This window comes from Streptomyces sp. NPDC085944 (assembly GCF_040686295.1).
GTDB classification, from domain to species: Bacteria; Actinomycetota; Actinomycetes; order Streptomycetales; family Streptomycetaceae; genus Streptomyces; species Streptomyces salinarius.
The window spans coordinates 246,283-472,123 of the sequence record NZ_JBFBJX010000003.1; the positions used below are offsets into that span (position 1 = coordinate 246,283).

Annotated in this window: 230 protein-coding genes, 7 tRNA genes, 3 pseudogenes and 1 riboswitch (2 of these 241 running past the window's edge); of the genes and pseudogenes, 192 read left to right on the plus strand and 48 right to left on the minus strand. The window is 72.0% G+C overall.

Annotation, left to right across the window (positions count from 1 at the left end; translation table 11 throughout):
* Positions 1–84: the 3' portion of an MFS transporter gene (locus tag AB0P07_RS07450; protein WP_365546412.1), read on the plus strand. It extends 1,449 nt beyond the left edge of the window; the window shows 84 of its 1,533 coding nt (coding positions 1,450–1,533); the start codon falls outside the window, past its left edge; it ends in the stop codon at positions 82–84.
* Positions 85–163: 79 nt separating this feature from the next.
* Here AB0P07_RS07450 and AB0P07_RS07455 read toward each other — a convergent pair.
* Positions 164–908: pseudogene (locus AB0P07_RS07455) on the minus strand (lysophospholipid acyltransferase family protein).
* Positions 909–1,286: 378 nt separating this feature from the next.
* On the opposite strand from AB0P07_RS07455, the gene AB0P07_RS07460 reads away from it, so the two are divergent.
* The 3 genes from AB0P07_RS07460 (at position 1,287) to AB0P07_RS07470 (ending at position 3,596) form a co-directional block, all read left to right on the plus strand.
* A complete protein-coding gene (locus AB0P07_RS07460) occupies positions 1,287–2,465 on the plus strand; it encodes a glycerophosphodiester phosphodiesterase (RefSeq protein ID WP_365546415.1) in 1,179 nt (392 codons plus the stop codon).
* A 75-nt stretch (positions 2,466–2,540) separates the two neighbouring features.
* Entirely contained in the window at positions 2,541–3,041 is a 501-nt protein-coding gene (locus AB0P07_RS07465) for a sigma-70 family RNA polymerase sigma factor (RefSeq protein WP_365546418.1), read from the plus strand.
* 57 nt (positions 3,042–3,098) lie between these two features.
* Positions 3,099–3,596, plus strand: a complete 498-nt coding sequence (locus AB0P07_RS07470) for a GNAT family N-acetyltransferase (RefSeq protein ID WP_365546421.1) — start codon at positions 3,099–3,101, stop codon at positions 3,594–3,596.
* Positions 3,597–3,658: 62 nt separating this feature from the next.
* On the opposite strand, the gene AB0P07_RS07475 is transcribed toward AB0P07_RS07470, so the two are convergent.
* On the minus strand, positions 3,659–4,075 hold the full coding sequence (locus AB0P07_RS07475; RefSeq protein WP_365546422.1) for a hypothetical protein: 417 nt from the start codon (positions 4,073–4,075) through the stop codon (positions 3,659–3,661).
* Between the two features lies 1 nt (position 4,076).
* Positions 4,077–4,436 carry a hypothetical protein gene (locus AB0P07_RS07480; protein WP_365546425.1) on the minus strand — a complete coding sequence of 120 codons (360 nt, stop codon included), beginning with the start codon at positions 4,434–4,436 and terminating at the stop codon, positions 4,077–4,079.
* 60 nt (positions 4,437–4,496) lie between these two features.
* Between AB0P07_RS07480 and AB0P07_RS07485 the strand changes: the two genes are divergently transcribed.
* The 9 genes from AB0P07_RS07485 to AB0P07_RS07525 all read left to right on the plus strand — a co-directional run bounded on the left by AB0P07_RS07485 (position 4,497) and on the right by AB0P07_RS07525 (position 16,700).
* Entirely contained in the window at positions 4,497–5,147 is a 651-nt protein-coding gene (locus tag AB0P07_RS07485; RefSeq protein WP_365546427.1) for an HAD family hydrolase, read from the plus strand.
* 426 nt (positions 5,148–5,573) lie between these two features.
* Entirely contained in the window at positions 5,574–6,647 is a 1,074-nt protein-coding gene (locus AB0P07_RS07490; protein WP_365546430.1) for an ATP-binding cassette domain-containing protein, read from the plus strand.
* Positions 6,644–7,381: a methionine ABC transporter permease gene (locus AB0P07_RS07495; protein WP_365546432.1), complete on the plus strand. Its 738-nt coding sequence runs from the start codon at positions 6,644–6,646 to the stop codon at positions 7,379–7,381. Before AB0P07_RS07490 ends, AB0P07_RS07495 begins: the two co-directional genes overlap by 4 nt.
* A gap of 70 nt (positions 7,382–7,451) precedes the next feature.
* Positions 7,452–8,279, plus strand: coding sequence for a MetQ/NlpA family ABC transporter substrate-binding protein (locus AB0P07_RS07500; RefSeq protein WP_365546435.1), 828 nt, complete (start codon positions 7,452–7,454; stop codon positions 8,277–8,279).
* A gap of 159 nt (positions 8,280–8,438) precedes the next feature.
* Positions 8,439–9,077 carry a GNAT family N-acetyltransferase gene (locus AB0P07_RS07505; RefSeq protein WP_365546437.1) on the plus strand — a complete coding sequence of 213 codons (639 nt, stop codon included), beginning with the start codon at positions 8,439–8,441 and terminating at the stop codon, positions 9,075–9,077.
* A 114-nt stretch (positions 9,078–9,191) separates the two neighbouring features.
* Entirely contained in the window at positions 9,192–10,418 is a 1,227-nt protein-coding gene (gene cbiE / locus AB0P07_RS07510; protein WP_365546439.1) for a precorrin-6y C5,15-methyltransferase (decarboxylating) subunit CbiE, read from the plus strand.
* Positions 10,419–10,791: 373 nt separating this feature from the next.
* Positions 10,792–14,457 (plus strand): nicotinate-nucleotide--dimethylbenzimidazole phosphoribosyltransferase, encoded by a 3,666-nt coding sequence (gene cobT, locus AB0P07_RS07515; protein WP_365546442.1) that lies wholly within the window; start codon positions 10,792–10,794, stop codon positions 14,455–14,457.
* A 190-nt stretch (positions 14,458–14,647) separates the two neighbouring features.
* Entirely contained in the window at positions 14,648–15,880 is a 1,233-nt protein-coding gene (cobA, locus tag AB0P07_RS07520; RefSeq protein ID WP_365546446.1) for a uroporphyrinogen-III C-methyltransferase, read from the plus strand.
* Position 15,881: 1 nt separating this feature from the next.
* Positions 15,882–16,700: an RNA methyltransferase gene (locus tag AB0P07_RS07525; protein WP_365546449.1), complete on the plus strand. Its 819-nt coding sequence runs from the start codon at positions 15,882–15,884 to the stop codon at positions 16,698–16,700.
* A 28-nt stretch (positions 16,701–16,728) separates the two neighbouring features.
* Here the strand turns inward: AB0P07_RS07525 and AB0P07_RS07530 are convergent, their stop codons facing one another.
* The gene (locus AB0P07_RS07530; protein ID WP_365546451.1) at positions 16,729–18,159 is read right to left on the minus strand and encodes a protein kinase; all 1,431 of its coding nucleotides are present in this window, start codon (positions 18,157–18,159) and stop codon (positions 16,729–16,731) included.
* A gap of 629 nt (positions 18,160–18,788) precedes the next feature.
* Here AB0P07_RS07530 and AB0P07_RS07535 point away from each other — a divergent pair.
* The 3 genes from AB0P07_RS07535 (at position 18,789) to AB0P07_RS07545 (ending at position 20,490) form a co-directional block, all read left to right on the plus strand.
* The gene (locus AB0P07_RS07535; protein WP_102932230.1) at positions 18,789–18,971 is read left to right on the plus strand and encodes a hypothetical protein; all 183 of its coding nucleotides are present in this window, start codon (positions 18,789–18,791) and stop codon (positions 18,969–18,971) included.
* A gap of 194 nt (positions 18,972–19,165) precedes the next feature.
* Positions 19,166–20,101 (plus strand): phosphotransferase, encoded by a 936-nt coding sequence (locus AB0P07_RS07540; RefSeq protein WP_365546454.1) that lies wholly within the window; start codon positions 19,166–19,168, stop codon positions 20,099–20,101.
* Positions 20,102–20,202: 101 nt separating this feature from the next.
* Entirely contained in the window at positions 20,203–20,490 is a 288-nt protein-coding gene (locus AB0P07_RS07545) for a zf-TFIIB domain-containing protein (RefSeq protein WP_365546457.1), read from the plus strand.
* A gap of 128 nt (positions 20,491–20,618) precedes the next feature.
* On the opposite strand, the gene AB0P07_RS07550 is transcribed toward AB0P07_RS07545, so the two are convergent.
* The 5 genes from AB0P07_RS07550 to AB0P07_RS07570 form a co-directional block, all read right to left on the minus strand.
* Positions 20,619–20,690 (minus strand) — tRNA-Val (locus AB0P07_RS07550).
* A gap of 25 nt (positions 20,691–20,715) precedes the next feature.
* Positions 20,716–20,787: transfer RNA gene (locus AB0P07_RS07555), tRNA-Val, on the minus strand.
* 36 nt (positions 20,788–20,823) lie between these two features.
* A tRNA-Val gene (locus tag AB0P07_RS07560) sits at positions 20,824–20,895 on the minus strand.
* A 1-nt stretch (position 20,896) separates the two neighbouring features.
* Positions 20,897–20,970 (minus strand) — tRNA-Cys (locus AB0P07_RS07565).
* 37 nt (positions 20,971–21,007) lie between these two features.
* A tRNA-Gly gene (locus AB0P07_RS07570) sits at positions 21,008–21,080 on the minus strand.
* A 177-nt stretch (positions 21,081–21,257) separates the two neighbouring features.
* Between AB0P07_RS07570 and AB0P07_RS07575 the strand changes: the two genes are divergently transcribed.
* From AB0P07_RS07575 to AB0P07_RS07585, 3 genes are read left to right on the plus strand one after another with little or no spacing between them, the layout of a single operon-like run.
* Positions 21,258–22,322, plus strand: a complete 1,065-nt coding sequence (locus AB0P07_RS07575) for a chorismate-binding protein (protein WP_365546459.1) — start codon at positions 21,258–21,260, stop codon at positions 22,320–22,322.
* The gene (locus AB0P07_RS07580) at positions 22,319–23,140 is read left to right on the plus strand and encodes an aminodeoxychorismate lyase (RefSeq protein WP_365546462.1); all 822 of its coding nucleotides are present in this window, start codon (positions 22,319–22,321) and stop codon (positions 23,138–23,140) included. Before AB0P07_RS07575 ends, AB0P07_RS07580 begins: the two co-directional genes overlap by 4 nt.
* A 52-nt stretch (positions 23,141–23,192) precedes the next feature.
* Positions 23,193–24,017, plus strand: coding sequence for a GNAT family N-acetyltransferase (locus AB0P07_RS07585; protein WP_365546465.1), 825 nt, complete (start codon positions 23,193–23,195; stop codon positions 24,015–24,017).
* Positions 24,018–24,099: 82 nt separating this feature from the next.
* Here the strand turns inward: AB0P07_RS07585 and AB0P07_RS07590 are convergent, their stop codons facing one another.
* Positions 24,100–24,624, minus strand: a complete 525-nt coding sequence (locus AB0P07_RS07590; protein ID WP_365546467.1) for a DsbA family protein — start codon at positions 24,622–24,624, stop codon at positions 24,100–24,102.
* A gap of 267 nt (positions 24,625–24,891) precedes the next feature.
* Here AB0P07_RS07590 and AB0P07_RS07595 point away from each other — a divergent pair, with 267 nt between their 5' ends.
* Positions 24,892–25,347, plus strand: a complete 456-nt coding sequence (locus AB0P07_RS07595; protein ID WP_365546470.1) for a hypothetical protein — start codon at positions 24,892–24,894, stop codon at positions 25,345–25,347.
* A 215-nt stretch (positions 25,348–25,562) separates the two neighbouring features.
* Positions 25,563–25,742 carry a hypothetical protein gene (locus tag AB0P07_RS07600; RefSeq protein ID WP_102927956.1) on the plus strand — a complete coding sequence of 60 codons (180 nt, stop codon included), beginning with the start codon at positions 25,563–25,565 and terminating at the stop codon, positions 25,740–25,742.
* An 86-nt stretch (positions 25,743–25,828) separates the two neighbouring features.
* Here the strand turns inward: AB0P07_RS07600 and AB0P07_RS07605 are convergent, their stop codons facing one another.
* Positions 25,829–26,389, minus strand: coding sequence for a CGNR zinc finger domain-containing protein (locus AB0P07_RS07605; RefSeq protein ID WP_365546473.1), 561 nt, complete (start codon positions 26,387–26,389; stop codon positions 25,829–25,831).
* Between the two features lie 287 nt (positions 26,390–26,676).
* The gene (locus AB0P07_RS07610; protein ID WP_004002642.1) at positions 26,677–27,090 is read right to left on the minus strand and encodes an SsgA family sporulation/cell division regulator; all 414 of its coding nucleotides are present in this window, start codon (positions 27,088–27,090) and stop codon (positions 26,677–26,679) included.
* 191 nt (positions 27,091–27,281) lie between these two features.
* Here AB0P07_RS07610 and AB0P07_RS07615 point away from each other — a divergent pair, with 191 nt between their 5' ends.
* From AB0P07_RS07615 to AB0P07_RS07655, 9 genes are all read left to right on the plus strand, one after another.
* Positions 27,282–27,734: a TIGR02611 family protein gene (locus AB0P07_RS07615; protein WP_365546476.1), complete on the plus strand. Its 453-nt coding sequence runs from the start codon at positions 27,282–27,284 to the stop codon at positions 27,732–27,734.
* A 78-nt stretch (positions 27,735–27,812) separates the two neighbouring features.
* Positions 27,813–27,884: transfer RNA gene (locus tag AB0P07_RS07620), tRNA-Val, on the plus strand.
* Between the two features lie 447 nt (positions 27,885–28,331).
* Positions 28,332–29,633, plus strand: coding sequence for an extracellular solute-binding protein (locus AB0P07_RS07625; protein WP_365546479.1), 1,302 nt, complete (start codon positions 28,332–28,334; stop codon positions 29,631–29,633).
* Positions 29,633–30,631 (plus strand): sugar ABC transporter permease, encoded by a 999-nt coding sequence (locus tag AB0P07_RS07630; RefSeq protein ID WP_365546481.1) that lies wholly within the window; start codon positions 29,633–29,635, stop codon positions 30,629–30,631. The genes AB0P07_RS07625 and AB0P07_RS07630 overlap by 1 nt, the downstream gene beginning before the upstream one ends.
* Positions 30,628–31,539 carry a carbohydrate ABC transporter permease gene (locus tag AB0P07_RS07635; RefSeq protein WP_365546484.1) on the plus strand — a complete coding sequence of 304 codons (912 nt, stop codon included), beginning with the start codon at positions 30,628–30,630 and terminating at the stop codon, positions 31,537–31,539. The genes AB0P07_RS07630 and AB0P07_RS07635 overlap by 4 nt, the downstream gene beginning before the upstream one ends.
* A 12-nt stretch (positions 31,540–31,551) precedes the next feature.
* A complete protein-coding gene (locus AB0P07_RS07640; RefSeq protein ID WP_365546487.1) occupies positions 31,552–32,151 on the plus strand; it encodes a hypothetical protein in 600 nt (199 codons plus the stop codon).
* A gap of 120 nt (positions 32,152–32,271) precedes the next feature.
* The gene (locus AB0P07_RS07645; RefSeq protein WP_365546490.1) at positions 32,272–35,010 is read left to right on the plus strand and encodes a Tat pathway signal sequence domain protein; all 2,739 of its coding nucleotides are present in this window, start codon (positions 32,272–32,274) and stop codon (positions 35,008–35,010) included.
* A 39-nt stretch (positions 35,011–35,049) separates the two neighbouring features.
* On the plus strand, positions 35,050–35,508 hold the full coding sequence (locus AB0P07_RS07650; protein WP_365546492.1) for an SRPBCC family protein: 459 nt from the start codon (positions 35,050–35,052) through the stop codon (positions 35,506–35,508).
* A 39-nt stretch (positions 35,509–35,547) separates the two neighbouring features.
* Positions 35,548–35,619 (plus strand) — tRNA-Val (locus AB0P07_RS07655).
* 139 nt (positions 35,620–35,758) lie between these two features.
* Here the strand turns inward: AB0P07_RS07655 and AB0P07_RS07660 are convergent.
* Positions 35,759–36,484 carry a 3'-5' exonuclease gene (locus AB0P07_RS07660; protein ID WP_365546495.1) on the minus strand — a complete coding sequence of 242 codons (726 nt, stop codon included), beginning with the start codon at positions 36,482–36,484 and terminating at the stop codon, positions 35,759–35,761.
* 171 nt (positions 36,485–36,655) lie between these two features.
* Here AB0P07_RS07660 and AB0P07_RS07665 point away from each other — a divergent pair, with 171 nt between their 5' ends.
* The 4 genes from AB0P07_RS07665 to AB0P07_RS07680 all read left to right on the plus strand — a co-directional run bounded on the left by AB0P07_RS07665 (position 36,656) and on the right by AB0P07_RS07680 (position 41,265).
* On the plus strand, positions 36,656–37,222 hold the full coding sequence (locus tag AB0P07_RS07665; RefSeq protein ID WP_365546498.1) for a DUF4365 domain-containing protein: 567 nt from the start codon (positions 36,656–36,658) through the stop codon (positions 37,220–37,222).
* Positions 37,219–38,493 carry a hypothetical protein gene (locus tag AB0P07_RS07670; protein ID WP_365546501.1) on the plus strand — a complete coding sequence of 425 codons (1,275 nt, stop codon included), beginning with the start codon at positions 37,219–37,221 and terminating at the stop codon, positions 38,491–38,493. The genes AB0P07_RS07665 and AB0P07_RS07670 overlap by 4 nt, the downstream gene beginning before the upstream one ends.
* Positions 38,494–38,585: 92 nt before the next feature.
* Positions 38,586–40,562, plus strand: a complete 1,977-nt coding sequence (gene thrS, locus AB0P07_RS07675; protein ID WP_365546504.1) for a threonine--tRNA ligase — start codon at positions 38,586–38,588, stop codon at positions 40,560–40,562.
* 154 nt (positions 40,563–40,716) lie between these two features.
* Positions 40,717–41,265: an HIT domain-containing protein gene (locus tag AB0P07_RS07680; RefSeq protein WP_125633170.1), complete on the plus strand. Its 549-nt coding sequence runs from the start codon at positions 40,717–40,719 to the stop codon at positions 41,263–41,265.
* A 131-nt stretch (positions 41,266–41,396) separates the two neighbouring features.
* On the opposite strand, the gene AB0P07_RS07685 is transcribed toward AB0P07_RS07680, so the two are convergent.
* Together AB0P07_RS07685 and AB0P07_RS07690 are read right to left on the minus strand one after the other, a co-directional pair.
* Positions 41,397–43,052, minus strand: coding sequence for a hypothetical protein (locus AB0P07_RS07685; protein ID WP_365546507.1), 1,656 nt, complete (start codon positions 43,050–43,052; stop codon positions 41,397–41,399).
* Positions 43,053–43,293: 241 nt separating this feature from the next.
* On the minus strand, positions 43,294–45,492 hold the full coding sequence (locus AB0P07_RS07690; RefSeq protein WP_365546510.1) for an elongation factor G-like protein EF-G2: 2,199 nt from the start codon (positions 45,490–45,492) through the stop codon (positions 43,294–43,296).
* A 272-nt stretch (positions 45,493–45,764) separates the two neighbouring features.
* On the opposite strand from AB0P07_RS07690, the gene pgsA reads away from it, so the two are divergent.
* The 15 genes from pgsA (at position 45,765) to relA (ending at position 61,074) form a co-directional block, all read left to right on the plus strand.
* Entirely contained in the window at positions 45,765–46,433 is a 669-nt protein-coding gene (gene pgsA / locus AB0P07_RS07695; protein ID WP_102927941.1) for a phosphatidylinositol phosphate synthase, read from the plus strand.
* Positions 46,430–47,359 carry a phosphatidylinositol mannoside acyltransferase gene (locus AB0P07_RS07700; protein WP_365546513.1) on the plus strand — a complete coding sequence of 310 codons (930 nt, stop codon included), beginning with the start codon at positions 46,430–46,432 and terminating at the stop codon, positions 47,357–47,359. Before pgsA ends, AB0P07_RS07700 begins: the two co-directional genes overlap by 4 nt.
* On the plus strand, positions 47,356–48,519 hold the full coding sequence (locus tag AB0P07_RS07705) for a glycosyltransferase family 4 protein (protein WP_365546516.1): 1,164 nt from the start codon (positions 47,356–47,358) through the stop codon (positions 48,517–48,519). The genes AB0P07_RS07700 and AB0P07_RS07705 overlap by 4 nt, the downstream gene beginning before the upstream one ends.
* 39 nt (positions 48,520–48,558) lie before the next feature.
* Positions 48,559–49,101, plus strand: a complete 543-nt coding sequence (locus AB0P07_RS07710) for a hypothetical protein (RefSeq protein WP_164412786.1) — start codon at positions 48,559–48,561, stop codon at positions 49,099–49,101.
* 119 nt (positions 49,102–49,220) lie between these two features.
* Positions 49,221–50,132, plus strand: a complete 912-nt coding sequence (gene pdxS, locus AB0P07_RS07715) for a pyridoxal 5'-phosphate synthase lyase subunit PdxS (protein WP_365546520.1) — start codon at positions 49,221–49,223, stop codon at positions 50,130–50,132.
* A 12-nt stretch (positions 50,133–50,144) separates the two neighbouring features.
* The gene (gene pdxT / locus AB0P07_RS07720) at positions 50,145–50,753 is read left to right on the plus strand and encodes a pyridoxal 5'-phosphate synthase glutaminase subunit PdxT (protein WP_365546522.1); all 609 of its coding nucleotides are present in this window, start codon (positions 50,145–50,147) and stop codon (positions 50,751–50,753) included.
* Between the two features lie 47 nt (positions 50,754–50,800).
* Complete coding sequence (locus AB0P07_RS07725) at positions 50,801–51,553, plus strand: YebC/PmpR family DNA-binding transcriptional regulator (protein WP_102927935.1); 753 nt, start codon at positions 50,801–50,803, stop codon at positions 51,551–51,553.
* Positions 51,554–51,746: 193 nt separating this feature from the next.
* A complete protein-coding gene (gene ruvC, locus AB0P07_RS07730; protein WP_365546525.1) occupies positions 51,747–52,313 on the plus strand; it encodes a crossover junction endodeoxyribonuclease RuvC in 567 nt (188 codons plus the stop codon).
* Positions 52,310–52,915, plus strand: coding sequence for a Holliday junction branch migration protein RuvA (ruvA, locus tag AB0P07_RS07735; protein ID WP_102927933.1), 606 nt, complete (start codon positions 52,310–52,312; stop codon positions 52,913–52,915). Before ruvC ends, ruvA begins: the two co-directional genes overlap by 4 nt.
* Before the next feature lie 47 nt (positions 52,916–52,962).
* Positions 52,963–54,036, plus strand: coding sequence for a Holliday junction branch migration DNA helicase RuvB (ruvB, locus tag AB0P07_RS07740; protein ID WP_365546528.1), 1,074 nt, complete (start codon positions 52,963–52,965; stop codon positions 54,034–54,036).
* Between the two features lie 175 nt (positions 54,037–54,211).
* On the plus strand, positions 54,212–54,727 hold the full coding sequence (gene yajC, locus AB0P07_RS07745; protein ID WP_365546531.1) for a preprotein translocase subunit YajC: 516 nt from the start codon (positions 54,212–54,214) through the stop codon (positions 54,725–54,727).
* A 135-nt stretch (positions 54,728–54,862) separates the two neighbouring features.
* The gene (gene secD, locus AB0P07_RS07750; protein ID WP_365546534.1) at positions 54,863–56,677 is read left to right on the plus strand and encodes a protein translocase subunit SecD; all 1,815 of its coding nucleotides are present in this window, start codon (positions 54,863–54,865) and stop codon (positions 56,675–56,677) included.
* Between the two features lie 3 nt (positions 56,678–56,680).
* Positions 56,681–57,802: a protein translocase subunit SecF gene (secF, locus tag AB0P07_RS07755; RefSeq protein ID WP_365546537.1), complete on the plus strand. Its 1,122-nt coding sequence runs from the start codon at positions 56,681–56,683 to the stop codon at positions 57,800–57,802.
* A complete protein-coding gene (locus AB0P07_RS07760; protein ID WP_365546540.1) occupies positions 57,799–58,347 on the plus strand; it encodes an adenine phosphoribosyltransferase in 549 nt (182 codons plus the stop codon). Before secF ends, AB0P07_RS07760 begins: the two co-directional genes overlap by 4 nt.
* Positions 58,348–58,530: 183 nt before the next feature.
* A complete protein-coding gene (gene relA / locus AB0P07_RS07765) occupies positions 58,531–61,074 on the plus strand; it encodes a GTP pyrophosphokinase (RefSeq protein WP_365546543.1) in 2,544 nt (847 codons plus the stop codon).
* Between the two features lie 79 nt (positions 61,075–61,153).
* Here relA and AB0P07_RS07770 read toward each other — a convergent pair whose 3' ends face one another.
* A complete protein-coding gene (locus AB0P07_RS07770) occupies positions 61,154–62,383 on the minus strand; it encodes a DUF349 domain-containing protein (RefSeq protein ID WP_365546546.1) in 1,230 nt (409 codons plus the stop codon).
* Positions 62,384–62,518: 135 nt separating this feature from the next.
* Entirely contained in the window at positions 62,519–63,352 is an 834-nt protein-coding gene (locus AB0P07_RS07775; RefSeq protein WP_365546549.1) for a peptidylprolyl isomerase, read from the minus strand.
* Positions 63,353–63,535: 183 nt separating this feature from the next.
* On the opposite strand from AB0P07_RS07775, the gene AB0P07_RS07780 reads away from it, so the two are divergent.
* The 5 genes from AB0P07_RS07780 to rpsD all read left to right on the plus strand — a co-directional run bounded on the left by AB0P07_RS07780 (position 63,536) and on the right by rpsD (position 68,692).
* On the plus strand, positions 63,536–64,243 hold the full coding sequence (locus tag AB0P07_RS07780) for an MBL fold metallo-hydrolase (protein ID WP_365546552.1): 708 nt from the start codon (positions 63,536–63,538) through the stop codon (positions 64,241–64,243).
* An 11-nt stretch (positions 64,244–64,254) separates the two neighbouring features.
* Complete coding sequence (gene hisS, locus AB0P07_RS07785; protein WP_365546555.1) at positions 64,255–65,517, plus strand: histidine--tRNA ligase; 1,263 nt, start codon at positions 64,255–64,257, stop codon at positions 65,515–65,517.
* 202 nt (positions 65,518–65,719) lie between these two features.
* Positions 65,720–66,382: a vitamin K epoxide reductase family protein gene (locus tag AB0P07_RS07790; RefSeq protein WP_365546558.1), complete on the plus strand. Its 663-nt coding sequence runs from the start codon at positions 65,720–65,722 to the stop codon at positions 66,380–66,382.
* A 44-nt stretch (positions 66,383–66,426) separates the two neighbouring features.
* On the plus strand, positions 66,427–67,782 hold the full coding sequence (locus AB0P07_RS07795; RefSeq protein ID WP_365546561.1) for a replication-associated recombination protein A: 1,356 nt from the start codon (positions 66,427–66,429) through the stop codon (positions 67,780–67,782).
* Positions 67,783–68,077: 295 nt separating this feature from the next.
* Positions 68,078–68,692 carry a 30S ribosomal protein S4 gene (gene rpsD, locus AB0P07_RS07800; RefSeq protein ID WP_030185023.1) on the plus strand — a complete coding sequence of 205 codons (615 nt, stop codon included), beginning with the start codon at positions 68,078–68,080 and terminating at the stop codon, positions 68,690–68,692.
* Positions 68,693–68,723: 31 nt separating this feature from the next.
* Here rpsD and AB0P07_RS07805 read toward each other — a convergent pair whose 3' ends face one another.
* Complete coding sequence (locus AB0P07_RS07805; RefSeq protein ID WP_365546564.1) at positions 68,724–70,913, minus strand: AAA family ATPase; 2,190 nt, start codon at positions 70,911–70,913, stop codon at positions 68,724–68,726.
* A gap of 166 nt (positions 70,914–71,079) precedes the next feature.
* Between AB0P07_RS07805 and AB0P07_RS07810 the strand changes: the two genes are divergently transcribed.
* From AB0P07_RS07810 to nusB, 14 genes are all read left to right on the plus strand, one after another.
* Positions 71,080–71,529: a DUF948 domain-containing protein gene (locus AB0P07_RS07810; protein WP_102930884.1), complete on the plus strand. Its 450-nt coding sequence runs from the start codon at positions 71,080–71,082 to the stop codon at positions 71,527–71,529.
* A gap of 7 nt (positions 71,530–71,536) precedes the next feature.
* Entirely contained in the window at positions 71,537–71,899 is a 363-nt protein-coding gene (locus AB0P07_RS07815; RefSeq protein WP_365546567.1) for a hypothetical protein, read from the plus strand.
* Positions 71,899–74,571, plus strand: a complete 2,673-nt coding sequence (gene alaS / locus AB0P07_RS07820) for an alanine--tRNA ligase (RefSeq protein ID WP_365546570.1) — start codon at positions 71,899–71,901, stop codon at positions 74,569–74,571. The genes AB0P07_RS07815 and alaS overlap by 1 nt, the downstream gene beginning before the upstream one ends.
* A complete protein-coding gene (ruvX, locus tag AB0P07_RS07825) occupies positions 74,568–75,071 on the plus strand; it encodes a Holliday junction resolvase RuvX (RefSeq protein ID WP_365546573.1) in 504 nt (167 codons plus the stop codon). Before alaS ends, ruvX begins: the two co-directional genes overlap by 4 nt.
* 128 nt (positions 75,072–75,199) lie before the next feature.
* A complete protein-coding gene (gene mltG, locus AB0P07_RS07830; protein WP_365546576.1) occupies positions 75,200–76,954 on the plus strand; it encodes an endolytic transglycosylase MltG in 1,755 nt (584 codons plus the stop codon).
* On the plus strand, positions 76,951–77,781 hold the full coding sequence (locus AB0P07_RS07835; RefSeq protein ID WP_365546579.1) for a shikimate dehydrogenase: 831 nt from the start codon (positions 76,951–76,953) through the stop codon (positions 77,779–77,781). The genes mltG and AB0P07_RS07835 overlap by 4 nt, the downstream gene beginning before the upstream one ends.
* A 47-nt stretch (positions 77,782–77,828) precedes the next feature.
* Positions 77,829–78,200 carry a hypothetical protein gene (locus AB0P07_RS07840; RefSeq protein ID WP_365546581.1) on the plus strand — a complete coding sequence of 124 codons (372 nt, stop codon included), beginning with the start codon at positions 77,829–77,831 and terminating at the stop codon, positions 78,198–78,200.
* A gap of 173 nt (positions 78,201–78,373) precedes the next feature.
* Positions 78,374–79,558: a chorismate synthase gene (aroC, locus tag AB0P07_RS07845; RefSeq protein WP_365546584.1), complete on the plus strand. Its 1,185-nt coding sequence runs from the start codon at positions 78,374–78,376 to the stop codon at positions 79,556–79,558.
* Positions 79,555–80,070 (plus strand): shikimate kinase, encoded by a 516-nt coding sequence (locus AB0P07_RS07850; RefSeq protein WP_365546587.1) that lies wholly within the window; start codon positions 79,555–79,557, stop codon positions 80,068–80,070. Before aroC ends, AB0P07_RS07850 begins: the two co-directional genes overlap by 4 nt.
* Positions 80,067–81,158: a 3-dehydroquinate synthase gene (gene aroB, locus AB0P07_RS07855; protein WP_365546590.1), complete on the plus strand. Its 1,092-nt coding sequence runs from the start codon at positions 80,067–80,069 to the stop codon at positions 81,156–81,158. The genes AB0P07_RS07850 and aroB overlap by 4 nt, the downstream gene beginning before the upstream one ends.
* A 171-nt stretch (positions 81,159–81,329) precedes the next feature.
* Positions 81,330–82,250, plus strand: coding sequence for a Pro-rich N-terminal domain-containing protein (locus tag AB0P07_RS07860; protein WP_365546593.1), 921 nt, complete (start codon positions 81,330–81,332; stop codon positions 82,248–82,250).
* 237 nt (positions 82,251–82,487) lie between these two features.
* Positions 82,488–83,594, plus strand: coding sequence for an aminopeptidase P family protein (locus AB0P07_RS07865; RefSeq protein WP_365546595.1), 1,107 nt, complete (start codon positions 82,488–82,490; stop codon positions 83,592–83,594).
* Between the two features lie 64 nt (positions 83,595–83,658).
* Positions 83,659–84,225 carry an elongation factor P gene (gene efp / locus AB0P07_RS07870; RefSeq protein WP_189230640.1) on the plus strand — a complete coding sequence of 189 codons (567 nt, stop codon included), beginning with the start codon at positions 83,659–83,661 and terminating at the stop codon, positions 84,223–84,225.
* Positions 84,226–84,227: 2 nt separating this feature from the next.
* Positions 84,228–84,656, plus strand: a complete 429-nt coding sequence (nusB, locus tag AB0P07_RS07875) for a transcription antitermination factor NusB (protein WP_061445772.1) — start codon at positions 84,228–84,230, stop codon at positions 84,654–84,656.
* A 103-nt stretch (positions 84,657–84,759) separates the two neighbouring features.
* Here the strand turns inward: nusB and bldD are convergent, their stop codons facing one another.
* Entirely contained in the window at positions 84,760–85,263 is a 504-nt protein-coding gene (gene bldD / locus AB0P07_RS07880; protein ID WP_007447547.1) for a transcriptional regulator BldD, read from the minus strand.
* A gap of 297 nt (positions 85,264–85,560) precedes the next feature.
* On the opposite strand from bldD, the gene pyrR reads away from it, so the two are divergent.
* The 14 genes from pyrR to AB0P07_RS07950 all read left to right on the plus strand — a co-directional run bounded on the left by pyrR (position 85,561) and on the right by AB0P07_RS07950 (position 102,227).
* Positions 85,561–86,142, plus strand: a complete 582-nt coding sequence (gene pyrR / locus AB0P07_RS07885) for a bifunctional pyr operon transcriptional regulator/uracil phosphoribosyltransferase PyrR (protein WP_365546599.1) — start codon at positions 85,561–85,563, stop codon at positions 86,140–86,142.
* Positions 86,143–86,260: 118 nt separating this feature from the next.
* The gene (locus AB0P07_RS07890) at positions 86,261–87,241 is read left to right on the plus strand and encodes an aspartate carbamoyltransferase catalytic subunit (RefSeq protein WP_365546602.1); all 981 of its coding nucleotides are present in this window, start codon (positions 86,261–86,263) and stop codon (positions 87,239–87,241) included.
* Positions 87,242–87,245: 4 nt separating this feature from the next.
* Positions 87,246–88,532 carry a dihydroorotase gene (locus tag AB0P07_RS07895; protein WP_365546605.1) on the plus strand — a complete coding sequence of 429 codons (1,287 nt, stop codon included), beginning with the start codon at positions 87,246–87,248 and terminating at the stop codon, positions 88,530–88,532.
* Entirely contained in the window at positions 88,529–89,158 is a 630-nt protein-coding gene (locus AB0P07_RS07900) for a hypothetical protein (RefSeq protein WP_365546608.1), read from the plus strand. The genes AB0P07_RS07895 and AB0P07_RS07900 overlap by 4 nt, the downstream gene beginning before the upstream one ends.
* Positions 89,155–90,297 (plus strand): glutamine-hydrolyzing carbamoyl-phosphate synthase small subunit, encoded by a 1,143-nt coding sequence (carA, locus tag AB0P07_RS07905; protein WP_365546610.1) that lies wholly within the window; start codon positions 89,155–89,157, stop codon positions 90,295–90,297. The genes AB0P07_RS07900 and carA overlap by 4 nt, the downstream gene beginning before the upstream one ends.
* Positions 90,290–93,598 (plus strand): carbamoyl-phosphate synthase large subunit, encoded by a 3,309-nt coding sequence (gene carB / locus AB0P07_RS07910; RefSeq protein WP_365546613.1) that lies wholly within the window; start codon positions 90,290–90,292, stop codon positions 93,596–93,598. Before carA ends, carB begins: the two co-directional genes overlap by 8 nt.
* 51 nt (positions 93,599–93,649) lie before the next feature.
* Positions 93,650–94,756 carry a quinone-dependent dihydroorotate dehydrogenase gene (locus AB0P07_RS07915; protein WP_365546616.1) on the plus strand — a complete coding sequence of 369 codons (1,107 nt, stop codon included), beginning with the start codon at positions 93,650–93,652 and terminating at the stop codon, positions 94,754–94,756.
* The gene (gene pyrF / locus AB0P07_RS07920) at positions 94,753–95,598 is read left to right on the plus strand and encodes an orotidine-5'-phosphate decarboxylase (protein WP_365546619.1); all 846 of its coding nucleotides are present in this window, start codon (positions 94,753–94,755) and stop codon (positions 95,596–95,598) included. Before AB0P07_RS07915 ends, pyrF begins: the two co-directional genes overlap by 4 nt.
* Positions 95,599–95,821: 223 nt before the next feature.
* Entirely contained in the window at positions 95,822–96,145 is a 324-nt protein-coding gene (locus AB0P07_RS07925) for an integration host factor (protein ID WP_003977346.1), read from the plus strand.
* 37 nt (positions 96,146–96,182) lie between these two features.
* On the plus strand, positions 96,183–96,776 hold the full coding sequence (gene gmk, locus AB0P07_RS07930) for a guanylate kinase (protein ID WP_102930902.1): 594 nt from the start codon (positions 96,183–96,185) through the stop codon (positions 96,774–96,776).
* Positions 96,777–96,838: 62 nt separating this feature from the next.
* Positions 96,839–97,111 (plus strand): DNA-directed RNA polymerase subunit omega, encoded by a 273-nt coding sequence (rpoZ, locus tag AB0P07_RS07935; RefSeq protein ID WP_003977348.1) that lies wholly within the window; start codon positions 96,839–96,841, stop codon positions 97,109–97,111.
* Positions 97,112–97,295: 184 nt separating this feature from the next.
* Positions 97,296–98,498: a bifunctional phosphopantothenoylcysteine decarboxylase/phosphopantothenate--cysteine ligase CoaBC gene (gene coaBC, locus AB0P07_RS07940; RefSeq protein WP_365546622.1), complete on the plus strand. Its 1,203-nt coding sequence runs from the start codon at positions 97,296–97,298 to the stop codon at positions 98,496–98,498.
* A gap of 239 nt (positions 98,499–98,737) precedes the next feature.
* On the plus strand, positions 98,738–99,946 hold the full coding sequence (gene metK / locus AB0P07_RS07945; protein ID WP_365546624.1) for a methionine adenosyltransferase: 1,209 nt from the start codon (positions 98,738–98,740) through the stop codon (positions 99,944–99,946).
* Between the two features lie 130 nt (positions 99,947–100,076).
* Positions 100,077–102,227 (plus strand): primosomal protein N', encoded by a 2,151-nt coding sequence (locus tag AB0P07_RS07950; RefSeq protein WP_365546627.1) that lies wholly within the window; start codon positions 100,077–100,079, stop codon positions 102,225–102,227.
* Positions 102,228–102,365: 138 nt separating this feature from the next.
* On the opposite strand, the gene AB0P07_RS07955 is transcribed toward AB0P07_RS07950, so the two are convergent.
* Positions 102,366–102,872 (minus strand): hypothetical protein, encoded by a 507-nt coding sequence (locus AB0P07_RS07955; RefSeq protein ID WP_365546630.1) that lies wholly within the window; start codon positions 102,870–102,872, stop codon positions 102,366–102,368.
* 306 nt (positions 102,873–103,178) lie between these two features.
* Here AB0P07_RS07955 and fmt point away from each other — a divergent pair, with 306 nt between their 5' ends.
* Both fmt and AB0P07_RS07965 read left to right on the plus strand, forming a co-directional pair.
* Entirely contained in the window at positions 103,179–104,111 is a 933-nt protein-coding gene (gene fmt, locus AB0P07_RS07960; RefSeq protein WP_365546633.1) for a methionyl-tRNA formyltransferase, read from the plus strand.
* A gap of 80 nt (positions 104,112–104,191) precedes the next feature.
* Positions 104,192–105,619, plus strand: a complete 1,428-nt coding sequence (locus AB0P07_RS07965; protein ID WP_365546636.1) for a transcription antitermination factor NusB — start codon at positions 104,192–104,194, stop codon at positions 105,617–105,619.
* A 28-nt stretch (positions 105,620–105,647) separates the two neighbouring features.
* On the opposite strand, the gene AB0P07_RS07970 is transcribed toward AB0P07_RS07965, so the two are convergent.
* A complete protein-coding gene (locus tag AB0P07_RS07970; protein ID WP_186778863.1) occupies positions 105,648–105,944 on the minus strand; it encodes a trypco2 family protein in 297 nt (98 codons plus the stop codon).
* A 75-nt stretch (positions 105,945–106,019) separates the two neighbouring features.
* Here AB0P07_RS07970 and AB0P07_RS07975 point away from each other — a divergent pair, with 75 nt between their 5' ends.
* The 13 genes from AB0P07_RS07975 to AB0P07_RS08035 all read left to right on the plus strand — a co-directional run bounded on the left by AB0P07_RS07975 (position 106,020) and on the right by AB0P07_RS08035 (position 122,447).
* Positions 106,020–108,137 (plus strand): serine protease, encoded by a 2,118-nt coding sequence (locus AB0P07_RS07975; RefSeq protein WP_365546639.1) that lies wholly within the window; start codon positions 106,020–106,022, stop codon positions 108,135–108,137.
* A gap of 49 nt (positions 108,138–108,186) precedes the next feature.
* Positions 108,187–110,745: a tetratricopeptide repeat protein gene (locus AB0P07_RS07980; RefSeq protein WP_365546642.1), complete on the plus strand. Its 2,559-nt coding sequence runs from the start codon at positions 108,187–108,189 to the stop codon at positions 110,743–110,745.
* Positions 110,746–110,849: 104 nt separating this feature from the next.
* Positions 110,850–112,280 (plus strand): VWA domain-containing protein, encoded by a 1,431-nt coding sequence (locus AB0P07_RS07985; RefSeq protein WP_365546645.1) that lies wholly within the window; start codon positions 110,850–110,852, stop codon positions 112,278–112,280.
* Positions 112,277–113,215: a hypothetical protein gene (locus AB0P07_RS07990; RefSeq protein ID WP_365546648.1), complete on the plus strand. Its 939-nt coding sequence runs from the start codon at positions 112,277–112,279 to the stop codon at positions 113,213–113,215. Before AB0P07_RS07985 ends, AB0P07_RS07990 begins: the two co-directional genes overlap by 4 nt.
* Positions 113,212–114,420, plus strand: a complete 1,209-nt coding sequence (locus AB0P07_RS07995; RefSeq protein ID WP_365546651.1) for an extracellular solute-binding protein — start codon at positions 113,212–113,214, stop codon at positions 114,418–114,420. Before AB0P07_RS07990 ends, AB0P07_RS07995 begins: the two co-directional genes overlap by 4 nt.
* A 163-nt stretch (positions 114,421–114,583) precedes the next feature.
* Positions 114,584–115,270: a ribulose-phosphate 3-epimerase gene (gene rpe, locus AB0P07_RS08000; RefSeq protein WP_365546654.1), complete on the plus strand. Its 687-nt coding sequence runs from the start codon at positions 114,584–114,586 to the stop codon at positions 115,268–115,270.
* Positions 115,271–115,347: 77 nt separating this feature from the next.
* Positions 115,348–116,391 carry a sugar-binding domain-containing protein gene (locus AB0P07_RS08005; RefSeq protein WP_365546657.1) on the plus strand — a complete coding sequence of 348 codons (1,044 nt, stop codon included), beginning with the start codon at positions 115,348–115,350 and terminating at the stop codon, positions 116,389–116,391.
* A gap of 36 nt (positions 116,392–116,427) precedes the next feature.
* Entirely contained in the window at positions 116,428–116,781 is a 354-nt protein-coding gene (locus AB0P07_RS08010; RefSeq protein WP_365546659.1) for a barstar family protein, read from the plus strand.
* Positions 116,782–116,889: 108 nt separating this feature from the next.
* A complete protein-coding gene (locus tag AB0P07_RS08015) occupies positions 116,890–118,332 on the plus strand; it encodes a GuaB1 family IMP dehydrogenase-related protein (RefSeq protein ID WP_365546661.1) in 1,443 nt (480 codons plus the stop codon).
* A gap of 70 nt (positions 118,333–118,402) precedes the next feature.
* Entirely contained in the window at positions 118,403–118,798 is a 396-nt protein-coding gene (locus AB0P07_RS08020; protein WP_365546664.1) for a hypothetical protein, read from the plus strand.
* Between the two features lie 297 nt (positions 118,799–119,095).
* Positions 119,096–120,583: an amino acid permease gene (locus tag AB0P07_RS08025; protein WP_365546667.1), complete on the plus strand. Its 1,488-nt coding sequence runs from the start codon at positions 119,096–119,098 to the stop codon at positions 120,581–120,583.
* Positions 120,584–120,598: 15 nt separating this feature from the next.
* Positions 120,599–121,051 carry an Lrp/AsnC family transcriptional regulator gene (locus tag AB0P07_RS08030; RefSeq protein ID WP_365546670.1) on the plus strand — a complete coding sequence of 151 codons (453 nt, stop codon included), beginning with the start codon at positions 120,599–120,601 and terminating at the stop codon, positions 121,049–121,051.
* 142 nt (positions 121,052–121,193) lie between these two features.
* Positions 121,194–122,447, plus strand: coding sequence for an MFS transporter (locus AB0P07_RS08035; RefSeq protein WP_365546673.1), 1,254 nt, complete (start codon positions 121,194–121,196; stop codon positions 122,445–122,447).
* On the opposite strand, the gene AB0P07_RS08040 is transcribed toward AB0P07_RS08035, so the two are convergent.
* Positions 122,395–122,952, minus strand: a complete 558-nt coding sequence (locus AB0P07_RS08040) for a Repetin (RefSeq protein ID WP_365546676.1) — start codon at positions 122,950–122,952, stop codon at positions 122,395–122,397. The genes AB0P07_RS08035 and AB0P07_RS08040 overlap by 53 nt on opposite strands.
* A gap of 308 nt (positions 122,953–123,260) precedes the next feature.
* On the opposite strand from AB0P07_RS08040, the gene AB0P07_RS08045 reads away from it, so the two are divergent.
* Positions 123,261–124,049 carry a carbon-nitrogen hydrolase family protein gene (locus tag AB0P07_RS08045; RefSeq protein ID WP_365546679.1) on the plus strand — a complete coding sequence of 263 codons (789 nt, stop codon included), beginning with the start codon at positions 123,261–123,263 and terminating at the stop codon, positions 124,047–124,049.
* A 55-nt stretch (positions 124,050–124,104) separates the two neighbouring features.
* A complete protein-coding gene (locus AB0P07_RS08050; protein WP_365546682.1) occupies positions 124,105–125,802 on the plus strand; it encodes an NAD(P)/FAD-dependent oxidoreductase in 1,698 nt (565 codons plus the stop codon).
* 24 nt (positions 125,803–125,826) lie between these two features.
* Here AB0P07_RS08050 and AB0P07_RS08055 read toward each other — a convergent pair whose 3' ends face one another.
* Entirely contained in the window at positions 125,827–126,759 is a 933-nt protein-coding gene (locus AB0P07_RS08055) for an LLM class F420-dependent oxidoreductase (protein WP_365546685.1), read from the minus strand.
* A 128-nt stretch (positions 126,760–126,887) separates the two neighbouring features.
* A pseudogene (locus tag AB0P07_RS08060) lies at positions 126,888–127,262 on the minus strand (DUF5995 family protein); the annotation flags it as partial.
* Positions 127,263–127,286: 24 nt separating this feature from the next.
* Between AB0P07_RS08060 and AB0P07_RS08065 the strand changes: the two are divergent.
* Both AB0P07_RS08065 and AB0P07_RS08070 read left to right on the plus strand, forming a co-directional pair.
* The gene (locus tag AB0P07_RS08065) at positions 127,287–128,867 is read left to right on the plus strand and encodes a recombinase family protein (protein ID WP_365547070.1); all 1,581 of its coding nucleotides are present in this window, start codon (positions 127,287–127,289) and stop codon (positions 128,865–128,867) included.
* Positions 128,868–129,230: 363 nt separating this feature from the next.
* Positions 129,231–129,533 (plus strand): annotated as a pseudogene (locus AB0P07_RS08070) (glycoside hydrolase family 6 protein); the annotation flags it as partial.
* Here the strand turns inward: AB0P07_RS08070 and AB0P07_RS08075 are convergent.
* From AB0P07_RS08075 to AB0P07_RS08090, 4 genes are read right to left on the minus strand one after another with little or no spacing between them, the layout of a single operon-like run.
* A complete protein-coding gene (locus AB0P07_RS08075) occupies positions 129,515–130,948 on the minus strand; it encodes a solute carrier family 23 protein (protein WP_365547073.1) in 1,434 nt (477 codons plus the stop codon). The pseudogene AB0P07_RS08070 and the gene AB0P07_RS08075 sit on opposite strands and share 19 nt — an antisense overlap.
* On the minus strand, positions 130,945–132,561 hold the full coding sequence (locus tag AB0P07_RS08080; RefSeq protein WP_365546688.1) for a recombinase family protein: 1,617 nt from the start codon (positions 132,559–132,561) through the stop codon (positions 130,945–130,947). Before AB0P07_RS08080 ends, AB0P07_RS08075 begins: the two co-directional genes overlap by 4 nt.
* 15 nt (positions 132,562–132,576) lie before the next feature.
* Positions 132,577–132,945, minus strand: coding sequence for a hypothetical protein (locus tag AB0P07_RS08085; protein ID WP_365546691.1), 369 nt, complete (start codon positions 132,943–132,945; stop codon positions 132,577–132,579).
* Positions 132,946–132,948: 3 nt separating this feature from the next.
* Positions 132,949–133,422 carry a helix-turn-helix transcriptional regulator gene (locus AB0P07_RS08090; protein WP_365546693.1) on the minus strand — a complete coding sequence of 158 codons (474 nt, stop codon included), beginning with the start codon at positions 133,420–133,422 and terminating at the stop codon, positions 132,949–132,951.
* A gap of 245 nt (positions 133,423–133,667) precedes the next feature.
* Here AB0P07_RS08090 and AB0P07_RS08095 point away from each other — a divergent pair, with 245 nt between their 5' ends.
* The 27 genes from AB0P07_RS08095 (at position 133,668) to AB0P07_RS08225 (ending at position 148,087) form a co-directional block, all read left to right on the plus strand.
* On the plus strand, positions 133,668–133,952 hold the full coding sequence (locus AB0P07_RS08095; protein ID WP_365546696.1) for a helix-turn-helix transcriptional regulator: 285 nt from the start codon (positions 133,668–133,670) through the stop codon (positions 133,950–133,952).
* Positions 133,949–134,170, plus strand: a complete 222-nt coding sequence (locus AB0P07_RS08100) for a hypothetical protein (RefSeq protein WP_365546699.1) — start codon at positions 133,949–133,951, stop codon at positions 134,168–134,170. The genes AB0P07_RS08095 and AB0P07_RS08100 overlap by 4 nt, the downstream gene beginning before the upstream one ends.
* A 102-nt stretch (positions 134,171–134,272) precedes the next feature.
* Entirely contained in the window at positions 134,273–134,641 is a 369-nt protein-coding gene (locus AB0P07_RS08105; protein ID WP_365546701.1) for a hypothetical protein, read from the plus strand.
* Positions 134,638–135,147 carry a hypothetical protein gene (locus AB0P07_RS08110; RefSeq protein ID WP_365546704.1) on the plus strand — a complete coding sequence of 170 codons (510 nt, stop codon included), beginning with the start codon at positions 134,638–134,640 and terminating at the stop codon, positions 135,145–135,147. The genes AB0P07_RS08105 and AB0P07_RS08110 overlap by 4 nt, the downstream gene beginning before the upstream one ends.
* A gap of 88 nt (positions 135,148–135,235) precedes the next feature.
* Positions 135,236–135,643, plus strand: coding sequence for a hypothetical protein (locus AB0P07_RS08115; protein WP_365546707.1), 408 nt, complete (start codon positions 135,236–135,238; stop codon positions 135,641–135,643).
* Positions 135,640–136,005, plus strand: a complete 366-nt coding sequence (locus AB0P07_RS08120) for a hypothetical protein (protein WP_365546710.1) — start codon at positions 135,640–135,642, stop codon at positions 136,003–136,005. The genes AB0P07_RS08115 and AB0P07_RS08120 overlap by 4 nt, the downstream gene beginning before the upstream one ends.
* Positions 136,002–136,787, plus strand: a complete 786-nt coding sequence (locus AB0P07_RS08125; protein ID WP_365546713.1) for a hypothetical protein — start codon at positions 136,002–136,004, stop codon at positions 136,785–136,787. Before AB0P07_RS08120 ends, AB0P07_RS08125 begins: the two co-directional genes overlap by 4 nt.
* An 8-nt stretch (positions 136,788–136,795) precedes the next feature.
* Complete coding sequence (locus AB0P07_RS08130) at positions 136,796–137,203, plus strand: hypothetical protein (RefSeq protein ID WP_365546716.1); 408 nt, start codon at positions 136,796–136,798, stop codon at positions 137,201–137,203.
* Entirely contained in the window at positions 137,200–138,045 is an 846-nt protein-coding gene (locus AB0P07_RS08135) for a hypothetical protein (RefSeq protein ID WP_365546719.1), read from the plus strand. The genes AB0P07_RS08130 and AB0P07_RS08135 overlap by 4 nt, the downstream gene beginning before the upstream one ends.
* 1 nt (position 138,046) lies before the next feature.
* Complete coding sequence (locus AB0P07_RS08140) at positions 138,047–139,123, plus strand: hypothetical protein (RefSeq protein WP_365546722.1); 1,077 nt, start codon at positions 138,047–138,049, stop codon at positions 139,121–139,123.
* Positions 139,120–139,290 carry a hypothetical protein gene (locus tag AB0P07_RS08145; RefSeq protein ID WP_365546725.1) on the plus strand — a complete coding sequence of 57 codons (171 nt, stop codon included), beginning with the start codon at positions 139,120–139,122 and terminating at the stop codon, positions 139,288–139,290. The genes AB0P07_RS08140 and AB0P07_RS08145 overlap by 4 nt, the downstream gene beginning before the upstream one ends.
* The gene (locus tag AB0P07_RS08150) at positions 139,287–140,099 is read left to right on the plus strand and encodes an exonuclease domain-containing protein (protein ID WP_365546728.1); all 813 of its coding nucleotides are present in this window, start codon (positions 139,287–139,289) and stop codon (positions 140,097–140,099) included. Before AB0P07_RS08145 ends, AB0P07_RS08150 begins: the two co-directional genes overlap by 4 nt.
* Positions 140,096–140,560 (plus strand): phiSA1p31-related protein, encoded by a 465-nt coding sequence (locus AB0P07_RS08155; RefSeq protein WP_365546731.1) that lies wholly within the window; start codon positions 140,096–140,098, stop codon positions 140,558–140,560. The genes AB0P07_RS08150 and AB0P07_RS08155 overlap by 4 nt, the downstream gene beginning before the upstream one ends.
* A complete protein-coding gene (locus AB0P07_RS08160) occupies positions 140,557–141,162 on the plus strand; it encodes a hypothetical protein (RefSeq protein ID WP_365546733.1) in 606 nt (201 codons plus the stop codon). Before AB0P07_RS08155 ends, AB0P07_RS08160 begins: the two co-directional genes overlap by 4 nt.
* The gene (locus tag AB0P07_RS08165; RefSeq protein WP_365546736.1) at positions 141,159–142,412 is read left to right on the plus strand and encodes a DNA cytosine methyltransferase; all 1,254 of its coding nucleotides are present in this window, start codon (positions 141,159–141,161) and stop codon (positions 142,410–142,412) included. The genes AB0P07_RS08160 and AB0P07_RS08165 overlap by 4 nt, the downstream gene beginning before the upstream one ends.
* The gene (locus tag AB0P07_RS08170; RefSeq protein WP_365546739.1) at positions 142,409–142,687 is read left to right on the plus strand and encodes a hypothetical protein; all 279 of its coding nucleotides are present in this window, start codon (positions 142,409–142,411) and stop codon (positions 142,685–142,687) included. Before AB0P07_RS08165 ends, AB0P07_RS08170 begins: the two co-directional genes overlap by 4 nt.
* The gene (locus AB0P07_RS08175; RefSeq protein ID WP_365546741.1) at positions 142,687–143,130 is read left to right on the plus strand and encodes a hypothetical protein; all 444 of its coding nucleotides are present in this window, start codon (positions 142,687–142,689) and stop codon (positions 143,128–143,130) included. Before AB0P07_RS08170 ends, AB0P07_RS08175 begins: the two co-directional genes overlap by 1 nt.
* Positions 143,127–143,480 (plus strand): hypothetical protein, encoded by a 354-nt coding sequence (locus AB0P07_RS08180; RefSeq protein ID WP_365546744.1) that lies wholly within the window; start codon positions 143,127–143,129, stop codon positions 143,478–143,480. Before AB0P07_RS08175 ends, AB0P07_RS08180 begins: the two co-directional genes overlap by 4 nt.
* A gap of 15 nt (positions 143,481–143,495) precedes the next feature.
* Positions 143,496–144,239: a hypothetical protein gene (locus tag AB0P07_RS08185; protein ID WP_365546746.1), complete on the plus strand. Its 744-nt coding sequence runs from the start codon at positions 143,496–143,498 to the stop codon at positions 144,237–144,239.
* Positions 144,236–144,892: a hypothetical protein gene (locus AB0P07_RS08190; protein ID WP_365546749.1), complete on the plus strand. Its 657-nt coding sequence runs from the start codon at positions 144,236–144,238 to the stop codon at positions 144,890–144,892. The genes AB0P07_RS08185 and AB0P07_RS08190 overlap by 4 nt, the downstream gene beginning before the upstream one ends.
* On the plus strand, positions 144,889–145,116 hold the full coding sequence (locus AB0P07_RS08195) for a hypothetical protein (RefSeq protein ID WP_365546752.1): 228 nt from the start codon (positions 144,889–144,891) through the stop codon (positions 145,114–145,116). The genes AB0P07_RS08190 and AB0P07_RS08195 overlap by 4 nt, the downstream gene beginning before the upstream one ends.
* Positions 145,113–145,427, plus strand: coding sequence for a hypothetical protein (locus tag AB0P07_RS08200; RefSeq protein ID WP_365546755.1), 315 nt, complete (start codon positions 145,113–145,115; stop codon positions 145,425–145,427). The genes AB0P07_RS08195 and AB0P07_RS08200 overlap by 4 nt, the downstream gene beginning before the upstream one ends.
* Positions 145,424–145,999 carry a hypothetical protein gene (locus tag AB0P07_RS08205; RefSeq protein WP_365546758.1) on the plus strand — a complete coding sequence of 192 codons (576 nt, stop codon included), beginning with the start codon at positions 145,424–145,426 and terminating at the stop codon, positions 145,997–145,999. Before AB0P07_RS08200 ends, AB0P07_RS08205 begins: the two co-directional genes overlap by 4 nt.
* Positions 145,999–146,193, plus strand: coding sequence for a hypothetical protein (locus AB0P07_RS08210; RefSeq protein WP_365546761.1), 195 nt, complete (start codon positions 145,999–146,001; stop codon positions 146,191–146,193). The genes AB0P07_RS08205 and AB0P07_RS08210 overlap by 1 nt, the downstream gene beginning before the upstream one ends.
* Before the next feature lie 227 nt (positions 146,194–146,420).
* Entirely contained in the window at positions 146,421–146,663 is a 243-nt protein-coding gene (locus AB0P07_RS08215; protein WP_365546764.1) for a hypothetical protein, read from the plus strand.
* Positions 146,660–147,076, plus strand: a complete 417-nt coding sequence (locus tag AB0P07_RS08220) for a hypothetical protein (protein ID WP_365546767.1) — start codon at positions 146,660–146,662, stop codon at positions 147,074–147,076. Before AB0P07_RS08215 ends, AB0P07_RS08220 begins: the two co-directional genes overlap by 4 nt.
* A 96-nt stretch (positions 147,077–147,172) precedes the next feature.
* Positions 147,173–148,087, plus strand: a complete 915-nt coding sequence (locus AB0P07_RS08225) for a hypothetical protein (RefSeq protein WP_365546769.1) — start codon at positions 147,173–147,175, stop codon at positions 148,085–148,087.
* Between the two features lie 54 nt (positions 148,088–148,141).
* Here the strand turns inward: AB0P07_RS08225 and AB0P07_RS08230 are convergent, their stop codons facing one another.
* A complete protein-coding gene (locus AB0P07_RS08230) occupies positions 148,142–148,438 on the minus strand; it encodes a hypothetical protein (RefSeq protein ID WP_365546772.1) in 297 nt (98 codons plus the stop codon).
* Between the two features lie 266 nt (positions 148,439–148,704).
* On the opposite strand from AB0P07_RS08230, the gene AB0P07_RS08235 reads away from it, so the two are divergent.
* The 37 genes from AB0P07_RS08235 (at position 148,705) to AB0P07_RS08415 (ending at position 179,796) form a co-directional block, all read left to right on the plus strand.
* Complete coding sequence (locus AB0P07_RS08235; protein WP_365547076.1) at positions 148,705–149,796, plus strand: DUF2637 domain-containing protein; 1,092 nt, start codon at positions 148,705–148,707, stop codon at positions 149,794–149,796.
* Between the two features lie 117 nt (positions 149,797–149,913).
* On the plus strand, positions 149,914–151,419 hold the full coding sequence (locus AB0P07_RS08240; protein ID WP_365546775.1) for a hypothetical protein: 1,506 nt from the start codon (positions 149,914–149,916) through the stop codon (positions 151,417–151,419).
* An 11-nt stretch (positions 151,420–151,430) separates the two neighbouring features.
* Positions 151,431–153,539 (plus strand): hypothetical protein, encoded by a 2,109-nt coding sequence (locus tag AB0P07_RS08245; protein ID WP_365546777.1) that lies wholly within the window; start codon positions 151,431–151,433, stop codon positions 153,537–153,539.
* Positions 153,536–153,997, plus strand: coding sequence for a hypothetical protein (locus tag AB0P07_RS08250; RefSeq protein ID WP_365546780.1), 462 nt, complete (start codon positions 153,536–153,538; stop codon positions 153,995–153,997). Before AB0P07_RS08245 ends, AB0P07_RS08250 begins: the two co-directional genes overlap by 4 nt.
* A gap of 10 nt (positions 153,998–154,007) precedes the next feature.
* Positions 154,008–154,223, plus strand: coding sequence for a hypothetical protein (locus AB0P07_RS08255; RefSeq protein WP_365546783.1), 216 nt, complete (start codon positions 154,008–154,010; stop codon positions 154,221–154,223).
* A gap of 8 nt (positions 154,224–154,231) precedes the next feature.
* Positions 154,232–154,405: a hypothetical protein gene (locus tag AB0P07_RS08260; RefSeq protein WP_365546786.1), complete on the plus strand. Its 174-nt coding sequence runs from the start codon at positions 154,232–154,234 to the stop codon at positions 154,403–154,405.
* Positions 154,406–154,478: 73 nt separating this feature from the next.
* Positions 154,479–154,895, plus strand: coding sequence for a DUF6221 family protein (locus tag AB0P07_RS08265; RefSeq protein ID WP_365546789.1), 417 nt, complete (start codon positions 154,479–154,481; stop codon positions 154,893–154,895).
* A gap of 674 nt (positions 154,896–155,569) precedes the next feature.
* The gene (locus tag AB0P07_RS08270) at positions 155,570–155,947 is read left to right on the plus strand and encodes a hypothetical protein (protein ID WP_365546792.1); all 378 of its coding nucleotides are present in this window, start codon (positions 155,570–155,572) and stop codon (positions 155,945–155,947) included.
* Between the two features lie 20 nt (positions 155,948–155,967).
* Positions 155,968–156,234 carry a hypothetical protein gene (locus AB0P07_RS08275; protein ID WP_365546794.1) on the plus strand — a complete coding sequence of 89 codons (267 nt, stop codon included), beginning with the start codon at positions 155,968–155,970 and terminating at the stop codon, positions 156,232–156,234.
* On the plus strand, positions 156,231–156,533 hold the full coding sequence (locus tag AB0P07_RS08280; RefSeq protein WP_365546797.1) for an HNH endonuclease: 303 nt from the start codon (positions 156,231–156,233) through the stop codon (positions 156,531–156,533). Before AB0P07_RS08275 ends, AB0P07_RS08280 begins: the two co-directional genes overlap by 4 nt.
* Positions 156,534–156,821: 288 nt before the next feature.
* Entirely contained in the window at positions 156,822–157,418 is a 597-nt protein-coding gene (locus AB0P07_RS08285; protein WP_365546800.1) for a bifunctional DNA primase/polymerase, read from the plus strand.
* Positions 157,419–157,470: 52 nt separating this feature from the next.
* Positions 157,471–158,481 carry a hypothetical protein gene (locus AB0P07_RS08290; RefSeq protein WP_365546803.1) on the plus strand — a complete coding sequence of 337 codons (1,011 nt, stop codon included), beginning with the start codon at positions 157,471–157,473 and terminating at the stop codon, positions 158,479–158,481.
* The gene (locus AB0P07_RS08295) at positions 158,481–158,969 is read left to right on the plus strand and encodes a hypothetical protein (protein ID WP_365546806.1); all 489 of its coding nucleotides are present in this window, start codon (positions 158,481–158,483) and stop codon (positions 158,967–158,969) included. The genes AB0P07_RS08290 and AB0P07_RS08295 overlap by 1 nt, the downstream gene beginning before the upstream one ends.
* Before the next feature lie 175 nt (positions 158,970–159,144).
* Complete coding sequence (locus tag AB0P07_RS08300; RefSeq protein ID WP_365546809.1) at positions 159,145–160,662, plus strand: terminase; 1,518 nt, start codon at positions 159,145–159,147, stop codon at positions 160,660–160,662.
* A gap of 12 nt (positions 160,663–160,674) precedes the next feature.
* Positions 160,675–162,108 carry a phage portal protein gene (locus AB0P07_RS08305; RefSeq protein WP_365546811.1) on the plus strand — a complete coding sequence of 478 codons (1,434 nt, stop codon included), beginning with the start codon at positions 160,675–160,677 and terminating at the stop codon, positions 162,106–162,108.
* A complete protein-coding gene (locus tag AB0P07_RS08310; RefSeq protein ID WP_365546814.1) occupies positions 162,098–162,904 on the plus strand; it encodes a hypothetical protein in 807 nt (268 codons plus the stop codon). Before AB0P07_RS08305 ends, AB0P07_RS08310 begins: the two co-directional genes overlap by 11 nt.
* Before the next feature lie 55 nt (positions 162,905–162,959).
* A complete protein-coding gene (locus AB0P07_RS08315) occupies positions 162,960–163,727 on the plus strand; it encodes a hypothetical protein (RefSeq protein ID WP_365546817.1) in 768 nt (255 codons plus the stop codon).
* A 15-nt stretch (positions 163,728–163,742) separates the two neighbouring features.
* On the plus strand, positions 163,743–164,129 hold the full coding sequence (locus AB0P07_RS08320; RefSeq protein ID WP_365546819.1) for a head decoration protein: 387 nt from the start codon (positions 163,743–163,745) through the stop codon (positions 164,127–164,129).
* 15 nt (positions 164,130–164,144) lie between these two features.
* A complete protein-coding gene (locus AB0P07_RS08325) occupies positions 164,145–165,200 on the plus strand; it encodes a major capsid protein (protein ID WP_365546822.1) in 1,056 nt (351 codons plus the stop codon).
* Positions 165,200–165,520, plus strand: coding sequence for a hypothetical protein (locus AB0P07_RS08330; protein WP_365546825.1), 321 nt, complete (start codon positions 165,200–165,202; stop codon positions 165,518–165,520). The genes AB0P07_RS08325 and AB0P07_RS08330 overlap by 1 nt, the downstream gene beginning before the upstream one ends.
* Before the next feature lie 4 nt (positions 165,521–165,524).
* Positions 165,525–165,941, plus strand: coding sequence for a hypothetical protein (locus AB0P07_RS08335; protein ID WP_365546828.1), 417 nt, complete (start codon positions 165,525–165,527; stop codon positions 165,939–165,941).
* The gene (locus AB0P07_RS08340) at positions 165,938–166,291 is read left to right on the plus strand and encodes a hypothetical protein (RefSeq protein WP_365546830.1); all 354 of its coding nucleotides are present in this window, start codon (positions 165,938–165,940) and stop codon (positions 166,289–166,291) included. The genes AB0P07_RS08335 and AB0P07_RS08340 overlap by 4 nt, the downstream gene beginning before the upstream one ends.
* Before the next feature lie 2 nt (positions 166,292–166,293).
* Entirely contained in the window at positions 166,294–166,563 is a 270-nt protein-coding gene (locus tag AB0P07_RS08345; RefSeq protein WP_365546833.1) for a hypothetical protein, read from the plus strand.
* On the plus strand, positions 166,560–166,970 hold the full coding sequence (locus AB0P07_RS08350; protein WP_365546836.1) for a hypothetical protein: 411 nt from the start codon (positions 166,560–166,562) through the stop codon (positions 166,968–166,970). Before AB0P07_RS08345 ends, AB0P07_RS08350 begins: the two co-directional genes overlap by 4 nt.
* 66 nt (positions 166,971–167,036) lie before the next feature.
* Positions 167,037–167,693 (plus strand): phage tail protein, encoded by a 657-nt coding sequence (locus tag AB0P07_RS08355; protein ID WP_365546840.1) that lies wholly within the window; start codon positions 167,037–167,039, stop codon positions 167,691–167,693.
* 99 nt (positions 167,694–167,792) lie between these two features.
* Positions 167,793–168,125 (plus strand): hypothetical protein, encoded by a 333-nt coding sequence (locus tag AB0P07_RS08360; protein WP_365546842.1) that lies wholly within the window; start codon positions 167,793–167,795, stop codon positions 168,123–168,125.
* Between the two features lie 38 nt (positions 168,126–168,163).
* Positions 168,164–168,592: a hypothetical protein gene (locus AB0P07_RS08365; RefSeq protein WP_365546845.1), complete on the plus strand. Its 429-nt coding sequence runs from the start codon at positions 168,164–168,166 to the stop codon at positions 168,590–168,592.
* A 3-nt stretch (positions 168,593–168,595) separates the two neighbouring features.
* Positions 168,596–172,201, plus strand: a complete 3,606-nt coding sequence (locus AB0P07_RS08370) for a phage tail tape measure protein (RefSeq protein WP_365546848.1) — start codon at positions 168,596–168,598, stop codon at positions 172,199–172,201.
* A complete protein-coding gene (locus tag AB0P07_RS08375; RefSeq protein ID WP_365546851.1) occupies positions 172,202–173,185 on the plus strand; it encodes a phage tail protein in 984 nt (327 codons plus the stop codon).
* Positions 173,186–173,194: 9 nt separating this feature from the next.
* On the plus strand, positions 173,195–174,349 hold the full coding sequence (locus AB0P07_RS08380) for a siphovirus ReqiPepy6 Gp37-like family protein (protein ID WP_365546854.1): 1,155 nt from the start codon (positions 173,195–173,197) through the stop codon (positions 174,347–174,349).
* Between the two features lie 45 nt (positions 174,350–174,394).
* Complete coding sequence (locus AB0P07_RS08385) at positions 174,395–175,297, plus strand: hypothetical protein (RefSeq protein WP_365546857.1); 903 nt, start codon at positions 174,395–174,397, stop codon at positions 175,295–175,297.
* A 3-nt stretch (positions 175,298–175,300) separates the two neighbouring features.
* The gene (locus tag AB0P07_RS08390; RefSeq protein ID WP_365546860.1) at positions 175,301–177,103 is read left to right on the plus strand and encodes a glycosyl hydrolase family 28-related protein; all 1,803 of its coding nucleotides are present in this window, start codon (positions 175,301–175,303) and stop codon (positions 177,101–177,103) included.
* Between the two features lie 80 nt (positions 177,104–177,183).
* Positions 177,184–177,459: a hypothetical protein gene (locus AB0P07_RS08395; RefSeq protein WP_365546863.1), complete on the plus strand. Its 276-nt coding sequence runs from the start codon at positions 177,184–177,186 to the stop codon at positions 177,457–177,459.
* Entirely contained in the window at positions 177,456–178,415 is a 960-nt protein-coding gene (locus AB0P07_RS08400; RefSeq protein ID WP_365546866.1) for a LysM peptidoglycan-binding domain-containing protein, read from the plus strand. Before AB0P07_RS08395 ends, AB0P07_RS08400 begins: the two co-directional genes overlap by 4 nt.
* 38 nt (positions 178,416–178,453) lie before the next feature.
* Positions 178,454–178,726 (plus strand): holin, encoded by a 273-nt coding sequence (locus tag AB0P07_RS08405; protein WP_365546869.1) that lies wholly within the window; start codon positions 178,454–178,456, stop codon positions 178,724–178,726.
* Positions 178,727–178,777: 51 nt separating this feature from the next.
* Positions 178,778–179,110, plus strand: coding sequence for a hypothetical protein (locus AB0P07_RS08410; RefSeq protein ID WP_365546872.1), 333 nt, complete (start codon positions 178,778–178,780; stop codon positions 179,108–179,110).
* Positions 179,107–179,796, plus strand: a complete 690-nt coding sequence (locus AB0P07_RS08415; RefSeq protein WP_365546875.1) for a collagen-like protein — start codon at positions 179,107–179,109, stop codon at positions 179,794–179,796. Before AB0P07_RS08410 ends, AB0P07_RS08415 begins: the two co-directional genes overlap by 4 nt.
* Positions 179,797–180,077: 281 nt before the next feature.
* Here the strand turns inward: AB0P07_RS08415 and AB0P07_RS08420 are convergent, their stop codons facing one another.
* On the minus strand, positions 180,078–181,418 hold the full coding sequence (locus tag AB0P07_RS08420; RefSeq protein WP_365546877.1) for a hypothetical protein: 1,341 nt from the start codon (positions 181,416–181,418) through the stop codon (positions 180,078–180,080).
* Positions 181,419–181,443: 25 nt separating this feature from the next.
* Positions 181,444–181,902 carry a hypothetical protein gene (locus AB0P07_RS08425; RefSeq protein WP_365546880.1) on the minus strand — a complete coding sequence of 153 codons (459 nt, stop codon included), beginning with the start codon at positions 181,900–181,902 and terminating at the stop codon, positions 181,444–181,446.
* 63 nt (positions 181,903–181,965) lie between these two features.
* On the opposite strand from AB0P07_RS08425, the gene AB0P07_RS08430 reads away from it, so the two are divergent.
* From AB0P07_RS08430 to AB0P07_RS08445, 4 genes are all read left to right on the plus strand, one after another.
* Complete coding sequence (locus AB0P07_RS08430; protein WP_365546883.1) at positions 181,966–182,226, plus strand: hypothetical protein; 261 nt, start codon at positions 181,966–181,968, stop codon at positions 182,224–182,226.
* A gap of 68 nt (positions 182,227–182,294) precedes the next feature.
* Entirely contained in the window at positions 182,295–182,606 is a 312-nt protein-coding gene (locus AB0P07_RS08435; RefSeq protein WP_365546886.1) for a DUF6415 family natural product biosynthesis protein, read from the plus strand.
* Positions 182,603–183,502 carry a radical SAM protein gene (locus tag AB0P07_RS08440; RefSeq protein ID WP_365546889.1) on the plus strand — a complete coding sequence of 300 codons (900 nt, stop codon included), beginning with the start codon at positions 182,603–182,605 and terminating at the stop codon, positions 183,500–183,502. Before AB0P07_RS08435 ends, AB0P07_RS08440 begins: the two co-directional genes overlap by 4 nt.
* Positions 183,499–184,632, plus strand: a complete 1,134-nt coding sequence (locus AB0P07_RS08445; RefSeq protein WP_365546892.1) for a methyltransferase domain-containing protein — start codon at positions 183,499–183,501, stop codon at positions 184,630–184,632. The genes AB0P07_RS08440 and AB0P07_RS08445 overlap by 4 nt, the downstream gene beginning before the upstream one ends.
* A gap of 54 nt (positions 184,633–184,686) precedes the next feature.
* Here the strand turns inward: AB0P07_RS08445 and AB0P07_RS08450 are convergent, their stop codons facing one another.
* On the minus strand, positions 184,687–184,920 hold the full coding sequence (locus AB0P07_RS08450) for a helix-turn-helix transcriptional regulator (protein ID WP_365546895.1): 234 nt from the start codon (positions 184,918–184,920) through the stop codon (positions 184,687–184,689).
* 552 nt (positions 184,921–185,472) lie between these two features.
* Here AB0P07_RS08450 and AB0P07_RS08455 point away from each other — a divergent pair.
* Positions 185,473–185,940: a thioesterase family protein gene (locus tag AB0P07_RS08455; protein ID WP_365546897.1), complete on the plus strand. Its 468-nt coding sequence runs from the start codon at positions 185,473–185,475 to the stop codon at positions 185,938–185,940.
* On the opposite strand, the gene AB0P07_RS08460 is transcribed toward AB0P07_RS08455, so the two are convergent.
* Complete coding sequence (locus tag AB0P07_RS08460; protein WP_365546900.1) at positions 185,900–187,111, minus strand: MFS transporter; 1,212 nt, start codon at positions 187,109–187,111, stop codon at positions 185,900–185,902. The two genes, AB0P07_RS08455 and AB0P07_RS08460, sit on opposite strands and share 41 nt — an antisense overlap.
* 131 nt (positions 187,112–187,242) lie before the next feature.
* Here AB0P07_RS08460 and AB0P07_RS08465 point away from each other — a divergent pair, with 131 nt between their 5' ends.
* Positions 187,243–188,442 carry an ROK family transcriptional regulator gene (locus tag AB0P07_RS08465; protein ID WP_365546903.1) on the plus strand — a complete coding sequence of 400 codons (1,200 nt, stop codon included), beginning with the start codon at positions 187,243–187,245 and terminating at the stop codon, positions 188,440–188,442.
* Positions 188,443–188,582: 140 nt separating this feature from the next.
* Here the strand turns inward: AB0P07_RS08465 and AB0P07_RS08470 are convergent, their stop codons facing one another.
* Positions 188,583–188,903, minus strand: a complete 321-nt coding sequence (locus tag AB0P07_RS08470; RefSeq protein ID WP_365546906.1) for a hypothetical protein — start codon at positions 188,901–188,903, stop codon at positions 188,583–188,585.
* A gap of 206 nt (positions 188,904–189,109) precedes the next feature.
* Positions 189,110–191,479: a chitinase C-terminal domain-containing protein gene (locus AB0P07_RS08475; protein ID WP_365546909.1), complete on the minus strand. Its 2,370-nt coding sequence runs from the start codon at positions 191,477–191,479 to the stop codon at positions 189,110–189,112.
* 204 nt (positions 191,480–191,683) lie between these two features.
* Positions 191,684–191,814: riboswitch (FMN riboswitch) on the plus strand.
* A 154-nt stretch (positions 191,815–191,968) separates the two neighbouring features.
* Between AB0P07_RS08475 and AB0P07_RS08480 the strand changes: the two genes are divergently transcribed.
* The 9 genes from AB0P07_RS08480 to AB0P07_RS08520 all read left to right on the plus strand — a co-directional run bounded on the left by AB0P07_RS08480 (position 191,969) and on the right by AB0P07_RS08520 (position 199,295).
* Entirely contained in the window at positions 191,969–192,571 is a 603-nt protein-coding gene (locus AB0P07_RS08480; RefSeq protein WP_061445808.1) for a riboflavin synthase, read from the plus strand.
* On the plus strand, positions 192,568–193,212 hold the full coding sequence (locus AB0P07_RS08485) for a nicotinamide mononucleotide transporter family protein (protein WP_365546912.1): 645 nt from the start codon (positions 192,568–192,570) through the stop codon (positions 193,210–193,212). Before AB0P07_RS08480 ends, AB0P07_RS08485 begins: the two co-directional genes overlap by 4 nt.
* Positions 193,209–194,498: a bifunctional 3,4-dihydroxy-2-butanone-4-phosphate synthase/GTP cyclohydrolase II gene (locus AB0P07_RS08490; RefSeq protein WP_365546915.1), complete on the plus strand. Its 1,290-nt coding sequence runs from the start codon at positions 193,209–193,211 to the stop codon at positions 194,496–194,498. Before AB0P07_RS08485 ends, AB0P07_RS08490 begins: the two co-directional genes overlap by 4 nt.
* Before the next feature lie 21 nt (positions 194,499–194,519).
* Complete coding sequence (ribH, locus tag AB0P07_RS08495) at positions 194,520–195,005, plus strand: 6,7-dimethyl-8-ribityllumazine synthase (RefSeq protein WP_052837924.1); 486 nt, start codon at positions 194,520–194,522, stop codon at positions 195,003–195,005.
* Between the two features lie 33 nt (positions 195,006–195,038).
* Positions 195,039–195,311 carry a phosphoribosyl-ATP diphosphatase gene (locus tag AB0P07_RS08500; RefSeq protein ID WP_030380826.1) on the plus strand — a complete coding sequence of 91 codons (273 nt, stop codon included), beginning with the start codon at positions 195,039–195,041 and terminating at the stop codon, positions 195,309–195,311.
* A 49-nt stretch (positions 195,312–195,360) separates the two neighbouring features.
* The gene (gene hisG / locus AB0P07_RS08505) at positions 195,361–196,218 is read left to right on the plus strand and encodes an ATP phosphoribosyltransferase (RefSeq protein ID WP_365546920.1); all 858 of its coding nucleotides are present in this window, start codon (positions 195,361–195,363) and stop codon (positions 196,216–196,218) included.
* Between the two features lie 37 nt (positions 196,219–196,255).
* The gene (locus tag AB0P07_RS08510; RefSeq protein WP_365546923.1) at positions 196,256–196,726 is read left to right on the plus strand and encodes a PH domain-containing protein; all 471 of its coding nucleotides are present in this window, start codon (positions 196,256–196,258) and stop codon (positions 196,724–196,726) included.
* A 203-nt stretch (positions 196,727–196,929) separates the two neighbouring features.
* A complete protein-coding gene (locus tag AB0P07_RS08515) occupies positions 196,930–198,261 on the plus strand; it encodes a hemolysin family protein (protein WP_125633288.1) in 1,332 nt (443 codons plus the stop codon).
* The gene (locus tag AB0P07_RS08520) at positions 198,258–199,295 is read left to right on the plus strand and encodes a hemolysin family protein (protein ID WP_365546927.1); all 1,038 of its coding nucleotides are present in this window, start codon (positions 198,258–198,260) and stop codon (positions 199,293–199,295) included. Before AB0P07_RS08515 ends, AB0P07_RS08520 begins: the two co-directional genes overlap by 4 nt.
* A gap of 136 nt (positions 199,296–199,431) precedes the next feature.
* On the opposite strand, the gene AB0P07_RS08525 is transcribed toward AB0P07_RS08520, so the two are convergent.
* Positions 199,432–201,288 carry an AAA family ATPase gene (locus AB0P07_RS08525; RefSeq protein WP_365546930.1) on the minus strand — a complete coding sequence of 619 codons (1,857 nt, stop codon included), beginning with the start codon at positions 201,286–201,288 and terminating at the stop codon, positions 199,432–199,434.
* 429 nt (positions 201,289–201,717) lie between these two features.
* The gene (locus AB0P07_RS08530) at positions 201,718–202,287 is read right to left on the minus strand and encodes a hypothetical protein (RefSeq protein WP_365546933.1); all 570 of its coding nucleotides are present in this window, start codon (positions 202,285–202,287) and stop codon (positions 201,718–201,720) included.
* Positions 202,288–202,574: 287 nt separating this feature from the next.
* Between AB0P07_RS08530 and AB0P07_RS08535 the strand changes: the two genes are divergently transcribed.
* The 3 genes from AB0P07_RS08535 to AB0P07_RS08545 all read left to right on the plus strand — a co-directional run bounded on the left by AB0P07_RS08535 (position 202,575) and on the right by AB0P07_RS08545 (position 204,986).
* On the plus strand, positions 202,575–203,966 hold the full coding sequence (locus tag AB0P07_RS08535; protein ID WP_365546936.1) for a peptidase C39 family protein: 1,392 nt from the start codon (positions 202,575–202,577) through the stop codon (positions 203,964–203,966).
* Positions 203,967–204,077: 111 nt separating this feature from the next.
* Positions 204,078–204,218, plus strand: coding sequence for an SCO1431 family membrane protein (locus AB0P07_RS08540; RefSeq protein ID WP_365546939.1), 141 nt, complete (start codon positions 204,078–204,080; stop codon positions 204,216–204,218).
* A 105-nt stretch (positions 204,219–204,323) separates the two neighbouring features.
* The gene (locus AB0P07_RS08545; protein WP_061445818.1) at positions 204,324–204,986 is read left to right on the plus strand and encodes a TetR/AcrR family transcriptional regulator; all 663 of its coding nucleotides are present in this window, start codon (positions 204,324–204,326) and stop codon (positions 204,984–204,986) included.
* An 82-nt stretch (positions 204,987–205,068) separates the two neighbouring features.
* Here the strand turns inward: AB0P07_RS08545 and AB0P07_RS08550 are convergent, their stop codons facing one another.
* Complete coding sequence (locus AB0P07_RS08550) at positions 205,069–206,313, minus strand: glycoside hydrolase family 18 protein (protein ID WP_365546942.1); 1,245 nt, start codon at positions 206,311–206,313, stop codon at positions 205,069–205,071.
* A gap of 368 nt (positions 206,314–206,681) precedes the next feature.
* Here AB0P07_RS08550 and AB0P07_RS08555 point away from each other — a divergent pair, with 368 nt between their 5' ends.
* Complete coding sequence (locus AB0P07_RS08555; protein ID WP_365546945.1) at positions 206,682–207,854, plus strand: acyl-CoA dehydrogenase; 1,173 nt, start codon at positions 206,682–206,684, stop codon at positions 207,852–207,854.
* Here the strand turns inward: AB0P07_RS08555 and AB0P07_RS08560 are convergent.
* The gene (locus tag AB0P07_RS08560; protein ID WP_365546947.1) at positions 207,817–208,134 is read right to left on the minus strand and encodes a hypothetical protein; all 318 of its coding nucleotides are present in this window, start codon (positions 208,132–208,134) and stop codon (positions 207,817–207,819) included. The two genes, AB0P07_RS08555 and AB0P07_RS08560, sit on opposite strands and share 38 nt — an antisense overlap.
* A gap of 171 nt (positions 208,135–208,305) precedes the next feature.
* Positions 208,306–208,743, minus strand: coding sequence for a hypothetical protein (locus AB0P07_RS08565; RefSeq protein WP_365546950.1), 438 nt, complete (start codon positions 208,741–208,743; stop codon positions 208,306–208,308).
* A 266-nt stretch (positions 208,744–209,009) separates the two neighbouring features.
* On the opposite strand from AB0P07_RS08565, the gene AB0P07_RS08570 reads away from it, so the two are divergent.
* The 4 genes from AB0P07_RS08570 (at position 209,010) to fxsA (ending at position 213,190) form a co-directional block, all read left to right on the plus strand.
* Positions 209,010–209,450 carry an Lrp/AsnC family transcriptional regulator gene (locus tag AB0P07_RS08570; RefSeq protein ID WP_019983923.1) on the plus strand — a complete coding sequence of 147 codons (441 nt, stop codon included), beginning with the start codon at positions 209,010–209,012 and terminating at the stop codon, positions 209,448–209,450.
* An 89-nt stretch (positions 209,451–209,539) separates the two neighbouring features.
* Positions 209,540–211,144, plus strand: a complete 1,605-nt coding sequence (locus AB0P07_RS08575) for an amidohydrolase (RefSeq protein WP_365546953.1) — start codon at positions 209,540–209,542, stop codon at positions 211,142–211,144.
* A gap of 524 nt (positions 211,145–211,668) precedes the next feature.
* Positions 211,669–212,547 carry a polyprenol monophosphomannose synthase gene (locus AB0P07_RS08580; protein ID WP_365546956.1) on the plus strand — a complete coding sequence of 293 codons (879 nt, stop codon included), beginning with the start codon at positions 211,669–211,671 and terminating at the stop codon, positions 212,545–212,547.
* Between the two features lie 67 nt (positions 212,548–212,614).
* On the plus strand, positions 212,615–213,190 hold the full coding sequence (gene fxsA, locus AB0P07_RS08585) for an FxsA family membrane protein (RefSeq protein WP_365546959.1): 576 nt from the start codon (positions 212,615–212,617) through the stop codon (positions 213,188–213,190).
* Positions 213,191–213,314: 124 nt separating this feature from the next.
* On the opposite strand, the gene AB0P07_RS08590 is transcribed toward fxsA, so the two are convergent.
* From AB0P07_RS08590 to AB0P07_RS08605, 4 genes are all read right to left on the minus strand, one after another.
* On the minus strand, positions 213,315–213,689 hold the full coding sequence (locus tag AB0P07_RS08590) for an RNA polymerase-binding protein RbpA (protein ID WP_003977404.1): 375 nt from the start codon (positions 213,687–213,689) through the stop codon (positions 213,315–213,317).
* Between the two features lie 277 nt (positions 213,690–213,966).
* The gene (locus AB0P07_RS08595; protein ID WP_365546962.1) at positions 213,967–215,322 is read right to left on the minus strand and encodes an MFS transporter; all 1,356 of its coding nucleotides are present in this window, start codon (positions 215,320–215,322) and stop codon (positions 213,967–213,969) included.
* 52 nt (positions 215,323–215,374) lie between these two features.
* Positions 215,375–216,142, minus strand: a complete 768-nt coding sequence (locus AB0P07_RS08600) for a glycerophosphodiester phosphodiesterase (protein WP_365546965.1) — start codon at positions 216,140–216,142, stop codon at positions 215,375–215,377.
* Positions 216,139–216,837, minus strand: coding sequence for a hypothetical protein (locus AB0P07_RS08605; protein WP_365546968.1), 699 nt, complete (start codon positions 216,835–216,837; stop codon positions 216,139–216,141). Before AB0P07_RS08605 ends, AB0P07_RS08600 begins: the two co-directional genes overlap by 4 nt.
* Before the next feature lie 101 nt (positions 216,838–216,938).
* On the opposite strand from AB0P07_RS08605, the gene AB0P07_RS08610 reads away from it, so the two are divergent.
* Entirely contained in the window at positions 216,939–218,438 is a 1,500-nt protein-coding gene (locus AB0P07_RS08610) for a PLP-dependent aminotransferase family protein (RefSeq protein ID WP_365546971.1), read from the plus strand.
* Positions 218,439–218,727: 289 nt separating this feature from the next.
* Here the strand turns inward: AB0P07_RS08610 and AB0P07_RS08615 are convergent, their stop codons facing one another.
* Together AB0P07_RS08615 and AB0P07_RS08620 are read right to left on the minus strand one after the other, a co-directional pair.
* Positions 218,728–220,482 carry a hypothetical protein gene (locus AB0P07_RS08615; RefSeq protein WP_365546973.1) on the minus strand — a complete coding sequence of 585 codons (1,755 nt, stop codon included), beginning with the start codon at positions 220,480–220,482 and terminating at the stop codon, positions 218,728–218,730.
* A 51-nt stretch (positions 220,483–220,533) separates the two neighbouring features.
* Positions 220,534–220,728: a hypothetical protein gene (locus AB0P07_RS08620; protein WP_007447353.1), complete on the minus strand. Its 195-nt coding sequence runs from the start codon at positions 220,726–220,728 to the stop codon at positions 220,534–220,536.
* Between the two features lie 282 nt (positions 220,729–221,010).
* Between AB0P07_RS08620 and AB0P07_RS08625 the strand changes: the two genes are divergently transcribed.
* The gene (locus tag AB0P07_RS08625) at positions 221,011–221,403 is read left to right on the plus strand and encodes an ankyrin repeat domain-containing protein (RefSeq protein ID WP_102931537.1); all 393 of its coding nucleotides are present in this window, start codon (positions 221,011–221,013) and stop codon (positions 221,401–221,403) included.
* Positions 221,404–221,737: 334 nt separating this feature from the next.
* A complete protein-coding gene (locus AB0P07_RS08630) occupies positions 221,738–223,156 on the plus strand; it encodes a HEAT repeat domain-containing protein (protein ID WP_365546977.1) in 1,419 nt (472 codons plus the stop codon).
* A 321-nt stretch (positions 223,157–223,477) separates the two neighbouring features.
* Here AB0P07_RS08630 and AB0P07_RS08635 read toward each other — a convergent pair whose 3' ends face one another.
* Entirely contained in the window at positions 223,478–224,311 is an 834-nt protein-coding gene (locus AB0P07_RS08635; protein WP_365546979.1) for a putative hydro-lyase, read from the minus strand.
* Complete coding sequence (locus AB0P07_RS08640) at positions 224,308–225,630, minus strand: MFS transporter (protein ID WP_365546982.1); 1,323 nt, start codon at positions 225,628–225,630, stop codon at positions 224,308–224,310. The genes AB0P07_RS08635 and AB0P07_RS08640 overlap by 4 nt, the downstream gene beginning before the upstream one ends.
* Before the next feature lie 140 nt (positions 225,631–225,770).
* On the opposite strand from AB0P07_RS08640, the gene AB0P07_RS08645 reads away from it, so the two are divergent.
* Positions 225,771–225,841: the 5' end (the start) of a GntR family transcriptional regulator gene (locus AB0P07_RS08645; protein ID WP_365546985.1), read on the plus strand. It continues 625 nt past the right edge of the window; 71 of the gene's 696 nt are visible here — the first part of the coding sequence; its start codon is at positions 225,771–225,773; the stop codon falls past the right edge of the window.

A 225,841-nucleotide genomic window follows, 5' to 3' on the forward strand; every position in this document is an offset into this window, starting at 1 on the left:
GCGGCGGTGCTCCTGGCCGCCGCCGCGGCGGCCTGGTTCCTGCTGCGGGGCCAGCGTCTGGAGGACGGGGTGGAACACCCGTAGCGGCGGCACCGCGCGCCCACGCGATACGGCGGGCCGCTCACCGAGCGGCCCGCCGTATCGCGTACGCGGTGTCGCGGAACTACGCCGCCTTCGCCTTGCTCGCGTACATGTCCACGTACTCCTGTCCGGACAGCCGCATGACCTCGGTCATCACGGAGTCGGTCACCGCCCGCAGGACGTAGCGGTCGCGGTCCATGCCCTCGTAGCGGGAGAACTCCATCGCCTCGCCGAAGCGGACCGTGACCTTGCCCGGCCGGGGCAGACCCGCGCCGCCCGGCTGGAGCTTGTCGGTGCCGATGACGGCGAACGGGACGACCGGGGCGCCCGTCATCAGCGTCAGCCGGGCGATGCCGGTGCGACCGCGGTAGAGACGGCCGTCGGGGGAGCGGGTGCCCTCCGGGTAGATGCCGAAGACGTGGCCCTCCTCCAGGATGCGGCGGCCGGTCATCAGCGCCGCCACGCCGCCGCGGCCGCCGTCCCGGTCGACCGGGACCATGCCGACCCCGGTGAAGAACCAGGCCATCAGCCGCCCCTTGAGGCCCTTGCCGGTGACGTACTCGTCCTTGCCGATGAAGAAGACCTGCCGGTCGCAGGTCAGCGGCATGATCACCGAGTCGATGAAGGTGAGGTGGTTGCCGGCCAGGATCACCGGACCGTCGCCCGGGATGTTCTCCACACCCTCCACCCGTGTGCGGAACATCAGGCGCATGATCGGACCGAGCACTGCCTTGATGAACACGAAGCGGGACAACGGGTCCTCCGGTGTCGGGGATGCGGTATGAGTCTGTGCAGGTGAGGACATTACTCGCGGTCCGGGGGGTCACGCACCTCGGGTTGTCCGGGAACCGCGCGGGGTTGACGCGCGTTCACCTGCACAACCGGCGCGCGGCGCACGACCGCGGCCCCGCCCGGATGTGAGGCAGGTCGCGCCCGCGAGCACCGGAGCGAGGTTCCGAGGTGCGGACACGGCCCGGATCCAAGCACACGCGGTGCGCGCACCGCGTGAGGCGCGCCGCCCGGGCTCCACCACCGGGATCTGTCCTTCCCGCCTACCCCGGCACACCGGCCATGCGCCCCTACGGCATCACGCACCCGCGACACGACACCTCCGCGCACCCGCGTGTTCCGGCCGCGGTCTCCCGCTCGTCATGTACGCGCCCCTACGATCGGCCCGCACGAGACGGTCGACGACAGGAGGCCCCATGGGAACGCAGGAGTCGGACGAGCACACGGGCGGCACCACCGGACGGCGGGCGCTCCTCGGGGCGGCGGTGCTCGGCGCGGGCGGGGCCGTCCTCGGCCTGCCCGGCGCGGCGGGAGCCGCCGACGCCCGGCACGGCGGCGGACACGGCGGCGGAGTGAAGAGCCTGCCCGTCCCCACCGTCATCGGCCACCGAGGCGCCAGCGGCTACCGCCCCGAGCACACCTTCGGCTCCTACGAACTGGCCCTCGACCTGGGCGCCGACATCGTCGAGGCCGGCGACCTGGTCCCCACGAAGGACGGTCACCTCGTCTGCCGGCACGAGCCGGAGATCGGCGGCACCACCGACGTCGCCGACCACCCCGAGTTCGCCGACCGCAGGCGCACCAAGTCGCTCGACGGCGTCCCGGTCACCGGCTGGTTCACCGAGGACTTCACGCTCGCCGAGCTCAAGACGCTCCGCGCCACCGAGCGCATCGAGGCCAACCGCCCGCACAACACCCTCTATGACGGCCGCTGGGAGATCCCCACCTTCGAGGAGGTGCTGCGCTGGCAGAACGAGCAGACCCGCAAGCGCGGCAAGCAGGTGTGGATCTACCCCGAGCTCAAGCACCCCACCTACTTCCGCAAGCTTGGCCTGGGCACGGAGGAGCGCCTGGCGCGGCTGCTGCGCAGGCACGGCAAGGACCGGAAGAACTCGCCCGTCATCATCCAGTCCTTCGAACCCACCAGCATCCAGCGGATGAGCAAGCTGGTCCGCAACCCCCTCGCCGTCCTGCTGTCCGGCGCGAACAGCCGTCCCTGGGACTTCGTCGAGACCGGCGACCCGCGCACCACCGCCGACCTCATCACGCCCGCCGGCCTGAGGGAGATCGCCTCCTACGCCCAGGGCATCGGCCCCACCCTCGACCTGGTCATCCCCAAGGACTCGGCCGGCCGCCTCACCGAGCCGACGACCCTCGTCCGCGACGCGCACCGCGCGGGTCTGATCCTGCATCCGTACACCATGCGCAACGAGAACCCCTTCCTGCCCGCGGAGTTCCGCAAGGGCGGCGACCCCGACGCCTACGGCGACGTCTTCGGCGCGTTCCGGACCTACTTCGCCACCGGCATCGACGGTGTCTTCACGGACAACCCCGACACGGGTGTGCTGGCCCGCGAGGACTTCGTCAACGGCTGAGCGGGGAAACCCGGTTGGGGTGAAGCCCCGGCCGCCCGGGCAACCCGCCGCCCGGGCGGCCGCGTCGACGTGCATATGACGCACGACCTGGTCACCTCCCTGCATCCCCTCCTCAGTGCCGAGGCCTCGGCCGAGGCACATGCCTCCGGGGCCGAACCCGGCGACCTGGAACAGGCGGTCTGGCTGCGCCTGCTGGAACGCCTGGAGTCCGAGGGACCGCCCCCGGACCCGCACCGCTGGCTGCGCAGCGCCGTGCGCAGCGAGGCCCGCCGCACCCGCCGCAGGGTCCGCAACGAGCGGCCGTACGGGACCGAACCCGCCGGTGTCGCCGAGTACGCCCACGAGCCCGAGCGGCTCGCGCTCGCCGCGGCCCGGCACCGCGCGCTGCGGGACGCCGTGCGCCGGCTGCCGGGCCGCTGCCCCCGGCTGGTGGAGGCCCTGTTGTCGCCCAAGGACCTCACATACCGGGAAATCGCCGGGGAGTTGGGTATCTCACAGGGCAGTCTCGGTCCGGAACGCTCCCGATGTCTGGGATGTCTGCGGCGATTGCTGACGCCGGAGGTTGCGGCCGGCTGAGGACGGGGATAGGAGTGGGGGACCACAGGTGATCAGGTGAGCGGGAGGCATGCGCACATGGGCATGAGCGTGACCATCTCGGCGGCGACCGAACAGGATGCCGAGCAGATCTTCCGGCTGCAGTACCTCTGCTTCCAGAGCGAGGCGGCGCTGTACGCCAACTACCGCATCGACCCGCTCGTCCAGACCCTGGACTCCGTGCGCGAGGAGGTCGCCGACGACTGCGTCTTCGTGGCGCGGCTCGGCGACGAGGTCGTCGGCTCGGTACGGGGACGGGTGACCGAGGACGGGGCGGCGTCCATCGGCAAACTCTGCGTCCATCCCCGCCTCCAGGGGCACGGCATCGGGGCCCGGCTGCTGCGGGCCGCGGAGTCCGCCCTGGTCGAGGAGCGCGGCGCCAGGCGCTTCCGGCTGCACACCGGGCACCGCAGCGAGAGCAATCTGCGGCTGTACCGCCGGGTCGGCTACGAGACGGTGGGGACCGCCGAGGGCGCCGACGGCGTACCCATGATCGTCCTGGAGAAGCCGGCGGAGACGTACGCGACCACGGCCTGAGCGACCGCCGGTGCCCCGACGACCGCTACATGGTGCGGGCCCGGCGCAGCCAGTGACGACCGTTACGCGGTGCAGGCCCGGCGCAGCCAGTACAGGGCCGACAGCGGCAGCAACACCGGAATGAAGAGGTACCCCATCCCGTAGTCCGACCACACGGTCGCGTCCGGGAAGGCGGACGGCTCCACCAGCGTCCAGGTGCCCACCGTCAGGACGCCCACCAGCTCGGCGGCGCAGCACACCAGCGCCGCCCTGCGGGCCGTCTCGCCGCCGCGCACCAGGGTGTACGTGATGAACCCGTAGACGACGCCCGCGACGGCCGACAGCGAGTAGGCGAGCGGCGCCCGGTCCAGCTCGGTGGCGATCTGGTACACCGACCGCGACACGGCGCCGACGACCATGACGCCGTACAGCCACACCAGCAGGATGCCGGGCCCGCTGATCAGCCGCTGTCCGGTCTGCTTCTCCTCCGTGGCCACCATGTCAGCCTCCCCAGATGTCATACAGCCGGACCTCGAGGACGGCGAGGACGACACCGCCGGCGGCCACCGTCAGCGAACCCCAACGGGTGCGCTCGGCCAGCGACATGAACCCCGCCGCCGGTACGCAGGCGAAGGCGCCCAGCAGATACGCCACGAAGATCGTCGTGCCCTGCTCCGGATTCTCGCCCCGCGCCAGCTGCACGATCCCGACCACCAGCTGGATCAGCGCCAGTGCCGAGACCACGGCCATGCCGATGAAGTGCCAGTCCTTCGTCGGCTGGTCACGGTAGGCGGCCCAGCCGCACCAGGCGGCGAGCAGCAGGGCGGCGACGCCGGTCACCAGCGTCAGGACGTCAAGCATGGCAGCGAGCCTATTACGGCCGAAAAGGGCCGCGGTCCCCGGCCCCGTAGGGTCGGGGGCATGAAGCTCCACGCACAAGCCCTCCTGTTCGACAACGACGGCACCCTCGTCTCCTCCCTGGACTCCGTGCGCCGCTGCTGGACGCGTTGGGCCGTCGAGTACGGGATCACCGCCGAGCAGTTCGGGCGGGTGGAACTGCACGGGCGGCCGGCCGCCGAGATAGCCGCCGACCTGCTGCCCACCGCCAGGGTCGCCGAGGCCGTCGCGCGGATCGAACAGCTGGAGGTCGAGGACGTGCCGGGCGGGGGCGTGCACCTGCTGCCCGGCACCCGCGAGTTCCTCGACGCGCTCCCGGCCGACCGCTGGGCCGTCGTCACCTCCGCCACCCGGCGCCTCGCCGAGGCCCGCCTCGACGCCGTCGGCATCCTCCCCAAGACCCTCGTGGCGGCCGACGACATCACCCGCGGCAAGCCCGACCCCGAGCCCTACCTGCTCGGCGCCCGCGCCCTGGGCGTCGACCCGGCCGCCTGCGTCGTCTTCGAGGACGCCCCCGCCGGACTGCAGGCGGGCCGCGCGGCCGGCATGCGGACCGTGGCGTTGGCCACAACCCACCCGGCCGGCGAACTCGACGCCGACCTGGTCGTCGAGGACCTCTCGGCCCTGTCCGCACTGGTCACCGAAGCGGGGATCGACATCTCCGTACGGGACTGAACCGCGCCCCCGCGACCGGCAATCATCCACCGCTGTCCACCATGCGGACAGCGGTGTCCGCTCACAGGAGCCGGTCTGCTTTACTGATCGGCATGAGCACCACGAGCGACCGCACCCCTGCGACCGAGGCGACCACGACGCCCGGTGCTCGTTGTATGTGCCTGCGAATGTGCGCCTTCTAGAGGGCCCCCGCACCACCTGAGCCTCGCGCCCCGAAGCGAGCGCCCGCTCCTGTCCGCCCGCGCCCCGCGCGCACGCGGCCGAGCCACGCCCCGCGCACACGTTTCTCCCCGGTCCCACCGCCATGGCGCACCGCCACCGCGAGAACCGTGCCGCGTTCCGAAGGACCCCCGAGAACCCGAAGAACAACGCCCCGTGCCCGGCGCACACCACCGCGCCGCGCACTCGACAGTGACGGAAACCCACGTGATCACCACATCGGGCCTCACCAAGGTCTATCGTTCACGCGGCCGTGAGGTCACCGCCCTGGACGGCGTCGACCTGCACGTCCGCGAGGGCGAGGTGTACGGCGTCATCGGCCAGTCCGGCGCCGGCAAGTCCTCGCTCATCCGCTGCGTCAACCTCCTGGAGCGCCCCACCGCCGGCACGGTCACCGTCGCCGGTCAGGACCTCACCGCACTGGCCGGGCGCGGCCCCCGCGCGGGCCGGGAACTGCGGCAGGCGCGCAGCCGTGTCGGCATGGTCTTCCAGCACTTCAACCTGCTCTCCTCCCGGACCGTCCAGGACAACGTCGAACTGCCGCTGGAGATCCTGGGCAAGTCCGGGAAGGAACGTTCCCGCAAGGCGCTGGAACTGCTCGACCTCGTCGGACTCGCCGACAAGGCCAACGCCTACCCCGCCCAGCTCTCCGGCGGCCAGAAGCAGCGCGTCGGCATCGCCCGTGCCCTGGCCGGCGACCCCGAGGTCCTGCTCTCCGACGAGGCCACCAGCGCCCTCGACCCGGAGACCACCCGCTCCATCCTCCAGCTGCTGCGCGATGTGAACCGGCAGCTCGGGCTGACCGTCCTGCTCATCACCCACGAGATGGACGTCGTCAAGAGCGTCTGCGACTCGGCCGCCCTCATGGACCAGGGCCGCATCGTCGAGTCCGGCACGGTCGGCGAACTCCTCGCCACCCCGGGGTCCGAACTGGCCGCCGCGCTCTTCCCGGTCGGCGGCGAGGCCTCCGGCGACGACCGCACCGTGCTCGACGTCACCTTCCACGGCGAGGCCGCCACCCAGCCGGTCATCTCCCAGCTCTCGCGCACCTACAACATCGACATATCGATCCTCGGCGCCGCCATCGACACCGTCGGCGGCCTCCAGGTCGGCCGGATGCGCATCGAACTGCCCGGCCGCTACGAGGACAACGTCGTGCCCGTCGGCTTCCTGCGCGAACAGGGCCTGCAGATCGACGTGGTGAACGAGACGGCGGACGTGTCGGACGGGTCCCTCGACCCGGCCGCGTCGGCCTCGCTGGTGAAGGAAGGTGCCAAGTGACCTGGTCGCAGATGCAGCCGCTGCTGGAGCAGGCCTCCTGGGAGACCCTGATCATGGTCGGCTGGTCCACCTTGATCGCCGTCGTCCTCGGGCTCCCGCTCGGCGTGCTCCTCGTCCTCACCGACCGCGACGGTCTGCTGCAGAACGTCCTGGTGAACAAGGTCATCGGGCAGGTCGTGAACATCGGCCGCTCGATGCCGTTCATCATCCTCATGGTCGCGCTGATGAGCTTCACCCGCTGGGTCACCGGCACCACCATCGGCAGCGAGGCCGCGATCGTGCCGCTCGCCATCGGCGGCATCCCCTTCTTCGCGCGGCTCGTCGAGACCGCCGTGCGCGAGGTCGACGGAGGGCTCGTCGAGGCCGTCCAGTCCATGGGCGGCACCACCTGGGCCGTCGTCCGCAAGGTGCTGGTCCCCGAGGCGCTCCCTTCCCTGATCGCCTCCACCACGACCACGGTCATCGCCCTCATCGGCTACTCCGCCATGGCCGGCACCGTCGGCGGCGGCGGCCTCGGCGACCTCGCCGTCCGCTACGGCTACCAGCGCTTCGAGCCCGGCTTCATGTGGATCACCGTCGCGCTCCTCGCCGTCGCGATCTCACTCATCCAGTTCGCCGGTGACTACGCGGCCCGCACCCTGCACCGCCGCGGCGGACGCGGTGGCGCGGGGCCCAGGCTCCGGCTGCTCAAGACCAAGGAGAGCGCGGCGGCCGACGTGAGCAAGGTCGCGTAGCCCCCACCCCCGAAGACTCCCCGTCCGCCACCCGGAACGGGGTCGCACCACCTCAGGAAAGGCACTTTTCGTGCGTAACACCGCCAAGATCACCACCGCCGTCCTCGCCGCCGGAGCCCTCACCCTCGGCCTCAGCGCCTGCGGCTCCGACAAGGACTCCGCCTCCGACACCTCCGGCCCGCTGGTCGTCGCCGCGAGCCCCACCCCGCACGCCGAGATCCTCACCTACGTCAAGGACAACCTGGCGAAGAAGGCGGGCCTCGACCTCGAGGTCAAGGAGTTCACCGACTACGTCACGCCGAACACGGCGACGGAGGACGGCTCCGTGGGGGCCAACTACTTCCAGACCCAGCCCTACCTCGACGACTTCAACAAGAAGAACGGCACCCACATCGTGTCCGTCGTCGACGTGCACCTGGAGCCCCTGGGCCTCTACTCCCACAAGGTGAAGAAGGCCGACGACCTGAAGAGCGGTGCGACCGTCGCCGTCCCCAACGACACCGTCAACGAGGGCCGCGCCCTGCAGCTGCTCGCCGCGGGCGGGATCATCGGTCTCAAGGACGGCGTCGGCACCGCGGCGACCCCCGCGGACATCACCAAGAACCCGAAGAACCTCGAGTTCAAGGAGTTGGAGGCGGCCCAGACCCCGCGCTCCCTGGACGACGTGGATGCGGCGGTCGTCAACGGCAACTACGCCATCGAGGCCGACCTGAAGCCCGCCGAGGACGCCCTCGTCCTGGAGAGCGCCCAGGGCAACCCGAACAGCAACCTCCTCGCCGTGAAGGAGGGCCACGAGGACGACCCGCGCGTCAAGAAGCTCGCGAAGCTCCTCAACTCGCCCGAGGTGAAGAAGTTCATCGAGGACAAGTACGACGGCGCGGTCCTGCCCTCGTTCTGACCCCGCCCCCGGCCCGCTTCCCGGGCCACAACCCCGCGTCACCCACCGGGTCCGCTCCGTGCCTACGGGGCGGACCCGGTGGTGTGGTTGAGTGCTTTCATGCTGCATGCTGGGCAGTTCGAGCAGGCCCTGACGGTTACACAGGTTACGGAGCGGCGCATGACGAGCACCTTCCCCAACATCTCCATCAGCACGGAGCGGTTGGTGCTGCGCCCCCTTGACGAGGACGACGTCCCCGCGCTGGCCGCGATGATGAACGACGAGCAGGTCGCGGCCTGGACCCACGTGCCCCAGCCCTTCACCGAGGCCGACGCCGCCGCCTGGATCGGCGACCGCGCCCCCGCCGAACGCGTCGCGGGCCGCGGGCTCGACCTCGCCGTCACCGAGTTCCTCACCCAGCGACTGGTCGGCGTCGTCCGGCTGACCGAGACCAACTGGCACGTACGGTCCACCGAACTCTCCTACATAGTCGCCCCCTGGGCCCGGGGTGAGGGGTACGCCTCCGAGGCCGCGCTGGCCACCGCCCAGTGGCTCTTCGGCGACCAGAAGTTCGAACGCGTCGAACTGCGCACCGCGGCCGACAACACCGCCTCACAGCAGGTCGCCCAGAAGATCGGCTGCATCAGCGAGGGCGTCCTGCGCGGCGCCTGCATGGCGCGCGCCCGCACCGACGACGGCGTCTGGACGGACGTACGCACCGACTTCATCGTGTGGAGCCTGCTGCCGGAGGACCTCGAGGGCGCCACCGGCCAGCTCACCGACACCGACGGTTTCACCACCTTCACGGACTGGAACTGATACACGGGGCCACCCGCGCCCCCCCTGGGCCCGGGCCGCACCGGGTAACCTCTCGGGGCGCACCCGCGCCGGTTCCGCTACCACGACCTGCGAAAACCCTGGAGACTGACGACGATGGCCGACCGGGTCACGGTGATCGGCTGGGACGGTTCGCCGCTGACCGCCGCGGCACGCTCCGCACTGGGCGCCGCCACGCTGGTGGCCGGCGCCCCCCACCACCTGGCACTTCCCGAGGTACCGCCCGCCGCCGAGCGCATCCGCCTCGGCAGCGTCGCCCTCGCCGCCCGCCGCCTCGCCGCCCATCGCGGTACGACCGTCGTACTGGCCGACGGCGACCCCGGCTTCTTCGGCGTCGTACGCACCCTGCGGGCCCCCGAGTTCGGCCTGGAGGTCGAGGTCGTCCCCGCGGTCTCCTCCGTGGCCGCCGCCTTCGCCCGCGCCGGGATGCCCTGGGACGACGCCCAGGTGGTCGTCGCCCACCCCCGCACCCTGCGCCGCGCGGTGAACGTGTGCCGGGCCCACCCCAAGGTCGCCGTCCTCACCTCGCCGGGCGCAGGGCCGGCCGAACTCGGGCTGTTGATGGAGGGCGTCCACCGCACCTTCGTCATCTGCGAGGAACTCGGCACCACCCGCGAACGGGTCACCGTCGTCACCTCCGACAAGGCGGCCGACCACACCTGGCGCGACCCGAACGTCGTCATCGTGGCCGGCGGCAGCGCCGGCCCCGCCACCGCGGGCGACGGAGCCGGCTGGATCGCCGGCCGCGACCCCGCCACCGGACCGCGCGGCTGGTCCCTGCCCGCCACGGCGTACGGCGGCGACCTGGGCGAGGGCGAGACCGACCTGCTCCGCACCGCCCAACTCGCCCGCCTCGGACCGCGCCTGGGCGACCTCGTGTGGGACATCGGCTGCGCCAGTGGCGCCTTCGCCACCGAGGCCGCCCGCGCCGGCGCCGCCGTCATCGCCGTCGACCGGGACCGGGACGCCTGCGCCCGCACCGAGGCCACCGCACGGAGCTTCGGCGTCCAGCTCCAGACCGTGCACGGCAACGCCCCGCACGTCCTGGAGAACCTCCCCGAACCGGACGTCGTCCGGGTCGGCGGCGGGGGAGCGGCCGTGGTCTCCGCGGTCGCCGACCGCCGCCCGCAGCGCATCGTCGCGCACGCAGCGACCCGGGACGCGGCCGAACTCGTCGGCAGGGACCTGACGGAGCACGGCTACCGCGTCGAGTGCGCCCTGCTGCAGTCCGTCGGACTCGACACCCGGGCCTGGACGGAGACCGAGCGCAGCGTCGCGTTCCTGCTCAGCGGAGAGATCGTGCGGCGCGAATCACCCCGCTGAGGACCGGCGGCGACCGCGCCCCGTGATCGGTTGTTCATACTGCGCGGGGTAGGCTGGCGGATTGTTGTACCGCGTGCGGACACCCGGCAGTTCGTCGGGCGATGTCCGTAAAAACCCGTACCTTCGGGGGTGGGTGTGGTACGGCAGAACCCAAGGACGCGCAACGTGGCGCAGTCCACAGCGGGCCGTCGCGGATCAAGCTGTCGTGGCGGGGGAACGACCGCGACAATGCCACTGAATGGCTTTGTCGTCTTTTCCGGCAGGTCGTTCGTGCCGCTGGGCACGCACGCTCGTTCTTCACTACGGGGCGGTCGGTGCGCCGTCCCGGGTGAGCTGGTCGTAGAAGCACTAACCGATGGGCGAGGGGTTACGCATGACCGACACCGGCCAGATCCCGGGCGAGGGGCTGCCGGAGAACGCAGGCATGGTGGAGCAGCCGGGCGTCCCCGCACCCGGCGCGTACACCTACCTCTCCGAGGCCACCGCCGAGGACGAGGACCTGTTGTTGCTGCCGGGAGCCCAGAGTGCCTGGGGCAACGAGGTCGCGCCCCCGGCGCCGGAGCCGGTCGTCGAGACCGTGCACCAGCCCGGCCCGCACGAGATGTCCGGCCGTGACAGCGGCTCGGTCGACCTCAGTGGCGTCCGCCTGCCCGAACCGGCCCAGGAGGCCGCTGCCGCCCCGACCCCGCCGCGCAGACCCCTGCACCTAGGTCCGCCGATCCCGGACACCTCCGCCAGCCCGGTCCGCTCCCTCGCCGACCGGGGCCCCGCCGACGCGCCGGTACGGCATCCCGGCCCGCCGACCGCGGGACCCGAGTACCTCGACGTGCCGCAGGCCGCCGTGGCGACCCCGCAGGCGGCGGCGCCCTGGGGGGCTCAGCAGGCACCGCAGGACCAGGAGGCGCCGGTGAACACCGGGGCGGGGCATGCGGAAACGGTTGTTCCGGTACCGGAGCGGCAGTCGGCCGAGCAGGAGGGTGCGGCCCAGGCGCTCGTGACCCGCGTGGCGACGGAGGCCGTGGCGGCGACCGGCGGGCCGCACGCAGACTCCGGGGAGCCCGGCGAACCGCAGGGGGCCCCGGCGACGGAGACGGCACACACCGACGCGGGGCAGGCGACCGGTCCCGCGACGGAAGCCGTACCGGCCCCCGAGACGGTCCCTGCAGGGCCCGTGACCGAGCCCGTCCAGGCGACTGCGGACGCCACGGGAGTCCCGGAGGCGCCTGCCGATCAGGAGGCCCATAAGGCACCTGCGGTCCAGGAGATCCAGGAAGCCGCCGCGGTTCGGGAGGCGCCGGGAGCGCCCGCCGGTCAGGAGGCGCCGGAGGCCCCAGGGCAGTCGGCTCCGGAAGAAGCACCGGCCGAAGCACAGGCAGAGGCACCGGCCGAAGCAGCGGAGCCGGCCCCGGCCGCGGCAGAGGCACCGCAGGCACTCGGCGAACAGCCGGCGGCGGACGTCCCGGTGGTCGATGCCCCAGTGGCCGGCACCCCGCAGGCCGCCGCGCCGCAGGAGCCCGCGCCCGCCGAGGTGCCCGAGCCCGAACTCGGCGACGCCCATGCGTCCGACGCGCCCGTGGCCGTCGCGGAGCCCGTAGCGTCCGCACCCGACGCGCCCACACCCGAAGCCGCCACGTCCGAGGCTGCCGCCCCCGAGCCGCCCCCGGCCCCGGAGCAGCCCGCCCCTGTCCCGCCGGAGCCCACGCAGCCGTCGCAGCCCTCGCCGGAGGCACAGAGCGTCCCGGGCGAAGCGCCGCAGCCGGACGTCCACCCCGCGCCGCCGCACGCCCAGGGCCCCCAGTCCCTCCCGGACGCCGCCATGCAGGAGCAGGAGCAGGAGCAGGAGCAGGAGCAGGAAGTCGTCGTGGCCGACGGAGCGGCGGAGCCCGCAGCGTCCGCACCCGACGCGTCCGCCACCGACGCCACCTCCGCCCAGGAGCCCGCGCCCGCACCGGCCCCCGTCGCCAGGGAACCGCACCCCGCCCAGCCCGTGGGCCAGTTCCTCCCCGTCGACGGCGGGCAGGTGCCCACGACCCCGCACCTGGCGCCCACACCGCCCGAGGCGGTCCTGGTCGAGCCGGAGGCGGCCCCGGAGCCCGTTGCCGCGGTCCCGGTGGCCGAGGACGCCCCGGCGGCGGTACCGTCACCCCGCGTGGCCGACCCCGAACTCGCCCAGAGCGTCGACGACCTGGACACCCGGGACGCCGGCGAGGACGGCCACGTGGCCGAGACGGCCGAAGCGGCCGCCGAACCCACCGAAGCGACCCCGGAGTCGCCCGAAGCGCCGGCGCAGGCACACCGGCCCGCAAGCCCGGCGGCCCCCGCCTACGACGACGCCGAGCGCGAGGCCGTACTGAAGGTCATGCGCGAGCGCCGTGACATCCGCAACGGCTTCCGCAGCGACCCCATCCCGCACGAGGTGCTGCTCCGGGTCCTGGAGGCCGCGCACACCGCGCCCTCCGTGGGCCACTCGCAGCCCTGGGACTTCGTCGTCATCCGCTCCGCCGACACCCGCCGCGCCATGCACGAACTGGCGACGCGTCAGCGGGAGGCGTACGCCAAGTCGCTGCCCAAGGGCCGGGCCAAGCAGTTCAAGGAACTGAAGATCGAGGCCATCCTCGACACCCCGGTCAACATCGTCGTCACCGCCGACCCGACCCGCGGCGGCCGCCACACCCTCGGCCGCCACACACAGCCGCAGATGGCGCCGTACTCCTCCGCGCTCGCCGTCGAGAACCTCTGGCTGGCCGCCCGCGCCGAGGGCCTCGGTGTCGGCTGGGTCAGCTTCTTCGACGAGCGCGAGATGGTCCGCGCCCTCGGCCTGCCCGAGCACCTGGACGTCGTCGCCTACCTGTGCGTCGGCTACGTCGACGAGTTCCCGGACGAGCCCGAGCTGATGCAGGCCGGCTGGTCCAAGCGCCGCCCGCTGTCCTGGGTGGTGCACGAGGAGACGTACGGCCGTCGGGCCCTGCCCGGCGAGGCGCCGCACGACCTGCTCGCCGAGACCGTCGCACAGATCCGCCCGCTGGACGCCAAGGCGCTCGGCGAGGCCTGGGAGCGGCAGAAGCGCATGACCAAGCCCGCGGGGGCGCTCGGCATGCTGGAGATCATCTCCGCCCAGCTGTCCGGACTGTCCCGGCAGTGCCCGCCGCCCATCCCGGAGCCCGCGGCCGTCGCCGTCTTCGCCGGTGACCACGGCGTGCACGCCCAGGGCGTCACCCCCTGGCCGCAGGAGGTCACCGCCCAGATGGTGGCCAACTTCCTGGGCGGAGGCGCGGTCTGCAACGCGTTCGCCACCCAGGTCGGCGCCGAGGTGTGTGTCGTGGACGTCGGTGTCGCCACCGACCTGCCCGCGACGCCGGGCCTGCTGCCCCGCAAGGTGCGCGCGGGCACGTCCGACATGACCACCGGTGCCGCGATGACCCGCGAGGAGGCCAAGCAGGCCATCGAGGTCGGCATCGAGACCGCCCGCGACCTGGTGGCGGCCGGCAACAAGGCACTGCTGACCGGCGAGATGGGGATCGCGAACACCACCGCGTCCGCCGCCCTGATCTCCGTCTTCACCGGCGCCGACCCCGCCGAGGTCACCGGCCGCGGCACCGGCATCAACGACGAGACGCTGGCCCGCAAGACCGAGGTCGTGCGCCGCGCCCTGGAACTCCACCAGCCGGACCCGGCCGACCCGATCGGCGTGCTCGCGGCGATCGGCGGCTTCGAGCACGCGGCCATGGTCGGCCTGCTGCTCGGCGGCGCCTCCCTGCGCACCCCGGTGATCCTGGACGGCGTCAGCGCCGGTGCCGCCGCCCTGGTGGCCCGCGCCATCGCCCCCGAGGTCCTGGCGGCCTGCATCGCCGGCCACCGCAGCGCCGAGCCCGGCCACGTCGCCGCGCTCAACAAGCTGGGCCTGCGCCCGCTGGTCGACCTCGACCTCCGCCTCGGCGAGGGCACCGGCGCACTGCTCGCGCTCCCGATGGTGCAGAGCACCGCGCGGGCCATGCACGAGGTGGCGACGTTCGACTCGGCGGGCGTCACCGAGAAGTAGCGGCCGCACGACGCGGGGCCCGGAACCACGGTGCCGGGCCCCGCGCAGGCTCCCGTGCCCGCGGGCCCGTCCGTCGGCCGTCCACCCATCGGACCCGTGGTCCACCCACCGGACCACCCGGGCCCCCACCGGCCACCCCGCCGTAAAATCCGCACGTCAGCGCCACCGCCGCAAGAGGAGCCGTCCCCTCATGGCCGAACACCCCGCCTACCCCGTAGGCCTCCGCCTCGCCGGCCGTCGCGTGGTCGTCCTCGGCGGCGGGCAGGTCGCCCAGCGCCGTCTGCCCGCCCTCATCGCGGCCGGCGCCGACGTCCGCCTCGTCTCCCCGGAGGCGACCCCGTCCGTCGAAGCCATGGCGGAGGCCGGAGAGATCACCTGGGAACGGCGCCCCTACGCCGAAGGCGACCTTGCGGACGCCTGGTACGCCCTGATCGCCACCAGCGACACCGGGGCCAACAACACCGCCTCCGCCGAGGCCGAGCGGCACCGCCTCTGGTGCGTCCGCTCCGACGACGCGGACCTGGCCACGGCCTGGACCCCGGCGACCGGACACAGCGAGGGCGTCACCGTCGCCGTACTCACCACCGACGCACGCCACCGCGACCCCCGCCACACCGCCGCCATCCGCGACGCGGTGGTGGAGGGCCTGCGCGACGGCACCCTCGTCGCCCCGCACCGGCGCACCCGCACGCCCGGCGTCGCCCTGGTCGGCGGCGGTCCCGGCGACCCGGACCTGATCACCGTCCGCGGCCGCCGCCTGCTCGCCGAGGCCGACGTCGTCATCGCCGACCGGCTCGGCCCCCGCGACCTGCTCGCCGAACTGCCGCCGCACGTCGAGGTCATCGACGCCGCCAAGATCCCGTACGGCCGCTACATGGCTCAGGAGGCCATCAACAACGCGCTGATCGAACACGCCAAGCAGGGCAAGTCGGTCGTACGGCTCAAGGGCGGCGACCCGTTCGTCTTCGGTCGGGGCATGGAGGAGGCGCAGGCGCTGGCCGAGGCGGGCATCGCGTGCACCGTCGTCCCCGGCATCTCCAGCACCATCTCGGTCCCCGGCGCGGCCGGCATCCCGGTCACCCACCGGGGCGTCGCCCACGAGTTCACCGTGGTCAGCGGGCACGTCGCCCCCGACGACGAGCGCTCCCTGGTCGACTGGCCGTCCCTGGCCAAGCTCACCGGCACGCTGGTGATCCTCATGGGCGTCGACAAGATCGGCAGGATCGCCGAGACCCTCGTCGCGCACGGCAAGTCCCCCGACACCCCGGTCGCCCTCGTCCAGGAGGGCACCACGGCCGCCCAGCGCCGGGTGGACGCGACCCTCGCCACCGTCGCCGAGACGGTCGTCGCCGAGGAGGTCAGGCCGCCCGCCGTCATCGTCGTCGGCGCGGTCGTCGCCGTCGGCCCGCACGGGACGGTCTGACGTGGCCGACCTCATCACCGTCGACGACCCCGACGACCCGCGCCTGCACGACTACACGGGCCTGACCGACGTCGAGCTGCGCCGTCGCCGCGAGCCCGCCGAGGGCCTGTTCATCGCCGAGGGCGAGAAGGTCATCAGGCGGGCCGGCGAGGCGGGCTACACGATGCGCTCCATGCTGCTGTCCGCCAAGTGGGTCGACACCATGCGCGACATCATCGACGAGGCCCCGGCCCCGGTGTACGTCGTCGACCCCGCGCTCGCCGAACAGGTCACCGGGTACCACGTGCACCGCGGCGCGCTCGCCTCGCTGCAGCGCAAGCCGCTGCCCACGGCCGCCGGTCTCCTGACCACCGCCCGGCGCGTCGTCGTCATGGAGTCCGTCAACGACCACACCAACATCGGCGCGATCTTCCGCTCCGCCGCCGCCCTCGGCATGGACGCGGTGCTGCTCTCCCCGGACTGCGCGGACCCGCTGTACCGGCGCAGCGTCAAGGTCTCGATGGGCGCGGTCTTCTCCGTGCCGTACGCCCGCCTCGACGTCTGGCCGGCCGGGCTCGCGGAGGTCCGCGAGGCGGGCTTCACGCTCCTCGCCCTCACCCCCGACGAGCAGGCCGAATCCCTCGACGCGGTCGCCCCGCACCGGATGGACCGGGTGGCCCTGCTGCTGGGTGCCGAGGGCAGCGGCCTGTCCCGGCGGGCCCTCGCGAACTCCGACGCATGGGTCCGCATCCCGATGTCCCACGGCGTCGACTCCCTGAACGTGGGCGCTGCGGCCGCGGTCGCCTTCTACGCGGTGACGGCCGGACGCCCCACGGCGTAGACCGCCCGCGGCGCCCGGACTCGACGTCTCAGACTCGGGGTGACCGCCGCTCCGACAGGTCGCCGGGCGGATCCACCCGCTCCTGCTGGGTGGCCCGCACACCGCCCCGGTCGTCGCCGAGCCCGCGCGAGGGCCCCTGGCAGCCCTGTGCCGCGGCGATGCCCAGCGCGACCAGCAGCGTCACCACCACGAACACGAACAGGCGCTGCCGCAGCAGCCGCGGATTGGCGGGCCGCCGCCAGCCGGTCCCCGTCGTCCGGGGCGCCGTACGGCCGGATCCGCTGCGGGGTGCGGGCCGGCCACCGTCGTTGCGGGAGGCGTTCCGGCCGGTGGTGTCGCGGGACGGCGTGGGCCCGGGCCCGGACCGCGCCCCCGTACCGCCGCCTCGCGACGGCGTGCCACCGCGCGAGGGACCAGTGCCGCGCGCGGGCGTCCCGCCCCGCGACGGCACGGAACCCCGGGACGCGGACCCCCGCGACCCCGACGTGCCGCGCGGCGCGGGAGTGCCCGGCGCGCCCGCCCGGCCCTGAGGACGCCGCTGGGCACGCTCCGGATAGGTGTCGGCGAGCCGGCCGGTGGGCACGTCGGCCTCACCACTGCGCGGCGCGGGCGGCCGTACGTCGGCCATCCCCTGTGCCTCCCGGGCAGCGATCTCCTTGAGCCGCAGCGACAGCTGCAGGGTGCTGGGACGTTCCTCGGGGTCCTTGGCCAGGCACGCCCGCACCAGTGGGGCGAGTGCGTCCGGGACCCCGTGCAACTGGGCCTCCTCGTGCACCACGCGGTACAGCATCACCTCGGAACTGCCGTGCCCGAAGGGCGAGTCGCCCATCGACGCATACGCCAGCGTGGCGCCGAGCGAGAACACGTCCGTCGCCGGCGTGACCGCGGCACCGCGCACCTGCTCCGGCGCGAGGAAGCCGGGGGAGCCGACCGCGGTGCCGACGTGCGTGAGTGTGGAGGCACCGGTGGCCCAGGCGATGCCGAAGTCGATGATCCGCGGCCCCTTCGGGGACAGCAGGATGTTGGACGGCTTCAGGTCCCGGTGCACCACCCCGGCCTCGTGCACGGCGACCAGGCCCTCGGACAGCGCGGCGCCCACGGCAGCGACGTCGGCCGCGCCGAGCGGGCCGCCGTCGACGACCTTGTCGTGCAGGGAGGGGCCGGGCACGTACTGCGTGGCGAACCAGGGGCGGTCCGCCTCCAGGTCCGCGGCGACCAGCCGGGCGGTACAGCCGCCCCGGATGCGCCGGGCCGCCGAGACCTCGCGCGCGAACCGCGACCGGAACTCCTGGTCCTCGGCCAGGTCCGGCCGGATGACCTTCAGCGCGACCCGCTGCCCCTTCTTGTCGGAGCCCAGGTAGACCACGCCCATTCCACCCGCGCCGAGCCGCCTGTGAAGCCTGAACGAGCCGACGACGCGCGGGTCCTCGCGCCTCAGGCGCATCATCGCCATGTTCATCCCCGCTGCCCGGTCCCTGTGACGTGCCACAGCTTACGTTTCCGCGGCCGCCCGTGCGCAGAGGCCGCGCCCTCTCGGCACAACGGATTGTCAGTGCCCCGCGCGAGAGTTGAGGCCCGGTCAGCGATCGCGCGGACGGAACGGCCGCGCCGCGTCCATGATCCCAACCGGCCGCCGGCAGGGGGGGATTGGACCGGGCGGCAGTGGTCGGACGGCGGCGGCCGGGGAGGGCGGCGGGACACCGCGCGGCCGTTGCGCGGTGGAGGGCGGAGCGGGGTCCGGGGCGGGGACGGACGTGTGCCGGGAGGCGCTCGAAGTGAGCGATGTCACCGGACAGCCCGGAGACACCCGCACACGGTGGGCACCCCGTCCGGGAAGACCCCGAGACCCGGAAGCCGGTCTCCACCCAGGGGAGTACGCGGCAGGTCGTGGCTCATCCTCCGGGAGGCCCGGCAATCGGTACGAGGGCATGACGTCGGGCGATCGTCCGACGCATAGATTTGAGGTCAAGCGGCGGGTGCAGCACTCGTCCCCCGAGGTCAGACACCCGCCGCTGCAGCGAGACAACACACGCGAGAAGCACATCGCGACGACGACAACGCGACAACGAAACGGTCAGGAGAGGGACCATGGCCCAGACGGCTCCGCGGACAGTGGTCCGCACCCGGGAAAGCCGCCGTCACGGCCGTCGCCACCCCGCGGTGGCGACGCTCATGGCCCTGCCCCTGGCGGTCCTGCTCCTCCTCGTCTTCGACGGGTGGGAGACAGTGGCCACACAGGCGTCGTCCGTGGGTGTGGTGCTGGGGCGCTGAGCGGCGACCCCAGGCCCGGAAGAGCGGTCCGGGCGGGGACACCCATCCATGAAACCCCGTGGGGACGGGGGTGCGGCGGACGGCAAAATGCCGGCGCAGCTGGGGAGCTGCGCCGGCATTGCTTTTCCGCCCCCCGCATCGCACCGGGCCGGGACCCGGCACGGCGGCACCCCCTCCTGCGTACCCTCACCCACGTGACCACGGACGCCCCCGCCCTCCTCCCCGCCCTCGAGGCCCGCGTCAGGGAAACGGCCCACGCCCGCACTCCGGCCTGTCCCTGCGGCGCGGCCACGCTCGCCGACCGCCCCGACGCCACCGTCGTCCGGCACGCCGGCACCGTCGCCAAGGCCCACGCCGCGGACGCCGACCCCGCCGAGCTGGCCCTCCGTGTCACCACCGCCGCCCGACTCCCCGGCGTACTCCTGCCCCCGCTCGCCCCGGCCCCCGTCGTCCTGCACGGGCGGCTCGTCACGTACTGGCCCTACGGCGCGCCCGTGGACCCGGACGATCCGGACGCGGCGCCCTGGGAGGCCGCGGCCACCCTCCTCGCCCGCCTCCACCGGAGCGCGGCCCCCCTCGCCGTACCGCCCATGCGCGGACCCGCGAAGGCGGCCCTGGCGGTGGCCCGCCTCCGGGACACCGCCCCCGGCCACCCCGCCACCGCGCCCGTGCGCGCGGCCTGGGCGGCGCTCCCGGCCTGGGCGCGCGGCGCGGCCGCCATGCCGGACACCACCACCCTCTGCCACGGCGACCTCCACCTCGGCCAGCTCATACGCCACCCCGCCCCCGACGGCCCCTGGCTGCTGATCGACGTCGACGACCTCGGCACCGGCGTCCCGGCCTGGGACCTCGCCCGCCCCGCCGCCTGGTACGCCTGCGGGCTGCTCCCGCCCGAGGAGTGGCACCGCTTCCTGACCGCATACCGCGCCTGCGGCGGACCGGCCGTCCCCGCCGACGGCGACCCCTGGCCCGCCCTGGACGTCCCGGCCCGCGCCCTCACCGTCCAGACCGCGGCGCGGGCCGTCACCAAGGCGGTCCTGGCGGGCCGGCCCCTGGACGAGGTGGAGTGCGCCCTCGTCGACGCCTGCGCGCGCATGGCGTCGGTCCGGCCCGACGCCCCGCACGGCTAGGGCGACGTTTCGCGCAGTAGGGTGCAACCGACCCGCGGCGGGACAGAGTCTGTCCTGGAGATACGCGAAGCAGGACCGACCGGCGAGGAGTTGAGCCGAGCATGCAGTGCCCCAAGTGCCACGCACCGATGCACACCTACAACCGCAACGGCGTTCAGATCGAGCAGTGCAGCGGCTGCCGCGGCATCTTCCTCGACTACGGCGAGCTGGAGTCGCTGACCCGCCTGGAGGCCCAGTGGTCGCAGCCCGCACCGCCGCCGGCCCCGCCCGCCGCACCGCAGGCCTACCCGGCGGCCCAGGCGCCGGCCTGGGGCGCGCCGCACGGCGGCCACGGTCACTACGGCCACCACCGTCAGAAGAGCTTCGGACGCATGCTCTTCTCCAGCTGATCCTCCGGACGATCCGCCGAGCGCGGGCCCGTGCGGACGGGCCCGCACCGGGGGCCGTGGGCATCGCAGGTGCCCGGCCACGCCGAAGCCCCCGACCGTTCGCGACGGCCGGGGGCTTCGATTCCGTGTGGACGATACTGGGATTGAACCAGTGACCTCTTCCGTGTCAGGGAAGCGCTCTCCCGCTGAGCTAATCGTCCTGGAAGCACCAGGTGCGGTACTGCGTGCGCGATACTGGGATTGAACCAGTGACCTCTTCCGTGTCAGGGAAGCGCTCTCCCGCTGAGCTAATCGCGCGGGGATCCTTGCGGACCGGTGATCCTTGCGGATCAGTGGACGATACTGGGATTGAACCAGTGACCTCTTCCGTGTCAGGGAAGCGCTCTCCCGCTGAGCTAATCGTCCTTGGAGGTGGAGACGGGATTTGAACCCGTGTAGACGGCTTTGCAGGCCGTTGCCTCGCCTCTCGGCCACTCCACCAGGAGTGTAGGAGGCCCGGAAGCCCCCTGTTCCTGCGAGCGGACGACGAGGCTCGAACTCGCGACCTCAACCTTGGCAAGGTTGCGCTCTACCAACTGAGCTACGTCCGCCTGTCGGTTCGGTCCGCTTGCGCGTCCCGGCGACGTGATGAACTCTAGCGGATTCCGGGGCCAGCACAAAAACGCGTTTGTGCAGCGTGCTGCGGTGCGTGCGCTCGCGGACCTGGTCAGGGCACCCGGAAGGACACGTTCGGGTCACCTCGGGGCCACCCGCCTAGACTCGACAGCGTGCTCGACCTCCCTCCCCTCGCCCGCTTCGGGGACCGTCTCGCGACCGGTCTCCTCGACGTCACGAGCGACCCCGCCGCCCTCGACTCCGAGGGGTTCTGGGCCGTCTGCGCCGACTTCGAGGGCCGCCTGACCTGCGCACGCTTCGCGGACGTACGGAAGGATCCGGTGCCCGCGCCCACACCGGGAGCGTGGCGGGGCCCCGCCGTCGGCGACTGGACGTCCTCCCTCGACCGCGCCGCGTACACGACGGCCGTGCGGCGCATCCGCGCGCACATAGCCGCCGGTGAGGTCTACCAGGCCAACCTCTGCCGGGTGCTGACGGCGCCGGTCGGCCCGGGCGCCGACGTGGACGCGCTCACCGCCCTGCTGGCCCGCGGCAACCCGGCGCCGTACGCCGGAACGATTCGGCTGCCGGAGCACGGCGTCGAGATCGCCACCGCGTCGCCCGAGCTGTTCCTGCGCCGGGACGGCCGGACGGTCGAGTCCGGGCCGATCAAGGGCACCGGGCGGACCGAGGCCGACCTGCTGGAGAAGGACTACGCAGAGAACGTCATGATCGTGGACCTGGTCCGCAACGACCTGGGGCGGGTCTGCGCCACGGGCACGGTCTCGGTGCCCGACCTGTGCGTCCTGGAGAAGCACCCCGGCCTGGTCCACCTGGTGTCCACGGTGCGCGGCGAGCTGCGCGCGGGCGCCGGCTGGCCCGAACTGCTCGACGCCGCCTTCCCGCCCGGTTCCGTCACCGGCGCACCCAAGGCGAGCGCCCTGCGGCTCATCGGAGCGCTGGAGACCGCGCCCCGGGGCCCGTACTGCGGCGGCATCGGCTGGGTCGACGCCGACCGGGGCACCGGCGAGCTGGCCGTCGGCATCCGCACCTTCTGGATCGACCGCGCCGCCGAGGCCGGCGCCGCGCGGCTGCGCTTCGGCACCGGCGCCGGCATCACCTGGGGATCCGACCCGGAGGGCGAGTGGCGGGAGACCGAACTGAAGGCGTCCCGGCTGCTCGCGGTAGCGTCGGGGGCGTACGAGGCGAACGTGAGTGGAGAGGCGCTGGCGACGTGAAGATCTGGCTCGAGGGCGGGTTGCAGGACATCGATACCGCCCGCGTCTCCGTGTTCGACCACGGGCTGACCGTGGGCGACGGCATCTTCGAGACGGTCAAGACGGTGGACGGCAGGCCGTTCGCGCTGACCCGGCACCTGGACCGGCTGACCCGCTCGGCCCGGGGCCTCGGCCTGCCCGACCCCGACCTCGACGAGGTGCGCCGCGCCTGCGCGGCCGTCCTCGAGGCCAACGCCATGCCGCTCGGCCGGCTGCGGATCACCTACACCGGCGGCCACGGCCCCCTCGGCTCCGACCGCGGCGCGCACGGCCCGACCCTCGTCGTCGCCCTCGGCGAGGCCGGCCGCCGTCCCGACTCCACCGCCGTGATCACCGTGCCGTGGACCCGCAACGAACGCGGCGCGCTCACCGGCCTGAAGACCACCTCGTACGCCGAGAACGTCGTCGCCCTCGCCCGCGCCCGCGAACGGGGCGCCACCGAGGCGCTGTTCGGCAACACGGTGGGACAGCTGTGCGAGGGCACCGGGTCCAACGTCTTCGTCGTGCTCGACGGTGAGATCCACACCCCGCCGGTCGCCTCCGGCTGTCTCGCCGGGATCACCCGCGCCCTGGCGGTCGAGTGGACCGGGGCCCGCGAGACCGACCTCCCGCTGGACGTCCTGGACCGCGCCGACGAGGTGTTCCTCACCTCCACGCTGCGGGACGTGCAGGCCGTGCACCGCGTCGACGACCGCGAACTGCCGGGCGCCCCGGGGCCGGTGACCGCCAAGGCCATGCGCGTCTTCGAGGAGCGCTCCGGGGACGACCTGGATCCGTAGAGCCGCCGAAATACAGCTGCCGTTCTCGTCCCCGGTGGGTAGAACTGCCGTGATGACAACGACCCTGCGGCCGACCGAGCCGCTCCAGCGCGCCGCCGACGGGACCCGTTCGCGCCACTACCAGGTGTGTGTGAACAGCCGTCCCGTCGGCGTGCTGCACCTCGGCACGTCACGCGACCTCGGCGACTCGGTGGCCGTGATCCGCAAGCTGCGCGTCGACGAACCGGATCGCCGGCGCGGCCGCGGCACGGTGGCCGCGCTCGCCGCGGAGGAGGTGGCACGCGGCTGGGGCTGCCGGCTGATGGAGGCGAGCGTCGCCGGTGACGCCGAGGCGGGCACGCGGCTCGCGGACGCGCTCGGCTACGTCCTGCGCAACCGCACCATGACCAAGCCGCTCGGCGACACCCCGCCCCGCCTGCCCGACGGCAGCCGGGCCCGGCCCATGACACCGGAGGACTTCACCGTCTGGCAGGCGTACGAAGCGGAGCAATACGCCAGGACCTGGATGGAGCGGGGCGTGCCCGAGGCCGCCGCGCTCGCGAAGGCCCGCCGGGATCACGAAGTGCTGCTGCCGCGCGGTCCGGAAACCGAGAACATGCTCTTCAGCGTGTTGGAGCACGAGGGCGAGCGGGTCGGGATCCTGTGGCTGGCGCTGCGGGAGGACCAGGCCTTCGTCTTCGACGTCGAGGCCGAGTCGGCCCACCGGGGCCGGGGACACGGCCGCACCCTGATGCTGCTGGCCGAGGCCCAGGCGATCGCCGCCGGCCGCCCGCTGATCGGCCTCAACGTCTTCGCGGGGAACACCCCGGCCGAGCGGCTCTACGAGTCGCTCGGCTATCGGACCACGCGGTGCAGCTACAGCAAACCGCTGCTGTGACGGGGGGCGGCCGGTCCCGGCCGCTTCCGTCCCGTCCCCGGGTCGCCGCCGGAGCCCCCCGACTCGGCTGTCCGGAACGTCCTCAGCCCTGCTGCTCGGCGAGCAGCCGGTCGGCGATCTCCTCGACGCGTTCGCGCAGTCCTTCCTGGCTCTTGCCGCCGTCGAAGCGCTCGCCGCCGATCACGTACGTGGGGGTACCGGTCACGCCGATCGCCTTGCCCTCGGCCTGGTCGGCGTCGACGATCAGGATGTGCCGGCCGTCGACGAGCGCCGTGTCGAACTCCTCCGCGTCCAGTCCCAGCTCCCGGGCGACCTCGACCAGGAGGGGTTCTCCCTCGCGGTCCAGCTCCGCGACCCGGCCCAGGACGGCTTCGGCGTACGGCCAGCCCATGCCCTGGGCGACGGCCTCCTCGGCGGCCTGCGCGGCGGCGAAGGCGTGCTTGTGCTTCTCCAGCGGGAAGTGCCGCAGCCGCACCTCCAGACGGTCGCCGTAGCGGGCGCGCAGGGCACGGAGGTCGTCCAGGGCGGTGTGGCAGTCCGGGCACTGGAGCTCGCACCAGACGTCGAGGACGGGCGCGGCGGGACGGACGGGGGAGGAGTCGCTCATGCCCCCATCCTCCCAGCCCGCCTCGCGCCGCCCCAACCGGCGTCCTGCGCCGCCCGCCGGCACCTGCGGAGGAGCCGACCCCTAGGGGTGACGTTCGGGTCCCGCCGGGGTCGCGGGGCGCAACGAGGCACCGTCGCCCCTGATCCGGACGACACCCCCTAGATCTCCCTGATCTCGGGCTCACGGCATGGCCCCACGGTGGTCGGACGGTGCAGGATGGAAGGGACGAAGTACTCATGCCCGATCGAGCCCAGCCTGGAGGACCGGATGATTGCCGAGACCGTCTGCTCCGCGGTGTCCGCGGCGGGCCTGGGCATCGCGGCGGTCACCGCGTACCGCAGGCGATTCCTCACGGCCGCCCGTGTCGCCGCCTATTCGCTGGTCCCGATCGGCCTGGTGATGACCGGAGTCGTCGAGTGGCTGGCCGACACGGCCTTCAGCCCGGTGGCCTGGGCCGGTTTCGCAGTACTGGGCGTGGCCTGGGCGCTCTTCATGACCACACGCGCCGTGGAGCGCCGCCGCGGCGGCACCCGCAAGGAACGCAAGGCGGCCCGGGCCGCCGCACAGCGCGACGCGGTGGCTCCGGGGGCCTCCGCGCCCTCCCTCGGCTCGGGTGGTTCCCGCCCGGCCGCCGAGCCCGCGCCCCGGCCCGCGAAGGCGTCCCGGGGCGGTGACGACGACTTCAGCGACATCGAGGCCATCCTCAAGAAGCACGGGATATGACCGCGAGACTTGCGTGGACCTGGACGGGGACGTCCGGCGCCCGGGACATGCCGGCCGGCTTCCGAGGCTGAGGCGGCACAGCTGGTCCGAGGCCGACAGTGCGTGCTCCGGAATGATCACGATCCGACCGAAGATCGCGACATTCAACGAACTCCCGGTCTCGGCGGGCGTGTTGATCGCGTGGACGCCGCCCGCTGCGTCATCATCGCGGCGAGATGCCGGACACCACTCAGCTGGACTCCCAGCTGGACCCGAGACAGAGCGAAACCGCGCGGACGCAGGAAGAACCACGCGGCTGCCTCTTCGCCCTTTCCCAGCCACCGCTCATGATCTTCCTAGCGGTGATCGGGTGTCTGCTGCTCATGGCTTCGTTGCACGATCTGCTGTTGCTGTGAGCCGTACCCGCGCTCCCCGGCGCCACCCGCCGGGGGCCGCGTCGCCGTCCGCGCATCCACGGCCGCCGAAGCCCCGCGGCCGAGCGTCAGCCCGCCGCCTCCTTGCGCCGGGCCCGGTACGCGGCCACGTGCAAGCGGTTTCCGCAGGTGCGGCTGTCGCAGTACCGCCGCGAGCGGTTCCGGGAGAGGTCGACGAAGGCGCGCCGGCAGTCCGGGGCCTCGCAGCGCCGCAGCCGCTCCTGCTCCCCGGCGACCACGAAGAACGCCAGCGCCATCCCGCAGTCCGCGGTCAGGTGGTCCGCGACGGAGGCGCCGGGCGCGAAGTAGTGGATGTGCCAGTCGTAGCCGTCGTGGTCGGTGAGGCGCGGTGTGGTGCCGGCGGCCGCGACCAGGTCGTTGATCAGTCCGGCCGCCGTGCGCGCGTCGGGGGAGGCGAAGACCGCCGCGAACCGTCCGCGGATCCTGCGCACCGCCGAGAGGTCGACGTCCGAGAGCACGCCGACGTCGCTGATGGCGTGCGTTCCCACGAATTCCTGGAGGGACGCGACGTCCGGCAGTCCGTCCGGGGCCGATTCGTCCTCCGGCACGGTGTTCACCAGATCCACCACGGTGTCGAGCGCGCACCGGGTGTCGTGGGTGATCAGCACGTTTCGCTCCCTGGCCTGGGGGTCGGGCGGGCGCCCGCCGATGCTGGCCGATGGTAGTGGCTCGCGCGGCGGGCGATCCGGTCACGATCCGGTCCCGGCCGCCGATTGCCCCGAAGACTGCCCCTGCAACGAGGGCCGCCCCGCCCTCGTTCCCGGCGCCGCACGCAGCGGCGCCGCCCCCGCGGTGATCCGCGGCGGCGACGCCGGTGTGTGCCGTATGCGGTTGTCCGGGCCCGTGCCGTCACCCCGAGTCGACGGCGACGGGCGGCTTCACGCGGGGCCCCGCCCTAGCTTTCCGCCAGGATGTGCGAGAGCTCCTGATCGAGATCGAAGTGCCGGTGTTCCGTGCCGGGGGGCACGGCGGCGTCTGTGCGCTTCAGGAAGGACTCCAGGGCCCGCGCCGGGGCCTCGAGCAGTGCCTCGCCCTCCGGGGAGCTGAGAGCGATGCACACGACGCCCTGGCCGTGACTGCGCGACGGCCAGACACGGACGTCGCCGGTCCCGGTGGGACGGTGGAGACCTTCGGCGAGGAGGTCGCGGGCGAACACCCACTCGACGGTCTCCTCGGCTCCGGTGTGGAAGGTGGCGTGCACGGCGTAGGGGTCGGCCGTGTCGTACCGCAGGCCTGCGGGGACAGGCAGGGAGGACTCGCTCGACACAACGAGGCGCAGGTGCAGCTCGCAGCTGACCGTGGTGTTCATAAGCGCCAGGGCCTTTCGCTCAGTGTGCGCTCGGGGATTCGCACGTCGGCGAAATCGACATGCCACCTACGGTGCCGTTGTAAACCCCTCTGAGTGTTTTGCGTGCGTTTACGTAACTCTTCCGGCCGAGAGATCGTTCGGGTCTTGCGCCCATTCCGGTGACAGGTTTCGCTCCGGTAGTGTTTGGCCGTATGAACACGGGGAGTGACAAGCCCGGCGAGGCAGCCGTGGCGGAGGACCGTACGGGGACGGACGAGGCCGGGGTGCAGCGTGCGCTCGGCTCCCGTGCGCCGGAATTCGTCAAGGCGCGCCGTGCGCTGCATCTGAGCTGGCAGGTCGGCGTCTTCATCGTCGGCCTCGCGGTCGTGGTGGCCGGCGTCGCCATGCTCGTGCTGCCGGGACCGGGCTGGGTCGTGATCTTCGGCGGCATGGCGATCTGGGCGACCGAGTTCGTCTGGGCCCAGCTGGTGCTGCGCTGGACCAAGCGCAAGGTCACCGAGGCGGCGCAGCGTGCCCTCGATCCGAAGGTGCGGCGCCGGAACATCATCCTGACCGCGACCGGTCTGGTGATCATCGCCGCGCTGGCCGGGGTCTACCTGTGGAAGTTCGGCCTCGAGATGCCCTGGAACATCAAGGACCAGTGATCGCCCGCGGGGGTGCGCCGTCGCGGCCCCCGCTGGTCATGGGCGCCTCTGACATGGGGTAATGTTCTTCCTGCGTCCGGGCGATTAGCTCAGTGGGAGAGCGCTTCGTTCACACCGAAGAGGTCACTGGTTCGAACCCAGTATCGCCCACCGGATCATCAGGCGGCCCAGTTCACGAAGGTGAGCGGGGCCGCCTTCGTGTGTCGCACGCGGGGGGAGCGTCGGCCGGTGAGCGGGTGCCCGCCTTCCCGGGCGTGCGTCCTGGTGTGCCGACTCGCCAAGGCGCGTCGCGCGTGGTCGGTACGGTCCCGGCCCCGGGCCTTCCCTCCGCCCGGCTTCACCCAACCGTGACCTTCCGCGCTGCCCGCCCCGGCGGGTCCCCCAGGCGTTCGGCCCGTCGGCCGCACCGCGCCGACCTGGCTGTTCTTCCCGCCGTCGGCGGGGAGGCCGCGAGCGGGCGGCATCGCCCTCGCGCGGCGGTGCCCGTGAATTCCTGTCCGAATCATTGACGCGCCTCCGGGCCCTCCGTACCTTGTGCCAGCAAGCGCTTACTTGAAACGATTCATGAGGCGGACGCGACGTCGCGAGGAGGCTCGTATGCAGCAGAGCGGGAATGCGGAGCGGCAGGCCGGGAGGCGGACGATCCTCAAGGCGGCGGGGGCCTCGCTGGCCGTCGCGGGACTGGGGGCCACGGCCACCGCGTGCGGCGGCGGCAGCGGCTCGGGAGACGGAACGGTGACGATCCGTTACTCCTGGTGGGGTGCCGAGGACCGGGCCGAACGCATCAACAAGACCATCGCGCTCTTCGAGACGAAGTATCCGAAGATCAAGGTCAAGACCGACTTCCAGCCGTACACCGACTTCTGGAAGAAGTTCAACACCCAGGCCTCCGGAGGCAATCCGCCGGACGTCTTCCAGAACGCCATCGGATTTCTCCGCAAATACGATGCCAAGAATGTGCTGCTCGACCTGAGCGGACAGGTCGAGGCGGGCAACCTCTCCATGGACGGATTCCGCGCGGGCCTGGAGAAGTTCGGCGAAATCGACGGCAAACTCCTCGGCGTGCCCGTCGGTTCCAACTCGATGGCCCTGGTCATCGACAAGCCCGTCTACATCCGGGCCGGCATCAAGCCCGAACAGGGCTGGACGTGGGACGACTTCGACGCGGCGATGACGAAGGTCCGCGACAAGACCGGACGGGCCGGCGACAGCGGCATGTACGGAGTCATGTACCTCTACGACCTGTACCTGCGTCAGAACGGCAAGGCCTTCTTCACCGAGGACGGACTCGGCTTCACCGAGGCCGACCTGACCACCTGGTGGACCAAGGCGGAGAAGGGCGTGAAGTCCGGCCTGTTCGCCGACCCCAAGAAGGTCGCCCAGATCAAGCCCAAGTCGGCGCTCTCCGCCGAACTCGCCGGCAGCGAGTTCACCTGGGACAACTTCACCGTCCGCTACACCTCCGAGGGCAAGAGCGAGTACGGCCTCGCGCCGATCCCGACCACCGACGGCAAGCGGACCGGCCAGTACCTGGGCTCCCTGATGCTCAGCGCCTACAAGCGCACCGAGCACCCCAAGGAGGTCGCCCAGTTCATCGACTTCATGGTCCACGACCCCGAGGTCGCCAAGATCATGGGCTACGACCGCGGTGTCCCGACGACGCAGACCCAGTACGACGCGTACCAGCCGACCGATCCCGTCAACAAGGCCATCGCCGCCTACGAGAAGTCGCTCGTCGAGGCCGGTGTCCTGGAGCAGATCACCCCGCACCCCAACGGCGCCGACATCTGCGAGGCCGCGTTCCTGCGCATAGCCGAGGAGATGGCGCTCGGCTCGCGGTCCGTCGAGGAAGCCGTCAAGCAGTTCTTCACCGAGTCGAAGACGGCTCTCGCCGGCTGATGGGAAGCGCCGTGACACACGCCCCCGCGACGGAGGCCCGGACGGACGCCGAGCCGCGCCACGGTCCGGTGAAGTCCCCGCGCCCCGCCGGGGCGAAGCAGCGGGGCCGCCGGGAGAACCTGGCCGGATACCTCTTCATGTCCCCCTGGATCGCCGGCTTCCTGCTGCTGACCGCCGGACCGATGGCCGCCTCGCTCTACTTCGCGTTCACCGACTACAACCTGTTCGACGCGCCCCGGTGGATCGGCCTGGGCAACTTCTCCGAGATGTTCGGCGACCCGCGCTGGCGCCACTCGGTCCGCATCACCCTGTGGTACGTCGTGGTCGGCACGCCGATCAAGCTGATCGCCGCGCTCGGTGTCGCCCTGCTGCTGGCGCAGAAGCGGCGTGGCCAGGCCTTCTACCGGGCGGCGTTCTACGCCCCGTCGCTGATCGGCGCGAGCGTGTCCGTCGCCATCGTGTGGAAGGCGATCTTCTCGGACGACGCGGTCGTCGACCGCGCCCAGCAGCTCTTCGGGATCGACGCCGGCGGCTGGACCGGTGACCCGGAGCTGATCATCTACAGCCTGGTGGCGCTCACCGTCTGGCAGTTCGGCGCCCCGATGGTCATCTTCCTGGCCGGTCTGAAGCAGGTGCCGCGCGAGCTGTACGAGGCGGCCGACGTGGACGGCGCGGGGAAGCTGCGGCAGTTCTGGAACATCACCCTGCCGATGATTTCCCCGGTCCTCTTCTTCAACGTGCTGCTGGAGACCATCCACTCCTTCCAGATCTTCAGCTCGGCCTACATCGTCGGCGGCGGCGCCGGAGGCAACGCCTGCGGCCCGGCCGACGGGACGATGGTCTACACCTGCTACCTGTACGTCCAGGGCTTCGAGAACAGCCGCATGGGCCTGGCCTCCGCCATGGCGTGGATGCTGCTGGTCGCGGTCGCCCTGGTCACCGCGGTGCTGTTCTGGTCCCAGAAGCGCTGGGTGCACTACGAGGAGGGCGGCCGATGAGCGCGCAGGCCACCGACGTCACACCTGTCACAGACGCCCCACCGCCCCGGTCCACCAGGGCGGCCGTGCTCCGGCGCAGGCTGCCCGGGTCGCTCGCCTGGCACCTCGGCTCGCTGGCGATCCTCGCCGTGATCCTCTACCCGGTGCTCTGGGTGATCGGCGGCTCGTTCAAGGAGAGCGGCGACATCGTCGGCAGCCTGGACCTCTTCCCGGGCGACCCGATCACGGACAACTACACGAGCCTCGCCGACGGCATCGCGGACATCTCCATCTCCACGTTCTTCGTCAACTCGCTCTTCCTAGCCGTCGGTTCCGTGGTCGGGATCGTGATCTCCTGCTCGCTGACCGCCTACGCCTTCGCGAAGATCAGGTTCGCCGGCCGCAACCTGCTCTTCACCCTGATGATCGGCACCCTGCTGCTGCCCTACCACGTGCTGCTCATCCCGCAGTACGTGCTGTTCCGCAACCTGGACATGATCAACACGTACACCCCGCTCCTGCTGGGGAAGTACCTGGCCACCGAGGCGTTCTTCGTCTTCCTGATGGTGCAGTTCATGCGGAACCTGCCCAGAGAGCTGGACGAGGCCGCCCGGCTCGACGGCTGCGGGCACTTCCGCATCTACTGGTCGATCGTGCTTCCGCTGTGCCGGCCGGCGCTGATCACCAGCGCGATCTTCACCTTCATCAACTCCTGGAACGACTTCATGGGCCCGCTGATCTACCTCAACGAGCCCGGCAAGTACACGATCTCCCTCGGCCTGAAGATGTTCGTCGACCAGGAGGGCCTGGCGAACTACGGCGGCATGATCGCCATGTCGCTGGTCGCCCTGCTGCCGGTCCTCGCCTTCTTCCTGGCCTTCCAGCGCTATCTGATCGACGGCATGGCGACGTCCGGCCTGAAGGGCTGAGGTGGGGCTGCGATGACCGAAGCGCGTGCCAAGGCCCGTACCCGGCCGGGGGAGTCCCGGTTCGCCCAGGGCTTCGCCCTGTTCGCCGAATGCCTGCTCACCGGCGTGTGGATCGCGGTGGCCGCGCTGCCGCTGGTCACCTACCCCGCGGCCTTCGCGGCCGGCGCCCGGCACCTCGGGCGCCGGATGGCGCACGAGCGGGGCGGCTGGCGGGAGTTCGTCGCCGACTTCCGGGCGGCGGTGCGTCGCGGGTGGCTCGTCGGGGTCGCCGGGTGGGCCGCCCTCGCGGTGGTCTGGGTCGACGTACGGGCCGTACGGGACGGTCTGCCCGGCGGCCCGCTGGTCGGCGCCGTCGGCGTCCTCGCCCTCATCGGTGCGGTCGTCGCGGGACTGCGCGCGGCGGCGGACTGGCGCCCGGGTGCCTCCTGGCGGTCGCTGCTCGCCCAAGCGGGGCGGCGCACGGTGCTCGACCCGGCCGGTTCCTTCCTGCTCGTCGGCGGGCTGGCCGTCGTGGTCTGCTCCGCCTGGTTCAGCGCCCCGCTGGCGGTCGCCGTGCTGGGCGCCGTCGCCGCGGCGGCCGTCGCGGTGGAGGAACGCCACCGGCGCCGCTGATCCCGGGGCCGTCCCGTGCCGGAGCGGCCGCCCCTCCCCACCGAGGCCGGCGCCCCGGCGTCGCACCTCTTGCTGTCATGCCCTTGACACCCCTGCACACCCGCACGGAAAGGAAAGGCCATGTCCCCCATCCCCCGCAGGTCCCTCCTCAAGGCAGCCGCCGTCGCCGGCGCCGCCGCCCAGTTCAGCTGGGCGCTGGGCACGAAGAGCGCGCAGGCCGCGCCCGCCGCCGCACCGGTCGCCGACGACAGCCCCGTCACCCTGAGCTGGCTGGAGGACGGCGGCCTCGGCGCCGCCCCCGGCTCCACCGTCGGCGTCCCCTGGCCCAGGGGCACCTTCCGGGAGGACCAGGCGTTCGCCGTCACGGACGCCGACGGCAAGGCCGTACCCGTACAGTCCTGGCCGCTCGCGTACTGGCCCGACGGCTCCCTCAAGTGGACCGCCCACGCCGTCGGTTCCGGAAACGGCAAGCTCACCCTGGCCGCCGGCACCCCCGCCGCCCCCGCCAAGAAGGTCACCGTCGACGGGCGTGGCGGCACCATCGAGATATCGACCGGTGTCATCACCGCGAGAATCGGGAAGTCCGGGTCGACCCTGATCAAGTCGGTCACCCGCGGCTCCACCGAGATCGCCAGGAACGGCCGCCTCGTCCTGCTGCGCCAGCCCGAGATCGAGGACGGCGACCAGGGCACGGTGAAGTACGAACGCTTCGACGGTGCCATCGACGAGGTGAAGGTCGAACAGGAGGGCCCGGTCCGCGCGGTCGTCCGCATCGACGGCAAGCACCGCAAGGGCCACCGCGGCTGGCTCCCCTTCTCCATCCGCCTCTACTTCCACGCGGGCGCCGACTCCTTCCGCATGGTGCACACCATCACGTTCGACGGGAAGCAGGAACCCGGCAAGGCGAGCGGCGACTTCATCCGGGGCCTCGGCGTCCGCTTCACCGTCCCGATGCGCGACGAGGCCTACGACCGCCACATCCGGCTCGGCGGCGAGGGCACCGGCCTGCTCCGCGAGGCCGTCAAGGGCATCACCGGACTGCGCCGCGACCCGGGAGCGGCCGTGCAGGCCGCGCAGTTCGCCGGTGAGAAGCTGCCCGACCCGTCCACCTGGGACCAGCGGGTCACCACCCGCCTCCAGTACATCCCCGAATGGGGCGACTACACCCTCTCCCAGCTCTCCGCCGACGGCTTCACCCTGCGCAAGCGCACCAAGAAGGGCCACGGCTGGATCGGCGCCGGCGGCGGACGGCGCGCCTCCGGCTTCGGCTACGTCGGCGGCGCGAGCGGCGGCCTCTCCTTCGGCCTGCGCGACTTCTGGGAGAAGCACCCCGCCCAGCTCGACATCCGCGACGCCCAGACCGACGAGGCCGAGGTCACCCTCTGGCTGTGGTCGCCCGAGGCCCAGCCCATGGACCTGCGCTTCTACCACGACGGCATGGGCCAGGACACCTTCCCCGAACAGCTCGAAGGCCTCAACATCACCTACGAGGACTACGAACCCGGCTTCGGCACCCCCTACGGCATCGCCCGCACCTCGGAACTCCTCTTCTGGGCCAACGCCGCCACCCCGAGCGCCGAGAAGCTCGCCGCACAGGTCGAGGCGGTGCGCGTCCTGCCGCAACTGGCGGCCCCGCCGAAGCAGCTCATCAAGGCCAAGGTCTTCGGCCCAGGCCTCTACTCCGAGCCCGACCGCTCCACCCCCGCCAAGGCCAGGATCGAGGACCACCTCGACTTCCTCTTCACCTACTACAAGGACCAGGTGGAGCAGCGCCGCTGGTACGGCTTCTGGGACTACGGCGACATCATGCACACCTACGACGCCGCCCGGCACACCTGGCGGTACGACATCGGCGGCTACGCCTGGGACAACTCCGAACTCTCCCCGGACCTCTGGCTCTGGTACGCCTACCTGCGCTCCGGCCGCACCGACATCTTCCGCTTCGCCGAGGCCATGACCCGGCACACCGGCGAGGTCGACGTCTACCACCTCGGTGAATGGGCCGGTCTGGGTACCCGCCACGGCGTCCAGCACTACGCCGACAGCGCCAAGCAGCAGCGCATCGCCAACACCACCTACCGGCGCTTCTACTACTTCCTCACCGCCGACGAACGCGTCGGCGACCTCATGCGCGCCAACGTCGACTCCGACGAGACCTTCCTCGCCCTCGACCCGCTCCGCAAGATCCGCACCGAGCCCTACACCCCCGACCGCAACGCCCTCTCGATCGGCTTCGGCACCGACTGGAGCGGCCTGGTCTCGGCCTGGCTCACCGAGTGGGAACGCAAGGGCCCCAAGTGGGAGAAGGCCCGCGACCGCGTCCTGTCCACCATGGAGACCATCGCCGCCCAGCCCAACGGCTTCGTCCAGGGCAGCGGCCTGTACGACCTGGACACCGGGAAGTTCGCCGTCGCCGACACCCCGAAGGTCGAGGTCTCCCACCTGTCGGCCGTCTTCGGCCTGAACGAACTGTGCGCCGAACTGATCGACCTCGTCGACATGCCGAAGTTCGAGGAGGCGTACTACGACTACTGCCGCTACTTCAACGCGAGCAAGACCGAACAGGCCGAGCGCTACGGCTCCAACTTCGGCAGCCTCATCCTCTTCCAGGGCCACTCGCGCCTCGACGCCTACGCTGCCGTGCGGACCGGCGACGACAAGCTCGCCACGCGCGCGTGGCAGAAGTTCTACGACTCCGACGGCTACAAGGAGTCGGCGCCCTGGAAGACGGAGAAGCTGAGCGGTCCCGCCGCCCTGGTCCCGGGCAGCGAGGCGAGCTGGGTCTCCACCAACGACACCGCGCTCTACGGTCTCGCCGCCATCGAGAACCTCGCACTCCTGGGGGACAGGATGCCGTAGCCGGCCCCCGACCGGCGCGGGCGCGGGCACACTGCACGGGTGGACTGGAACCATTACCGCTTCCGCAGCCTGTGGGCCCTGCCCGCGCCCGCCCCCGACGTCTACCGGGCCCTGGAACGGATCGAGGACTACCCCCGCTGGTGGCCACAGGTGCGCGAGGTCACCCGTCGCGACGACACCAGCGGCGTCCTGCGGGTCCGCTCCCTCCTCCCGTACGACCTGACGACGGTCCTGCGGGAGGGGCGGCGGGATCCGGAGGCTGGGGTGCTGCAGGTCGAGATGAGTGGCGACCTGACGGGGTGGGCGCGCTGGACGGTCACCGAGCGGGGCTCCGGCACCCTCGCCCGCTACGACCAGGAGGTCGTCGTGCACAAGCCGCTCCTGCGCCGCCTGGCCGTGCCGGCCCGCCCCCTGTTCCGGGCCAACCACCGCCTCATGATGCGGGCCGGGCGGCGGGGCCTCGCCGCCAACCTGGCAGGGGGCCGACAAGCGGTTTGATGGAAACGCCGGGCGCACTGTATTGTTCAGGGCGTTCCCGGGCGATTAGCTCAGTGGGAGAGCGCTTCGTTCACACCGAAGAGGTCACTGGTTCGAACCCAGTATCGCCCACGCTCGCGAGAGCGACGTGTGTCCGCAAACCACGCGGACCACGTCGCTCTCTTCGTTCCTGCGCGGCTTCGCCGCGCGTTGTGGGGGCTCCGCCACCCACACCCCCGTCCCGGCGTCGCCCCGGGCCGGAGAGGAAAGGTCACGCCGCCGCCGGCAGGTCCGGTCGCAGCGGCCAGGCCGGGTCGACCGCCCCCTCCGTGCCGTTGAGCGCGAACCACGCCTGCAGCCCGCGCGCCTGACCGGCATGCCACACCGCCTGAAGGGTGTGCAGCTCGGCGGGGGACAGGCGCTCGAGCCGCGCCTGGAAGCGGCGCCCCACCGCCCGTACGACCTCCAGTGCCGCCTGCGCGTCGGCCGCCGCGTCGTGCGCGCCCTGCAACTCGACGCCGTAGTGCGCGCACAGGTCGGTAAGGGTGCGGCGCCCCTTGCGGTAACGGTCCAGGTGCTTGTCCAGCACCCGTGGGTCCAGCACGTGCAGCGAGGTCCGCTCCAGCCAGCGGCCGAGCGACGAGGCGCGGTGCCGGCGCAACTCCCGGTCCAGCAGGGTGAGGTCGAACGGTGCGTTCATCACCGCCAGCGGCCGCCCGGCGCGGGCCTGTTCGGTCAGCGCCTCGGCTATCTCGTACATCACCGGGGCCGGCCACCGCCCGTGCCGCTCCACATGCTCCTGGGTCAGCCCGTGCACCGCCGTCGCCGCCTCGGGCACCGGCACGCCCGGATTCACCAGCCACCGGGTCACCCGCGGCCGCAGCCCCGGCGCGTCCTGGACGACGAGGGCCGCCGACACGATCCGGTCGGTCTCGGTGTCCACACCCGTGGTCTCCGTGTCGAAGGCGGCCAGCGGCCCCTCGAACCAGCTCGTCATAGGGCACTCAACTCCTCGTCCGAACACGGCAGCTGACGCGCCGTCCCTTGTCCCGGTTCGGTGATACCCGGGCCGTTTGCGAAGTACGCCGGAAGGACACAACAGGAGTACGGGTCTTTGCAGTTCACAGACCCGCAGCGGGGATTCACCAGTTCTGGAAGGCTGTTGGTCATGGCCATTGCGCAGCCCGAACGGGGCGGGCTGCTTGCGGAGCGCACCGCGCCCCCACGCGGCTCTCTCGCCACCACCGCCTGCATGGAGACCTTGCAGGTCGGCTACCTCCACGCGGTCGCCGCCGCCGCGGGCTGCTCGCTCTCCCAGCCCTTCCCGGACAACGGCATCGACTGGCACGTCAGCCACAGCGCCCCGGGGCACACCGTCGACGACGAGGTCACCATCAAGGTGCAGCTCAAGGCGACCTACCAGCTCCCGCCGAATCCGCCGGGCCGCTTCTTCTCCTTCACCCTCGACAACGACCACCTGGCGAAGCTCGCCCGCACCCCGGTGTCGGTGCACAAGATCCTGGTCGTGATGATCGTCCCCCGGTCCCGGGACCAGTGGCTGCGCGCCGGCCACGACCGGCTCGACCTCAGGCACTGCTGCTACTGGACCAACCTCGCCGGACATCCGGTCACCGGACGGCGGCGCACCACCGTGCGGATGCCGACCGCGCGGATCTTCGACGACCGGGCGCTGTGCGAGATCATGACGCGGGTCGGGACGGGAGGCAGACCATGACGCACCGCCCGGCCGGCGAACCCCCGCGGTCCGTCCAGCCCCTGCGATCCGTACGGCCGCACCCGGCCGACACCCTCGACGACGCCATCCCGGAGGGCCTCCCGTCCCGGCCCGAGGCCGTCGACCCGACCGTGCTGAGCGCCCTGCTCCACCGGCACGGCTGGCAGCGCCGCGGCGGCGCCCCGGGCCGCTACGGCCGCTGGACCCCGCCCGGCCGGGCCGCCGGCGCCACCAGCCTCCTGGTACCGGTCAGCCGCGCCTTCCCCGACAGCGACGACCTGCTCGCCGAGGCGCTGCACGCCCTGTCGCGCAGCGGTACGCCCGGCGCCCGCGAGATCCTGCTCTCCCTCACCGTCCCCAGCGACGAGATCCGCTGGGAACGCGACATCCGGACCGGGCCCGCCGACACCGCCTCCTGGACCGCCGAGGAGCAGCTGCGCTCCGCCGCCCGGCGGACGCTCCTCGCCGGCGCGCTCGCCACGCGTGCGCGTGCGGGCTACTACGGCGCCCGGCACCGGCACGCCGCGGACGCGGCCCTGGAGAACGTCCTGGTGGGGCCCGCCCCCGGTGGCCGCCTGCTCACGGCGTTCCTCCCCGTCGACACCGGCCGCGCCCTCGCCGTACGCCTCCACCAAGCCCTGTACGCCGCGCGTGAGGCCGTCGACTACCGGCGGGCCACCGGTGGCACCGAGGCCTTCGACTCGGCCGTCGCGGCGGGGGTCAGCCACGAACTGGCCGAGTCGCTGGTCGCCCTGGTCCGCGGCACCGAGGGCGCCCGGATAGCGGTCGGCTGGGCACCGGCCGCGGGTGTCCCCGAGGGCTGCGGCGCCCACGCCGAACCCGTCGAGTTCTCGCCCGGCGACCTGCCCGCCCTGCGCGAGGCCGCCGCCCGCTACCTGCGCGCGGAGCCCTCCGTCCCGGTGCGGATCACCGGCACCGTCGTCCGCATGCGCCGGCCCGGACCACGCGGCCCGGGCACCGTACGGCTGCGGGTGCTGGCCGGCGCCGAGGTGCCGCACGTGCGCGTCGCGCTCGACGAGGAGGCCTACCGGATCGCCGGGCACGCGCACCTCGTCGGGCTGCCGGTGCGGGTACTCGGGCGGCTGGAGAGCCGGGGCGGGTTCCGCCGGCTCACCGGAGCCTGCGAGATCACGCCCGTACAGGTCGACGAGGCGGAGCGGGACCGGCTGCTCAAGGCCGTCCAGGAGCACGTCGAGGTCGCGGCCTTCCTCGAGGAGGCCTGCGGCGACGGAGGCGAGCGCCGGTATTGATTTCGCGGTGGGCGGGCCCGGGTCGGTACGATCGCCCTCATGCGTGCGCTCCGGTATGGCGCCGCAGCCCCACCTTCAGTCAGGAGAGACCGGTGTCAGACGTCCGTGTGATCATCCAACGCGATTCGGAGCAGGAAGAACGCGTGGTGACGACGGGCACTACGGCCGCCGAGCTCTTCGCCGGCCGGCGCTCGATCATCGCGGCGCGCGTGGCCGGTGAGCTCAAGGACCTCGCCTACGAGGTCAAGGACGGCGAGACCGTCGAGGGCGTCGAGATCTCCTCCGAGGACGGCCTGAACATCCTGCGCCATTCCACCGCGCACGTGATGGCGCAGGCCGTGCAGGAGCTGTTCCCGGAGGCCAAGCTGGGGATCGGGCCGCCCGTCAAGGACGGCTTCTACTACGACTTCGACGTCGACAAGCCCTTCCACCCCGATGACCTCAAGGCCATCGAGAAGAGGATGCAGGAGATCCAGAAGCGGGGACAGCGCTTCTCCCGCCGAGTGGTCACCGACGACGCCGCCCGCGAGGAGCTGGCCGACGAGCCGTACAAGCTGGAGCTGATCGGTCTCAAGGGCTCCGCGTCCCACGACGACGGCGCGGACGTCGAGGTCGGCTCCGGCGAGCTGACGATCTACGACAACCTGGACGCCAAGACCGGCGAGCTGTGCTGGAAGGACCTCTGCCGCGGTCCCCACCTGCCCACCACCCGCAACATCCCGGCGTTCAAGCTCATGCGCAACGCCGCCGCCTACTGGCGCGGCAGCGAGAAGAACCCGATGCTCCAGCGCATCTACGGCACCGCCTGGCCCACCAAGGCGGAGCTGAAGGCGCACCTGGAGTTCCTCGCCGAGGCCGAGAAGCGCGACCACCGCAAGCTCGGCAGCGAGCTGGACCTGTTCTCCATCCCGGAGCAGATCGGTTCGGGACTGGCCGTCTTCCACCCCAAGGGCGGCATCATCCGCCGGGTCATGGAGGACTACTCGCGGCGCCGCCACGAGGAGGAGGGCTACGAGTTCGTCTACACCCCGCACGCGACGAAGGGGAAGCTCTTCGAGACCTCGGGCCACCTGGACTGGTACGCCGACGGCATGTACCCGCCCATGCAGCTCGACGAGGGCGTGGACTACTACCTCAAGCCCATGAACTGCCCGATGCACAACCTGATCTTCGACGCGCGGGGGCGGTCATACCGTGAATTGCCTTTGAGGTTGTTCGAGTTCGGCACCGTGTACCGGTACGAGAAGTCGGGCGTGGTGCACGGTCTGACCCGGGCCCGCGGCTTCACCCAGGACGACGCGCACATCTACTGCACCCGCGAGCAGATGTCCGAGGAGCTCGACAAGACCCTCACCTTCGTCCTCAACCTGCTGCGCGACTACGGCCTGAACGACTTCTACCTGGAGCTGTCCACCAAGGACCCGGAGAAGTTCGTCGGCTCCGACGAGGCCTGGGAAGAGGCCACCGAGACGCTGCGCCAGGTCGCCGAGAAGCAGAACCTGGAGCTCGTGGCGGACCCGGGCGGCGCCGCGTTCTACGGCCCGAAGATCTCCGTCCAGGCGCGCGACGCCATCGGGCGCACCTGGCAGATGTCGACCATCCAGCTCGACTTCAACCTGCCGGAGCGCTTCGACCTGGAGTACACGGCCGCGGACGGCACGAAGACCCGTCCGGTCATGATCCACCGCGCGCTGTTCGGCTCCATCGAGCGGTTCTTCGCGGTGCTCCTGGAGCACTACGCGGGTGCGATGCCGCCGTGGCTCGCTCCGGTCCAGGCCGTGGGTATCCCGGTGGGGGACGCGCACGTGCAGTACCTGGAGGAGTTCGCGGCGGAGGCGCGGCGGAAGGGGCTGCGCGTCGACGTGGACTCCTCCTCGGACCGGATGCAGAAGAAGATCCGGACGCAGCAGAAGCAGAAGGTCCCGTTCATGATCATCGTCGGTGACGAGGACATGCACGGGGGCACGGTGTCGTTCCGCTACCGAGACGGTTCGCAGGAGAACGGCATTCCGCGTGACCAGGCGCTGGCGAAGCTCGTTGATGTGGTGGAGCGTCGCGTGCAGGTCTGATTTGGTCCCCGCCGACGCGGGGATGGTCCGTCGAAGAGGCGGAGCGGCAGCTCTCGGTAGGAATGCTCCCCGCCACCGCGGGGATGTTGGCCCTCGGGGGTATCTCCCCGGGGGCCTTTTCCATGGCTCCTCGCCGACGCCATATGCTGCACGCATGACGAGTGAGCCGGAGCAGCAGCTGGGAGTGGGGACGCCGGACGCTTTCCAGCGTCTGTGGACGCCCCACCGGATGGCGTACATCCAGGGCGAGAACAAGCCGAGCGGCCCCGGCGCCGACGACGGCTGCCCCTTCTGCTCGATTCCGGCCAAGTCCGACGAGGACGGTCTGATCATCCGGCGCGGTGAGCACGTGTACGCGGTGCTGAATTTGTACCCCTACAACGGCGGCCACCTGATGACCGTGCCCTATCGCCACGTCGCCGACTACACCGAACTGAACACCGTGGAGACCGCGGAACTGGCCGAGCTGACGAAGCAGGCGATGACGGCCCTGCGCACCGCGTCGGGCGCCCACGGCTTCAACATCGGCATGAATCAGGGGTCCGTCGCGGGCGCGGGCATCGCCGCCCATCTGCACCAGCATGTGGTGCCTCGCTGGGGCGGTGACACCAATTTCCTTCCCGTGATCGGCCACACCCGGGTTCTGCCCCAGCTCCTGGGCGACACCCGCAAGATGCTGGCGGAGGCCTGGCCGACGGCTTAGCCCTCGGCCGAGGGGTCGACCAAACAGCCCGTCCGGCGTTTGAGGACGAGGCCGTCCAGGCCGAAGCGGGGGTCTGGGGGCGGCAGCCCTCAGGGACGCCCGCCCAACCCCCCCCGCCCACCGCCGGAGGCCTACGCGTCGTAGACGTCCGCCTTCTTCGGCACCGCCTCCTGCACGGCCCCGCTCAGGCCGCCCGCGCGGGCGCCGAACTTCTCCGTGTCCACGCCGTTCTCCTTCAGCACCTTGATCGCCGCCGAGTGCACCGCCCGCAGCACCGGCGTGGCCGCGCGCAGCGCGTCGTCGGCCATGAAGCGGTGCCGCCAGGGCCGGTCCGCCCAGGCGTGCCGCACGCCGAAGGGCTCGGGCAGCGTGAGCTTGCCGCCCAGCCAGTACAGCAGCGGGGGATACCAGGTCAGCGGGGCCCGCGCGGCCAGCCGTACCACCTCGTCGGTGTCGACCAGCGGCAGCTTGACCGTGCGGGTCTCCCAGAACTTGACCGACTTCTGGACCGTCTTCTCCTTGGCGGCCGGCTTGCTGGTGAACAGGGAGTGCACCGGCCCCAGGGCGTGCCCGGTGACCTCGATGCGCAGTGTCTCGTGCAGCACCGTCACCGTGATCAGCATGGAGATGACCAGCTGGCCGTCCCACAGCGTCCACTGCACGCCCAGGTAGTGCCGGTCGCCCGCGCCGAACTGCTGCTTGTCGCAGATCTCCTGTATCGCGTGCTGCTTGACCTGGTACGCCTCGACGTCCGTGCCCTCGGGCCGGGACACCGAGTCCGCGTTCTCACCGATCGGGGTCACGATCCAGTGCCGTACGGTCGGCTTGGGGAAGCCGCCGGTGTGCAGTGGGCCGCGCTCCAGCATGCGCAGCCGGTCGTGGATGGCCTTGATGACGTCCCAGCTGCGGAACGGGTTGATCTCCCGGTCCGGGTCGGCGGGGACCAGTTCCTCGGCGAGCTGCCAGTTCCCCCAGCGGGTGCCCATGCCGAGGATGCCCTTGGGGCCGGCGTAGAAGACGGAGTTGGACTGCTGCTCGGCGCTGAGCCGGGCCAGGGACTGCCGCAGTTCCTCGGCGGCCGTCTCGCCGGGACTGCTCGGCACCGCCTCGGGCACCTTGGCGCCCACCCCGGCACCGGACAGGAGGCCGCTCCAGCGCTCCCGGAGGTCGCGCGCCGTACGCTCGCAGATGCGCTTGGCCCAGAACCAGCCGATCACCGGGGCGACGACGCAGGCGCGCGCGTACCAGGCCCAGAAGCCCGCGAAGGGCATCTTGAGGAGGAAGAGCACGGCGAGGACCGCCATCGCGAGCAGCAGCGCGGTGGCGAGCGCGCCGGCCCGCTTGTCCTCGCGCCGGCCGACGGTGGTGCGGATCTGGAAGACCAGGAGCCAGATCAGCAGTCCGGGCAGGAACAGCAGCCCGCACAGCACCATGACGGCGCTCAGCCAGTTGTCCCGGTCCCTGCGTATGCGGTGCGCCGCGAGGCTGTGCTCCACGACCACCTGGGGCTGGGTGCCGAAGGACTGGATGAGCGGGGCGCGCTTGGGGCCCAGCATCCGGTCGATGATGGCGCGGGAGTAGGCCTCGCCGAGGTTGGGCCGGAACAGCTTGATCCGGGGCTTGCCCACGGACGACTTGTGCCACTCACTGTTGGCCTTGAGTATCTCCTCGGCTTCGCTGTCCCGGTAGGCGGCCGAGGCCAGCGCGAACGTGGCCGTCTGGCCGCCGTCGTCCGTGCGCGGCACCTGCGGTCCGAAGAAGTCCGCGTAACCGCCGTCAACGGTCATTCCCGCCCCCGATCGCTACCACTGTCGCTCCTGCGGCCTTCCCGACTTCCCTGCCCCGCACACCTGTTGATCTGGTCATCAGCGTATCCGTCGGCAGCGCCGTGCGTCACGGGACGCCCAAAGGCGCCCCCACGCACGCGGGTTGACCGGCGGCGCGCCGTCGCACGCCGGGGCGGGATTCCGACGCGGGGGAGCGCGCCCTCCGGTGCGGCGGAACCCCGTACCGGAGGGCCGGGCTCCGCTAGGGCGCCGCCCGCACCTCCTCGCGCAGTCGGTCCGCGACCTGGGCCGGCATCGGTTCGTGCCGGGCGTAGCGGCGGTCGAAGCGGGCGGTGCCGTGCGAGAGGGAGCGCAGGTCCACGGCGTAGCGGCCGATCTCGATCTCGGGCACCTCGGCCCTGATCAGGGTCCGGCCGCCGCTGGTCTGCTCGGTGCCGAGCACCTTGCCGCGCCGTCCGGACAGGTCGCTCATCACCGCGCCCACGTAGGCGTCGCCGACCAGCACGCTCACCTCGGCGACCGGCTCCAGCAGGTGGATCTTCGCGTCGGCCGCGGCTTCCCGGAGCGCCAGCGCGCCCGCCGTCTGGAACGCGGCGTCGGAGGAGTCCACCGAGTGCGCCTTGCCGTCCAGCAGTGTGACCCGCACGTCGATCAGCGGGTGGCCCGCGGCGACGCCCCTGGCGGCCTGCGCGCGTACGCCCTTCTCGACGGACGGGATGAACTGCCGGGGCACGGCGCCGCCGACGACCTTGTCCACGAACTCGATGCCCGAGCCGCCCGGCAGCGGCTCCACCTCGATCTCGCAGATGGCGTACTGCCCGTGCCCACCGGACTGCTTGACGTGGCGTCCGCGCCCGGCCGCCCGGCCGCCGAACGTCTCGCGCAGGGAGACCCGATGGGGTACGACGTCGACCTGGACGCCGTAGCGGCTGCGCAGCCGTTCCAGGGCCACGTCGGCGTGGGCCTCGCCCAGGCACCACAGGACCACCTGGTGGGTGTCCTGGTTGTGCTCCAGGCGCATCGTCGGGTCCTCGGCGACCAGCCGGGCCAGCCCCTGGGAGAGCTTGTCCTCGTCGGGTTTGCTGTGCGCCTCGATGGCGAGCGGCAGCAGCGGGTCGGGCATCTCCCAGGGGGCCATGAGCAGCGGGTCGTCCTTGGCCGAGAGAGTGTCCCCGGTCTCCGCGCGGGTCAGCCTGGCCACACAGGCCAGGTCGCCCGCGATCACGTGCGTGACCGGCCGCTGCTGCTTGCCGAACGGCGTCGACAGGGCGCCGATCCGCTCGTCGACGTCGTGGTCCTCGTGCCCGCGGTCGGTCATCCCGTGCCCGGACACGTGCACCGTCTGGTCGGCGCGCAGGGTGCCCGAGAAGACGCGGACCATCGAGATCCGGCCCACGTACGGGTCCGAGGAGGTCTTGACGACCTCCGCGACCAGCGACTCCTCCGGGTCGCACATCCGCAGTTCGCGCCCGGCGCCCTCGGGCGTGGTGACCCGGGGCGCCGCGCGCTCCAGGGGTGTAGGGAAGCCGCGCGTGATCAGTTCCAGCAGCTCGACCGTGCCCAGTCCCTGCCGCGCGCCGTCGGCGGCGGGTGCGGCGGCCAGTACGGGGAAGAACACCCCGCGTGCGACGGCACGTTCCAGATCCTCGACGAGCGTCTTGACGTCGACCTGTTCGCCGCCGAGATAGCGCTCCATGAGGGTCTCGTCCTCGCTCTCCGAGATGATCCCCTCGATCAGCAGGGAACGGGCCTCGTCGAGCTGCGGCAGCTCCGCCTCACCCGGCTCCGACGCCGCGCGCTCGCCCGACGCGTAGTCGAAGAGCTTGCGCGACAGCAGGCCCACCAGGCCCGTCACGGGCGCGTGCCCGTCGGGGGCGGGCGGGCCGTGCAGCGGCAGGTACAGCGGCAGTACGGCGTCGGGGTCGTCGCCGCCGAAGGCCTCCGCGCAGGTCCGCGTCATCTCCTCGAAGTCCGCGCGGGTGGCCTCCAGGTGCGTGATCACGATGGCGCGCGGCATGCCCACGGCGGCGCACTCCTCCCAGACCATGCGGGTCGCGCCGTCCACGCCGTCGGAGGCCGAGACGACGAAGAGGGCCGCGTCCGCCGCGCGCAGACCGGCCCTCAGCTCACCGACGAAGTCGGCGTACCCGGGAGTGTCCAACAGGTTGATCTTGATGCCGTCCCATTCGACCGGTACCAGGGAGAGCTGTACGGAGCGTTGCTGGCGGTGCTCCATGTCGTCGTAGTCCGAGACGCAGCCGCCGTCCTCCACGCGGCCCGCGCGGTTCACCGCTCCCGTCGTCAGCGCGAGAGCTTCCACCAGAGTCGTCTTGCCCGAGCCGGAGTGGCCGACCAGCACCACGTTCCGTACGGACGCGGGGTGGTCGGCCGCCGTTGCCCTTCCGGCGGCTCCGGGGTGGGTGTGTGTCTTGTCGCCCATGTCCTTGCCTCCCGTGCACGGTGAGGTCACTGTGGGCGCGGACACGCGGGACCGCGTTCACTGGCGGCTCCGGCGACGCCCGCGGTCCTTCGAGCTTTCCACTCCCGTCACGCCCCGTCCATACGAAGAGCCCGATCCCGCGGCCTGCCCGTCGCCCGGCGACGGCTCCGGGTGCCCGGCCACCGCCCACGCGCGCGCGTGACTACGATGGGCCAGCCGGTGGCCAGCAGGGGCCGCGGCGCCACACCGACCGTCGGGAAGGCCAGAAGGCCATGCTGAACAAGTACGCGCGTGCCTTTTTCACGCGTGTCCTCACACCGTTCGCCGCGTTTCTCATCCGCCGGGGCGTCAGCCCGGACACGGTCACGCTGATCGGCACCGCCGGTGTGGTCGCGGGTGCGCTGGTCTTCTACCCCAGGGGCGAGTTCTTCTGGGGCACGGTGGTGATCACGCTCTTCGTCTTCTCCGACCTCGTCGACGGCAACATGGCCCGCCAGCTGGGCCGCTCCAGCCGCTGGGGCGCGTTCCTGGACTCCACCCTCGACCGGGTCGCCGACGGCGCGATCTTCGGCGGCCTCGCCCTCTGGTACGCGGGGTCGGGTGACGACAACGTGCTGTGCGCCGTGTCGATCTTCTGCCTGGCCAGCGGGCAGGTGGTCTCGTACACCAAGGCGCGCGGCGAGGCGATCGGCCTGCCGGTGGCCGTCAACGGACTGGTCGAGCGCGCCGAGCGCCTCGTCGTCTCGCTGGTCGCCGCCGGATTCGCAGGACTGCACAAGTTCGGCGTCCCCGGCATCCAGTACCTGCTGCCGATCGCCCTGTGGCTCGTCGCCGTCGGCAGCCTCGTCACGCTGGTCCAGCGCGTCGTCACGGTCCGCCGGGAGGCCGCCGAGGCGGACGCCGCCGCACAGGAGAGCCAGGGCACCGAGGCGGCGAAGTGAGCGCTCGGGACCGGCTGACCGACGGTCTGTACGGTGCCGGCTGGAGCACCGTGAAGAAGCTCCCCGAGCCCGCCGCCGTGCGCCTCGGCCGCACCATCGCCGACCTCGCCTGGAAGCAGCGCGGCACGGGAGTGCGCCGTCTGGAGAGCAACTACGCGCGCGTGGTGCCCGGCGCGAGCCCCGAGCGGCTCGCCGCACTCTCGCGCGCGGGCATGCGCTCGTACCTGCGCTACTGGATGGAGTCGTTCCGGCTCCCCGCGTGGAGCACCGAGCGGATCAAGGGCGGCTTCGCCCCCAAGGACCTGCACCACCTCACCGACGGCATGGCCGCCGGCAAGGGCGTGATACTCGCCCTGCCCCACCTGGCCAACTGGGACCTCGCGGGAGCCTGGGTCACCACGAAACTCGGCATCCCCTTCACCACCGTCGCCGAGCGCCTCAAGCCGGAGACGCTCTACGACCGCTTCGTCGCCTACCGCGAGGGCCTCGGCATGGAGGTCCTGCCGCACAGCGGCGGCACCGCCTTCGGCACGCTGGCCCGGCGGCTGCGCGACGGCGGCCTGGTCTGCCTCGTCGCCGACCGCGACCTGTCCGCCTCCGGCGTGGAGGTCGAGTTCTTCGGCGAGACGGCCCGGATGCCGGCCGGGCCCGCCCTGCTCGCCCAGCAGACGGGCGCGCTGCTGCTGCCGGTGACGCTCTGGTACGACGACTCACCCGTGATGCAGGGCCGGGTGCACCCGCCGGTCGAGGTGCCCGAGTCGGGCACCCGGGCGGAAAAGACGTCTGTCATGACACAGGCGCTGGCCGATGCCTTCGCCACGGGGATCGCCGACCACCCGGAGGACTGGCACATGCTGCAGCGCTTGTGGCTCAAGGATCTCGACCCGGCCAAGGCGCCCGGGGCCCGCGAGCGGGGCGACCGGTGAGGATCGGCATCGTCTGCCCGTACTCCTGGGACGTGCCGGGCGGCGTCCAGTTCCACATCCGGGACCTCGCCGAGTACTTCATCCGCCTCGGCCACGAGGTGTCCGTCCTCGCCCCGGCCGACGACGACACGCCGCTGCCCCCGTACGTCGTCTCCGCGGGCCGCGCGGTGCCGGTGCCGTACAACGGCTCGGTGGCCCGGCTGAACTTCGGGTTCCTGTCGGCGGCGCGGGTCCGGCGCTGGCTGCACGAGGGCGCCTTCGACGTCATCCACATCCACGAGCCGACCTCGCCCTCGCTGGGCCTGCTGACCTGCTGGGCGGCGCAGGGCCCGATCGTGGCCACCTTCCACACCTCCAACCCGCGCTCCCGCGCGATGATCGCCGCGTACGCGATCCTCCAGGCCGCCCTGGAGAAGATCAGCGCCCGGATCGCGGTGAGCGAGTACGCCCGCCGCACGCTAGTCGAGCACCTGGGCGGCGACGCGGTCGTCATCCCCAACGGCGTCGACGTCGACTTCTTCGCCGACGCCGAGCCCAGGCCCGAGTGGCAGGGCGGCACCATCGGCTTCATAGGGCGCATCGACGAGCCCCGCAAGGGCCTGCCCGTGCTCATGCGGGCCCTGCCCAAGATCCTCGCCGCCCGCCCGCAGACCCGGCTCCTGGTCGCGGGCCGCGGGGACGAGGAGGAAGCCGTCGAGAGCCTGCCGAAGGAACTGCGCTCCCGCGTGGAGTTCCTCGGCATGATCAGCGACGAGGACAAGGCCCGCCTCCTGCGCAGCGTCGACCTGTACGTGGCACCCAACACCGGCGGCGAGAGCTTCGGCATCATCCTCGTCGAGGCCATGTCGGCGGGCGCCCCCGTCCTCGCCTCCGACCTCGACGCCTTCGCCCAGGTCCTCGACCAGGGCGCGGCCGGCGAACTCTTCCCCAACGAGGACGCCGACGCCCTGGCCGAGGCGGCCGTACGCCTGCTGGCCGACCCGGAGCGGCGTGCCGCCCTGCGGGAGCGGGGCAGCGCCCACGTACGGCGCTTCGACTGGTCCACGGTCGGCGCGGACATCCTGTCCGTCTACGAGACGGTCACGGCGGGAGCGGCGGCGGTGGCGACGGACGACCGGGCGACGGGCCTGCTGGCCCGCTTCGGTCGGGCGAGGGACTGACCGGCCGGGCCGTCCCGCCCACGGATAGGCTTGCGGCCCGTGACCGCAACCCTCATCTGGATCCTGGTCGTCCTCGTCGCCGTCGGCCTGTACCTGAGCTGGACGGCGGGCCGCCTGGACCGGTTGCACGCCCGGATCGACGCCGCCCGCGCCGCCCTGGACGCGCAACTGCTGCGCAGGGCGTCCGTGGCCCAGGAACTCGCCACCTCCGGCGTGCTCGACCCGGCCGCCTCCATGGTCCTCTACGAGGCCGCGCACGCCGCCCGGCAGGCCGAGGAGGAGTTGCGGGAGGTCGCCGAGAGCGAGCTGAGCCAGGCCCTGCGCGCCGTGTTCGCCGACGCGCAGCAGGTGGACGCGCTGCGCGAGGCGCCCGGCGGAGAGGCGGCCGCCCACGAGCTGGCCGAGGCCGTACGGCGGGTACCCATGGCCCGGCGCTTCCACAACGACGCGGTGGGGGCGGCCCGCAGGCTGCGCGAGCACCGCAAGGTCCGCTGGTTCCGTCTGGCCGGGCACGCGCCCTTCCCGCTGGCCTTCGAGATGGACGACGAGTCGCCGGCCGCGCTGGTCGAGCGGGCGGCGTAGCACCGGGAGCACCGGGGAGCGAAAACGATCCACCGCCTTCCCATTGGCCCTTGCTGTGGCCTGCTCGCCTCGCGTTTCCTCGTTGCTGCAGAAACCCCCTTCCCCTCAGCGAGGTACCCGTGTCCAGCACGCTCCCCGAAAACCAGGCACCCGAGACCGGCACCGCGCGCGTGAAGCGCGGCATGGCCGAGCAGCTCAAGGGCGGCGTCATCATGGACGTCGTCACGCCGGAGCAGGCGGAGATCGCCGAGGATGCGGGCGCCGTGGCCGTCATGGCGCTGGAGCGCGTCCCGGCCGACATCCGCAAGGACGGCGGCGTGGCCCGGATGTCCGACCCGGACATGATCGAGGGCATCATCGACGCCGTCTCCATCCCGGTGATGGCCAAGTCCCGCATCGGCCACTTCGTGGAGGCCCAGGTCCTGCAGTCCCTCGGCGTCGACTACATCGACGAGTCCGAGGTCCTCACCCCGGCCGACGAGGTCAACCACAGCGACAAGTTCGCCTTCACCACCCCGTTCGTCTGCGGCGCCACCAACCTCGGTGAGGCCCTGCGCCGCATCGCCGAGGGCGCCGCGATGATCCGCTCCAAGGGCGAGGCCGGCACCGGCAACGTCGTCGAGGCCGTCCGCCACCTGCGGCAGATCAAGAACGAGATCGCCCGCCTGCGCGGCTACGACAACAACGAGCTGTACGCCGCCGCCAAGGAGCTGCGCGCCCCGTACGAGCTGGTCAAGGAGGTCTCGGAGCTGGGCAGGCTGCCGGTCGTCCTGTTCTCCGCCGGTGGTGTCGCCACCCCCGCCGACGCCGCGCTCATGCGTCAGCTCGGCGCCGAGGGCGTCTTCGTCGGCTCCGGCATCTTCAAGTCCGGCGACCCGGCCAAGCGCGCCGCCGCCATCGTGAAGGCCACCACCTTCTACGACGACCCGAAGATCATCGCGGACGCGTCCCGCAACCTCGGCGAGGCCATGGTCGGCATCAACTGCGACACCCTCCCCGAGGCCGAGCGCTACGCCAACCGCGGCTGGTAAGGCGTCCGATCCATGAGTGACACCCCCGTCATCGGCGTCCTGGCCCTCCAGGGCGACGTACGGGAGCACCTCGTCGCCCTGGCCGTGGCCGACGCCGTGGCCAGGCCGGTGAGGCGCCCCGAAGAACTCGCCGAGGTGGACGGCCTGGTCCTCCCCGGCGGCGAGTCCACCACGATCTCCAAGCTCGCCGTCCTCTTCGGCGTGATGGAGCCCCTCCGCGCGCGCGTGCGCGACGGCATGCCCGTCTACGGCACCTGCGCCGGCATGATCATGCTGGCCGACAAGATCCTCGACCCGCGCTCCGGCCAGGAGACGGTCGGCGGCATCGACATGATCGTGCGCCGCAACGCCTTCGGGCGGCAGAACGAGTCCTTCGAGGCCGCCGTCGAGGTCAAGGGCGTCGAGGGCGATCCCGTGGAGGGCGTCTTCATCCGCGCCCCCTGGGTCGAGTCGGTCGGCGCGGCCGCCGAGGTGCTCGCCGAGCACGACGGCCACATCGTCGCCGTCCGCCAGGGCAGCGCGCTGGCCACGTCGTTCCACCCGGAACTGACCGGCGACCACCGTGTGCACCGGCTCTTCGCCGACATGGTGCGCGCGAACCGGTCGGCGGAGTCCTTGTAGGATTCCTCCGTTCGTACAAAGACGGGTTACGCGAAGGAGACAGGCAGATGTCCGGCCACTCTAAATGGGCCACGACGAAGCACAAGAAGGCCGTCATCGATGCCAAGCGCGGCAAGCTCTTCGCGAAGCTGATCAAGAACATCGAGGTCGCGGCCCGCATGGGGGGCGCCGACATCGACGGCAACCCGACGCTGTACGACGCCATCCAGAAGGCGAAGAAGCAGTCGGTCCCGAACAAGAACATCGACTCCGCGGTCAAGCGCGGTGCGGGCCTCGAGGCCGGCGGCGCCGACTACGAGACGATCATGTACGAGGGTTACGGCCCCAACGGCGTCGCGGTGCTCATCGAGTGCCTCACCGACAACCGCAACCGCGCCGCCTCCGACGTCCGCGTCGCCATGACCCGCAACGGCGGTTCCATGGCCGACCCGGGCTCGGTGTCGTACCTGTTCAACCGCAAGGGCGTCGTGATCGTGCCCAAGGGCGAGCTGGGCGAGGACGACGTCCTCGGCGCCGTCCTGGACGCGGGCGCGGAGGAGGTCAACGACCTCGGCGAGTCCTTCGAGGTGCTCAGCGAGGCCACCGACCTGGTCGCGGTCCGCACCGCGCTCCAGGAGGCCGGCATCGACTACGAGTCCGCCGACGCCAACTTCGTCCCGACCATGCAGGTCGAGCTGGACGAGGAGGGCGCACGCAAGATCTTCCGGCTCATCGACGCCCTGGAGGACAGCGACGACGTGCAGAACGTCTTCGCCAACTTCGACGTGAGCGACGAGGTCATGGAGAAGGTGGACGCGTAGCGCGTCCCCTGCTCAGCGGGCCGACGGGGACACAACCCGTCGGCCCGTCGCTTTGTCGGTGGCACCCGATAGCCTTACGCAAGTCGAAGATCACCGTCCACGGACCGCAACCATCAATCGGGCAACCCCGATGGTGACCAGCCAGGTCCGCGAGAGCGGCGGCGGTTTGGCCGCAAAGGAGGGGTGGGCGAGGGTGCGCGTACTGGGGGTGGACCCTGGACTGACCCGCTGCGGGGTCGGTGTCGTGGAGGGCGTCGCGGGCCGGCCGCTCACCATGGTCGGCGTCGGCGTCGTCCGCACGCCCGCGGACGCCGGCCTCGGGCACCGCCTCGTCGCCGTCGAGCAGGGCATCGAGCGGTGGCTGGACGAGCACCGGCCGGAGTCCGTCGCCGTCGAGCGCGTCTTCAGCCAGCACAACGTCCGCACCGTCATGGGCACCGCCCAGGCCAGCGCCGTCGCCATCCTGTGTGCCTCCCGCCGCGGCATCCCCGTCGCCCTGCACACGCCCAGCGAGGTGAAGGCCGCCGTCACCGGCAGCGGCCGCGCCGACAAGGCTCAGGTGGGCGCCATGGTCACCCGCCTGCTGCGGCTGGACGCGCCGCCGAAGCCCGCCGACGCCGCCGACGCCCTCGCGCTCGCCATCTGCCACATCTGGCGCGCCCCCGCGCAGAACCGGCTCCAGCAGGCCGTCGCCCTGCACACCGCCCAGGGCGCGCGCCGCCCGCAGACCCCCCACCCGTCGAAAGGCCGCCCCGCATGATCGCCTTCGTCAGCGGCACCGTCGCCGCCCTCGCCCCCGACGCCGCGGTGGTCGAGGTCGGCGGCGTCGGCATGGCCGTCCAGTGCACACCGAACACGCTGTCCACCCTGCGGCTCGGCAAGCCCGCCAAGCTCGCCACCTCGCTGGTCGTGCGCGAGGACTCGCTCACGCTCTACGGCTTCGCCGACGACGACGAGCGCCAGGTCTTCGAGCTGCTCCAGACCGCCAGCGGCGTCGGCCCCCGCCTCGCCCAGGCCATGCTCGCCGTGCACCAGCCCGACGCCCTGCGCAGAGCCGTCTCCACCGGGGACGAGAAGGCGCTCACGGCCGTCCCCGGCATCGGCAAGAAGGGTGCCCAGAAGCTGCTTCTGGAGCTGAAGGACCGGCTCGGCGAACCGATCGGCGCCCCCGCCGTGGGTGCCCCGGTCAGCACCGGCTGGCGCGACCAGCTGCACGCCGCCCTGATCGGCCTCGGGTACGCCACCCGCGAGGCCGACGAGGCCGTCACCGCCGTGACGCCGCAGGCGGAGGCCGCCGAGGGCACCCCGCAGGTGGGCGCGCTGCTCAAGGCCGCCCTGCAGACGCTGAACCGCGCCCGCTGACCCCGCCCGCCACCACCGACCCGGTGCGCCACGGCAAGGAGAACGAAGTGAACTGGGACGACACGACCGACGCGGAGGCCGCCGCCGAGCGGCTGGTGGGCGCTGTCGCCGACGGCGAGGACCAGGCCGTGGAGGCCGCCCTGCGCCCCAAGGACCTGGGCGAGTTCATCGGCCAGGAGAAGGTCCGCGAACAGCTCGACCTGGTGCTGCGCGCCGCACGCGCGCGTGGGGCCACCGCCGACCACGTGCTGCTCTCCGGCGCCCCCGGCCTCGGCAAGACCACCCTCTCGATGATCATCGCGGCCGAGATGGAAGCCCCCATCCGCATCACCTCGGGCCCCGCCATCCAGCACGCCGGCGACCTCGCGGCGATCCTCTCCTCCCTCCAGGAGGGCGAGGTCCTCTTCCTCGACGAGATCCACCGCATGTCGCGGCCCGCCGAGGAGATGCTCTACATGGCGATGGAGGACTTCCGCGTCGACGTCGTGGTCGGCAAGGGCCCCGGCGCCACCGCCATCCCCCTGGAGCTGCCCCCGTTCACCCTGGTCGGCGCCACCACGCGCGCGGGCCTGCTGCCGCCCCCGCTGCGCGACCGCTTCGGCTTCACCGCCCACATGGAGTTCTACGGACCGGCGGAACTGGAGCGCGTCATCCACCGCTCGGCCGGCCTGCTCGACGTCGAGATCGACCCCACCGGTGCCGCCGAGATCGCCGGCCGCTCCCGCGGCACCCCCCGCATCGCCAACCGCCTGCTGCGCCGGGTCCGCGACTACGCCCAGGTCAAGGCCGACGGCCTGATCACCCAGGAGATCGCCGCGGCCGCCCTCGCCGTCTACGAGGTCGACGCCCGGGGCCTGGACCGCCTCGACCGGGGCGTGCTGGAGGCCCTCCTCAAGCTGTTCGGCGGCGGACCGGTCGGCCTGTCCACGCTCGCCGTCGCCGTGGGGGAGGAGCGTGAGACGGTGGAAGAGGTCGCCGAACCCTTCCTCGTACGGGAGGGCCTGCTCGCCCGAACCCCACGCGGACGGGTGGCCACTCCTGCCGCATGGGCTCATCTCGGCCTCACCCCGCCGCGTGCACAGAGTTCAGGAAACGGACAACAGGACTTGTTCGGGGCGTGACGACCCGCTCACGCGAGGCACATTCGCCGGAGCAGGAACCCCGGTGCCATGCTGGGCGTTGTTCCATGCGCGCGGACTCGCCTAGACTCCGCCGATGCCGCCCTTGTCGGCAGCGTACACACCCCCAACCATCAGGCCGCTCACCATCGCGGTCGTGTGAAGGAAGTACCGACCCGTGAGTCTCGTGACCCTCCTCCCGTTCATCGTGCTCATCGGGGCCATGTTCCTGATGACCCGGTCGGCGAAGAAGAAGCAGCAGCAGGCCGCCAACATGCGGAACGAGATGCAGCCCGGATCCGGTGTCCGCACCATCGGGGGCATGTACGCCACGGTCAAGGAGGTCAACGACGACACGGTCCTCCTCGACGCCGGCCCCGGAGTCGAGCTGCTCTTCGCGAAGAACAGCATCGGCGCCGTCCTCACCGACGACGAGTACAACCGCATCGTCCACGGCATCGAGCACGACCTGAAGTCCGACGCGGACGTCGTCCCCGACGACGCCTCCTCCCTCACCGAGACCGACGCGCCCGCCGACGCCGCCTCCGACGAGAAGTCCGTCGACCTCGGCAAGAAGGCCGAAGAGCCCGCCGACGAGGCGACGGCCGACGAGCCGACGGCCGACGCCGCGCCCGCCGAGGCGAAGACGGACGAGAAGGCGAAGAAGTCCGACGGCGGTTCCGAGGCGAAGTAAGCCGTGCCCCGGGGTGCGCGGGACGGGTTCCCGCGCACCCCGCGCGACGCGCGGCTCGCACGGATCCGGACACCATGTGATGGCCGCCGGTGACGCCTTCTGGGCGCCAAGCGGCCCGAGAGGGAGTACACACAGGTGGTAGCACCTAAAAAGGGAAAGAATGCGAGCGCTCAGAGTAAGCCCGGGCGCTCGCTGGCCCTGATCCTGATCGCCATCGTGGCGCTCACCGGGGGCATGTTCGCCTCGGGACACACGACTCCGCGTCTCGGCATCGACCTGGCAGGCGGCACGAGCATCACGCTCCGGGCCGTCCCGGAGGCCGGCCAGGAGTCCGCGATCAACAAGACCAACATGGATACCGCGGTCGAGATCATGAACCGCCGTGTCAACGGTCTGGGCGTTTCCGAAGCCGAGGTCCAGACCCAGGGCGACCGGAACATCATCGTCAACATCCCCAAGGGGACGAACTCGAAGGAAGCCCGGGAGCAGGTCGGCACCACCGCCAAGCTGTACTTCCGTCCGGTCCTCGCCACCGAGCTCTCCGGCGCCAACGCGACCGGCAGCCCCTCGCCCAGCGAGACCGGCGGCGCTTCGGACAAGGCCACGGACAAGGCCACGGACAAGGCGACCGAGAAGGCCACCGACGGCGACAAGGCCACCGACGGCGACAAGCCGAGCAGCGGCACGCCGTCCGACCCCGCCTCGGCCAGCGCCACCACCCAGGGCCGCGCCGCCAGCGACGCCCTGAAGGCCGACCCCAGCCCCTCCGCGAAGAGCTCCGACGGCGCCTCCCCGTCCCCGAGCGCCAGCGCCTCCGGCGACGACGCGGCCGCCAAGCTGCAGCAGCAGTACGCGGCCCTGGACTGCACCGACGCCAACGCCCGCGCCAAGGCCGGCAAGGGTGCCAAGCCGGGCGACCCGACGGTGGCCTGCGGCCAGAACGCGCAGGGCCAGTGGCAGAAGTACATCCTCGGCCCCGCCGCGGTCGACGGCACGGAGGTCGACAAGGCCGACGCCGTCTACAACACCCAGACCGCCGCCGGCTGGACCGTGACGATGAAGTTCACGGACAAGGGCAGCAAGGAGTTCGCGGACATCACCGGCCAACTGGCCCAGAAGCAGTCCCCGCAGAACCAGTTCGCCATCGTCCTGGACAACGAGGTCGTCTCCGACCCGTACGTCAGCCAGAAGCTCACCGGCGGCAACGCGGAGATCTCCGGCAGCTTCGACCAGGAAGAGGCCCAGAGCCTCGCCAACATGCTGTCCTACGGCGCGCTGCCGCTGACCTTCAAGGAGGACAGCGTCACCACCGTCACCGCCGCGCTCGGCGGTGAGCAGCTGCACGCCGGTCTGATCGCGGGCGCGATCGGCCTCGCCCTGGTCGTCCTCTACCTGCTGTTCTACTACCGCGGCCTGTCGTTCATCGCCGTCTGCTCGCTGCTGGTCTCGGCCGGCCTCACATACGTGATCATGGCGCTGCTCGGCCCGACCATCGGCTTCGCGCTGAACCTGCCGGCCGTGTGCGGTGCCATCGTCGCCATCGGCATCACGGCGGACTCGTTCATCGTGTACTTCGAACGCGTCCGGGACGAGATCCGGGAAGGCCGCACGCTGCGTCCCGCGGTCGAGCGGGCCTGGCCGCGCGCCCGGCGCACCATCCTGGTCTCCGACTTCGTGTCCTTCCTCGCCGCCGCGGTGCTCTTCATCGTCACCGTCGGCAAGGTGCAGGGCTTCGCGTTCACGCTCGGTCTGACGACCCTGCTCGACGTGGTGGTGGTGTTCCTCTTCACCAAGCCGCTGCTGACGCTGATGGCCCGGCGCAAGTTCTTCGCCGGCGGTCACAAGTGGTCCGGGCTCGACCCCAAGGCCCTCGGTGCCAAGCCCCCGCTGCGTCGCACCCGCCGTCCGTCCCGTCCTGCCGCCGGCCCTGTCGACCCGAAGGAGGCGTGAGAGATGTCGAAGCTCGGACAACTCGGCGCCCGACTGCACCACGGCGAGGTCGGCTACGACTTCGTCAAGAACCGCAAGATCTGGTACGGCATCTCGATCCTCATCACCATCACGGCCATCGTCGGCCTGGCGGTGCGCGGCCTGCACATGGGCATCGAGTTCCAGGGCGGCGCGGTCTTCACCACCCCGAAGAACATGAGCGCCTCGGTCTCCCAGACCGAGACCTGGGCGGAGGAGGCCTCCGGCCACGACGCGATCGTCCAGAAGCTCGGCGACGGCAGCCTCCGCATCCAGATCGCGGGCACCGACACCCGGCAGTCGGACGGGATCAAGGAGGACCTCTCCGGGAAGCTGGACGTCCCGGCGGAGAAGATCAACGCCGACCTGGTCGGTCCCAGCTGGGGCGACCAGATCGCGAACAAGGCCTGGCAGGGACTCGGGATCTTCATGGTCCTGGTGGTGATCTACCTGGCGATCGCGTTCGAGTGGCGGATGGCACTGGCCGCGTTCGTCGCCCTGATCCACGACATCACCATCACGGTCGGCGTCTACGCCCTCGTCGGTTTCGAGGTGACGCCGGGCACGGTGATCGGTCTGCTGACGATCCTCGGCTACTCGCTCTACGACACGGTGGTCGTCTTCGACAGCCTCAAGGAGCAGACGAAGGACATCACGAAGCAGACCCGCTGGACCTATGCGGAGATCGCCAACCGCTCGATCAACAGCACCCTGGTCCGCTCCATCAACACCACGGTGGTCGCGCTGCTGCCGGTGGCGGGCCTGCTGTTCATCGGCGGCGGAGTCCTCGGCGCCGGCATGCTCAACGACATCTCGCTGTCGCTGTTCGTCGGTCTCGCCGCGGGTGCCTACTCCTCGATCTTCATCGCCACGCCGCTCGTCGCCGACCTCAAGGAGGCCGAGCCGCAGATGAAGGCCCTCAAGAAGCGGGTCCTCGCCAAGCGTGCCCAAGGGGCGGCCAAGGGCGAACAGGCACCGGCCGACGCGGACGGGGCACCGTACGCGGACGACGAGAGCGACGACGCGGCACCCGCGGTCGTCGGCCCCCGCAACCAGCCCGCCTCCCGCGGCCGGGGACGCGGCCGGCCCTCGGGGAAGCGCCGATGACCGGGACGACCGACCTCACGGAGCTGTTGCTCAGCCGCATCCGGGACGTGGCCGACCACCCGGAGCCGGGTGTGGTGTTCAAGGACATCACCCCGCTCCTGGCGGACCCGGCGGCCTTCACCGCCCTGACCGACGCCCTCGCCGGGGTCGCCGGGGGGACCGGCGCCACCAAGGTCGTCGGCCTGGAGGCGCGCGGCTTCATCCTGGGCGCCCCGGTGGCCCTGCGGGCGGGCCTCGGCTTCATCCCCGTGCGCAAGGCGGGCAAGCTCCCCGGAGCCACGCTCAGCCAGGCCTACGACCTGGAGTACGGCTCCGCCGAGATCGAGGTGCACGCCGAGGACCTGAGCGCGGGCGACCGCGTGCTGGTCGTCGACGACGTCCTCGCCACCGGCGGCACCGCCGAGGCGTCGCTGGAGCTGATCCGCCGGGCCGGCGCCGAGGTCGCGGGCCTCGCCGTCCTGATGGAGCTGGGCTTCCTCGGCGGACGGGCCCGACTGGAGCCGGCCCTGGCCGGGGCACCGCTGGAGGCGCTGCTCACGGTCTGAACGACGCACACCGCACGCCCGAGGCGGGCCCGGAGGAATCCGGCGCCCGCCTCAGGCGTTGCAAGGACTGACGGCCCTCACAGGCTCTCGGATTGGCCAGAAGGCGATCCCGGAGGGCAGGATCGCTACCATGGGGTGTCCGGAGCCTGACCGGGGGACCCGGATCGCGCACGAGGAGTCCTCTTGCCAGACGAGGCCCAGCCACTGACCGCCGCAAAGCCCGAGTCCGCCTCGGCGTCCGCGGCGAAGCCCGCGCCGAGCGCGCCCCAGGCGAAGAACGACACGCGCGGGCCGATCCAGCACGCCCCGGTCACGCCGGCCGACAAGCCCGCCGAGCAGCAGCCGCGTCCCAAGCCGCTGCCCTCCGAGCGCCCGCAGAACGCGCCCGTGGTCCGCACCCCCGCCGGGCAGCCCACCCGCTCGGGCTCCTCCAACCGCGTCCGCGCCCGCCTCGCCCGCCTCGGCGTGCAGCGCGCCAACCCGTACAACCCGGTCCTGGAGCCCCTGCTGCGCATAGTGCGCGGCAACGACCCCAAGATCGAGACGGCGACCCTGCGCCAGATCGAGCGCGCCTACCAGGTCGCCGAACGCTGGCACCGCGGCCAGAAGCGCAAGAGCGGCGACCCGTACATCACGCATCCGCTGGCCGTCACCACCATCCTCGCCGAGCTGGGCATGGACCCGGCCACGCTGATGGCCGGGCTGCTGCACGACACCGTCGAGGACACCGAGTACGGTCTGGAGGACCTGCGCCGCGACTTCGGCGACGTGGTCACCCTGCTCGTCGACGGTGTCACCAAGCTGGACAAGGTCAAGTTCGGCGAGGCCGCGCAGGCCGAGACCGTGCGCAAGATGGTCGTCGCCATGGCCAAGGACCCCCGCGTCCTGGTCATCAAGCTCGCCGACCGCCTGCACAACATGCGCACCATGCGCTACCTCAAGCGCGAGAAGCAGGAGAAGAAGGCGCGCGAGACCCTGGAGATCTACGCGCCGCTCGCCCACCGCCTGGGCATGAACACCATCAAGTGGGAGCTGGAGGACCTCGCCTTCGCGATCCTCTACCCCAAGATGTACGACGAGATCGTCCGCCTGGTCGCCGAGCGCGCCCCCAAGCGCGACGAGTACCTCGCCGTCGTCACCGACGAGGTCCAGCAGGACCTGCGCGCCGCCCGCATCAAGGCGACCGTCACCGGCCGCCCCAAGCACTACTACAGCGTCTACCAGAAGATGATCGTCCGCGGCCGGGACTTCGCGGAGATCTACGACCTGGTGGGCATCCGCGTCCTGGTGGACACCGTCCGCGACTGCTACGCGGCGCTCGGCACGGTCCACGCCCGCTGGAACCCGGTTCCGGGGCGGTTCAAGGACTACATCGCGATGCCCAAGTTCAACATGTACCAGTCGCTGCACACGACGGTCATCGGGCCCGGCGGCAAGCCGGTCGAGCTGCAGATCCGCACCTTCGACATGCATCGCCGCGCGGAGTACGGCATCGCCGCGCACTGGAAGTACAAGCAGGAGGCCGTGGCCGGCGCCTCCAAGGTGCGCACCGACGCCCCCCGGTCGTCCGGCAAGAGCAAGGACGACCACCTCAACGACATGGCGTGGCTGCGCCAGCTGCTGGACTGGCAGAAGGAGACCGAGGATCCCGGCGAGTTCCTGGAGTCCCTGCGCTTCGACCTCTCCCGCAACGAGGTCTTCGTCTTCACCCCCAAGGGCGACGTCATAGCGCTCCCGGCGGGGGCCACCCCGGTGGACTTCGCCTACGCGGTCCACACCGAGGTCGGCCACCGCACCATAGGGGCGCGGGTCAACGGACGGCTGGTGCCGCTGGAGTCCACCCTGGACAACGGCGACCTGGTGGAGGTCTTCACCTCCAAGGCGGCCGGCGCGGGACCCTCCCGCGACTGGCTGGGCTTCGTGAAGTCGCCGCGCGCCCGCAACAAGATCCGCGCCTGGTTCTCCAAGGAGCGCCGCGACGAGGCGATCGAGCAGGGCAAGGACGCCATCGTCCGCGCGATGCGCAAGCAGAACCTGCCGATCCAGCGCATCCTCACCGGCGACTCCCTGGTCACGCTCGCGCACGAGATGCGCTACTCGGACATCTCCGCGCTGTACGCGGCGATCGGCGAGGGCCACGTCTCCGCGCCGAACATCGTGCAGAAGCTGGTCCAGGCCCTCGGCGGCGAGGAGGCGGCCACCGAGGAGATCGACGAGTCGGTCCCGCCGTCCCGGGGCCGCGGCCGCAAGCGCCGGGCGAACGCCGACCCGGGCGTGGTCGTCAAGGGCGTCGAGGACGTGTGGGTCAAGCTGGCCCGCTGCTGCACGCCCGTCCCCGGCGACCCGATCATCGGCTTCGTCACCCGCGGCAGCGGCGTCTCCGTCCACCGCAGCGACTGCGTCAACGTCGACTCGCTGTCCCGGGAGCCCGAGCGCATCCTCGACGTCGAGTGGGCGCCCACGCAGTCCTCGGTCTTCCTGGTCGCCATCCAGGTGGAGGCGCTGGACCGCTCCCGGCTGCTGTCGGACGTCACGCGGGTGCTGTCCGACCAGCACGTCAACATCCTCTCGGCGGCCGTCCAGACCTCCCGGGACCGGGTCGCCACCTCCCGGTTCACCTTCGAGATGGGCGACCCGAAGCACCTGGGGCACGTCCTGAAGGCCGTACGCGGCGTCGAGGGCGTCTACGACGTGTACCGGGTGACTTCGGCGCGCAGGCCGTCGTAGCGGGCCGTACAGACGCACATACGACAGGGGCTCCCGTACGCACCGTACGGGAGCCCCTGTCGTATGCGGTCCGCGGCCGTCAGCCGCCGAACTCGTGCAGCCCCTTGAGCGCCTGGTCGAGGAGCGCCTGGCGGCCCTCCAGCTCACGGGCGAGCTTGTCGGCCTTGGCGTCGTTGCCCTGGCTGCGCGCCTGCTCGATCTGCGAGCGCAGCTTGTCCACGGCGGCCTGGAGCTGACCGGTCAGACCCTCGGCACGCGCGCGTGCCTCCGGGTTGGTCCGGCGCCACTCGGTCTCCTCGGCCTCCTGGATGGCCCGCTCGACCGCGTGCATCCGACCCTCGACCTTGGGCCGGGCGTCGCGGGGCACGTGCCCGACGGCCTCCCAGCGCTCGTTCACCGAACGGAACGCGGCGCGGGCCGCCTTCAGGTCGGTGACCGGGAGGAGCTTCTCGGCCTCCTCGGCCAGCTCCTCCTTGAGCTTCAGGTTCTCCGCCTGCTCGGCGTCCCGCTCGGCGAAGACCGAGCTGCGGGCGGCGAAGAACACGTCCTGGGCGCCGCGGAAGCGGTTCCACAGGTCTTCCTCGTGCTCGCGCTGGGCGCGGCCGGCGGCCTTCCACTCGGACATCAGGTCGCGGTAGCGCGCGGCCGTCGGACCCCAGTCCGTCGAGTTCGACAGCGCCTCCGCCTCGGAGACCAGCCGCTCCTTGGTCCGGCGGGCCTCCTCGCGCTGTGCGTCGAGCTGCGCGAAGTGCTGCTTGCGGCGCTTGGAGAACGCCGAGCGCGCGTGCGAGAAGCGGTGCCACAGCTCGTCGTCGGACTTGCGGTCCAGGCGCGGCAGGCCCTTCCACGTGTCCACCAGCGAACGCAGCCGCTCACCGGCCGCCCGCCACTGGTCCGAGCGCGCCAGCTCCTCCGCCTCGGCGACCAGGGCCTCCTTGGCGCTGCGTGCCTCGTCGGACTGCTTGGCCCGCTGGGCCTTGCGCTCCTCGCGGCGGGTCTCCACGAGCGCGACGAGCTTGTCCAGCCGGGCCCGCAGCGCGTCCAGGTCGCCGACCGCGTGGTGCGCGTCCACCTGCTCGCGCAGGTGGTCGACGGCGGTCTGGGCGTCCTTGGCCGACAGGTCGGTGGTCTTCACCCGCTTCTCGAGGAGGCCGATCTCGACAACCAGGCCTTCGTACTTGCGTTCGAAGTAGGCCAGTGCCTCCTCGGGGGAGCCTGCCTGCCAGGATCCGACGACCTGCTCGCCGTCGGCCGTACGCACGTACACGGTCCCCGTCTCGTCGACGCGGCCCCACGGGTCGCTGCTCACAGCGCCTCCTCCACATGATGCCTGCGGGGGGCTTCGCCACCCCCGGGCATCGTCCACAGTTTCGTCACGGCCAACATAGGCGACCGGCGGGGGGCCTGTCCGCATCCCGCACGACCGAACTTTCGCTGATGAGGGTCAGGATTTGGTGACCGTGGCCTTGTCGATCACGACCGTCGCGTTGGGTGCGGTGTTGCCCGTCGTCGGGTCCGCGGGCTGGGCTCCCGCGGAGGCGATCTTCTTCAGCACCGACATCCCCTCCTTCGAGACGGTGCCGAACGGCGTGTAGCTCGGGGGCAGCTGGCTGTCCTGGTACACGAGGAAGAACTGGCTGCCGCCGGAGTTCGGCTGCCCGGTGTTGGCCATCGCCACCGTGCCCGCCGGGTAGATATTGTCCTTGAGGCTCTTGTCCTTCAGGTTCTCGTCCGGGATGTTGTAGCCGGGGCCGCCGTTGCCCTGGGCGGTGGGGTCGCCGCACTGGAGGACGTAGATGCCCTCGGTGGTGAGCCGGTGGCACTTGGTGTGGTCGAAGTAGCCCTTGCCCGCCAGGAAGTCGAACGAGTTGACGGTGTGCGGTGCCGCCTTCGCCTTCAGCGCGATGTCTATGTCACCGCACGTGGTCTCCAGCTTCATCGTGTACTCCGCCGACTTGTCGACGGTCAGCGCAGGCTCCTTCTTCCAGGTCTGCGTCCTGACCTTGCCCTCGGCCGGTTTGTCGCACGGGTCCGGCGCCTTGTCGGTCGCCGAGGCGCTCGGAGTGACCTCCGCGCTCGCGTTCGTCTTGCTGTCGTCGTCCCCCAGAACCACACCGGTCGTGTACAGCGCGACACTGCCGATCAGGATCACGCCCAGCACGGACGCGATCGCGGCGTTGCGCATGCGCGCCTTGCGTCGCGCGGACGTGCGTCGCTGCTGCTGCCGCAAGAACTTCTCCCGGGCGAGCTGACGCCGCCGCTGCTCCTGGCTGACCACCGGGTTCTCTCCTCATGCGTCTTCGTGTGCCGACCGGTACGCGTGGGTGCGATGAGCCGACCATGGGCGTGTAGCCCCGTACCGTATATGGGTTCGCTGAGGAATCGGCACCGCCGGTAGGCTCTGACCATGGGCGCGACCGGTTCGCAAGCCCACCCGTACCGACCCAAACGAAGGACGATCGTGCTCATTGCCGGGTTCCCCGCCGGTGCCTGGGGGACGAACTGTTACCTCGTCGCCCCCGCCGCCGGTGAGGAGTGCGTGATCATCGACCCGGGCCACCAGGCGGCCCCCGGAGTCGAGGACGCGATCCGCAAGCATCGGCTCAAGCCCGTCGCCGTCGTCCTCACCCACGGCCACATCGACCACGTCGCCTCGGTCGTCCCGGTGTGCGGCGCCCACGACGTGCCGGCCTGGATCCACCCCGAGGACCGCTACATGATGAGCGACCCCGAGAAGGGCATCGGCCGCAGCATCGGCATGCCGCTCATGGGCGAGCTGACCGTCGGGGAGCCGGACGACGTCAAGGAGCTGACCGACGGCGCCGAGCTGGAGCTGGCGGGCCTGCACCTGTCGGTCGCGCACGCGCCGGGCCATACCAAGGGGTCGGTGACCTTCGGCCTGCCCGAGACGGCGGACATCCCGCCGGTCATGTTCTCGGGCGACCTGCTGTTCGCTGGCTCCATCGGACGCACCGACCTCCCCGGTGGCTCCATGGACGACATGCTCGAGTCCCTGGCACGCGTGTGCCTGCCGCTCGACGACTCGACCGTGGTGCTGTCCGGACACGGCCCCCAGACGACCATCGGCCAGGAACGCGCCACCAATCCGTATCTGCGGCAGGTGGCCGCCGGCCAGGGCGCCTCCGACGCGCCCCGACGAGGAATGTGACGAGACCTTCCGTGAGCACCTTCAAGGCCCCCAAGGGCACGTACGACCTGCTGCCGCCCGACTCCGCCAAGTTCCTGGCCGTCCGCGAGGCGATCGCCGCCCCGCTGCGCAACTCCGGCTACGGCTACATCGAGACGCCCGGCTTCGAGAACGTCGAGCTGTTCGCGCGCGGCGTCGGCGAGTCCACCGACATCGTGACCAAGGAGATGTACGTCTTCGAGACCAAGGGCGGCGACCGCCTCGCCCTGCGCCCGGAGACCACCGCCCCCGTACTGCGCGCGGTCCTGGAAGCCAACCTGCACAAGGCGGGCAACCTGCCGGTGAAGGTCTGGTACTCGGGCTCGCAGTACCGTTACGAGCGCCCCCAGAAGGGCCGTTACCGCCACTTCTCCCAGGTCGGCGCCGAGGCGATCGGTGCCGAGGACCCGGCCCTGGACGCCGAACTGATCATCCTGGCCGACCAGTCGTACCGCGCCCTCGGCCTGCAGGACTTCCGCATCCTGCTCAACTCCCTGGGCGACAAGGAGTGCCGTCCCGTCTACCGGGCCGCGCTCCAGGACTTCCTGCGCGGCCTCGACCTGGACGAGGACACCCTGCGCCGCGCCGAGATCAACCCGCTGCGCGTCCTGGACGACAAGCGCCCGGACGTCCAGAAGCAGCTCACCGACGCCCCGCTGCTGCGCGACTACCTGTGCGACGCCTGCAAGGCGTACCACGAGGAGGTGCGCGAGCTGATCACGGCGGCCGGCGTGGTCTTCGAGGACGACCCGAAGCTCGTGCGCGGCCTGGACTACTACACGCGCACGACCTTCGAGTTCGTCCACGACGGCCTCGGCTCCCAGTCCGCGGTGGGCGGCGGCGGCCGCTACGACGGCCTGTCCGAGATGATCGGCGGCCCGTCCCTGCCCTCGGTCGGCTGGGCCCTCGGCGTCGACCGCACCGTCCTCGCCCTGGAGGCGGAGGGCATCGAACTGGACATCCCCTCCGCCACCTCCGTCTTCGCGGTGCCGCTGGGCGAGGAGGCCCGCCGGATCCTGTTCGCCAAGGTCACCGAGCTGCGCAAGAACGGCGTCGCCGCCGACTTCTCCTACGGCGGCAAGGGCCTCAAGGCCGCGATGAAGGCGGCCAACCGCTCCGGCGCCCGCTACACCCTGGTCCTCGGCGAGCGCGACCTGGCCGAGGGCGTCGTCCAGCTCAAGGACATGGAGTCCGGCGAGCAGACCGCGATCGGCGTCAACGAGATCGTGGCGGAGCTGGAGTCGAGGCTCGGCTAGCTGTTCTGTCCGGGGACATCCTCGTGGGGCGCGCGGATTCGCTCGCGCGTGCCCCTGGGGAACGGATGATGGCCAGAACACGCCGCTCCGGAGTGATCGCCGATCCGTTCATAGGCTCATCGAACGGTGCCCATACAGGCTTGTGCGGCACAATGGCCCCTGCCCGAAGCAGGTCCCACCCCCCAGTGACGGAATCGGCGTGATGAGCAAGACGACAGTGAAGGACGTCTCCACCGTGGCGGAGTCCGCGCCGGACGGCAGCACCCGCACCCCGCGCACCGAGGGCGGCAGCCGGGCTTTCGCGCTGCTGCTGGTGATTACGGGCGCGGCCGGTCTCCTCGCCGCCTGGGTCATCACGATCGACAAGCAGAAGCTGCTCGAGGCCAAGGTCGCCGGGACGACCTACACGCCGGGCTGCAGCCTCAACCCCGTCGTCTCCTGCGGCAACATCATGGAGAGCGACCAGGCCTCCGCCTTCGGCTTCCCCAACCCGATGCTCGGCCTCGTCGCCTACGGCATCGTCATCTGTGTCGGCATGAGCCTGCTCGCCCGTGCCACCTACCCGCGCTGGTACTGGCTCACCTTCAACGCGGGCTGCCTGTTCGGCGTCGGCTTCGTCTCCTGGCTGCAGTTCCAGTCCCTGTACCGGATCAACTCGCTGTGCCTGTGGTGCTGCCTGGCCTGGGTCGCCACGATCCTGATGTTCTGGTACGTGACCTCCTTCAACGTCCGCAAGGGCTTCCTGCCCGCGCCGAACTGGCTGCGCGGCTTCTTCGGCGAGTTCACCTGGGTCCTGCCGGTGCTGCACATCGGCATCATCGGCATGATGATCCTCACCCGCTGGTGGGACTTCTGGACCAGCTGACAGCACCCGTCGCTTTGTCAGTCCGTTGATTTAGGGTTCAAGGCGTGGAGCCCGATCTGTTCACCGCCGCAGCCGAAGAACGCCAGGAGAAGGACCCGACCGGCAGTCCCCTCGCCGTGCGGATGCGCCCGCGCACCCTCGACGAGCTCGTGGGCCAGCAGCACCTGCTCAAGCCCGGATCCCCCCTGCGCCGCCTGGTCGGCGAGGGCGCGTCCGGCCCCGCGGGGCCGTCCTCGGTCATCCTCTGGGGCCCGCCGGGCACCGGCAAGACCACCCTGGCGTACGTCGTCTCCAAGGCCACCAACAAGCGGTTCGTGGAGCTGTCGGCGATCACCGCGGGCGTCAAGGAGGTCCGCGCGGTCATCGACGGCGCCCGCCGCGCCGTCGGCGGCTACGGCAAGGAGACCGTCCTCTTCCTCGACGAGATCCACCGCTTCAGCAAGGCCCAGCAGGACTCCCTGCTCCCGGCCGTCGAGAACCGCTGGGTCACCCTGATCGCCGCCACCACCGAGAACCCGTACTTCTCGGTGATCTCCCCGCTGCTCTCCCGCTCCCTCCTGCTCACCCTCGAACCCCTCACCGACGACGACGTCCGGGGCCTGCTGCGCCGCGCCCTGTCCGACGAGCGGGGCCTCAAGGGCTCCCTCGCCCTCCCCGAGGACACCGAGGAGCACCTGCTGCGCATCGCCGGCGGAGACGCCCGGCGCGCGCTGACCGCGCTGGAGGCCGCCGCCGGGGCCGCGCTCGACAAGGGCGAGACGGAGATCGGCCTGACCACGCTGGAAGAGACGGTCGACCGGGCCGCGGTGAAGTACGACCGCGACGGCGACCAGCACTACGACGTCGCCAGCGCCCTGATCAAGTCCATCCGCGGCTCCGACGTCGACGCCGCCCTGCACTACCTGGCCCGGATGATCGAGGCAGGCGAGGACCCCCGCTTCATCGCCCGGCGCCTGATGATCTCCGCCAGCGAGGACATCGGCCTCGCCGATCCGAACGCGCTGCCGACAGCCGTCGCCGCCGCCCAGGCCGTCGCCATGATCGGCTTCCCCGAGGCCGCCCTCACCCTCAGCCACGCCACCATCGCCCTGGCGCTGGCCCCCAAGTCCAACGCGGCGACCACCGCCATCGGCGCCGCCCTGGACGACGTGCGCAAGGGCCACACCGGCCCGGTCCCCGCGCACCTGCGCGACGGCCACTACAAGGGCGCCGGCAAGCTGGGGCACGGCCAGGGGTACGTGTACCCGCACGACCTGCCCGAGGGGATCGCCGCCCAGCAGTACGCGCCGGACGGACTCAAGGACCGGACGTACTACACGCCGACCCGGCACGGCGCCGAGGCCCGGTACGCGGACGCCGTGGAGTGGACCCGCGGGCACCTCGGTCGCAAGCCGTCCTGAGCAGCCTGTAGAATCGCCCGGAGTGCCGAGTCCCGTGCCGTCAGAACGGGACAACCGGCCGGAACCCTCCGGGGTTCCAGGAGCGTCGCGCACCGTCGATCGGTGTCGCGGGCAGCCCACCACCACCCGGCTTCCGGGAGCGGTCGGTGGGCCACTCGCGTGCTGCACGTATGTGCCCAGACCAGGGGAGCGGCTGCCCGACAGGTCCGTCAGCGGACCCGACGGGTTTCCCCGGCTGCGGATTGCGACCTCCCACAACCCTGACAAGCCGGAAACTAGAGAAGAGACACACACAGTGGCGAACCAGTCCCGCCCCAAGGTCAAGAAGTCGCGTGCCCTCGGCATCGCGCTGACCCCGAAGGCCGTCAAGTACTTCGAGGCCCGCCCCTACCCGCCGGGCGAGCACGGCCGCGGCCGCAAGCAGAACTCGGACTACAAGGTCCGTCTGCTCGAGAAGCAGCGTCTGCGCGCGCAGTACGACCTCAGCGAGCGCCAGCTCGTCCGCGCCTACGAGCGTGCCTCCAAGACCAACATGAAGACCGGCGAGGCCCTGGTCATCGAGCTCGAGCGCCGTCTCGACGCGCTGGTCCTGCGTTCGGGCATCGCCCGCACGATCTACCAGGCCCGCCAGATGGTCGTCCACGGCCACATCCAGGTCAACGGCCAGAAGGTCGACAAGCCGTCCTTCCGCGTCCGCCCGGACGACGTGGTGCAGGTGCGCGAGCGCTCCAAGGAGAAGACGCTCTTCACCATCGCCCGCGAGGGCGGCTTCGCCCCCGACGGCGAGACCCCGCGCTACCTCCAGGTGAACCTCAAGGCCCTGGCGTTCCGCCTGGACCGTGAGCCGAACCGCAAGGAGATCCCGGTGATCTGCGACGAGCAGCTCGTCGTCGAGTACTACGCCCGCTGATCCCAGCCCCGGCGCAGTACACCCGCGGTACTCAGCCCGCCGTCTCCCCGCCCTTCCCGGTGGGCGAGGCGGCGGGCTTCGCCGTGCGGGCACCCGGAGCGGCCCGCCCCCCGGCCGCCGTGCGCGGCGCCGGCAGCGAGGCAGGCGCCCCGGGCCGGCGCAGCGCACGCGCCACCGCCTCCCGGCGGCCGAGCCGCGCCCCGTGCCGTACGCACTGCTCGTACCGCTCGTCGCCCAGCTGGTCCCGAGCCGCCGCCTCGCACAGCTCGTGCGGCGCGTTGTAGTGCGCCGACCCGAACAGCGGCAGCCCCACCGACGGCCACATCCGCGCCGCCGCACCCTGCAGCACCGCCGCCTCCGCCGCGTCGCCCTCCGCCACCGTGACCAGGGCGAGGAGCTCCACCGCCAGCACCGACCCCAGCTGGTCGCGGAAGCGGTGCGCCCCGCCCAGACAGTCGGCCAGCAGCTCGCGGGCGCGCACCGGTTCGCCGTCGCTCCAGGCCGCGTAGGCCAGGACGTACAGGGCGTAGCCCCGGGCCCAGCGCTCGCCGTGGTCCTCGCACACCTGGCGCACGTCCTCGCACAGACACACCGCGTCCGGCAGATCGCCCTGGAACGCCCGGGCCATCGCCAGCTCCACCTGGCCCATCAGGACGTTGCTGTTCAGCTCGCCGATCTCCCGGTAGCGGTGCAGCGCGGAGCGCAGCAGCGTCTCCGCGCGCGGCAGGTCGTCCGTCACCAGTGCCAGACAGCCGGTGCGGTGCTCCGCGTACGCCACCGCCGTCGGGTTCCCCGAGCACTCCGCCTCCTCGCGGCACTCCTGGAGCGCCCCGAGCGCGCGCACCGTGTCGCCCTGCAGGATCGCCACGTACGCGAGCACCCACAGCGCCTTCAGCCGGGACTGCTCGCCCGCCGTCGGCTCCGCGTCCAGCCGCACCGCCTGCTCCAGCCAGTGGCGCCCCTCCGAGAGCCGCCCGCAGCCGACCCAGTGGAACCACAGGGCGCCCGCCAGATACTGGCCCAGGTGCCCGCCGTCCGGCTCGCCCAGGCAGTGCTCCAGGGCGCTGCGCAGATTCGGCAGCTCGGCGTCCACCCGCGCGGCGACCTCGCCCTGGCGCGGCGAGAACCACTCCAGCTCGCACCAGGTCGCCAGGCCCACGTACCAGTCCCGGTGCCGCCGCCGCAGCCGGTCCGCGTCACCGGCCGCCGCCAGCCAGTCGGCGCCGTACGCCCGCACCGTGCCGAGCATCCGGTAGCGCACCCCGGCCGGGGACTCCTCGCGGTTCAGCACTGACTGGGCGAGCAGTGCGGACAGCACGTCGAGCACCTCGTCGGCCGGCAGCCCGTCCCCGCTGCACACGTACTCGGCGGCCTCCAGGTCGAACGGCCCGGCGAACACCGACAGCCGCGCCCACAGCAGCCGCTCGGGCGGCGTGCACAGCTCGTGGCTCCAGCCGATCGCCGTACGCAGCGTCCGGTGCCGGGGCAGCGCGGTGCGGTCCCCGCCCGCCAGCAGCCGGAACCGGTCGTCGAGCCGGCGCAGCACCTGCCCCGGCGACAGCGCGCCCAGGCGCCCCGCCGCCAGCTCGATCGCCAGCGGAATCCCGTCCAGACGCCGGCACAGCTCGCGCACCTCCCGCTGGTCGGCGTCCGGGTCGTCGTCGAAGCCGCAGGTGACGTGGAGCTGCCCGGCCCGTACCGTCAGCAGCTCCACGGCCTCCTCCGTGCTCAGCGGCGCCAGCGGAACCAGCCGCTCCCCGGCCGCGTCCAGCGGCCTGCGCCCCACGGCCAGCACCCGGAGTCCCGGAGCGCGGCCCAGCAGGTCGGTCACCAGCGACGCGCAGGCGTCCACCAGGTGCTCGACCCCGTCCAGGACCAGCAGCAGCTCCCGCTCGGCCAGGTGCGCCAGCAGCGTCTCGCGCGGCAGCCGGGTCGTGTGGTCGGTCAGGCCGAGCGCCTCCACGACCGCGTAGTCGACGAACTCCTCGTCGCGCACCGGCGCCAGCTGCACCCGCCACACCCCGTCCCGGGGCGAGCGGCGCGCGGCCGCCCGCGCGGCCAGCCGGGACTTGCCCACGCCGCCGGTCCCGGTGACGGTCACCAGCCGGGCCGAGTCCAGCGCCCCGGCCAGCTCCGCGAGTTCCGTCGCTCTGCCCACGAAGGAGTCGAGCTCCAGCGGTAGATTGCCGTGCGGGATGCCGTCGCGCCGAAGGTCTCGCATGAAACACGGAGCGTACTGAACCGTATTCACTCCGTACAATCGCTTCGCGCGACTCGGCCGGACCGCGCCGCGCGCGACGGGGAATCCGGTACGGAGCCCCGCGCCCGGCGCGATAGGCTCGGTGCACGACTTTCCCGATGTTCAAGGCACGTCTTTCAGGGAGCGGGTGCACACAGTGTCCGGTGGCGAGGTGGCCGGGATCCTGGTGGCCGTCTTCTGGGCGATCCTGGTCTCCTTCCTCGCCGTCGCACTGGCGAGGCTGGCCCAGACGCTCAGGACGACCACCAAACTCGTGGCGGACGTGACCGACCAGGCCGTCCCGCTGCTGGCCGACGCCTCGGCGGCGGTGCGCAGCGCGCAGACCCAGATCGACCGGGTCGACGCGATCGCCTCCGACGTCCAGGAGGTCACCTCGAACGCCTCCGCGCTGTCCACCACCGTGGCCTCCACCTTCGGCGGCCCGCTGGTCAAGGTCGCGGCGTTCGGATACGGCGTGCGCCGGGCACTCGGCGGTCGCAAGGAGGACATGTCCGCCCCCGCCGACCGGGCGCGGCGCACCGTGATCGTGGGCCGTACGCTCCCGGCCGCGCGGCGGACGAAGCGGAAGAAGGGCTGACCGAGGGATGTTCCGCCGTACGTTCTGGTTCGGCACCGGCGTGGCCGCCGGTGTGTGGGCCACCACCAAGGTCAACCGGAAGCTCAAGCAGCTCACCCCCGACAGCCTCGCCGCCACCGCGGCGAACAAGGCGCTCGACGTGGGCGTCCGGGTCAGGGACCGCGCGGTGGGCTTCGCGCTCGACGTCCGCGACAACATGGCCCAGCGGGAGGCCGAACTGGACGACGCGCTGGGCCTGAACGCCCCCGTCGAACCCGAACTCCCCGCCCCCCGGCGTCGCCACGCCATCGAGAACAGCAACAGCAGCAACCCGAAGTACGTCGTCGACGACAGGACGACCTACTCGTACAACCGGAATGAGGACCACTGATGGAGTCGGCCGAGATTCGTCGCCGCTGGTTGAGCTTCTTCGAGGAGCGCGGTCACACCGTCGTCCCTTCGGCGTCGCTCATCGCGGACGACCCGACTCTGCTCCTCGTCCCGGCCGGCATGGTGCCCTTCAAGCCCTACTTCCTGGGTGAGGTCAAGCCGCCCTTCGACCGCGCCACCAGCGTCCAGAAGTGCGTGCGCACACCGGACATCGAAGAGGTCGGCAAGACCACCCGGCACGGCACGTTCTTCCAGATGTGCGGCAACTTCTCCTTCGGCGACTACTTCAAGGAAGGCGCCATCAAGTACGCCTGGGAGCTGCTCACCAGCCCTCAGGACAAGGGCGGTTACGGCCTCGACCCCGAGCGCCTGTGGATCACCGTCTACCAGGACGACGACGAGGCCGAGCGCATCTGGCACGACGTCGTGGGCGTCCCCTCCGAGCGCATCCAGCGCCTCGGCAAGAAGGACAACTACTGGTCCATGGGCGTCCCCGGCCCCTGCGGCCCCTGCTCCGAGATCAACTACGACCGCGGCCCCGAGTTCGGCGTCGAGGGCGGCCCCGCCGTCAACGACGAGCGGTACGTGGAGATCTGGAACCTCGTCTTCATGCAGTACGAGCGGGGCGAGGGCATCGGCAAGGAGGAGTTCGAGATCCTCGGCGAGCTGCCGAGCAAGAACATCGACACCGGCCTCGGCCTGGAACGCCTCGCCATGATTCTGCAGGGCGTGCAGAACATGTACGAGATCGACACCTCCATGGCCGTCATCAACAAGGCCACCGAACTGACCGGCGTGGCCTACGGCGACGCCCAGGCCTCGGACGTCTCGCTGCGCGTGGTCACCGACCACATGCGCACCTCCGTGATGCTCATCGGCGACGGTGTGACCCCGGGCAACGAGGGCCGCGGCTACGTGCTGCGCCGCATCATGCGCCGCGCCATCCGCAACATGAGGCTCCTCGGTGCCACCGGACCGGTCGTCAAGGACCTGATCGACGTCGTGATCGGCATGATGGGGCAGCAGTACCCCGAGCTGATCACCGACCGCGAGCGGATCGAGAAGGTCGCCCTCGCCGAGGAGAACGCCTTCCTGAAGACGCTGAAGGCCGGCACCAACATCCTCGACACCGCCGTCAGCGACACCAAGGCCTCCGGCGGCACCGTCCTCGCCGGCGACAAGGCGTTCCTGCTCCACGACACCTGGGGCTTCCCGATCGACCTCACCCTGGAGATGGCCGCCGAGCAGGGGCTGTCCGTGGACGAGGACGGCTTCCGGCGCCTGATGAAGGAGCAGCGGGAGCGCGCCAAGGCCGACGCCCAGGCCAAGAAGACCGGCCACGCCGGTGCCGGTGCCTACCGGGAGATCGCCGACAAGGCAGGCGCCACCGACTTCGTCGGCTACACCGACACCGAGAGCGAGTCCACGATCGTCGGCATCCTCGTCGACGGCGCCTCCTCCCCGGCCGCCACCGAGGGCGACGAGGTCGAGATCGTCCTGGACCGCACCCCGTTCTACGCCGAGGGCGGCGGCCAGATCGGCGACACCGGCCGGATCCGGGTCGACACCGGCGCCGTGATCGAGGTCCGCGACTGCCAGAAGCCGGTGCCGGGCGTCTACGTCCACAAGGGCGTCGTCCAGGTCGGCGAGGTCACCGTCGGTGCCAAGGCCCAGGCCTCGATCGACGACCGCCGCCGCAAGGCCATCGCCCGCGCCCACTCGGCCACCCACCTCACCCACCAGGCGCTGCGCGACGCCCTCGGCCCGACGGCCGCGCAGGCCGGTTCCGAGAACCAGCCCGGCCGCTTCCGCTTCGACTTCGGTTCGCCGTCCGCCGTGCCGACGGCCGTGATGACCGACGTCGAGCAGAAGATCAACGAGGTGCTCGCCCGCGACCTGGACGTGCGCGCCGACGTCATGGGCATCGACGAGGCCAAGAAGCAGGGCGCCATCGCCGAGTTCGGCGAGAAGTACGGCGAGCGCGTGCGCGTCGTCACCATCGGCGACTTCTCCAAGGAGCTGTGCGGCGGCACCCACGTGCACAACACCGCCCAGCTCGGCCTGGTCAAGCTGCTCGGCGAGTCCTCCATCGGCTCCGGAGTGCGCCGCATCGAGGCCCTGGTCGGCGTGGACGCCTACCACTTCCTCGCCCGCGAGCACACGGTCGTCGCCCAGCTCCAGGAGCTGATGAAGGGCCGCCCGGAGGAACTGCCGGAGAAGGTCTCCGCGATGCTCGGCAAGCTGAAGGACGCCGAGAAGGAGATCGAGAAGTTCCGCGCCGAGAAGGTCCTCCAGGCGGCCGGCTCGCTCGCCGACTCCGCCAAGGACGTGCGCGGCGTGGCCCTCGTGACCGGCCAGGTCCCCGACGGCACCACCGCCGACGACCTGCGCAAGCTGGTCCTCGACGTGCGCGGGCGCATCCAGGGCGGGAGGGCCGCGGTCGTGGCCCTGTTCACCACGGTGAACGGCAAGCCCCTCACGGTCATCGCCACCAACGAGGCCGCCCGCGAGCGCGGCCTCAAGGCCGGTGACCTGGTGCGCACCGCAGCCAAGACCCTCGGCGGCGGCGGTGGCGGCAAGCCGGACGTCGCCCAGGGCGGCGGCCAGAACCCGGCCGCCATCGGCGACGCCGTCGACGCCGTCGAGCGCCTCGTGGCGGACTCGGCCAAGTGAGCACGCCGGAGAACGACCGGGCGGACGGCCCGGCGCTGCGCCGCGGCCGTCGCCTGGCGATCGACGTCGGCGACGCCCGCATCGGGGTCGCGTCCTGCGACCCCGACGGCATCCTCGCCACCCCGGTGGAGACCGTCCCCGGCCGCGATGTCCCGGCGGCGCACCGGCGCCTGCGACAGCTGGTCGCGGAGTACGAGCCCATCGAGGTCGTCGTCGGCCTCCCGCGCTCCCTCAAGGGGGGCGAGGGCCCGGCCGCGGCCAAGGTCAGGCGCTTCACACAGGAGCTGGCCCGCGGCATCGCACCGGTCCCGGTCCGGCTCGTCGACGAGCGGATGACGACGGTCACCGCCAGTCAGGGGCTGCGCGCCTCCGGGGTGAAGTCCAAGAAGGGCCGGTCCGTCATCGACCAGGCCGCCGCCGTGATCATCCTCCAGCAGGCACTGGAATCCGAACGGGTGTCAGGCAGGCCACCCGGCGAGGGCGTCGAAGTGGTCATCTGATCGCGGTACGGTAACGTTCCGCGCGATGCGGAGGCATTCGAACAGCCACCGCACAGCAAGAGGCGGAACGGAAGCGGGCCCTTCGGCACAGGTCGCGCCCCCCGTCGCCTCGCGGCTCTAGGGGATCGATGACTGAGTATGGCCGGGGCCCAGGCTCCGAACCGTGGCATCCCGAGGACCCGTTGTACGGGGACGGCGGATGGGGCGGACAGCAGGCCCACGCGGGCCAGCAGTCCCCCTACGGCGGCCAGCCGCAGCAGTATCCGGAGCAGCAGGCGCAGCAGCAGTACGCCGACTGGAGCAACGGCGGCCAGCCGTCCTACGGCGGCCAGCCGTCCTACGGCGGCGGGCAGCCCTCGTACGACCAGTACGGCCACCAGCACCCCGAGCCGCAGTACGACCAGTACGGCAACCAGTACGACCAGCACCAGTACGGTCAGCAGCAGTACGACCAGCAGTACGCGCCCCAGGCCCAGCCGCAGCAGGGTTACGAGGACGGCGGCTGGGGCGGCGGCAGCCAGCCGCAGGCGCACTACCCGGCCGACCCGTCCGACCCCTACGGACCGCAGGCGGGCGGCTACGGCGCCGAACAACCCGACCTGTACGGCACCCCCGAGGCGTACCCACCGCCGGAGCCGCCCACCCGCCGGCGCGCCGAACCCGAGCCGCAGCGCACCGACTGGGACCCCGGACCGGACGAGGGGGAGCACGCCTTCTTCGCGGGCGGCGACGGTGACGACGACGCGCCGGACGACGGACGCAGGGACCGCGGGGACCGCAGGACCCGGGGCGGCGGCAAGCCCAAGAAGCGCCGCAGCGGATGCGCCTGCCTGGTGGTCTGCCTGGTGCTCGGTGGCGGCGTGGCCGGTGTCGGATATTTCGGGTACCAGTTCTACCAGGATCGTTTCGGCGCGGCCCCGGACTTCGCGGGCGACGGCAACGGCGAGCAGGTCACCGTCACCATTCCCAAGGGCGCGGGCGGCTCCACGATCGGCCAGGAGCTCAAACGGCAGGGTGTGGTGAAGAGCGTCGACGCCTTCATCGCCGCCCAGCAGAGCAACCCGCGAGGCAAGAGCATCCAGGACGGCGTGTACACGCTGCAGAAGGAGATGTCGGCCGAGAGCGCGGTCGAACTCCTGCTCAGTCCGAAGAGCCGCAGCAACCTGATCATCGCCGAGGGCAGGCGCAACGCCGACATCTACGAGCTCATCGACAAGCGCCTCGAGGTGAAGGCGGGCACCACCGCCCAGGTGGCCAAGTCCGAGTACAAGAACCTCGGCCTGCCCGAATGGGCACTGAACCACGAGGACGTCAAGGACCCCCTGGAGGGCTTCCTCTACCCGTCCAGCTACTCGGCCGCCAAGGGGCAGAAGCCCGAGGACGTGCTCAAGCAGATGGTGACGCGGGCCACCGCGAAGTACGAGGAACTGGGCCTCGAAAAGAAGGCCGAAGGTCTGGGGCTGGAAGGGCCGTGGCAACTGCTCACCGTCGCCAGCCTCGTCCAGGCCGAGGGGCGGAGCCACGAGGACTTCCGCAAGATGGCCGAGGTCATCTACAACCGCCTCACGCCGGGCAACGCACAGACCAACGGGATGCTGGAGTTCGACTCGACGTACAACTACGTCAAGAACCAGAGCAAGATCGACCTGTCCCTCAAGGAACTGCGCAACTACGACAATCCGTACAACACCTACTACCACAAGGGTCTGCCGCCCGGCCCGATCAGCAATCCCGGCGAGGAGGCGCTGAAGGGCGCCCTCGCCCCGACCGACGACGGTTGGTACTACTTCATCTCGCGCGACGGCAAGACGAGCGAGTTCACCAAGACCAACGCGGAACACCAGAAGTTGGTCGACGAGTGGGAAGCCTCGAAGAACCAATGACGCCCGCACCCCGCCGAGCCGCCGTTCTCGGCTCGCCCATCGCCCACTCCCTCTCCCCGGTGCTGCACCGTGCCGCCTACGCGGAGCTGGGCCTCGCGGACTGGACGTACGACCGTTTCGACGTCGACGAGTCGGCGCTGCCCGGCTTCTTCGCGGAGCTGGGCCCCGAGTGGGCGGGGCTGTCGCTGACCATGCCGCTCAAACGGGCGGTGATCCCGCTGCTCGACGGCATCAGCGAGACGGCGGCCTCCGTGGACGCGGTCAACACGGTCGTCTTCACCGAGGACGGCCGCAGGACCGGCGACAACACCGACATCCCCGGGATCGTCGCCGCCCTGCGCGAGCACGGTGTCGAGAAGGTCGAGACCGCCGCCGTCCTCGGCGCCGGCGCCACCGCGTCCTCCGCGCTGGCCGCACTGGCCCGGATCTGCACCGGTGAGGTCTCCGTCTACGTCCGCAGCGAGGCGCGCGCCGCCGAGATGCGGGGCTGGGCCGAGCGGCTGGACGTCGAGGTGCGCATCGCCGACTGGTCGGACGCCGAGGAGGCGCTGCGCGCCCCGCTGGTCGTGGCCACCACCCCGGCCGGCGCCACCGACGCGCTCGCCGCCGCCGTCCCCGAGCGGCCCGCCACCCTCTTCGACGTGCTCTACGACCCGTGGCCCACCGCGCTCGCGGCCCGCTGGTCGGCGTCCGGCGGTGCCGTCGTCAGCGGGCTCGACCTGCTGCTCCACCAAGCGGTGCTCCAGGTGGAGCAGATGACCGGCCGGGCACCGGCGCCGCTGGCCGCCATGCGAAAAGCGGGGGAGCAAGCGCTCGCGGACCGCTAGTATCCGTCCGGTTCCGCAGGGGGCGGGACGGGAGGGGACGACGATCCATGTACACCGGCGTGCCGCTGGCCTCCGCCAAGAGCCAGATGTTCGAGGCCGTCCTGGGCTTCCTGCCCGACTGGGTGCAGATCACGGTGCTCGCCCTGATCGTGCTCGCCGTCGTCGCGAGCTGGGTGGTCAGGGCGAAGCGCGGGATCGCCAGGCGGCGCGCGAGGCGCAGGGCACAGGCGCTGCCCGGGACGGCCCCCTACGGCCAGGGCACGGGCGCCGACCACCTGGGACCCTACGCGCCGCCCCGCCCGGAGGAGCGCGGCGCCGACTTCCTCGGCCCCTACGCCCCGGCGCGGCGGCAGGAGAGCGGCGCGGACTTCCTCGGTTCCCACGCTCCATCGCCCCAGCAGGGCAACCCTCCCGCCTGACGCCGCCGGAGTCCGCCCGTCCGTCCGGCAGATGGACCGGCGACCGGGTGCTGCGGCCGGACGTGGGAGGATCGGAGGCGGCGGACCGGGGCCGCGCACCCGGTCGGACCGTCGCGTACGCGCAGCAGACGTGTACGCGGGGCATACCGGGGCGCGAGCACTGAGGAGCACCGTTGAGCAGGTTGCGCTGGCTGACCGCGGGGGAGTCCCACGGTCCCGCACTCGTCGCGACGCTGGAGGGACTGCCCGCCGGCGTACCGATCACCACCGACATGGTGGCGGACCACCTGGCGAGGCGGCGGCTCGGCTACGGTCGCGGTGCGCGGATGAAGTTCGAGCGCGACGAGGTCACCTTCCTCGGCGGGGTCCGGCACGGTCTGACCATGGGCTCCCCGGTCGCGGTCATGATCGGCAACACCGAGTGGCCCAAGTGGGAACAGGTCATGGCGGCCGACCCGGTCGACCCGGAGGTGCTGGCCGGCCTCGCGCGCAACGCCCCGCTGACCCGGCCGCGCCCCGGCCACGCGGACCTCGCCGGCATGCAGAAGTACGGCTTCGACGAGGCCCGTCCGGTCCTGGAGCGCGCCTCGGCGCGTGAGACGGCGGCCCGCGTGGCGCTGGGCGCGGTGGCCCGGTCGTACCTGAAGGAGACGACCGGGATCGAGATCGTCAGCCACGTCGTCGAACTGGCCTCGGCGAAGGCGCCGCACGGCGTGTACCCGACGCCGGACGACGTCGAGCGGCTGGACGCCGACCCCGTGCGCTGCCTGGACGCGGACGCGTCGGAGGCGATGGTCGCCGAGATCGACCAGGCCCACAAGGACGGCGACACCCTCGGCGGCGTCGTCGAGATCCTCGCCTACGGCGTGCCGGTCGGCCTCGGCTCGCACGTCCACTGGGACCGCAAGCTCGACGCGCGGCTCGCGGGTGCCCTCATGGGCATCCAGGCGATCAAGGGCGTAGAGATCGGCGACGGCTTCGAACTGGCCCGTGTGCCCGGCTCCCAGGCACACGACGAGATCGTGAGCACGCCCGACGGCATCCGCCGGGTCTCCGGCCGCTCCGGCGGCACCGAGGGCGGCCTCACCACCGGTGAGCTGCTGCGGGTGCGCGCCGCGATGAAGCCGATCGCGACCGTGCCGCGCGCTCTGAAGACCGTGGACGTGACCACCGGCGAGGCCGCGCAGGCCCACCACCAGCGCTCCGACGTGTCCGCCGTGCCGGCCGCCGGAATCGTCGCCGAGGCCATGGTGGCCCTGGTCCTCGCCGACGCGGTGGCGGAGAAGTTCGGCGGCGACAGCGTGACCGAGACCCGCCGCAACGTGCGCTCCTACCTCGACAACCTGGCCATCCGATGAGCGCCCCGCTGATCGTCCTGGTCGGACCGATGGGAGTCGGCAAGTCCACCGTCGGGCAGCTGCTCGCCGAGCGGCTCGGCACCGGGTACCGGGACACGGACGAGGACATCGTCACCGCCCAGGGACGGGCCATCGCCGAGATCTTCGTCGACGAGGGCGAGGCCGCCTTCCGGGCCCTGGAGAAGGACGCCGTGCGCAGCGCGCTCGCCGGGCACGACGGCGTCCTCGCCCTCGGCGGCGGCGCGATCCTCGACGCCGACACGCGGGCGCTGCTCGCCGGACAGCGGGTCGTCTACCTCTCGATGGACGTCGAGGAGGCCGTCAAGCGCACCGGCCTGAACGCGGCGCGGCCGCTGCTCGCGGTCAACCCGCGCAAGCAGTGGCGCGAGCTGATGGAGGCCCGCCGGCACCTCTACGAGGAGGTCGCCACGGTCGTCGTGGCCACCGACGGCCGTACGCCCGAAGAAGTCGCCGAAGCCGCCCTAGACGCAGTGGAGTTGAAGGAAGCATGAGCGAGGCAGTCACCCGGATCCAGGTCGGCGGCACCACGGGGTCCGACCCCTACGAGGTCCTGGTGGGCCGTCAGCTCCTGGGCGAGCTGGGCGGCCTGATCGGTGCCAGGGCGAAGCGGGTCGCGGTGATCCACCCCGAGGCGCTCGCCGAGACCGGTGACGCGCTGCGCGCCGACCTCGCCGAGCAGGGCTACGAGGCGGTCGCCATCCAGGTGCCCAACGCCGAGGAGGCCAAGACCGCCGAGGTCGCCGCGTACTGCTGGAAGGCGCTCGGCCAGTCCGGCTTCACCCGCACCGACGTCATCGTCGGCGTCGGCGGCGGCGCCAGCACCGACCTGGCCGGATTCGTGGCCGCCACCTGGCTGCGCGGGGTGCGCTGGATCGCCGTGCCCACCACCGTGCTGGCCATGGTGGACGCCGCCGTCGGCGGCAAGACCGGCATCAACACCGCCGAGGGCAAGAACCTCGTCGGCGCCTTCCACCCGCCCGCCGGTGTCCTGTGCGACCTGGCCGCCCTGGACTCGCTCCCGGTCAACGACTACGTCTCCGGCCTGGCCGAGGTCATCAAGGCCGGCTTCATCGCCGACCCGGCGATCCTGGACCTGATCGAGTCCGACCCGCAGGCCGCGCGCACCCCGGCCGGACCGCACACCGCCGAGCTGATCGTGCGCTCCATCAAGGTCAAGGCGGAGGTCGTCTCCTCCGACCTCAAGGAGGCGGGCCTGCGGGAGATCCTCAACTACGGCCACACCCTCGGCCACGCCATCGAGAAGAACGAGCGCTACAAGTGGCGCCACGGCGCCGCCGTCTCCGTCGGCATGCACTTCGCCGCCGAACTGGGCCGCCTGGCGGGCCGGCTGGACGACGCCACCGCGGACCGCCACCGCAGCATCCTGGAGGCCGTCGGGCTGCCGCTGCACTACCGCTACGACCAGTGGCCCAAGCTGGTCGAGAACATGAAGGTCGACAAGAAGTCCCGCGGCGACCTGCTGCGCTTCATCGTCCTGGACGGGCTCGCCAAGCCCACCGTCCTCGAGGGCCCCGACCCGGCCGTCCTCCTCGCCGCCTACGGCGAGGTGGGTGAGTAGTACCCGGGTGTGCCCTTCCGTCCGATTCGCCCTGCCGGACGGGCACTTCGGACCGCCCCCGGCCGTTCACCAAACGACGGCCGGGGGCGGTACCGTTCGGTAGCAGGACGGCGGACTCCCTCCCCGCCGCCAGCGCCCATCGCCTGCCTGTACGAGACGGAGTGGCACCGGATGCAGCACCCAGTGGGTTCTCCGCTGCCGCCGCCCCACCAGCCGGGGCACGGACCCGCCCTCGGCTGGTCCCCGGCCGCACACCACCCTGGCTCCCCCCAGGGACCCGCCCCCGTACCGCCCCAGGTGCCGGGACACCCCATGGCACCGCGCCAGGCCCCGGCCCCACACCCGGCGCCCGGTCCAGCGCCGCATCAGCCGGCCCCCGCGCCCGCCCCGCATCAGCCGGCGCCCGCGCCGGGACCGCACCACCCGGGTCCCGCTCCCGCGTCGGAGACCACCGGCCACGTGTCGTTGCCCCCCGGCGGTCCGGTGGCCGTGCCCAGCGTGCCCTCCGCCACGGCCGCCGCGCCCGACCCCACCACGACCACCCTCGCGGTGCTGCTCATCGGCCCGGCGGGTGCGGGCAAGACCAGTGTGGCCAAGTACTGGGCCGACCACCGCAGGGTCCCGACCGCGCACATCAGCCTCGACGACGTCCGCGAATGGGTCCGCTCCGGTTTCGCCGACCCCCAGACCGGGTGGAACGAACACTCGGAGGCGCAGTACCGCCTCGCCCGCCGCACCTGCGGCTTCTCCGCGCGCAACTTCCTGGCCAACGGGATCTCCTGCATCCTCGACGACGCGGTCTTCCCGGACCGCCCGGTCGTCGGCCTCGGCGGCTGGAAGCGCCATGTCGGACCCGGCCTGCTCCCGGTCGTCCTCCTGCCCGGCCTGGACATCGTCCTGGAGCGCAACGCCGAACGCAGCGGCAACCGACGCCTCACCGACGAGGAGGTCGCCCGCATTCACGGCCGCATGGCCGGCTGGTACGGCTCGGGCCTCCCCATCATCGACAACTCCCAACTCGACATCCCGGAAACCGCCCACCTCCTCGACGAGGTCCTCTCCCGCTCCATAGCCAGCCCGCCGACCTGGTAGACGCCGCTCAGGTCAGCGCCTCAAAGGGGCGCGGGGCCGTATCGACATGCGGCTCCGCCGCGGGGGCGCGACCAGCCCCCACCGTCGGTCGGCCGCCAAGCAACACAACGCCCCACCGCGGGTCGGCCGCCAAGCAACACAACGCCCCACCCCGTCAGGCGCACCCCGCATCCCCGGGCCCCGCCCACTCGGCCCACCCAAGCGGCGCCCCCACCGGCGGAGCCATACGCTCGGCTCATGTCAGAGGTCTACGCGGCCCGCCGGACGCGCCTACGGGAACGCTGCAACGCGGGCGGCAGCGCGGCGGCGCTCGTCTCCCGGCCCGCCAACGTGCGCTATCTCGCGGGCGCGGCCCCGCACGGCGCCGTACTGCTGCTCGGCAGGACCGAGGACCTGCTGGTCTGCTCGGGCCCACCGGACGACCGGCCGGCCGAGGGCCGGCCCGACGAGTCGCTCCAGGTCCGCGCCCTGCCCGGCCCCGGTGGTGACCCGGCCGTCACGGCCACCGGCCTCGCCGCTGACCAGGGTGCCGAGTCCCTCGCCACTGAGGACCATCACCTCACCGTGGTCCGGCACCGGGCCATGTCCTCCGTCGCTCCCGGCCTGCGCCTGACGGACCTCGGTCAGGCCGTGGAGCAGCTCCGGGTCGTCAAGGACGAGGAGGAGATCTCCTGCCTGCGCATCGGCGCCGAGATCGCCGACCAGGCCCTCGGCGAGCTCCTGGAGTCCATCCTCGTCGGCCGCACCGAACGGCACCTCGCCCTGGAGCTGGAACGCCGCCTCGTCGACCACGGCGCCGACGGCCCCGCCTTCCCCACCTCCGTCGGCACCGGCCCCAACTCGGGGCGCCGCGGCCACCGGCCCACCGACCGAAGGGTCGAGGAGGGCGACTTCCTCTCCGTCTGCCTCGGTGCGACGTACCGTGGCTACCGCTGCGAGATCGGCCGTACGTTCGTCATCGGCACCTCGCCGGCCGACTGGCAGATCGAGTTGTACGACCTCGTCTTCTCCGCCCAGCGGGCCGGGCGTGAGGCCCTCGCACCCGGTGCGGCCTGCCGTGATGTGGACCGCGCCGCCCGCCAGGCACTGGACTCGGCGGGGTACGCGGAGAACCTTCCGGCACTCACCGGTCACGGTGTCGGACTCGAAATCGACGAGGACCCGCAGTTGGCCCCCGCGGCCATGGGTAAACTGGACGCTTGTGTGCCGGTCACCGTCGAACCGGGGGTCCACCTCCCGGGCCGGGGCGGGGTCCGGATCGATGACACGCTCGTCGTGCGCCCCGAGGCGGACGGCGGACCCGAGCTACTCACCATCACGACCAAGGAGCTGCTCGCGCTCTAGCCTCGCGCTGTGCGCGCAACCCCGAGGTCGTCCACGTCAGTCCAGTCCAGGAGATTCCCAAACCGTGGCTTCCACGAACGACCTCAAGAACGGCCTGGTGCTCAAGCTCGAAGGCGGCCAGCTCTGGTCCGTCGTCGAGTTCCAGCACGTCAAGCCCGGCAAGGGCCCGGCCTTCGTGCGCACCAAGCTGAAGAACGTGCTTTCCGGCAAGGTGGTCGACAAGACCTTCAACGCCGGCGTCAAGGTCGAGACGGCCACTGTCGACAAGCGTGACATGCAGTTCTCGTACATGGACGGCGACTACTTCGTCTTCATGGACATGGAGACGTACGACCAGCTGATGATCGACCGCAAGGTCGTCGGCGACGCCGCGAACTTCCTCGTCGAGGGCTTCGAGGCCACCGTGGCGCAGCACGAGGGCGAGGTGCTCTTCGTCGAGCTGCCCGCCGCCGTCGAGCTGACCATCCAGGAGACCGAGCCCGGCGTCCAGGGCGACCGCTCCACCGGCGGCACCAAGCCGGCCATCCTGGAGACCGGTCACCAGATCAACGTCCCGCTCTTCATCACCACCGGTGAGAAGATCAAGGTCGACACCCGTACGAGCGACTACCTCGGCCGGGTGAACAGCTAACCGTGGCTGCTCGCAACACGGCCCGCAAGCGCGCCTTCCAAATCCTCTTCGAGGGCGATCAGCGCGGCGCCGACGTCCTGACGGTGCTCGCCGACTGGGTCCGGCACTCCCGGTCCGACACCCGGCAGCCGCCGGTCAGCGAGTACACGATGGAGCTGGTCGAGGGCTACGCCGAGCGCGCGCAGCGCATCGACGAGCTGATCGCCCAGTACTCCGTCGACTGGACGCTCGACCGGATGCCGGTCGTCGACCGCAACATCCTGCGCCTGGGCGCGTACGAGCTGATCTGGGTCGACGAGACCCCGGACGCCGTCGTCCTGGACGAGATGGTGCAGCTGGCGAAGGAGTTCTCCACGGACGACTCGCCCGCGTTCGTCAACGGCCTGCTCGGCCGGCTGAAGGACCTGAAGTCCTCGCTGCGTCGGGACTAGCTCCGTGCGTGTCGCCCGTACGACATGCAGAAAACCGCCGGGGTGGCCGGAACCGCATGGTTCCGGCCACCCCGGCGGCACGTTTCTGCTGAGGCGGGCGAGGTCAGAGCTCCTCGTGGGACGCCACCGCGCGGCGCGCGTCCGCGTCCAGGACGCCCCAGCTGATCAGCTGCTCGGTGAGGACCGAGGGCGACTGGTCGTAGATGACGGCGAGCGTGCGCAGGTCGTCCTGGCGGATCGAGAGCACCTTGCCGTTGTAGTCACCGCGCTGGGACTGGATCGTCGCCGCGTAGCGCTGGAGCGGGCCCGCCTTCTCGGCCGGCACGGTGGCCAGCCGCTCCAGGTCCAGGACGAGCTTCGGCGGCGGCTCGGCGGCACCGCCGGGAGTGGTGCCCGGCAGCAGCTCCTGAACGGGAACGCCGTAGAAGTCCGCCAGCTCGGCGAGGCGCTGCACGGTCACGGCACGGTCGCCGCGCTCGTACGAGCCGACCACCACGGCCTTCCAGCGGCCCTGGGACTTCTCCTCGACACCGTGGAGGGAAAGGCCCTGCTGGGTGCGGATGGCCCGGAGCTTGGCCCCGAGCTGTTTGGCGTATTCGCTGGACATATGGCTCCCCGGACAAGGTGTCGACGCGGCAGGCTCTGTTGTCGGCCGCGCGGCTGGTAACTCACTGTGAGGTTACGCAGCGTTACTCTGCTGCGTCAAGCCGAATGGTCCGCACCGACTCTTCCGTGGTATTCGCCTTCCGTTGCTCCGAACGGGTGGCGGGAGTGCGGCAGAAGGGTGATGGGGGAGTGTCAGGGGGGCCGTCGGGGAGGTTCTGTGAGCCTGGTACCGTAGGTGGCGCAATTCCGACGTCCTTTAAGGTCCGTCCCGTGAGGCGGAGAAGGGGGTCCGTTTCGTATGGACAAGCAACAGGATCCGCAGTCCGAGGCCCGGCCCGTTCTGGAAGGGCCCGACATCGCGCGGGTGCTCACCCGCATCGCCCACGAGATCGTCGAACGCGCCAAGGGCGCCGACGACGTGGTGCTCCTCGGCATCCCGACCCGCGGCGTCTTCCTCGCCCGGCGGCTCGCCGACAAGCTGGAGCAGATCACCGAGCGCAAGATGCCGGTCGGCTCGCTCGACATCACCATGTACCGCGACGACCTGCGGATGCACCCGCCGCGCGCCCTGGCCCGCACCGAGATCCCCGGTGACGGCATCGACGGCCGCCTCGTCGTCCTCGTCGACGACGTGCTCTTCTCCGGCCGCACCGTCCGAGCCGCCCTCGACGCGCTGAACGACATCGGCCGCCCGCGCGCGGTGCAGCTCGCCGTCCTCGTCGACCGCGGCCACCGCGAACTGCCCATCCGCGCCGACTACGTCGGCAAGAACCTCCCGACGTCGCTGCGGGAGACGGTCAAGGTCCAGCTCGCCGAGGAGGACGGTCGCGACACCGTGCTGCTCGGTGCCAAGCCGGACACCCCGGGCGCCCACCCGTAGCAAGCGTTCCGCGTACACGCCCGCCCGTGCCGTACGCCTGCTCGGCGCGCCGCCGCACGCGCCCGGCCGCCCGAATTATCCCGCTCTTCCGCATGAATCGCCCTACGGAGCCTGACAGATGCAGCGTCATCTCATCTCGGCCGCCGACCTCACCCGCGACGACGCCGTCCTGATCCTCGACACCGCCGAGGAGATGGCCCGGGTCGCGGACCGGCCGATCAAGAAACTGCCCACCCTGCGCGGCCGTACCGTCGTCAACCTCTTCTTCGAGGACTCCACCCGGACCCGGATCTCCTTCGAGGCCGCCGAGAAGCGCCTGTCCGCGGACGTCATCAACTTCACCGCCAAGGGCTCCAGCGTCTCCAAGGGCGAGTCCCTCAAGGACACCGCCCAGACCCTGGAGGCCATGGGCGTCGACGCCGTCGTCATCCGGCACAGCGCCTCCGGCGCCCCCTACCGCCTGGCCACCTCCGGCTGGATCGACGCCCACGTCGTCAACGCCGGCGACGGCACCCACCAGCACCCCACCCAGGCCCTGCTGGACGCCTTCACCATGCGCCGCCGCCTGGTCGGTCCCGACGCCGGCCTCGGCAAGGACCTCGACGGCCGCCGCGTCACCCTGGTCGGCGACATCCTGCACAGCCGCGTCGCCCGCTCCAACGTCGACCTGCTGCACACCCTCGGCGCCCAGGTCACCCTCGTCGCCCCGCCCACCCTGCTGCCGGTCGGCGTCGAGACCTGGCCCTGCGAGGTCTCCTACGATCTCGACTCGACGCTGACCAAGTCCGACGCGGTGATGCTGCTGCGCGTGCAGCGCGAGCGCATGAACGCCGCGTTCTTCCCCACCGAGCGCGAGTACTCCCGCCGCTACGGCCTCGACGGCGACCGCATGGCGAAGATGCCCGACCACGCCATCGTGATGCACCCCGGCCCCATGGTCCGCGGCATGGAGATCACCGCCGAGGTCGCCGACTCCGACCGCTGCACCGTCGTCGAGCAGGTCACCAACGGCGTCTCCGTCCGGATGGCCGTCCTCTACCTGCTGCTCGGCGGCGCCGAGCCCGCCGTGACCCACGCCCGACCCACCGAGGAGAAGTAAGACGATGAGCAAGACCCTGATCCGCGGTGCGAAGGTGCTCGGCGGTGAGCCGCAGGACGTACTGATCGACGGCGCGACGATCGCCGAGGTGGGCACGGGACTGTCCGCCGAGGGCGCCGAGGTGGTCGAGGCCGGCGGCAAGGTGCTGCTGCCCGGCCTGGTCGACCTCCACACCCACCTGCGCGAGCCCGGCCGCGAGGACTCCGAGACCGTCCTCACCGGCACCCGCGCGGCGGCGAGCGGCGGCTACACCAACGTCTTCGCCATGGCCAACACCTTCCCGGTCGCCGACACCGCCGGCGTCGTCGAGCAGGTCTGGCGGCTCGGCCAGGAGTCCGGCTACTGCGACGTGCAGCCCATCGGCGCCGTCACCGTCGGCCTGGAGGGTGCCAAGCTCGCCGAGCTGGGCGCCATGCACGAGTCCGCGGCCGGCGTCACCGTCTTCTCCGACGACGGCAAGTGCGTCCACGACGCCGTGATCATGCGCCGCGCCCTGGAGTACGTGAAGGCCTTCAACGGCGTCGTCGCCCAGCACGCCCAGGAGCCCCGGCTCACCGAGGGCGCCCAGATGAACGAGGGCGTCGTCTCCGCCGAGCTGGGCCTCGGGGGCTGGCCCGCCGTCGCCGAGGAGTCGATCATCGCGCGGGACGTGCTGCTCGCCGAGCACGTCGGCTCCCGCGTCCACGTCTGCCACCTGTCGACCGCCGGGTCCGTCGAGATCGTCCGCTGGGCCAAGTCCCGCGGCATCGACGTCACCGCCGAGGTCACCCCGCACCACCTCCTCCTCACCGACGAGCTGGTCCGGTCGTACAACCCGGTCTACAAGGTCAACCCCCCGCTGCGCACCGAGCGTGACGTCCTCGCCCTGCGCGAGGCGCTCGCCGACGGGACGATCGACATCGTCGCCACCGACCACGCCCCGCACCCGCACGAGGACAAGGACTGCGAGTGGGCCGCCGCCGCCATGGGCATGGTCGGCCTGGAGACCGCCCTGTCGGTGGTGCAGGAGACCATGGTGGACACGGGCCTGCTGGACTGGGCCGGCGTCGCCGACCGCATGTCCGTCAAGCCCGCGCAGATCGGACAGGCCACCGGACACGGCCGTCCCGTCTCGGCTGGTGAGCCCGCCAACCTCACCCTGGTCGACACGGAATACCGTGGCCAGGTGGACCCCGCGGGCTTCGCCTCGCGCAGCCGCAACACCCCCTACGAGGGCCGTGAGCTGCCGGGCCGTGTGACGCACACGTGGCTGCGGGGCAAGGCCACGCTCGTCGACGGGAAGCTCACGTGACATCTGTAGCACCGGTAATCCTGCTGGCCGCCGAGAAGGAATCGGCGGAAGTGACCGACTGGGCCGCCCGCGTCGGCTGGGTCGTCGGCCTCGGCCTGTTCGTCGCGCTCGTCTACTGGCTGATGCGCGAGGGCTGGAAGTGGCGCGGCACACTCCAGGGCGACCTGCCGGCCCTCCCCTCCCGCCCGTCTCCCACCACCACCCTCAACGGAGGCGGCAAGCCGCCCCTGCCCGGAATGCCGGACGCGGTCGGCCGGGCGAAACTGACGATGAGCGGCCGCTACCACGGTTCCACCACCGCCGGGCAGTGGCTCGACCGCATCGTGGCGCACGGCCTGGGCACCCGCAGCCGGGTCGAGCTCACGCTGACGGACGCGGGACTGGACGTCGTACGGCCCGGCGCCGCTGACTTCTTCGTCCCCGTCGCCGCGCTGCGCGAGGCCCGGCTCGACAAGGGCATCGCCGGCAAGGTCCTCACCGAGGGCGGCCTGCTGGTCGTCACCTGGGCCCACGGCGACAAACTGATCGACTCCGGCTTCCGCTCCGACCACGCGGCCGAGCACAACGAGTGGGTCGACACCCTGAACGACATGATCAACAAGACGGAAACGGAAGGCGCACGATGACGACCTCCACCAGGGGAGCCCACCGGACTCCCGCCGTACTCGTCCTGGAGGACGGCCGGATCTTCCGCGGCCGCGCCTACGGGGCCGTGGGGGCGACCTTCGGCGAAGCCGTGTTCTCCACCGGCATGACCGGCTACCAGGAGACCCTCACCGACCCGTCGTACCACCGCCAGGTCGTCGTGATGACCGCCCCGCACATCGGGAACACCGGCATCAACGACGAGGACATGGAGTCCAGGAAGATCTGGGTCTCCGGCTACGTGGTGCGCGACCCCGCGCGCGTGCCCTCCAACTGGCGCTCGACGCGCACCCTCGACGAGGAGCTGGCCGCCCAGGGCGTCGTCGGAATCTCCGGCATCGACACCCGCGCCCTCACCCGCCACCTGCGCGAGCGCGGCGCCATGCGCGTCGGCATCTTCTCCGGCAACGCGCTGCCCGACGAGGGCACCATGCTCACCGAGGTCCGCCAGGCCCCGGAGATGAGCGGCGCCGACCTGTCCGCCGAGGTCGCCACCACCGAGGCGTACGTCGTCCCCGCGATCGGCGAGAAGAAGTTCACCGTCGCCGCCGTCGACCTCGGCATCAAGGGCATGACCCCGCACCGGATGGCCGAGCGCGGCATCGAGGTGCACGTCCTGCCCGCCACGGCCACGGTCGACGACGTCTACGCCGTCGAGCCGGACGGCGTGTTCTTCTCCAACGGCCCCGGCGACCCCGCCACCGCCGACCACCCGGTCTCCGTGATGCAGGGCGTCCTGGAGCGCGGCACCCCGCTCTTCGGCATCTGCTTCGGCAACCAGATCCTGGGCCGTGCCCTCGGCTTCGGCACCTTCAAGCTGAAGTACGGCCACCGCGGCATCAACCAGCCCGTGCAGGACCGTACGACCGGCAAGGTCGAGGTCACCGCGCACAACCACGGCTTCGCCGTCGACGCCCCGCTCGACCAGGTCTCCGACACCCCCTACGGTCGCGCCGAGGTCTCCCACGTCTGCCTCAACGACAACGTGGTGGAGGGCCTCCAGCTCCTCGACCGGCCGGCCTTCAGCGTCCAGTACCACCCCGAAGCGGCCGCCGGCCCGCACGACGCCGCCTACCTGTTCGACCGCTTCGTTTCCCTGATGGAGGGCCAGCGTGCCTAAGCGCACCGATATCCAGTCCGTCCTGGTCATCGGCTCCGGCCCGATCGTCATCGGCCAGGCCGCGGAGTTCGACTACTCCGGCACCCAGGCATGCCGCGTGCTCAAGGCCGAGGGCCTGCGCGTCGTCCTGGTGAACTCGAACCCGGCGACGATCATGACCGACCCGGAGATCGCCGACGCCACCTACGTCGAGCCGATCACGCCCGAGTTCGTCGAGAAGATCATCGCCAAGGAGCGCCCCGACGCCCTCCTGCCCACCCTGGGCGGCCAGACGGCCCTGAACACGGCCATCTCGCTGCACGGCAACGGTGTCCTGGAGAAGTACGGCGTCGAGCTGATCGGCGCCAACGTCGAGGCCATCAACAAGGGCGAGGACCGCGACCTGTTCAAGGAGGTCGTCGAGGAGGTCCGCAAGAAGATCGGCCACGGCGAGTCCGCCCGGTCCTACATCTGCCACTCCATGGACGACGTCCTCAAGGGCGTCGAGGAGCTCGGCGGCTACCCCGTGGTCGTCCGTCCCTCCTTCACCATGGGCGGCGCCGGCTCCGGCTTCGCCCACGACGAGGAGGAGCTGCGCCGCATCGCCGGCCAGGGTCTCACCCTCTCGCCGACCACCGAGGTGCTCCTGGAGGAGTCCATCCTCGGCTGGAAGGAGTACGAGCTGGAGCTGATGCGCGACAAGAACGACAACGTCGTGGTCGTCTGCTCCATCGAGAACTTCGACCCCATGGGCGTGCACACCGGCGACTCGATCACCGTCGCGCCCGCGATGACGCTGACCGACCGCGAGTACCAGGTGCTGCGCGACGTCGGCATCGCCATCATCCGCGAGGTCGGCGTCGACACCGGCGGCTGCAACATCCAGTTCGCGGTGAACCCCGAGGACGGCCGGGTCATCGTCATCGAGATGAACCCGCGCGTGTCGCGCTCCTCGGCGCTCGCCTCCAAGGCGACCGGCTTCCCCATCGCCAAGATCGCGGCCAAGCTCGCCGTCGGCTACACGCTGGACGAGATCCCGAACGACATCACGCAGGAGACCCCGGCCTCCTTCGAGCCCACGCTCGACTACGTGGTCGTCAAGGCCCCCCGGTTCGCCTTCGAGAAGTTCCCGAGCGCCGACTCCACCCTGACCACGACCATGAAGTCGGTCGGCGAGGCCATGGCCATCGGCCGCAACTTCACCGAGGCCTTCCAGAAGGCGCTGCGCTCGCTGGAGAAGAAGGGCAGCCAGTTCACCTTCGTCGGCGAGCCCGGCGACAAGAACGAGCTGCTGCGCGAGGCCGTGCGGCCCACCGACGGCCGCATCAACGCCGTCATGCAGGCCATCCGCGCGGGCGCCACCCCGCAGGAGGTCTTCGACGCCACGAAGATCGACCCCTGGTTCGTCGACCAGCTCTTCCTCATCAAGGAGATCGCCGACGAGATCGCCGGGAGCCGCGAGCTGACCGCCGACCTGCTCACCGAGGCCAAGCGGCACGGCTTCTCCGACCAGCAGATCGCCGAGATCAGCGGCCTGGGCGAGGACGTCGTCCGCCAGGTCAGGCACGCGCTCGGCGTCCGCCCGGTCTACAAGACGGTCGACACCTGCGCCGCCGAGTTCGCCGCGCGGACTCCGTACTTCTACTCCTCCTACGACGAGGAGAGCGAGGTCGCGCCCCGCGAGAAGCCCGCGGTGATCATCCTGGGCTCCGGTCCCAACCGCATCGGCCAGGGCATCGAGTTCGACTACTCCTGCGTCCACGCCTCCTTCGCGCTGTCGGACGCCGGGTACGAGACCGTGATGGTCAACTGCAACCCGGAGACCGTCTCCACCGACTACGACACCTCCGACCGGCTCTACTTCGAGCCGCTCACCCTGGAGGACGTCCTGGAGGTCGTCCACGCCGAGCAGCAGGCCGGACCGGTCGCCGGCGTCGTCGTCCAGCTCGGCGGCCAGACCCCGCTCGGCCTGTCGCAGGCGCTGAAGGACAACGGCGTGCCGATCGTCGGCACCTCCCCGGAGGCCATCCACGCCGCCGAGGACCGCGGCGCCTTCGGCCGGGTCCTCGCCGAGGCCGGGCTCCCGGCCCCCAAGCACGGCACCGCCACCACCTTCGGCGAGGCCAAGGCCATCGCCGACGAGATCGGCTACCCGGTCCTGGTGCGGCCCTCCTACGTCCTGGGCGGACGCGGCATGGAGATCGTCTACGACGAGACCCGGCTGGAGGCGTACATCGCCGAGTCGACCGAGATCAGCCCGTCCCGGCCGGTCCTGGTCGACCGCTTCCTCGACGACGCCATCGAGATCGACGTGGACGCCCTGTACGACGGCGAGGAGCTGTACCTCGGCGGCGTCATGGAGCACATCGAGGAGGCCGGCATCCACTCCGGCGACTCGGCCTGCGCCCTGCCCCCGATCACGCTCGGCGGCTTCGACATCAAGCGGCTGCGCGCCTCCACCGAGGGCATCGCCAAGGGCGTCGGCGTGCGCGGCCTGATCAACATCCAGTTCGCGCTGGCCGGGGACATCCTCTACGTCCTGGAGGCCAACCCGCGCGCCTCCCGCACCGTCCCCTTCACCTCGAAGGCGACCGCGGTGCCGCTGGCCAAGGCCGCCGCCCGCATCTCGCTGGGCGCGACCATCGCCGAACTGCGTGCCGAGGGCCTGCTCCCGGCGAGCGGCGACGGCGGCACCCTGCCGCTGGACGCGCCGATCTCCGTCAAGGAGGCCGTGATGCCGTGGTCCCGCTTCCGGGACATCCACGGCCGCGGCGTCGACACGGTGCTCGGCCCGGAGATGCGCTCCACCGGCGAGGTCATGGGCATCGACTCCGTCTTCGGCACGGCCTACGCCAAGTCGCAGGCGGGCGCGTACGGGCCGCTGCCCACCAAGGGACGGGCGTTCATCTCGGTCGCCAACCGCGACAAGCGCTCGATGATCTTCCCGGCCCGTGAGCTGGTCGCCCACGGCTTCGAGCTGATGGCCACCTCCGGCACCGCCGAGGTCCTCAAGCGCAACGGCATCAACGCCACCGTCGTGCGCAAGCAGTCCGAGGGCACCGGGCCGAACGGCGAGAAGACCATCGTCCAGCTCATCCACGACGGCGAGGTCGACCTCATCGTCAACACCCCGTACGGCACCGGCGGCCGCCTCGACGGCTACGACATCCGTACGGCGGCCGTGGCCCGCTCCGTGCCCTGTCTGACAACCGTCCAGGCGCTGGCGGCCGCGGTGCAGGGCATCGACGCCCTCAACCACGGCGACGTGGGAGTGCGCTCACTCCAGGAACACGCCGAATTCCTGACCGCGGCCCGCGACTAGCAGCCCCGAGGGGGACACCGGAAACGGTGTCCCCCTCTTCATGAGGACACCATGTACAAGATCTTCTTTTCTCTCGTCTTCAAGCGGATGGACCCGGAGGCGGCCCACCGCCTCGCCTTCCGCTGGATCCGCCTGGCCGTCCGCGTCCCCGTCCTGCGCACCTTCGTCGCCGCCGCGCTCGCGCCCCGGTACGAGGAGCTGCGCACCGAGGCCCTGGGCCTGCGGATGCACGGCCCCTTCGGGCTCGCCGCCGGCTTCGACAAGAACGCCGTCGCGATCGACGGCATGGCGATGCTCGGCTTCGACCACGTCGAGATCGGCACGGTCACGGGCGAGCCGCAGCCCGGCAACCCCAAGAAGCGGCTGTTCCGCCTGGTGGGCGACCGGGCGCTGATCAACCGCATGGGCTTCAACAACGACGGCTCGCTGGCCGTCGCGGCGCGCCTGGCCTCCCGCACGCCCGTCTTCCGGACCGTCGTCGGCGTCAACATCGGCAAGACCAAGGTCGTCCCCGAGGAGGAGGCCGTCGGCGACTACGTGAAGTCCGCCGAGCGGCTGGCCCCGCACGCCGACTACCTCGTCGTCAACGTCTCCTCGCCCAACACGCCCGGTCTGCGCAACCTCCAGGCGACCGAGGCGCTGCGCCCGCTGCTGAGCGCGGTCCGCGAGGCCGCCGACCGCGCGGTGACCGCCCGGCGCGTCCCGCTGCTGGTCAAGATCGCGCCCGACCTCGCCGACGAGGACGTGGACGCGGTCGCCGACCTGGCCGTGGAGCTGGGCCTGGACGGCATCATCGCCACCAACACCACCATCGCGCGCGAGGGCCTCGGCCTGACCTCCTCGCCCGCCCTCGTCGGGGAGACCGGCGGCCTGTCCGGCGCCCCCCTCAAGGCGCGCTCCCTGGAGGTGCTGCGCCGCCTGTACGCGCGCGTGGGCGACCGGATCACCCTGGTGGGCGTCGGCGGCGTCGAGACGGCCGAGGACGCCTGGGAGCGCATCCTGGCCGGTGCCACGCTGGTCCAGGGCTACAGCGCGTTCATCTACGAGGGGCCCTTCTGGGGCCGAGCCATCCACAAGGGGCTCGCCGCGCGCCTGCGGCAGAGCCCGTACGCCACCCTCGCCGACGCGGTCGGCGCCGACGTGAGGACGAAGGCATGACGGTACTGGAACCCTTCGGCGCCCGGCTGCGCCGCGCCATGGACGAGCGCGGGCCGCTCTGCGTCGGCATCGACCCGCACGCCTCCCTGCTCGCCGAGTGGGGCCTGAACGACGACGTGGCCGGTCTGGAGCGCTTCAGCCGCACCGTCGTGGAGGCGGTGGCCGACCGGGTCGCCGTGCTCAAGCCGCAGAGCGCCTTCTTCGAGCGGTTCGGCTCGCGCGGCGTGGCCGTCCTGGAGAAGTCGGTCCAGGAGGCGCGGGCGGCCGGCGCGCTGGTCGTGACGGACGCCAAGCGCGGCGACATCGGTTCGACCATGGCCGCCTACGCCGAGTCGTTCCTGCACAAGGACGCCCCGCTGTTCTCCGACGCGCTGACCGTCTCCCCCTACCTCGGCTACGGCTCCCTGAAGCCGGCCGTCGACCTGGCGCGCGAGAGCGGTGCGGGCCTGTTCGTGCTGGCGCTGACCTCCAACCCGGAGGGCGGCGAGGTCCAGCACGCGGTGCGGGACGACGGGCGCAGCGTCGGGGCGACGATGCTGGCGCACCTGGCCGCCGAGAACGCGGGGGAGGAGCCCCTGGGGTCCTTCGGCGCGGTGGTCGGTGCCACGCTGGGCGACCTGTCCTCGTACGACCTGGGCATCAACGGTCCGCTGCTGGCCCCGGGCATCGGCGCACAGGGGGCCACGCCGGCGGATCTGCAGCACGTGTTCGGTGCCGTGGTGCGCAACGTGGTGCCGAGCGTCAGCCGGGGTGTCCTTCGTCACGGTCCCGACGTGGGCGCGTTGCGGACGGCCGCCGACCGTTTCGCGGCGGAGATCCGGACCGCGGTCACGGCCTCCTGACTCTGGATACATCCTCAAATCAGAGGGAGTATGTCCTAAATGTCTGGCCTGATGGAGGCTGACCAGGACTTTTCCGCTGTTCTCGCTGACTCTGGCGGACTTGACCGCTAGTCTCCGTCGAGAGTCAACGGGCGAGCGTGTTGCTCGTGGCTCACCAGGTGAGGGGCGACTAGGTTCCTCACCGGTCCGTATCCGACAGTTCGACATCCGAGGTGACGTAGGCGTGGCTCTTCCGCCCCTTACCCCTGAACAGCGCGCAGCCGCGCTCGAAAAGGCCGCCGCGGCTCGCCGGGAGCGGGCCGAGGTCAAGAATCGACTCAAGCACTCCGGCGCCTCCCTCCACGAGGTCATCAAGCAGGGTCAGGAGAACGACGTCATCGGCAAGATGAAGGTCTCCGCCCTCCTCGAGTCCCTGCCGGGCGTGGGCAAAGTCCGCGCCAAGCAGATCATGGAGCGACTGGGCATCTCCGAGAGCCGCCGCGTGCGCGGTCTCGGGTCCAACCAGATCGCGTCCCTGGAGCGCGAGTTCGGCAGCACCGGCAGCTGAGTCCCGACCACTCCGCGATTGCTGGAATAATCGCTGCATGGCTGCAACACCCCGGGGGACGTCCCCCGTACCCCCGGACGCACGTCCGCGGCTGACCGTGCTCTCCGGCCCCTCGGGGGTCGGCAAGAGCACGGTCGTCGCCCATATGCGCAAGGAACACCCCGAGGTTTGGCTGTCGGTCTCGGCGACGACCCGCAAGCCCCGCCCCGGCGAGCAGCACGGCGTCCACTACTTCTTCGTCAGCGACGAGGAGATGGACAAGCTGATCGCCAACGGCGAGTTGCTGGAGTGGGCCGAGTTCGCCGGCAACCGCTACGGCACGCCGCGTACGGCCGTGCTGGAGCGCCTGGAGTCCGGTGAGCCGGTTCTGCTGGAGATCGACCTCCAGGGGGCGCGGCAGGTCCGCGAGTCCATGCCCGAGGCCCGGCTGGTGTTCCTGGCCCCGCCCTCCTGGGACGAGCTGGTGCGCAGGCTCACCGGCCGGGGCACCGAAGCGCCCGAGGTGATCGAGCGCCGCCTCGCCGCGGCCAAGGTCGAGCTGGCGGCGGAGCCGGAGTTCGACCAGACCCTGGTGAACACCTCCGTCGAGGACGTGGCGCGCGAGCTGCTAGCCTTGACGAACGTCGTGTGATCGTTACAGGTCACCCTGCGGTCATCCCGACAGAATCTTTCCCATCCATCGGAAGGTAGAGCGTGTCCTCTTCCATCTCCGCGCCCGAGGGCATCATCAACCCGCCGATCGACGAGCTCCTCGAGGCCACGGACTCGAAGTACAGCCTCGTGATCTACGCGGCCAAGCGGGCCCGCCAGATCAACGCGTACTACTCGCAGCTCGGCGAGGGCCTCCTCGAGTACGTCGGTCCGCTCGTCGACACCCACGTGCACGAGAAGCCGCTCTCGATCGCCCTGCGCGAGATCAACGCGGGGCTGCTGACCTCCGAGGCCATCGAGGGCCCGGCGCAGTAGTTCCAGCAGCATCGGCGGTCAGCAGTATCGGCGGTATTATCTTCAGTCTTACGCTGACTTATCCACAGGCCCGGCAGCCCGACTGTCGGGCCTGTGGTGTGTGATGGGTCCTACGCGCACTCCGAGCGGCGCGTAGTCCGAGCGGCGCGTGGTCCGAGCGCGTCACCCGAGCCGGGGAGAGACGGTGGACAAGCCCAAGGTCGTTCTGGGGGTCAGCGGCGGCATCGCCGCGTACAAGGCCTGTGAGCTGCTGCGCAGACTCACCGAGTCGGGGCACGAGGTCCGGGTCGTCCCCACCGCCTCCGCGCTGCACTTCGTCGGTGCCGCCACCTGGTCCGCCCTGTCCGGCCACCCCGTGTCGACCGAGGTCTGGGACGACGTCCACGAGGTCCCGCACGTGCGCATCGGCCAGCACGCCGACCTGGTCGTCGTCGCCCCGGCCACCGCCGACATGCTCGCCAAGGCCGCCCACGGCCTGGCCGACGACCTGCTCACCAACACCCTGCTCACGGCCCGCTGCCCGGTCGTCTTCGCTCCGGCCATGCACACCGAGATGTGGGAGCACCCGGCCACCCAGGAGAACGTGGCGACGCTGCGCCGCCGCGGCGCCGTAGTGATCGAACCCGCCGTCGGCCGCCTCACCGGCGTCGACACCGGCAAGGGCCGGCTGCCCGACCCGGGCGAGATCTTCGAGGTCTGCCGCCGGGTGCTGGCCCGCGGGGCGCGCGAGCCCGACCTCGCCGGACGGCACGTGGTCGTCAGCGCCGGCGGCACCCGGGAGCCCCTCGACCCCGTCCGCTTCCTCGGCAACCGCTCCTCCGGCAAGCAGGGCTACGCCCTCGCCCGCACCGCCGCCGCCCGCGGCGCCCGCGTCACGCTCGTCGCGGCGAACGCGTCGATGCCCGATCCGGCCGGCGTGGACGTGGTGCCGGTCGGCACGGCGGTGGAGCTGCGCGAGGCGATGCTGCGCGCCGCGGCGGACGCCGACGCCGTCGTCATGGCCGCGGCGGTGGCGGACTTCCGGCCCGCGGCCTATGCCACCGGGAAGATCAAGAAGAAGGACGACCAGGAACCCGCGCCGATCGCCCTGGTGCGTAATCCGGACATCCTCGCGGAGATCTCCGCGTCTCGTGCCCGCTCCGGGCAGGTGGTCGTCGGCTTCGCCGCCGAGACCGACGACGTCCTGGCCAACGGCCGGGCCAAGCTGAAGCGGAAGGGCTGCGACCTCCTCGTGGTGAACGAGGTGGGGGAGCGCAAGACCTTCGGTTCCGAGGAGAACGAGGCGGTGGTCCTGGGCGCCGACGGCAGCGAGACGCCGGTCGCCCACGGCCCGAAGGAAGCGCTGGCCGACACGGTCTGGGACCTCGTCGCCCGGCGACTGGAATGACTGGCCCATTCGCTCGAAGCAGCCTCGAAGACGACGCATTCCAGCGTGGCGCCCCTGGCCAAGGATGCTTCCTTCTGGGCAGAATGCCCGTGCCGCAGGTCACAGCCCTCCCGAGAGCTGAGACGGGTGGGCCCGCGGCAGAGCGCGACCGATAAACTGTTCTCGGACGTCGCCGGGTGCAGCTCCCCGTGCCGTCCACAAATGATCAGCCAGCAGCCGCTGCAACCCCAGGGAGCGTTGTGTCCCGTCGCCTGTTCACCTCGGAGTCCGTGACCGAAGGTCACCCCGACAAGATCGCTGACCAGATCAGCGACACGATTCTCGACGCGCTTCTGCGTGAGGACCCGACCTCTCGGGTCGCGGTCGAAACCCTGATCACCACCGGTCTGGTGCACGTGGCCGGAGAGGTCACCACCAAGGCCTACGCGGACATCGCCAACCTGGTCCGCGGCAAGATCCTCGAGATCGGCTACGACTCCTCCAAGAAGGGCTTCGACGGAGCCTCCTGCGGCGTGTCGGTCTCCATCGGCGCCCAGTCCCCGGACATCGCGCAGGGTGTCGACACCGCGTACGAGAACCGCGTCGAGGGCGACGAGGACGAGCTGGACCGCCAGGGCGCCGGCGACCAGGGCCTGATGTTCGGCTACGCGTCCGACGAGACGCCGACGCTGATGCCGCTGCCGGTCTTCCTGGCCCACCGCCTGTCCAAGCGCCTGTCCGAGGTCCGCAAGAACGGCACCATCCCGTACCTGCGCCCGGACGGCAAGACCCAGGTCACCATCGAGTACGACGGCGACAAGGCGGTCCGGCTGGACACCGTCGTCGTCTCCTCGCAGCACGCGAGCGACATCGACCTGGAGTCGCTGCTGGCCCCGGACATCAAGGAGTTCGTCGTCGAGCCGGAGCTGAAGGCGCTCCTGGAGGACGGCATCAAGATCGACACGGAGAACTACCGTCTCCTGGTCAACCCGACGGGCCGCTTCGAGATCGGCGGTCCGATGGGCGACGCCGGTCTGACCGGCCGCAAGATCATCATCGACACCTACGGCGGCATGGCCCGCCACGGCGGCGGCGCCTTCTCCGGCAAGGACCCGTCGAAGGTCGACCGCTCCGCGGCGTACGCCATGCGCTGGGTCGCGAAGAATGTCGTGGCCGCCGGCCTCGCCGCCCGCTGCGAGGTCCAGGTCGCCTACGCGATCGGCAAGGCCGAGCCGGTCGGCCTCTTCGTGGAGACCTTCGGCACCTCCAAGGTCGAGCCCGAGAAGATCGAGAAGGCGATCGACGAGGTCTTCGACCTGCGCCCGGCCGCCATCATCCGCGACCTCGACCTGCTCCGCCCGATCTACGCCCAGACCGCGGCGTACGGCCACTTCGGCCGCGAGCTGCCCGACTTCACCTGGGAGCGCACCGACCGCGTGGACGCGCTGCGCGAGGCCGCGGGCCTGTAGGCCACGCTCCGGGGCGCCGTCGCGCCCCACGGCACGTCAAGGAGGCCCGGTGTCCCCGAGGGGGCGCCGGGCCTCGCCGCATGGTCCCCGTCCCGGCAGTGCTGTCAGTGGTCTTTGCGAGAATGCAGGCGTGAGCAGCGAGAACGGATCTGAGCGGGGCGGCGCGCAGGACGCGCCGCCCGAGCAGCTCGCGCTCATCCGGGAGACCGTGCGCAGGGCGAGGACCCCGCGGGCCAAGCCGCGCACCTGGCGCGGGGCCGCGCTCGCCAAGGAGCTGCCGGTCGCGAGGGTCCTCGTCGACAAGGGCGTCCTCCATCTCGACCGGTACTTCGACTACGCCGTGCCCGAGGAGCTGGACGCCGACGCCCAGCCGGGGGTGCGGGTGCGGGTGCGCTTCGGGGCCGGGCGGCACCGGGTGCGGGACGGGCGGCGCGAGGGCGGCGGACTCATCGACGGCTTCCTCGTCGAGCGGCTCGCTGAGTCCGACTACGCCGGGCCGCTGGCCGCGCTGGCCCAGGTCGTCTCGCCCGAGCGGATCCTCGACGAGGAGCTGCTCGGCCTCGTCCGCGCGGTCGCCGACCGGTACGCGGGCAGCGTCGCCGACGTCCTCCAGCTCGCCGTCCCCCCGCGCAACGCACGGGCCGAGAAGCGGGCCTCGCCGCAGCCGCTGCCCGCGCCGCCGGTGCCCGAGCCGGGACCGTGGGAGCGGTACGAGCAGGGGGCCGCGTTCGTGGCGGCCCTTGCGTCCGGCGGCACCCCGCGCGCGGTGTGGAACGCGTTGCCCGGCCCGCGGTGGACCGAGGAACTCGCGCGGGCCGTGGCCGCCACGCTGGCCTCCGGCCGGGGCGCCCTGGCCGTGCTGCCCGACGGACGGGCCGTCGCCCGCGTCGACGCCGCGCTCACCGCGCTTCTCGGCGAGGGACGGCACGCGGTGCTCACCGCCGACGCCGGGCCCGAGAAGCGGTACGCGCAGTGGCTCGCGGTGCGCCGGGGCGCCGTACGGGCCGTGATCGGGACCAGGGCCGCCATGTTCGCGCCGGTGCGGGACCTCGGTCTGGTCGCCCTGTGGGACGACGGCGACGACAGCCACAGCGAGCCGCACGCCCCGCAGCCGCACGCGCGCGAGGTCTTGCTGCTGCGCGCCGCACAGGACCGGTGCGCCTTCCTGCTGGGCGGCTGGAGCTGCACCGTGGAGGCCGCCCAGCTCGTGGAGACCGGCTGGGCCCGGCCCCTGGTCGCCGCGCGGGAGCAGGTCCGGGACGCCGCGCCGCTGGTGCGGACCGTGGGGGACCACGACCTGGCCCGCGACGAGGCCGCCCGCGCCGCGCGCCTGCCCACTCTCGCCTGGCAGACCGTCAGGGACGGACTGCGGCACGGACCGGTACTGGTGCAGGTGCCCCGGCGGGGCTACGTCCCCCGGATGGCCTGCGCGGCGTGCCGGACGCCCGCGCGGTGCCGGCACTGCGCGGGGCCGCTGGAGGGGCAGGAGTCCGCCTCTGCCCTGCGATGCGGCTGGTGCGGGCGCGAGGAGGGAGCCTGGCACTGCCCGGAGTGCGGGGCCTTCCGGCTGCGCGCGCAGATCGTGGGCGCCCGGCGCACGGCGGAGGAGCTGGGGCGGGCCTTCCCGGCCGTGCCCGTGCGCACCTCCGGACGTGAGCATGTGCTGGACACCGTCTCCGAGGCCCCCGCGTTGGTCGTGAGTACCCCGGGGGCCGAACCCGTCGCCGAGGGCGGATACGCGGCGGCGCTGCTGCTCGACGGCTGGGCGATGCTCGGCCGGCCCGACCTGCGGGCCGGCGAGGACGCGCTGCGGCGCTGGCTGGCCGCGGCCGCCCTGGTGCGCCCGCAGAGCGCCGGGGGCACCGTCGTCGCGATCGCCGAGCCGACGCTGCGGCCGGTGCAGGCGCTGGTGCGCTGGGACCCGGCCGGCCACGCGCTGCGCGAGCTGGCCGAACGGGCCGAGCTGGGCTTCCCGCCGGTGTCGCGGATGGCGGCCGTGTCGGGCCCCCCGGAGGCCGTGACCGGTTTCCTCGGCGCAGTCGAGCTGCCGCGAGAGGCGGAGGTGCTCGGACCGGTACCCCTGCCGGTCACCGCACCGGGGCGGCCGCGGCGGGTGGGTGCGCCACCGCCCGGGGAACACTGGGAACGTGCACTGGTCCGGGTGCCGCCGGGGCGCGGGGCGGCCCTGGCCGGTGCGCTGAAGGCCGCTCAGGCGGCCCGGACGGCACGGGGAAGCGACACGGCTGTGTGGGTGCGGATCGATCCGCCCGACATCGGGTGAGGCGGGCCTCCGCGCAGCGGTGCCGGGCCGACACGCCGCGGCCCTCCGTCTCCGGGGTCGGGGAGGGCGGAGGGCCGGTGCGAGATCGCGGCTCGGCCGGTGCGAGCGGCCGGTGTGCGGGTCAGCCGTTGCCGGGCGTCAGCCGTTGCGCGGGCCGGGGAAGGCGGTCGGGCGGACCTCGTCGCGCAGGGACGGGCTGCCCGAGGTCGGCTGGGTCGGCATGGAACGGGCCGCCGGAACCGTGGGCACCGGGGTGTGCTCGGCGGCCTCGGCGGTGGACGCCGCCGTCTGGGCCGCGGCGCGCCGGGAGCCGTAGCGCCGGTGCACCGCCTGCTTGGTCACGCCGAGCGCGGAGCCGACCGCGTCCCAGGAGAAGCCGAGCGAACGGTCGAAGTCCACGGCGGCCGTGACCAGGGTCTCGACACTGTCCCGCAGCTCCTGCGCGAGACGGACCGTCGGGGCGGGGGCGCGTCCGTAGACGACGAAGCCCGTGGAGGGGCCGGAGCGGCGCGGGCGGTAGACGTTGCCCAACTGGGCGGTGAGGGTGCGCAGTGCGTCCACCTGCCGGCGGACCCGCTCGATGTCCCGCACCAGCAAGTGCAGGCTGGCCCGAGCCTGGGCGTCGTGGGTTGCGTGGTCGGCCATGAACAAGCCTCTCGAACCGGCGTTGAAAGGAATCGGGCCGCGCGGGCGGCCCGGCGTGTCAACTCTTTCTTGACCAACGTGCGGGTGCGGGGTTGGTCACGGGATGGGGGCGTGGGGGTTTGGTCGTGCGCCCCCTCGGCTTTCGGCCTCCGAGAGGGCTTCCATCCGCGCACCACCCGTTTTTGGCCGGAGAGACGCTGGGCTCTCCCGCGGGGCACCGCGCCGTCGGCGGCTTTGCGTCGGTTGACGGCTCGTAGACTGGTGCGTCGCCCGCAACCGTCCCCGCCCGAGAGGCCCGTCCCACCCATGAAGCTCGTCTTCGCCGGCACCCCCGAGGTCGCCGTTCCCGCCCTGGACGCCCTGATCGCCTCCGGGCGTCACGAGGTGGCTGCCGTCGTCACGCGGCCCGACGCTCCGGCCGGGCGCGGACGCCGGCTGGTCGCCTCGCCCGTGGCCGAGCGGGCCGAGGAGGCGGGCATCGAGGTGCTCAAGCCCGCGAAGCCGCGCGACCCCGAGTTCCTGGACCGGCTCCGCGAGATCGCGCCCGACTGCTGCCCCGTCGTCGCCTACGGCGCCCTGCTGCCCCGCGTCGCCCTCGACGTGCCCGCCCAGGGCTGGGTCAACCTGCACTTCTCGCTGCTGCCCGCCTGGCGCGGCGCCGCCCCCGTGCAGCACGCGCTGATGGCGGGCGACGAGATCACCGGCGCTTCCACCTTCCTGATCGAGGAGGGCCTGGACTCCGGCCCCGTGTACGGGACCGTCACCGAGACCGTCCGGCCCACCGACACCAGCGGCGACCTGCTGACCCGGCTGGCCTTCGCCGGGGCCGGCCTGCTCGCGGCCACCATGGACGGCATCGAGGACGGCAGTCTGAAGGCCGTACCGCAGCCGAGCGAGGGCGTCACGCTCGCCCCGAAGATCACCGTGGAGGACGCCCGGGTCGACTGGACCGCCCCGGCCCTGCGCGTGGACCGTGTGGTGCGCGGCTGCACCCCGGCCCCCGGCGCCTGGACCACCTTCCGGGGGGAACGGCTCAAGCTCGTGCAGGCCCTGCCGCTGCCCGACCGGACCGACCTCGCCCCGGGACAGCTCGCCGCCGCGAAGAACAACGTGTACGTCGGCACCGGCTCGCACGCCGTCGAGCTGGTGTGGGTGCAGGCGCAGGGCAAGAAGCCGATGCGGGCCGCGGACTGGGCGCGCGGCGCGCGGATCACCGAGGGCGAGCTGCTCGGCGGCTGATCCGTGCCCGAGCGCCAACGCTCACCCGCGCGGCGTACGCTGGTGAGCGCACTTCACCCCACACCCGGAGCACCTTTTTCGTGAGCGAGCAGCCCCGTCGTCCCCGCAAGCCCGGCAAGCCGTACCGCAGGCCGCAGAAGGACCCCGTCCGCATCCTTGCCTTCGAGGCGCTCCGGGCCGTGGACGAGCGGGACGCGTACGCCAACCTCGTTCTGCCGCCGCTGCTGCGCAAGGCACGCGAGAAGGAGGGACCCGAGAAGTTCGACGCCCGGGACGCGGCCCTCGCGACCGAGCTGGTGTACGGGACGCTGCGCCGGCAGGGGACGTACGACGCGATCATCGCGGACTGCGTGGACCGGCCGCTGCGCGAGGTCGACCCGCCGGTGCTCGACGTGCTCAGCCTGGGTGTGCACCAGCTGCTCGGGACGCGGATCCCGAGCCACGCCGCCGTCTCCGCCTCCGTGGAGCTGGCCCGGGTCGTGCTCGGGGACGGGCGGGCCAAGTTCGTCAACGCCGTGCTGCGCAAGGTGGCCCGGGACGACCTCGACGGCTGGCTGGAGCGCGTCGCCCCGTCCTACGACGAGGACCCCGAGGACCACCTCGCCGTCGTGCACTCGCACCCGCGCTGGGTCGTCTCCGCGCTGTGGGACGCGCTGGGCGGCGGCCGCACCGGCATCGAGGAGCTGCTGGCCGCCGACAACGAACGCCCCGAGGTCACCCTGGTCGCGCGGCCGGGCCGGGCCACCCCCGACGAGCTGCTCGGCGAGGAGGCCGCCGTACCGGGACGCTGGTCGCCGTATGCCGTGCGGCTGAGCGAGGGCGGCGAGCCCGGGGCCGTCGAGGCCGTGCGGGAGGGCCGCGCCGGTGTGCAGGACGAGGGCAGCCAGCTGGTCGCCCTGGCCCTGGCCAACGCGCCGCTGGACGGGCCGGACCGGCGCTGGCTGGACGGGTGCGCCGGACCCGGCGGCAAGGCGGCGCTCCTCGGTGCGCTCGCCGCCGAACGGGGAGCCTTCCTGCTGGCCTCCGAGAAGCAGCCGCATCGCGCCGGGCTTGTGGCCAGGGCGCTGGACGGCAACCCGGGGCGCTACCAGGTGATCGCCGCCGACGGGACCCGCCCCGCCTGGCGCCCGGAGAGCTTCGACCGCGTCCTGGTGGACGTGCCGTGCACGGGGCTCGGCGCCCTGCGGCGTCGTCCCGAGGCGCGCTGGCGGCGCCGCCCCGAGGATCTGGACGGCTTCGCCCCGCTCCAGCGCGGACTGCTGCGCAGTGCCCTGGAGGCCGTACGGGTCGGCGGCGTCGTCGCCTACGCGACCTGCTCGCCGCACCTCGCCGAGACCCGCGCCGTCGTCGCGGACGTCCTCAAGCAGCACCCCGGCACCGAGCTGCTCGACGCCCGGCCGCTGCTGCCCGGCGTCCCCGACCTGGGCGAGGGGCCCGACGTCCAGCTGTGGCCGCACCTGCACGGCACGGACGCCATGTATCTGGCCCTCGTGCGCCGGACCTCCTGACCGGCGCCGCCCCCGTCCTTCGCGGCGCCTAGCGGCGGTTGACCTTCATCCGCGTCCCGTCCGCCAGCTCCGGTTTCAGGTCCACCTGGACCTGATGGGTGGTCTGGTGGTCGACCGAGCCGCCCAGTTCGGCCGTCACCACACCGATCCGGACGCCTCCCCGGCCGCTGCCCGCGCGGTGGACCTGCACAGTGAAGGTCAGGCTCACGTTCTCCACCGCGAAACCCAGGTCGTGGCCCGCCGCCTCGGCGCGGGCCTCCTCGAGTTCGCCCCGGATCCGGCCGATCACCTCGGCCAGCCCCACGAAACCCGGTTCGTTCGTCAACTCGCCTCCGTACAAAGCTCGTTCACTGTTGTCGCAGCAGTATGCGCCAGCTGTACCCGCCCGTATAGTTCGCATATGGCTGCTGGCGGGGGAGAGCCGGCCGCCTCGCCCATGAAGACGCCGAGCTGGGCGGTGCGGATCCGGGGAGCGGACGGGGAGATCGCGGGGGCCGGCATACTGCTGACCCCCGACCAGGTGCTCACCTGCGCGCACGTGGTGGACCGCGCGGCGGCCCGGCTCACCGCCGAGTTCGTCGGCGCCACCGACCACAGCGTGCCCGCGGTTCCCGCCCGGGTGGACGGCACCGCCTACGTACCGGAAACGCGGGACGCCGACGGCGACCCCGGCGGGGACGTGGCCCTGCTGCGGCTGGAGCGGCCCCGGCCGGTGCGGGAGACGGTACGGCTGCACCGGCTGTCCGCACCGGGCCGCGAAGTGCGCATGTACGGCTTCCCCTACGCCCACAACGGCGGCATCTGGTTCCGCTCCACCGTCGTCGGCGGCTGCGGGCGCGACGGACAGGTGCAGCTGAGCCCGGTCAGCCCCGGTGAACTGGCCAGCCCGGGGTGCAGCGGCGCGGGCGTCGCCGACAGCCGGACCGGAGAGGTCATCGGCATGGTGCTCAGCGGTCAGCTGGACCAGCACGGCAACCGGTTCTCCTTCATGAGTCCCGCCGAGACCATCGCCCGTCACCTGCCCGGGCTCAAGCCGCACATCGTGGGCCCCACGGCCGTGGACGAGCGGCTGCTCCCCACCGACGAAGGCCCCTCCCCGGACCTGCTCGACGAGCCGTTCGCCCAGCGCCTCGCCGCCTGGCTGCGCGACGACGGCAGTCAGGTGAAGATCAGCGTCGTCGGGCCCGGCGACGCCGCCCGCGCGGCCACGCTGCGCCGCGCCATCACCCTCGCCGACCGGGAATTACGCACCGCGGTCTCGATCGACCGCGCGTCCCTCGACCCGCCCGGCACCGTTCCGTCGGCCGGCGGCCACGACCTCGCGGTGGACGCGAGCGGGGTGACCGCCGCCGAGATCGCCGAGCGGATCGCCGAACGCATGGGCCTGTGGCAGCACCCGGAGGATCCCCCGCTCGACCGCATCCGCGCCTCAAGGGCAACCCTCAACCTGGTCGTCGTCGGCGTCGACGAGGCGATCGACCCGCTGCCCCTGCTGGACCTCATGGAGGTGCTGCGCGCCGGGGGCAGCCGTCTGCTGCTGGTGTTCCGCACGACCGGCGACTGTCACCGCCTGGCCTGCGACCGGCTGCTCACCCGGCCCGCGCGGGAGCGTCGCGCCCGGCTCGTCGAGCGGCTGCGGGACCTCACCGGACCGCTCGCCGAGGAGCTGCGCGAACGCCTCGCGGCCGTGGTCCCGCACGGCGTACGCCCCCTCGACTCGGACCTGGTGGCCGCGCACGCCGCCCTGGCCGAACTGCTGCGCGCGGACGACGACGATGGCGAGCGCGGCCGGGCGGGGGGACCTGCCCGGGACCGGGACCCCGACCGCGGCCCTCACCAGCCCCCGGGCCGGGTCCGGGGCGCCGACCGGGACCTGGACCTGGACTGGGACCTCGGCCGTGTCCGCCACCTGGAGCCCGGCCGTGACCGGGACCTCGGCCGGGAGCGAGAGCGGGACGTCGACCGCGATCGGCGTCCGGACCGTGGCCATGGCCGGGACCCCGACCGCGGCCCTCACCAGCCCCCGGGCCCGGTCCGGTACGCCGACCCGGACCCGGACCTCGACCTGGACTGGGACCTCGGCCGTGTCCGCCATCCGGAACCCGGCCGTGACCGGGACCTCGGCCGGGAGCGAGAGCGGGACGTCGACCGCGATCGGCGTCCGGACCGTGGCCATGACCAGGACCCCGGCCGTGTTCCCGTCCGCGCCGCCGGACCCGTGCTGGACCTCGGACGGTACGAGCGGCTGGCCGATCGGGTGGCCGGCCGCCTGGCGGCGGGCGTCGCCGCGCTCGACCGGCTTCGCGACCGGCGCGACGAACTCGCCGGACGCCTGCGCGGCTATCACGTCCTGCACCAGCACTCCCTGCAGGGCGAGGAGGACCCGGCCGTGGACGACCTCTACCTCCGGGCCCACGCCCTGCTGCGGGCCAGACCCTGCGACGTGCGTGCGGCGGAGGCGGCGGTGGACGCCTACACCCGGCGCGTCGACGACCACGGCGGAGGTGACGCGCGATGACGGCGAGGAGTTCCCGGCCCGCCCCGCGGACGCACCGGGAGCCCCCGGCATGAACGGCAGAGCCTGCGTCAGAGCCGACTGCCGGGGCGGCCGGATCATGGTCACCGGGTACTGCGACACCTGCTTCCGCCGCCCCCTCGACCCCGAACCGCCCTCGACGGAGCCGGCCCCCGCCCCGGACGGCTCCGTCGCACCGGCGGAGCCGGCGTCGCAGGGCCTGGCCGCCCCGAGCCCCGGCGAGCTGGACCGCGACGGGCTCCTCGTCCTGCCCGTCCTGCCCTCGCCGGACCCCTCCGAGGCCGCCGACACCGTCGCCCGGCCCCCGACCGGCGGCCGGCGCTGCGGTGTCGACAACTGCGCCGGCACCATCGGGGTGTCCTACGACGGCGGTCCCGCGCCCGACCACGGGTTCTGCCCGGAGTGCGGTACCGAGTACTCGTTCCGGCCGAAGCTGCGCCCCGGTGACCGGGTCGGCGGGCACTACAAGGTGCTCGGCTATCTCGCGGTCGGCGGGCACGGCTGGGTCTACCTGGCCGAGGACACCAGGGTGCCCGGCCTGCACGTCGTCCTCAAAGGGCTGATCAACACCGGCGACGCCGTGGCCCGCCGGGCCGCGGTCGAGGAGCGCCGCTCACTCACCAGCCTCCACCACCGCGACATCGTCCGTATCGTCACCCACGTCCAGCACCTGGTGCCGGGCGACGACGAACCGACCGGCTACATCGTGATGGAGTACGTCGGCGGCCGGTCCCTCGCCTGGATCCGGTTCGCCCCCGAGGAGGAGCTGGCGCGGCTGTTCGGCACCGGCGGCTTCGAGTTCGGGCACGTCATCACCTACGGCTGCAAGATCCTCGGCGCCCTCGAGTACCTGCACGACCAGGGTCTGCTCTACTGCGACATGAAGCCCGAGAACGTCATCCACTACGGGCGCGAGATCAAGGTCATAGACCTGGGCGCCGTCCGCCGGATCGACGACCGTTCCTCCGGGCTGGTGCACACCCACGGCTACGCCCCGCCGAAGCGCGAGCGCGACCGGCGCGGCCTCGACGTCGACAGCGACCTGTACACCGTGGGCCGGACCCTGAAGGTGCTCGCCGAGCGGGCCACCCGGCCCGCCGGACTGGCCGCCCGCTCCTTCGAGGCGCTGATCCGCCGGGCCACCCACCCCGAGCCCGCCGCCCGGTTCCGTTCCGCGGCCGAGATGTCCCGCCAGCTGTGGGAGGTGCTCCGCGAGGACCAGGCGCTCGGCGGACGGGGACCGTACCCCGAGCGCTCCACCCGGTTCGAGCCGACCGCGGCGGTCTTCGGCGCCGCGCTCGGCACGGTACCGGCGCTCCGGTGGTGGACGCGGCGCCCCGGCGGCAGCCCACCGGAGCTGCCCGCGGGGGCCCCCGGACCCAGGGCGACGGCCCGCGCGCTGCCGGTCCCCCTGCCGGACGCCTCGGACCCGGCGACCGCACTGCTCGGCGGACTCGCCGCCGACACCCCCGACCGCATCGCCGAACGGGCCGAGGGCGACCCGGCGCTGCGCACCGTGGAGACGGCGCTGTGGCTGTGCCGTGCCTACCTGGACGCCGGGAACGCCGCGCGGGCCGAGGAGTGGGTGGCCCGGGCCAAGGGCTGGAGCGGCGACTACGACTGGCGGATCTTCTGGCACCGCGGCCTGGTCCATCTCACGCGCGGCGCGGTGGGCAAGGCGGAGGACGAGTTCGCCGCCACCTACGCCGCGCTGCCCGGCGAGGCGGCACCCAAGCTGGCGCTCGGCTACTGCGCCGAGTACCTGGCGGAGCGGCTCCGGGAGACCGACGTACGGGAGCCGGACCCGCCCGGGCAGGACGTACGGGCGCCGGACGGACAGGCAACGGGCGCACAGGGACGAGACGGACGGGTACCGGGCGGACCGGCACCGGAGAGATCTGCACCGGGCGGCCAGGGTCCGAACGCACAGGGCCCGAACGCACGGGACTGCGACGCAGGCGGGCCGGACGCGCGGCGGCTCTCCCCGCAAGCCCGCCAGGCGGACCCGCAGGCGGCCGAGCGGGCGCGGGCCCGCGAGACGCAGGCCGAGGAGTTCTACGAAGCGGTGCTGCGGCGCGACCCCACGCAGGGCAGCGCCGCCTTCGGGCTGGCCCGCGTCCGGCTGCGCCGCGACGGACGCCGCCGGGCCGTCGAGGTACTGGACGACGTGCCGACCACCTCCCGCCACTACGACGCCGCCCGCGTCGCGGCGGTGCGGATCCTGGCCGGCCGGCTGCCCGGCGGGCTCGGGCCGCTCCCCGCCGACCTGCGCGAGGCCGCCGAACGGCTGGCGGGGCTGCACCTCGACGGCAGCGACTCCTGGGACCGGCTGGTGACCGAACTGCGCGAACAGGCGCTCGCCTGCCGCCCGCCCGAAGGCTGGGGGAGCGGCTTCCTCGCCGGTGAGCTGCTCGGCTCGCAGGACACCGAGGAAGCGCTGCGCAAGCAGCTGACCAGGTCCCTCAAACGGCTCGCCGACCAGGCGGGCAGCGCCGACGAGCGCGGGGACCTGCTGGACGCCGCCTACGCCGTGCGCCCGGCACCGGCCGGGCTGCGCGACCTGGTGCGGGGGCGGCGGCGTACGCAGTGAGCAACGTGACGGGGCGAGGCGCGAAAGCCTGGGCATGACGGCGACGACGTGGGCGAGGGGGCTTGGACACGGTGGAGAGGGGAACGCCCGGGACGGGCGCAGCGGTGGGGCAGGCGGTCGCCGGGCTGGAGATCAGCCAGTGGAAGTACCTGTCCAGCGAGGCGGGCGACCCGCAGATGCACGCCATCCTCAGCGTGCGCGTGGACGGCACCGGGGGCGCCGGCCGCCGGGGCGGCCCGGTGCTCGCGCAGGTTCTGGCCGTGGACTGCTCCAGCTCGATGACCTGGCCGGTGGAGAAGCTGCACGCGGCTCAGCGGGCGGCGGTCGCGGCGATCCGCAAACTGCCCGACGGCGCCCCGTTCGCGGTGGTCCGGGGCAGCGAGCAGGCGGCCGTGGTGTACCCGGACACCCCGCGCATGGCCCGCGCCTGCGACTTCACCCGGGCGCGCGCGGAGCGTGCCGTGCGCGAGACGGTCGCGGGCGGCGGCACCTGCATCGGCGCCTGGCTGGACCTGAGCCGCCGCCTGCTCGCGGAGCAGGGCGCGCCCATCGGTCACGTCCTGCTGCTCACCGACGGCAAGAACCAGCACGACGAGCACCTGCCGCTCGCCCGGGTGCTGGACGAGTGCGCGGGCCAGTTCGTCTGCGACGCCTGGGGCATCGGCGACGGGTGGGACGGCCGGGAACTGCTGCGGATCACCCGCCGGCTGCACGGCAGCGCCTCCTCGGTGCGCGAGGAGGCGGCGCTGCCGGCGGAGTACGAGCAGCTGATGAACCGGTTGCTCACCAAGACCGTCCCCGAGCTGGTGATCTCCGTGACCGCGATGCCCGGGTGCACCGTGCGTTACCTCAAGCAGGTCTTCCCCACCGAGGCCGAGCTGACCGCCGAGGACGGCACCGGACGGTTCGTCACCCGCGCCTGGGGCGACGAGACGCGCCGCTACCAGCTGTGCCTGGCCGCCGACCCGGCCGGCCGGCCGCGCCGGGAGGACCTCCAGATCGCCGTGGTCGCCGTCGACGTGCCCGGCGGCGACGAGGTCCGGCTGCCGCCGCCGCAGCCCTGCCTGGTGCACTGGACCGACGACCCGGCCCTGTCCCGGCACACCGACGTCCAGGTCGAGCACTTCGAGCAGCACCAGCGGCTCGGCGAGGCGGTCGCCGCGGCCACCGACGCACACCGCCGAGGACAGCGCGACCTGGCCGAGCACCAGCTGGGCCGCGCCGTTCAGCTCGCCCACGCCATGGGCGCCGACGAGCAGCTGGCCCGGCTGGCCCGGCTGGTGCGGATCGAGGACGCGCAGGACGGCCGGGTTGCCCTGCGCCCCGACGTGACCGCCGTCGACTTCCAGCACCTGATCACCGCGAGCAGCCACAGCACCTACGGCCCCGCGTCCGGCACCGGGCCCGGCTCCGGCGCGTCGGGCACCGCACCGGGCGGCGGAGCCGCGGTCACCTGCCCGTCCTGCTCGCGCAAGGGTCCGGCGGCCGCCCGGTTCTGCCCGTCCTGCGGCCACGGCTTCGAGGCACGGCCGTGAGCACCACCGGCCGGGACCTGACCCGCAGGCTCAGGCTGCTGCTGGCCCTGGCGACCGCGACCACCCTCGCGCTGTTCCTCGCCTACCGAGGCGTGCACGACGACACCGTGCCCCTGGCCACCGAGAGCGCGCCCGGCATCCGCGCCGTCGACACCGCGCAGAGCGCGCTGCGGCAGGCGCACGAGGTGGTCCGCGACACCGGCGCCGAGGGCGACACCAGCGGGGAGTTCCTCACCCAGATCTCCGTCGCCCAGCAGAGCCTCGCCCTGGCAGCCTCGGAGAACGTCACCGGCCTGGCGGGCCGCCACGACGTCCAGACCGTCACCGGGCTGATCGCCGTCTACTCGGGCTGGGTGGAACGCGGGGGCCGGGAGCCCGACGGCTCACCGCTGCGCGCCGCCTTCCTCCACTACGCCGAGAAGGTCCTCGGCCTGCGGGCCGAGGCCGGAACCGAGGGCGACATCATGAGCCGCCTCGACGCCCTGCGCGGCGAACAGCTGGCCGAGGCCCGGCGGCAGGCCGCCTTCCCCTGGCAGCTGTGGCTCGGCTGGTGCACGGTCGCGGTGCTGTACGCGGCCCTGTGCGGGGCGCTGCTGGAGACCCAGTGGTTCCTGCGGCGCCGCTTCCGGCGGCCCGTGCGGCTGCGGTTGCCCGCCGTCACCGTGCTGTGCGCCGTCGGCGTGCCGTTGCTGGCCTGGCAGACCCTGCAGGCCCACCGCGCGATGACCGACTCCGTCGCCGAGGTACGGGTGCCGCCGGCCGGCCCGGACGCCATCCCCGTGGTGGCCGACGAGGTGCAGGGCGCGCTCGCGGACGCCGGGTTCTGGGCCTCGTTGTCCGACTGGATCCTGCTGGGAGGGGCTGTGGTGGTGGCGCTGACGCTGTGGGTTCTGTGGCCGCGGATCGCCCTGTACCGGTTCCGGGGGCAGCGATGAGCCGCCCGGGCCCCCGCACCCTCGGCATCCTCTGCGTCTGCCTGGTCCTGCTCGGCGCCGGCGTCTGGGCCGGGGTCCGCTGGGCCCGTGACGGGGAGGGCTCCGTCACCCTGCTCGCCAACTGGAGCGGCGCGGAGCGCGAGCAGTTCGAGGAGCACGTCATCGAGCCCTTCGAGGAGAAGTACCGGATCGATGTCGTCTACCAGGGCAGCTCCGCGCTCAGCCAGGTGCTCGCCGCCGACATGGCGGCCGGCAACCCGCCCGACGTGGCGGTGCTGCCCGGCCCCGGCGAACTGCTCGCCTACGCCGTCGACGGCCGGCTCCACCCGCTGGACGACCTCTTCGACGCCGGGGACTACGACCGGTTCTGGGCTCCCCGGGTGACGGTGCCGGGAGCGGGCGGCGCCCACACGTACTGGCTGCCCGTGAAGACCGGCCTGAAGAGCATGGTGTGGTACGCGGGTCCGGCGCCGACGGCAAAGACGGCCGGCCCTCCCGCACGGTGGTGCCTCGGCATGGAGTCCGGCGCGACCTCCGGCTGGCCCGGCACCGACTGGGTGGAGGACATCCTGCTCCAGCAGGCCGGCCCACGGGTGTACGCGGACTGGGCCAACGGCAGGCTGCCCTGGACCGACGACGCCGTACGCAAGGCCTGGACGACCTGGTCCGACCTGGTGGGCGCGGGCGACGCCTCCCGCGTCGAGCAGGTGCTGACCACCGCGTTCGACGCCGACTGCGCGGCGGGCCGCCTCGAGCACCAGGGGTCCTTTCGCGCCGGACACTGGCGGCAGCGGGGCGGCGACTACGTCCACTTCTCCGAGGTGGTGCCCGGGGCCGGCGCGGACGCCGGCGCCTGGGAGGTCTCCGGCGACCTCGCGGCCATGCTGAACCCGACCCCGCAGGCCAGGAAGCTGATCGGCTACCTCGCCGACCCGGACACCGCGCTGCCGGAGTACACGGCGAACAGGTCGGCCGCGGCGGACACCGAGCAGGACGCCGTCGAGCGGGAGATCGGCACCCTCCTGCGTGAACCCGGCCGCACCCGCTGCTGGGACGCCTCCGACGCCATGCCCCGCACCACCCGCGACGCTTTCCACCAGGCAGTACTCCGCTACTTCGCCGACCCGACCGACCTCGGCACCCGCCTGAAGGAACTCGACCGGCTCCGCAAACCCCAGAACCTCCCGGTCTGCGGCACCGACTGAACGCGCGGCACAGTAGCGCCCCAAAGGGGCGCGGGGCCGTGACACTCTGCGGCTCCGCCGCGCGAGCGCGAGCAACCCACCACCGGGCCCGCGGCCAACGAACGACCCTGCCCACCCCGGCCCCCTCCCCGCCCACCCCCAAGGGCATGGCACGCTTGGGCACATGGCCGCGCAGATCAACCCCAGCATCCTGTCCGCCGACTTCGCCCGCCTCGCGGACGAGGCCAAGGCGGTCGGGGGAGCCGACTGGCTCCACGTCGACGTCATGGACAACCACTTCGTCCCGAACCTCACGCTCGGCGTGCCGGTGGTCGAGTCCCTGGCCCGCGCCACGGACACCCCGCTGGACTGCCACCTCATGATCGAGGCCCCGGACCGCTGGGCCCCGCAGTACGTGGAGGCGGGCGCGGGTTCCGTCACCTTCCACGCCGAGGCCGCCGCCGCGCCGGTGCGGCTGGCCCGGGAGATCCGGGCCAAGGGCGCCCGCGCCTCCATGGCGCTCAAGCCCGCGACGCCGATCGAGCCGTACGAGGACCTGCTCCCCGAACTCGACATGCTGCTGATCATGACGGTTGAACCCGGCTTCGGTGGGCAGGCGTTCCTCGACATCATGCTTCCCAAGATCCGCCGCACCCGTGAGCTGATCAGGAAGCACGGTCTGGAGCTGTGGCTCCAGGTCGACGGCGGTGTCTCGGCGTCCACGATCGAGCGGTGCGCCGAGGCCGGCGCCGACGTCTTCGTCGCGGGTTCCGCGGTGTACGGGGCGTCCGACCCGGCCGAGGCGGTACGCGCGCTGCGTACGCAGGCCGATGCGGCCACCGCCAAAGCATCCTGGTTCTGCGACCACTGAGGAACAGAAAGTGAACGGCTCCCATCAGGGCCGATCAAGTGCGCCGAATCTGCAAGGATGAACGGCGTATCCAGAGTGTGAACAGCAGTGAGGAGATCGCCGTGTCGGGTATGTCGGCGGGCCGTTCAGCCATGCGGATGGGACCCGCTGAGCTGGTCCAGGCGGCGGCCATGGCCCGCCGCTTCTACCTCGAGGGCAAGTCCAAGATCCAGATCGCGGAGGAGTTCGGCGTCAGCCGCTTCAAGGTGGCCAGGGTTCTCGAGACCGCCCTCGAGCGGGACCTTGTACGCATCGAGATCCGGGTGCCGGCCGAGCTGGACGCCGAGCGTTCGGACGCCCTGCGCGCCCGTTACGGGCTCCGGCACGCCGTCGTGGTGGAGTCCCCGGCGGACGCCGAGGAGACGCCCGACCCGGAGAACCTGGGGGAGGTGGCCGCCGACCTGCTCGGCGAGCTGGTCAACGAGGGCGACGTGCTGGGGCTGGCCTGGGGCCGGTCCACCATCCACATGGCGGCGGCGCTGGACCGGCTGCCGCCGTGCACCGTGGTGCAGCTGACGGGCGTGTACGACGCCGGGACCGCCGAGCGCGGCTCGGTGGAGGCCGTGCGCCGCGCCGCCCAGGTGTCCGGCGGCGACGCCCACCCCATCTACGCGCCGATGCTGCTGCCGGACGCGGCCACCGCGCAGGCGCTGCGGCACCAGACCGGGATCGCCCGGGCCTTCGAGTACTTCGACAAGGTCACGGTCGCCTGTGTCTCCATCGGCTCCTGGGAGCCCGGCATCTCGACGGTGCACGACATGCTCAGCGACGAGGAGCGCGCGCACTACGCCTCGCTCGGCGTCGCCGCCGAGATGTCCGCGCACCTCTTCGACGCCGACGGGCGCCGGGTCGGGCGGGACCTGGGGGAGCGGTGCATCACCGTCAAGGCCGACCAGCTCCGCCGTATCCCCGAGGTCGTCGCGATCGCGGGCGGGCAGCGCAAGGCGGCGGCCATCGACGCGGTGCTGCGCTCCGGCCTCGTCACCAGCCTGGTCACGGACACGTCGGCCGCGGACTACCTGATGACGGTGGGCTCCGCCCCGAAGTCGACGCTCAACCGGGCCGACCCGGACGGGATCTGACGGCCGATCGGCAATAAACGGGAAGAGGGGCGCGACATGACCGAGGACTCCGCGGGGCGGCTCGTGGTCACGCTGGACCTCGGCGGGGTCACGGACAAGGCGGGGCTGATGGACCGCTGCGCCCGTGACCTGGCGCTGCCCGACTGGTTCGGCCGCAACTGGGACGCCCTCGCCGACTCCCTCGCCGACCCCTCGGTGTGGCCCGAGGGCGCGGCGGACCGGGGACTGGTGCTCATGGTGGAGGGCTGGCGCGCGTACGCCCAGGCGCGGCCGGACGAGTGGGCGGTCGCCGAGGAGGTCTTCGCCGAAGCCACCGACCGCGGCCCGGGGCTCTTCGTCACCCTCGGCCCTGGAGGTTCCTCCAAGCACGCCGCTGACCAGCCTGGATGATCCGACCGAGGGTGATCGGTCCCGCGTCATGGGAGAATGAAGTACGTGCTCTTTCCCCCTGGCTGACCTGTCCGGGGGCCACCTCTGATCGACTGGGATGTGCAGCACGTGCGTTTCCTCAATGACATCCAGCCCTCGTACGACCTGACGTACGACGACGTGTTCATGGTGCCGAGCCGCTCCGCGGTGGGCTCCCGGCAGGGCGTGGACCTCGGCTCCCCGGACGGCACGGGCACCACGATCCCGCTGGTCGTCGCCAACATGACCGCCATCGCGGGCCGCCGGATGGCCGAGACGATGGCCCGGCGCGGCGGGCTCGTGGTCATCCCGCAGGACATCCCGATCGAGGTCGTCACCGACGTCGTCTCCTGGGTGAAGAGCCGCCACCTCGTCCTGGACACCCCCATCGTGCTGGCCCCGCACCAGACCGTCGCCGACGCGCTGTCCCTGCTGCCCAAGCGCGCGCACAACGCCGGGGTCGTCGTCGACGGGGACCACCGGCCCGTCGGTGTGGTCACCGACGCCGACCTGTCCGGCGTGGACCGCTTCACCCAGCTCGAGGAGGTCATGTCCAAGGACCTGATCCTCATCGACGCGGACCTGGACCCGCGCGAGGCCTTCAACACCCTCGACGCCGCCAACCGGCGCTACGCGCCCGCCGTCGACAAGGACGGCCGCCTCGCCGGCATCCTCACCCGCAAGGGCGCCCTGCGCGCCACGCTGTACACCCCGGCCGTCGACGCGAACGGCAGGCTCCGCATCGCCGCCGCCGTCGGCATCAACGGCGACGTGGCCGGCAAGGCCGGGCAGCTGCTCGACGCGGGCGTGGACACCCTCGTCATCGACACCGCGCACGGTCACCAGGAGTCGATGATCAACGCGGTCAAGGTCGTGCGCGAGCTGGACCCGCGGGTCCCGGTCGTCGCGGGCAACATCGTCTCCGCCCAAGGGGTGCGCGACCTCGTCGAGGCGGGCGCCGACATCGTCAAGGTCGGCGTCGGCCCCGGCGCCATGTGCACGACCCGGATGATGACCGGTGTGGGCCGGCCGCAGTTCTCCGCCGTCCTGGAGTGCGCCGCCGAGGCGAAGAAGTACGGCAAGCACGTGTGGGCCGACGGCGGCGTCCGCCACCCGCGCGACGTGGCGATGGCCCTCGCGGCCGGCGCGTCCAACGTGATGGTCGGCTCCTGGTTCGCCGGGACCTACGAGTCCCCGGGCGACCTCCAGCACGACGCCAACGGCCGCGCCTACAAGGAGTCCTTCGGCATGGCCTCCGCCCGCGCCGTGCGCAACCGCACCTCGGAGGAGTCGGCGTACGACCGGGCCCGCAAGGCCCTGTTCGAGGAGGGCATCTCCACCTCCCGGATGTTCCTCGACCCGGCCCGCCCCGGCGTCGAGGACCTGATCGACTCGATCATCGCGGGCGTCCGCTCCTCCTGCACCTACGCCGGCGCCGGCTCCCTGGAGGAGTTCGCCGAGAAGGCCATCGTCGGCATCCAGAGCGCCGCCGGTTACGCCGAGGGCAAGCCGCTCCACGCCAGCTGGAGCTGACCCGCGCCCTCCCGAACCCGTCCCGTCAGGCCTGCTTGACGTCAAGCAGGCCTGACGAGACGCTGGACGCATGACGACACCACAGAGCATCGAGCCGGAACACACCCTGCTGACCGCCGTGGCCCGTCTCGACGAGCTGCGCGCCCGCGAGTCCCTCGCCGGGTTCGGCAGCGACGGCGAGGCCCTGGACCGCCCCCAGCTCCTCGAACTGCTCGCCCTGAGCGAGGTGGTCGCCCGCAAGGCCGCCTACGGGCGCCAGCTCACCGTCCGCGCCGCCCGCGAGGCCGGTGCCTCCTGGTCGCAGATCGGGGCCGCCCTCGGCACCAGCAAGCAGGCCGCCTGGGAGGCGCACACGCGCTGGATCGACGCCCAGGAGGCCGCCCGCGGCAAGCCCGGGGAGATCGGCTTCGACGCGGCGGACGCGGCCGAGGCACGCGCCGTCGCGGGCCGACCGGACGACCACTGACCAGGCCCGATCCACCGATCCCCGCCCCGCGCGCAACGCCGTGCGCCCCGCGCGCAACGAACACCCGCGCCGCCCCGCCGAACGCAACGATCGTGCTCGAATGCGCAAGGTTGCTGCATTACCGGCGCCCCGCCCCCCTCGTAGTGTTCTGCGCTGTACGTGGCGTGGCGGGGACCCCGCTCGGTGGGTTCCCGTGCCGCACGAGCGCGCCCACCGGTCCCCGCCGCTCCCCAGGCCCGCCCGGAGCCCGTCCGCTCACCCCGGCGGAGCCACCGGCAGCGACAAAGGAGTCCCCGCGTGATCGACCAAGGCGCACCCCCGCACCAGGACGCATCGGCAGCCCCGTCCCCGGGCCTCGCCGCGCGCCTCATGCGCCGCAAGCCCGTGGAACGCCTGGTCGCCGAGGGCGGCCAGGGCGAGGGCGGCAGCCTCCGCCGCTCCCTCGGCCTCTGGCAGCTCACGATGATCAGCATCGGCGCCACCCTCGGCACCGGCATCTTCGTCGTCCTCGGCGAGGCCGTCCCCAAGGCCGGGCCGGCCGTCACGCTCTCCTTCGTCATCGCCGGTCTCACCGCGCTCTTCTCGGCCCTCTCCTACGCCGAGCTGGCCGGCACCATCCCGGTCGCCGGGTCCTCGTACTCGTACGCCTACGCCACCATGGGCGAGCTGGTCGCCTGGGTCTGCGGCTGGTGCCTGATCCTGGAGTACGGCGTGTCGGTGGCAGCCGTCGCCGTCGGCTGGGGCGAGTACCTGAACGAGCTGCTCCACGGCACCATCGGCGTCACCCTCCCCGCGGTCCTCTCCGCGCCGCCCGGCGACGGCGGCATCTTCAACCTGCCCGCGCTGATCGTCGTGCTCCTCGCCATGACGTTCCTGCTCGGCGGCGCCCGCGAGTCCGCCCGCGCCAACACGATCATGGTCGTCGTCAAGATCGCGGCGCTGGTGCTGTTCTGCGCGATCGGCGTGCAGGGCTTCCGCTCCGGCAACTACGAGCACTTCATGCCGCTCGGCATGGCCGGGGTGAGCGCGGCGGGTGCGACGCTCTTCTTCTCGTACATCGGCTTCGACGCCGCCTCCACCGCGGGCGAGGAGGCCAAGAACGCCCAGCGCGACCTGCCGCGCGCGATCATGCTGTCCCTGGTCATCGTCACGGTGCTGTACGTCCTGGTCGCGGCCGTCGCCGTCGGCGCCAAGCCCTGGCGGACCTTCACCGACTCCGAGGCGTCCCTCGCCCAGATCATGACCGACGTCACCGGGCAGAGCTTCTGGGGCACCCTGCTGGCCTTCTGCGCCGTCGTCGCCATCGCCAGCGTCGTGCTGACCGTCCTCTACGGCCAGACCCGCGTCCTGTTCGCCATGTCCCGCGACGGACTGGTGCCCAAGGTCTTCTCCCAGGTCCACCCGAAGACCGGCGCACCCCGCGCCAACACGCTGATCGTCTCGCTGTTCTGCGGAGTCCTCGCCGCCGCCATCCCGCTCGGCCAGCTGGCCGACGCCACCAGCATCGGCACCCTCTTCGCCTTCGCCCTGGTCAACGTGGCCGTCGTGGTGCTGCGCCGGACCCGTCCCGACATGCGCCGCACCTTCCGGGTCCCGCTGTCGCCGGTCCTGCCCGCCCTCGGCTTCGGCTTCTGCGTCTGGATGATGGGCAGCCTGTCCACCGTCACCTGGGTGGTCTTCGGTGTCTGGATGGCCGTCGGGCTCGTGTTCTACTTCGTGTACGGCCAACGCCGCTCCCGACTCGCCACGCCGGACCCCTCCCAGGCCCGGACGCACCAGAAGTGAAGTGAACGACCCGCAGTGCTGAACGATCTCGACGAACGCATCGTGCACGCCCTCGCCGAGGACGCCCGCCGCTCCTACGCGGACATCGGGCAGTCGGTCGGACTCTCCGCGCCCGCCGTCAAACGGCGCGTGGACCGGCTGCGCGCCACCGGCGCCATCACCGGCTTCACCGTCCGGGTCGACCCGGCCGCGCTCGGCTGGGAGACCGAGGGCTTCGTCGAGATCTTCTGCCGCCGCAACACCTCGCCCGAGACCATCCAGCGGGGCCTGGAGCGCTACCAGGAGGTGGTGGCCGCGTCCACCGTCACCGGGGACGCGGACGCGGTCGCCCAGGTCTTCGCCTCCGACATGCGGCACTTCGAGCGGGTCCTGGAGCGGATCGCCGGGGAGTCGTTCGTGGAGCGCACCAAGTCCGTCCTGGTGCTCTCGCCGCTCCTGCGGCGCTTCTCGTCGGGCTCGCCCACGTAAAGCCATGGGCGGGGCGCCGCACGCCGTCTAGCATCGGTGCCATGACCTGGCGACATTGATCCACCACCCGTAGCGCCTCCCCCCGAGGGCCGCCCCGGACGCCGTACCCCCGGTGTCCGATCCGCCCCCTCGGGAAGGCCTCATGACCGTCTCACCTCCGCCCTCGCCCTCGGCCGAGCGTGCCGCCACCGCGCCCGCCGGTACCCGCTGGCTGGTGCGCACGCTGTACGCCTCCGCCTTCTGCGACGAGTTCGTCCTGCTCTACCCGGTGTACGCGCTGCTGTTCAGCGACACCGGCCTGTCCGTCTGGCAGACGACCTCGCTGTTCGTCCTGTGGTCGCTGACCGGCGTCCTGCTCGAGGTGCCCTCCGGCGCCTGGGCCGACGCCGTCTCCCGGCGGCTGCTGCTGATCCTCGGGCCGCTGCTCACCGCCGCCGGCTTCGCCCTGTGGGTGCTCGTGCCGTCCTACGGCGCCTTCGCGCTCGGCTTCGTGCTGTGGGGCGCCAGCGGCGCGCTCGGCTCCGGCGCGCTGGAGGCACTGGTTTACGAGGAACTGGACCGGGCCGGTGCCGCCGACCGGTACGCCCACGTCATGGGCCGGGCCCGGGCCATCGGCATCGCCGCGACCATGTCCGCCATGGGCCTGGCCGGCCCCGTGTTCGCCCGGGGCGGCTACGACGCGGTGGGCGCGGCGAGCGTGCTCGCCTGTCTGGCCGCGGCGGCGGTCGCGACCCGGTTCCCCGAGCACCGCACACCCTCCGGCGCCGGCGAGCGCTGGTCCGCGACGCTGCGCGCCGGACTCGCCGACGCCCGCGCCGACCGGTCCGTGCGCGGCGCGCTGCTCCTCGTACCGGCCGTGACCGCGGTGTGGGGCGCGCTCGACGAGTACACGCCGCTGCTCGCCCGGGACACGGGCGTGGCCGCCGAGACCGTGCCCTGGCTGCTGCTGGTGATCTGGGCCGGCGCCACGGTCGGCAGTCTGCTGGCCGGTCCCGCGCGACGCCTGACCGGCAACGGCTTCGCCGCGCTGCTCACCGGTTCCGCGCTGGCGCTGGCCGCGGGCGCCCTGGTGGGCACGCCGGTCGCCCTGGCCCTGGTCGCGCTCGCCTTCGGCGGCTTCCAGCTGGCGACCGTCCTGGCCGACGCCCGCCTCCAGCAGCGCATCGACGACACCGGACGGGCCACCCTGACCTCGGTCGCGGGCCTCGGCAGCGAGCTGGGCACGCTCGCCACCTACGTCGCCTACGGGGCGGCGGCCACGGCATGGGGCCACGGCACCGCGTTCGCGCTCTCCGCGGTGCCGTACCTCCTGACGGCGCTGGTCCTGGCCGGTGCCGCCCGGACTACAGCCGCGGCTGCCAGGGCACGACGCCGAAGTCGCCGGTCCCCTTCCTGACCTTCTCGAACGGCGCCGACGACACGCACCGGGGCGGTTCCTCGCCCTGGGCCGGGCTGCCCGTCGCCGCCCAGCTGTAACCGAGCCGGTCGTGGCGGCCCAGGTCGTGAACCGTGACGCCGACCCGCCTGCCCTCGGCGCCGGGCAGGTCGGAGTCGGTGACGACGCCGGAGACGACGGCCACGTCACCGCCGGTCAGGAGGCAGTCGACCGCGACTTCGGCCCGGGCGCCCCTGCCGTTCAGGTAGTGGCTGAACTCGAAGGTCCCGGTGGCCTTGAGGGGGTCTTCCCGGTCCTCGGCCGCCAGATGCGCGTCGAAGGTGAAGGTGATGTCGTCCCCCGCCGACCGGTACAGCTTGGCCGTGCCGGTCAGCGCGGCGGCCTCCCTCGGCGGCGGGCCGTCGTGCGGGCCCCGGTGGGGGCCGTCGGCGACGGCCGTGCCGGTGGTGGCGGCGGTGAGCAGCAGGGCGGCGCAGAGTGCTGCGGTCGCGGTACGGCGCTTCATGGCGGGTCGTCTCCCGTGGGGTCGAAGCCGGTGAACCGAACGCTCACCACTGTCCCGGCGCCGCCTTCGCGCCACATCGGGCCCACGGTGGGTACCACCTCCGCCGCGCGGCGGGGAGGGGCGGGCCCGCTCTGCTTCCCGGGGAGGACGGGAGCGCCCGCCGGGGGCGCAACGAATCGCCGACGGGCGCCGGGTGCACGCAACGAACCGCTCACCGGCGCGCAACGGGTCCGTCTTGTCCGGCCGAGTCCGCCGACCGTACCGTCTATCTGGCCCCCCGAACCCCCTCCGACCGGTGAGGATCACGCATGCGCACCGCCCTGCTCCAGAGCTCCGGCCGCCCCGGTTCCACCGCCGAGAACCTCAAGGTCCTCGACGAGGCCGCGGGCCGCGCCGCAGCCGCGGGAGCCGCGCTGCTCGTCACCTCCGAGCTGTTCCTGACCGGATACGCCGTCGGCGACGACATCGAGGTCCTCGCCGAGCCCGCCGACGGCGACGCGGCCGACGCCGTCGCGGAGATCGCCGGACGCCACGGCCTGGCCGTCGCCTACGGCTACCCCGAGCGGGACGGCGAGCGGATCTTCAACTCCGTCCAGCTCGTCGCCGCCGACGGCAGCCGCCCGGCGAACTACCGCAAGACCCACCTCTTCGGCTGCTTCGAGCGCGACCACTTCACCCCCGGCGAGCAGCCCGTCGTCCAGACCGAGCTGAACGGCCTCACCGTCGGCCTGATGATCTGCTACGACGTGGAGTTCCCGGAGAACGTCCGCGCCCACGCCCTGGCCGGCACCGACCTGCTGCTCGTCCCGACCGCGCAGATGCACCCCTTCCAGTTCGTCGCCGAGTCCGTCGTGCCGGTGCGGGCCTTCGAGAACCAGATGTACGTCGCGTACGTCAACCGCGTCGGTCCCGAGGGCGAGTTCGAGTTCGTCGGCCTGTCCACCCTCGCGGGACCCGACGGCGTCGCCCGCGCCCGGGCCGGACGCGCCGAGGAGCTGATCCTCGCCGACGCGGACCCCGCCTTCCTGGCCGCGTCCCGCGAGGCCAACCCGTACCTGAGGGACCGCCGCCCCGGCCTCTACGGCGCCCTCGCCTGAGCCCCGAACCGCGCGTCCCGCCCGCCGTTCCACCCCTGCAAGGAGTCCGTACCCCATGACGTCCACCGTGCCCAACGCGATCGAGCACGCAGACGAGCAGCAGCCGCCGATCACCATGTTCGGGCCGGACTTCCCGTACGCGTACGACGACTTCCTCGCCCACCCCGCCGGACTGGGCCAGATACCCGCCACCGAGCACGGTACCGAGGTCGCCGTCATCGGCGGCGGCCTGTCCGGCATCGTGGCCGCCTACGAGCTGATGAAGATGGGCCTCAAGCCCGTCGTCTACGAGGCCGACCGGATCGGCGGCCGGCTGCGCACCGTCGGCTTCGACGGCTGCGACCCGTCGCTGACCGCCGAGATGGGCGCGATGCGCTTCCCTCCGTCCTCCACCGCCCTGCAGCACTACATCGACCTGGTGGGCCTCGAAACCCGGGCCTTCCCCAACCCGCTGGCCGAGGCGACCCCCTCGACCGTCGTCGACCTCAAGGGCGAGTCGCACTACGCCGAAACCCTCGACGACCTGCCGCAGGTCTACCGGGACGTGGCCGACGCCTGGGCGAAGTGCCTCGAAGAGGGCGCCGACTTCACCGACATGAACCGCGCCCTGCGCGAGCGCGACGTCCCCCGCATCCGCGAGATCTGGGCGAAGCTGGTCGAGAAGCTCGACAACCAGACCTTCTACGGCTTCCTCTGCGACTCCGAGGCCTTCAAGTCCTTTCGGCACCGCGAGATCTTCGGCCAGGTCGGCTTCGGCACCGGCGGCTGGGACACCGACTTCCCCAACTCCATCCTGGAGATCCTCCGCGTCGTCTACACCGAGGCCGACGACCACCACCGCGGCATCGTCGGCGGCTCCCAGCAGCTGCCGCTCAGGCTCTGGGAGCGCGAGCCGGAGAAGATCGTCCACTGGCCGCACGGCACCTCGCTGCGGACCCTCCACATGGACGGCGAGCCCCGCCCGGCCGTGACCCGGCTGAACCGCACCGCCGGCAACCACATCACCGTGACCGACGCCGACGGCGACATCCGCACCTACCGGGCGGCGATCTTCACCGCCCAGTCCTGGATGCTGCTGTCGAAGATCGCCTGCGACGACTCGCTCTTCCCGATCGACCACTGGACCGCCATCGAGCGCACCCACTACATGGAGTCCAGCAAGCTCTTCGTGCCCGTGGACCGGCCCTTCTGGCTGGACAGGGACGAGGACACCGGCCGGGACGTCATGTCGATGACGCTCACCGACCGCATGACCCGCGGCACCTACCTGCTCGACGACGGCCCGGACAAGCCCGCCGTCATCTGCCTCTCCTACACCTGGTGCGACGACAGCCTGAAGTGGCTGCCGCTGTCCGCGAACGAGCGGATGGAGGTCATGCTGAAGTCGCTCGGCGAGATCTACCCCAAGGTCGACATCAGGAAGCACGTCATCGGCAACCCGGTGACGGTCTCCTGGGAGAACGAGCCCTACTTCATGGGCGCGTTCAAGGCCAACCTCCCCGGCCACTACCGCTACCAGCGGCGCCTGTTCACCCACTTCATGCAGGAGGCGCTGCCGGAGGACAAGCGGGGCATCTTCCTCGCCGGCGACGACATCTCCTGGACGGCCGGCTGGGCCGAGGGCGCCGTGCAGACCGCGCTGAACGCGGTCTGGGGCGTCATGCACCACTTCGGCGGCGAGACCGACGCGACCAACCCCGGCCCGGGCGACCTCTACGAGGAGATCGCGCCGGTGGAGCTGCCCGAGGACTAGGAGTTCTCCCGCGCCCGGGCGGCCTCAGATTCCGGCCGCCCGGGCCTTCTCGTAGATCCGGGCGGCGACGTCCTTGAGCTCCTCGGCGTCCCGCGCGGTGCTCTGCACGTCGATGAGGATCTCGTCCAGGCCGATCTCGGCGTGCGCGGCCAGGTCCTCGACGATCTGGTCGACGCCGCCCTGGAAGGGGCGCCGGTCGGAGCCCTCGTAGTTCGCCGGGCTGTAGCGGGTGTTGACCCGCAGCGCCGTCCGGATCGGCCGCGTGCGCCCCCGCTCGGCGGCCAGGTCCCGCAGCTCCCGCAGCTGCGCGGCGACGGTCTCGGCGCCGATGCCGGTCGGCAGCCAGCCGTCGGCGTGGTCGACCAGACGGCGCCGGGCCCGGCCGCTGCCGCCCGCCGCCAGCAGGATCGGGATCGGCCGGGCCGGTTTGGGACCGACCACGGCGGACGCGATCTTGGTGACCTCGCCGTCGTACACCACCGGGTCCGGACCCCACACCGCGCGGCACACGCCGATCAGCTCGTCCAGGGCCGCACCGCGTTCGGCGAACGGCCGCACGGAGGCCGCCGCGTACTCGTCGTGGGACCAGCCGGTGCCGAAGCCCGCCAGCACCCGGCCGCCGCTCGCCGCGTCCAGCGAGGCCAGCGCCTTGGCCAGCTGGAAGGGGACGTGCAGCGGGGCGACCAGCACGCTCGTGCCCAGCAGCGCCCGTTCGGTGACCGCGGCGGCCAGGGCGAGGGTGACCAGCGGCTCCGCCACACTCCGGTACGTGTCCGGCCAGGGCAGGCCCTCGACGCCGTACAGCCCCTGGGTGGCGGGTTCGGGGAACAGGGCCCGCTCGAACACCCACAGGCTCTCGAAGCCCATCTCCTCCGCCGCGCGCGCCACGTCGGGGACGTCCTTGCCGATGTCGTACTGCCGCATCTGAGGGAGGCCGAGTCCGAGCCGGGTCGTCATGCCGGGTGCTCCTTCGCATTCGGGGGGTGCGATGCCGGCCGTGGACCGCACGGTGCGCACGGCCACCGGTTTCAACGTACAACGATCGCGGGGGAGTTTTGGAGGCGCACTTACCGGAACCGGCCGGATCAGTCCCGCAGCGGGGTGAGCAGCATGCGGCCCGCGAAGCCCACGGCGGCGTCCAGCCGTTCGGTGAACTCCCCGGCGACGTCCGGCAGCCGGCGCAGCGCCCACAGCGCGCGGGCCGCCGCCCAGGTGGCCTCGCGGGCGCGCTCCAGGCTCCAGGAGCCCAGCAGATGGGTCAGCGGGTCGGCGATCTGGAGGAGGTCGGGACCCGGCATCAGCTCGTCGTGGACGCGCTCCTCCAGCGAGACGAGGAGATCACCCACGCGGTCGAACTCGTCCTCCAGGTCGACGGGTTCGCACCCGAGCGTACGACAGGTGTCCACCACGGCCAGCGCGAGATCGTGGCCGATGTGCGCTTTGATGCCCGCCAGCGCGAAGTGTTCCGAGTAACATCACATGTCATGACGCAACTCACGCGGCGCTCTGGCGGCACGCCCCAGCATGCGCTACGAGTCGTCGGGGCTATCCGGCTGAGCCGGTACCACGACGCCACCATCTCCCCGGAGGTGCAGGAGGAGATGATCACCCTTGCGGCGAACCGCATTGGTGGCGTACTGGTCGGTTGGGCGAAGGACATCGACGTCTCCGCCCTGAAAACGTCCCCCTGGGAGCGGGAAGAGCTTTCCTGCTGGCTCGACCGCCCCGACGAGTGGGATGTCCTCATCTGGCAGCGTATGGACCGCGCCGTACGAAGCATGGCAGATATGGCAAACCTGGGACGGTTCGCCAAGCAGCACGGTAAGAGGCTCGTGTTCGCTTCCGGACCGGGTGGCGACATGCTAGAGCTGGATTTCGGCTCAGCGATGTCAGAGCTGATCATGCTCATCCTGGCCTTCGCCGCCCAGCTCGAAGGACAGACGATCGTCGAGCGGAACCAGGGTGCCGCCGCACGGCTTCAGTCCCTGGGCCGGTGGGCCGGCGGACCGGTTCCTTACGGCTTCGCGCCGGAACGCAAGACGTTCCCCGACGGCAACGAGGGATGGTGGTTGGGGGAGCACAAGGAAACGGCCGACATCCGTCGGGCCGCTATCGCGCGGGCTATCGCTGGGAAGTCGTTCAGTGAGATCACGGACTGGTTGAACTCGTCGGGCGCCGTCACCCCGACGAACCACAGGGCGAGACTTGCCGAGCGTGACGAGGACCCCGCAAGCCTGTGGATGTCGACGACTGTGCGGTCCATGCTGATGTCCGCCCTGAACCGCGGACACCTCGTCACCCGTGAGGGTGCCACGGTCCGCAACGCTGACGGTAGTCCCGTCCTCCAGGGCGTCGCGCTGATCAATCACGACACGTGGTACCAACTCCAAGAGGCACTGAAGAAGCGAGCCGTCGAAGCCCTCCAGGCTCCCCGTCGTCGCGACGCACACGAGTTGCTGGGCATCCTGACGTGTCACTGGTGCTCCGCCAACATGCATACCGCCTCCCGGACGGAGCACGACGGGACGCAGACGGCACAGTTCCGCTGCAACAGTGCCCACCACGGGAAGGACGCGCCAAAGCCCACCATCACCCGTGCGACCACGGTTGCGTGGGTCCACGCGGAGTTCGTCCGCCGCTTCGGTTTCATGCGACGGACACAGATCGTCCGCACCCCCGGCGTCGACCACCGGCCGGAGATTGCAGAGCTGGAGGCGAACCTTGAAGAGTTGGGCGGCCGGCTGCCGACGATGCGTGGTGCCGCCGCAGACGTCGTCGCGGGACAGATGAACGGCATTGCGGAGCGTCTGGAGACGCTACGGAAGGCGCCCTTCGAGCCGCCCCGGGTGCAGGAGGTGCAGCTCGACACCACGTGGGGCGACGCGTTCAACGAGGCTCACGACGAGGAGCGCCGTCAGATCATGCTCGACATGCACATCCGCGTCACGGTCGGACCGCCCACAGGGTGGCGTCGACCCGTCGAGGAGCGGCTGACGATGGAGATCGACCGTCCGGACCCGGAGGCTGACGAGTTGGAGGAGGCGCTCCACCAAGCGTCCCTGTAACCGCGCACGACAGAGCCCCCGTCGATTCGGCGGGGGCTCTCGTCACTCTGTGGGCGGCTCGCTCCACGGACCGGCCGGCGGGCGTGGAGGCTGTGTGGCGCCGGGGCGCCGACAGTAGTATGCGACATAGCGCCTGAGCACGTCAGAGCGGTCCGTGTCGTCGGGTACCGCATCCCCGAATGCTTGCCACAGCTCCGCCTCGATGCGGAAGCGACTGATGGGTGTCTTCGGCTGGTTAGGCATGGGAGAACCGTAGCAGAGGTGTAGCCACACCAAAGAGGTTGCGCAGGTGTAGCCGCACCCCTTCCGGTGTAGCCACACCCCGACGCACCGGCGACAACGGGCCCGCAGATTCTTGGCGGAAGCGTCTCCAACTTCCACGCCACCGCCGACGAGATCGCCTACGACCGCGCCGTCCTCGACGCCCTTGGCGGCCCGGCGAGCCTCGGCGCCGTCATCGACACCAGCCGCAACGGCAACGGCGCCCCGCCCGACGGCGAGTGGTGCGACCCGGCCGGCCGCCGGATCGGCCGCGCACCGACCCTGAGCACCGGCATGGGACGCGTCGACGCCTACCTGTGGGTCAAGCTCCCGGGGGAGTCCGACGGCTGCAAGGGCGAACCGGGCACGTTCACCCCCTCCTACGCCTACGACCTGGCGCGCTGAGCCCCGCCGCCGTCACCGCCGTCGCCGCCGGAACCGGTCTTCGCGTCGTACGACGACGTGCCCTCGTCCAGCAGCGGCTGCTGCGTCTTGAGGTGAGCCGGGGCGAAGGCGCGCAGCGCGTGGTAGCCGGTGATGACGACCAGGGTGCCCAGCGCGATGCCGCTGAGGGAGAAGTTGTCCGTGAACTTCATGCTGACGTTGCCGACGCCGATGATGATGCCCGCGGCGGCCGGCACCAGGTTGAGCGGGTTGCGCAGGTCCACTCGGGCGTTGGTCCAGATCTGGGCACCGAGCAGGCCGATCATGCCGTAGAGGATGACGGTGATGCCGCCGAGGACGCCGCCCGGGATCGCGGCCACGACCGCGCCGAACTTCGGGCAGATGCCGAAGAGCAGGGCGAAACCGGCCGCCGCCCAGTACGCGGCCGTCGAGTAGACCCTGGTCGCGGCCATCACGCCGATGTTCTCGGAGTACGTGGTGTTGGGCGGGCCGCCGACCGCGGTGGAGAGCACCGAGCCGAGGCCGTCGGCCGAGATCGCCGTGCCCAGCTTGTCGTCCAGGTTGTCGCCGGTCATCTCGCCGACCGCCTTGACGTGCCCGGCGTTCTCCGCGATCAGGGCGATGACGACGGGGAGGGCGACCAGGATCGCCGACCACTCGAAGCTCGGCCCGTGGAACGTCGGCAGCCCGATCCAGTCGGCCTGCCCCACGGCGGAGAAGTCCAGCCGCCAGTGGTCGGTGAGCCTGCCGCTGCCGTCCACCGAGTGGATCTTCCCGAAGATCCGGTCGAGCGCCCAGGACAGCACGTAGCCGAAGACCAGTCCCAGGAAGATCGCGATCCGGGACCAGAAGCCGCGCAGACACACCACGGCCAGGCCGGTGAACAGCATCACGAACAGCGCCGTCCACTGGTCCTGCGGCCAGTAGGTGGAGGCGGTGACCGGGGCCAGGTTGAAGCCGATCAGCATCACCACCGCGCCGGTGACGACCGGCGGCATCGCGGCGTGGACGATCCGCGCCCCGAACCGCTGCACGGCGAGCCCCACCAGGAACAGCGCGACGCCGACGACGAGGACCGCGCCGGTCACCGTGGCGCTGGTGCCGCCCTGCGCCCGGATGACCGCGGCGACGCCGACGAAGGAGAGCGAGCAGCCGAGGTAGCTGGGCACCCGGCCGCGGGTGGCGAGCAGGAAGATGACGGTGGCCACGCCCGACATCATGATCGCGAGGTTGGGGTCGAGGCCCATCAGGACCGGAGCCACGAAGGACGCCCCGAACATGGCCACCACGTGCTGGGCGCCGAGCCCGGCCGTACGGGGCCACGAGAGCCGTTCGTCGGGGCGGACCACCGCTCCCGGGGCGGGTACCTTCCCGTCCCCGTGCAGCTTCCACCCAAAAGCACGCCCGGAAGTCAGCCGGCGGTGCGCACGGACCAAACGGGCAGGGAATCGATGACGCTCTTCTCGGACCATACGGGAATGATCTCGTACCGCCGCCCCTGCCAGACCTGCACCCTCACGATCAGGCGCGACAACAGGACCCGCTTGGACGCGACACTGATCGTGTCCCACTCCTCGATCAGGCCAAGCACCGTCTCGCGGAAGGGCATTGGATCGGTCGGCCGAGTGTCTTCTTGCAGTAGCGTGTCGAGTTCCTCCTGCGCCTTCGCGCGTGCCTTCTCATGCTTCGTGCGCGCCCGCAGGTACGTGTCCCGGTCGGCATCGCCAAGCGTGTAGGCGTCGAAAGCCCGGTCGATCGCGGCTGTGGTCCGCTCGATCTCCTTCGTGAGCCGTTTACGGACCGACTCCGGGTCGGGTCCCTGCCGCTTCGGCGGCGTGACGACGCGGCCCGCGGCGATCGCGTCGATCTCGGTGCGGACGTCGAGCAGCCACTCGTACACGCGGTCTTCCAGCTCGGCGCGGCGGAACCACACCGGGTCGTGGTCGACGCCGCGGCGGGTACGCACCTGGCACCGGTAGGCCGTGCCGGGCCCCTGTCGGCCGACGGCGATGTTCGCGCGGGAGCCGCAGTAGCCGCACCAGACCAGCCCGGACAGCGGGTAGACCGGATTCAGGGACCGTCGCGGGGTGCCGCGTCGAGACGCCCGCATGTCGCGGTACTTGTCCCACACGTCGTCCTCGATGACGGAGTCGTGTTCGGCGCCGGCGTGCGTGTAGTGGGCCATCTTGCGGCACTTCCCGGGCTCGCCGCAGACGGCCTCCGGGTCGTGTACGTGCAGCAGCCCGGCCGGGAACCCGGCGTCGAGGTACAGGCGTACGGTCTGGTCGAGCCACACCGAGCCGCGGGCGGTGCGTAGGCCCCACTCGTTCCAGCGGGCCGCGAGCGTCCTGAACCCGGTGGTGCCCTTCGTGTACGCGTTGTAGGCGTCGTTGATCACTTCGGCCTGCTGGGGGACGACTTCGTACCACTCGTCTTGGATCTTCCACCCGCCGTGTCCGTCAGGCAGCCGGCGCGGATGCCAGACGTAGCCGAACCGTCGGCCCCCAGCGGAGGGCAGTCCGAGGCGGCGCCGTAGCTCGTGGGTTTCCTTCCACTGCTCGCCCGCCCGGTTGCTCTCGAAGGTGGCCACCGCGAACAGCATGTCGCGGGTGAACCCGCCGACCGCAGTCTTCGCGTCGACGTCCTCGGTTGCACTGATCAGGTCGCCGCCTGCCGCTTCGATCCGTGCGAGGTTGAGGGCGACGCCGTGGCGGTTGCGGCCGAAGCGGCTGAACTTCCATGCCCACATCTCACGCTCGGGCCTCGCGGGGTCCTCAACGATCTCGATGCCGCGCATCACTTTGCGCTTGAAGTTCCTGCCGGTGGCGTCGGGGTCGACGATCCACTCGGCGACGTACCGGCCCTTCCGGGCTGCAGCTTCCTCGACGACGCTCTTCTGAATGTCGACGCTGATCATTTCCTCACGCCATGTGGATACGCGGGCATATCCGATGACGGGAATCAGTGCTGACGCTTTTACGACCGATCGCGCCGCAGGAACGAATAGCGTTCCCCGCGATGCTGACATGAAACCCCCTACTTTTTATGCGCTCCCGTTTCGTCGCATCTGGGGGGTGTGGCGGGGGTGCGGAAGTCCGACGACTTCCGCCCCGCCCGCTATCTTCGGAGTGTCCTCCGTCAGTGCGTCGATCTGGGCTGCGCGCCATCCGTACTCGGTGTACTGCTGCCGCTCCTGCACGCTCAGGCGAGCTACGCGCGACTGATGTGCGAGGGTCTGCTGCAGGTTCTCACGCTGTGTCAGTTGGACGCTGGCGCCAGTGGATACGAGCAGGACCAGCACGCCGGTTCGGAACGCGTCGGTTCGGTCGGCGATGATTCCGTACGCCGCGAGCGCGATCCCCACAACCGCGCAAGCCTTGGCCAGAACAATTACTCTGCGCTGATCCTGCATTGTCTACCCCTCTGCTGCAGCACCCCCCGCCGAGCTGCTGCCGTCGCCTGTATCGCCTCGCCGCATGCGCCTAACCATCGTGGTAAACCAGGGTCGGTCATCTTCGGGAACCCCGGCTGCCTCTGCCACCTCTTCAGGTGTCAAGCGTTTTCCGGACGATACCGCAATCTGACCGGATTCCGGCCCCGAAAGCGAGAAATCGCGTTCTGCTGCCTTTTCCGTTCGAATCAGCAGCTCGGCGAGCGGGATGCCCGTGCCCCGGGACAGGGAAAGCAGCGTCTCGTACGACACGGGCTCGCCGGCCAGTAGGCGCGAGATGATCCCGGCCGAGATGCCGGTGTCCTGCGCGAGTTGCGACCGGCCGCCGCTGCGGCTGCTCGACAGGTCGTACCCCTTATCTGTCAGTACGCCTGTAAGCCATGGCAGCCATGTGGGGCGCTCTCCAGTGCTCTCTTGATCATTATCTCGTCTCCGCATGCGCGCAGGCTACCGCTAGTGGAAGCAGGTCAGGCCACGTTTCCACCAGCGGAAGTGCAGGTCAAGCCGTCCGCCGTACAACCTTCCGCCGTCGTTGCACGTCGCACCCATCTTCGAACACGTGTCCGGTTTCCGCAATCGGAATCGCCGGTCTGCTTATTTCCATGAGTGGAACTTCCACTGACGGAAGGAACGTGCTAGCTTCCTTCCATCAACGGAACTTCCGAGAGTGGAAGGAAGCACCGATGGACACCATCGTGCTCAAGCTCAGGGCCTTCGAGGCGGTGACCAGCGCCCACGGCCACACCACCTACGAGAAGCAGGCGGAGGCAACCGGACTCAGCTTCGGTGTCCTGCACCGGCTGCGTGACGGCGGTGCGGCCGGCCCGCAGGCCATCGCCCGTATCTGCACCACCTACGGCGCCCGGTTCGAGGAGCTGTTCGAGTTCGGTACCGCCACCCCGGCCCGCCGCAAGACCCGCACGAAGGCGCGGCCCACCGGCCGACGCATGAAGGCAGTGGCCGCATGAGCGCCGTCGACGCGACGCCGCTGGACCGGGCGCGTGCCGTCCGAGCTGCGGCTGAGGCACTCGTCGACGCGGTCGCCGAGCGCGCCGCGCGGACGCCGAGGGAGGCGGCCGAGGCTGCTTACTACCCCGGCCACCCGCTCGGCACGGTCGCCGCGATTGAGGCCGAAATCCGCCGTCGCCGCGCCGCCGAGACCGGCGAGCAGCCGGCCGCCGCCTGACCCGCACAGACAAAGGGGCCGTCCCGCAACGGCCAAGCAGCGGAACGACCCCAGGGGCACCGCCCCACTCCATCCCGCGAGGACAGAAAGAGAGGCGACGCCGTGAACGGCAAGCCTATCCCCCTTCGTAGGGCGTTGATCCCGCCCACCGACCCGCAGATCACCGCCGTTGAGGCGACGATCGACTACCTCGACCTGCCCGCCTCCCGCGAGCCGATCACCCGCGAGGACGGCGTCCACGTCGTTGTCACCGGGTCCGAGCAGTTCGCGCAGTGGATGCACGCCCTCGGCGGCACCGTGAACCGGGCGCCCGCCCTCGACGGTGCGTCGCTGTGGACGCTGCGCACCGAGTCCCCGCGCCGCGCCGACGGGACGACGGTCCGCATTCGCGTGCACGCCGTGTTCGTCACCGACGAGTGGGTGCCCGAGCAGTTCCGCGCCCCGGCGCAGTCGGGCCCGGTGGCGTCATGACGAACGAGAAGATCGAGCGGGCCGCCCGCGTCATCGCCGCCGAGTTCGTGCACGGCACGACGACCGACCCGGCGTTCGAGGCCGCCCGTCTGCTCGACGAGCAGGGTCTGCTCGCGGACGTGGTGGCCGACCCGTTCGAGGCGCCCGGCCGCAACCGCCCGGTGCCGTCGCCGGCCGCTGTGGCGGCGCTCGCCGACTGCCGCCGCGCGAAGGCGATCGCCGACGACGCGCAGTCGCTGGTCGAGGACATGCCCGGCGTCCCCACCGTCGAGGCTGCCGGGGGCGAGGTCAAGTTCGTGGTGCACCCGCGGTCGCTGGCCGACTGGAAGCAGTGGCTGCACGCCCTCGGTGCTGGTGAGGCCCGCGGGACGTCGACCGGGGCGGCGATGGTCGTGCACTGCACGTACCTCGGTGTCCGGGCCCGGCTCGTCGGCTACGGGGTGCCCGCCATGTACAGCGAGCACAACGCCGCGGTGCGCGGACGCCGGACGGCGGTCCGCCCGTGATCGAGGACGTGGCCACCGTCGAGAACCTGATCGTTGCCGGGCTGCTGATGCTCGCCGCGATCCTCCTGACCCTTGCTGGGGGGACCCGATGACCAACCCGACCACGCCCGTGACCGGGCCGTTCCGTATCACAGTCGAGCCGATCCCGACCGGTGTCACGCTCGACGTCGAGGCGTTCGTCGAGCACGTCGTGCACGACGTCGTCGCCGCCTTGCTGAACGACGACACGTACGCCGACCGGTTTGCCGCGCTGCAGGATTTGCAGCCGCAGGACCCGCACCGGCCCGAGCGGTCGCTGCCGTTCGAGGAACTGGTCGCCGATCTGGTCGCCGTGGCGGGCACGAAGGTGCCGGTGTACGGGCTGCAGGCGTTGCGGCTCGCCGGGCGGGTTGAGCGGTGCGCGGCCCCCGCTGTTGAGGCGCTGCAGGCGCTGGGCAAGGTCGAGGAGATCGCCCTCGCGTCGATCATGCGTGGCGAGGGTGGTGCGGCCGCGTGAAGAAGACGATCCGCGACAACTACCGCTTGGAACTGACCCCCGACACCTTCGGCTACCGCCGGAACATCGTCGACGACCACAACGCCATGCGCGGGCTGCTCGACGAGATCGAGCGCGCGGTGAAGCGTCACGTCGACGGCGTGCACCAGGTACTGCCGCGCTGGGACTCCCGCGACGTGTGCTCGCACTGCGACAGCGGATGGGAGGCGCTGACCGCCGCCGACGTCGCCAAGGGCGGGCACGCGGTTATCGACGAGCACAGCGTCGAGGGCGAGCCGGTGTGCTGCGAGAAGGCGATCGACGAGTTCCGCACCGAGCGCGGGATCCCGCTGCTCGACGCCGGGGCGGGTGAGACCGCATGAGCGCTCGCGAAGCCCTCCGCAAGTACGTGCACTTGCTGTCCGACGCCTGGACCCCGCGCGAGACGACCGACGCCCGTGTCGAGGAGCTATACGGCCTCGTGCGCGCCGAGGTGCTCGCCGAGGCCAAGGTCGAGACCGTCGGCTGGCTGGTGAAGAAGGCCCGGGAGTACCGCGCCGCTGGCGGCGAGCAGAACGCCCGGCAGGCCGAGGCGATCGAACTGCTCGCGTCGAAGGTGGACCGGGGCGCCGTGCGTGCCTTCCTCGGCACCGGCCACTACCGGGACGTCATCGACGAGCAGCGTGCCGAGGTGCGCCGCGAGATCCTCGGCGACGACCTCAACCCCTCGACGCTCGTCCTCGACGCACAGGCATACCGTCGGCTCGCCGACGACGTGAGCGCCACCATGCCCGACCCGGACCGGTGGGACGGCGACGACGACGACGGCACGATCCTCGCCCGCTACGTCCGGCACCTCGCCGCGCAGCTCGCGCTCACGGTCGAGTTCCGGGTGCCGCTGCCCGAGGGGCTCGGCGGGTACGGCGAGGTCGTCGTAAAGCGCGAGTCGTCCGCCTCTGACCGGTGGGCCGTCACGGACGGCGCGTTGGTCGGACTGCAGGCGTGGGCCGACGACCGGTGGCAGTACGTCACCGACGTGGGCCGTGCCGCGACGTTCGTGTACAGCCTCGACGACGCCCTCGACGTCGCCGAGCACGTGGCCCGGGTCGAGCAGGAGAAGCACGACGCCCGGATCCGTGCGAACCGTGAGGGCGGTGCCGAGTGAGTGCAGCTATGGAACTGCACGTTGCGCTGTCGCTGCGACACGACGCGACCGAGGCATACAGGCTGGCACACGCCTACCGGGACGAAGAGCTGCAGAAGTTCGCCGACCGGCTCGCCTCGCGCGCCATGCTCTACGGCGACAGCCGCACGGTTACCGCGGTCATCCGCGACATTCAGCGACTGACCGGCGAGAAGAGCATCCCGGCCGGCGTACAGCCGGTCGAGGACGGAGCCACTCACCGGCACCCGCGCCCCTGCGAGTTCCCGACCGTGCTGCCCTGCATGTGCGTACGGCCCGGCCACCTGCCCGAGGCGTCGTTCCTCCGTGCTCGCCAGCGCGGACGGATCGGCGACTACTTCGCGGGCGTCAAGCAGGGCCACGACGACCGGCTGATCTGGGCCGGTGAGACCTGGTGACCGACCCGAAGTGGGCAGTCGCCACCGAGCGGGGTCGCTACTACCGCGACCCCGCCGGGGGCCCCGATCTCATCTCAGTGACCAACTGCCTGTCCTCGATCGCCAAGCCGGCGCTGCTGCCGTGGGCGGCGGGCATGACCGCCGACGCTGTGATCGCCGACCCGATCGCGACCGCCCACCGCGCCCGCACCGAGCCAGACGTGCTGCGTAAGGAACTCGTCGCCGTACACCGGCAGTACACCGAGAAGGCGAAGAAGCTGGGTAGCCGCATTCACAACCGGGCGCAGGCGCAGGTGTTGGGCGTGCCGTACCCGGCCGACCCCGAGGTCGAGCCCTACGCCCGTCAGTTGGCCGCGTGGTTCCGGCTGTGGCGCGTCGACCTTGCCGAGGACGTCGTGACCGTCGAGACGACCGTCATGCACCGGCGGTACGGCTACGCCGGCACGGGTGATCTGTGGGTGTGGCTGCCGACCGGGTTGTACCGGCGTCGGCAGCTCTGGCTCATCGACTACAAGACGAGCGGGGAGAAGCCCGACGGCACCGTGAAGCCGGACGACACGGTGTACGACGAGCAGCCCCTGCAGCTCGCCGGACTGCGGCACGCGCCCGAGTGGCTGCTGCCCGACGACACGTCCGAGCCCGCCCCGCGGGTGCATCGCACGGGGCTGCTGAACCTGCGTCCGCGCGCGCACCGGCTGATCGAAGTGCCGTCCGGCCGCGAGCAGTTCCGCGCGTTCCTGGCGGCGTCCCGCACCGCCCGCTATCTGCACACCGCGCCGAGCGCGTACACGACGGTCGTTCCGCCGTGGGCGCCGGGCGCCACCGAACGGAAGGCAGCCTGACATGGGCTCCCGTATCAAGACGATGAAGCGGCAGGCCGCCGAGTTGGGGCGGATCCGCACCGGCTACAGCCGGCCGAACCCCAAGCCGGACGGCAAGCCGATCCCGGTCAAGTCCAAGACGTTCGTACTCACTTCGCACTCCCGCGACTACGTCGCCGCCGCCGCCGAGCTGTACGGCGGCCGGGTCGAGCAGTGGACGCCGCAGCGGTCGAGCATCGCGCAGTGGCGCGTCATCACCGAGGCGCCCGAGCTGCGGGCGATCCTGCCCGCCGGTGACCCGCTGTCGCAGAACTACGAGAAGTGGAACGGCGGCGGATGCGAACGCCGCTGCGACGGCATCACCGAGAAGATCAGCGGCAAGCCGTGCGTGTGCCTCGCCCGATTCGGCGAGGGCTGGCACGAGCTGAAAGCCGACCAGGTGTGCCGTCCGACGTCCCGGATCGGGGTGTTCCTGCCGGACCTGCCCGACCTCGGCGTGTGGCGGCTGGAGACGAAGTCGTACTACGCGGCCGATGCGCTCGCTGGTGGGCTCGACACGGTGCTGCAGGCCACCGGCGGCGAGGGTCTGCTGCCGGTCCGTATGTGGATCGAGCAGCGCACGGCGGTCCGCGAGGGCAAGACGAAGCAGTTCCAGGTCGTCATGTTGGTGCCCGCGCTGCCGAAGCTGCGGCACGCCCTGTCGGGCCCGATCTCGACGGCGGCCGCGCTCGACCCGAGCAGCCTGGACCGGCCGGCGATCGAGGCGGCGCCCGCCGAGCGGCCCGACTACCTCGCCGACGCCCGCGCGTGCCAGACCGAGGCAGACGTGCAACAGGTCTGGCACCGGGCGCGGCACGCGGGCCACGGCTCCGACGAGCTGCTCGCCGACCTCCAGGCGATCGCTGCGGACATCGCGAAGGGCATCGACCCGAGTACGGGCGAAGTGCCCGGCGACCAGGGCGACGACGAGCAGGGGCCGGATGAAGACGGCGCGTACCCGGTCGAGGCGTACGACGCGCACGACGAGCCGCCGGTCGCGGACGCGTCCGCCGTGGCGTGGCCGCAGGCCGCGCAGCCCGGGCAGGGGGTGCGGAAGTGATCCCCGAGGACATGAACCCGCCCGCGTACTTCGTCCGTTCCAGCCCCGAGGAGCGGGAGCGGGCCGCCCGGCAGGTGCTCGCGAACGCCACCGACCGCGACGACGCCCTCGACCTGCTCGCCAAGCTCGGGCTCGACGTGCCCGCCGGAAAGCAGGTGGCGGCATGACGTGGCACCTGGGTCGGTGGGCCGCGTTCGACACGGAGACGACCGGCGTCGACGTCGAGGCGGACCGGATCGTGACCGCCGCGGTGTACGGGCTCGGTGGTGCGCAGCCGGTCGAGCCGCACGACTGGTTCGTCGACCCGGGGATCGAGATCCCCGAGGGCGCGACCGCGGTGCACGGCATCACGACCGAGGAAGCGCAGACGAAGGGCGAGCCCGCGAAGGGCGCCGTCGACCACATCGCCGACGTGCTCGTCGAGTACGCCATGACGGGCTCGACGGTCGTCGGGCACAACGTCGTGTACGACCTCACGCTGCTCGACCGGGAACTGCGCCGCTACGAGCTGCCGACGGTCGAGGAACGGCTCGGCGACTGGCCGATGTACGTCGTCGACACCCGCGTACTCGACAAGCACGCCGACACGTTCCGCAAGCGACCCTCGAAGACGCAGGGGCCGCAGCAGCTCAAGACCCTCGCGCAGGTCTACGAGCTGGAGTGGGACGACAAAGGGGCGCACGGCGCGTCGTACGACGCGGTCATCGCCGCGCGGGTCGCCCACCGGATCGGGACGCTCGCGCACACGCCCCGCGCCGACTGGCCCGAGCGGATCCGCGCGGTGCGCCGACCGCGGTACGGCGACTTCAACGGGCTGACGCTCGCCGAGTTGCACGCCCGGCAGGTCGAACTCGCCGCCGAGCAGGCCGCCGGTCTGCAGGCGCATTTCCGGAAGTCCGACCCTGACGCCGTCGTCGACGGCGCGTGGCCGCTGCGCCCGTGGGTCGAGCCGAGCACCGAGGGGGTTCCCGCATGAACGACCGACCGATGATCGGGTTCGACGTGGGCGCGGACGGCGCCGCGATCGTGGTCGTCGTGCAGGCCGACGGCTCGCACGTCGTGCACGTTGACGGCGTGTGCAAGGCGCTCGCTGCCGAACTGCTGCAGGGCATCGCCGACCGGCTGTACGCCGAGCACCTCCCCGGTGTCTGCTCCCCGCCGCCGCAGCACGACCGGCCGGCCGAGGACGCCCCGGCGAACCCGTACGCCGGACGCCTCGACCGCGACCGCCGTGTGTACCGCGACCCGCGCGGCGACTCGTGGGACCTGTCGCTGTTGTGGCGCGACGAGTCCGACCGCGCGTGGCGGTGGCACGGCAGCACTGACAGGCTCGGCGAGCCGATGCTGCGCGCCGAGGACGACGGCGAGGTGCAGCCGCTCGGCGTGCTGCGCGCCCTGTACGGGCCGATCAGCCCGCGCTCGGGCGGTGCGGCATGACGACGATTCCCGGGCTCATCGCCCCCACCAGGTCGACTGACCGGCTCGTCGCCCCGGCCGGGTTCCGCGTGATCGGTCTCGACCTGTCTCTGACGTCGACCGGTGTCGCGCTGCCGGACGGCACGACGTACCGGATCAAGACCCGGGCCGCCGACGGCGACCGTCGGCTGCTGCACATCCGCGACAGCATCCGCGACGACCTCGCCGAGCACCGGCCGCACCTGGCGGTGATCGAGGATCTACCCAAGCACGCCATGGCGGCCGGGATCACGGCGAAGGTGCACGGCGCGGTGCTGCCCGAGCTGCTCGACGCCGGCGTGCCGTACGCGTACATCGTCCCGACGACGCTCAAGAGCTACGCCTGCGACAACGGGCGCGCAGACAAGGCGGACATGACGGCGGCCGCGTACCTCGCGGCCGGGGCCGAGTTCGTCGACGACAAGGGCGGCGACCAGGTCGACGCGTGGTGGCTGCGGGCGGCTGGTCACGACTGGTGCGGGGTGCCGCTGTTCACGATGCCGGACGCGCAGCGCGCTCGGCTGTCCAAGGGGAAGTGGCCGGCTGCGTTCGTCCAGCGGCATGCGATGGGGGCTGCGGCGTGAGCCGCCGCCGCGCCGTCGAGGGCGCCCCGACGATCCCCGGCACGGCCGTGACACCGCCGCGCCGGACCGCCGACGAGATCCTCGCCGCCACCGCCCGGCCCGTGCCGCCGGTCCCCGGACAACAGCCGCTGTTCGCCGACGGGCCGACGATCGGGTCGCTCTGCACCGGATACGGCGGGCTCGATGACGCCGTGCAGCAGGTGTTCGGCGGCACCCACACATGGGTGTCCGACGTCGACCTAGGCGCCTGCAAAATCCTCGCCCACCGCTTCCCGACCGTGCCCAACATCGGCGACCTGACCGTCGCCGACTGGCAGTACGTCGTCGACACCTTCGGCCACCCGTACGTCGTGTGCGGCGGCTACCCGTGCCAGCCGTTTTCCTTGGCCGGTGAACTGAAAGGAACCGAGGATGAGCGGCACCTCTGGCCGCACATTGCCCGTGCCCTTGGGGTTCTTCGACCCCGGTACGCGGTCTTTGAGAACGTCGCGAACCACCTTCGAGTCGGCTTCGACACTGTCCTCTGCGACCTTGCCGACCTCGGGTTCGATGTTGAGTGGGACGTTGTACAAGCGGACCAGGTCGGCGCTCCGCACCAGCGCCGCCGGCTCTTCATCCTCGCCACAGCTTCCGACCCCGTGCGCGCGGGACTGGAAGGGCGAGGGATACAAGGGACAACTGCCGAATTCGGTGGCCCTGTTGAAGACCCCGACGGCGCAACTCGCCGTCAACGGCGGCTCGCAGCATCCGGACAAGCGGAAGGCGGGCGGGCACGGGCCGACGCTGGCCGACGAGGTCGAGCACCTGCTGCCAACTCCGACTGCGTCGTCACCGGCTACGACGGCGAACTTCCGGCCGGACGGGACACCGTACAGCGAGGGGTACGGGATGACACTCCTCGACGCGGCACGGCTGCTGCTGCCGACACCAACGGCGTCCGACGGGGAGCGGAGCAGCGATACGTACCCACGGGGGAACCCGACGCTCAGTGGGGCCGTTTCGCGTCGGCGATCACGCGGTGGGAAGCGGTCACTGGCCGCACCGCCCCACGGGCAACTGACGATCGATCTCGGCTGAACCCCGAGTTCGTCGAGTGGATGATGGGCATCGACGCCGGTCACGTCACTGGTGTCCCTGGCCTCTCCCGTAACGAGCAGCTCAAGGCGCTCGGAAACGGCGTCGTTCCGCAACAGGCGGCCGCCGCGCTGCGCGCGCTGCTCGCCCGCTCCCGCGAGACGGCGAACGCATGAGCACGGGGATCGGGCCGACGATCGGCAACCCGCGCCCCGGCTACGGCATACGGATACGCCTCGACAACCCAAAAGCGATGGGCCTGTCGTCAGCCGACTTCGCCTGTCCGTGCGGTCACGCCGAGGACGCCACGGGCCACGCCGCGGTGCAGGCGCTCGCCGTCCGGTACGCGCGGCATCGCCGAGACGACTGCCCGATCCCCGAGATCCGCGCTGCGGGCGCCCGAGAGTACGCCGCCCTGCAGCACTCACTCAGCAAACGACGGAGGAAGTAATGCCCAAGCTGGACAAGGACGCCGCAGTCGAGGTCAAGCTCGACGGCGCCGCCGCGGTGCTCGAAGGGGCACTGACCGACGAGCAGCGCCGGGGGCTGTTCGAGCACCCCGGCATGTGCGTCGTCGTGGTCGCCGAACTCCGGTCGGTCACCTACACCGGGCACGCCCAGGACGAAGACAAGTCCCCGCAGGTGAAGCTACGCATGTCCCTGGTCGAGGCCGCCCGTGACGACGAGCAGACGAAGCTCGTGCTGGAAGTCATGCGGGCGATGATGCGCCGCCGGAAGATGGATCAGACCCTCGACGAGATCGGGCCCGGCGCGGCTGTGGTTGACGAAGCGGTCGCCGCGGCGCTCGCCGGCCACCCGACCGAGACCGAGTACGACGCCCACCAGGAGATGCGGCGGCGTCGCCGGGGGTCGCGTGTGGAGCAGCACGGGTGACACGCCCCCCGAGCAGCAGTGGCGGCGCACGCCGTGTGCGCTGCCACTGCGGCCGCACCGTCCTGCGGCAGTTGGTCGGCAACCGTGCTGCGCTCGATGTGACCGCCGACACCGACCCGCTCACCGCAGTGCAGGCGGCCGCGCTCCGGGAACCGAACCGGCTCGACTGGTGCACGAAGGTCACGAAGGCCGGAACGGTCCTGCTGTGGGCGGACTGCCACCGCCGCCGAGCCGACTGCGACCGGCCGCACGTCATCGACCACCAGTGCACCGCCCCCGCACCACCCGCGCGGCCCGCCCGCCGCACACGCAAGCCGCCGCCCGTCCCGGACGGGCAACTCACGCTCTGACCATCTGGAGTCCCCATGCCTTGGTTCGTCGTCGACGACTCGGCGCACATGCACCCGAAGCTGCTCGCGGCTACAAACGCGGGGCTCGGGCTGTGGCTGCGGTGCGGCTCGTACGCGGCGCAGCACCTGACCGACGGCATTGTCCCCGCGCACGTCGCGAGGCTGTACGGCACGCCGGGCCAGATCAAGAAGTTGGTCGCGGCCGGACTGTGGCACGAGCACGGGCACACCTGCCCGCACCCGAAGTGCGCGCAGCCCGCGCCGGGCGACTTCTACATGCACGACTACCTCGACCCGTACAACCCGTCCCGGCGTGAGGTCGAGGACCGGCGGCGCCGTGAGGCGGAGAAGAAGGCGCGGTACCGGGGCCGTGGCGAGCAGCTCCCGCTCGACGAGCCCGACAACCCGCCGCCCCCGCCCCGCCCGCGCCGCGAGGATGCCGGGCCGATCCCGGCCGGCTGGCAGCCGACCGACGCGGACGTCGAGGCGGCGCAGCTCGCCCGGGCGGACGCCGGGCTGCAGCAGCTCACGCCGCAGCAACTCGACACCGTGACGCGCCGGTTCGTGCGCCGCATGACCGACGACCAGGTGCGAGCGGCCGCGTGGGGCGGCCGCTGGCAGGGCTGGGTCGAGCGCGAGCGGGCCGAGCCCGCCCCGTCGGCCGGCGGGACCGTCCTGCAGCACCCGGCCATGACGAAAAGCCAGCAGCAGCGCGCCGGGCTCGACCGGCTGCGCCAGAACGGAGGGCACTCCGCATGACCCTCGACGAGACGATTGATCTCCTGCAGCAGATCGCGCTCATCGACGACCGTGTCGTCAAGGTCGACGACGCCGAGCAGCGGGCGCAGGTCACCATGTGGGCCGCCGTGCTCCGCGACGTCCCGCTCGCCTTCGCGGGCGAGGCTGTCGGCCGGCACTACGCCGAGAGCGCGTGGGCTGTGATGCCGAAGGACATCGCCGCCCGGTGGCGCGACCAGGTGAAGGACCGGCTCGGGCGGTCTACGGGCACGTTCGAGCCGGCCGATCACCCGTACATCGACCCGGACGACGAGACGGGCAACGCGTTCGTGGCTGCGTTGCGCGGGCAGCAGGCGGCGATCGCTCGGGGCACCGATGAGCCGGTCGGGTTGCGTGAGCTGCTGCCACCGCCCGGAACGGATCTGCGGAGCCGGGCCGGTGCCCTGGTGCCCGCGAACGATGAGTTCCGTGCGGTGAAAGAGGAGCAGTACCCGCGGCGTGCGCGTCCGGCCGGGCCGCCCGAGTTGGCGGTGCACTGCTCGTACTGCGGGGCGTCGGCGGGTAGACCGTGCCGTCTGCCACACAACGACAAGCCGATGACGGGCACGCATCCGTCGCGGCGGGACGTGTGGGAGGCGCAGCAGAGCGCCGTGACCGAGGGAGTCGACGCGTGACCGCCGATCCGCGTCTCGCCGAGGACGTACCGACCGGCGCGTTCGGCGGGCCCCGCCCCGAGCCCCGCGTCGAGCCCTGGACGAAGACGGAGCAGGCCCGGCACCGGGCCGACCTGAACGCCGCACTGCGCGGGTGGCGGGACGAGAGCGAGCCCGCCCGCCGTGACCGCGAACGCCACTGGCCGCCACGCACCTACACCACGACTGATCGGAAGGCAGCATGACTGAGCAGCTCACCCTCGCCCTCACCGGAACGCCGCCCGCCCCCGAGCAGTGGGGCGTCGTCGTCGACGAAGCCCGGCTCTACAGCATCGGCGGCAGCCCCACCGACTGGTGGACCACCAGCGCCGCGCAGTTCCAGCGCAGCGGACGCCTCCGCCACCTCACCACGATGCCCATCGGTGGCAGCGTCGAGATCGGTCCCTTCGACCACGACGACGCTGATTTCGCCCGCGACCACTTGATCGCCAACGGAGTGCGCCCCGAGCTGGCGACCGTCCGCCGCTGGACCGAGCAAGACGGAGCGCAGGCATGACCGAGCAGAACCTGACCGCCGTCGAAGCGCTCGCCACGTTCGCCCGCCGCCACACCGACGACCGCGCCGTGCAAGCACTCGTCGACGCCGCCACCCTCGAACTCGCCGGCCGCACCGTCGTCCGACCCGACCAGACCGCCGTGCCCCGCCGGTTCGTGCTGCGCCGCCGCACCGACATCTCGGGGATCAGCGGCACCGGCGACGTCGCCGACGGCGTGCTCTGGCCCGACGGCACCGCCGCCGTCCGCTGGCGCGGCGAACACCCGTCCGCCGTGCACTGGGACCGTGGCCGCGTATCCGTCGAGCTGATCCACGGACACCAGGGCGCGACCGAGATCGTATGGCTCGACCAGGACGACGAGCCCGCCCCCGCCCCGATCTCGGACGCGAGCCCGGCCGCCGCATCACTGCGCCTGCGCCGCGTCGTCGACCACGCCCTGAACAAGCCCGTGCCCTGCCCGAAGTGCAAGCGCACCCCGGCGTGCGCGTGCATGACCGACCGCACCGAGGGCCGCATCGACGCGGTGCTCGCCGCGCTCGCCCCGTGGCTCACCGACGGGCAGGCCGCCTGATGCCCGCCCGCCGCTGCGTCCGCGGGCATTTCATCCCCGCGACCGCCCCGACCGACGCCTGCCAGTGCGTCATCACCCGCCGGTCCCGACGGCGCCGCATGCGCTGGCTCGACCTCGACCTGTGGGGGCAGGGCTTGACGGTCCTGCAGCGGCATTCGATCCGCACCGTGCCGATCACCGGCTCGTACCTGTAACCCGCCCCGCTGTCCACACCCTGTGAGGAACTTCCGATGACTGGACCGTCAAGCACACCGCGGGGCGAGCACACGCCGCGCCCCGGCGTCACGTGGGTCAGCAGTACGACCGCATGGTCGGGCGAGCAGCTCGTCGACGATGACGCCCCCGACCCTGCCCCGCCGAACCGGGCCACCCGGCGAGCGATCGCCCGGGCGCAGCGCAGGACGAACAGGAGGGGGTAGCCGTGCCCGCGCACCCGAAGGCGTTCAAGTCGCTCGCCACCCGCCTCGCCGCCGCCGACTCCGCGACCGTCGACCTGCTGCTCGACCAGTGGCTCGACTACCGCGACCACGCCACCGAGTGGGACGCCCGGCAGTGGGGTTTCGACCCCTCCCGCTGGTGCGCTCGCGAGCGGGCCGAACTCATCCGCCGGGCCCGGCTGCATGTCGGGCCGCCTCCGATGGACCACGAAGGGACCACGCTGTGACCGACCTTCCGCACACCGACGCCATGGGAGCCCCGCTCGCCGAGGGTGACCGCGTCGCGATCGCCACCTTCGGACCCGAGGGCGGCGCCGCCTGGGCCACCGGCACCGTGGTCATGTTCCGCAGTGTTCAGGTGGTCATCGACTCGGGCGGGCTCGTCGTCTTCGAGGGCCGCAAGCTCGGCGGCAACCTCTACGACGCCGGGCGGCCGACGCGCCCCGACCAGATCAGGCACAGCGTGCTGCTGCGGATGCCGGACAGCTCCGATGAGCAGGAAGGAGACGAGCAGCGCGCCACGATCGAGCGGGTGCGCGGGGTGGCCCGGGACTGGGGCCCCACGATCCTGCCGCGCTCCGAGGCACACCGCCTGCTGACCGACTTGTGTGCGGCCCTCGACGGAACCTCGCAGCCCTGACATGACGACGGGGCGCCCCCATCCGGCCAGATGTCCGGGGCGCCCCATACGCGGTGTGATCAGCCTACGCCCCACGCACAACACGGAGCGCACACCATGCCGCACACCACCCGCACCCGCCCCGCCCTCGACGACCTGCAGACCATCGTCGACCACTGGCAGCACCTGCGCGCCCTCATCGACACCACACAGACCGTCGACACCTGGCCGCCCACCACGAACACCGCCGACTACCTGCGCGCCCTCGACGACCAGGACGCCGCCGAGGTCACCGTCGCGCAGCAGATCGCCGCCGCCCTCGCACACGCCGCCGACCACCCGCAGCAGCTCGTCACCCACCACGACGAGCACGGCCGCCCCCAGTACCGGTGCGCGCACTGCGACCACACCGGCGAGGGCCTGCCCCACGGTGTCCGCGAAGACCGCGACCCGCAGCAGCTCGGCGAACGCCCCGTGCCGATCCGCCTGCACGTCGCCGACGCGAGCCGCGCGATCGAGGTCGCCCTGTGCACGCTCGCCGACAGGATCGCCGTCCGCGACGCCTACGATCCCGCCGACTGGCACGGCCGTGACCGTGCCGAGCGGACCGCGCCGAACGCGGCGAAGTGGTTGATCGGCCGGCTGCGGGATGAGCCGTGCTGCCCCACCCATGACGCCGAGCAGCAGCAGATCGCCCGGCACGCCCGCGAGGCGGCCGATCGCCTTGACCGCGTCGTCGGGCTGCGCCGTTCGTCGGCCGTGCTCGGCATGCCCTGCCCGGGGTGCGGCGGCGACCTGGTCGCCCACACCGACGGGGGAGCGATCGAGCGGGTGACGTGCTCGACGGGGCTCGTCGACTGCTCGGCGAGCGCACGGTTCGACGTGACCATGCGGGCGCGGGTGTGGTCGTCGCCCGAGGAACTCGCGGACCTGCAGCGGCAGGTGCAGGAAGCAGCCCGCCGGCGTCGGAAGTCGGAGGCACGGGCGCGGCAGCGTGCAGCAGCTCGCGCCCGGCAGAACGCCGCGGCGTAGGCGCGCAGAAGAGCGGCCCCTGTCCCATCGGACGGGGGGCCGCTCGCGTACTGGTCATCCCTCGGGGGCGGCCGGCTGTCGCTTCCCGCGCTCGCCGCGCTCGATCTGCTGCACCCGTGCGAGAGAGATCCCGAGCTGTGCCGCGATCTGCCGATAGCTGACGTCTTGGGCGCGCATCGCGACGACGGCCGCCTGCCTGATCTGTCGCAACCGTGCTTGCTGGTCGGGCAGTTCGGCCAGTAGCCGACCCGCTTTCCGCGCACGCTCGGCGGGGTCGTCGAGCGCTGCGAGCGAGTCAACCGCTTCGAGCACGATCCGCACCTCTCTTTCGTCGTCCGGCTGATCGGCCAACGCTGTCCCCTTCCTCGTGGGGAGCGCTTCACAGTGGACACCGTATAGCGACCGCTGTACGGTGTCCATCGTCCGCTGTACGCGGATTGAGCGCCTAGCCCGTGCTCATGCAACACGGCCCCGGTTGGTGTGTGGAAGCCCGGCCGGGGCCAGCCCGACCCCCTGAGCGACCAGGAGAGTCAGACGTGACGAATGGTAACGGCGCGCCCCTCACGCCGACCCAGCGACGCTTGATTGCGGGCGTCGCCGTCGGCGCCGTCGTGATCATGCTGATCGGGTTCATCGGCTCCTACGCAGCCGTACGCACCCTCGCGGAAGCGAAGCACTTCGGCGCGTTCGCCGTGCTCTTCCCGATCGGTCTCGACGCGGGCATTCTCGTACTGCTCGCCCTCGACCTGCTGCTCACCTGGTTGCGCATGCCGCTGCCGCTGCTGCGTCACATCGCGTGGCTGCTCACCGCGGCAACGATCGCCTTCAATGGCGCGGCCGCGTGGGGTGACCCGGTCGGCGTCGGCATGCACGCCGTGATCCCGATCCTGTTCGTCGCCGTCGTCGAGGCCGCCCGGCACGCGATCGGCACCGCCGCCGACATCAGCGCCGCCCGGCACATGGAGTCGGTGCGGCTGTCCCGGTGGCTGCTCGCCCCGGTGCGGACGTTCCTGCTGTGGCGGCGCATGAAGCTGTGGGAGCTGCGTTCGTACGACGACGTGATCCGGCTGGAGCAGGCCCGGCTCGTCGAGCGGCTGCGGCTGCGCGCCGAGTACGGCCGCATGTGGCGGCAGCACGCCCCCGTCGAGGTCCTGATCGCGTACCGGATGACGCGCTACGGGCGCCCCCTCGCCCCCGCCGAGGGCGCCGTCGCCGCCCCCGCCCCGGCCGCCCCGATCGAGCAGCCCGCCCTCGACGCCCCCGCCCCGCAGGGCGCCCCGGCACTGCCCGCCCCGCCCCCGGCCGCCCCCGAGTCGTCCGCCCCGGCGCGCCCCGCCCCGAAGACCGAGGGCGCCCCGACCGCCCTCACCCCGACAGACCAGGGCGCCCCCGCGCAGCCCGCCCTCGACGAGCAGCCGACCGCCCCCACGACCGAGGACACCCCGGCCGCCGCCGAGGGCGACACCCCGCGGGGCGACCGACCGCCGACCCGCACCGAGGTGAAGAACAAGATCCGCGCCCTGTACGACACCCTCGACGCCCGGCCGGGCGAGGGCGTCATCGTCAAGCTGCTCGAAGACGAAGCGAAGCGCGGCTACCCCTACACGTCCCGCCGCCACGCGCAGGCGCTGCGCAAGGAGATCGAGACCGCCGAGCCGAAGCTGCTCGAACGCGGCACCGACAACGTGACCGCGCTCACCGGCTCCTGACGCTCCGACTGTGACCGCGACTGCAGTCACAGTCACACCCTCACCCCCTCCCACCCGCGCGAACACCCCCGCACACACCCCGATCACACCGACTGCAGTCGCAGTGAAGGAGTCACGGTGGCCGACACCGAAGCACCGCCCGCACCCGCTGCGGTCGAGCCCGAGACGCCCGTGCAGGCGCCCGTCGAAGCGCCCGAGCCGCAGCCCACCCCCGAGCCCGAGACCGACGACGACCAGGTCGACGACGAGCCGCAGCCCCGCGCACGGCGCCGCCGCGGCGTACCGATCGAGCCGCTCGTCATCGGCGCCACCAACAGCACGGCCATGGCCGCGACCGCCGCCTACCAGACCGCCGGCCCGGTCGGGCTCGCCGCCGCCGCGGGCACCGCCGCTGTCCTCGCCGCCGGGGGCGCCCTGCAGCGCCGCCGGACCGTCCGCCGCCGCACCACGACCGGGGCGGGGCGCACCCGCACCGGGGGCGCCCTCAACCGAGGACGCGGCAGGGGCGGGGCGCCCGCCCTCGGGTCAGGGCGGGGCGGCGCCCCGGGGCGGGGCGGGGCGCCCCGGGCGGGCGGTACCGGCAGGGCGCCCTCAGCAGGGCGGGGCGGGAAGGCGCCCCGACTCTCGGGGCGGACCCGGCAGGGCGCCCTCGGCAGTCTCCTCGGTCGGGGCGCAGGGCGGATCAAGACGCCCCGGCTCAGCGGAGGGCAGGGCGGAGGGAAGCACCGCCGCCCCGACACGCGCAGCAGCTCGCCCTCGACGACGAAGCGCACGCCCCGCCGGGGCGGACTGCTCGGCAAGGTCCGCCCCGCCGCGTCCGCCGCCCGCCGCGGCATGGCCAGCGCGGGGCGCGCGGTCCGGGCGACGGGGCGCACCCTGGCGAGCGCCGCCCGCAAGACAGGGCGCACCGCCCGCAGGATCGCCGCCCCCGCGAGCGCACTGTGGCGGAACAGCGCCGCCGCCCGCAGAGCCATCGCCCGCCGCACCGGCAAGACCGCGTCCGCACTGTGGCACGGCGCCCTCGCCGGGATCGCGGGCGTCGCCGCCGCGATGTGGGGGCGCAGCATCCGCGCCGGGCTCGACACGCTGCGCGCCGTCTGGGGGCGCCTGCGCCGACGGCGTGCCGCCCGCAAGACCGCGGACGGTCCGGCCATGACCGGCCCGGCCGTGGCCAGCACCCCGGCGCCCGTCGCCACTTCCGTACGCCGACCGGCGACCGCCGGCGGCTCACCCACCACCCCTGGAGGCGCCATGTCCGGCGGACACCACTTCCTTGCACCCGCGATGGAACTCGAACGGATCGCGAGCACGTACACGCCCGACGGCATGATGCAGGTTGGCAGGGACTTCGCCGCCCTGCCCGACGCCCTCGAACACGTCGCGAACGCCATGCGGATCACGACCGCCCGAGCAGACCAAGAGCAGCCCCTCGACCCGCGGATCGTCGAGCTGATGCAGAACATCTACAACCTGCAGATGAAGGCGTCCGAACTCGCCCGCGAACTCGCGCCCGCCTTCCGACAACTGCACGCCGTCGACATCGAGCGACTGCAGAACCCGCGCAAGGGCGTCCACGCGGAGGCCGAGTGGGACGTGCGCGCGAACATCGACACCTCTCTGTGAAAGGCAGACCAGTGCACATCGACTGGGAGAGCGGGCACGGCCCGTTCACCGCCCCTGTCAGCGCCGCCGGTTCCGCGCTCGCCGTGTCGTACGCGGCGGCCGCGGCCGGCGTCGCCCCCTGGTGGGGTGCCGCCGTCGCCGGTGCCGGACTCGTCGGCTCGCACATCTCGGGCCGCATGGCTGGCGCAGGCCGGGGCGACCTGGTTCTGCGTGCCGCCGCCTGGCTCGGCGCGGGCGGCTGGTGCTCGTGGGCGATGACGGTCGGTCCGTGGTCGGGAGAGCGGCTCGCCGCGCTCGGCGCGGGTGCGGTCGCCCTCGGCACGGCCGTGGCCGGTTCCCGGACCGCGCGCCGTCGCCGCGAGGAAGGACAGCGGGCCGAGGCCGCGGCCGCCGCGCACGCCACGCTGCAGCACCGGTACCGGGCGCTCGCCGCCGAATGGGCTGCCCGCCTCGACCGAGTCGCCGGGCTCGAAGGGGTGCAGGTCGTCGGCGTCGAGATGTGGGAGCACGGCGGCGGGTTCACCCTCGAAGGCCGGTTGCCCGAGGGCGGGTACACGTGGCGGCACGTGCAGCGCGTGCAGGATGGCCTCGCCGGTGATGCGCGGCTGCCGAACGGCTGCACCGTCGAGATCACCGAGGGCGCCGACCGCGGCTCGTTCCTCGCCAACATCGAGACGCAGAACCAGGTCGTTGCGGGCGAGCCCCGCATGTACCCCGACGACTACTCGCCCCGCTCGTACAACGACCCGCTGCTGTGGGGCGTCCACCGAGACGGCAGCGACGCCGGCGCCGTGTGCCGCGAGCTGTGCGCGATCGCGTCGGCCCGCCGCGGCTCCGGTAAGACGAACCTGCTGCACGTGTGGATCGCCGGGCAGCAGCGCATGGATGACGCCCTGTCGTGGGTCATCGACCTGAACGGCGGCGGCGTCGCCCTGCCGTGGCTGCGGGCGTGGCACAAGGCCGGGCGCCCGGGCCGGCCGCCGATCGACTGGGTCGCGGACACCCCCGAGAAGGTGCTCGCCATGGCCGAGGCGCTGCTGCGGATCGCGAAGGCCCGCAAGCCGGGATACGCCGACCTGCAGATCGAGCACGACGACGACAAGCTGCCTGTGTCTCCCGAGGTGCCCGCGATCATCGTGAACGGCGACGAAATCGCCGAGCTGTACAGCTCGAAGGCGCGGAAGAACCCGACGCTGCGCAAGGCGGGCAACGTGCTGCTGCAGGTCGTCGAACTCGCCCGCGCGGTCGCCTGCAACACGATGATGACCGCGCTCCGTGCCACAGCGGACGTCCTCGAAGAGCCGCAGCTCGTCGTGCAGTCCGGACTCAAGGTCGCCATGCAGGGCGACGAGCGGGAGCTGAACTACCTCATGGGGTGGGCAGACCGGATCACCCCGCAGGACATGCCCACCCCGGGCACCGGCGCGTACAAGGTCCTCGACCGTCTCGCCCGCCCCTTCCAGGCGTACCGGATCGTCCCGACCGTGATCGCCCGGATCGTCGAGGCGACCTGCGAGCGCCGCCCCGTCCTCGACGAGCTGTCCCTGCGCGCCGCAGGCGAGGCGTACGCGAACCGGTGGTACGGCACCGACCACCTGTTCGGCATCGGCCCGGCACCCGCCCCGGCGGCCGTAGAGGCGGCGCCCGAGCAACGGCCCGTCCGCGAGGGATGGACCGACCCCACCGCCGGATGGGGCAAGTCAACCCCCGCCGCGCCGGCCACGGACACCGACAACGCGATCGCCGACGCCGACGCCGCGCTGCGCCGCATCCGAGGCGAGATCGACGACACCACCGCCCGCGACCCCGAACTCGAAGCACGCGCACGCGAGATCTTCGAGCAGGGCGGGCTCGGCTACACCCCGCCCGAGCCCGACGAGACCGGACAGCAGCCGAGCAGCGACCCGCGGTACCGGCTCGTCTTCGAGATCGTCCGCAAGTCCGGCCCGGCCGGGATCGGCCCCGAGGCCATCCGCGACGTGATCGCCCAACGGCACCCCGACGTTGAGGTACCGCACGCCGCGACGATCGGCCGATGGCTCGGCGCCGACCCCCGCGTACACCGGCCCAAGTTCGGCCGGTACGCCCTGCGCCCCGCGAACGGAGACACCCCGGCATGACGCACAACCCCGTACCCCGCGCCGCCGAGCCCGCCCCGCGCGCCCTGTACCCGAGCGCCATCGTCCCGGCCGCCGAGCAGCAGCTCGCCCCCGCACCGCCGCCCGGCATGCGCGTCATCGGGTACGTGCGCGTCGACGGCATGCTGTACGCGCAGTACGGGCCCCTGTACGAGCCGGCCCCGCCCCCGCCGCCCGCGCCGTCCGGGCTCGACCCGCAGGCGCAGCGCACCGCCGCGAAGGGCGTCCTCGCCGTCGGTGTCGGCGTCGGCTCGTACTACGGCATGCAGGCGCTGCAGATACTCGTCGGCTCGCTCGTGCATCTGCTCACCGCCGCCGCGGTGTGCGCGGTCGCCTGGGCTGTTGTGCCGTCCGGCCGCCGTGGTGAGGGACCGACGTACATCACGAACAACCGCGGGATGCTGGCAGGATGGCGCTCGCAGAACGGCCCGAGGAAGTAGGCGACCAGACATGACGGCACGCGACGACATCCTGACCGGGAAGTGGCAGCAGGACCCCGACCCGAGGCAGCAAGCGCTCAGGCTCGGCGAGCTGCTCGACCAGGTCGAGCGCGAGCACGCGCAGCAGCTCGCCGACCGCATCCGCACAACGGACCATCCCGACGACTACGTCGACATGTTCGACAACGGCGCTACCTGGGCCGCTGACCTGATCAACCCGCGGTAGGAGGAGACATGCCGAAGAAGATCGAGCACGTGCCCGCGGGCAAGTTCATGACCCTCGAAGAGATCTCGAAGTTCGTCGCCGACGCCTACGCGGCCGGCGCGACCGGCTCGGACGTCCCCACGGGCCGCCTGTCGTTCGGCGGGAAGCTGCAACAGCTCGTCGTCACCGTCGAGCACGAGTAGACCGCCCCGCACCCGTTCTGCGCCCCGTACCGCACGCTCGCGGTACGGGGCGCCGTCACGAGAGGATCGGGCCATGAACGACGAGTTCCTGCAGTGGCTGCGCGAGCAGCTCGACGACGACGAGCGGACCGCGCGTGCGGTCGGCTCCGAGCAGTGGCACCCGCGCTACGTGGACAGCGCGAATGACCAGCCGGACACGGCCACGGTGTCTCTGCCGGACGGCAGCGACGTCGCCGTGATGGAGCGCTACTCGTATGCGGACGCCGAGCACATCGCCCGCCACGATCCGGCTCGCGTGCTCGCCGAGGTCGAGGCGAAACGGGGCGTACTGCGCCAGTACATCGACCTCCGAGAGCAGGTGCGCAACCCGGTCAGCGCCGAGAATCGATCGCGTGCGCGCGCCCTACAAGGCGAGATCGGCGACATTCTGCGGCTGCTCGCACTGCCGTACGCCGACCGCCCCGGCTACCGCGACGAATGGCGCCCGTAGACCTCTTGACGAACCATCCGACGCCCCGTTCGGCACCCGCCGGGCGGGGCGTCGCCGTTTCCCGACTCGGGCGTATAGTGCACAACGGGCAACGCTCGAATGTGAGTTGCGACACATTTATACCCGACAGTAATGAGCGTCCGCACCCCCTCACCGCACCCCCGGAACGGGGCGTTCCGAAGCGATCCGAGAGCAATCCGAATCGAATCCGAATCAAATCCGAACGAGATTTGAAGCGAATTTGAATCAGATCCGGAGACGATTTGAAACGGACATCCGCAGGTCAGCGCGTTGTGTCCCCGGGGGACTCCTCGGTCCCTCGCGCGCGCGTGTTCCCCTCCCCTCCCTACCGGTCTATGGCGGGGGTAGAGAGAGACCTACCGGTAGTAGCGGGCGCACCCGAATCGCTCTCTCAGTCGCCGCCAACTCGAAATCGGGGCTTGCAAACCCGGCGAGGTGTCGCCAATCTTGGGGCTACACCGGCATGCCCAAACGCCGAAACGCAGACTTCCGACAGCGCCCCCGACGCCGACACCGGCCGGGGGCGCTCGTCATTCCCCACCAGACCGCGCGGGGCGGACACCGATACGAACTCTGGCGGGTTTGCTGCCCGCCCCGCGCGCACACCCACCGACACGGCACCATGGACCCTCAACACCAGGAGGGGACCCGCCATGTTCGGAAAGAAGAAGACCGACGACGAGAAGATCGCCGCCAAGCGCATGAGCCGCATCCGCGTCGCTGCCGCAGCAGCCGGCGTCAACGTCCTCAGCGGCAAGTTCCACCAGCCTGGCCAGGGATCCATCCCCGTCGACGGCTCGAAGGTCACCATCGAACTCGGCGAGACCGCGCGGAAACGCATCACAGCCACCCGCGTCGCCCTCACCGGGATCTTCGCCCTGTGGCTGAAGAAGGACGAACAGAAGCTGTACATCACCATCGAGCACCCCGACGGCGTGCTGCTCTACCCCGTCGACGCCAAGAAGGAAGACAAGGCGAGGGTGTTCGCAACGCTCGTCAACGGTGAAGCCACCGGCATCACCACCGACTGACTGATCACCCGGGGGGTCACGTGCGCATCCGCATCACCCTCGACATCCGCACCACCCCCCGGGCCAGCACGACACCCCCCACCCACGACGGACCCCCCACCGTCGACGCCACCCCCACACCGAACGCCACCCCCACCGAGGCCGCCCCCGGCAACAGCCCGACCCCCTTCGGGTTCAGCCTCGACGGCACCAGCCTCGGCAGCGACACCGAACGCGCCGAGCCGTACGACGACAGCCGAGGCGCCGAGTACGAAGACAACGACGCACACAAGGACGGGCGACAGTGAGCGGCGGATGGGCAGGCAGCAACCGACGAGCCGAACTCCCCGCCGACTGGTACACGTACAGGCGACCGACCGTCCTGCAACGCGACGAGCACCGATGCCGCAACCGCATCGACGGCCGCGTGTGCGGACGACATGCGAACCAGGTCGACCACATCGGCGACAAGCACGATCACCGCATCGAGATGCTGCAGGCACTGTGCGCCGACTGCCACGGCCGCAAGAGCAGCCGACAGGGCAACGCGGCCCGCTGGGCAGAGCGCACCACGCGCCCCCCGGAACGGCATCCCGGTCTGATCTGACCAGCCCAGATCCCAATCCGGCCCGCCCCCCTGGGGGGTGACTCCCCTCCCCCCGCCCTCTGGGCGCTCGGGAGGTGCTGTGGGCGTCGGTCTGTACGGGTCTGGGGAGAACGGCCACGCTGCGGGGCGTGGGCGGCCCGCTGCGGGGCGGGCAGGGGGGCGGCCGGCTGATTCGATGGCGCGCGGTAGGGGTGCCGCAGATCGCCTCTCAGCCGGTCGACTCTCCGATACGAGACTGATACACGCAGGTCAGCGATCTGAAAGCGTACGCGGCTGTACGATGGGGTCATGACCTCGACGACGCCGCGCTGCGAACACGAGCCCTGCGGCCAGCCGCTGCGGATCACCGCCCGGCGGCACGCCCGGTTCTGCTCGCCGAAGTGCCGCGCGGCCGCGCATCGTGCTCGCCGGTCTGTGCCGGCCGAACTCACGGCCCGCCCGCGGTGGGTGCGACGCACTGCGCGGAAGGTGCCGGTGACGGTCGGCGGCGCGGTGGCGAGCAGCACGGACGCGTCGACCTGGTCGACGTACCGGGACGCTGCTCGGTCGTCGGCCGGCGTCGGTCTCGGGTTCGTCCTCGACGGCGACGGGATCGTCGTGCTCGACCTCGACCACTGCGTCGACGGCGACCAGGTCGCGCCGTGGGCGCAGGGCGTGCTCGACGCGGCCGCGGGTTGCTGGGTTGAGCGGTCGGCGGGCGGCGACGGTCTGCACGTCTGGGGGCGCGGTGCGCTGCCGGGCGGGGCTGGCCGGCGGTTGCGGCTCGGCGCGGGCACGGTCGAGGTGTACGCGACCGGCCGGTACATCGCGGTCACGGGGCAGACGTTCGGCGACACGCCGCGTCGGCTCGGCGACCTGCAGCACGTCATCGATTCCCTGCTGTAGCGGCCCGGCACGGGTGCGCGCTGCAGCGCACCCGACACGGGAGGTACAGCACATGGCACGCCTGCAGATCCTTGAACTGCCCGAGGGCACAGACGACTCGCGGCCGCCGTTCGTTCTGGTCGTCGACGAGAGCATGCCGCAGCGCGTGATCCTCGGCATGGATCACGGCTACGTGGGTGACTACTGGCAGAGCGTCGCCGAGCAGATCGGCGCGCGGGGTGTGATCGTGACGCCCGAGACGGTCGAGATCCCGGCGAACGACGTGTCGGCCGAGGTGCGGGCGGGGCTGCAGGAGTCCGTCGGCGAGCTGTACGAGTCGGCTCGTCAGTCGCTGTCGGAGTCGGAGACGCTCGGGCACCAGCTGCTGCAGCGCGCCGAGAACGCCGAGGGGCGCGCCCGGGCCATGGAGGTGCAGCGGGACCGCGCCAACAGTCGCGCCAAGGAGGCCGAGGCCGGACGGGTCGCCGCCGACGACATGCTGCGGGCGGTCTGTGAGGTGTTCGGCGGTCCTCAGGTGGATCCGGTGGTGAGGGCTCGCGAGGTGCTGGCCCAAGCCAAGCATGCCGACGTGAAGCTGCTGGCGTTCGCCGAGGCACAGGAGAAGGAACTCGTCGACCGCATGGACGAGATCACGGATGCGCTCGGGCTCGACCGGCTGCGTGACTGGGGCGAGATCGTCGCCGCGGCGAAGAGGCTTCGACCGACCGGCGACGGTGGCGAGGTCGACGACGGCGCGCCGCTCGTGTCGATGGAACGCGCCGAGCCGTTCGTGCCGCAACCGCTCAGTCTGCTCATGGACGACGCCGACGGCGGGCACCGGTTCGACGTGCCCGGGTATCAGGACCCGATCCGCTGCGCTCAGTGCGGCATGGACGGTCAGTCATGGCTGACCGGCCGGGACCGGCGCTCCTGCGACCAGGTGCAGGCGGACGCCAAGTCGGGCCACGACTTCCGGCCGCTCGACCCGGGCGGGCTGGCCTGCCTGCGGTGCGGCATACCCCGGGTGAAGTGGGCGGCGTCGCTGCTGCCGCAGGACTGTGACGCGGTGAAGGAGGCGGGCTGATGGCTGGCATGGGGCCGGCGCCGAAGGCCGAAGGGCGGAAGGTCCGCCGGAACAAGGACACCATCGCGCAGACCGTACTCAGGTGGGAGCGCGCCGAGGCGCCCGAGCTGCCCGACTTCCGCATAGAGAAGGGCGACGAACTCGTCGAGTTCCATTGGCCCGAGCGCACCCGCGAGTGGTGGCAGATGTGGAAGGACAGCCCGCAGGCCGAGCACTTCGGCGCGTCGGACTGGGAGTACCTACTCGACACCGCGCTGATTCACGCTCGGTACTGGTCGGGGAATCTGTCGCTCGCGGGCGAGCTGCGGCTGCGCGTCGCCGAGTTTGGTGCGACGCCGTCGGCGCGTGCCCGGCTGCGCATGGTGTTCGCCGAGGCGGACGACGCCGACCAGGGCCGCGGGCGTTCGGGTGTGCCGTCGGCGCGCGAGCGGTACGGCGCCCTGCGGTCGCTGCCCGGCGGGAGGACCGGCCAAGGCAAGGGAGCGTAGAGGGGGCGTCATGCCGTGGCGCGGCCCGGACTTCGAGGGCGAGCGCCCGACGCTCGGTCTCTACGTCCTCGACTGGATGATGCAGAACCTTGCGCAGCCCGGCCGCGACGAGGACGACCCCGAGCCGTTCCTGCCGACACAGGAACAGGCCGACTTCCTGAAGCGGTTCTACGAGGTGCACCCGGTCACCGGCAAGCGGATCATTCACCGCGCGCTGCTGTCCCGGCCGCGTGGCTGGGGCAAGTCCCCGTTCGTCGGGGCGATCGCGCTCGCCGAGGCATGCGCCGACGTCGTCGCCGACGGGTTCGACGCGTACGGCGAGCCGGTAGGCCGGCCGTGGTCGTCGAAGCGCACGCCGATCGTGCGTATCGCCGCGGTGACCGAGCAGCAGACCGACAACACGTGGGTGCCGCTGCTGGAGATGGCCAAGGGCGGGTCGGTCGCCGCCGAATACGGGCTCGAAGTCCTCGACACGGTGATCTATCTGCCGCGCGGGAAGATCGAGCCGATCACGTCGTCGGCGAGCAGCATCAAGGGTGACCCGGCGTGCTTTGCGTCGCTCGACCAGACCGAGGAATGGCGGGAGTCGAACGGCGGGATCAAGCTCGCGAAGACGATGCGGTTCAACGCGACGAAGCTCGGCGGGTCCATCGTTGAGACGCCGAACGCGTTCACGCCGGGCGAGGGCTCGGTCGCGGAGCGGTCGGCGGCGGACTATCAGGCGATCATCGACGGCCGGTCGAGGGCGCGGGGCATCCTGGTTGATCACCGGGAGGCGCCGCCCGAGACGGACATGACCGACGAGCGGTCGCTCGTCGAGGGCTTGCGGTACGCGTACGGCGACAGCAGCGATCACCCCGACGGGTGCGTGCTGCACGATCCGCCGTGCGAGCCCGGGTGGTCGCCGATCGAGCGGATCACCGCCGACTTCTACGACACGTCGAACGACGTGCAGGATCTGCGCGCCGACTTCCTGAACCAGATCACCCACGCTTCGGACGCATGGCTGACACAGCCGGAGGTGCGCGCGTCGTCCGACCTCGGGAAGACCGTGCAGCCGGGCGACCGGATCGTGCTCGGGTTCGACGGCTCGCGGAAACGTGCCCGCGGGGTGACGGACGCGACGGCGCTGATCGGCTGTCGGCTGTCCGACGGGCACGTGTTCACGATCGGCGTGTGGGAGCAACCGCCGCGGCCCGAGGTCGGGGCCGACGGCAAGCTCGTCGAGTGGCAGGTGCCGGTCGTCGAGGTCCTCGCCGCAGTGCACGAGGCGTTCGACCGGTACGACGTCGTCGGCATGTACGCCGACCCCGCCAAGTGGGAATCGCACGTCGCGGACTGGGAGGCCGCCTACGGCCCCCGGTTGAAGGTGCAGGCCACCCGGAACCACCCGATCGAGTGGTGGATGACGGGCGGCCGGTCGCTGCTCATCGTGCGGGCGCTGGAGAAGTTCCATACGGCGCTCGTCGAGGGCGAGCTGACGCACGACGGCTCTTCGGCGCTCGTGCGGCACCTGCTCAACGCCCGGCGGCGCAAGTCGAACAGCGGCATTCAGATCATGAAAGCCAACCCGGACAGCCCGGACAAGATCGACGCCGCCGTCGCCGCAGTGCTCGCGTGGCAGTGCCGGCTCGACGCCATCGCGAAGGGCATCGCAGCCGAGGAACCCGAAATGTTCGGCGGCACTTTCTGAGAGGGGGCGACCGTGCTCGACGAGACACCCGAACTCGACAATCCCGACTTCATGCTGCTGCGCCTCGGGCGCCGTATGCGGAAGCGCGCGGGGGTGCTCGACGAGTGGTGGCGCTACTACCGGGGCCGGCCGCCGCTGCCCGAGCTGCCACGCAAGGCGGAAGCCGCATTCCTCGACTTCCAGCGGAAGGCGCGCACGAACTTCTGCGGCGTGATCGCCAACTCGACCGTGCACCGGCTGCGCGCCCTCGGCGTGACCGCAGCGGACGGCACCCCGGACCCGAACGCGGCCCGCTGGTGGCAGCTCAACCGGCTCGACTCGCGGCAGTCGCAGGTGTGGCGGGTGGCCATGGCACAGTCGGTCGGGTACATGCTCGTCGGTGAGCACCCGACCCGGACCGAGAACAACGGCCGGCCCTCGCCGCTGATCACCGCCGAGCACCCGCGCGAGGCGATCGTCGAGCGGGACCCGGCGACCGGCGAGGTACGGACCGGGGTACGGGCCGTGCACGACGACCTCGACGGCTACGGCCGGGCATGGGTCATGTACGACAACGTTGAGTACGCGTACAGGACGAAGGAGCGGTGCACGCCGACCCGGCTGCCGTGGGGCCCGGACTCGTGGGAGCCCCTCGACGACGGCATCGAACACGACCTCCGACGTGTGCCGCTGGTCGAGTTCGCGCGGATGCCGGACCTCGGCGAGGACCCCGAGCCCGAATTCGCAGGCGTCATGGACATTCAGGACCGCGCCAACATGGGCATCTTGAACCGCATGGCGGCGTCGCGGTACTCGGGATGGCGGCAGAAGACAGTCACCGGCCACAAGTTCGCGAAGCGCACTGACCCGGGGACCGGGCTGACTGTCGTCGAGCAGCCGTTCGTGCCGGGACCCAACAACGTGTGGGTGTCCGAGGGCGAGAACGCGCGGTTTGGGCAGCTCGAAGCGACGGACCTGCGCCCGTTCCTGGAAGAGCACGCGGCCGATATCCGCGACATGCTGATCATCAGCGAGACGCCCGCGTACTACTACGCCGGCGACATGGTGAACATCAGCGCGGACACGATCGCTGCGCTCGACCTGAACCACGTCGCGAAGTGCCGTGAGCACATCGCCGCGTTCGGCGAGGGGCTCGAAGACGTCATGTCGCTGGCGGCGGCGCAGGCCGGGGTGGCCGAGGACTACACCGAGGCGCGGGTGCGGTGGGCGCGGCCCGAGTACCTGTCGCCTGCGGTGCGTGCGGACGCAGCGACGAAGCTGAAGTCGATCGGCTACCCGCTCGACATCATCGCCGAGGACCTCGACGAGACCCCGGACCGGATCCGGCGGATCAGGTCGAGCGCCGCCGCGGCCGCGCTGCTCGGCGCGTCGCTGCTGCCCGCGAACCCGGCGCCGACGGCGGGCAACACGCTGCCCGACGACGGAGGGGCCGGCGGTGGCGAATGAGGAACTGCAGGCGGCGCTCAACGATCGGTACGACGCCATGTCGCAGTCGTTGCGCGACCGGCTGATCACGTTCGTCCTCGACGCGTTCGACTCCCTCGGCTCGTACAGGGACGCTGACGCCGCGGTGTTCATCGAGCGGGTGCTGCCGGTCGTGCTGGCGGCGCAGCAGACGATGGGGCAGATCACCGACGCGTACCTCGCGGCCATGGTCGCCGACATGCTCGGCGGCGCGGCCGCGCCGGTCGGCATGCAGCTCGACGAAGCACTGCGCGGCGTGGCGCCCGAGGAGGTGTACCACCGGCCGTTCGTCACGCTGTACTCGGCGCTCGCGGCCGGCCACGACTACGCGGCTTCGCTCGGCGAGGCGCGTACGCGACTGCTGTCGATCACCGAGACCGACCTGCAACTCGCCCGTACGCACGCCGCCCGGCAGTCGATGGAGGGCAGCGGCGCCCGGTACTTCCGGCGCCGTCTCACCGGCACGAAGAACTGTGCGTTGTGCGTGATCGCGTCGACGCAGCGGTACCGGGTCGAGAACCTGATGCCGATCCACCCGGGCTGTCACTGCAAGCCCGAGCCGCTGCCCGGCAGCCGTGACCCGGGCCAGATCATCGACGAGCAGCTGCTGCGCGAGGCGCACGACGCTGTCGCGAAGGGCACCGGCTCGTCGGACGCGGGCGGCCGGGCACCGGATTACCGCGAGGTGATCATCACGCGGCAGCACGGCGAGTATGGGCCGCTGCTGGCGGTCCGCCGCCACGAGTTCACCGGGCCGGACGACATTCCCGGCTCGTGATCCCCGCGCCGCCACGGCGCACCCCCTGCTCACCCACCCCGACACGGGAGACACCATGCGCAAGAGCACCCTTCCCCGTCATGCCCGTACCGGGCAGCTCGCCGTCGGCTGGCGCAAGCCGCGCCCCGGCGAGGACGGACTGCAGCCGATCTATCCGATCCTCGGCGGCGCCGAGGACGACGACGGCGGCGAGGACGACGACCAGGACGACGACAGCGACGACGGGTCCGGCAAGGACGACGACGGCGACGGCGACGACGAGTGGGCCGAGACCCTCAAGCAGTGGAAGAAGGAAGGGCTCAAGCCCAAGCAGGTCGCCGAGCGGCTCGCCGCCTCACGCAAGTGGGAGACCCGGGCCAAGAAGAACAGCAGCGCGGCCGAGGAACTCGCCCGGCTCAAGCGTGAGGGCATGAGCGAGACCGAGGCGGCTGTCGCTGCAGCCCGGGCGGAAGAGCGCGTCAAGGGCGGCGAGCGCATCGCCCGCAGTGCGTTCCTCGCGGCGGCGAAGGGCCGGATCCCCGACCCGAAGGAAGTCGTCGAGGACATCAACCTGCGCAAGTACGTCGACGACGACGGCGAGGTCGACGACGACGCCATCGCGAAGCTCGTCGACAAGCTCGCCCCCGAGCGGTCCGACACGGACGACGAGGACGACGACCAGGACGAGCGCGACACGCGCCGCCGTCGTCGCACCGGGCGCGGCTACCAGGGCGCCCGCAACGGCTCCGGCCGCAGCAAGGACACCAAGCGGGGCGCGCCCAACGGCGCCGAGCTGTTCAAGGAACTGCTCGGCCGGGATCCGCAGACCTCCCGCACCACCTGACCAAGGAGACACACCATGGACCTGAGTCTGACGACTCAGACGTACGGGGTGGACGATCAGTCGTGGCTCGGCAGCGAGCACGGCACGCAGGCCACCGAGCCCGTCACCCTCGACACGTCCGCATTCACCGCCGGGACGCACTACCCCGACGGCTACTTCAAGAGCGGCATCCCGCTCGGCGTCATCACCGCGACGGGCAAGTACGGCCCGTACCAGGGCGACGCCACCGACGGCCGCGAGACGCTCGTCGGGTTCCTGTTCGCCGCGGTCAAGGCGCCGACCGTGAACACGGTCGACCCGGCCGGGGCGATGCTCGTGCACGGCAAGGTCCGCACGTCCCGTCTGCCGGTGGCGGTCGACGCCGCCGGGCAGGCCGACGTCCCGCTGATCCGGTTCATCTGAAAGGGGGTGGCGTAGATGGCATGGGTGCTCGACACCGAGTACATCGAGCCCGAGGAACTGACGGCGCTGATCCGCCAGTCGCTCGCCGACCGGCAGGTCAACGCGTTCACCCTCGGCCGGTGGCTGCCGAACGTGACCGTCGACGACATCACGTTCGAGTACAACAAGGGCGGTACCGGCGGGCTCGCCGAGGCGAGCGTGTACCGGTCGTGGGACACCGAGTCCCGCATCGGCCGCCGCGAGGGCGTCGCGAAGGTCATGGGCGAGCTGCCCCCGATCTCCGAGAAGATCCCGCTCAACGAGTACGACCGGCTGCGGATCCGGTCGCTCGACACGTCCGACCCGATGCGGCGGGCGATCGCGCGCGACGCGTTCCGGATCGCGACGAACATCGCCGCCCGGTTCGAGCTGGGCAAGGGCGAGGCTCTCGCGAACGCGCAGTTCACGATCTCCGAGAACGGCGTCGACCTCACGCCGGTCGCGTTTGGCCGGAAGGCCGAGCACAGCGTGACCGCGGCGACGCTGTGGTCGGTACACGCGACGGCGACCCCGCTCGACGACCTCGAAGCGTGGGTGCAGGTGTACGTCGACACGAACGGCCAGCGGCCGGACCGCATGCTGATGCCGCGCACGGTGCTGTCCAACTTCCGGCAGTGCGACCAGGTCGTGCGGCAGGTGTACCCGCTCGCACCGTCCGGGTCGGCGCCGATGGTGTCGGTCGACCAGCTCAACACCGTGCTGTCGAGTCTCGACCTGCCGTCGATCGAGCTGAACGACGCGCAGGTGTCCGTCGAGGGCGTCGCCACTCGGGTGCTGCCGGCCGACTCGCTGGTGTTCGTGCCCGCACCGGGCCCGACGGACGCCGCGTCCGTGACCGACCTCGGCGGGTTCCTGCTCGGCACGACCGCCGAGTCGCTGGAGCCCGAGTACGCGTCCGTCGACGGCCGCGCCGGCGTCGTCGCCGCGACCTGGAAGACCAAGGACCCCGTACGGCTGTGGACGCACGCGGCCGCGGTCGGCATGCCGGTCGTGCGCGAGCCGAACCTCACGCTCAAGGCGAAGGTGATCTAATGGCTCGCCAGCTGAACACCTTCGTGCACGTCGGCGGCGTGTGGTACGGGCCCGACTCGAAGGTGCCCGCCCGCGTCGCCGAGAAGATCGGCGACCACGCGTGGGAGAGCGCCGACAGCCACGCCGAGCCGGACGCCCCCAAGACGCCGGCCGCGCCCGTCGAGGCGCCGCCACGGTCGGGGCGCGGCTCGGGCATCGACGCGTGGCGCGCCTACGCCGAGGCGAACGGCTACGACACCGACGACGAAATGAGCCGCGACGACGTGATCGCGCTGCTCGAACGTGAGGGTGTCATCGAGCCCGAGCAGCCGAAGGAGTAGGGCGGTGGCGGCGTACGCGACAGTCGAGGACTACGAGGCGCGCGCCGCCGTCTCCCTGCCCGACGGCAGCCCGCGGCGCAAGCAGGTCGAGGTGTACCTCGACGACGCGTCGGCGCTCATGCGGCGGCACATCCCGGCGGGGTACGAACCGGACCCGGCCACGTTGAAGGCGATCGCCGTGTCGGTCGTCCGCCGGGTCATGGCCAACCCGGGCGGGTACCGGCAGCGCACCATCGGGCAGTACTCCGAGTCGCTCGGCGAGGACGGCGGGCTGTACCTCACCGACGACGAGAAGGCGCAGCTGCAGCCCGAGGACACCACCGATCCGGGCGCCGACGCCGCGTTCACGATCGGGCTGCGCGACGAAGGTCTGCCCGGCTGGTCGCCGGATCCGGCCGACGTCGGGTGGCGGTTCCTGTGATCGACGAGTCGCTGCTGCCGCACCTGGTCGAGGTCGAGCACCCCGGCACCCGTACGGACCGCAACGGCAACGAAGTGGCCAACTGGTCGACCTCGACACGCACCGACGTGTGGGGGTGGGTGCAGCAGAACAACGGCAGCGAGGACAACGACCAGCGGGCCGCGCAAATCGGCGAGTGGCTGCTGCTGTGCAACCCGATCGACGCCGACGGGCAGCCGCTCACGGTGTACGGCAACGACCGTGTGCATTGGCAGGGGCTGCACTTCGAGGTCAACGGCCCGCCCGGACCTGCGTACACGCCCGCCGAGCTGCACCACTACGAGATCAGGCTGAAGACCGTGGAGGGGTGACCATGGCGGGCACCAGGTTCGTTCCCAACCGGGATGCGATCGCGACGTTCCTGCGGACGCCGCAGACACGGGCGATGATCGAGCGGAAGACACGGGCGGTCGCCGAGGCAGCCGCGCAGGCATCCGAGGCCGGCGGGCAGTTCCGGGTCGACGTCGAGACGGGCGAGCACCGGGCTCGTGGCGCTGTCATCGGCGACTACTCGACCAACGACCCCGAGGTGTCTCGGCGGGCGCTGCTGCGCGCCCTCGACGCGGCGAGGGCAGTCGAGTGACCGGCCCGCCGATCGAGTTCCCCGACTCCGTCACCGTCGCTCGCGCGTACCTGCAGCAGGCGCTCGACGCGCGCGGCCTCGATGTGCCGGTACGCACACGGGTCCCGAGCCCGCGGCCGGCGCGGTTCGTGCGCCTCGAACGGATCGGCGGCGCCCGCCTCGACCTGGTCACCGACCGGCCCCGCCTCGACGTGCACGTGTGGGGCGAGGACGACGACGACGTCGCCGACCTGGTCCGCATCGTGCGGCCGCTCATGCTCGCCATGCCCGGTCTGCGGGGCGGGGTCCGCGTGTACGACGTCGCCGAGGTCGGCGGCCCGAACACGCTGCCCGACCCCGTGAGCGATCAGCCGCGGGAAGCGTTCGCCGTCGAGGTGTCGATGCGCGGCACGACGCTCGCCCCCTGATCCCTGGCTCACCCGCCATCCGACCACGCACCCCCGGCGGCGGCCGGGGCTTCTCATGGAGGACGCATGTCCACACCGACGCCGCCCGTACTCGAAGACGGGCTGAGGAACAACCTGATCCGCAAGCAGCTCGTGCAGGCGATCTACGCGGCCGACTACAGCGTCGCCGCCGTGACCGCCCCGTTCGACGAGGCGACGGGAGCGCTCGCCGCGCTGCCTGCGGGGTACGTGCCGATCGGCTACACCACCGACGACGGGCTGACGTTCGCGTCCGACCTGTCCATGGCCGACGTGACGTCGTCGCAGTCCGTCGAGCCGACCCGGTCCGACGTTGAGTCCGAAGTGCTCACCGGCGGGTACGCCCCGCAGGAGACGAACGCCGCCACGGTGTCCATGTACAAGGGTCTGCCCCTGTCCGGCGCCGGGGCTCTGCCGGCGCTCGGGACGCAGTGGGAGATGACCCGCCCGTCGATCCCGCGACTGCCGTACTACCGGCTGCTGTTCATCGGCCTCGACTACGGCGACGACGGCGGCGAGATCTACATCGTCAAGCACTACCCGAAGGCCCGCGTCACCAGCAAGGACGACTCGCAGTGGGCGCGGTCGACGGAGACGCAGTGGCCGGTGACGGTGCAGGCGTACCGCGACCCGGCGCTGCTGACCGCCGAGAAGGAATGGGTCGACGGGCCCGGCTGGCGGGCGCTCGCCCCGTCCGGCGGCTGACCCCCATGAACGGGCGGAGGACGGCGGTTCTGGGTGAGCCCCGACCGTCCTCCGCCCTCGCATGCTCACCCACTGCTCACCCGAGAAAGAGGCATGATCATGAGCAAGCCCAACCGCAAGCGGTACAAGCTGGAGTCCGTCCGCCGGTCGTACGCCGAGGCGCTCGACGTCCCCGACGAGCGCGTCGAGTTCGAGGTCGGTGAGAACGAGGACGTGTTCTGGTTCCCGCACCCGGTGTTCACGTCCGACGCCATGCAGAAGGACATCGACGCCGCCGAGGGCGACGAGGGCAAGGCCCGGGTGCTGCTCGGCGACCAGTACGAGATGTTCCTCGCGGCGGGCGGGCAGGCCAACGACGTCGCGCTGCTGTACGTGGCGGTCCGGAACGAGGCCACGGACATCATGCAGAAGCACCGCCCTACGAGGGGGTAGGCGACGGCGACGACGTCGGCGAGACCGTCTCGTACAGCGTGCTCGACGTCCTCGGCGAGCACCCCGAGGCGGTCGAGGCGGACCTCGCCCACCACTACCCCGGATACGGGCCCGGCGGTCCAGTCGCCGCGTACTGGCGGGGCGAGATCACCCTGCGGTGGCTGCGCGTCATGGTCGAGGGCCTGCCACCGGGCGGGGCGACCGCCCGCGCGGCCAACGGCCACGCATGGCAGCACATCGACTATGCGGTCACCGACACGCGGGATCTCGTCGACCTGCTGCTGACCGCGTTTCTCAACGCCAACCGCAAGCCCGAGTCCCCGGCGATGCCCTGGCCCACGCCGTCCTGGCGGCCGGGTGACCCGCTGCCCGAGGACACCGAGGCGCAGACGGTGCAGGACCGGGCGCAGGCGAAAGCGGCGTACGAGCGCATCACCGCACAGGTACTGCCCTCGAAGGGGGAATGAAGCATGCCGGTCGAGGTCGGCGTCGGGTACGTGTCCGTCGTCCCCGAGGCGCGCGGGTTCGGCCGGCTACTCAGTCAGCAGATCCGCGGCGAGTCCGCGAGCGTCGGTGACACGGCCGGGCAGGACGCCGGCCGCGGGTTCCTCGGCGGTATCGGCGGCGTCGTGAAGGCGGGGATCGCGGGCGTCGCCGCCGCCGGGGGTGTGCTGTTCGCGGCCGGTTTCTCGAAGGCGGTCGAGCAGGACAAGAGCCGGGCGAAGCTCGGCGCGCAGCTCGGGCTCACGGAGAAGGAATCGGCCCGCGCAGGCAAGATCGCCGGTGGCGTGTACGCGAAGGGCTACGGCGAGTCCGTCGAGCAGGTCAACGACGCATTGAAGGGGCTCGCGCAGAACGGCGTCGCGAGCATCAACGCCCCGAAGAAGGAACTCGAAGGGCTGTCGAAGGCCGCGCTCAACCTCGCCGAGACCTTCGACGCCGACGTCGGCGAGTCGACCAAGGCAGTCGGACAGCTCATCCGCACCGGGCTGGTCGAGAACGGCAAGGAGGGATTCGACCTCCTGACAGCCGGGTTCCAGTCCGGCGCGGACAAGGCCGGCGACCTGATCGACACGGTCAACGAGTACTCCACCCAGTGGAGGAAGGCCGGGCTCGACGGTGCGACCGGAATCGGGTTGATCAATCAGGCGCTGCAGGCAGGTGCCCGCGACGGCGACCTCGCCGCCGACGCGATCAAGGAATTCAGCATCCGGGCGGTCGACGGCTCGAAGACGAGCGCCGACGGGTTCAAGATGCTCGGGCTCAACGCCGACGACATGGCGTCCAAGTTCGCCAAGGGCGGGTCTGCGGCAAACGGGGTCCTCGACCTCACCCTCGACCGGCTGCGCGGGATCAAAGACCCGGTCAAGCAGTCGGCGGCCGCGGTCGCCCTGTTCGGAACGCAGAGCGAGGATCTCGGGGCCGCGCTGTACGCGATGGACCCGTCGACGGCGGCGGCCGGGCTCGGCAAGGTCGGCGGCGCCGCCGACAAGATGGGCAAGACCCTCCACAACACGGCGACGCAGCCGCTCGAAGTGTTCAAGCGGCAGGCGCTGCAGGGCCTCGCCAACGTGGCGACGAAGTACGCGCTGCCCGCTGTCGAGGCGCTCGGCAACGGGCTCAACCGGTACGTGCTGCCCCCGGCGAAGTCCGTCGGCGGGGCGCTGCTCGACGTGCTCGTGCCCGCCGCGAAGGGCACCGCCGACGCCTTCGCGGGCGGCGTGCAGTGGGTGAAGGACTACGGGGCGTGGCTCATCCCGCTCGGGATCGCCATCGGTGGCATCGCCCTGGTGGCCGGCGCCTCCACGATCGCCACGTGGGGCATGACCGCCGCGTTCACGGTGTACCGCGGGGTGATCCTCGCAGCGTCGGCCGTGACCCGCGGGTGGGCGGCCGCGCAGACCGTACTCAACGCCGTGATGAGCGCGAACCCGATCGGCCTGATCATCGTCGGGATTGTGGCGCTCGGCGCAGCCCTGGTCGTCGCCTACCAGAAGAGCGAGACGTTCCGGGCGATCGTGCAGGGCGCCTGGCAGGGAATCCAAGCCGCGGCGATGACCGCATGGACCGGGTTCCTCAAGCCAGCGTTCGACGGGATATGGGCTGCTCTGCAGCAGGTCGGAGCGACCGCGACGTGGCTGTGGCAGACCGTGCTGTCACCCGCGTTCTCGGGTATCGCGATGGCGGGCAAGATCCTCGCGACCGTGCTCGTGACGATCGTCGTCGCGCCGATCGTGCTGGCGTTCAAGGCAGTCGCGGCGATCGGGACGTGGCTGTGGCAGACCGCGCTGAAGCCTGCGTTCGAGGGCATCGGCGCGGTCGGGCTGTGGCTGTGGAACAACGCGATCAAGCCTGCGTTCGACGGGATCGCCGCCGGGGGCAAGCTGCTCTGGGCCGGGCTGTCGCTGATCTTCGGCTACCTGACTGGCGGACTGACGACGGTCGGCGGCTGGTTCAAGTGGCTCTACAACAACGCGGCCAAGCCGGTTTTCGGGTGGATCGTCGCCGGGGGCAAGATGCTCTGGGCTGGCGTATCCGTGATCTTCGGCTACCTGAAGGGCGGGCTGGAGACCACCGGCGGGTGGTTCACCTGGCTCTGGAACAAGGCCGTGTCGCCTGCGATCTCGGGAATCAGGTCGGCGGTCTCGACGGGCTACAACAAGGGAATCAAGCCCGTGTTCGACGCCCTGACCACGGCAACGGGCCAGGTCGCGGACGCGTTCGAAGGGGCACGCAAGGGCATCAAGATCGCCTGGGACAAGGTCTCCGGGATCGCGAAAGAGCCCGTCGAGTTCATCATCGACACGGTGTACGGCAAGGGCATCCGGCCCGTCTGGAACACCGTGGCGAAGGCGTTCGGCGCGCCCGAGCTTCCCGAGTTCAAGGGCTTCGCTCGCGGCGGTCTCCTGGCCGGACAGTCCTCGTGGCGCGACGGCGACGACCAGCTCGTACCGCTGCGGCGGGGCGAGGGCGTCACGGTGTCCGAGGCACTGCGCGACCCGTACGAGCGGGCGCGGCTGCTCGCCGTCAACAAGGCGGCCCTGCACGGTCAGTCGCTCGCCCCGTTCCAGGGCGGCGAGGGGTTCGCGAAGGGCGGCATCTTCGGCTGGGTGAAGTCGTCGGTGTCCAAGGGCGTCGACCTCGCGAAGGCAGGGTTCGACTGGCTCAAGGACGGCGTCAAGGCGTCCGCCGAGGCCGGGCTGAACAAGGTGGTTCGCCCGCTGCTCGACAAGATCGCCGGTTCGAAGTCGGTGTACCGCGACATGATCAGCGGCATCCCGAAGCGCATGATCAAGGACATCATCGGCTACTCCGACGGCGCCGATAAGGCGCTGGAGAAGGCGGGGATCGGCGGCAAGGGCTACAAAGCCGGGCTCGCGTGGGCGCGGACGCAGAACGGCAAGCGGTACCAGTGGGGCGGCAACGGCAACCCTTCCTGGGACTGCTCGGGCCTGGTGTCCGCGATCGAGTCGGTGATCAGGGGCGAGAAGCCGCACCGCAGGTGGGCAACCGGTGCCTTCAACGGCCGGACCGCGCCCGCCGGGTGGCAGCTCAACAAGCGCAGCCCCTACATGATCGGCATCACAAACAGCGGCGTAGGCCACACCGCCGGAACGATCAACGGCGTGAACGTCGAGTCGCGCGGCGGCGACGGCGTCGTCATCGGCTCCGCTGCCCGGTCCTACAAGGACCGGCTGTTCACCCACCACTACGGGTTCACCGGCAAGGGCTACGCCGACGGCGGCAAGCCCCGCCCCGGCGAGGTCGCATGGGTCGGCGAACGCGGCCCCGAACTGGTGCAGTTCGGCGGCGGTCAGACCGTCCTCGACCACGACTCGTCGATCCGGAAGGTGGGCGCCGCTGTCGTCGAGAGCATGTCCCGGGGCGCCTCAGCGCAGGCGCCCGCGGCCGGACTCCCGGCGCGGGCAGTCGTACCGGCGGCGGCCGGCCGGTCCGGCGAGGCGGGCGGCACCACGTACAACGTCTATCCGCGCACGCTCGACATGACGGTGCGCGACCTCGATCTGCTGGAGCGCCAGCGGGACGCACGAGCCCGGGTGGGGAGGCCACACTAGATGCCGATCATCACAGCACCGGTTGTATCCCCGCCCACCGGGCCACCCGGGGGAACACCGGTACCGCTCCCCGAGATCGGTCTTGCGACCGCGACGTACACCGACCCGTCGGGGGCGGTGTGGCCGCTCACCGACGAGTTGGCCGGCTGGTTCACCCTGTCCGCGGGGGTGTCCGGGCTCGCCGACGCGGTCGAGTACGAGTTCACGTCGGATGCACAGCCACGCGGGGGCGAGCGGCTGCGGCACGCGCAGCCGCAGCCGCGGGCCATCGTGTGGCCGCTGTACGTGTACAGCGACAACACGCACATGGAGTTCATCGAGCGGTGGCGGGCACTCGCGCGGGCGTTCACGCGGACACTGCGCCCGGGCCCGGACGGGCGCCGCCCGCCGGGCGTACTGGAGATTGCCCGACCGGACGGCACCCGCCGCCGCATCAACGTGCACTACCGGGACGGGTTCAAGGCGCGCGGGGCGCAGGGGACGGGCATCCTGTCGGATACCGCGATCATCACGCTGTGGTGCGAGGATCCGTTCTGGTACGACGCGGACACGATCACCGTGCACCGCGAGCAGGGCGTCGGCAAGGACTTCCTGAACCCGTACCCGTCGGTGTCATCGAGTCAGGTTCTCGGCGCGACGACGGTCACGAATCCCGGCGACGAGATCGTGTGGCCGACATGGACGATCACCGGCCCCGCGTCGTTGGTCGAGTTCACCCGGTCCGACACCGGCGACAGCTTCACGCTGGACCCGGCCGAGGTCGGGCACGGGCCGCTGCTCGCCGGGCAGCAAGTCACCGTGCGGACCGAGCCCGTGCAGGTGCGCTACCAGGACGGCGCCAACTGGCTAGGGGCGCTCAACTGGCCCGAGGCCGTGTTGTGGGGCCTCGACCCGGGTGTCAACGAGGCCACGTTCGCACTGACCGGGGCAGGCGCGGGCAGCGCCGTCGACCTCGCGTTCAGTCCTCGCTACCAGACCGCGTGAGGGGGGCCGGTGGCCATACAGCTACTCGTCACCGACGAGGACCTCGTGCCGCAGGGCGACCCGCTCGGCGACTGGACCGACCTCGACGTGACAACCCGGTTCAACGAACCCGCGTCCGGCAGCGTGGCACTGCCCGCGTACCCGGCCACGATGGCGCAGCTGCAGGCAGGCCGCCGGCTCGTCGTCATCCGCGACAAGCAGGTGTGGTGCGCCGGGCCAATGGAGATCCCGCAGGATCTCTCCTACGGCGTCGGCACCGAGGGCGAGGCGCCGCCCGGCCGGGTCACCGTCAACTTCACCGACGACCTCGCCCGGCCGGCGGGCTACTTGACGTGGCCAGCGCCCGCGTCCGCGTGGACGGCGCAGCCTGCCACGGCCCGGCAGATCCTCAACGCCAACGCCGAGACGATCATCCGCCAGTTGGTCACCGAGAACTGCGGGCCGACCGCGCGCACCGACCGGCGCATCCCGAACTTCGCGCTCGCCGCGGCCGCCGGGGTGGGCAGCACGACGAGCGTGAACACCCGCTTCGAGGGGCTGCTCGCCACCTGCCGGCGGGTCGCCATCGACGGCGGCGGGATCGGGTTCCGCACCCGGCAGACCAGCACGGGCATCGAGTTCGAGGTGTACCAGCCGGCCGACCGCACCAAAACAGCCCGGTTCAGTGAGGGGCTCGGGAACCTGCGGGCGGTCACCTACAAGCAGAGCGCGCCGACCGTGACGCATGCCTTGGTGACCGGCTCGGACCAGGTCACCCCGCGCGCATACGTCGAGGTCGCCGACACGGCCGCCGCCGCCATCTGGTGGCGCGTCGAGCAGCTCGTGAACGGCAGCGCCGACAACGACGCGGCCGGCGAGCTGACGCAGGACGGAACCGAGGCGCTTGCGCAGGGCTCGGCGCCCGTCGAACTCGCGACGGTCACCGTCGACACTCCGGGCCTGCGGGCGGGCCGCGACTACGGGCTCGGCGACCGCGTCACGGTGATGCTGCCGACCGGCGTCGAGGTCGTCGACCTGGTGCGGTCGATCCATCTGCAGGCCACGCCGAAGAGCGGTGAGCACGTGACCGCGCTCGTCGGGTCCCCGTCCGCGACGTCCGACCCGCAGGTCGTGCAACTAGTCCGCGAGCTGGGCCGCAGGCTCGGCAGGATCGAAGCGAGGTAGAGAGTGGTACAGAGCAGCGTGCCCGACCCGGCGAACAACCGGGAGGTGAGCGACATTGAGTACGAGCGGCTGTCGGCGCGGTTCTCCGACGACGGGGTGTACGGGGACCCCGGCGACACGCAGGTCGTCACCCCCGGCACGGGACTGTCCGTCAACGTCCGCGCAGACGTGGCCGCGTCCGTCCGCGGGCACGGCTGGTACTCGGGCGGCACCACGACCAACGTGCCCTTGCCCGCGAACGTGGCGTCGCAGCCCCGAGTCGACTGGATCGTGCTACGGCTCGACCGGGACGACTGGACCGTGCGAGCGGACAAGGTCGTCGGCACGCCCGGCGCCGGGCCGCCGTCGCTGACGCAAGAGACGGGCGACACGGGCGTCTACGAGGTCCCTCTCGCGCAGGCGCGCGTCCTCGGCGGGGCGTCGTCGGTGACCGTGACCCGCGCCGAGCTGTACGTCGGTACGCGCTGCCGTCCGTGCACGTCGACCACTCGCAACCCGAACCCGCGCATCGGTGAGCAGTGCTTCGAGACCGACACCCGGCGGATCATGCTGTGGGACGGGGCCGCGTGGCGCATCGTCTACCAGGACAGCGGCGAGGTCGTACTGCAGAAACTGACTAACCCGAACTGGACCAACCTGGGGGACTCGGTACTCGAACAGCGCGGCGGTGCGGTGTGGCTCCGCACCGGCGGGTGGAGGCGATTCCGGACCACGCTCCCCGCGTCGTCCGAGAGTCAACTGCCGGTCGTCATCCCGTCCGACTACGTGCCGCACACCCGCTATCAGTACTGGGACTTCTACGTCACCGGTGAGACCACAGCATCGATGGCGCACGCCACGATCTACCCCCGCGGTAACGCGCGGGCCGGGCAGATCTGGCTCAGTCAGCATGTGGACATCGGGAGCGGCGACGAGGTCAAGGCCGCAACGATGACTTGGACGGTGTGACACATGCCCCGGTACACCTACGGCGGCGGCATCGCCGACTACCTCGTGCAGCCCAGAGACGGGCTGTGGGGCGTCGCGCCGGGCGCGACCGTCACCTTCTACTCGACGGCCGAGGGCGGCGTGCAGTACACCGACCTGATCGCTGCGGGCGGCACCGCGGTCGCCGAGATCACCGCCGACGAGTTCGGGCTGCTACCCGAGTTCCAGGGCCCGCCCGACGTCACGCTCATGTGGGCCAGCGCGGGCGGCGCCGCGCGCGTATGGATGAAGCCGCGCGACGCGGACAGTGCGGCTGTCGCGTCCGGCTCAGTGCGCGACTGGCTCAACGTGAAGGACTACGGGGCGCAGGGCGACGGCAACACCGACGACACCATCGCACTGCAGGCCGCGCTCGACGACTGCCCGATGGGCGGCATTGTCTACCTGCCCGCCGGCGGGTACCGCACGTCGGCGCCGCTGACGATCCCGCCCGCGGTCACGCTCATGGGTACGCACTCCAACCTGATGGCCGTTCCGAACCTCACTGACCCCTTCTGCTACATCAAGCCCCTCGCCACCTTCGAGGGCGAGGCAGTGATCTTCTTTGTCGATGAGATCCGCGGCGGGTACGCCACGATCAGCGCCGAGCACCGCATCGTGTGCGTGATGATCGACGGCGCGGACGTCGCCGCCCCGGGTGTCGACGGGATCAGGGCCGCGGGCAACATCCAGAACGTGATGTTGCGGGACGTCACCGTGCGCCGGGTGACCGGCGCCGGCATCCACACCGAGGCCAACGCAGGCCGGTTCCCGTACAGCTGGCGCCTGACCAGGGTCATGGTCGACAACGTGGGCTGGCACGGCTACGCGTTCGAGGTGATGACGGACATCAGCCTCATGGACTGCCAGGCCATCGGCTGCGGCGCGAACGGTTTCGAGATCGCCAACGCCGCCAACTCGCACGCCATCGGCTGCAGGTCCGAGTGGAACGTCGGCAACGGCTGGCACATCACCGGGGACTGGGCCACGGGCACGGGCAGCGGCGGCATGCTCTTCAGCGGCTGCAGCACCGACCGCAACGGCGCCAACGGCTTCCTGGTCGACGCGACCGGTAACCCGGTCCTGCAGTTCGAGAACATCCACACTCGACGCGACGGCCGGAACAACGGCGCGGGCGGCGGCAACTACGCAGGGTTCGCCTGCAACGGTGCCACGGTGCCCGTCATCGTCGGTCTGCTCACCTGCTATCCCGGGGTGGACGACGACGGCACGCAGGAGAACAGCCCGCAGTTCGGCGCCCGATTCACCGGCTGCACGTACGTGTCCGTTGACGCCGGTTTCCTGCACGCCGACACGGCCGGCTGGTCCGACGGCGGCGGCAACGCCATCCTGCGCCGGGGCCTGAACATCGCCGAGCGCGTCGGCACGAGCGACACGTTCGTCGACCAGTTCGCCCCGCCGACCGACGTCGCCGGCAACCTGGACGTCGCCGGCTACCTGGCCGCCGCGTCCGGCCAGTCGGCCGGGCAGTGGAACATCTGGGCAGGCCAGGCCAAGGCGCTCAACCTCGGCGCCGCGGGCGGCGGCATCGCAATTGCCGAGGGCCCCAACGCCCGCATGGGCGTCTCGACGCTCGCCGCGGGCACGGTCACCGTGGCCAACACCAGCGTGACCGCGAACACGCGCGTCATGCCGTTCCGGCAGGCCGCAGGGGGCGCGCCCGGGCACCTGTCCGTCACGAAGAACCCGGGCGTCGGATTCACGATCACGTCGAGCAGCAACACCGACACCTCGGTCGTCGGGTGGGTGCTCTTCGAGGTCGCCTGACCGCACGCCGCCCACACCACACGCACGCCCCTCGCCGACCGGCAGGGGCGCTTTTTCATGCCCACGAAGGGGGCTCACCCATGGGTGACACCGAACGGCCGGTGCCCGAGCGGCTCGGCGACCAGGAAGAGCAGGCGGCGCACCTGGTGCGCACCGGCAACGGGTCGACCGTCGACAACGAGCAGCAGCTGCTCGCCGAGCAGTACGGCCCGGCAGACATGGCCGGCTACCACAGCGGCAGCGACGCCGCCGTCGACGACCAGGGCGACGAGGGCGAGCCGGCCGACGAGCCCGCCGCCGAGGACGACGCCCCGGCCGCCGACGACACCACCGAGGACGGGGGCGCGCAGGCATGAGCCTCGAAGGGATGATCGCGCAGGCCGAGAAGTCCATCGGCCTCGGCGAGCCGAACGCGATACAGACGTGGTACCGGCAGCGCAACGGCGCCGCCTACAACTACAACTTCCCGTGGTGCAACGCCGCGGTGACGTACTGGGCGACGCAGGCCGGGGAGCGCGACGCGGTGCTGCACGGCACCGACTACGCGTACACCGTCGCGCACGCGCAGCGGTTCAAGGACGCCGGCGAGTGGCACGCCATGACGAACGGCATCAAGAACTCGGGGATCCGGCGCGGCGACATCGTGTTCTTCGACTGGGCAGGCTCGTCGTCGATCGGTGCGATCGACCACGTCGGCATCGTCACCGGGGTGTCCGCCGACCACAAGTACGTGTACACGATCGAGGGCAACACGGCGAACGTGTGCGCCCGCCGCACGCGCGTCGTCGCGGACATCGCCGGGTTCGGTCGCCCGAAGTACAAGGCGGCGAGCAGCGGCGGCTCGTCGGCGGCGGGCGGTACCTACACGGTCAAGAAGGGCGACACCCTGTCCGGGATCGCCTCGAAGCACGGCACGACGACGAAGGCGCTCGTGTCGCTGAACGGGATCAACAACCCGGACAAGATCGCCGTGGGGCAGAAGATCAAGCTGCCGTCCGGGGCCGCGACCGTGAAGAAGTCCGTCAGCCTCGCCAAGCTGATCAAGGCGTCGAAGACCGACCCGCCGAAGAAGGGCACGCCGGTCTCATACGCGCCGACCGAGTACGTCGAGAAGGCGCTCGTCGCCGAGGGCCTGCTGTCGTCTGGCTACGCGGACGGACACTTCGGCACGGCCACGAAGAGCGCCTACAGCCTGTGGCAGCAGCGCCGCGGGTACCACGGCACGCAGCCCGGCGGCGACGCCGACGGCACGCCCGGCATGACGACGCTCAAGGCGCTCGGCGCGAAGCACGGGTTCACCGTCGTCGCCTGACCCACACCAGCGCTACACCTCACAGATAGGACAGGCACATGTCCCTGACCACCGGAGCATTCTGGAAGGCCACCGGCGAGCGCGCGGTGCGCACCTTCGCACAGGGCACCCTCGGCGCCGTGAGCGCCGACGGGCTCGGGCTGCTTGACGTCGATTGGGGCGACGCGTTCGGGATCGGCGGACTCGCCGCCGCCCTCGCCGTGCTCACCGCGATCGCGACGAGCGGCGGCACCGAAGGGCCGGGCATCACCGAAACCGTGGCGCGGCCGACCGGCACGACTCTGCCGGGCGGCCCGACCACGCTCGGGTGACACGGGCCGACCGGCCGCGCTTACACCTCATCGCACCATCGGAGGCCGCCCGTGGACGCTGCGCAGCTCGGCGCCGTCGGAACCATCGCCGTCGGGCTCGCGGCTGCAATCGGCGCCCTGATCGGCAAGCGCGGCGAGAACCGTGCGAACCACAGCGGTGCCGTCCTCGGCGGGTACTCATCGCTCGTCGACAACCTGCAGGAGGAGCGGGACAAGGCGCAGACGAAGCTCGTCGAGAACGATCGGCTGCTCGCCGCGGCGTACGCCGAACTCGCCAGTGAGCGCGCCGACAAGGCGGCGCTGCAGACGCGGATCGCAGAACTCACCGCAGAGAACGCGCGACTGCGCGAGCGGATCGTCGAGCTAGGGGGACAGCCCACGTGAAGCGCCACGCACAGCCACCGATCCTCGCGCAGCGATGGCGGTCCCTCGCGGCCGCCGCGGTGCTGCTCGTGCTGGCCGGCGCGATCGTCCTGGTGTGGCTGCGGATCGACACCGAGGCTCGCCGCGCGGACGCGCTCGCCGCCGAGGCGAACAAACGCGGCGATGCCGTGTCGACGCTCGCCGGTGACGTGCGGGTGCTGCGGGCGCAGGTGTCGGCCGAGGGGAAGACGCCGGCGGCGCCGGACCCGGCGCGGGCGGTCGAGGATCTGCCGGACCGTGCCGAGGTACCGGTGCCGATCCCCGGCCCGCCCGGGCCGCGCGGCCCGAAGGGTGAGCCGGGCAAGGACGCCCCGCCGCCATCACCTGGTCCGCCCGGTCCGGCGGGCGAGGACGGCGGCGAGGGTGCGCCGGGCGACCCGGGGGCGACAGTCACCGGCCCGCCCGGGCCGATCGGTCCCCAGGGGCCGCAGGGACCGGCCGGCCCAGCGGGCCCGGCGGGGAAGGACGGCGCCGACGGCAAGGACGGACGCGACGGGCAGACCTGCCCGGACGGGTACAGCCTGCAGGCGCCCGAGTGGGACCCCGATGCGCTCGTCTGCCGCCGCGACGGCGCACCGCCACCTGACACGCCCGCCCCGTCCGCGGGGCCGCTCGCGCTGCCTGCCGAGCGCCGTCGGATCGCGTGAGCGGCTGCGCGCTGTCAGTGGCTTGTGCCATGCTGCCATCACCATCGGGGAAACCCGGCGGTTGCTCCCCGCCGACGCGGGGGTGTTCCTGCTTGGTACTTCGAGTAGTCCCCGCACCTGCGGGGGATGGCCCTCGTTAAGGGCATAGGCACGTTGCTCCCCGCCGATGCGGGGATAGAAGACACCGCCCCTGTCTGGCCACTGGCCGGGCAGGGGCGCTTTCGTGCGTTTGGAGAGACTCGAGCATTAGCGTCACACTGACGACAAACCTCGAGGTTCGGCTACGCGCCGAGCGAGTCGATCAGATGGTCGTCGAGATCAGCGAACCAGTCCTCGCGCCGCCACGGCCGCAACTCCCGGCGAGCCCGCCGCAGCCGGATCGACGCCACCCTGCCGCCCGTCGACGACGCCGCGTCGATGCACCCGTGCAGCAGACCGGCCGCCGACTCCGGTTCGTCGAGCCGGATCCGGGCGAGGGCCTGATCCGTCGACACGATCGCCCGCTGCACCTGCTCGCGCGGCGCCGTCATTGCCGCAGCGGAACCGGCGAAGTAGTCGTGCGCCACAGTCGGATCACCGACGTACAGCGACGTGACGCCCTCGAACCCGCGCAGGTGCGCCACCGAGAACGACGTGCCCGCCGGGTCGCCATCCCGGTCGCTGTCCATGTCGTACCACGCGAGGGCGAGCGCAGCCTGCGCGCTCTTCTGCACACCGCGCCGGGCCGCGATCTCCGCCTGCAGCGCGTGCGCCCGAGCCCGGATCGTCACGCTGCCACCCGCGCGAGCATCCCGCACCGCGGCGTCGACGAGCTGCTGCGCCGCGTCCAGGCCGGGCGTCGAGTACAGGGTGACCAGGGCGTGACTCATGTGGACGACCGACCGCCGCCACGGCGCGCCCACGGCCCCGGCTGCTGTCGTCGCCGCGGCGTACAGGGCACGGGATGCGCCGTCGTCTCGGGTCTCGAACGCGAGCCGGCCGCCGAGCGTGTACGCCTGCGCCGCGACCGTCTGCAGGTCGGGCAGCAGCGCGTCGGGCACCGGTCCGTCGAGGAGTCGGCGGCACGACTCGATCACGGGGGACAGCAGCAGCTGCAGCCGCACGAACGGCAGCGAACCGACCCGCCCGTTCACGTCGACGACGACGGCGCGCAGCGCGTCGACGACACCCTCGTCGAGGCGGCCGGGATCGGTGAGCGCCGCCGACAGGCCGCCCTCGACAGACGGGCCGAGCAGCGCGAGCATCCCGGCGCCGCTGTCGGTCGCCGTGCGCAGCAGCAGTGTCCGCAGCTCGTCGAGACGCCGCTCGCTCTCGCCGAGGTGCGCGAGCGCGTCGAGCAGTTCGGCGACGTCGGACCCGGGGCCGAGGACGATGCGCCCGTGGGGTCCCCGGGCGTACAGGTGGGCGAGCAGGAGTTGATACCGCTCTGCGGGCAGAACGGGTGCCTTGGACTCCCACCGTGCGACGGACCGCTGCACACTCGCGACGCTCGCGTCGAGCGGCTGCCCGAGGTCGGCCGCTGTGCGGATCACGGCTCGGGCGGTGTCCGCGAGGGACCAGCCACGGGCGAGGCGTAACCGCTTGAGTGTGGCGGCTCCGACGAGTCTGTCGTGCGCGCTCATACCGACATGATGCACGCTGGCGTGGTCACACGGGCACGATCAGGCGAGGTTTCCCCTGCGCGGCCGCGTAGTTGATCGTCTGCCAGGTCCCCGAGGCGCCCTCGGCGCCTTCGAGGGGGAACCCGAGCACCATGTCGGCGCGGTCGACCATGTACCGGTTCCGTGCGTGAAACGCGGGCGTTCGCAGCTCGGCGGCGCCCAACTCGACGACTCCGTCGATCCGGTCGCGGCACCGCTCGATCGCCTGCCGGGCTTCGGCAGGCTGCTGCGCGACGGTGCCCGGTACGACGATCGTGATCCGGGAACGGGAGTTCCCGGCGAGCCACAGCAGCGACAGGCTGTCGATGCCGCGGGCGCCGCCGATGTAGAACTGGGTGTCGGGTGTTGCCCACGGGGCGAGGTACTGGCCGAACAGGTCGCCGAACCAGGCAAGTTCCCGGTGTCCGGTCTGCCGCGTGCCGGTGATCGCCGCAGCTAGAGACATGATCAACTCCGTGTCATAGGTTGTCAGATCCCGCAGCCGTACGCGGGGCGGTGCAATCTACCCATGGACGCGATGACCGCATCGGCCATTCTGGCCGACCAACTCACGGCGCGCGGGCTGTCTGTCAAGAAACAGGACGATGGCACGCTTAGCGTGACGAATCCCCTGCATGACCGTGTCGGCGAGCACGTCACCGACAGCGGCGACTGCTACCTCACCGACTACGGATACGAGATCGGACAGCACGGCGACGAGCCGGCCACCGCCGACCGCGTCGCGTTCCTGCTCGGTCTTCCCGCCCGCCGACAGGCGGTGACCAGGTGAAGGCGACGCAGCAGCCCGTCGACATGGCCACCGCTGGGAGAGTCTCCGCGCCGCCGGACATTGCCACGGTGCGCGCTACGGCCCGCCCGCTGCTCGCCGCTGACGTCGAACCGCCGGCGCCCGACGACCTCGCGCAGGTGACCACGACGCTGCGCGACCACATCGCCAGCCTCATCCCTGCCGTGGAAGCCATCACCAGGACGCTGCCCGCCGACGACGTGCCCCGGGCGTGCGCTCTCGCGTGCATCGGGGAGGCACGCATGCGGCTCCGTCTCGGCGACGGCGACACCGACCTGGTGCGCCTGTCCGTCGCCGTCCGTCTGGCCCGCACCGCGAACGCCCTCGCAGACCACCAGCAGACCCTACGGAGGACCCCGTGACGATCACCCCCGAGGCACCCACTCGGCATGCCCCCCAGTTCCTCGAACTGGAAATCACCGGGAAGTGCCAGCTCACCTGCCCGACCCTCTGCTACGCCAAGGCGGGCCCCACCGAGAGCCACGGCAGCATGACCGCCGACGACTGGAAGAACCTCATCACCGAGGCCGCCGCGATCGGCGTCGAAAGGGTCCAGTTCATCGGCGGCGAGCCCACCATGCACCCCCAGTTCGAGGCCCTCGTGCACCGCGCGCTCGGCGTCGGCCTCGACGTGCAGGTCTACAGCAACCTCTATCGGGTGAAGCTGGACCACTGGACGCTGTTCGCTCACCCCCGGGTGTCCCTGGCGACGTCGTACTACAGCGACGTCGCCGAGGAACACGAGCGGGTGACCGGCCGCCGGGGCTCCCATGCCGCGACCCGCGCGAACATCGTCCAGGCCGTACAGCGCGGTATCCCGCTGCAGGTGGGCATCGTCGAGGTGTTCGACGGGCAACGCACCGCGCAGGCCCGCGACGAGCTGCTCGCCCTCGGCGTCCGCACGGTGAACGTCGACCGCGTCCGCTCGGTGGGCCGGGGCGAGGTACACATGCCCAGCACCGCGGATCTGTGCGGCCGGTGCGCGGACGGGCGGGCCGCGGTCATGACCGACGGCACCGTCACCCCGTGCGTGCTGGGACGCTTCCTGAAGACGGGCAACGCGAAGACCGACGGGCTCGCCGCCGTGTTCGGCGGGCAGCAGTGGGCGAACACGGCAGCGAGCATCCCGCGGCGGTCCGCGCCGACGGCGGGCTGCACCCCGGCCGACTCCAACGACTGCGACCCGGCGAGGACCCCGGCGTGCGATCCTGCGTACTACGCCCCGAACCCGACGCCCGCCCTCGGAGAGCCCGCGTGATCTGGGAAACCGCAGCCGCAGACCTCGCCTCCCGGGTGACTCACCGGTCCTCGCGGTGGCGGGGGCCGGTCGCCCGCACCCCCCGGCACGTGTTCGTGCCCACCTGGTGGGAGGCCGACGGGGAGCGCTGGGAGTTGCGCGAGCCGGTGAACGAGTCGCAGTGGTACCCGGCCGCCTACGCCGACCGGTCGCTGATCACCCGCGTCGGGGACCTGCACGCCGACCGGGCGAAGGCGGACGACCACCCGGCGGGCCGGCCGACGTCCTCGGCGACGCTGCCGAGTCTCGTCGTCTCGATGTTCCAGCACGCGCGGATCGACGACGGCGACGAGCTGCTCGACGTCGGCACGGGAAGCGGCTACGGCACGGCGCTCGCCGCCCAGCGTCTCGGCGACGGGGCCGTGACGAGCATCGACGTCGACCCCTACCTCGTCGACGCCGCCCGGGACCGCCTCGCCACCATCGGCCTGCGCCCCACCGTCGAAGCGGTCGACGCGACCGGGCCACTCCCCGCGAAGGCCGGGAAGTTCGACCGGATCGTGTCCACCGTCGCGGTACGCACCGTGCCGCCCGGCTGGCTGGCCGCGCTGTGCACCGGCGGCCGGCTGGTCACCACGATTGCCGGGACGTCGCTGATCCTCACCGCGGAGAAACGGGAGGACGGAGCCGCGGTCGGGCGCGTGGAGTGGGACCGGGCCGGATTCATGCCCGTTCGGCACGGCGCCGACTACCCGGCCGGCGCGTCAGGACTCCTGGCGGTGGCGCACGAGATCGACGGCGAGGACGTGACGACCAGCCCGTATCCGGTCGTCGACGTCGCTAACGCGTGGGACCTCGACTCGATGCTCGGCATCACCGCGCCCGGCGTCGAGCACGCCTACCAGGACGACGGGCGTCGGCGTACCGCTGTCATGGCGCACGCCGACGGCTCATGGGCCCGAGCGGTGTCGATCGGTGGGCAACCGACCGTCGTGCACCAGGGCGGCCCGCGCCGCCTGTGGGACGTCCTCGACGACCTGCGGGCGTACTGGCTGCAGCACGGCGAGCTGCCCGCCCGCGGGGCCCGCGCGCTCATCACCCCGGAGGGCGAGACCCGGCTCGCCCGAGGAGATTGGCGCGCCGTCCTCTGACGGCGTCACCCGTACTGCGGTCCGCCCCCGCGTCCCCCGTCGGGGGCGGGCCGCTCACTCCACCAGGTCTCGCACGGGTACGCCGATCGCGCAGGCGATGCGCCACACGGTCCGCAAGGTGGGGTTTGCTCGGCCAGCCTCGACGTCTTGGTAATGGGCCCGGTTCATCGGCACGGCGAGGAAGACGCGCTCTTGGGTGAGGCCGTGCTGCTCGCGGACGTCGCGGATTCGGCGGCCGATGCGCTGCGCTTCGCGTTCGAATCCGTCATCGGGGGGATCTTGTGGCACCCGGCAACGGTGTGCGGGGCATGATTCCGTGTCAGCCTGGTGCCAGCAGGCTTTTTATGATCATGAAGCGGCGCGCTATACGGTGCGTCACCTAATCGAACAGTTCGTATCAGCATCGTGACGAATATGCCCTCTGCACGTACTGACCGTGATTCAGGGGGATGATGAATTCCGCTCCCCTCTGCACGGGTGCGGTACCGCCGTCACCGATCCCGTGCCCCACACAGGGTGAGGTGACAGCAGCGGCCCCGGTCTCTCGTCTCCGCAAAAAGACGGACCGGGGCCGCAGCGCGTTCGGTGCGCCTATCGCTGCACGTCAGACACGGCGTGCTTTTGAGTGAGTGCCATGCAGCTTCCAGCGCACGCCGAGGTCCATGGTGAGGTTTCGCTTTCTCTGTACGTGAGGACTGTCCGGACCATTGTCGGGGGTGCCCGGCCGTGCGGTTGACCTGCACCCTTCCCCGAAGGGCGTCCTGAGCGTCCGCTTAGGATGGTCCCGGTCCCCGTACGACGACGCCGCGCGTACCACCACGCACCACCCAGGAGCCCACCGTGACCGCCGAAGCGCCCGCCGCCCCCGCCCCGTCCGCCCTGCCGTACGGCCGGCTCGTCCCCGTCACCGTCCACTTCGACGACCTGGACGCCCTCGGGCTGCTGCACAACGCCCGCTACCCCGTGCTGGTCGAGCGGGCCTGGACCGAGCTGTGGGCCGGGCGCGGAGTCCGGTTCGAGGGCGACTGGGAAGCGGCCGGCGACGCCTGCAACGCGGTCAGGGAACTGACGATCGGCTACGAGGCGCCGGTCACGCGGCCGGGCGCGTACGCCGTCCACCTGTGGCTGGACCGGCTCGGCACCACCGGGCTGACCTACGGCTTCCGGCTCTGCTCGGCGGACGGCGCCACCACCTACGCCCGCGGCACCCGGGTGCTGGTCCGGCTGGACGCCCGGACGCTGCGTCCGGCGCCGTGGAGCGAGGCGTTCAGGACCGCCGGCCGGGCACTTCTGCGGCCGGCGGACTGATCGTCGGCCGGTTCCGGTCCCCGGCCCGCAGCACCCGCGCGAACACCACGAGGCAGCAGACCAGCAGGGTCACCAGGCCGAAGGACACCACCAGGCTGGTCGCCTGGGCCAGACCGCCGATCGCGCTCGGTGCCACCAGGCCCGAGGTGTACGTGATGGTGGCGACGCCCGCGATGGCCAGGCTGGGGTTGGAGCCGGCCCGGCCGGCCGCGGCGAAGCAGAGCGGGACGACCACGGCGATGCCGAGGCCCATCAGCGCGAAGCCGGTCATCGCCACCGCCGGATGGCCCCCGACCACGACCAGTAGCCCGCCGAGGGCGGCCAGTACCCCGCTCACCCGGACCGTGCGCACCGCGCCGAACCGGTCCACGACCCTGTCGCCGACGAGCCGGCTCAGCGCCATGGTCAAGGTGAAGCCCGTTGTGCACGCCGCCGCCAGGCCGGCCGAGGTCTCCAGTTCGTCCCGCAGGTAGACCGCCGACCAGTCCAGGCTCGCGCCCTCCGCGAACACCGCGCAGAATCCGACCGCGCCGATCAGCACCGCCGACCTCGGCGGGAGCGCGAACCGGGGCGGCGGGTCCTCGTCCTCGGCGGGCTGCAGGTCCAGTACCCACGTGCAGGCGACCAGGCCCGTCGCGGTCAGCACGGCGGCGGCGAGGAGGTGGTGCGTGCGGGCGTCCGTGCCCAGGTGGGCGGCGAGCGTGCCGGCCGCCGATCCGATCAGCGCGCCCGCGCTCCACATGCCGTGCAGCCCGGACATGATCGACCTGTCGAGACGGTTCTCGGTCTCCACGCCGAGCGCGTTCATCGCCACGTCCGACATGCCCGCCGTGGCGCCGTAGACGAACAGGGCGAGGCACAGGGTGACCAGGTTCGGGGCGAGGGAGGGCAGCGCCAGCGCCAGCGTCCACAGCGCCAACAGGATGCGCAGGGCGGCGCGGGCACCGAAGCGGTGGGTGACGCGGCCGGCCAGCGGCATGGCGAGCGAGGCGCCGAGCGCTGGGAAGGCGAGCGCCAGCCCCAACTGGCCCGCGCTCACGTCGGCGTGGTCCTGGATCCACGGCACACGGGTCGCGAAGGAGCCGGTGACGGAGCCGTGCACGGCGAACACGGCCGCCACCGCGTACCGGGCGCGCTTCACCTCGCCTCGCCCGTAGGTCCCTGTGCTCATGGTCCACCCCTCCGTGTCCTCGGTGCGCGGCGGTGCGTGCGACGCGCGGCGTAAACTATCAGGGAGCCTGCCTGATAGATAGTGGATTACCGGCGCGCGCCTCCGCGCCACCGATCTGGAAGGATCCCGGCATGCCCGCATCCCCGAGCACCGCCCGGGCCATCAACGACCGGCTCGCCCTCCGTCTGCTCCAGCAGGAGGGCCCGTTGACGGCAGGCCGGTTGAAGCAACTGACCGGCCTGTCCCGGCCCACCGTCGCCGACCTCGTCGAACGCCTCACCGCCTCCGGACTGATCGAGGTGGCGGGGGAGTCCGGGGAGCAGCGCCGCGGGCCCAACGCCAAGCTGTACGGCATCGTCGCCGAGCGCGCGTACCTCGCCGCCCTCGACGTGCGCACCGAGAGCGTCGCCGTGCTCGTCTCCGACCTGCTCGGCCGGGTCCTCGCCGAGGGCTCCGTGCCCATCGACGACCACTCCGGCACCGGTCCCGCGGTGGAGCAGGCGGTGAGCCTGGTCGAACGCGCGGTCAAGGAGGCCGGCGCCGACCGGCTGCACACCGTCGGCATCGGCGCGCCCGGCCTGATCGACCCCGTCGGCGGCGAACTGCGCGACTCCTCCGGGCTGCCCGAGTGGCACCGCCGGCTGATGGCCGCGCTCCAGGAGAAGTTCCCCGATGCCCGGGTCGGCGTCGAGAACGAGACCAACCTCGCCGCCCTGGCCGAACAGCGCGACGGTGCCGCCCGGGACCGGGACACCTTCGTCCTGCTCTGGCTCGGCCTCGGCATCGGCGCCGCCGTCGTCCTCGACGGCACCCTGCGCCGGGGCGTGTCCGGGGGAGCCGGCGAGATCGGCTTCATGCCGGTGCCGGGCACCGCGGGCCTGCCGTCGGCCACCGACTGCGACGGCGGCTTCCACTCCGTGGCGGGGGCGGCGGCGGTGACCGCCCTGGCGGCGGAGCACGGGCTGACGGCACCGTCCACCGGGCCCGAGCCGTACGCCGCCACCCTGGTCAGGGAGGCGGTACGCCGTTCGGCCTCCGGCGCCGACCCGGCTGCCGGACGGTTCCTCGACGCCCTCGCCGACCGCGTCGTCCTGGGCGCCGCCGCCGTCGTCTCCGTCCTCGACCCCGGCTGCCTGGTCCTCGCCGGCGAGGTCGGCCGGGCCGGCGCCGACGCCCTCGCCGACCGGGTCCGACGCCGCCTCGCCCGGATGTCCCCGCTGGCCACGGAGGTGCGGCCGAGCACTCTTGGCGGCGGCGCGGTCCTGCGCGGCGCCCTGCTGACCGCCCGCGACCGAGCCCAGGACGACCTCTTCGCCCCACCGGAGCGGTAGCCCGCGGCGCTTCGGACGGGGAGCGGTGGTACGCCCGGGGCGTGCCCGTGCTCGTCGGGCAGCATGTAGGGCGGGCGCGGCCCGAAGAAGTGCAGGGCCAGGAAGAAGGGCCCCTGTGTGCTGGTAGCGCGCCGGTGTCCTCAGGGCGCCGGCTGCCGTCCCGCCGGGTCGAGTTCGCAACGCCGTGCCGTCCGCCGCCAACCACACCAGGGCCGCCGGGAGCAGGACGCCGGGCCCAGCAGGACCATGAAGCCCGCGGCGCTCGCCGCCGACAGGGGCTCCAGGTGCGAGGCGTGGAACAGGAGGCGGGCGAGGGAGGAGACCAGGTAGGCCGTCAGCGCCGTGAGCACCAGGCGGCGTTCCATCGTCGCCACCGCCGCGCACAGCACCACGGCGAGCGCGAGCGACGCGCCGCCGGAGTCCCGGAGCAGGTGCCCGTTGTAGGGCGGCAGGTGCGACACCCGGGGCCACGTCCAGACAGCTCGGGCAGCAGCAGGACCCACAGCCCCGGCAGCACCTGGCCGCCCGCGAGCGCTCCGAGCCCCGCCCCCAGCCACGCCCGTCCGCTCATCCGCACCGCCCGCCCATGCCCGGCAGGGTGCGTTGGGGGGACCCGGCGGCGGGCAAGGGCCTTCGTCACCGCCGCCGGGTCCGTTCGGGTGGGGGGTCAGCAGGCGCCGAGGTCCTGCCAGACACCCCATTCACCGGTGGTTCCGGGCTCCTCGCCCTTCGTCCACCACTTGGACTTCCACGTGTGCCCCTGGTGGGACACCGTGGTGCCACCGCCGTACGACGCCGCCGCGTCCCAGGCCGGGGCCGCGCACTGCCCGGTGCCGTCCGTCGGGCTCGGGCCGGGGGTCGGGGACCGGGTGTCCGTCGGCGTGGGCGCCGGCGTCTGCGTGCCCGGGTCCACCACCGTCGTGCCCCGGGCGAGGTCGCCGGCCAGGGCGTAGGTCCTGCCGTCGATCGTCACCGTCCAGTTCGACGGGGTCGACACGGGCAGGTAGTAGTTGAACGCCAGGTCGACGGTCGCGCCCGGCGCCAGCGACTGCCACGCCGGCAGCTTCATCGACACCCGGTGGAAGTCACCCCTCAGACCGCCCGCGTTGCCGCCCGTGTGGTCGCTGCTGATGACCTTGGTCCCGAAACCGGACTGGTCGGAGGCGTTTCCCGGGGCCGAGGTCCCGTAGTCGAACTGGAACTCCGTGCCGCCCGGCAGCGCGGTCTTCGTGCGGTTCGTGATCCGCAGCTTGGGCGTGATCGGGTAGTTGGAGTCGCCCAGCTTGAAGTCCGTGAACTCCACGTCCACGTCCACGGCCTCGGTCGGCAGGTCCGCGTTCGACTTCTTCGCGCCGTAGGGCGCCGCCGACTTGAACGTGTCGTACATCAGCGAGGTGAGGGTGTCGCCCATCTCGTACTGGCCCTTGGCGGCGTTCCAGCCGTAGTCGCCGGCCAGCTCCCAGATCATCGCGCCGCCGATGCCGCGGTCCACCACGTAGTCGGCCTTGGCCCCGACCGACTGCTCGTCCTCGGTGGACAGGAAGACCTTCTTCTCGGCGTTCCACAGCCAGGGCGCGACCAGCGTCGCGTCGTACTTGCGGGCGTAGGTGCCCGTCAGCTTCGTGTCCGCCGGGAAGCCGTAGTCGGTGACGTAGTCGCCGACGATGCCCTTCTCCAGGTTCTTGGCGTGCCACATCGGGTTCGAGCCCGCCGGGGACTCCTTGCCGTCGGTGTCGAGGTCGTGCCAGAGGTTGTCGATGCCGACGGCGCCGTCCCCGCACTTGGTCAGGCCGGAGCCCGCCGGGCAGGTGGACGCGGGGGCCTTGCCCCACAGGCCGTCGGTGCCGCCCTGGACGTTCTTGTGACCGCGGGTGTAGTACGGCAGGCCGATGTTGACGCGCCCGGCCGGCATCGAGCCCCGGAAGTAGTGGTAGGCCCAGTCGGTGTTGAGATAGCCGATGCCCCCGTACTGGGCGCTGCCGTAGACGCCCGCGGCGGCCAGCTCGGCGTCCTTGCCGTCGTCGAAGAGCGAGGCGTTCGGGCCGACGTACTCGTTCCAGGCGCCGTGCAGGTCGTAGGACATGATGTTGACGTAGTCCAGGTACTTCTGGACCTGGAAGGTCTCCATGCCGCGCAGCAGGTATCCCGAGGACGGGGCGGCGACGGAGAGCAGATAGTGCCGGCCGTCCGCGGCGCCCGCGCGGTCGAGCTTCTCGCGCAGCGTCTTCATCAGTGCCGCGTATCCCTTGACCAGCCCGGCCCGGCGGCCGTTCGCGAAGGACCAGTCGAGCGGGTTGCCCGCGTCCTTCATCGTCGTCGGGTACTCGTAGTCGACGTCGACGCCGTTGAAGCCGTACTTCCGGACGAAGTCGACCGCCGAGTCCGCGAAGGTGTCGATTCCGGCCTGGTTGACCGAGCCGTCGGCCTTGGTGGCCATCGAGTAGAAGCCGCCCGAGTCGACGCGCGAGCCGTCGTCGGCGAAGTAGCCGCCCGTCTCGGCCCAGCCGCCCACCGAGATCATCGTCTTGACGTCCGGGTGCTGCTTCTTGAACTTGTTGAGCAGGTTGAAGTGGCCCTTGTAGGGCAGGTCCGGGTCCATCTCGGCGCCCGCGACCCCGGGCCAGGTCATGCCGGTCGCCGCGTTCTTCTCGCCGTCCGAGCCGACGGACAGCCTGTTGCCGCCGTCGACGTGGGCGAAGGCGTAGTTGATGTGGGTGATCTTGTCCCACGGGATGTCCGAGGCGAGGTAGGCCGGCTTGCCGTCCTTGCCCGTGCGCCAGCCGGTGAAGTACCCGATCACCCGGCGCGGGTGGTCGGCGCCCATCTTCTCCCGGCCCGCGGAGTCGTAGACCGAGCAGTAGGGGACGTCGACACCGGGCGTTTCGTACAGGCCGTCGGGGCGGCAGGACTCCTGGCCGGCGGCCTGGGAGGCGGTCGCCGGGAGGCCGGCGAGCAGCAGGCCGGCGACGGAGGCCGCCGCCGCGAACAGGGCCGGCCCGGCTCTGTGGCGGGATCTGGAGCGTGACGGGGAAGGCACAGTCGGTTCCTCTCCACGGAAGTTGCGCAGACAGTAGAGAGGACTAGACCAGTGAGTCAATAGGTATGGACCAATCTCAAGGTGACGGCACGCCCGCCCAGTTGGCACCCTCCGGATCCGGCGATGACCGCCCTGTGAGCCACCCCACACGCTCTGTCCGCATGAAGGAGGATCAGGCGTGGCACACTGGCCCTGTACCAGAAGCAGCGCACTCCGGGGTCGGTGAAAGTCCGAACCGGCGGTTACAGTCCGCGACCCGGTCGCCTCCAGCGACCGGTTGACCAGGTGAAATTCCTGGACCGACGGTTAAAGTCCGGATGGGAGGCAGTGCGCGGCGGGCGAGCACACGTGCGCGCCGCCGATCTCTGGGGCACGTCCGTCAGGGCGGGCCCCGTCCGGCGTCGTCGCTCCCGGTGTTCCCGCCCGTCCCTTCTGTCGTTCGTCGACAGCCCCGGAGTCCGTGCCCGAAGAGGCAGGAGGACCCGGGAAGTGTTCACCGGAATCGTCGAAGAGCTGGGCGAGATCACCGCCGTCGAGACCCTCGACGACGCCTGTCGCTTCCGCCTGCGCGGCCCCGCGGTCACCGAAGGAGCCCGCCACGGCGACTCCATCGCCGTCAACGGCGTCTGCCTCACGGTCGTCGACCACGAGGGCGACGAGTTCACCGCCGACGTGATGGCCGAGACCCTGAACCGCTCCAGCCTCGGCGTCCTCGCCGTCGGTTCCCGCGTCAACCTGGAGCGCCCCACCGCCGTCGGCGCCCGGCTCGGCGGTCACATCGTGCAGGGCCACGTCGACGGCACCGGCGAGATCCTTGAGCGCAAGCCCTCCGAGCACTGGGAGATCGTGAAGATCTCGCTGCCCGCCGACCTCGCCCGCTACGTCGTGGAGAAGGGCTCCATCACCGTCGACGGCATCAGCCTCACCGTCGTCGACGCCGGGCCCGACTTCTTCACCGTCAGCCTCATCCCCACCACCCTCGCCCTGACCACGCTCGGAATCAAGCAGCCCGGCGACCCGGTCAACCTCGAGGTCGACGTCATCGCCAAGTACGTCGAGCGGCTGCTCGGCACGCAGGGGGGCACCCGGTGAACTGGCTCAACTCCGAGGCGTTCACGCTCTTCGACCAGCACATCAAGTGGTCGGACATGATCGGCAACGTGATCGGTCTGCTCGGCCTCGCCCTCGGCTGGCGGCGCTCGATCTGGACCTGGCCCGTGCAGTTCGTCTCCGGGCTCGTCCTCTTCGCGGCCTTCGCCACCGCCCACCTCTCCGGCAGCGCCGGCAAGCAGATCGTCGTCATGGTCGTCGCCGCCTGGGGCTTCCGGCAGTGGAACCGCGGCCGGCAGCAGACGCAGGACGGGTCCGTCGCCGTACGGTTCGCCACCTGGCGCGAACGCGGCGCCCTGGTCGCCGCGGCCGCCGTCGGCACCCTCGCGGTGGGCGCCCTGTTCACCGCCTACCCCACCCTGTCCTGGGACCCCTGGCCGGACGCGTACATCTTCGTCGGCACCGTCGTCGCCATGTACGCCCAGGCGCGCGGCATGGTCGAGTTCTGGTTCGCCTGGCTGCTGGTCGACCTCGTCGGCGTCCCGCTGAACTTCGCCAACGGCTTCGCCTTCTCCGGCTTCGTCTACGTCCTCTACGGCGCGCTCGTCCTGTGGGGCCTGCGCGACTGGTGGCTGCGCTCGCGCAACGCGGCCCGCCCCCTTCCGGAAGGAGCGCCCGCATGACCACGGCACCCATCCTCTACAGCCCCGACGGCATCGACGACCTCGCCCTCGATCCGGTCGAGCGGGCCGTCGCCGACATCGCGGCCGGCCGCCCCGTCGTGGTCGTCGACGACGAGAACCGCGAGAACGAGGGCGATCTCGTCATCGCGGCCGAGAAGGCGACCGAGGAGATCGTCGCCTTCATGATGAGCGAGTGCCGCGGCCTGATCTGCGCCCCCATGGAGGGCGAGGAACTGGGCCGCCTCCGGCTCCCGCAAATGGTCGACGACAACACCGAGTCGATGAAGACCGCCTTCACCGTCTCCGTGGACGCCACCGCGGCCCACGGCGTCAGCACCGGCATCTCCGCCGCCGACCGCGCCACCACCCTCCGGCTCCTGGCGGGCGGCACCGCCGAGCCCGGCGACCTGGTCCGCCCCGGACACGTCTTCCCGCTGCGCGCCCGGCCCGGCGGCGTCCTCGTCCGAGGCGGCCACACCGAGGCCGCCGTCGACCTCGCCCGCCTCGCGGGTCTGCGCCCGGCCGGCGCCATCGTCGAGATCGCCGGCGAGGACGGGCGCATGCTGCGGCTGCCCGAGCTGATCCCGTTCGCCCGCAAGCACGGCCTGGCGATCATCTCCATCGAGGACCTGATCGCCTACCGGCGCAGCGAGGAGCCCACCGTCCGCCGCGAGGCCGAGGTCCGGCTGCCCACGAAGCACGGCGAGTTCACGGCGTACGGCTATCGCTCCACCGTCGACGGCGTCGAGCACATCGCCCTCGTGCACGGCGAGATCGGCGACGGGAGGGACGTCCTGGTCCGCGTCCACTCCGAGTGCCTCACCGGCGACGTCTTCGGCTCCCAGCGCTGCGACTGCGGCCCCCAGCTCGACGCCTCCCTGGACCGCATCCAGACCGAGGGCCGGGGAGTGGTCGTCTACCTGCGCGGCCACGAGGGACGCGGCATCGGCCTGATGTCCAAGCTGCGCGCCTACGAACTCCAGGAGCGCGGCCGCGACACCCTCGACGCCAACCTGGAACTCGGCCTGCCCGCCGACGCCCGCGACTACGGCGCCGGGGCCCAGATCCTCGCCGACCTCGGCGTGCGCGCCGTCCGCCTCATGACCAACAACCCGGACAAGAGCGACGCCCTCGAACGGCACGGCGTCACGGTCACCGGCCGCGAACCGATGCCCGTCCAGGCCGGCGAACACAACCTCCGCTACCTGCGCACCAAGCGGGACCGGATGGGGCACGACCTGCCCTGGCTGGACACGACCGCCGTGTCCACCTGCGGCAACCAGTAAGCAAGCGAGACGAGGAGACACGTGAGCGGCAAGGGTGCACCGGAACTGTCCGTACGCAACGTCGGGGACCTCAGGGTCGCCGTGATCGCGTCGCAGTGGCACGACAAGGTGATGGACGGACTGGTGGACGGCGCCCTGCGCGCCCTGCGCGAACTGGGGATCGACGAACCCACCCTGCTCAGGGTCCCCGGCAGCTTCGAGCTTCCGGTGGTCGCCAAGGTCCTCGCGGGCCGCGGCTACGACGCGATCGTCGCCCTCGGCGTCGTCATCCGCGGCGGCACCCCCCATTTCGACTACGTCTGCCAGGGCGTGACCCAGGGCCTGGTCCAGGTCTCCGTCGAGACCGGCGTCCCCGTCGGCTTCGGCGTCCTCACCTGCGACACCGAGGAGCAGGCCCTGGACCGGGCCGGCATCGAGGGCTCCAGCGAGGACAAGGGCCACGAGGCGGTGACCGCGGCCGTCGCCACGGCGGCCACGCTCCGCTCAGTATCCGAACCGTGGCGCTAGGTCCGTCGGGGCACGCGTAAAGTGGGGGCCATCATGTCCAAGAAGACGTTCGAGGAGCTGTTCACCGAGCTCCAGCACAAGGCAGCCCACGGCGACCCCGCCACCTCCCGCACCGCCGAACTGGTCGACAAGGGCGTCCACGCCATCGGCAAGAAGGTCGTCGAGGAGGCCGCGGAGGTCTGGATGGCCGCCGAGCACGAGGGCAAGGACGCCGCCGCCGAGGAGATCTCCCAGCTGCTGTACCACGTCCAGGTCATGATGGTCGCCCGCGGCATCTCCCTGGACGACGTCTACGCCCACCTGTAAGCCCCCAGCACGCCCTCTCACCCCCCTTCACGCAAAGGAAGCCGACCTCATGCTGCGCATCGCCGTCCCCAACAAGGGTTCCCTGTCAGGCCCCGCGGGGGAGATGCTGCATGAGGCCGGCTACCAGCAGCGCCGCGAGTCCAAGGAACTGCGGATCGTCGACCCGACCAACGAGGTCGAGTTCTTCTACCTCCGCCCCCGCGACATCGCGATCTACGTCTCCTCCGGCAAGCTCGACATCGGCATCACCGGCCGCGACCTGCTGGTCGACTCCGGCGCCCACGCCGAGGAGATCCTCCCGCTCGGCTTCGCCCGCTCCACCTTCCGCTTCGCCGGCAAGCCCGGCACGGCGAACGGCATCGACGACCTCAAGGGCCGCACCGTCGCCACCTCCTACGAGGGCATCGTCGCCGCCCACCTGGCCGACCGGGGCATCGACGCCTCCGTCGTCCACCTGGACGGCGCCGTCGAGACCGCCATCGAGCTGGGCGTCGCCGAGGTCATCGCGGACGTCGTCGAGACCGGTACCTCCCTGCGCAACGCGGGCCTGGAGGTCTTCGGCGAGCCCATCATGAAGTCCGAGGCCATCGTCATCCGCCGCTCGGGCGCCGAGCCCGACGCGACCACCGAGCCCAAGGTCCAGCAGTTCCTGCGCCGCCTCCAGGGCGTCCTGGTGGCCCGGACGTACGTGATGATGGACTACGACTGCCGGGTGGAGCAGTTGGAGAAGGCCGTCGCCCTCACCCCCGGCCTGGAGTCGCCGACCGTGTCCCCGCTGCACAACGAGGGCTGGGTCGCCGTCCGCGCGATGGTCCCCGCCAAGGAGGCCCAGCGGATCATGGACGACCTCTACGAGATCGGTGCCCGGGCCATCCTGACCACGGCCATTCACGCCTGCCGGCTCTGACCCCCTCCCCGTCGCGAGCACGACCCGGAGCCACACCATGCCCGACACCCCGCCGGACCACCTGCCGGCCCTGCCCGTCACCTTCCGCCCGGGACGCACCCGGGCCGTCCTGATCGTCCTCGCGGTCGTCACCTTCGTGACCGTCACGACGCTCGGGCTGCTGCTCGGCGGTCTCGGCCCCGGCGAGCGACTCAGCTTCGTACTGACCGCCCTGCTCCTGGCGGGCGTGCTGCTCCTGCTGGCCCGGCCCCGCGTCGTCGCCGACGAGACGGGCGTCACCGTGGTGAACCTGACCGCCAGGCGGGACCTCGCCTGGCCCGAGATCCTCCGGGTCAACCTCCGCCAGGGCGACCCCTGGGTCTTCCTCGACCTCAGCGACGGCACCAGCCTGCCCGCGCTCGGCATCCAGCCGGGCATCGCCAGGCAGCGCGCCCTCGCCGACGCACGCGCCCTGCGCGACCTCGTGGAGGCCCGTTCCGGTGCCCTTCCCGAGGCCCCGCGTGACTGACGCGGCGCCGCCGCCCCTGCCACGGGCACCCTTTTCGTGATTAATCTGGGAACCAGGACGCGGGCGTCGCGTCCTCGCCCCCGTCGCTCCGCCCGGTGCGCGGGGTTCCTGCTACCCGAGGAGTGACTCCCTCCGGCGATGGACGGACCGTCCTGCAGTACCTGCGCCGCCCCCTGCTGTGACACCCCACAGGCGGCGGCCTCATGACCACCCCACTGCTGCTCCTGGCAGCCGCGTTCCTGCTGATCCTCGCCAACGGCTTCTTCGTCGCGGCCGAGTTCGGCCTGGTGACCGTCGAACGCCCCGACGCCGAACAGGCCGCCGCGGCCGGCGACCGGCGCGCCCACCGGGTCGTCGAGTCCCTGAAGGAGCTGTCCTTCCAGCTCTCCGGCACCCAGCTCGGGATCACCATCACCTCCCTCGTCGTCGGCATGCTCGCCGAACCGGCGCTCGCCCAACTGCTCGACGGCCCCTTCACGGCGATCGGCGTCCCCGACGGTGCCGTGTCCGGTGTGTCGGTCGTCGTCGGCATGCTGCTGGCCTCGGCGGTCCAGATGGTGATCGGCGAGCTGGTGCCCAAGAACTGGGCGGTGTCCAAGCCGCTGCAGGTCGCGCGCTTCGTCGCCGGGCCCCAGCACGCCTTCGCCCGGCTCTTCCACCCGGTGATCTCCGCGCTCAACACCGTGGCCAACCGCCTGGTCCGCACTCTGGGCATCGAACCCGCCGAGGAACTGGCCTCCGCCCGCACCCCCGGCGAACTGGTCTCCCTGGCCCGGCACTCGGCCCGGGCCGGCGCCCTGGAACAGGACACCGCCGACCTCTTCGTACGGACCCTCTCCCTCGGCGAACTGACCGCCCAGCACGTCATGACCCCGCGCGTGAAGGTCAGCGCCCTGCACGCCTCGGCCACCGCCGAGGACGTCGTCAACCTGACCCGCGCCACCGGTCTGTCCCGCTTCCCGGTCTACCGGGAGAAGATCGACGAGATCGTCGGCATGGTCCACCTCAAGGACGCCCTCGCCGTCCCCGTGCACGACCGGCTGCGCACTCCGGCCGGCCGGATCGCCCGCCCGGCGCTGCTGGTCCCCGAGACCCTGCCCGTGCGGCCGCTGCTCACCCGGCTGCGCAGCGAGCAGCCCATCGCGGTCGTCGTCGACGAGTACGGCGGCACCGCCGGCGTCGTCACCCTGGAGGACATCGTCGAGGAGATCGTCGGCGAGGTCCGCGACGAGCACGACGGCCTCGACGCGCCCGAACTGGCCCCCGCCCCGCCCGAGGACGGCCGGCCCGCCTGGGACGTCGACGGCAGCTGCCGCGTGGACGCCCTGCGCCGCGTCGGCCTTCAGGCGCCCGAGGGACCCTACGAGACGGTGGCCGGACTCGTCGCCGACCTGCTCGGCCGCATCCCCGCCGTCGGCGACCGCGCCGAGCTGCCCGGCTGGCGGCTCTCCGTCCGCCAGGTCGGCCACTACCGCGCCGAGCGGATACGACTGGTGCGCACCGCGCCGGTCTCCGTGCTGGAGGCCGCCCGATGAGCATCCTGCAACTCCTCTTCGCCGCCCTGCTCGTGCTCGCCAACGGCTTCTTCGTCGGCGCCGAGTTCGCGCTCGTCTCCGTGCGCCGCAGCCAGATCGAACCGCTCGGCACCGCCCGCGCCCGGCAGGTGCTGTACGGCCTGGAACGGCTGCCCCAGATGATGGCCGCCGCCCAGTTCGGCATCACCGTCTGCTCACTGACCCTCGGCGCCGTCGCCGAGCCGACCGTCGCCCACCTGCTGGAGCCGGTCTTCGAGTGGATCCGCCTGCCGCACGGCATGATCCACCCCCTCGGCTACATCATCGCGCTGGCCGCCGTGGTCTTCTGCCACCTGGTCATCGGCGAGATGGTCCCGAAGAACCTCGCCATGGCCGCTCCCGAGAAGGCCGCGCTGTGGCTCAGCCCCGGCCTCGTCGCCTTCGCCCGCCTGTGCAGGCCCATCACCGTGGCGCTCGGCGCCTGCGCGCAGGGCATCCTGCGGCTCTTCCAGGTCGAGCCCAAGGACGAGGTCGAGGCCGTGTTCACCAGCGAGCAGCTCAATCGCCTGGTGGAGGACGCCGGCCAGGCGGGCCTCCTCGACCCGGAGGAACAGGAACGCCTGGAAGACGCCCTGGAACTGGGCTCCCGCCCGGTGACCGACGTGCTCCTCCCGCGGGAGTCCCTGGTGACGGTCAGCCCCTCGGTCACGCCGGGGGAGATCGTCGGGCTCACCGCCCGCACCGGGTACTCGCGCTTCCCGATCGCGGCGGAACAGGGCGCCTTCATGGGCTACCTGCACGTCAAGGACGTCCTCGACCTGGAGGAGTCCGACCGCGCCGTCCCCCAGCACCTGTGGCGCCCGATGACCGTCCTCCGCCCCGAACTCCCCCTGGACGACGCCCTCACGGTCATGCGCCGAGCAGCCACCCACCTGGCCCAGGTCACGGACGCGTCGGGCAGGGTCCTGGGCCTGGTCGCCCTGGAAGACGTACTGGAACTCCTCGTCGGCGAGGTGAAGGACCCGGCCCACAGAGAGGTGACCCTGGCAACGTAACGCCCCCGTCCGCCGCTGCGGGCAGTCGTGCCTCTCCCAGTGCCTGAACGGCCCGGGAGGTACCCCCAGGGCGACACGGGTGGGCGCAGCGGCACCCCGTCAGCGCGGGTAAGCGCCCCCCCGCGACGCCCACCCTTCACACCGCCGGAGGAGCCCCCGGCCCCCGCCCCGACAGCACCTCCCCATACGCCTGCATCAGATCCGGCAGCCGCAACGTCGCCAGATCGTCCCGGCTCAACACCCCCGGATACACGGACAACCGCAGATCCCGGTAGGCACAGCTCTTCTCGTACAGCGTCCGCAGAAACCGCCCGTTCCCCAACTCGTCGATCCACCCCTGGTCCACCACGTGCCCGGCGATGGACCGCAGCTCGTCCAGCGCCTCCTCGTCCCACACGTCCCCGTTCTCCGCCGCGAGCACCTCACCGATCGAGGTCAGTTCCAGCGGCCGGTACGACGGGAAGTCCACCCGCGTCGTGAAGCGCGACGACAGCCCGGGATTGGCGCCCAGCAGCCGGTCCATGCCCTCCGGATAGCCGGCCAGGATCACCACCAGGTGGTCCCGGTTGTCCTCGGCCCGCTTCAGCAGCACCTGCAGCGCCTCGTCGCCGTACGCGTCACCCTTGCCGTAACCGGAGTTGGACAGGGAGTACGCCTCGTCCACGAAGAGGACACCGCCGAGCGCCGAGTCGATCAGCTCGTTGGCCTTCACCGCGGTCTGGCCCAGATACTCGCCCACCAGGTCGGCCCGCTGCGCCTCCACGAGGTGGTCGCCGCCGAGCAGACCGAGGGCGTAGAAGACGCGGCCCAGGATGCGGGCCACGGTGGTCTTCCCGGTGCCGGAGGGGCCGGAGAAGACGAAGTGACGTTTGGGCGGCTGCACGGGCAGGCCCTGCCCGGCCCGCAGCCGCGCCATGTTCAACTGCGCGGACAACGCCTTGACCTGCCGCTTCACCGGTTCGAGGCCCACCATCCGCTCCAGCTCCGCGAGCGCCTCCTCCAGCAACGCGGGATCGGTGGGCCCGGTGGGCAGGGACGGATCCGGCCCGCCCGCCTTCTCGCGCACCGACGCTCCGCCCAGCGGGGGCAGCGGGGCGGACAGCGGGGGCTCGGGGGCGGAGAGCTTGACGCCGCGCTCCTCGGTGCCGAAGAGGGGGTCGAGTCCGTCCAGGCCGTCCGTCCCCGCACCGGTCTGCGCGAGCCCTGCCAGGTCGGTCGGGTCGTCGTAGCCGTCGCCCTCGGCGATCGCGGCCAGCCTGGCCGAGGTGTCCATGAAGGCGGGGTCGACGCGGTGCACCGCCCGGTACAGCGGAAGCGCGGCGGCGCTGCGCCCGGTGCCCTCATGGGCCCGCGCCAGCCAGTACCGCAACTCCTTGCGCTGCGGCTGCTCGCTGCGGCACCGCATCAGGGCCGCCGAAAGGAGCGGCTCCGCCTGCCCGAACATCTCCAGGCGGACCCGGGCCATGCCACTGAACAGGCCGGCCTCGATGCCCAGTAACGGGTCGCCGAGCAGCGGGTCGGTGTGCCGGACAAGCTGTTCCCAGTCCTTGACCAGATAGGCGCGGCAGGCGTGCAGGAACCGGACCTGGGGGTCGGAGTCCACCGGCGGCAGCCCGGCCAGCGCCCGGTCCAGTTCCGGCACGTGCCGGCCGTCCAGCCAGTGCGAGGCGTGCGCCAGCAGCAGGTCGCGCGGGTTCTCCAGCACCGGCTGCACCCACCAGCCCAGCCAGTACCAGGAGTTGAGCGTCCGTCGATGGCGGGCCCGCTGCTCGCCGAAGCGGTCGCGGTTGCGGAACATTCGCAGGAGCGCGTTCGTGGTGTCGACGCGCAGCGCGTGCAGTCCCAGCCAGCCGTCGGCCATCGTGGGATCGATCCGCACCGCCGCCCGGAACTCCTCCTCCGCCTGCGGGTAGGCCCCCATGGTGTAGGCGTCCACGCCGCGCAGCCAGGCGAGTTCGGCCGGGGCCGGTGGGCCCTGCGTGCCGAAGTCCATCACGTCCCCCACCTACCGTGCCCCCGTCGGTAAGCCGCCGAGCCGTCGCCCGTCGGCCGCCTCGGTCAACGGATCTGCCGTGGACCGGAGTTGCAGGTGCGTGCGGCAATCTCCGGTAGCTCGCACCGAGGGCATCGTACCCGCGGCGGTCTTTCCTCCGAAGGGTGCGGGAGAGGCCGTTCCATGAGGTCGGAGCGGTGGGGGCGTACGGCCCTGTGGTCACCGAGGGTGAGTGATCGGCGTCGTGGAGCAGCCGGAAAACGTACTCAGGGCAGAACGAAGCCCCCGATCACGGGGGAACAACCGGGGGCTTCGCGTCTGTCGGCGGCTTCGATCTGCCGCACATTCAGAACGTAAGACCTGTACGGCCCCCGGGTCAAGCGAAGTTGGGGCACGTCGGCGGGTTGCGGGAGCGTGATCTTCACGCGTTCAACACATCGCGGACGGTCCGTCACTCTGAGTGAGGAAGTGGGCTCCAGTGGCGGTTCCCGCAGGCCCCGGCAGTACCTCGTACCCCTGTTCGCGCTGTCGCACCAGAAGGTGCGCGAAGGGGCGTGAGGGGTCCTCGGCGAAGTGCCGGCGCTCGGCCGGGATCCACCCGTCCCAGAACGTCCGCTGTTCCGCTCCGTCGCGCGCCCGTCCGCGCGCCCACGCCTGCTCGCGGGGTACGTCCATCCAGAGCAGCGCGGCCAGGTGCGGTCGCAGTGCCGACCGGCCCGCGCCGACTCCCTCGACGAGGATCACCGGAGCGGGGGGCAGGGCGCGTGGCGCTCCGAAACACCGGGCCCGCCAGTCGTACGGCGTGCAGTGCGCCGTCTCGCCGTGCCGCAGGGGCTCGATCACCTGGCGGAGCAGTCGTCCGGTCCAGTCGAAGAGCTCGTCGTGACTGGCGATGTCGTCGAGGTGCAGCACCGGCGCACCGTCCAGCCCGGCCGCCAGCCGTCCGGCGAACGTGGACTTCCCGGACCCGGCGTGTCCGTCGACGCCGATCAGGCGCACGGGCCCGCAGGAAGGGGGAAGCCGGCGGAGCCGGGCTGCTAGGTCGAGGATGGCGGATCCCGTGGGCAGAAGGGCGGACGCGGTCACCCGCACTCTAACCACCCGCGTCCCCCCGGCCCCCGCGCCCGGGCGCCCGCACCCTCCTGCCTCCGCCACTGGTCGACACCAATATTGGTGGCGTGGCGTGCGTGGAAGTGCTGGCAGGACCGGGCGCCTGCGGCCATAGTTGGCGCACGAACGTGCAACGACGGACCCGCCCGACCCGGACACCTGGGGGTCTCCCGCCCATGAGCAGAGTCGAACAGCCGTCCCGCAGAACCCTCCTGGCCGCGGCCGTCGCGGCGGCCGCCGCGACGGGCGGCGCGATCCCGGCCACCGCCCAGGCCGCGCCGGCCGCGGGCACCGGCGGCGCCGCCGGGGGCCCCGGCCGGGCCGCCCTCCGGCGACCGGTCGACTACCACGCCTGGACCACGTTCCGGGACTGGCGGCACGGGGCCGCTCAAGGGATCCGTCCCGTCGCGGGCGCCCGCCCCGGGGTCGTGATCGGCGCCCCGGTCGGCACCGCCGACTACACCGACCCGCACACCGGCACCACGGCCGCCTGGGAGTACGCGACCTGGACCTCGCCCGTCCACCGGCTCGCGGTGCCCTCCACGGAGGTCATCGCCTCCTGGAACGCGCACACGCCGAGCGGCACCTGGATCCAGGTCGAGTTGAAGGGCGCCTACTCCGACGGCACGGACACGCCCTGGTACGTGATGGGCCGCTGGACCGCCGGCGACGGCGAGCAGGACATCAGGCGTACCTCGGTCGACGACCAGAGCGACGGCAGAAGCAGCATCTGGACCGACACCTTCTCGATCGACGACGCCTCCACCGGCCTGCGTCTGACCTCCTACCGGCTCCGGCTCACCCTCCACCGCCGTCCCGGCACGCACAGCACGCCCACCGTCTGGCGGCTCGGCGCGATGGGCTCCGACATCCCCGACCGCTTCACCGTCCCGGCCTCGACCCCGCGCCACGCCGGGGAACTGCGCGTCCCGCGCTACTCGCAGGAGATCCACAAGGGCCAGTACCCCGAGTACGACAACGGCGGCGAGGCCTGGTGCAGCCCCACCTCCTCGCAGATGATCATCGAGTACTGGGGCGGCCGTCTCACCGAGGAACAGCTCGCCTGGGTCGACCCCTCCTACGCCGACCCGCAGATCTGCCACGCCGCCCGGTACACGTACGACAACCAGTACGAGGGCTGCGGCAACTGGCCCTTCAACGCCGCCTACGCCGCCACGTTCAAGGGCCTCCAGGGTGTGGTCACCCGCCTCGGCTCCCTCACCGACCTGGAGACGCTGATCGCGGCCGGTATCCCGGTCATCACGTCGCAGTCGTTCCGGGAGGAGGAGCTGACCGGGTCGGGCTACGGCACCTCGGGCCACCTGATGACCGTGATCGGCTTCACCGCCGACGGCGACGTGATCGCCAACGACCCGGCCTCGGACGACAACGACGCCGTGCGCCGCGTCTACAAGCGGCGCGAGTGGGAGAACATCTGGCTCAGGACCAAGCGGTACAACGCCGGCGGCAAGGTCGCCTCCGGCACCGGTGGCGTCTGCTACCTCTACTTCCCCGCCCACCCCGGCCCGCGTCAGCGCAAGGCCCTCGCGGCGGTGGGCGTGCGCTGACCGGCCCCGCTGTGACCAAGCTCTCGGGCGCGAAAGCCGCTCACGGTGGCACGGTGGACACCGTGAGCGGGGGACTCCGCCCCAGCCGAAGACCGAGATCAGCGAGACGCCATGACCGCACACATCGCAGCCGCCACCCGTGTCCGTACCGGCGGCCCCAAGGAAGACGGCCCGAAGATCCTGGAACACGTCCTGGGCTGGACCCTCGTCGTGGTGGTCGCGATGCTCGTGGTTCAGCTGGGCCTCCTGTGATCTGACCGGCGGCCCGTCCGTGACGTGACCCGGGTGCGGCCTGCCCCACGACCCGACCTGCCATACTGCGGATGTCCCGCCGCCCGTAGGAGACCAGGGTCGAAATTGAATATCAGTCAACAACGTGCCGACGCCCGTCCCCGGGCGCGCGGCACCGAGCGCTCGGCTGCGCGCCGCGCCGAACTCATCGCCATCGGGCGGAGGTTGTTCGCCGACACGTCGTACGACGCGCTCTCGATGGACGACATCGCCCGCCAGGCGCATGTCGCCAAAGGGCTGATCTACTACTACTTCCAGTCCAAGCGGGGCTACTACCTGGCGATCGTCCAGGACTCCGTCGCCGACCTCGTCACCACCGCGGCGCGCGGCACCGAGCTGCCGCAGGTGGACCGCGTCCAGCGCACCATCGACGGCTATCTGCGCTACGCCGAACACAACCAGGCGGCCTACCGCACCATCGTCAGCGGCGGCGTCGGCTTCGACGCAGAGGTGCACGCCATCCGGGACGGGGTGCGCGAGGCGATCGTCGTCACCATCGCCGAAGGGGCCTACGGGCGCTCGGACATCGGCCCGCTCGCCCGCATGGGCCTGCTCGCCTGGGTGTGCAGCGTCGAGGGTGCCACCCTGGACTGGATCGGCCGGCCCGAACTGCCCCGCGAGACCATGCGCGAGCTGCTGGTGAAGTCGCTGGGCGGCACGCTGCGCGCCATCGAGGAACTGGACCCCGCCTATCCCGCCCCGGCTCCGGCCCGCCGCGACGAATCCTGACGCCGGCGCCCGGACGACGTGACGGAGGGGTGGAGACCCGAGCCGGTCTCCGCCCCTCCGCCCCCCGCGCGTGCCGGGTGGTTCAGTCGATCGCCCTGATCAGCTCACCGTTGGCGGTGTCACCGCTCAGCTCCCAGAAGAACGTGCCGCCGAGGCCCTGTTCGTCCTTGTAGGCCATCTTGGTCGCGATGGTCTGCGGGGTGTCGTAACTCCACCAGTCGTCCCCGCACTTGGCGTACGCGGTGCCGCCCACGGTGCCGGTCGCCGGGCAACTGCTCTTCAGCACCTTGTAGTCCTCGATGCCGTTCTCGTACGTGCCCTGCGCCGGGCCGGTCGCGCTGCCGCCCGGCTCCGCCCGGGTGACGCCCGTCCAGCCGCGGCCGTAGAAGCCGAGCCCGAGCAGGAGCTTCGAGGACGGGATGCCGAGTCCCTTGAGCTTCGCGATCGTCGCCGAGGTGTGGAAGCCCTCCTTCGGGATGCCGGAGTACGAGGTGAGCGGCGAGTGCGGGGCGGTCGGCCCGGTGGCGTCCCAGGCCCCGAAGAAGTCGTACGTCATCGGGTTGTACCAGTCGACGTACTGGGCGGCGCCCGCGTAGTCCGCCGCGTCGATCTTGCCGCCGGAGGTGGCGTCGGCCGTGATCGCCGCGGTGACCAGGTAGTCCTGTCCGAACTTGGCGCGCAGGGCGCCCATCAGCCTCGGGAAGGCCTCACGGCCGCTGGTGTCGCAGGTCAGGCCGCAGGCGTTCGGGTACTCCCAGTCGATGTCGATGCCGTCGAAGACGCCGGCCCACTTGGAGTTCTCGACCAGGTCGTAGCAGGACTGGGCGAACGCCTCCGGGTTCTGCGCGGCCTGCGCGAAGCCGGCGGACCAGGTCCAGCCGCCGAAGGACCAGAGGATCTTGAGGTCGGGGTGCTTCTTCTTCAGCTTGAGCAGCTGGTTGAAGTTGCCGCGCAGCGGCTGGTCCCAGGTGTCGGCGACAGCGTCGACGGACTCGGCCGCGGTGTAGGCGCGGTCGGTCGCCGCGTAGGCGTCGCCCATGGCGCACTTTCCGCCGGTGACGTTGCCGAACGAGTAGTTGATGTGGGTGAGTCTGCCGGCGGAGCCCGACGACTCGATGTCCTTGACGTGGTAGTCGCGGTCGTAGACGCCCCATTCGGTGAAGTAGCCGACGACCTTGGACCCGGCCGCGGCCTGCGCGGCGGGCGACTCGACAATCGCCGTGGCCGGACCGGCGCCGGCCAGCAGTCCTGCGCCCAGGGCGACGGTGCACAGGACGGAGAACAGCGTCCGGAGGGGGCGGACGCGGGGGAGGTGCGGGACGTGCATCGGGTGTCTCCTCGTGGGGGGAAGAGGGAACGCGCGCCGATTGGCATGAACGCGGTAAGGCGTTCGGTTCGTCACCGTAGGAGGACTAGACCAGTACGGTCAATGGTTCGGACCATTCTCGACGCCGGGAGCCGGGATCCCCGGCTCCTCGGGCGCGGTCCGGGCCATTCTCCGAATTCTTCGAGTAAGCGGTCGTTAACTGGTGACTCCGTGCCTCCGATCGGGCATACTCACAGCGCACAGCCGCTGGTCAGCCGCTTCCGCGACCCGGGAGTGCGAGCATCGGCCAGGCCCGAACGACCCGGCGGAGCCGCCTCCACCCAAGGCGCACGTCCGCCGATGTGCCCGACAGGGAGGAGAGCGTCGCCATGCCCGACCGCGCCCCGCAGCAGGTGGACCGGCAACTGCCCACGGACGAGGCACGGGATCTGATCTCGCTCGTCCGTGACATCGCGCAGCGTGAGATCGCCCCGAGCGCGGCCGAGGGGGAGGACGCCGGACGCTTCCCGCGCGAGGTCTTCACCCTCCTGTCCGACGCCGGCCTCCTCGGACTGCCCTACGACGCCGAGTTCGGCGGCGGCGAGCAGCCCTACGAGGTCTACCTCCAGGTCCTCGAGGAGCTCGCCGCGGCCCGGCTCACCGTCGGCCTCGGCGTCAGCGTGCACACGCTCGCCTCCTACGCGCTCGCCACCTACGGCACCAAGGAGCAGCAGGCCGAGCAGTTGCCCGCGATGCTCGGCGGCGGCCTGCTCGGCGCATACTGCCTCTCCGAACCCGCCTCCGGCTCCGACGCCGCCTCGCTGCGCACCAAGGCCGTGCGCGACGGCGACCACTGGCTGATCACCGGCACCAAGGCGTGGATCACGCACGGCGGCATCGCCGACTTCTACACCGTGATGGCCCGCACGGGCGAGGACGGACCGCGCGGCATCACCGCCTTCCTGGTGCCCGGTGACGCCGAGGGGCTGAGCGCCGCGGTGCCCGAGAAGAAGATGGGACTCAAGGGCTCGCCCACGGCGCAGGTCCACCTGGACGGGGTGCGGGTGGCCGACGCCCGGCGCATCGGCGAGGAGGGGCAGGGCTTCGCGATCGCCCTGTCCGCGCTCGAATCCGGCCGGCTCGGCATCGCGGCCTGTGCGATCGGTGTGGCCCAGGCGGCGCTGGACGAGGCGGTGTCCTACGCGGCCGAGCGGCGGCAGTTCGGCAGGCCGATCGCCGACTTCCAGGGGCTGCGCTTCATGCTCGCCGACATGGCGACGCAGATCGAGGCCGGCCGTGCGCTGTACCTGACCGCGGCCCGGCTGCGCGACGCCGGACGTCCGTTCGCCAAGCAGGCCGCCATGGCGAAGCTGCACTGCACCGACACGGCGATGCGGGTCACCACCGACGCCGTGCAGATCCTCGGCGGGTACGGCTACACCGCCGACTTCCCGGCCGAGCGGTACATGCGCGAGGCCAAGGTGCTGCAGATCGTCGAGGGCACCAACCAGATCCAGCGGATGGTCATCGCCCGTCACCTCGCGGGTCCCGAGGAGCGGTGAGCCCGGCGGCGACGGTGAAGTCGCCGCCGACCCGGAAGTCGCCGGTGGTGAAGAAGTCACCCGTGGCGAAGAAGTCGCCGAGACCGCGCGGGGGTTCCGCGAGCCTGACCCACTCCGGGTCGTGGCGTCCGGGCAGGGTGCGGCCGCCGTCGGCCCAGGTCCGCAGCAGCTCGCGGTAGATCGGCGGGTCCGGGATCTGCGGGGCCGGGGGTACCGGTCCCGCGGGCACCGGTACGAACACGCGGCGCCGACTGCCGGTCGGCGAGTACGTGGGGGTCATGCCCGGGCAACGCGTCGCGGTGCGGACAGGTCACCGGCGGGCATATTCGAGCGTGGGTTCGCGGGCGTCCGCGGACATCGGCCGCTTGCCGCCACGCTCCTGACGCCCCGTCGATCGTCCTCGCCCGATCAGCGCATCGGGCGACGGCCCCGAAGGGGGCGTCCGGACGCCTCAGGCCGCTTCGCGCCGCATCGTCGGCACCCGCATCGGGCGCGAGCCCGGGCCGCCGACGTGGGAGAAGGGCTGGGTCCGCCAGTCGAGGCCCCGGGGGAGCGTCAGCAGCAGGGCGGTGTCCTGCTCGTGCGGCTGGAACGACTCGTCCGCCGGGCGCGCCTCGGTGGCCCGGCGGCCGGTGCCGACGCAGACCGTGAGCCCGAACGGGTTCCACGGCGAGGCGCACAGTGCGTGCTCCGGCAGCGTCTCCTCGTCCGCCAGCAGGGCGATGGGCTGCGCGCAGTCCGGGCAGATCACCCGGTACATCTCGAAGGTGTCGTAGGCGTCGGGTTCCTCGTCGTCGAAGGCGTCCGGTTCGACGCCCTCCGGTACGAGCTCGACGACCGGCTGCTGCCGCTTGGACGTGGTACGACCAGGGCGCTTAAGACTCTGCATGGGATCTCCCCCTCGGGCTGGGCCGTGACGGCACTGCGGCCTCGACCACAGCAAGCACTTCCCGTCCCCCCTCCGGGGTAATCACGAGAACATTACGGAGAACGTTCAACCAGTGTGGTCTTCGTCACATGCCGCTCGCAGATGCCCCCTGCGGCGGGTTTGTCCCCCCTCGGTTCCCGCCCGGCGCCCCGTCGGATCGCGAACGGGGCATGTTCTGGACTGCTCGGCTGTCCCAGGAGATCAACGGCACTGTAGGTTCTTGCGCCATGGAGGAGCTGGACCGACAGATCGTGCAGCTGCTCGTCAAGGACGGGCGGATGAGCTACACAGACCTGGGCAAGGCCACGGGCCTGTCCACGTCGGCCGTGCACCAGCGGGTGCGGCGGCTGGAACAGCGTGGCGTCATCCGCGGTTACGCCGCGGTCGTCGACCCGGAGGCCGTCGGGCTGCCGATGACCGCCTTCATCTCGGTGAAACCGTTCGACCCCAGCGCCCCCGACGACATCGCGGACCGCCTCGCCGGCGTCCCCGAGATCGAGGCCTGCCACAGCGTCGCCGGCGACGAGAACTACATCCTCAAGGTCCGGGTGGCCACCCCGCACGAGCTGGAGGAACTGCTCGCGCGCGTCCGCTCCCTCGCCGGTGTCTCCACCCGCACCACCGTCGTCCTCTCGACCCCCTACGAGTCCCGGCCGCCGAGGATCTGACCGGTGCCGCGCGACGGCGCCGGGCACCGTCCGGCGCCCACGCCGCCCCGACTGCCGGGCGGCGCCCGTGAGGGGCGAGACTGGTGTGCATGAGTGAGTCCACCACCCCGTCCTCGACCGTCCTGCTGCGCCGCGGCGAGGTCCACAGTCCCGCCGATCCCTTCGCCACGGCCATGGTCGTCGAACGCGGCCAGGTCGCCTGGGTCGGCTCGGAGGGCGCCGCGGACGCCTTCGTGGACGGGGTCGACGAGGTGATCGACCTGGACGGCGCCCTCGTCACCCCGGCGTTCACCGACGCACACGTGCACACCACCGCCACCGGCCTCGCGCTCACCGGCCTGGACCTGTCCGGCGCCCCCACCCGCGAGGCGGCCCTCGCCCTCGTACGGGACTTCGCCGCCGCCCGCCCGGACGACCGGGTGCTCCTCGGCCACGGCTGGGACGCCGCCCGCTGGCCCGACGGGCAGCCCCCGACGCGCGCCGAACTGGACGCGGCCACCGGCGGCCGCCCCCTCTACCTCAGCCGTATCGACGTCCACTCGGCCGTCGTCACCACCGCCCTGCTCGCCCTGGCGCCCGGTGTCCTCGCCCGCGACGACGACCCGCTCACGGGCGACGCCCACCACGCCGTACGCGCCGCCGCCCTCGGGGTCGTCACCCCGGCCCAGCGCGCCGGGGCCCAGCGCGCCGCCCTCGCGCACGCCGCCTCCCTGGGTATCGCAACCGTTCACGAATGCGCAGGCCCGGAGATCTCCTCCGAGGACGACCTCACCGGCCTGCTGCGCCTGTCCGCCGAGGAACCCGGGCCGCGGGTCATCGGCTACTGGGCCGAGCAGGACGTCGACAAGGCGCGGGAGCTGGGCGCCGTCGGTGCCGCCGGCGACCTCTTCGTCGACGGCTCCCTCGGCTCGCACACCGCCTGCCTGCACCAGCCCTACGCCGACGCCGGCCACACCGGCACCGCCCACCTGGACGCCGCCGCCGTCGCCGCGCACGTCGTCGCCTGCACGGAGGCGGGACTCCAGGCGGGCTTTCACGCCATCGGGGACGCCGCCGTGACCGCCGTCGTGGAGGGGGTCCGCGCCGCCGCCGACAAGGTGGGCCTCGCCCGCGTCCGCGCCGCCCGCCACCGGATCGAGCACGCCGAGATGCTCACCCCGCAGACCGTCGCGGCCTTCGCCGAACTGGGCCTGACCGCCTCCGTCCAGCCCGCCTTCGACGCGCTCTGGGGCGGCGAGGACGGCATGTACGCCCAGCGCCTGGGCGCCGAGCGGGCCCGCACGCTCAACCCCTACGCGGCCCTGCTGCGTGCCGGCGTGCCGCTCGCCTTCGGCTCCGACAGCCCCGTCACGCCCCTCGACCCGTGGGGTAACGTCCGGGCCGCCGCCTTCCACCGCACTGCGGAGCACCGCGTCTCCGTCCGCGCCGCGTTCACGGCGCACACGCGCGGCGGCTGGCGGGCGATCGGCCGCGACGACGCGGGCGTCCTGGTGCCCGGCGTGCCCGCGGACTACGCCGTGTGGCGTACCGGCGACCTCGTGGTCCAGGCCCCCGACGACCGGGTCGCGCGCTGGTCGACCGACCCGCGTTCGGGCACGCCCGGCCTGCCCGACCTCACCCCCGGCCGGGAGCTGCCCGTCTGCCTCCGTACCGTGGTGGGCGGCCGTACCGTCTTCGTACGGCCGGGCGAGTGATCTCCACGGCCGACGGGGCGATGATCTTCGCCGGGCCACGACCTGCTGCGCCGCCGCGCTGACCTGCGCGTTGATGGAAAAGGCGCAGGTCGAGCGACTGTTGACAGGCGGCGGCAGGGGGCCGGTAGGTTCGGCGGAGTCCACCACCGGACGCCCGACCGGGGAACCTTCCGCAGACGCGTCGCGGCGCCGCTGAGTCAGGGACGGTGTGCCGCACCGGCGCACCGCCACTGGGAGCCAGGCTCAGTGCCCGCACCGTGACGAGGGAACGTTCCGGCCGGTCGGGAGGTGTGACCCGGGTGGGGCCCGGGCGCTCAGTAGACAACGACCCAGGTCGACCCGCAGCCGGCGGGTCCCGGGCCGGCCCGAAGGGCGCCGGGCCCCCATCCGTCGCACAACGTCCCTAAGCGGCCATCCTTACCCCGCTTTCCGGGAACCGACACCACCGTAGGACCGTCCTGTCACGTTGACGCAGGCCGCGGCGATTATGGTGGTCCTCTGCGTACGGACACGAAGGGGCAGTGGTGAACGACGGCGACGGGACGCCCGCGGCTGCGGGGCGTGAGAGGCGGTTCGGCCCGCTGGGCACGGCCCTGGTGATCATTCCGACCTACAACGAGGCGGAGAACATCAGGGCGATCGTCACACGCGTGCGCGAGGCCGTCCCCGAGGCGCACGTGCTCGTGGCCGACGACAACAGCCCCGACGGCACCGGCAGGATCGCCGACGAACTGGCGGCCGCGGACGACCACGTCCAGGTCATGCACCGCAAGGGCAAGGAAGGGCTGGGCGCCGCCTACCTCGCGGGCTTCCGCTGGGGGCTGGAGCACGGCTACGGCGTGCTGATCGAGATGGACGCCGACGGCTCCCACCAGCCCGAGGAACTGCCCCGCCTGCTGACCGCCCTCAAGGGCGCCGACCTGGTGCTCGGCTCCCGCTGGGTGCCGGGCGGCCGGGTGGTGAACTGGCCCAAGTCCCGCGAGTTCATCTCGCGCGGCGGCAGTATGTACTCGCGGATCGCGCTCGATCTGCCCCTGCGCGACATCACCGGCGGCTACCGCGCCTTCCGCCGCGAGACCCTGGAAGGGCTCGGCCTCGAGGAGGTCGCCTCGCAGGGTTACTGCTTCCAGGTCGATCTCGCCCGCCGGGCGATCAAGGCCGGGTACCACGTGGTCGAGGTGCCGATCACGTTCGTCGAGCGCGAACTCGGCGACTCCAAGATGAGCCGTGACATCCTCGTCGAGGCCCTGTGGCGGGTCACCACCTGGGGCGTGGGGGAGAGGGTCGGCAAGGTCCTGGGCCGCGACAAGCGGTCCGACGCGGGATCCGGCGGGCCGGAGGCGCACGGCGACAAGTCGACGAAGCTGGCGGAGCCGACGAAGGTGTCGGACGGCAAGGCCTGACCGGACCCTCGTGACGCCCGACCGACCCCTTATGCCGCACTGAGCCGGGGCCAGGCACACTGGGAGTATGACGACTGGCGCTCAGACCCCCAGGCCCCCCGCCCGGCCTCCGCGCTCCCGGCTGCGCACCTTCCTGCCGCTGGGCGTCGCTGCGTGGCTTGTGCTGGAGATCTGGCTGCTCGTCATGGTCGCGGGAGCGACCAGCGGCTTCGTGGTCTTCCTGCTCCTGGTCGCCGGCCTGGTTTTCGGGTCCGTGGTCATCAAGGCGGCCGGCCGCCGGGCCTTCCGCAATCTCACCGAGACGCTCAACCAGCAGCAGTCCGGCATTCCGCCCGAGGCCGCCCGCCCGAACAGCGAGGGCAACGGCCTGATGATGCTGGGAGGACTGCTCCTGATCCTGCCCGGCCTGATCTCGGACGCGCTCGGCCTGCTCATGCTGCTGCCCCCGGTGCAGAAGGCCGTGAGCCGTTACGCCCAGCGGACGGTCGAGCGCAAGCTCCGTGACGCCGGCCCGGGCACTCTGGGCGACGCCTTCCGCCAGGCCCGGATGCACCGTCCGGACGGCAAGGTGGTCCAGGGCGAGGTCATACGGGACGACCCGGACGACTTTCCGCAGGACCCCCGCCCGCCGCTGACGCGCTGAGCCTGAGGCTCCGTCCCGGGGCCCGGACCCGGGACGCGACCCACACGACAAAACCGCGGGTGCCGTACATGAAGCTCATGTACGGCACCCGCGGTTGTTCTGTCGTGTCGCCTACGGTCTCCCGCTACGCACTCTTGCGGCTGTCACGCGGATGGACCGCGATGTTCATGGCGCCGGAGCGCAGAACGGCCAGCCGCTCCTCGAGGACCTCTTCGAGCTCCTCGCGGGTGCGTCGCTCCATCAGCATGTCCCAGTGCGTACGCGCGGGCTTGGCCTTCTTCTCCTCAGGGCCGTCGCCGTCCACCAGAAGTGCCTGGGCCCCGCAGACCTTGCACTCCCACTCAGGCGGGATCTCCGCCTCGACCGAGAAGGGCATCTCGAATCGATGCCCCTTCTCGCATGCGTACTCCACGGCCTGGCGCGGGGCCAGGTCGATGCCGCGGTCCGTCTCGTAGCTGGTCACCACGAGGCGCGTGCCGCGAAGAGCTCGCTCACTCATGAATCGTGCCTCCCGGGCTTGTCGCCCACAGGACAGGTGTCGCTGTCGTCGTCATCCGGTCAACGTCCGGGCGGCGGTAAAGATTCCCGTCCCGACTCCCGATCCGGGCCCTGCGTCGCCGTCGCAGCCGCAGCCTTGCAACCAGTGCAGTACCCGCCGACGTCCGGTTTGTCACCTCTGTTGGCAGATGTGACATAGCGATTCGGCACCTTTGACGCGCAGTAACGGTACGCCTGGCAGGCCAAACGCGTACACTACAGCCCTTTCGCGCCGAGTGCTAAATCCTTTCGGGAACCGGATTGCCCGCGTCGCCGATCGCCCGCCGTACGGGCACCCGCGCGAGCAGCACGAAACCGATCACGAAGAAGGCGACCAGGGAGATGATCGCGTCGCGGTAGCTCCCGGTCAGCTGGTAGGTGAGCCCGAAGAGCAGCGGCCCGAGCCAGCTCATCCCGCGGTCACTCAGCTCGTACGCCGAGAAGTACTCGGCCTCCTTGCCCGGCGGGACCAGATGGGAGAACAGCGAGCGGGACAGCGCCTGGCTGCCGCCCAGGACGAGCCCGATGCCGGCGGCCAGCGCGAAGAACCACACGGGCGCCCCGGCCGGCAGGAAATACCCCGCGGCGAGGGTCACCGTCCAGGCGACCAGCGATCCGAGGATCGTGCGCTTGGCCCCGTACCTGCGGGCCAGCCGGCCCAGCGCCAGCGCGCCCACCACCGCCAGCACCTGGACGAGCAGCACCGCCACGATGAGCGTGGACTGCCCGAGGCCCAGTTCCTCGGAGCCGTAGATCGATGCCTGGGAGATCACCGTCTGGATGCCGTCGTTGTAGACGAGGTACGCGAGCAGGAACGCCAGCGTCAACGGGCGGCGGCGCATGTCGCGGACGGTCACCGCGAGCTGCCGGAACCCGGGCAGCGCGGCCTCCCGGGCCACCGCGCGCCGGTCCCGCAGCCGCCGGAGCGGAAGGAGAGCGAAGGCGCCCCACCACAGCCCCGCCGACGCCAGGCAGATGCGGACCGCCGCGCTCTCGCTCAGCCCGAAGGAGTCGTGGCCGGTGTAGAGGACCAGGTTGACGACCAGGACCAGGGAGCCGGCCGCGTAGCCGAAGGCCCAGCCGCGGGAGGAGACCGCGTCGCGCTCCTCGGGCGGGGCGATCTGGGGCAGGTAGGAGTTGTAGAGCATCGTCGCGACCGACTGCGCCGCGTTGGCGACGACCAGCAGCAGACCGCCCAGCAGATACCGGTCGCCGTCCAGGAAGAACATGCCGGTCGTGGCCGCCGCGCCGGTGTACGCGGCGGCGGCCAGCAGTGGCTTCTTGCGGCCCGAGCGGTCGGCGGCGGCCCCCACCAGCGGCATCACCAATACCGCGACGATCACCGACAGCGACACCGAGTACGCGAAGAACGACCCGGCGCGCACCGGTACGCCCAGCGGGTGGACGTACCCGTCCGCGCCGGCCGCGGATTCGGCGACCGAGGTCAGATAGGGCCCCAGGAACACGGTGAGCACGCTCGTGGAGTAGACGGAGCACGCCCAGTCGTAGAAGTACCAGCCGCGCTGCTCGCGCCGCCGCTCGGCCGCGCCGTCGGCCCCGTCGGCCGCGCCCGTCCGCAGGGTGTCGGTGCCCACCCGTGCCCTCGCTTCCCCCTGCACGCGCACCGTCCCCGGGCCGCGGCGGGGCTCATGCCCAGACGCCGCGGTCCTCCATGACCTTGCGCAGTGTGTCGATGTGATCGGTCATGATGCCATCCACTCCCAGGTCCAGGAGCCGGTGCATCCGGTCCGGATCGTTCACCGTCCAGACGTGCACCTGCAGCCCGCGCGCGTGGGCCGCGCGCACGAAGCGGTGGTCCACCACCCGGACGCCCGACTGGGCCTCGGGGACCTGCGCGGCCACCGCCGAGCGGCGCGGTGCGGCCGGCAGGCCCCAGGAGCGCAGCCGCAGACCGAGGACGCCACGGGTGCCGTACGAGGTGGCCAGGCGCGGGCCGGCCAGCCGCTGGGCGCGCACCACGCGGGCCTCGGAGAACGAGCCGACGCAGATCCGGTCCCAGGCGTCGTGCCGCCGGATCAGCTCCAGGAGCGGGCCCAGCGCGGGCTCCGCCTTCACGTCGATGTTCCAGCGCACCTCGGGGAAGGTCTCCAGGAGCTCCTCGAACAGCGGCACGGGTTCCTCACCCGCCACGTGCGCGTGCCGCACGCTCTCCCACGGCAGCTCCGCGATCCGCCCCGCTCCGTCCGTCACCCGGTCCAGGGTCGCGTCGTGGAAGGCGACGAGCTTCCCGTCCCGCGTGGCGTGCACGTCGGTCTCGATGTACCGGTAGCCCGCCTCCACCGCGCGGCGGAACTGCCGCAGCGTGTTCTCCAGGCCGTCCGCCGCCCCGCCCCGGTGGGCGAACGCGAGCGGGCCGGGATGGTCGAGGTAGGGGTGGCGTATCGGGGTGGTCACCGACGCAGTATCGCGCGCCGGGGTCGACCGGCGGCAACCACCGTGCTGCCGTACGGTGTCGACGGCACGGCGAACACGCGCAGGAACACCTGGGCGAGCGGGCCGATCGACACGGCGTAGAGCACGGTGCCCAGGCCGACCGTGCCGCCGAGGGCGAAGCCCGTCACCACGACGGCGATCTCGACGGAGGTCCGCACCAGCCGCACCGAGAGCCCGGTGCGCCGGTTCAGCCCCGTCATCAGGCCGTCGCGCGGGCCCGGGCCGAACCGTGCGGCGATGTACAGCCCGGTCGCCGCGCCGTTCAGGACGATGCCCGCCACCATCGCGGCGATCCGCAGCGCCCAGCCGTGGGCGTCCGGGACGACGCTCAGCGTGGCGTCCATCGCGGCGCCGATCACCAGCACGTTGGAGACCGTGCCGAGGCCCGGCCGCTGGCGCAACGGTATCCACAGCAGCAGGACGACCGCGCCCACGACGGTCAGCACCACGCCCATCGACAGCCCGGTGTGCTTCGCCAGGCCCTGGTGCAGCACGTTCCACGGCTCGAGGCCGAGCCCGGACCTGACCAGCAGCGCGGAACTCGCGCCGTACAGGACGAGACCGCCGTAGAGCTGGATCAGCCGTCGCGCGAGGTGGCCCTGTCCGCGTTGCCTGGGCTGCCTGGGCTGCCTGGGCTGCCTGGGTTGCCTGGTCAAGAGATGCCCCCTGTGTGGTGGTAGTGGCCTGCCGCATGACACCCTGTGGCTTGGGAAGGAGAGTCAACCATGGCCAATTCCGGGAAGGTGGACTGATTTACATGGCGCAGTGGACCTCGGCCGTGGGGGCGGGACAGCTGGCCCGCCTGCTCGGCTCGCAGCAGGACCGTCCGGCCGGGCCCGGCACCCGCCGCCCACCGGCCTACCGTGCGCTCGCCGACGGCATCCGGCTGCTCGTGCTGGAGGGCCGCGTCCCGGTCGCCGCCCGGCTGCCCGCCGAACGCGAGCTGGCCCTCGCCCTCACCGTCAGCCGCACCACCGTCGCCGCCGCCTACGAGGCGCTGCGGGCCGAGGGCTTCCTGGAGTCCCGGCGGGGCGCGGGCAGCTGGACCGCCGTCCCGGCCGGCAACCCGCTGCCCGCGCGGGGCCTGGAGCCGCTGCCGCCCGAGGCCCTCGGCTCCGTGATCGACCTGGGCTGTGCGGCGCTGCCCGCGCCCGAGCCCTGGCTCACCCGCGCGGTGCAGGGCGCCCTCGAGGAGCTGCCGCCGTACGCGCACACCCACGGCGACTACCCGGCCGGACTGCCCGCGCTGCGCGCGATGATCGCCGAGCGCTACACCGCGCGGGGCATCCCCACCATGCCCGAGCAGATCATGGTGACCACCGGGGCGATGGGCGCGATCGACGCCATCTGCCACCTCTTCGGGGGGCGCGGCGAGCGCATCGCCGTGGAATCCCCCTCCTATGCCAACATCCTCCAGCTGATGCGCGAGGCCGGTGCCCGGCTGGTGCCCGTCGCGATGGCCGAGGGGCTCACCGGCTGGGACGTGGACCGCTGGCGCCAGGTGCTGCGCGACGCCGCGCCCCGCATCGCCTATGTCGTGGCCGACTTCCACAACCCCACCGGCGCCCTCGCCGACGACGACCAGCGACGGCGCCTGGTGGACGCGGCCCGCTCGGCGGGGACGGTGCTCGTGGCCGACGAGACCATGAGCGAACTGTGGCTGGACGACGACGTCGAGATGCCGCGCCCCGTGTGCGCCTTCGACCCGGCCGGGTCCACCGTGATCACCGTCGGCTCGGCGAGCAAGGCCTTCTGGGCCGGGATGCGCATCGGCTGGGTCCGTGCCGCGCCCGACGTGATCCGCAGCCTGGTCGCCGCGCGGGCGTACGCCGACCTGGGCACCCCGGTGCTGGAGCAGCTCGCCGTGAACTGGCTGTTCAGCACCGGCGGCTGGGCACAGGCCGTGACGGTGCGCCGTGAACAGGCCCGGCAGAACCGGGACGAGCTGGTGACGGCGGTACGGCGGGAGCTGCCCGGCTGGGAGTTCGAGGTGCCGCGCGGCGGCCTCACCCTCTGGGTGCGGACCGGGGGCCTGTCGGGCTCCCGGCTCGCCGAGGCGGGGGAGCGGGTGGGCGTGCGTGTCCCGTCCGGGCCGCGTTTCGGGGTGGACGGCGCGTTCGAGGGGTACGTCCGGCTGCCGTTCACGGTCGGCGGCGCGGTGGCCGAGGAGGCGGCGGCACGACTGGCCGCGGCGGCGCGGCTGGTGGAGAACGGCGGCGTCGGCGGCGGCGAGGCACCACGGACGTTCGTGGCGTAGTGCCGGGTCGGCGGATCGGGGCGCGGGAGTGCCGGCGGTACCCGTGTGCGGCGGTGGGCGGAGCCCGGGAGGTTCGGCCGCCGGGGCCGGAGCGGCGTCGACGCGGCGCCCCCGATCCCGGGGGCGACGCCGCGGACGGGTGTGCCGCACCCGCGTTCGCGGTGTGTCCCGCCGGATGCGTCCCGGCCGCCGGAGTCCTCGCAAGCGGGCGCGGTCGGGATGCGGATCCCCCTCGGCCGCGCGACGGTGCCGGGGCGGCGCGGTGGGTTCGCGCCGCCCCGGCCGGGTGTCAGGAGGTTTCCGCCGCGACCGCCTCGGCGGGGACCGGCTCAACAGGCGTCGGCTCGGTCGCTGCCGGGGTGGCCGGCTCCTGGTCCGCCGCGTTCTTATCCGGCTCGCTCGCGGCCGCCGGTTCCGAGGCGTCCTCCTTCTCCATGGAGACGGCCTTCGCGTCCGTCTTCGCCCTTGCCTCCGCCTCGGCTTCCGCGTTCGCCTCCGCCTCCGGAGGAAGGGGCGCCTGCTCCCCGTCCGCCGGCGTGGTGCGCGGGGGGAGGAGATCGAGCACCGCCTGCCGGTGCGTCTCGCTCGTCGCGTCGTCGTAGGGGTCCGGGGTGGCCGGCACCTGGAGGCGGTGCACCGGTCCGGTGCCCAGGCGGGCGTATCCCCGGCCGGGCGGGACCTGGTCGACGGGTGTCGTGTGCGGGGGAGCACCCAGCGCGGTCGTCAGCTCGTCCGCCGTGGCCGGGCCGAGCACGACGCGCGCGCGCGTGTGCTGCCGTACGGCGTCGGCCAGGGCGTCCAGAGCGTCCAGCTGGTCGGCGACGACCACGGTGACGTTCGCGGCCCGGCCGTGCCGCAGCGGGAGCTGGAGCAGGGTCTGCGGGTCCCGGCGGCCGTCCGTGTCGGCGAGGTGCGTGAACGCGGTCGGGCGGTCCAGGAACACCCACAGGGGCCGCCGGGTGTCGTCCGGCGCCGCCAGACCCTGCTGACGGGCCCGGTTGACGGAGATCAGCCGCCGTTCCGTCTCCGCGGCGGCCCACTCCAGGCTGGTCAGCGCGCCGGTGAGGCCGCACTCCACGGCCAGGACACCGTCCCGGCCGACCAGGCAGGCGTACTCCCCGGTGCCGCCGCCGTCGACGATCAGCAGGTCGCCGTGGTGCAGTGCCTGGAGGGCGACCGAGCGCAGCAGGGTGGACGTGCCGGTGCCGGGCTGCCCCAGGACCAGCAGATGGGGCTCGGTCGAGCGGATGCCGGTGCGCCAGACGACCGGCGGTACGTCCCGCTGCTCCGCGCCGTGGGTGAGCGGGAGCGTGCGCTGGACCCCGGTCGGGTCGGTGAAACCGAGGACGGTCTCGCCGGGGGCCGTCACGAAGCGCTGGACGGCGATGTCGGTGGGGAGCGCGGGGAGCACGTCCACCGCGAGGTGGTTGGCCTCCTCGTCCCATGTGAAGCGGTACTCACGGCCCCGGCCGGCCTTCGCGGCGAGCAGGTGCTCGATCCGGGCCCGGGACTCCGCCTCGCCGTCGGTGAAGTAGGCGGGGTAGCGGATCACCAGGTGGGCGACGCGGCCGTCGTCGTCGAAGCCGTGGGCCGGGAAGGCCTTCTCCCAGCCACCACCGTGGGCGTACAGGGGATCGGGGTCCTCCACGATCGAGAAGTACGGGACCAGCGCCTCGTAGAGGGACTGCAGACGCAGGCTCTGGGAGTCGTCGGGCCCCTCGGGCACGGGCGGGGTGCGGTCCCTGCCCTGCCAGGCTGCCGCCGCCATCAGGACGATGACGGCGAGCAGCGGGCCGTACGGCACGAGCGCCACGACCAGGACCACCGAAGCCACCAGGAACAGGAGCGCGCCGTGCCGGTCCTTGGGGGTCTCGGCCCATCTGCGCCGCGCGGCCGCGGCCAGTCGGCGCAGACCGCGGGCGATCGTGATCAGCGGCTGGAGGACGTCGGTGGCGCTGTCGGCCGCCGTCCGGGCCAGCTCCCGGCTCCGGGCGAGCTGTGCGCCGCCGTTGCTCAGAATGCGGGGGAGGGGCCGCCGGGCCACTGCTGCCTCCTGGAGGTGCGTACGTGCGGGTGTGGGGCGGGAGCGGGCCGGTCAGAACTTGATGCCGCCGAGCAGGCCCGCCAGGCTCTCGCCGCCCGCCTTGATGCTCGGGGCGATGGCCGTACTCGCGAGGTAGAACCCGAAGAGCACGGCGACCAGCAGGTGCGAGGCCTTGAGGCCGTCCTTGCGGAAGAAGATGAAGACGACGACGCCGAGCAGGACGACGCCTGAGATCGAGAGGATCATGTGAGTTCTCCTGGTTCACGGGGACAGTCACCATGAGTACTTCCAAGCTCACAGCATGTATCTATACGATAAAAGGTGCAAACGGGGGAAATTCGCGAGAATTGCCCCAGGTGGCGGAGGGATCCTTGATCCGCTCGGGTGTCCCGCGAGCCAGTACCCTGGCGATTCACTCGCACGGCCACACCGCTCGTGGCCGTGCGCACACGTTGTCCCCGGCGCTCGTCAGCCTTCCCGACGGGCGTCACGTTCGCAGTGATTGCGCAGTGAGAGGTGGTCCGGCCGATGAGTGAAGCCCCCGACCCCGAGGTCGTGGAGCTGGCGACCAAGATCTTCGACCTGGCCCGGCAGGGGCGGACCGAGGAGCTGGTGGCTTACGTGGACGCCGGTGTCCCGGCCGACCTCACCAACGACCGCGGCGACTCCCTCGTCATGCTCGCCGCCTACCACGGCCACGCCGACGCGGTGCGTGCGCTGCTCGCCCGTGGCGCCGACGCCGACCGTGTCAACGACCGGGGCCAGACCCCGCTGGCCGGCGCCGCCTTCAAGGGTGAGACGGAAGTGACCAAGGCGCTTCTGGAGGCCGGCGCGGACCCGGCGGCGGGCACTCCGTCGGCTGTCGACACGGCGCGGATGTTCGCCCGGACGGACCTGCTGGAGCTGTTCGGCGCCCCGTGACGGGACGGCGGAGGGAGCCCCGACCGGGCCCGCTCCACACTTTCTGACCAGGAAAAACACTGAAAACGGGGGAGGCGGTACAGGGCCGCCGAAATTTCGGTCGCGGCAGATGTGACCGCCGGGCCATCATGACGACGTGGTTCACGGACGTGATGGCTGGGCAGGTGTTGCCGCACCGCGCGGGCCGTGACACGGCCCGCAAGGGCCACCGACGAGAGGCAGAGGAACATGGTCTTCAGCAAGCAAGAGACGGCGGGCGCTCCGACGTGTTGGCGCACGGCCAGGTAACGCGTGCTCCCCGGTTGCGTCGACGCTTGATGTGAGGCTGTTTCCCATGTTCGATCCGGTCATAGCGCCCAGCGGTACGCTGCTCGGCCTGCTTCAGCGGGGTCGCGGCGACGGCACGCTGCACGCGCTCACCGCTCCGCGCGCCGAGGCGCTCGCGGCACTGAACCACTGTGTGCTCCACGACCCCCGCCACGACTGGCAGGTCGAGAACCGTTCCCTCTACTACGCCCGCCTCTACCTCGACCTGAACGGCGAGCTGGACGCGGTCGAGGCCCACCTCTTCGACCCCGAGGACGTCCTGGACGCCGAGGAGTCGCGCACCGGGCTTGCCCTCGCGGTCCTCGGCCACCTCGCCTCCTACGGCAGGCTGGACGCGCTCCAGCTGCTGCGCCGGTACGCCGCCCACGGCGTCAACTGGGCGTGGGCCCTGGACGAGCTGGCGCTGCGCGACGACGACGCCGGTCTGCGCGCCCTCGCCGGGCCCGTGCTGGCCCGCTTCCCGCACGACGCCGAGGGCGAGGCCGAGCTGGCTGCCGCGGTGCGGGACGCCTTCGAACCCCGGCCCTGGCGGCTGTGGGCCGACGATCCCCGCGAATCGATCGCCACGCGCGTGCGTGCCGCCCAGGAGACGGGCTGTTTCGATCGCTGGCAGCGCCAGATGAACTCAACCGGCCCCCGTCCGGGCTGGAGCGTGCGCGCCGTGTTCGAGTGGGCCGAGCAGGGCGTCGAGCGCGGCACCCCGCTCCATGTGCCGGCCGCCCGCTGCCTCACGGCCGTCGCCGGCCCCGAGGACCGTCCCGAGATCGTCGAGGCCGCGCGGTCCGGCCCTGAGGGCGCCCGCTGCACTGCCCTGCGCTATCTCGCCGACGGCAACGACCCGGACGTCCTCGACCTGATCGAGGGCGCCGTGGCCACCGGCTCCACCCCGGTCGTGGAAGCCGCCGTCGCCGCCTACGAGCGGATGCGCAGCCTCGCCGCCGTCGACCGGGCCCGCGGCTGGGTGCACCGCCCCGACGCCCTGGGCGCCGCCGCCGGACGCATGCTGGCCTGCCGGGGTGCCGCCCAGGACCGCGATCTCGTCCTCGCCGCGCTGCGGGAGGCGGTGCGCGGTGAAGGCCCCGACGCGCCGACCCTGTGGACCCTGGTCGACGGCGCCGGACGGCTCGGCATCGCCTGCGCCGCCCCCGTACTGCGCCACGTCTACCGCGAAACCGCCTCGTCCCACCTGCGTGGCCGGGCCGCCCGCGCGCTGGCCGCCACCGATCCGTCCTTCGCGGCGGGCTTCGCGGTCGAGTGCCTGTGGGACTGCGAGGAGACCACCCGCGAACTCGCCGCCCGCCATGCCGAGACCGGCGACACCCGCGTCGTCGAACGACTCCGCAGACTCGCCGCCGACCCGGCCGAGGAGGACGAGGTCCAGACGGCGGTACGCAGCCGCTTCGGCCCGGACACGCCTGCCGTGTGAGCGCCGTGAGGCGCGGGGCACCGGCGAGCGGGCCGCCGAGGCGGCCCCGGGCCCAGTGTCCCGCAGCGGGTGCGCCGCCGACGCACGGTCGCCGGGCAGGTGGCCCGGGCGTCGGGCAGGTGGCCCGGGCGTCGGCAGAGCGGCCCCGGGGTGTCGGCGGCCCGTCGCCCGTCGCCCGCCGTACCGCCGTCCGCCGTCACGGAGCGGGGAGCGCACCGGTGTCCCCGGCGCCGTGCCCTCACAGGGCACCGGGCGGACGCCGTACCGCCTCCGGTGTGAACCGGCCGCGGGCGCCACGGCGACGCGTCCCGGCAGCCGGGATCAGCCCACGCGGTACTGCTCGTCACGGGCGTCGGTGAGGAACATCTGCCCCGGTGTGTGGGTGAGCGCGAAGGGCGGCCGCGAGGCCATGACCGCCGCCTGCGGAGTCACCCCGCAGGCCCAGAACACGGGGATGTCGTCCGGCTCGCGCTCCACGGTGTCGCCGAAGTCGGGCCGGTCCAGGTCCTCGATGCCGAGCGCCGACGGGTCCGCACAGTGCACGGGGCTGCCGTGCACCGCCGGGAGCAGGCCGCTCTCGCGGATCGCCGCCGACAGGTGCGCGGGCGGCACGGGACGCATCGACACCACCATCGGCCCGCGCAGCCGCCCGGCCGGACGGCACGGGCGCGTGGTGACGTACATCGGGACGTTGCGGCCCTGCTCGACGTGGCGGACCGGGACGCCGGCCGCGGCCAGCGCCCACTCGAAGGTGAAGCTGCAGCCGATCAGGAACGTCACCAGGTCGTCTTGCCAGTACGCGCGCACGTCCGTCGGCTCGTCCGCCAGCGTGCCGTCCCGCCACACCCGGTAGCGCGGCAGATCGGTGCGCAGGTCCGCGCCGTCGGCGAGCAGGGTGGTCCAGGTCCCGGCATCCGTGACGTCCAGCACCGGGCACGGCTGTGGGTTGCGGGTGCAGAACAGCAGCATGTCGTACGCCCAGTCGGCGGGCACCGAGACGAGGTTGGCCTGGGTGCGGCCGGCGGCGACCCCGGCCGTGGGGCCGCTGAGGCCCTCCCGGAAGCGGGCGCGGGCCGTTCTCGGGCTCCACGCGTGCGCGTGCTCGTCGACGAGGGCGAGCGGCCGGTCCCCGGTCGCAGGGTGCGGGTGGTTCATGCCAGTTCCCTTCCGCGCGTCTCCGGCAGCCCCAGCAGTGCCAGCGCCGCGATGCCGTAGCCGATGGCGCCGAACACCAGGGCGCCGCCCACGCCCCAGCTGTCGGCGAGGAAGCCGACCGTGGTGGGGAACACGGCACCCACGGCGCGCCCGGTGTTGTACGTGAAGCCCTGGCCCGCGCCCCGCACCGCCGTCGGATACAGCTCGCTGAGATACGAACCGAACCCGCTGAAGATGGCCGACATGCAGAAGCCGAGCGGAAAACCCAGCACCAGGAGCAGGGTGTTGGCGCCGCTGGGAATGTTGGCGTACGCCAGGATGCAGACCGCCGACAGCAGCGCGAAGAGCCAGATGTTGCGCCTGCGGCCCAGCACGTCGGTCAGGTGGCCGCCGGTGAGGTAGCCGATGAAGGCACCCGAGATGAGGAACGTCAGGTAGCCGCCGGTGCCGACGACCGACAGGTCGCGCTCGTCCTTCAGATACGTCGGCACCCAGGTGGCGAGGGTGTAGTAGCCGCCCTGGACCCCGGTGGAGAGCAGGCTCGCGAAGAGCGTGACGCGCAACAGGCCCGGTGAGTCCGCCGTGCCCGGCTTGAAGATCGCCGGGAACGAACCCCTTCCCGCACCCTTCCCGCGCGCCTCGGCGGCCCTGGGCGCGTCGTGGACGCTGCGTCGCACCCACACCACGAGAAGGGCGGGCAGGGCGCCGGTCCAGAACATGATCCGCCAGGCCAGGTCGTCCCCGGCCAGCGAGAACACCAGCGTGTACACGACCACCGCGAGCGCCCAGCCGACGGCCCAGGAGCTCTGCACCGCGCCGAGCGTGCGCCCCCGGTGCCTGGCGCTCGCGTACTCGGCGACCAGGACGGCGCCGACCGCCCACTCGCCGCCGAAGCCGAGGCCCTGGAGGGCGCGGAAGACGAGCAGCGTCTCGTAGTTGGGCGCGAAGCCGCAGGCGACCGTGAACACGGCGTAGGTGATCACGGTGATCAGCAGCGCCCTGACCCGGCCGGCGCGGTCCGCCAGCACACCCGCGAGCGCGCCGCCGACCGCGGAGACCACCAGGGTGACCGTCGTCAGCAGTCCGGTCTGGCCGCTGTCCAGACCGAAGTACGCGGCCAGCGCGACCATGGTCAGCGGCAGCGTGAAGTAGTCGTACGAATCGAGGGCGTAACCGCCGAACGCCCCGCCGAAGGCGCGGCGGCCCCGCGGTCCGAGGGTGCGCAGCCAGCCGAACGGGCCGTCGTCGAAGGCGCGTTCGGCCGTGCCGGGAGGACGGGTGCCGGTGGGCGGTGCCTGGGGTGGAGGGGGTGTGCTCATGGTGCACCTCGCAAGGGGAGGACGGAGGGTGCTGGTCGAGCGGTGTGTCGAGCGGTACTGGGGGGCACCGTAGAGGATCGTTCAACGATCCCTCAATACCCCTGTTGTTTCGTTCTGACATCTGCGATTGAATTCCGGGCATGGCAGAGCAGTTGACCGGGCTGGCCGACGACCGTGCCCTCCTCGGGCGGACCAGCACCGCCGAGCGGGT

Coding starts and splice junctions, on each gene's coding strand:
- AB0P07_RS07460 (WP_365546415.1), top strand. CDS start 1,287: ATGGGAACGCAGGAGTCGGACGAGCACACGGGCGGCACCACCGGACGG.
- AB0P07_RS07465 (WP_365546418.1), top strand. CDS start 2,541: ATGACGCACGACCTGGTCACCTCCCTGCATCCCCTCCTCAGTGCCGAG.
- AB0P07_RS07470 (WP_365546421.1), top strand. CDS start 3,099: ATGGGCATGAGCGTGACCATCTCGGCGGCGACCGAACAGGATGCCGAG.
- AB0P07_RS07475 (WP_365546422.1), bottom strand. CDS start 4,075: ATGGTGGCCACGGAGGAGAAGCAGACCGGACAGCGGCTGATCAGCGGG.
- AB0P07_RS07480 (WP_365546425.1), bottom strand. CDS start 4,436: ATGCTTGACGTCCTGACGCTGGTGACCGGCGTCGCCGCCCTGCTGCTC.
- AB0P07_RS07485 (WP_365546427.1), top strand. CDS start 4,497: ATGAAGCTCCACGCACAAGCCCTCCTGTTCGACAACGACGGCACCCTC.
- AB0P07_RS07505 (WP_365546437.1), top strand. CDS start 8,439: ATGACGAGCACCTTCCCCAACATCTCCATCAGCACGGAGCGGTTGGTG.
- cbiE (WP_365546439.1), top strand. CDS start 9,192: ATGGCCGACCGGGTCACGGTGATCGGCTGGGACGGTTCGCCGCTGACC.
- cobT (WP_365546442.1), top strand. CDS start 10,792: ATGACCGACACCGGCCAGATCCCGGGCGAGGGGCTGCCGGAGAACGCA.
- cobA (WP_365546446.1), top strand. CDS start 14,648: ATGGCCGAACACCCCGCCTACCCCGTAGGCCTCCGCCTCGCCGGCCGT.
- AB0P07_RS07530 (WP_365546451.1), bottom strand. CDS start 18,159: ATGAACATGGCGATGATGCGCCTGAGGCGCGAGGACCCGCGCGTCGTC.
- AB0P07_RS07535 (WP_102932230.1), top strand. CDS start 18,789: ATGGCCCAGACGGCTCCGCGGACAGTGGTCCGCACCCGGGAAAGCCGC.
- AB0P07_RS07545 (WP_365546457.1), top strand. CDS start 20,203: ATGCAGTGCCCCAAGTGCCACGCACCGATGCACACCTACAACCGCAAC.
- AB0P07_RS07585 (WP_365546465.1), top strand. CDS start 23,193: ATGACAACGACCCTGCGGCCGACCGAGCCGCTCCAGCGCGCCGCCGAC.
- AB0P07_RS07590 (WP_365546467.1), bottom strand. CDS start 24,624: ATGAGCGACTCCTCCCCCGTCCGTCCCGCCGCGCCCGTCCTCGACGTC.
- AB0P07_RS07595 (WP_365546470.1), top strand. CDS start 24,892: ATGATTGCCGAGACCGTCTGCTCCGCGGTGTCCGCGGCGGGCCTGGGC.
- AB0P07_RS07600 (WP_102927956.1), top strand. CDS start 25,563: ATGCCGGACACCACTCAGCTGGACTCCCAGCTGGACCCGAGACAGAGC.
- AB0P07_RS07610 (WP_004002642.1), bottom strand. CDS start 27,090: ATGAACACCACGGTCAGCTGCGAGCTGCACCTGCGCCTCGTTGTGTCG.
- AB0P07_RS07615 (WP_365546476.1), top strand. CDS start 27,282: ATGAACACGGGGAGTGACAAGCCCGGCGAGGCAGCCGTGGCGGAGGAC.
- AB0P07_RS07625 (WP_365546479.1), top strand. CDS start 28,332: ATGCAGCAGAGCGGGAATGCGGAGCGGCAGGCCGGGAGGCGGACGATC.
- AB0P07_RS07630 (WP_365546481.1), top strand. CDS start 29,633: ATGGGAAGCGCCGTGACACACGCCCCCGCGACGGAGGCCCGGACGGAC.
- AB0P07_RS07635 (WP_365546484.1), top strand. CDS start 30,628: ATGAGCGCGCAGGCCACCGACGTCACACCTGTCACAGACGCCCCACCG.
- AB0P07_RS07640 (WP_365546487.1), top strand. CDS start 31,552: ATGACCGAAGCGCGTGCCAAGGCCCGTACCCGGCCGGGGGAGTCCCGG.
- AB0P07_RS07645 (WP_365546490.1), top strand. CDS start 32,272: ATGTCCCCCATCCCCCGCAGGTCCCTCCTCAAGGCAGCCGCCGTCGCC.
- AB0P07_RS07660 (WP_365546495.1), bottom strand. CDS start 36,484: ATGACGAGCTGGTTCGAGGGGCCGCTGGCCGCCTTCGACACGGAGACC.
- AB0P07_RS07665 (WP_365546498.1), top strand. CDS start 36,656: ATGGCCATTGCGCAGCCCGAACGGGGCGGGCTGCTTGCGGAGCGCACC.
- AB0P07_RS07670 (WP_365546501.1), top strand. CDS start 37,219: ATGACGCACCGCCCGGCCGGCGAACCCCCGCGGTCCGTCCAGCCCCTG.
- AB0P07_RS07680 (WP_125633170.1), top strand. CDS start 40,717: ATGACGAGTGAGCCGGAGCAGCAGCTGGGAGTGGGGACGCCGGACGCT.
- AB0P07_RS07685 (WP_365546507.1), bottom strand. CDS start 43,052: ATGACCGTTGACGGCGGTTACGCGGACTTCTTCGGACCGCAGGTGCCG.
- AB0P07_RS07690 (WP_365546510.1), bottom strand. CDS start 45,492: ATGGGCGACAAGACACACACCCACCCCGGAGCCGCCGGAAGGGCAACG.
- pgsA (WP_102927941.1), top strand. CDS start 45,765: ATGCTGAACAAGTACGCGCGTGCCTTTTTCACGCGTGTCCTCACACCG.
- pdxT (WP_365546522.1), top strand. CDS start 50,145: ATGAGTGACACCCCCGTCATCGGCGTCCTGGCCCTCCAGGGCGACGTA.
- AB0P07_RS07725 (WP_102927935.1), top strand. CDS start 50,801: ATGTCCGGCCACTCTAAATGGGCCACGACGAAGCACAAGAAGGCCGTC.
- ruvA (WP_102927933.1), top strand. CDS start 52,310: ATGATCGCCTTCGTCAGCGGCACCGTCGCCGCCCTCGCCCCCGACGCC.
- secF (WP_365546537.1), top strand. CDS start 56,681: ATGTCGAAGCTCGGACAACTCGGCGCCCGACTGCACCACGGCGAGGTC.
- AB0P07_RS07760 (WP_365546540.1), top strand. CDS start 57,799: ATGACCGGGACGACCGACCTCACGGAGCTGTTGCTCAGCCGCATCCGG.
- AB0P07_RS07790 (WP_365546558.1), top strand. CDS start 65,720: ATGAGCAAGACGACAGTGAAGGACGTCTCCACCGTGGCGGAGTCCGCG.
- AB0P07_RS07805 (WP_365546564.1), bottom strand. CDS start 70,913: ATGCGAGACCTTCGGCGCGACGGCATCCCGCACGGCAATCTACCGCTG.
- AB0P07_RS07815 (WP_365546567.1), top strand. CDS start 71,537: ATGTTCCGCCGTACGTTCTGGTTCGGCACCGGCGTGGCCGCCGGTGTG.
- alaS (WP_365546570.1), top strand. CDS start 71,899: ATGGAGTCGGCCGAGATTCGTCGCCGCTGGTTGAGCTTCTTCGAGGAG.
- mltG (WP_365546576.1), top strand. CDS start 75,200: ATGACTGAGTATGGCCGGGGCCCAGGCTCCGAACCGTGGCATCCCGAG.
- AB0P07_RS07835 (WP_365546579.1), top strand. CDS start 76,951: ATGACGCCCGCACCCCGCCGAGCCGCCGTTCTCGGCTCGCCCATCGCC.
- AB0P07_RS07840 (WP_365546581.1), top strand. CDS start 77,829: ATGTACACCGGCGTGCCGCTGGCCTCCGCCAAGAGCCAGATGTTCGAG.
- AB0P07_RS07850 (WP_365546587.1), top strand. CDS start 79,555: ATGAGCGCCCCGCTGATCGTCCTGGTCGGACCGATGGGAGTCGGCAAG.
- aroB (WP_365546590.1), top strand. CDS start 80,067: ATGAGCGAGGCAGTCACCCGGATCCAGGTCGGCGGCACCACGGGGTCC.
- AB0P07_RS07860 (WP_365546593.1), top strand. CDS start 81,330: ATGCAGCACCCAGTGGGTTCTCCGCTGCCGCCGCCCCACCAGCCGGGG.
- AB0P07_RS07865 (WP_365546595.1), top strand. CDS start 82,488: ATGTCAGAGGTCTACGCGGCCCGCCGGACGCGCCTACGGGAACGCTGC.
- bldD (WP_007447547.1), bottom strand. CDS start 85,263: ATGTCCAGCGAATACGCCAAACAGCTCGGGGCCAAGCTCCGGGCCATC.
- pyrR (WP_365546599.1), top strand. CDS start 85,561: ATGGACAAGCAACAGGATCCGCAGTCCGAGGCCCGGCCCGTTCTGGAA.
- AB0P07_RS07890 (WP_365546602.1), top strand. CDS start 86,261: ATGCAGCGTCATCTCATCTCGGCCGCCGACCTCACCCGCGACGACGCC.
- AB0P07_RS07895 (WP_365546605.1), top strand. CDS start 87,246: ATGAGCAAGACCCTGATCCGCGGTGCGAAGGTGCTCGGCGGTGAGCCG.
- carA (WP_365546610.1), top strand. CDS start 89,155: ATGACGACCTCCACCAGGGGAGCCCACCGGACTCCCGCCGTACTCGTC.
- AB0P07_RS07915 (WP_365546616.1), top strand. CDS start 93,650: ATGTACAAGATCTTCTTTTCTCTCGTCTTCAAGCGGATGGACCCGGAG.
- pyrF (WP_365546619.1), top strand. CDS start 94,753: ATGACGGTACTGGAACCCTTCGGCGCCCGGCTGCGCCGCGCCATGGAC.
- gmk (WP_102930902.1), top strand. CDS start 96,183: ATGGCTGCAACACCCCGGGGGACGTCCCCCGTACCCCCGGACGCACGT.
- AB0P07_RS07955 (WP_365546630.1), bottom strand. CDS start 102,872: ATGGCCGACCACGCAACCCACGACGCCCAGGCTCGGGCCAGCCTGCAC.
- fmt (WP_365546633.1), top strand. CDS start 103,179: ATGAAGCTCGTCTTCGCCGGCACCCCCGAGGTCGCCGTTCCCGCCCTG.
- AB0P07_RS07975 (WP_365546639.1), top strand. CDS start 106,020: ATGGCTGCTGGCGGGGGAGAGCCGGCCGCCTCGCCCATGAAGACGCCG.
- AB0P07_RS07980 (WP_365546642.1), top strand. CDS start 108,187: ATGAACGGCAGAGCCTGCGTCAGAGCCGACTGCCGGGGCGGCCGGATC.
- AB0P07_RS07995 (WP_365546651.1), top strand. CDS start 113,212: ATGAGCCGCCCGGGCCCCCGCACCCTCGGCATCCTCTGCGTCTGCCTG.
- rpe (WP_365546654.1), top strand. CDS start 114,584: ATGGCCGCGCAGATCAACCCCAGCATCCTGTCCGCCGACTTCGCCCGC.
- AB0P07_RS08010 (WP_365546659.1), top strand. CDS start 116,428: ATGACCGAGGACTCCGCGGGGCGGCTCGTGGTCACGCTGGACCTCGGC.
- AB0P07_RS08020 (WP_365546664.1), top strand. CDS start 118,403: ATGACGACACCACAGAGCATCGAGCCGGAACACACCCTGCTGACCGCC.
- AB0P07_RS08035 (WP_365546673.1), top strand. CDS start 121,194: ATGACCGTCTCACCTCCGCCCTCGCCCTCGGCCGAGCGTGCCGCCACC.
- AB0P07_RS08040 (WP_365546676.1), bottom strand. CDS start 122,952: ATGAAGCGCCGTACCGCGACCGCAGCACTCTGCGCCGCCCTGCTGCTC.
- AB0P07_RS08045 (WP_365546679.1), top strand. CDS start 123,261: ATGCGCACCGCCCTGCTCCAGAGCTCCGGCCGCCCCGGTTCCACCGCC.
- AB0P07_RS08050 (WP_365546682.1), top strand. CDS start 124,105: ATGACGTCCACCGTGCCCAACGCGATCGAGCACGCAGACGAGCAGCAG.
- AB0P07_RS08055 (WP_365546685.1), bottom strand. CDS start 126,759: ATGACGACCCGGCTCGGACTCGGCCTCCCTCAGATGCGGCAGTACGAC.
- AB0P07_RS08065 (WP_365547070.1), top strand. CDS start 127,287: ATGACGCAACTCACGCGGCGCTCTGGCGGCACGCCCCAGCATGCGCTA.
- AB0P07_RS08080 (WP_365546688.1), bottom strand. CDS start 132,561: ATGTCAGCATCGCGGGGAACGCTATTCGTTCCTGCGGCGCGATCGGTC.
- AB0P07_RS08085 (WP_365546691.1), bottom strand. CDS start 132,945: ATGCAGGATCAGCGCAGAGTAATTGTTCTGGCCAAGGCTTGCGCGGTT.
- AB0P07_RS08090 (WP_365546693.1), bottom strand. CDS start 133,422: ATGCGGAGACGAGATAATGATCAAGAGAGCACTGGAGAGCGCCCCACA.
- AB0P07_RS08095 (WP_365546696.1), top strand. CDS start 133,668: ATGGACACCATCGTGCTCAAGCTCAGGGCCTTCGAGGCGGTGACCAGC.
- AB0P07_RS08100 (WP_365546699.1), top strand. CDS start 133,949: ATGAGCGCCGTCGACGCGACGCCGCTGGACCGGGCGCGTGCCGTCCGA.
- AB0P07_RS08110 (WP_365546704.1), top strand. CDS start 134,638: ATGACGAACGAGAAGATCGAGCGGGCCGCCCGCGTCATCGCCGCCGAG.
- AB0P07_RS08115 (WP_365546707.1), top strand. CDS start 135,236: ATGACCAACCCGACCACGCCCGTGACCGGGCCGTTCCGTATCACAGTC.
- AB0P07_RS08125 (WP_365546713.1), top strand. CDS start 136,002: ATGAGCGCTCGCGAAGCCCTCCGCAAGTACGTGCACTTGCTGTCCGAC.
- AB0P07_RS08130 (WP_365546716.1), top strand. CDS start 136,796: ATGGAACTGCACGTTGCGCTGTCGCTGCGACACGACGCGACCGAGGCA.
- AB0P07_RS08140 (WP_365546722.1), top strand. CDS start 138,047: ATGGGCTCCCGTATCAAGACGATGAAGCGGCAGGCCGCCGAGTTGGGG.
- AB0P07_RS08150 (WP_365546728.1), top strand. CDS start 139,287: ATGACGTGGCACCTGGGTCGGTGGGCCGCGTTCGACACGGAGACGACC.
- AB0P07_RS08155 (WP_365546731.1), top strand. CDS start 140,096: ATGAACGACCGACCGATGATCGGGTTCGACGTGGGCGCGGACGGCGCC.
- AB0P07_RS08160 (WP_365546733.1), top strand. CDS start 140,557: ATGACGACGATTCCCGGGCTCATCGCCCCCACCAGGTCGACTGACCGG.
- AB0P07_RS08170 (WP_365546739.1), top strand. CDS start 142,409: ATGAGCACGGGGATCGGGCCGACGATCGGCAACCCGCGCCCCGGCTAC.
- AB0P07_RS08175 (WP_365546741.1), top strand. CDS start 142,687: ATGCCCAAGCTGGACAAGGACGCCGCAGTCGAGGTCAAGCTCGACGGC.
- AB0P07_RS08185 (WP_365546746.1), top strand. CDS start 143,496: ATGCCTTGGTTCGTCGTCGACGACTCGGCGCACATGCACCCGAAGCTG.
- AB0P07_RS08190 (WP_365546749.1), top strand. CDS start 144,236: ATGACCCTCGACGAGACGATTGATCTCCTGCAGCAGATCGCGCTCATC.
- AB0P07_RS08200 (WP_365546755.1), top strand. CDS start 145,113: ATGACTGAGCAGCTCACCCTCGCCCTCACCGGAACGCCGCCCGCCCCC.
- AB0P07_RS08205 (WP_365546758.1), top strand. CDS start 145,424: ATGACCGAGCAGAACCTGACCGCCGTCGAAGCGCTCGCCACGTTCGCC.
- AB0P07_RS08210 (WP_365546761.1), top strand. CDS start 145,999: ATGCCCGCCCGCCGCTGCGTCCGCGGGCATTTCATCCCCGCGACCGCC.
- AB0P07_RS08225 (WP_365546769.1), top strand. CDS start 147,173: ATGCCGCACACCACCCGCACCCGCCCCGCCCTCGACGACCTGCAGACC.
- AB0P07_RS08235 (WP_365547076.1), top strand. CDS start 148,705: ATGCTGATCGGGTTCATCGGCTCCTACGCAGCCGTACGCACCCTCGCG.
- AB0P07_RS08250 (WP_365546780.1), top strand. CDS start 153,536: ATGACGCACAACCCCGTACCCCGCGCCGCCGAGCCCGCCCCGCGCGCC.
- AB0P07_RS08255 (WP_365546783.1), top strand. CDS start 154,008: ATGACGGCACGCGACGACATCCTGACCGGGAAGTGGCAGCAGGACCCC.
- AB0P07_RS08260 (WP_365546786.1), top strand. CDS start 154,232: ATGCCGAAGAAGATCGAGCACGTGCCCGCGGGCAAGTTCATGACCCTC.
- AB0P07_RS08265 (WP_365546789.1), top strand. CDS start 154,479: ATGAACGACGAGTTCCTGCAGTGGCTGCGCGAGCAGCTCGACGACGAC.
- AB0P07_RS08270 (WP_365546792.1), top strand. CDS start 155,570: ATGTTCGGAAAGAAGAAGACCGACGACGAGAAGATCGCCGCCAAGCGC.
- AB0P07_RS08285 (WP_365546800.1), top strand. CDS start 156,822: ATGACCTCGACGACGCCGCGCTGCGAACACGAGCCCTGCGGCCAGCCG.
- AB0P07_RS08290 (WP_365546803.1), top strand. CDS start 157,471: ATGGCACGCCTGCAGATCCTTGAACTGCCCGAGGGCACAGACGACTCG.
- AB0P07_RS08295 (WP_365546806.1), top strand. CDS start 158,481: ATGGCTGGCATGGGGCCGGCGCCGAAGGCCGAAGGGCGGAAGGTCCGC.
- AB0P07_RS08315 (WP_365546817.1), top strand. CDS start 162,960: ATGCGCAAGAGCACCCTTCCCCGTCATGCCCGTACCGGGCAGCTCGCC.
- AB0P07_RS08320 (WP_365546819.1), top strand. CDS start 163,743: ATGGACCTGAGTCTGACGACTCAGACGTACGGGGTGGACGATCAGTCG.
- AB0P07_RS08325 (WP_365546822.1), top strand. CDS start 164,145: ATGGCATGGGTGCTCGACACCGAGTACATCGAGCCCGAGGAACTGACG.
- AB0P07_RS08330 (WP_365546825.1), top strand. CDS start 165,200: ATGGCTCGCCAGCTGAACACCTTCGTGCACGTCGGCGGCGTGTGGTAC.
- AB0P07_RS08345 (WP_365546833.1), top strand. CDS start 166,294: ATGGCGGGCACCAGGTTCGTTCCCAACCGGGATGCGATCGCGACGTTC.
- AB0P07_RS08355 (WP_365546840.1), top strand. CDS start 167,037: ATGTCCACACCGACGCCGCCCGTACTCGAAGACGGGCTGAGGAACAAC.
- AB0P07_RS08360 (WP_365546842.1), top strand. CDS start 167,793: ATGAGCAAGCCCAACCGCAAGCGGTACAAGCTGGAGTCCGTCCGCCGG.
- AB0P07_RS08370 (WP_365546848.1), top strand. CDS start 168,596: ATGCCGGTCGAGGTCGGCGTCGGGTACGTGTCCGTCGTCCCCGAGGCG.
- AB0P07_RS08375 (WP_365546851.1), top strand. CDS start 172,202: ATGCCGATCATCACAGCACCGGTTGTATCCCCGCCCACCGGGCCACCC.
- AB0P07_RS08390 (WP_365546860.1), top strand. CDS start 175,301: ATGCCCCGGTACACCTACGGCGGCGGCATCGCCGACTACCTCGTGCAG.
- AB0P07_RS08395 (WP_365546863.1), top strand. CDS start 177,184: ATGGGTGACACCGAACGGCCGGTGCCCGAGCGGCTCGGCGACCAGGAA.
- AB0P07_RS08400 (WP_365546866.1), top strand. CDS start 177,456: ATGAGCCTCGAAGGGATGATCGCGCAGGCCGAGAAGTCCATCGGCCTC.
- AB0P07_RS08405 (WP_365546869.1), top strand. CDS start 178,454: ATGTCCCTGACCACCGGAGCATTCTGGAAGGCCACCGGCGAGCGCGCG.
- AB0P07_RS08420 (WP_365546877.1), bottom strand. CDS start 181,418: ATGAGCGCGCACGACAGACTCGTCGGAGCCGCCACACTCAAGCGGTTA.
- AB0P07_RS08425 (WP_365546880.1), bottom strand. CDS start 181,902: ATGTCTCTAGCTGCGGCGATCACCGGCACGCGGCAGACCGGACACCGG.
- AB0P07_RS08430 (WP_365546883.1), top strand. CDS start 181,966: ATGGACGCGATGACCGCATCGGCCATTCTGGCCGACCAACTCACGGCG.
- AB0P07_RS08460 (WP_365546900.1), bottom strand. CDS start 187,111: ATGAGCACAGGGACCTACGGGCGAGGCGAGGTGAAGCGCGCCCGGTAC.
- AB0P07_RS08465 (WP_365546903.1), top strand. CDS start 187,243: ATGCCCGCATCCCCGAGCACCGCCCGGGCCATCAACGACCGGCTCGCC.
- AB0P07_RS08490 (WP_365546915.1), top strand. CDS start 193,209: ATGACCACGGCACCCATCCTCTACAGCCCCGACGGCATCGACGACCTC.
- AB0P07_RS08500 (WP_030380826.1), top strand. CDS start 195,039: ATGTCCAAGAAGACGTTCGAGGAGCTGTTCACCGAGCTCCAGCACAAG.
- hisG (WP_365546920.1), top strand. CDS start 195,361: ATGCTGCGCATCGCCGTCCCCAACAAGGGTTCCCTGTCAGGCCCCGCG.
- AB0P07_RS08510 (WP_365546923.1), top strand. CDS start 196,256: ATGCCCGACACCCCGCCGGACCACCTGCCGGCCCTGCCCGTCACCTTC.
- AB0P07_RS08515 (WP_125633288.1), top strand. CDS start 196,930: ATGACCACCCCACTGCTGCTCCTGGCAGCCGCGTTCCTGCTGATCCTC.
- AB0P07_RS08520 (WP_365546927.1), top strand. CDS start 198,258: ATGAGCATCCTGCAACTCCTCTTCGCCGCCCTGCTCGTGCTCGCCAAC.
- AB0P07_RS08525 (WP_365546930.1), bottom strand. CDS start 201,288: ATGGACTTCGGCACGCAGGGCCCACCGGCCCCGGCCGAACTCGCCTGG.
- AB0P07_RS08535 (WP_365546936.1), top strand. CDS start 202,575: ATGAGCAGAGTCGAACAGCCGTCCCGCAGAACCCTCCTGGCCGCGGCC.
- AB0P07_RS08540 (WP_365546939.1), top strand. CDS start 204,078: ATGACCGCACACATCGCAGCCGCCACCCGTGTCCGTACCGGCGGCCCC.
- AB0P07_RS08550 (WP_365546942.1), bottom strand. CDS start 206,313: ATGCACGTCCCGCACCTCCCCCGCGTCCGCCCCCTCCGGACGCTGTTC.
- AB0P07_RS08555 (WP_365546945.1), top strand. CDS start 206,682: ATGCCCGACCGCGCCCCGCAGCAGGTGGACCGGCAACTGCCCACGGAC.
- AB0P07_RS08560 (WP_365546947.1), bottom strand. CDS start 208,134: ATGACCCCCACGTACTCGCCGACCGGCAGTCGGCGCCGCGTGTTCGTA.
- AB0P07_RS08565 (WP_365546950.1), bottom strand. CDS start 208,743: ATGCAGAGTCTTAAGCGCCCTGGTCGTACCACGTCCAAGCGGCAGCAG.
- AB0P07_RS08570 (WP_019983923.1), top strand. CDS start 209,010: ATGGAGGAGCTGGACCGACAGATCGTGCAGCTGCTCGTCAAGGACGGG.
- AB0P07_RS08575 (WP_365546953.1), top strand. CDS start 209,540: ATGAGTGAGTCCACCACCCCGTCCTCGACCGTCCTGCTGCGCCGCGGC.
- fxsA (WP_365546959.1), top strand. CDS start 212,615: ATGACGACTGGCGCTCAGACCCCCAGGCCCCCCGCCCGGCCTCCGCGC.
- AB0P07_RS08590 (WP_003977404.1), bottom strand. CDS start 213,689: ATGAGTGAGCGAGCTCTTCGCGGCACGCGCCTCGTGGTGACCAGCTAC.
- AB0P07_RS08610 (WP_365546971.1), top strand. CDS start 216,939: ATGGCGCAGTGGACCTCGGCCGTGGGGGCGGGACAGCTGGCCCGCCTG.
- AB0P07_RS08620 (WP_007447353.1), bottom strand. CDS start 220,728: ATGATCCTCTCGATCTCAGGCGTCGTCCTGCTCGGCGTCGTCGTCTTC.
- AB0P07_RS08625 (WP_102931537.1), top strand. CDS start 221,011: ATGAGTGAAGCCCCCGACCCCGAGGTCGTGGAGCTGGCGACCAAGATC.
- AB0P07_RS08630 (WP_365546977.1), top strand. CDS start 221,738: ATGTTCGATCCGGTCATAGCGCCCAGCGGTACGCTGCTCGGCCTGCTT.
- AB0P07_RS08635 (WP_365546979.1), bottom strand. CDS start 224,311: ATGAACCACCCGCACCCTGCGACCGGGGACCGGCCGCTCGCCCTCGTC.
- AB0P07_RS08640 (WP_365546982.1), bottom strand. CDS start 225,630: ATGAGCACACCCCCTCCACCCCAGGCACCGCCCACCGGCACCCGTCCT.